This is a genomic window from Aeromicrobium sp. Leaf291 (assembly GCF_001423365.1).
Taxonomy (GTDB): domain Bacteria; phylum Actinomycetota; class Actinomycetes; order Propionibacteriales; family Nocardioidaceae; genus Aeromicrobium.
Map to the genome: position 1 here is coordinate 1,684,227 of NZ_LMNM01000001.1, position 224,415 is coordinate 1,908,641.

Genomic DNA, 224,415 nt, shown 5'->3' on the forward strand with positions numbered 1-224,415 from the left:
TGTCGACGGTCGGCAGCCTCGACCTGCTCGACCTCGTGGCCGACCTCGGCGAGGTCGACGGCGCCGGTGCGGTCGGCGTGCAGGCGCACGGCGAGAAGTACGACTACCTGAAGCCGCCCTCCGACACCGACGCCTTCGTCTCCGTCCGGGCGGAGCGGCCCGGCATCGACGAGCTGGACGCGCTCGTGCAGGACGTGGCCCGGGTGCTGTCCCGCTGGAAGGGCCCGGAGACGTCTCTCAGCATGTCGATCGGCGTCGAGGACCCGGAGGGGCGTCAGGCCTCGGTGGTCCTGCGCATCGACCGGCGCTCGGGCACGTGGGTCGCCAGCTCGTCGGAGCGCGGGACCGAGGACAGGATCGCGAGCGGCATCCGCGCGTGGACGTCTGCGTCGTGAGCGCACCGCGATGACCAGGGTCGTCGTGGAGGTCACCTCCGTGGTGCCCGCGCCGCAGGAGGTGGTGTGGGCTCGTGTGGCCTCGGTCGAGGGCATCGACCACGAGCTGCGCCCGTGGCTCTCGATGACGCTGCCTCGCGGCGCGAGAGGGCTCGACGTTCACTCGCTCCCGGTCGGGGTTGCCCTCGGGAAGGCGTGGATCCGTCTGTTCGGGGTGCTTCCCGTCGAGCAAGACGACCTCACGGTGGTCGAGCTCGACCACGGCCGTCGGTTCCACGAGGTCTCGCGGATGCTCAGCGCGCGGCGGTGGGAGCACGAGCGCACGCTCACGCCCGGCCCGGACGGAGGCACGCACGTGCACGACCGACTCACGGTCGAGCCGCGGCTCGCGCTCGCGGCTCCCGTGGTCCGTCGGCTCGTCGGCGCGCTGTTCGGCCACCGGCACCGGCGTCTCGCGCGGTGGTGCGCCACGCGGTCGACCGGTCCCTAGGGCTGCTTCGTGACCGCCGCGTGGATCTGGGCGACCTGCTCGGCGATGAGCGGCACCTGGTGCAGCAGCTCCAGCTCGGACTGCAGCTCCGCGAGGAGGTTCTTGACCTCACCGAGGGCCTGCCGGGTCTCGGCCAGCGTGACGTCGACCGTGCCGAGGGTCGTGTCGACGCTGCCGAGCGTGCCGTCGACACGACCGAGCACCCCGTCCACGTTCTTCAGCGCAGTGTCGGCGCGGTTGAGCACGGCGGCGGGATTCGCGGGGAGGAGGGCCATGCACGACCAACGAGCCGAAGGGCTTCTCGTCACCCCGGGCGCCGACACGGTCCCCACCGCGGGGACCGCGACGCCGAACGAGCCCCTCTCGTCATAGGCTCGCCCCCATGGATCGCCCTGCGGATCGCCTCGTGCTCCCGAGAGCCACGCGGTGGATCGTCCGGATCCTCCGTCCGTTCCTCATGGTGGCGACGAAGCGGGACTGGCGCGGCGTCGAGAAGCTGCCGACGGACGGTGGCTACGTGCTCGCCCCGAACCACCTCTCGCACCTCGACCCGATCCTCATCAGCCACTTCATGGTCGACCACCAGGTCGCGCCTCGGTTCCTGGCGAAGGACACGCTGTTCTCGGTGAAGGGGCTGGGCGCGATCCTGCACGGCGCGGAGCAGATCCCGGTCCACCGCAGCACCGAGGGTGCGGCCGAGTCGCTGCGCTCGGCCGTGGCCGCCGTCGAGTCGGGCAAGGTCGTCACCATCTACCCCGAGGGCACGATCACCCGCGACCCCGAGCTCTGGCCCATGAGCGGACGGACCGGGGCCGTGCGCGTGGCCCTGGCCACCGGTCGACCGCTCGTGCCCATGGCGCAGTGGGGGGCCCAGAAGATCCTGTGGCCCTACACCAAGGTCCCGAAGTTCCTGCCGCGCAAGACCATCCACGTCGTGATCGGCGACCCGGTCGACCTGTCCGACCTCAGGGACCGGCCGCTCACCGAGGAGGTCCTGCGCACCGCCACGGGTCGACTCATGGACGCGCTCACGGCGATGGTCGGCGAGATCCGCGGTGAGCTGCCGACGGGGCCCCGCATCGACGTGCACACGCTGGCCCGGCCGCGCAGCGACTTCCGGGCGCCCCTCGAGGGCGGCCCCGCCCCCGCACCGAACGACCCCGCACCGCATGACGTTGCACCCGCCGATCCCGGCGGTGCCGACACCCCGAAGGAGCCGTGATGGTCAGGACTGCCGTGATGGGAGCAGGATCGTGGGGCACCGCGTTCGCCCTGGTGCTGGCCGACGCCGGCAACGAGGTGCGGCTGTGGGGACGCCGAGCCGAGCTCTGCGACGCGATCAACGCCACCCACGAGAACGCCGACTACCTGCCGGGGATCGAGCTGCCCGAGGCCATCCGGGCCACGAACGACCCCCGGGAGGCGCTCGACGGCGCGGAGGTGGTCGTGCTGGCCGTCCCGTCGCAGCAGCTGCGCGCCAACCTCGGGGACTGGGGCGCCGCGATCGGTGACGACGCCGTCCTGGTGAGCCTCATGAAGGGTGTCGAGCTCGGGACCCACCTGCGGATGAGCGAGGTCATCGCCGAGCTCACCGGTGCGGGCCCCGAGCGCATCGCCGTGGTCACCGGGCCCAACCTCGCCAAGGAGATCGCCCGCCGCGAGCCGGCGGCCAGCGTGGTGGCCTGCGCCGACCAGGCCGTGGCCGAGCGCCTCCAGCAGCTCTGCCACACCGCCGCCTTCCGTCCGTACACCAACACCGACGTCATCGGCTGCGAGCTGGGCGGCACCACGAAGAACATCATCGGCCTGGCGGTCGGGGTGTGCGTGGGACTCGGGTTCGGCGACAACACCAAGGCGTCGGTGATCACGCGCGGGCTGGCCGAGACCGCCCGCCTGGGCATCGCGATCGGCGCCGACCCGCTCACCTTCTCCGGGCTCGCCGGCATGGGCGACCTGGTCGCGACCTGCTCGTCCCCGTTGTCCCGCAACCGCAGCTTCGGCGAGAAGCTGGGCCAGGGGCTCAGCGTCGAGGAGGTCACCGCGCAGACCCGTCAGGTCGCCGAGGGCGTCAAGTCCTGCCAGTCGGTCGCCGAGCTCGCCGCCGCGCACGACGTCGACATGCCGATCGTCGCCCATGTCGCCGCGCTCATCGCCGGCGAGATGGACCCGGAGAACCTGGTCAAGGCCCTCATCTCGCGCGAGGCCAAGCCCGAGGTGCGCTGACGCGGACGTCGCCCCGAGGCGTCAGATCGACGCGAGGGAGCGTTCCACGTCGTACCAGATGTCCTCGACGTCCTCGATGCCCACGGACAGCCGCACGAGGTTCTCCGGCACGCCGGACGGCTCCTGCTCGTGGCGCCGTCGCCGCTCCCACGTGGACTCCACGCCGCCGAGGCTCGTGGCGTAGGTGATGACGTCGGACAGCTCGGTGACCTTCTGCGCCGTCTCGGGACCACCCAGGACCTCGAAGGAGACGATCGTGCCCCAGCCGGGGTAGCGGACGCCGGTGACGACCCGCGACGTCTGCAGCCGGGTGGCGATCTCGCGGGCGTTGGCCTCGGCGCGGTCCAGGCGCACGTGCAGGGTGCGGATGCCGCGGGTGGCGAGCCAGCACTCGAGTGCGCCGGGGATGGCACCGAGGTTCGCGCGCCGTGCCTCGATGGCCCGGTGCGCGCGGTCGTTCCCGGTGACGACCGCGCCCAGGATCACGTCGCTGTGGCCCGAGATCAGCTTCGAGGCCGAGTGCACCACGAAGTCGGCCCCGAGCTCGAGCGGCTTCTGGCGGAGCGGCGTCGCGAAGGTGTTGTCGACGGCCACGGCCGTGCCGGACCGCGCGGCCTCGCTCGCGATGCGCTCGATGTCGGCCACCTCCAGCAGCGGGTTGGTGGGCGACTCCAGCCACACGAGGGCGGCGTCGTCGGCGGCGTCGATCACGGCCTGGGTGTCGGTGACGTCGACGAGGCGCAGGTCGATGAGTCCGCGCCGGGCACGCTCGCGCAGCTGCACGAGGGTGCCGGAGTAGGCCGCCGCGGGCGCGACGACGGCCGCCCGCGCGGGCACGAGGTCGAACACCGCGGTCGTGGCGGCCTGGCCGGAGGCGAACGCCAGGGCGCGTCCGCCCTCGAGGGCACCCAGCACCTCCTCGAACGCGGTCCAGGCCGGGTTGCCGTGCCGCCCGTACTCGGAGTCCCCGCCGGGCACGAGCGCGCTCGCGAGCGTGATCGGTGCGTTGAGTGGTGCCCCCGGGGTGCGAGCGGGTCGACCGGCTCCGACGGCGATCGTCGAGGAGGAGAGGTCGGGTCCGTGCATGGCCACCATTGTGCCCCGCCGGTCCGCATCGGCCCAGGGCCCGGGGACCCCCTTCCGTCGGTGACGTGGCGCACGCTCGGGACAGGGGTGGCCGGGCTAGGCTGTCGTGCGATGAACTCCAGCGCACCGGCAGTGACTCCGACGGGGGACTCGACCGCTCGACCCAGGGTCGCCGTCGTGTTCGGCGGTCGGTCCAGCGAGCACGGGGTCTCGTGCCTCACCGCCCGCAACGTGGTGTCCGTGATCGACCGGGGTCGGTACGACGTGACCACCGTGGGGATCACCCCCGACGGACGATGGGTGCGCGACGACCTCGGGGGCGTCGTCCCCGACGGTGGTCTGCCGCACGTCGATCCCGACGGGGCGCCGTTCGCGTGGGAGGAGCTGCGTGACGTCGACGTGGTGCTGCCGCTGCTGCACGGCCCGTGGGGCGAGGACGGCACGATCCAGGGTCTGCTGGAGATGGCGGGAGTCCGGTACGTCGGCGCCGGGGTGCTCGCGAGCTCCGTCGGCATGGACAAGCCGTTCACCAAGACCGTGTTCTCGGCCGCCGGGCTGCCGCAGATCGCCTACGTGACGATCACCCCGCGCCAGTGGGACCTCGAGCGCGAGAAGGTGCTGGACCGGGTGCGGGCGCTGCGGCTCCCCGTCTTCGTGAAGCCCGCACGCGCCGGCTCCAGCTCGGGGGTGACGAAGGTCGACGACCCCTCGCAGCTCGTGGCCGCGGTGGAGGCGGCCCGTGAGCACGATCCGAAGGTGATCGTGGAGGCGGCCGCGATCGACAAGCGCGAGCTCGAGGTCGGCGTGGTCCAGCGTCTCGACGGCACGGCCGAGGCGAGCGTGGTGGGCGAGGTCCGCAACGACGACGCGACCCACGACTTCTACGACTTCGAGGCCAAGTACCTCGACGGCTCGAGCGCCAACCTCGTGCCCGCCGACATCTCCGACGTGCTGTCCGAGCGGATCCGCGCCTACGCGATCCAGGCCTTCGAGGCGCTGGGCTGCGAGGGGCTCGCCCGCGTCGACTTCTTCCTCACCGGCACGGCCCCGGACGGTCTCGTGGTCAACGAGATCAACACCATGCCGGGCTTCACCTCCACGTCGATGTTCCCCGTGCTGTGGGAGGCCAGCGGTGTCTCGTACGCCGACCTGGTCGACCGCCTGCTGCAGCTGGCCCTGCAGCGCGAGCCCGGTCTGCGTTAGGCCGGTCTCGGCCGCGTCGGCTCGGTCGCCGGTGGTCCTGGTGCTGCGCACCCGCGACCGCCGCTGTCGCTGCGTGGCCTGCGGTCCTCACGGACTCGCTGGTGCGCTGCTCCGGCCCGCTCTGGGAGTGGTCTCCCGAAGGGGCCTCGACCGACGGGCTGAGTGGGTGCCGGCCTGGGGTCTCGGGGCTCGGTCCGGGCCTGGGGTGGGCGGGTCGGCGGGTCGGCGGGTCGGCGGGTCGGCGCCACGATTCTTCCTTTGAGTTGAGGGCGGGCCACGATCCTTCCTTCGCGCGCACCAGCGGTGGATTCTCCACCGCTTTGGCGCTGATGCGGTGGAATCCCCACCGCGCGATGCCGGCGGTCGTCAGGGCTTCTCCCTTCGCGTGGAACGGTCCGCGAGAAGGGAGAAGCCTTGCCCGACCCGGGCACGCAGAAGGCGAATCGTGGCGCCGCTCCGGGCGCGGCCCACAGCCCGAGACTCCGGACCGAGCCCGACGCCGCCCGGCCGGTCGAGGCCCCTTTCGGAGACCACTCCCAGCGCGAGCCGGAGCGGCGTAGCAGCGGGTCCGGTCGAACCGCACGCAGCGCAGCAGAAGGTCGAGTCGAACCGCGGCCGACGCTGCGAGCTGGGGACGAGCCGCCGCCAGTGCAGAGGCGGTCCGTCTCGGATCAGTCGACGCTCAGCCGCGGCAGGGCTGCTCGACCGGCAGGTGCTTGTCGATGCTCTCGGCGAGGTCGACCAGCACGTCGGCCGCGGGGTCGTGCACGGCCGGGACGTCGACCTCGACGTTCGCGCGTCGGCCGACGGTCGTGAAGCGGAAGCCGTTGGCCGTCTGCTCGTCGAACCAGTCGACCCCGTCGACGAGCTTGCACTCGGAGGTGGGCTCGAACGCCTCGGGCGTGGGGACGCCGCAGCGCAGCACCACGGGCGGGTCGCCCCACGCCGCGGCGGGGACGTCCTGCTCGAGGGTGCGTCGGTCGAGGCCGTCCACCGACGAGGGCAAGTCGGCGATCAGTGCCCCGCAGTCGACGTCGGTTCCCGGTGCGGTGGGGTAGGCGTCGACGAGCACGCCGCTGCCGCAGGCCGCGAGCGGGACGAGGCTCGCGGCGACGACGAGGCCGAGACGACGCCCGGCGTGGCGGGGCACCGTCAGATCTTGACGACGGGGCAGGTCAGCGTGCGGGTGATGCCGGGGACCTTCTGGATGCTCTGGACGACGAGCGTGCCGAGCTGGTCCATCGAGGGACCTTCTGCGCGGACGATCACGTCGTACGGGCCGGTGACGTCCTCGGACACCGTGACACCCTGGATCGCGGCGATCTCCTGCGCGACCTGGGAGGCCTTGCCGACCTCGGTCTGGACGAGGATGTAGGCCTGGACCGTCATGCTGACCTCCGTGCTCGGGAACCTCGACACCATACTCGACCTCGCAGGTGGGTCGCCGCCCGGCTGGTCCACAATGGGCGGGTGCCAGCACAGGAGCAGGGAGCGGCCGACGCCTCGAGTCCGTCGTCGGTGTCCGACGTGGGCGAGTTCGGCCTCATCGACCAGGTGCAGGCGGCCGCGGGATCGCACCCGCGGGTGCTGATCGGACCCGGTGACGACGCTGCGCACGTGCGGACCCACGACGGGACGTTCGTGGTCTCCACGGACCTCCTCGTGGAGGGTCGGCACTTCCGGCGCGACTGGTCCTCGGCGCTCGAGATCGGCCGCAAGGCCGCCGCGGCGAACCTGTCGGACGTCAACGCCATGGGGGGTGTGGCCACGGCGCTCACGGTCGGGCTCGGCGTCCCCGCGGACACTCCGTCGGCCTGGGTCGTGGAGCTGGCGAAGGGGTTCGAGCAGGAGGCCGCTCTCGTCGGTGCACACGTGGTGGGCGGTGACATGACGGCCAGCGACGTCGTGGTGGTCGCGGTCACCGTCATGGGCGACGCGCCGCGACCGGTGCGCCGGTCGGGTGCCCTGCCCGGCGACGTCGTGGCGGTGGCAGGACGGCTGGGCTGGTCCGCTGCCGGGTACGCCGCGATGAGCCGCGGGTTCCGCTCGCCGAAGGCTGCGGTGGAGGCGCACCGCTGCCCCCGGCCTCCGTACGCGGCGGGTCCGGCGGCCGCCGATGCCGGCGCGACGGCCATGATCGACGTGAGCGACGGTCTCCTCGCCGACCTCGGCCACGTCGCCGTGGCCAGCGGGGTGCTCATCGACCTGCGGTCGTCGACGCTCGCGATCGACGAGCCCGTGCGCACCGTGGCGGAGGCGCTCGGCACCGATCCGCTCGCGATGGTCCTGACCGGGGGCGAGGACTTCGCCCTCGCTGCCACGTTCAGCTCGGCGACCGAGCTGCCGGCCGGGTGGTCCGTCATCGGCTCGGTGCGCGACGTCGCGGGGGAGGAGTCGCCCGCGGTGCACGTCGACGACGCCCCCTGGGACGGCGACACCGGCTGGCAGCACTGGCGCTGACTCGCGCCGTACGACCATCCGCTGACCGAGTAGCCGCCCCGGCGACGAAGGAGCACGGGGTGGTGTGTCGAGATCGAGGCCTTGGCGCCGCCGAGCGGGAGCGTCAGTCCTGGATGCGCGCGAACGGCTGGGCGGCCTCGAGCTCGTAGGACAGCTCGAGCAGCGTGCGCTCGTCGCCGTGCAGCGCCTGGAGCTGGACGCCGATCGGCAGGCCCTCGGCGGTGCGGCCGAGCGGCAGCGAGACGGCGGGGGAGCCCGTGGCGTTGTTGAGTGGGGTGAACGCGGCGTACCGGACCAGGCGGTCGAACATCTCCGGGAACGCGCCGTTGGGTGACAGGTGCCCCAGGCGCGGCGTGGTGTGCGCCAGCGTGGGGGAGAGCGCGGCGTCGAGACGGTTCTCGGCGAAGTGCTCGCGCAGCTCGTGCTCGCTGCGCTTGAGCGTACGGATCGCCCCCGGCGTGCGCCAGAACGAGCGGGCGAAGCGGCGCGCCAGGTGCTGCGTGAGGGGGTCGGTGGCCGACTTGTCGAACTGCGGGTGCATGACCCGCTTGCCGAAGTGGTGGGTCGAGAAGGCCAGCATCGCCCAGTAGTGCTTGAACGCCTCGGCGAAGGCGTCGGCCGCGGGCAGCGGCACCTCCACGACCTCGTGCCCGAGCGACGTGAGTCGATCCGCCGTGGCGAGCACCGTCGCGCGGGTCTCGTCGTCGGTCGGCGTGTCGGTGAGCGAGTCGAGCACCAGGCCGATGCGCAGACGACGGTCGCCCGGTCCCTCGACGAGGCCGACGAGGGGGAGCCCCGGGGCCGTGCGGTGCGCCTCGGCCGCGGCCAGGAAGTGGGCGGTGTCGCGCACGGTGCGCGTGACCACGCCGTTGCAGACGACGTCGACGGGCATCTGCTCGGCGTGGGCGTCAGGCGCCAGCCGTCCCCGGGTCGGCTTGAGCCCGACCAGGCCGCACGCGGCGGCGGGGATGCGGATGGAGCCGCCACCGTCGTTGGCGTGGGCGATCGGGACGACGCCGGACGCGACGAGCGCTGCTGCGCCGCCGGAGGAGGCGCCGCTGGAGAAGTCGGTGTCCCACGGGTTGTGGGTGGCTTCCCACTGGTCGAACTCGGTGCTGGCGCTCCAGCCGAACTCCGGGAGGGAGGACTTGCCGAGCGGGACGAGGCCGGCGGCGCGCAGCTGCGTGGTGAACGGCGCGTCGGCCGCGGCCGGTGTCGGCGGGATGGCGCGCGAGCCCTGCCGCGTGGGCAGGCCTGCGACGTCGGTGTTGTCCTTGACGAACGTCGGGACGCCGGCGAGTCGACCTGTCAGGGGGCCGGACGCCAGGGCGAGCGCACGCTCGAAGTCGTCGACGACGATCGCGTTGAGGTGCGGCTCGACCGCGGCTGCACGGGCGACGGCAGCCTGAGCAGCCTCGACCGCGCTGATGCTTCCATCGGCGATCGAGGCCGCCACGCCGACGGCGTCGAGCTCACCGAGAGCATCGTCGCCGAAGGCATGGACGTGCTTCAGCGGCTGACCTTGCCGGCCTTGAGGCACGACGTGCAGACGTTCAGGCGCTTGGGCGTGCCGTCGACGACGGCGCGCACGCGCTGGATGTTGGGGTCGAAACGACGCTTCGTGCGTCGGTGCGAGTGGGACACGTTGTGGCCGAAGCCAGGTCCCTTGGTGCACACGTCACAAACCGCTGCCACAGTGACCACTCCTGCTAACTCGATACGGGGATTCGTCGGACGACGAAAGATGAGGGGCGCCCGCACGGCGGGCAACCGCTCAAGGATAGCCGATGCCCACCGGGCGGGGCCAATCGCCCGTCGCGGGTGCCACCGGTACGTCCTGGGGCCACGCTAACCTCACCCCATGGTGCTGCGCCTGCGTCCCGACGCCTTCCGTGCGTGGACCCAGCTGTGCGTGCAGGCGCTGTCGGCCACCCGGGCCGAGATCGACGCGCTCAACGTGTTCCCGGTCCCCGACAGCGACACCGGGACCAACGCCTACCTGACCTTCGTGGCCGGGGCCGACGCGGTGGCGGCACTGCCCGACGACGTCGCCCTCGCCGACCTCGTCCGCGCCCACACCGACGGCCTGCTCACGGGAGCCAAGGGCAACAGCGGCGTCATCCTCTCCCAGCTCGTGCGCGCCACCTTCCACGACCTGTCCCTCGACGCCCCCGTCGAGCCCGCCGACGTCGCGCGGTCCTTCCGGGCCGCGTCCGATGCCGCGCACGCCGCCGTGGGTCGGCCGGTCGAGGGCACCATCTTGTCGGTGGCCCGGGCGGCGGCCGAGGGGGCCGAGCACGCGGTGGAGTCCGGCGCGGAGGCCCGCGACGTGTTCGCCCTGGCTGCCGCGTCGGCGCGGGTCGCGCTGGCCAGGACGCCCGAGCAGATGCCGAGGCTCGCCCAGGCCGGCGTGGTCGACGCGGGCGGTCGCGCCCTCGTGGTGGTGCTCGACGCCACCGAGCGCGCCCTCACCGGCCGCGCCCCCGAGCCGGCGGCCCACCACGTGCCGCGCCCCGTGGCGCCCGCCGGCGACGACTTCGTCGAAGGGGGTCCGGGCTACGAGGTCATGTACCTGCTCGACGCCGACGACAGCGAGATCCCCGCACTGCGCACCGCGCTCGACGGCCTGGGCGACTCGCTCGTCGTCGTGGGCGGCGAACGGCTGTGGAACGTCCACGTGCACGTCGACGACGTGGGCGCCGCGATCGAGGCCGGCATGCAGGCCGGCCGGCCGTACCGCATCGCCGTCACCCACTTCGCCGACCAGATCGCCCGTCAGCGGGGCGAGGCCGCGGTCGGTCGTGCCGTCGTGGTGGCCGCCACCGGCGCCGGGCTGGCCGACCTGTGCCGCGAGGCCGGGGCCCACGTCCTCGAGTTCACCCGTGACCGGCCGGTCGACGTCGCCACGATGCTCGGGACGCTGCGCTCCCTCGACGTCGCGGAGATCGTGGTGCTGCCCAACAACCAGCGCTACGTCGGCCTGTTCGACGCGGCGGCCAAGCAGGTGCGCGCCGACGGCGTGCGCGTCGCGGTCATCCCCACCCACGCCCAGGTGCAGGGTCTGGCGGCACTGGCGGTCCACGACCCCGGCCTGGACTTCGACGAGGACGTCGTCGCCATGTCGAGCGCGGCCGCCCACACCCAGCACGGCGCCGTCACGGTGGCCACCGAGCCGGGCATCACGATGGCCGGCCCGTGCGACGTCGGCGACGTGCTCGGCGTCGTCTCCGGCGACTTCGCGGTGGTCGGTCACGACGTCGCCGAGGTCGCGGGTGCGGTCCTCGACCGGCTCGTGTCCCCGGCGGCCGAGCTGGTCACCCTGGTCGTCGGCGACGGAGCCGACGACGACGTCGCGCAGGAGCTGTCCCGCCGCCTCCGGGCCGAGCGGGTCGACGTCGACGTGGTCGTCTACCAGGGCGGCCAGGAGAACTACCCGCTGTTCGTCGCGGTGGAGTAGGAGTGGGGCAGTGAGCACGACCCCCGCAGGCACGCCGACCAACCCGCCGCACCGTCGGCTGCGCTCGGTCGTGGGTGACGCGACGGCCAAGAAGCTGGCCACGCTCGGCCTCGAGACCATCGACGACCTGCTGCGCCACTACCCGCGGCGCTACGTGTCGCTGGGCGAGATGACCGACCTCGCGGCGCTCCAGGTCGGCCAGTACGCCACGGTCATGGCCCGCGTGGTCGAGGCGGTGAACCGGCGCTTCGGGCCGGGCGGGCGCAAGACCCGCACGGAGGTGACCATCACCGACGGGAACGCGCGGATCACCCTCACCTTCTTCTCCCAGCCGTGGCGGCAGGCGCAGCTGGCGCCCGGCACCGTCGGGCTGTTCGCCGGCGAGGTCGGGGCCTTCAACGGCCGTCTCCAGCTCACCCACCCGTTGTACGAGCCGCTCGAGGGCCCCGACGCCATGGAGGGGCGGATCGCGCGCGGCATCATCCCGATCTACCGGGCGAGCGCGAAGATCCCCTCGCTCGCCATCGAGCGCTCCGTCGAGACGGTGCTGGCGATCGCCGACGTCGAGGACCCGGTCCCGGCCGGCGTCCGGGCGTCCCGGGGCCTGCCGGCCGCCGCCGAGGCGTTCGAGATGATCCACCGGCCCCGCTCCACCGAGCAGTGGCAGCTCGCGCGCGACCGCTTCCGCTTCGAGGAGGCGTTCGTGCTGCAGACGGTGTTCGCCCAGCGTCGGCACGCCGCCCTGGGCCAGTCCGCAGCACCGCGACCCCGTCGCGTCGGCGGTCTGCGCGACGCCTTCGAGGAGCAGCTGCCGTTCACGCTCACCGACGGCCAGCGTTCCGTGGTGGCCGAGATCGAGGCCGATCTGGCCCGCGAGCACCCGATGCACCGGCTGCTCCAGGGCGAGGTCGGCTCGGGCAAGACGATCGTCGCGCTCCTGGCCATGCTCCAGGTCGTCGACGACGGTGCGCAGGCCGTGCTCCTGGCGCCCACCGAGGTGCTGGCCGCGCAGCACCACCGCGGCATCACGGCCATGCTCGGGGCGCTCGCGCAGGGCGGGATGCTCGGGGGAGCGGCCGAGGGCACGCGGGTGCGGCTGCTCACCGGGTCCATGGGGGCCAAGGCGCGCAAGGAGGCCCTGCTCGACGCCGCGTCCGGTGCCGCCGGGATCGTCATCGGCACCCACGCGGTGCTGCAGGACACCGTGCAGCTGGCCGAGCTCGGGCTCCTGGTGATCGACGAGCAGCACCGGTTCGGCGTCGAGCAGCGCGCCGTGCTGGTCGACCGCACGGAGGTCAAGCCACACGTCCTCGTCATGACGGCCACGCCCATCCCGCGCACGATCGCGATGACGGTGTTCGGCGACCTCGAGACCTCGACGTTGAGCGAGCTGCCCGGCGGACGTCGGCCCGTCCAGACCACCGTGGTCCCGGCGGCGGAGCGGCCCGACTGGCTCGCCCGGGCCTGGGACCGGGTGCGCGAGGAGGTCGCCGAGGGCCGCCAGGCCTACGTGGTCGTGTCGCGGATCGGTCAGGACGCCGAAGGGGCAGCGGTCGAGGCCGCCGACCCCGACGCCCCACCGACCCGGTCCCTGCTCGACCTGCACGACGAGCTGGCCGCCGGGCCGCTCGAGGGCCTGCGCCTGGGCATGCTGCACGGACGCCAGCCGGCCGACGAGAAGGACGCCACGATGACCGGCTTCGCGCGGGGCGAGATCGACGTGCTCGTGGCCACGACGGTGATCGAGGTGGGGGTCGACGTGCCCAACGCCACGGTGATGGTGGTCGTCGACGCCGAGCGGTTCGGGGTGTCGCAGCTGCACCAGCTGCGCGGACGGGTCGGGCGTGGTGGCCACCCCGGCCTGTGCCTGCTGGTCACCTCGGCGGAGGAGGAGTCGCCGTCGCGCGAGCGTCTCGACGCGGTCGCGTCCACGTCCGACGGCTTCGCCCTGTCGCGGCTCGACGCCGAGCAGCGGCGCGAGGGCGACGTGCTGGGCGCCGCCCAGTCGGGCATCCGCAGCAGCCTGCGCCTGCTGTCGGTGGTCAAGGACGAGAAGGTCATCGCCGACGCGCGTGAGGTCGCGACCGCCTTCGTCGAGTCCGATCCCGCGCTCGACTCGGCACCGGACCTGCGGCTCGCCGTCGACCGGCTCGAGGAGTCCCGGCAGGCCGACTACCTGGAGCGCACGTGACGCGGGTGATCGCCGGTCGGTGGGGCGGTCGCCGGCTCCGCACGCCCCCCGGCGACGGCACCCGTCCCACGTCCGACCGTGTGCGCGAGTCGCTCTTCGCGTCGTTGGTCTCGCTGTTCGGGGGCCTGGACGGGCTCCGGGTGCTCGACGTCTACGCCGGGTCCGGTGCGCTCGCCCTCGAGGCGCTGTCGCGTGGTGCCGCCTCGGCCGACCTGGTCGAGTCCGACCGTCGGGCAGCGCAGGTGGCACAGCAGAACGTCCGCGACCTCGGCGCCGAGGCCGTCGTGCACCGCACGAGCGCGGCGAGCTTCGTCGGGTCGGCGACGGGTCCCTACGACCTGGTCCTCCTGGACCCGCCCTACGCCGTCGGCACCGACGACGTCGCGGCCGTCGTCACCGGGCTCCACGCGGTGCTGGCCGACGACGCCGTGGTGGTGGTGGAGCGCTCGACCCGCACGCCGTTCGCGTGGCCGCCGGGCTTCGAGGGCTTCCGGGAGCGGGCCCACGGCGAGACGACCGTGTGGTTCGGAGCCCGCAGCGACGAGCCCTGATAGCGTCGGCGCTGTGACCCGTGTCGTCTGCCCCGGCTCCTTCGACCCGGTGACCAACGGTCACCTCGACATCGTGCGCCGGGCTTCCCGGCTGTTCGACGAGGTGGTCGTGGCCGTGCTGGTCAACGAGAACAAGAAGAGCCTGTTCTCGCTCGAGGAGCGCATGGACCTGCTCGCCCGAGCCACCTCCGACCTGCCGAACGTGTCGGTGGACTCCTTCCAGGGCCTGCTGGTCGACTTCTGCACCGAGCACGACGTGTCGGCCATCGTGAAGGGCCTGCGGGCGGTCTCGGACTTCGACTACGAGCTGCAGATGGCCCAGATGAACGGCAGCCTCACCGACGTCGACACCGTGTTCATCCCCACCAGTCCCGAGTACTCCTTCCTGGCCTCGAGCCTGGTCAAGGAGGTCGCGAAGGGCGGGGGAGACGTGAGCGGGCTGGTGCCCGACTTCGTGCTCGCGCGCCTGGACGAGGTCTTCGGCCGCTCCTGAGCTCCGGCGGACGGCTCAGTCGTCCGGCAGCGTCGGCATGGCGGGCCGCTCGCCCCGCCCGAGCTGGGCACCTCGACGCACCGCGCGTGCTCCGAAGCGATCACGCACGGCGTCGACCGCCGAGTCGAGCCCGGGGTCGTCGGCGGCCGTGAGCGGGAGCAGCAGCTGCTCGCCGTGGTCGTCGAGGCCGGCGGCCTGGAAGCCGACGAGGGTGATGCCCCGCCGAGCGATCTCGCCGTGACGCGACCGCAGCAGGTGCATCACCGCCTCGAGCAGCACCTGGGTGTGGGCGCTCGGCCGGGGCAGCGTGTGCGAGGTGGTGGAGCTGGTGAAGTCGTCGAACCGCACCCGCAGCACCACGGTCGACGCCGTCCGCCCCGCCGAGCGCAGACGCCGAGCCACGCGGTCGACGAGGCCGAGGAGCACCACCTCGACCTCCTGAGGGGCCCGTTCACCCCGGCCGAGGGCGTGCTGGGCCCCCATGGAGCGCCGCGACGGACGGGCCCGCACGCGCCGCGGGTCGTGGCCCGAGGCGAGGGCGTGCAGGTGTCCGGCCGCACCGGCACCGACCAGCGAGGCGAGCTCGCCGCGCTCCAGGGCGGCGACGTCGGCGATGGTGCGGATGCGGGCGGCGTGCAGCTTCTCGGTGGTGCGCGGCCCGACGCCCCACAGGGCCTGGACCGGCAGGGACAGCAGGAAGCGCCGTTCGTCGTCGAGCGGGATCACGAGCAGGCCGTCGGGCTTGGCCATGGCGCTGCCGACCTTGGCGAGGTACTTGGTGCGCGCGACGCCCACCGAGATGGGCAGCCCGACCCGCTCGCGCACGTCGGCGCGCAGCTGCGTGGCGATCTGCGACGGTGCGCCCCGGATGCGGCGGAGGCCGCCGACCTCGAGGAACGCCTCGTCGATCGAGACGCCCTCGACCAGCGGGGTGGTGTCGTCGAAGACGGCGAACACCTCGCGGCTGGCCTGCGTGTAGGCCGCCGGACGGGGCGGCACCACCACCAGGTCGGGGCACAGCCGGAGGGCCCGCCGCAGCCCCATCGCCCCCTTCACGCCTCGGGCGCGTGCCTCGTAGGAGGCGGCCATGACCACGCCCCCGCCGACGGCCACCGGACGACCGCGCAGCGCGGGGTCGTCGCGGATCTCGACGGAGGCGAAGAAGGAGTCGAGGTCGGCGTGCAGCACCGTTCCCTCGCGCTCCGCCGACGTCTCCACGGCTCGAGGGTCCCACCATCCACCGACATGCGGGGGCCCGTCGCTCCGGGGGGAGCCCCGGAGGGCCCGGGCGGGTCGGAGGGTGCAGGTACGCGATTGGTGTCGCGGCGCGGGCACCGGTTATGATGGACGGCGGCCTGCTTGCAGGCTGTGATCTGCTGTGCACATCGACGGACGGACGTGAACGTGCAACCGGGCCCCTTGGTCTTCGACACCCAGGTGTTGGGACGCCGACCAGGGACCGAGCGTACGTTCACCAGGACCATCGAGGCGCCCGCGGATCTGGGCCACGACGTCTACGGCGTGCCCGAGGGATCGTCCATCGATCTCGAGCTCCGGCTCGAGGCCGTCATGGACGGGGTGCTGGCCACCGGCACCGCCTCGGCGCGAGCAGTGGGCGAGTGCGTCCGCTGCCTGGACCGGCTCGACGACACCGTCGTGGTGGACCTGCAGGAGCTGTACCTGTACGACCCGATCGGCGCCGGCGACGGTGCTGAGGAGGACGGGGAGGAAGACGAGCTTCCGGCCCTCGAGGACGACCTGCTCGACCTCGAACCCGTCCTGCGGGACGCGGTGGTGCTCGCACTGCCGCTCAACCCCGTGTGTGATCCGGAATGTCCGGGACTGTGCCCCGAGTGCGGGGCGCGCCTCGCGGACGATCCAGACCACACACACGGCGATCCGATCGACCCCCGCTGGGCGTCGTTGGGCCGCTTGACCCAGAACCTCCCGGGCGATGTCCCGGGGCCGAACAAGGAGTAGATCGTGGCAGTTCCGAAGCGGAAGATGTCGCGCAGCAACACGCGCCACCGCCGTTCGCAGTGGAAGACCACGGCGACCACCCTCGTCGACTGCGCCAACCCCGCCTGCGACTCGAAGGTCGTCCCGCACCGTGCGTGCGGTGAGTGCGGCCAGTACGGCGCGCGCGGTGAGCGTCGACAGGTCCTCTGATCCTCAGGGCCACGAAGCCCTGAGGGAGGTGCTCGGCGTCCCCGACCTGGACGCCGATCTCCTCGAGCACGCCCTGACGCACCGCTCGTACGCGTACGAGAACGGTGGACTGCCCAACAACGAGCGCCTGGAGTTCCTGGGCGACTCGGTGCTGGGTCTCGTCGTCACGGACGCGCTCTTCACCAACCACCCCGACCTCGCCGAGGGGCGGCTCGCCAAGCTGCGGGCCGCCGTCGTGAGTGCCAAGGCGCTCGCCGAGGTCGCGCACACCCTCGACCTCGGCTCCCACATCCGTCTGGGCCGCGGCGAGGAGGCCACGGGCGGACGCAACAAGTCGTCGATCCTCTCCGACACCGTCGAGGCCGTCATCGGGGCGATCTACGTGCAGTTCGGCATCGAGCGTGCCTCGGAGGTCGTGCACACGGTCTTCGACCCGTTCATCGCCCGTGCCGCCGACCTGGGCGCGGGTCTGGACTGGAAGACCTCGCTGCAGGAGATCGCCGCCAACCACGACCTCGGCGTGCCGCGCTACGCGATCGAGAGCGAGGGCCCCGACCACGACAAGACGTTCGCGGCGGCCGTGCTCGTCGGGGACCGGCGGTACGAGGGCGGCACCGGTCGTTCCAAGAAGGAGGCCGAGCAGCAGGTCGCCGAGATCGCGTGGCGGGCCATCACGGCCGAGGTGAGCCCGGCCGACGCCGTCGAGGTCTGAGCGGTTCGTGCCTGAGCTGCCCGAGGTCGAGGTCGTCCGGCGGGGCCTGGACACCCATGTCGTCGGCCGCACGGTCACGGCCGTCACGGTGCACGACGTGCGCTCGCTGAAGCGCCACCTGCCCGGCGCCGCCGACTTCGTCCCGCGGCTCGTCGGCCGGCGCGTCGCGTCGGCGCGGCGTCGGGGCAAGTACCTGTGGCTGGTGCTCGACGGCGACGAGGCGCTGCTGTGCCACCTCGGCATGAGCGGGCAGATGCTCATCAGCGACGCCGACGCCCCCGCGCCCAGGCACCTGCGCATCGTGCTGGACCTGGACGACGGTCGGCAGCTGAGGTTCGTCGACCAGCGGATCTTCGGCGGCATGATGCTCGCCGACGTGGACGACGAGCAGGTCCCGACGACCATCGGCCACATCGCCCGCGACCCGCTCGACCCCTCGTTCGACCCCGACCTGTTCGCCGCGCGCCTGCGCCGACGCCGCACGGGCGTCAAGAGGGCGCTGCTGGACCAGACGCTCGTGTCGGGGGTCGGCAACATCTACGCCGACGAGTCGTTGTGGCGCGTGCCGCTGCACTACGCACGCGCCACCGAGAACCTGAGGGTGCGCGAGGTCGAGTCGCTGCTGGGCCACGTCGTCGACGTGATGGGTGAGGCGCTCGAGCAGGGCGGCACCTCCTTCGACGCGCTGTACGTGAACGTGAACGGCCAGAGCGGCTACTTCGACCGCTCCCTCGCCGCCTACGGCCAGGAGGGCGAGCCCTGCCCGCGCTGCGGCACCCCCATCCGCCGCGACGCGTTCATGAACCGCAGCTCCTTCACCTGCCCCCGCTGCCAGCCCCGCCCCCGCAACGGCCGCTTCTGACCCGGTCCCCTCCGGCGCGGGACCAGCGATTCCCATCAGCTGATGGGAATCACGAGCTCACCTCGGTCTTCTGCAACTCACCCTGGCGTGCCCGCCGAGGTGAGTGGGGGAGAACCAGGGTCAGTGCGGGCCTCAGCGTCCGTCGCGGGGGCCGAAGGTGGTGAGGGCCTCGACGTCGCCGGCTGGGCGGAGCAGCGTCTCCTCGGCCCAGGCCGCCACCCCCGACCAGCTCGATCCCGCGACGACGTCGCGCACCAGCTGGTCGTGGTCGAGGGCGGTCCGCCCGAACGTGACCTGCCCGCCCGACAGCACTGCCCAGCTCGCGCCGTCGTGCCCGTACGGGAGCCCGACGCTGCCGGGGTTCACGACCAGGCGACGGTCGACGAGCCGCAGGTACGGCATGTGGGTGTGGCCGCAGACGACCGTGCGGACGTCGTCGGGCAGGTCGACGAGCACCTCGGCCCACCGCTCGAGCCGGCTGTCGACGAGCACGACCTCCTGGTCGTCGCGGGGTGTGGCGTGGCAGAAGCGGACGGGACCGAACCCCTCGATCTCCAGCGTCACCTGCTCCGGCATCGCGTCGAGCAGCTCCTGGTGCGCCGCGGTCATCTGGCCGGCTCCCCACACGGAGAGGGGGTCGTCCGCGAGGCCGACGTCGATGCCGCGCGACATCTGCAGCAGCTCGCGGTCGGCATTGCCGCGCACCAGCAGGACCGCCGCACCGAGGCCCCGGAGCCGGTCGAGCACCTCGGCCGGCTGCGGCCCCCACGTGTGGTCGCCGGTGACGACGACGAGGTCGGCGTCGGCCACGCCCGGCTCGGCGAGCACGGCCTCCAGCGCGGGCAGCACGCCGTGGACGTCGGAGAGCACCGCGACCGTGGAGAGCACAACGACAGCCTGGCACGCCGTGCGCTGCCGCCGTGGCTGCACCACGCGGTAGCGTTCCCGCCGTGGAGAGTCCGTACGGCATCGAGTCGCGGGCGCGGGTCGTCGCGGAGCCGACGAAGCGGGCCGGACGCACCCCGTTCGAGCGCGACCGCGGACGCGTGGTGCACTCCGCGGCGCTGCGCAGGCTCTCGGCCAAGACCCAGGTGATGGGCGCCGGGTTCGACGACTTCGTCCGCAACCGGCTCACCCACACCCTCGAGGTCGCGCAGGTGGCGCGCGAGCTGGGCGCCACGCTCGGCTGCGACCCCGACGTCGTCGACTGCGCGGCCCTCTCGCACGACCTCGGGCACCCGCCGTTCGGTCACAACGGCGAGGTGGCCCTGGACCTGGCCGCTCGCGACGTCGGCGGGTTCGAGGGCAACGCCCAGACGCTGCGCATCCTCAGCCGGCTGGAGGCCAAGACGGTCGACGCCGACGGCCGGAGCGTGGGGCTGAACCTCACGCGCGCGACCCTGGCTGCCTGCGTGAAGTACCCGTGGGCGCGCGGCGACGCGCCGGACGGCGGCCCGAAGTTCGGCGTCTACGCCGACGACCGGCCGATCTTCGACTGGCTGCGGCTCGGTGCTCCGGAGGGTCGCCGTCCGGTCGAGGCGCAGGTGATGGACCTGGCCGACGACATCGCCTACTCCGTGCACGACGTGGAGGACGCCGTGGTGGGCGGGTGGTTCAGCCTGCTGCCCGGGCGTCTCGACCTGGCGAACGTCTACCACGTGGCGCGCGACTGGTACGACCCCGACGCCGACGACGACCGTCTCGGTGCGGCGCTCGAGAGGCTGCGCGCGATGCCGGAGTGGCCGCGCGAGGACTTCGACGGGAGTCGTGAGGCGCACGCGGTGCTGAAGAGCCTGACCAGCGGTCTGATCGGCCGGTTCGCGGTGTCCGCGGAGAGAGCGACGGTCGAGCGTTGGGGGCCGGGCCCGCTCACCCGCTACGGCGCCGACCTGGAGGTGCCGGCCGACACCCGCGACGAGATCGTCGTGCTCAAGTCCATCGCGGCGCACTACGTGATGCGGTCGGACGACCGCGCTCGGCAGCTCACCGCCCAGCGCGAGGCGCTCGGCTCGCTCGTCGCGCTGCTGGTGGCCACGGGCGACGAGCACCTGGAGCCGGAGTTCCGCGCCGACCTCCTGCGTGCCGACGACGACGCGGCGCGCACCAGGGTCGTGATCGACCAGGTGGCCGGCCTGACCGACGTGTCGGCCCGGCTGTGGGCCGACCGGCTCCTCGGTTGACGGCCACGGCCTAGGATCGTCTCGTGGCGGGACTGATCAACGACGAGGACATCCAGCTCGTCCGTGAACGCGCCCGCATCGACGAGGTCGTCGAGCAGTACGTCACGCTGCGCCGGTCGGGCGGGACCATGAAGGGCCTGTGCCCGTTCCACGACGAGAAGACCCCGTCGTTCCACGCCAACCCCGCGCGCGGCACCTTCCACTGCTTCGGCTGCGGCGAGGGCGGCGACGCGATCGCCTTCATCCAGAAGATCGAGGGCCTGAGCTTCGTCGAGTCGATGGAGCGGTTGGCGGCCAAGTACGGCATCCAGCTGCGCTACGAGGAGGGCGAGTCGCGCGGGCCTCGTCGCGACCCCCAGCAGCGTCAGCGGCTCCTCGAGGCCCACCGCCTGGCCGGCGAGTTCTACGCGCAGACCCTCGCCTCGGCCCCCGAGGCGTCGCCGGGGCGCCAGTTCGTGACCGACCGAGGCTTCGACCAGCGCGCGGCCGAGACGTTCGCGATGGGCTGGGCCCCGAGGTCGGGCACCGCCCTCATCGCCCACCTCAAGGGCAAGGGCTTCACCGACGACGAGCTGGTGACCGGTGGGCTGGCCCGGCGCTCCAGCCGCGGGCTGTTCGACGCCTTCCAGGGCCGGCTGCTGTGGCCCATCCGCGAGATGACGAGCGAGATCATCGGGTTCGGTGCCCGGCGGATGTTCGAGGACGACTTCATGCAGGGCAAGTACGTGAACACGTCCGAGTCGCCGATCTACAAGAAGAGCCAGGTGCTCTACGGGGTCGACCTCGCACGGCGCCAGATCTCCTCGGAGAGCCGGGCCGTGGTGGTCGAGGGCTACACCGACGTGATGGCCTGCCACGAGGCCGGTGTGCGCACCGCCGTGGCCACCTGTGGCACGGCGTTCGGCGAGGGTCACGCCAAGGTGCTGCGGCGCATCCTGCTCGACGACGGTGCGATGCACGGGGAGGTCGTGTTCACCTTCGACGGCGACGAGGCCGGCCAGCGTGCCGCGATGAAGGCCTTCGAGGGCGACCAGCAGTTCGCCGCGCAGACCTACGTCGCGGTGGAGCCGCGGGGGATGGACCCGTGCGACCTGCGTCTGGCCGACGGCGACGCCGGCGTGCGGGCACTCGTCGACGCGCGCATCCCGCTGTACCGGTTCGTGCTCGACAACGTGCTCACCCGGTACGACCTCGACCGCGCCGACCAGCGCGTCGACGCCGTGCGCGAGGCCGTCGGCCTGGCCACGTCCATCCGCGACAAGAGCAAGGTCGAGGAGTTCCTGCGCGAGGTGGCCACGCGCGTCGGGGTCGACGTCGACCAGGTGCGCACGGAGCACCGTCGGTACAAGCCGGCGGTCAAGCCGGAGCGTCGGGTGCCGACGCAGCAGGCCGAGACGCCCGCGCCGGCCCCGCCGCCGCAGCCCTTCGTCAGCTTCGGGGCGCGCCAGTTCGCCGACGAGCGCGAGGCGCTGAAGGCCCTCGCGCAGCACCCTCACCTGGCTCGCGTCCCGGCCGAGAGTCTCGACGACGACGACTTCACGCACCCGGTGGCACAGGAGATCTGGCGCACCATGCAGAAGGTCGGCCTGCCGGAGCAGACCGACCCCACGTTCGTGCCGCGGGTCTCCGACGCGCTGGTCTCCGACGACCTGCGCCGGGTGCTGAGCCTGGCCGCCATGGAGCCGTTGAGCTCCACCGAGGGTTCCACGGCGCGCGTGGTGACCGCGGTCATGGCCCGGCTCCGTCTGCTCACGGTGGGGCGTCTGGTGGAGGACCTGCGGTCCAAGCTGCAGCGCACCGACCCGGCGGAGCAGCCGGACGAGTACCGCGAGGTGTTCAGCCAGCTGCTCGCTCGCCAGGGCGAGTTCCGCGAGCTGCGCGACAAGACCTTCGGCGGCGAGTAGCTCCAGCGGCTCGTCCCCAGCCGCGGGTCGGGTCGGGAGTGGTCCCGCGCCGCCGTCCACAGTCGCTCTGAGCACCCTGGATCCCTTCGTCTCCGCGCAGCACGGTGGAGCCATGGACCTGGTGCGTCGTCTCCTGCAGGAAGCGCCGCTGGCGCCGGGGGAGGAGCGACGGCTCGCGCTGGCGTCCCGCTCCGGCGACCTCCAGGCGCGCGAAGCGCTGGCGCGTGGCTCGTTGCGCCTGGCGGCGATGCGGGTGCGGGCCCTCGGATTCGGACCGGGCGAGATCGACGACGCCTTCCAGGTCGGCGCGATGGCCCTCCTGGCCGCCGTGGCCCGCTTCGACCCCGACCGCGGGGCCCGCCTTGCGACGTACGCCTGGCCATGGATCACCCGTGCGCTGCAGGAGCACCGCCGGGCCCGCCTCGAGGTGCCGCACGAGGTGGTGCCGGAGCCCGCGTCGGCCGCGTGTGGACCGGAGAGCCCGGCGGTCCTCGACGACCTCGCAGCCCTGACGACGCAGGAGCGCGACGTGCTCCTCCTGCGGTACGCGAGGGCTCCCGACGGGACCTGTCCGACGCCCTGGGCCGACGTGGCGCAGCACCTCGGCATGAGCGTCTCGACGGCACGACGCACGGGGGACCGGGCTGTGTCACGACTGCGCCAGGAGGTTGGTAGAGTATGCGATCGTGCTCCCCAAGTGGGAGCCATTCCCCCGTAGCTCAATTGGCAGAGCATTCGACTGTTAATCGAAGGGTTATTGGTTCGAGTCCAATCGGGGGAGCACGATGAGCCCGGCGTCCCCCAGGACGGCGGGCTCTCTGCTTGTCAGGGCAGCGTGGTCGCGGTCTAGCGCCCCAGCAGGGCGTCGAGACCCACCGCGAAGGCGGCGGCCAGCCGCACGTCCACACGGGGGTCGGGGACCGAGACCTCGTAACGGTCACGCACCGACGCCGCGCGCTCGACCGACATCAGCGGTGATCCGGTGGCGTCGTCGACGACGTCGAAGTGGAAGCGCAGGAACGGCACGTCGGTGAAGCGCCGCAGCACGGCCACGAGCTGGCTGCGCTCCTGCCCGGTGCCCGTGAACCCGTCGCCCTCGAGGACGAACGTGGTGCGCAGGAGGCTCTGGCCGAAGAGCTTGCGGAACGAGCCGAGCGAGGCGCCCTCGGCGTCGACCACGTCGTAGCCGCCACCGAGGTCCATCACGTTGCGCGCGGTGAAGGAGAAGGCGGGCCGGGTGCGGGACTCGTCGGCGAAGAACGTCACCTTCTCCTTGAGGGCCATGCGCTTCTGCTCGGCGAAGCCGACGGGCGTGCCGTCGGAGGCGACCACCTCGTAGCGGTTGGTGGTCATCGCGAAGCGCTGCGCGACGGTGAACGAGGGCACGTGCTGCACGGAGGTCACGCTCGGAGCCTACGACGGCCCGTGGCGACGACGCGGGTCATTCGCCCCAGGTCATCGAGACGACCTCGAAGGCGGCGCCGTGGGTCACGCCCAGGCGTGAACCGGTGGGGCGCGACATGCCCTCGAGGAACTCGGCGGCGTCGAAGTGCTCCCAGCCCAGCCCGTCGATGTAGGCACGGTGCGCCTCGAGCGAGGCGACGCCACGGTCGAACGTGGCGGTCGTGTCGACGCCGTGCCCGGCGACGGGGGAGCCCGCCACCCAGACCTGACGGACGTCGCCCCACGGCTCGAGCCCGTCGGTCAGCTGCTCGCGGTGGATCCACCGGTTCCCCGCGTCCTGCACGGCGTGGATGGTGGCCCGCCCGACGGCGATGTGGTCGGCCTGGTTGGGCGAGCTGCCGCCCCAGGTGTCGTGGTGGTTGCCGGTGACGACCACGTCGGGACGGTGTCGGCGCACCTGCTCGGCGATGGCGGCGCGCAGGGCGATCGTCGGCTCGACGACGCCGTCGGGGAAGCCGAGGAACTCCACGACGTCGACGCCGACCACGCGCGCGGACTCGATCTGCTCGGCCTCCCGCACCGTGCGGCACTCGTCCGGCGGGAGCGCGTCGATGCCGGCCTCGCCGCTGGTGACCATGCAGTAGACGACGGTCTTGCCCTGGTCCGTCCACCGGGCGACGGCGGCCGCGGCACCGAACTCGACGTCGTCGGGGTGGGCGACCACCACGAGAGCGCGCTCCCAGTCCTCGTCGAGCGGCGTGAGCGGTGCGGGAGCGTCGTCGACCATGGCCTCAGGCTACGTCCGAGGCCTACGCTCGGGCCATGGCTGAGCAGGAGTGGCCCACGAAGGGCCCCGCGTCGTACTTCCCGTCGATCGAGAGGACCTACGGGAAGTCGATCGACCACTGGATGGGTGTCATCAGCGCGCTGGGCGACGCGAAGCACATGGAGAAGGTGGCGGTGCTGAAGTCCGAGCACGGCCTCGGGCACGGCCACGCGAACGCGCTCGTGGCGTGGCACAAGGAGCACCCCGCCTGACGGACCCGCGGTGTGGGACGTCGCCTACGTGGCCCCGAACCGTCCGAGCACCTCGTCGAACGCGATGCTCTCGTCCTCGCCGAACTCCTGGCCGATGAGCTTGCGGGCCGTGTGCAGCAGGTGCTCACGCATGGAACGCGCGGCGCCGTCGGCGTCGTGGGCCCGCACCAGCCCGAGGATCTCGACGTGCGGCTGGAGGATCTCCTCGATCGACTCCGTCCGGTTGGCGGTCGAGACGCCCGTCCCCAGGACCACGTTGCGCAGGCCGTCGACGAACTCGGCGAGTCGGTCGTTGCCGCTGATGGTGAGCAGAGTGCGATGGAACTGACGGTCCGCCCTCAGGAACGTCTCGGCGTCGTCGGCGTCGCGCGCCTCGCGCATGCGGCCGATGTCGGCCTCGAGCGCCGCGATGTCGGCGTCCGTGGCCGCGAGCGCCGCGGCCCGTGTCGCGGGGACCTCGAGCAGCAGGCGCAACGAGAAGATCTGGCGCAGGTCCTCGGCCGAGGTGTGCAGCACGACGAAGCCCCGGTTGCGCTGCACCCGCACCAGGCCGTCGGCGGCGAGCCGGATCAATGCCTCGCGCACGGGGGTGCGTGAGACCCCGAGGCTGTCGGCGACGGTGTGGACGGCGTGCAGGGTGTCGGGCTCCAGGTCGCCGTTGAGGATCGCGGTGCGCAGGGCCGACGTGGCGCGGTCCGCCATCGATCCCTCGTGGGCCAGCGGCTTCATCCTGCTCCGTTCAGTCGGGCCGTCCGCTGAGGTCGCGGTCGGCCGGGCCTTCGTCCGTGCGCCGATCGTAACGGTCGTGTTTCATTTCGCGATTCTCGTTGACGAGAGCGGCATGTGGCATGTTGTATGTTACACACCAAACAGTGTGCGCTACGTCACGCGCTATCCCGCTAGGAGCACCATGAACCGACTCACGACACGCCTCCCGCGCCCCCGTCGCGGGAAGAAGGTGGCGCTGGCCGCGACCGTCCTCGGGCTGCTCGTCGCCCTGACCGCGTGCGGCGGACTGTCCGCCGACGACGGCGACGACGCAGCAGGGACGGGGGCGTACACCAAGCTCAACACCGGCGGCAAGGAGTCGGCGGCCGACAAGGAGGCGCTCGACGCGCTGCCGGAGTCGGTCCGCGACACGTACGCGGGCTTCTGGCACGCGACCCGCGTCGGCCCCAACCCGTACGCCGACTGGGAGCCGGGCGAGGCGCCCTACAAGTTCTGCTACTCCAGCGCCTACCAGGGCAACTCCTGGCGTCAGGAGGGCCTGACGGTCGCGAAGAACATCGTCGCCCAGCTGGAGAAGAAGGGTGTGGCCAAGGGTGGTCTCACGGTGAGCGACGCCAACAACAACGCGAGCCTCCAGGCCACGCAGATCACCTCGATGGTCCAGAAGGGCTGCGACGTCATCCTGGTCATGCAGCCGCCGACCGTGGGTGTCTGCAAGGCGTTCGACACCGCCCAGAAGGCCGGAACGCTCGTCGTCGTCATGCAGACCGGCACCGACTGCACGAACGTCATCCAGTCCGACTTCGGCGCCTACGACGCCGGCAAGAAGTCGGCCGAGTGGCTGATCGACAAGGTCGGTGACACCAAGGACACGGTCGTCATGTGCGACGGCATCCCCGGCGTCGCCGCGGCCGAGGCTCGCCAGGCCGGAGCGGCCGACGCGTTCGAGAAGGCCGGCCTGAAGGTCGACCACATCACAGGGGAGTGGACCACCTCGACGATCAAGTCGCAGATGCTCAGCTACCTCAGCACGCACCAGGGCAGCATCGCGGGCGTCTGGGACGGCGGCGTGTGCGCGGTCCCGGTCACCCAGGCGTTCCAGCAGGCCGATCGTGACCTGCCGCCGGTCACCGGCTTCGAAGGTGCCTGCTCCTGGCTCGCCAGCTGGAAGCAGACCGGCGCCGACTCCTTCGGCTTCGCCGGTGGTGCCGGCCAGGGCGTGAACGAGGCCTTCCGCGTCTCGTTGCGCATGCTCGCCGGCCAGAAGCCGAAGCACAACACGCTGCTCTACCCGCTCGCGCAGATCGACGGCTCCAACGTCGACCAGTACTACAAGAGCGGCATGAAGCTCAGCAGCGCGTGCAACGCCCAGCCGGTCGACGGCGAGTCGGTGCCCGCGTCGTACTACGACGACCTGTTCACCGGCTCCGGAGAGCCGGAGACGTTCGACGCCGGGCTCGCCGAGCTCCCGGTCAAGTAGGTCCGATGTCCATCACGACCTCACCCGAGGTGACGTCCGCCCCGGCGTCGACGGCTGGCAGCCGTCGACGCCGGGGGGCGACGGGCCCCTGGCTCGTCGCGCTCGCCCCGGTGGCGATGTTCCTGGTCCTGGCGGTCGCCACGCCCGAGGTGCTCTCGCGCTCGGGGATCATGTCGCTGCTCGTGCTGTCGGCCGTGCTCGGGATCGCGGCCGTCGGCCAGACCTGGGCCGTCATGATCGGCGGCATCGACCTGTCCATCCCCGCGACGATCGGCATGGCGAACGTGCTGCTGCCGACGCTGTACGCGAAGGGCTGGGGCTTCGGCCAGATCGTGCTGCTCGTGCTCGTCCTGTCGATCGCCATCGGTCTGGCCAACGGCGTGCTGTCGAGCCTGTTCGGGCTGCACCCACTCGTCGTGAGCCTCGGCGTGGCCTCCATCGTGACCGGCGGCGTGCTCATCTCGGTCGACGGCAACACCGGTGGTGACGTCCCCGGCTTCATCACCTCCTCCGTCTCCCCGAACGGCTCGTTCCTGGGCCTCGGCATCCCCGCGGCCGTCGTCGTGTGGGTGCTCGTCGCCGCCCTCGTGATCGTCGTCGAGCGCCGCACGGTGATCGGGCGGCAGATCTACGCGCTCGGCTCGAACGTCACGGCCGCGCGCCTGGCGCTCGTCCGTCCGATGCTGGTGCGGGTCGTCGTCTACACGGTCGGTGCGGTGTGCGCGAGCACGGCCGGCCTGCTGCTCGGCGGGTTCAGCGGTGGCGCCTCGGTCGACATCGGCGCGCCCTACCTGTTCTCCACCATCACGGCCGTCGTGGTCGGCGGCACCTCGCTGCTCGGCGGCGCCGGCGGCTACGCCCGCACGATCGCGGGTGTCCTCGTGACCACCGGGTTCACCACGCTGCTCATCGGCTTCTCCGTGGGGCCGAACATGCAGCAGGTGATGCTCGGCATCGCGATCCTCGTCCTGATCACCGTCTACGGCCGCGACCGCCACGTCGCGCAGCGTCTGTGAGGACCGACCCATGACTGCACACCCCCTGGTCGAGCTGGCCGGGATCACCCACCGCTACGGCGCGACCGTCGCGCTCGACGGCTGCCACCTGCAGGTCCGGCCGGGCGAGATCCACGGGCTCGTCGGCGAGAACGGCTCCGGCAAGAGCACGGTCGTCAAGCTGTTGAGCGGCATCATGCGCCCGACCGAGGGCCAGGTCCTCGTCGACGGCGAGGCGGTCGGGCTGCGCTCGCCCGCGCAGGCGCAGCGCAACGGCGTCGTCACGGTGTTCCAGGAGACGCTCATCTCCGACGAGTGCTCGGGCCTGGAGAACGTGTTCGCCGGCACCGACGGCCTGTTCCGCCGCGGGCGCTCGCGCTCGGACGAGCTGGCCGCCGCGACCGAGGTCGTGGAGCGGCTGGGAGCATCACCGGCGATCCTCGAGGCGTCGCCCTACAAGCTGTCGCTCGCCGAGCGCCAGGTGCTGACCCTGGTGCGTGCGCTCGTGCGACCGTGGCGCCTGCTCATCCTCGACGAGGCGACCTCGGCGCTCGACCTGGCCACCCGCGACCGCTTGTTCGCGCTGCTGATGGACGAGCGCGAGAACGGCCGCAGCGTGCTGTTCGTGTCGCACCGGATGGACGAGCTCGAGATCCTCATCGACCGGGCGACGGTCCAGCGGTCGGGCCGGACGATCGGGACCGTCGAGCGGGCCGAGGCGACGCCGTCGCGTCTGCTCAGCATGATGGACGGTCGCAGCGAGGCCGAGCACCGCTCGCACACGACGACCGCCCGGGAGCGGGTCGACCGCGGCGTGGCCGCCCGGCTGCGTGCCGTCACGCTCGACACGGGCGCCCGCCCGGTCGACCTGGAGGTGCGCCGCGGGGAGATCCTCGGCGTCGGAGGGCTCGACGGGCACGGCGGCGTCCCGCTGCTGGAGACCCTCGCGGGCGTCCGGTCCGCCGTCGGTGGCGAGGTCGAGGTGGACGGTCCCGACGGACCGGTCACCCCTCAGGGGTATCGCGCCGCCGTGGCGGCAGGTGTGGCCTACGTGCCCGGCAAGCGCCAGGAGGAGGGGCTGTTCCGCACGCTCGACGTCCGCGACAACCTGGCCATGGCGACCTACGGCCGTCGGTCCCGGTTCGGCTTCCTGCGGGGAGCGGCCGTCACCGAGCTCGTCGCCTCCTCCATGCGCCGCCTCGGAGTCCACCCGGACGACCCGAGCTACCCGATCACGGGACTCAGTGGCGGCAATGCCCAGAAGGTGCTCGTCGGACGGTGGATCGCCTCCGAGCCCGACCTGCTCGTCCTGAACGACCCGCTCCGCGGCGTCGACATCGGCACGAAGCGCGACTTCTACGCGCTGCTGCGCGAGCTCACCGACGACGGCATGACGGTCGTCATGCTGTCGACCGAGATCGAGGAGCTGCTCACGGCCTGCGACCGCGTCGCCGTGTGCCACGACCAGTCGGTCGAGGCCGTGCTCGAGGCCGACGAGCTCACGTACGACGCGGTCCTCTCCGCGATGTTCGGCCAGGAGGCCGGCCTCGCCCTTCCCGGAAGGCAGGACGCATGACCACGGTCGACCTCGGACCGGTGCGCACCGCGCGCCAGGTCCCGTACTTCCTCCCGGCGCTGATCGCCGTCGTCGTGATGGCGGTGGTGACGGTCACCAGGAGCAGCGAGTTCATCGACGGCGGCTGGAAGCTCGTCCTCGTGTACGCCTCGCCCCTCGTGCTGCTGGCCATGGCCCAGACACCGGTGGTGCTGAGCGGCGGCGGTGGCCTCGACCTGTCGGTCGGGCCGGGCGCCGGTCTGGTCAGCGTCGTCCTGGCGGCCGGACTCATCGCGAACGACATCTCGGTCGCCTGGATCGTCATCCTCGCGGCGCTGGTGGTGGGGGCGGCCATCGGGGCGCTCAACGGCACCCTCGTCGCCATCGTGCGCATCCCGCCGATCATCGCGACGCTGGCCACCTACCTGGTGTTCGCCGGCATCGCCACGCAGGTGCTGTCGTCGCCCACCGGCTACCTGCCGGCCTGGATGTCCTGGTTCACCGACGTCGACGGCGTGGTGCCGAACATCCTCTGGGTCATCCTCGGCGTCGGTGGTGCCTGGTGGCTGCTGAGCCGCACGGCCTACTGGCGCAACCTGCGGATGGTCGGGTCCAACGACCGCGCGGCCTACACGGCCGGCGTCCCCGTCACCGCGGTGCGCTTCACCGCCTACGTCCTGACCGGAGCGATGGTCGGCATCTCCGGGCTCGTCCTCACCGCCGTGCTCGGCGGGGCCGACGCGAAGGTGGGGCCGACCTACACCCTGCTCGCCATCGCGGCGGTCGCCCTCGGCGGCATCAGCCTCGCCGGCGGCCGCGGCGGCCTCCTCGGCGCTGCCTGCGGGGCCGCGCTCCTGTTCCTGATCCAGAACTACCTGACCCTCACCGAGGCGTCGTCGTTCGTGCTGCAGGCGGCCTACGGGGTCGTCCTCGTGGTGGCCATCGTCATCAACGGCGCGTGGGACCGAAAGAGGAAGAGCTCATGACCACCACTGCACACACCGTCCGCGTCGCGGCGGGACAGTTCGGCTCCGTCCCGGGCGAGGCCGACAAGAACTCGCGCCGGACGGCCGAGATCATGGCCGAGGCCCGGGAGCAGGGCGTCGAGCTGCTGGTGCTGCCCGAGTGCGGGCTGACCGGGTACGTCTTCGACACCCCGGAGTCCGCCCGAGCCGCGGCGGTCCGGATCGACGGCCCCGAGGTGGCTCGGGTCGCGGAGGCGGCCACGTCGCTCGACCTGCACGTCGTGATCGGCTTCCTGGAGCTCCTGGACGACGTGCTGCACAACACCGCGATGCTGCTCGCACCGGACGGCACGTCGGGCGTCTACCGGAAGACGCACCTGCCCCACCTCGGCGCAGACCGCTTCGTCACGCCGGGCGACAACGAGCCGGTCCTCGTCGAGACGCGGCTGGGTGTCGTGGGACTGAGCATCTGCTACGACCTGCGCTTCCCGGAGTGGGCGCGCTGCCTCGCCCTCGGGGGTGCGGACATCATCGCCAACCCGACGAACTGGCCGGCACCCGCCGAGCGGGTCGCGGAGCTGTTCACGCGGGTCCGGGCGGCCGAGAACCACGTGTTCGTCATCGCCGCCAACCGCGGCGACCAGGAGCAGGGTGCCCAGTTCATCGGCCGCAGCCAGGTGATCGACCCGACCGGTACCGTCTTGGCCTCGGTCGAGCGCGAGGACGGACTCATCGTGGCCGACATCCAGCCGAGCCTGGCCAGGACCAAGGACGTGCGCCTGCCCGAGGTGAACTTCGCGATCTCCCTGTTCGGCGACCGCCGCCCCCAGCTCTACGGAGCCCTCAGCACGACCCCCGAGAACAGCCGGGACGCCGGCGCAGACGAGAGGAACTGACCATGTGTGGAGTCAACTTCGTGGACGAGGGAACGGCGCAGAAGATCGCCGCGGCGTCGGCGACCTTCCGCCAGATCACCGAGAGCCCGTTCGGTCCGGACGACGAGATCGGCATGCTCAACCTGATCACCCCCGACATGGCACGGTCGGTCGTCTCACGCGCGGACGCCGGGCACACGCTCGACCTGAGCGTCGACTACTTCCTCGGCATGCCGTCGTTCACCGCGGCCGGCCAGCCGCCGTACCAGATCTGGATGACGAACACCCCGCGCGGCACCGCCAACGACGATGCGACCGGCTTCGGCGAGCAGAACCAGCTCGTCGGGTACTCCGGTGACGCCGTCTCGATGTACACGCACTGCGGGACGCACATCGACACGCTCAACCACTTCGGCTACGGCCGCAAGATCTGGAACAACTTCGACGCCGACGAGTGGCTCGGCGCCCGGCACTGGATGTGCGCCGGCGCCGACAAGCAGCCGCCGATCATCACGCGCGGGGTGCTGCTCGACGTCGCGGCGCTGCACGGCGTCGACGTCCTGCCGCAGAGCTACGGCATCGGGTCGAAGGACCTCCAGGACGCCGCCCGTCGTCAGGGTGTCGAGGTCCGGCCCGGGGACGCGGTGCTCATCCGCTCCGGCCAGATGACGCTGTGGGACGACCCGCAGGCGTACATCACGAACGAGTCCGGGGTCGACCGAGACGGCGCGGAGTGGCTCGCGAGGTCGGGCGCCGCGCTCGTCGCGTCGGACAACCTGTCGTTCGAGCAGATCCCCTCCGCCGAGGAGGGCAACTGGCTGCCCGTCCACACCTACCTCTTCGCCGAGGCGGGGGTCCCGATCATGGAGGTCGTGGACATGGAGGGCCTCTCGCAGGAGCAGATGTACGAGTTCTGCTTCATCGGGGCCGGCATCAAGCTGCGTGGCGCGACGGCGGCTCCCATGCGTCCGCTCGCCATGCCCCTGCGCGACTGATGTCGGGCCTTCCGTCCGGTGCCCCCTCGGTGATCATCACCGGGGCCGGCATCGGGATCGGTGCCGCCTGCGCCGCCGCGTTCGCTCGTGCCGGGTACCGCACCGTGCTCACCGACGTGCTGGACGCGGGGGTGTCGGTCGCTGCCTCGTTGCGCGAGGAGGGCCACGACGCGGTCTTCCACCCGCTCGACGTCACGAGCACGGACCAGGTGCGGGCGGTCGTCGAGGAGTCGCAGGGCGACGGCTTCGACGCCGTCGTCGCCAATGCAGGGATCGCGCGACGACGAGCGTTCGTGGACCTCGAGGACGCCGAGTGGGAGAACGTGCTGGACGTCGACCTGCAGGGTGAGATGCGAGTCTTCCGTGCTGCCGCGCCCGCCATGGTCCGACGCGGTGGAGGGTCGCTGGTCGCGCTCTCCTCGGTCAGCGGCTCGACCTACGGGTGGGGCGAGCACGCGCACTACTCCGCAGCCAAGGCCGGAGTCCTCGGGCTCGCGCGCGCCCTGGCGGTCGAGCTCGGTCCGCACGGGGTGCGCGCCAACGCGGTGGCACCGGGCTTCATCCGCACGGCCCAGTCCCTCGACGACGAGCACTCGATGGGGGCCGCTGCACTCGACGCATCCGCCTCGGCCGTGCCGCTCGGACGGGTCGGGGATCCTGCCGAGGTCGCGGACGTGGTGCTCTTCCTCGCCTCCGAGGCGTCCCGCTACGTCACGGGCCAGGTGCTCGTCGTCGACGGCGGCCTGACCGTCCGGCAGGGGTAGGGATGCCACGTCACGAGGTCGTGGTGGTCGGGGCGGGCATCGTGGGCCTCGCGACCGCGCACCGTCTGGCCGGGCGCGGTCACCGCGTGACCGTCGTCGACAAGGAGCCGACGCTCGCCGCCCATCAGACCGGGCGCAACTCCGGCGTCGTGCACTCCGGGCTCTACTACCGCCCGGGGTCGTTGAAGGCGCGGCTCGGCACGGCGGGCGCCGCGTCCATGGTCGAGTTCGCGTCGCGGCACGGCATCACGGTCGACCGGTGCGGCAAGCTCGTCGTCGCCACGGACGGAGCACAGCTGACGGCCCTGGACGAGCTGGTGAGCCGCGGCGTCGCCAACGGCGTCCCGTGCCGTCGGGTCGACGCCGACGAGGCGCACGAGCTGGAGCCGTACGTCAGCGCGCTGGCGGCGGTGCGGGTCGAGAGCACCGCGGTCGTCGACTACGTGGGCGTCTGCGTGGTGCTGGCCGACCTGGTCGGACGGGCCGGCGGCGACGTCCTGCTCGGCCGGGAGGTGCTGTCGGTCGAGGACGACGGTCGCGGCCTGCGCATCGGGACGAGCGGGGGCGAGCTGCGGGCGGACCGTCTCGTGAACTGCGCCGGACTGCACAGCGACCGCGTCGCACGCCTCGCGGGTGTGGACCCGCAGGTGCGCATCGTCCCGTTCCGCGGTGAGTACTTCGAGCTCGCACCACACGCTCGACACCTCGTCAACGGGCTCGTGTACCCGGTCCCGGACCCGGACCTGCCGTTCCTCGGCGTCCACCTCACCCGGATGTTCGACGGCTCGGTGCACGCCGGGCCCAACGCCGTGCTGGCCGGGGCCCGCGAGGGCTACGACTGGCGCACCGTGCGCGTGCGCGACCTCGCCGACGCTGCGCGCTGGCCCGGCACGTGGCGGCTGGCCCGACGGTGGTGGCGCACCGGTGTGGACGAGGTCCTGAGGTCGCTGTCCCAGCGGCGCTTCCTCGAGAGCCTGCGCGAGCTCGTGCCGTCGCTGCAGTCCGGGGACCTCGTGCCCAGCGAGGCGGGTGTCCGCGCCCAGGCCGTGGACCGTTCCGGCGCGATGGTCGACGACTTCCTGCTGCGTCGAGCACCCCGGCAGCTGCACGTGCTCAACGCGCCGTCGCCGGCCGCGACGGCGGCCCTGGAGATCGGCGACCACGTCGCCCGCGAGCTCGAGGCCGTGCGATGAGGCTCGACGCCATGCCCTGGAGCCAGTCCGCCGGCGACCATCCAGACCCTGCAGTGAGGACCACGATGCACGACGACACCCCGACCGGGCTCCGCTCGAACCTGACCAGCTACGGCGACCCGGAGTTCGCCCTGTTCCTGCGCAAGGCCTTCATCAAGGGCGCGGGGTACGGCGACGACGCGCTCGACCGACCGGTCATCGGCATCGTCGACACCGAGAGCGGCTTCAACCCGTGCCACGGCAACGTCCCCCAGCTGATCACCGCCATCGAGCGAGGCGTCATGCTGGCCGGTGGCCTGCCGATCAGCTTCCCGACGATCTCGGTGCACGAGAGCTTCGCCCACCCCACGAGCATGCTCCTGCGCAACCTCATGTCGATGGACACCGAGGAGATGCTCAAGGCGCTGCCCGTGGATGCCGTGGTCCTGATCGGCGGGTGCGACAAGACGGTGCCGGCCCAGCTCATGGGCGCGGCCTCGGCCGGCAAGCCCGCGATCCAGCTGGTGACGGGCTCGATGCTCACCGGCAGCCACCGCGGACGGACGGTCGGGGCGTGCACCGACTGCCGCTTCTTCTGGGGGCGCTACCGCGCGGACGAGATCGACGCCGACGAGATCGCCGAGGTCAACGGCCGGCTCGTCGGCAGCGTCGGCACGTGCTCGGTGGCCGGCACCGCCAGCACCATGGCCGCCGTCAGCGAGGCCATGGGGATCGCGCTGCCGGGATCGGCCTCCCCGCCGGCCGTGACGGCCGACCGGATGCGGATCGCCGAGGCCACGGGGACCCGTGCGGTCGGCCTCGCCCGGGAGCGCCTGACGATCGACCAGATCCTCACGCCGGCCGCGTTCGACAACGCCTTCCGGGTGCTGCTCGCCCTCGGCGGCTCGACGAACGCGCTCGTCCACCTCGCCGCGGTCGCCGGCCGCCGTGGCTACGCGCTCGACCTGGAGGCGTTCGACCGGATGGGCCGCGAGACGCCCGTGCTGGTCGACCTCAAGCCGTCGGGGTCGCACTACATGGAGGACCTGCACCGTGCCGGTGGTGTGCAGCGACTCATGCTCGAGATCCGCGACCAGCTCGACCTGGAAGCCCTGACGGTGACGGGTCGCACGCTCGGCGAGGAGCTCGCCGACGCCCCGGCTCCGTTCCCGCAGGAGGTGGTCCGTCCTCTGGCGGACCCCGTGCACCGGGGCGGCAGCATCGCCGTGCTGCGCGGCAACCTGGCGCCCGCAGGAGCCATCATCAAGCAGTCCGCGGCGTCCCCGGCCCTGCTCGAGCACCGGGGGAGGGCGGTCGTGTTCGAGGACGCGGCCGACCTGGCCGAGCGCATCGACCGCGACGACCTCGACGTCGAGGCGGACGACGTGCTGGTCCTGCGCAACATCGGTCCCGTCGGGTACCCCGGCATGCCCGAGGCCGGCTACATCCCGATCCCGCGCAAGCTCGCCCGGGCCGGTGTGAAGGACGTGGTGCGCATCAGCGACGGCCGCATGTCCGGCACGGCCGCCGGCACGATCGTCCTGCACGCCTCGCCCGAGGCGGCGGTCGGGGGACCGCTGGCCCTCGTGCGCACCGGAGACACGATCGCCCTGTCGGTCAGCGGTCGCTCCCTCGAGCTGGAGGTGGGGGAGGAGGAGCTGGTCGCCCGTGCCGCCGAGGTGGCCGACCGCGTGCGTGACGTTCCGCAGCGGGGCTACGCGAAGCTCTACGTCGACGAGGTCACCCAGGCCGAGGAGGGCTGCGACTTCCGCTTCCTGCAGGGCACCGAGGTCGTGGGCAGCGTCCCGCGTCGTCGCTGAGGTCCACCCGCGACCAAGACGGCCTCGCCGGGTGTTGGTGCACCACGGCGAGGCCTTGACCCGAAGTCCTCTAGATAGGGAGGAGCAACGGGCCCACGACGACTTTACCGCGACGCGTCGGCGTCTTCCGGCGCGGGAGTCGCGCCCGGTCCGGGCGGGAGGGCGCTCACCCTGGCGACGAGGCGTTCGAGGGGTCCGCGGCCGACGAGCGCCACCCAGCCGGTCGCGATCACGACCATCGCGAGCGACGTCCAGCCCCACAAGGTGTTGGTGGGGTCGTCGTAGCCGCCGAACGGGCCGCCGGCGAGGCCCACCGCCAGGAGCAGGTGCCCCGTGTACGCGGTCAGCGGCATCGAGCCCAGCGCTGCGAGCGGGAGCAGCAGCAGCCGCAGCGGTCGCGCGAGGAGCAGGCTGAGCCCGGTGACGGCCACGGCGAAGCCGCCGGACCCGACGATCTCGGGCGCCCCGCCCGTGTGAGGCTTGTACTGCATCGCCGTGCTCCACACGCGCTCGATCTCGTCGGACTCCCGCAGACGGGTGAGGTAGCCGGGCTCGTTCGTCGCGTTGCCGTCCTCGTCGGTGTAGTCCGGTCCGAAGAGGTAGGCGACGGGCTCGTCCCGGTCCGACCCGATGAGGTGGCCGGCCCCGTACCCGAACGCGGCGAGCACGATCCCGCCGAGCAGCAGCGCGGCGCCGGTGCGGACGTCGGTGAGCTGCAGCCGTCCGATCGCCATCCCGGCGAGGAGCATGGCAAGCCAGGCCGTGACGGGGTACAGCCCGAAGAGCGTCAGGTTGAGCCCTGGACCGTAGGCGTCGAGGCTCAGGGCGTGCAGCAGGGCCACCACGAAGGGGCCGAGGACGGCCAGTGACGCCGACACGACCCAGAGTCGACGTGTGGTCCAGTGCAGCACGAGGGTGGAGAGGACGAACAGGATCCCGTACAGCGGGAGGATGACGGCCACGCCGGTGTTCAGCAGCTCGATCACCAAGCCGATCGCCAGCACCGCGAGGCCGCGGCGCACGAGGGTCACCTGCAGACGGTGGTCGTCCCGACGCACCCTGCCGCGGCTGATGAGCGTGATGGAGACGCCGGCGAGCATCGCGAACAGCAGCGACGAGCGACCGTCGACGAGGCCGTCCCAGGTCGACGGGTCCGACCAGGTGACGTCGTCGGGGGTGTCCCCGAGGTGGGCTCCGACCATGCCGAGCACGGCGAGTCCTCGCGCCACGTCGATCCCGAGGAGTCGCGGCGGGCGCCCGAACGCCCACAGGCGCCGCGCTGCCCCGACGCGTCCGACGGACGTCGCACTCTCGCCGACGACGCTCATCGCCACCTCACCATCGTGTCCCTGGCAGTCCTGGGCCGAGCATGCCGCATGGGTCCGCGAAGGCGGCGCAGGCGCGACGGCATGAGTGGTGGGGCGGGTGGGGCTCGAACCCACGACCCAAGGATTATGAGTCCTCTGCTCTGACCGGCTGAGCTACCGCCCCGGGACGCACAGCCTAGCGAGACGGCACACTGGGGCCATGACCGACGCCGTGATCGCCGACCTCGACGGAACGCTGGTCGACGTGTCCTCGATCCGCCACCTGGTGGAGGGGGAGGAGCGCGACTTCCACGCCTTCCACGCGGCGTCCAAGGACTGCCCGCCGAGGCCCGAGGTGGTCGACGCCGTGCGTGCCGCGCACGCGGCGGGTCGTGCCGTCCTGGTGGTCACGTCGCGCGAGTTCATCTGGCGCGACCTCACCCTCGACTGGCTGGCTCAGCACGACGTCCCGTACGACCAGCTCGTCATGCGCATCGTCGGTGACTACCGGCCCGACCACGTGGTGAAGGCCGAGATGCTCGACACCCTCGAGGCCGACGGCTTCGCGGTGCTCGAGGCGTGGGAGGACAGCGACGACATCGTCGAGCTGTGGCGCTCGCGCGGCGTCGCGGTCCACGTCGTGGACTGAGCCGGCCTACAGGCCGAACGTCGGTCGCTCGGCGACGGGCACGAGGTCGAGGTGCTCGGGGTGGTCGCGGATCACCTTGGGCACGAACGGGCAGTAGGGGAGCACCTGGCCGCCCCGCTCGGAGATCTGCTCCAGTGCCCCCACGATCAGCTGGGAGCCGATGCCGCGACCTTCGAACGCCGGCAGCACGCGTGTGTGGGGAAGGGCGTAGACGTCGCCGTCGACGCGGTAGTCGACCCAGCCCGCGAGATCACCGTCGACGGTGATCTCGAAGCGTGACGACGACGGGTTGTCCAGCACCTCGGTGGTCATGGAGCCATCGTCACACGACTCGCCTCTCTCGGCGCGCGACGCTCCAGACCGGCGGAAACCCGTACCAGTGGTGCGCGAGGGGCTCATGGGGCTAGCATGGTCACGACGCGGAACGATGACGCGTGGCTCCGTGAGGTCGCTGGGGAAGGCGGATCTCGAGCTAGGAGGCACGATGAGCATCCCCACCCGTGGAGTTCTGTATGTCCACTCCGCGCCCTCGGCCCTGTGCCCACACGTCGAGTGGGCCGCTGCCGGCGTGCTCGGCGGCTCCGTCGACCTCGACTGGCAGCCGCAGCCCGCAGAGGCGGGGACCTACCGCGCCGAGTTGTCCTGGCAGGCCCCGGCCGGCTCGGCTGCCTCCATCGCCTCGGCGATGCGCGGCTGGGACCGCCTGCGCTTCGAGGTCACCGAGGAGCCGACCGCCTCGAGCGAGGGCGCGCGCTTCTCGTGCACGCCGGGCCTCGGCATCTTCCACGCGATGACCGGCCTGCACGGCGACGTGCTCATCCCCGAGGACCGCATCAAGGCGTTCCGGGTCAAGGCCGCGCTGGGCGAGATCACGATGGACGAGGCCCTCGACGGCCTGCTGGGCGTCAAGTGGGACGCCGAGCTCGAGCCGTTCCGCCACGCGGGCGAGGGTGCTCCCGTGCGCTGGCTCCACCAGGTGGTCTGAGCCGCTCGCGACGCCAGGTCAGCCGATCGTCACCTTGGCGGACGGCGACTCGGTGTCGCTGCCCTCGTGCACGACGCGGAACTCGCGCTCGCCGGTGCGCGACGTGTAGATCTTCGTCTCGAAGCGGCCTCCGTCGCGGGTCTGCACCGAGACCGGGAAGTCGTCCCAGCTGCCGCCGGGATCGCGCACCTGCACCTGGAGCACCTCGCCGTCGTCGAGCGAGGGGAAGCGGCCGGAGATGGCGAAGCGCTGACCGGGCGCCACGCGATCGCTCTCGACGGAGAACGTCGGCTTCTCCTCCTGGTCCTCGGTGGTGGCCGTCGGAGTGGGGGTGGGTGTGGGCGTGGCCGACGGGGTCGCGCTGGGCGTGGGCGAGGTGATGGGGGGCAGGTCCACGCCACCGAGGCCGGTGGCTCGCACCACGGTGGCTCCGGCGAAGCCGAGCGCGCCGCCGATGGCCAGACCTGCGACCACGAACCAGAGTGCGAGGCGCCAGAAGGCGTCGGTGCGTCCGCGGCCGCCTCCGTCGTCCGTGCGCGACTTCTCCCGCGCGGGTGGGCGTCCCTCGGAGGCGAGGGAGACGGGCGCCGTGGGTGTGCGGCGCCCCCGTGCCGTGCCGGGTCGGTGGTCGACCACGGCCGCGACGGCGTCGGCCACGGTCACGAGCCCGTCGACCGTCTCGTCGGCGAGATGGAGCCCGAAGCGACGTCCGAGCTCGTCGGCGACCTCGACGGCGGCGAGCGAGTCGACCCCGAGGTCGTCGAGCCGAGCGTCGTCGGTGACCTGCTCGGGAGTGCAGTCGACGACGCTGACGAGGATGTCGGTCAGCTGTGCGCGGACCTCGGCGGGGGTGGGCACGCCCCGAGTCTAACGAGGCGCACGTCATGGTCCGATGCGGCGCGGCCGAACCCGCGCACCTCCTACGATGGCCGGATGGACCGGGGAGACGAGCTGCAGTTCGTGGTCGTGCACGGCTACCGGCGCGCCTACCGGCGTCGCGGCTCCGGACCCGCCCTCCTGCTGCTCCACGGCCTGGGGTGCGAGTCGTCCACGTGGGAGCCGGTGATCGACGCCCTCGCCGAGCACTACACGGTCATCGCCCCCGACCTGCTCGGGCACGGCGAGTCCGACAAGCCCGACGCCGACTACTCGCTCGGCGGGTACGCGAACGGGATGCGCGACCTGCTCACCATCCTCGGGATCGAGAAGGTCACCGTCGTCGGCCACAGCTTCGGTGGTGGTGTGGCCATGCAGTTCGCCTACCAGTACCCGGACCGCACGGAGCGGATCGCGCTCGTCTCCTCCGGCGGACTGGGTCGGGAGGTCTCCCCGCTCATCCGCTTCCTGACCCTGCCGGGCAGCGGCACCGCGCTTTCGGTGGCCACGTTCCGACCGTGGCGCCGTGCCGTCGCAGCGGGCATGCGGGGGCTGTCGCGCACCGGTCTGGCGCCTCTGCGCGACCTCGGCGAGGTCGCCGCGATCTACGAGTCGTTCGCCGATCCTCGCGCCCGCCAGGCGGTGCAGCGCGTCACCAGCCACGTGCTCGACTGGCGCGGCCAGTACGTCACGATGACCGACCGCACCTACCTCGCGCGGATCGTCCCGGTGCTCGTCGTCTGGGGCGCCGACGACCACGTCATCCCGGCCGCGCACGCCGACATCGCCCGCCAGCAGGCGTGGTCGGACGTGCACGTGCTCCCGCACTCCGGACACTTCCCGCACCGCGACCACCCGGGGGAGTTCGCCCGCCTGCTGCACGAGTTCGTCCGCGACACCGAGCCGGCCGCCTACCGGCGCGGCACGTGGCGCTCGATGCTGCGCCAGGGTCAGCCGGCGGTGGAGCCCGAGGCGTCCGACGGTCCGGGTGCGGTCACCGTGGCCGGCTGATCGGCCACCTCGGCCAGACGTCGCCTTCGCCGTCGTCCGCGGTTGCCCGACGCCCAGGCGCCGAGGGACACCGACGCCCAGCCGATGGCGATGCCGGCGACGTCGTCGGCGAGGTAGTGCCAACCGAAGTAGATGGTCGCCAGCACGGTGACCACGAAGAACGCCCACGTGATCACGCGGATGGCGAGCTTCTGCCCCGTCCGCTGCATGAACAGCGCGGCCGTGAAGGTGACCGACACGTGCAGCGACGCGAACCCCGCGACGCCGTGGATCTTCTCGCTGGCCCAGGGGTCGGTGAGGACGTCGACCCGGTTGCGGAACAGAGATCGTTGCAGTTCGGTCACGTCGGTGGCGGCGAGGTCCCAGTACATCGACGGCTGCGCGAACGCCGGGCCGAGCGTCGGCAGCGCGTAGTAGCTGATCACGCCGAGGATCCAGTTGAGGCACAGCGCCGTCGCGTACCAGGCACCGATCGAGAAGTCGCGGTTCAGCACGAGGAACGCACCGAGGGTGATCGGGATCAGCGGCAGGTAGGCGATGTAGGCGAACGACAGCACGTGGGCCATCACGTCGGTGCCCAGGAGGTCGTGCAGGACCGTCGCCGGGTTGTGTCCGAACATCAGCCAGTGGTCGAGCTCGAGCAGCTGGCGGTCGAACAGCACGCCCTCGCGGTACGTGGGCAGGTAGCTCTTGAGGTTGCGGTAGCTGACGTAGCTCGCGTAGAAGGAGATCAGGCCGGTCGCGATGTAGCCGACCCGCTTGAGCGTCCACTCCTCACGGACGACCTCGCGCGCCCCCTGCGGGATCTGCTTCCAGCCCCGACGTCGCACGGCGGCCGGCACGATGCCGGCCGCGAAGAACAGCAGGGCCAGGGCGGGCAGGCGCACGTAGGCGGGGCCGAGGAAGCCCTCGGGGTCCTTCATCGGAAGGCCGAGGTACCACGACGAGAACACCGCGGCGCCCGTCACGGCCACGGACAGAGCGACCGCGAACGTGTAGGGCCACTTGAGCATGCCGAACATCCTAGGGTGCCCCAACTTGGATTTACCTGAGACGTCGGTCGCTCCGACCGACGCCCCCGGGCCGCCCCTCAGGCGTCGCCGCCTTCCTGGACCACACCCTGCGTGGCCGTCGGGTCGTCGATCTTCAGCCGCGTGAACGCGTCGCGCACCACGGACTGCTCGACGAGCTCCTGCTGGGCCAGGCTCTGCAGCACCGACACCACGATCGACTCGGCGTCGATCTGGAACACGCGACGGGCCGCGGCACGCGTGTCGGCGAAGCCGAAGCCGTCGGCGCCCAGGGACTGCCACGGGCCGGGGACCCAGCGCGCGATCTGGTCGGGCACGGCGCGCATGTAGTCGCTCACCGCGAGCGTGACCGAGGCGTGGTCCATCAGCTGCGTGGTGATCCACGGGACCTTCTGGTACTCGCCCGGATTGTTGAGGTTCCACTTCTCGGCCTGCACGGCGTCGCGGGCGAGCTCGTTCCACGACGTGACCGACCACACGTCGGCGGCGACGTCGTAGTCCTCGGCCAGCATCTCCTGGGCGCGCAGCGCCCAGGGCAGGGCCACGCCGGAGGCCATGATGCGGGCCCGGTGCGAGCCCTTGGTGGCGGGGCGGTATCGGTAGGCGCCCTTCAGTAGGGCGTCGACGTCGAGGTCGTCGGGCTCGACCGGCTGCACGATCGGCTCGTTGTAGACGGTCAGGTAGTAGATGACGTCCTCGCCCTGGGGGTGGTCGTCCGTGGAGCCGTACATGCGCTCCATGCCGTCGCGCACGATGTGGGCGATCTCGTACCCGAACGCCGGGTCGTAGTGCACCACGGCGGGGTTGGTCTGGGCGATCAGCGGCGAGTGGCCGTCGGCGTGCTGCAGGCCCTCGCCCGTCAGCGTCGTGCGGCCGGCGGTGGCGCCCACGAGGAAGCCGCGCGCGAGCTGGTCGGCCATGGCCCAGATGGAGTCGGCGGTCCGCTGGAACCCGAACATCGAGTAGAACATGTAGACCGGGATCATCGGCTCGCCGTGCGTGGAGTAGGCGCTGCCGGCGGCGATCGCCGAGGCCATGGCGCCGGCCTCGCTGATGCCCTCGTGCAGCAGCTGGCCCTGGGCCGACTCCTTGTAGGCGAGCAGCAGCTTGCGGTCGACGGCCTCGTACGTCTGGCCGGCCGGGTTGTAGATCTTCGCCGACGGGAACATCGAGTCCATGCCGAACGTGCGGTACTCGTCAGGCGCGATCGGCACGACGCGGCGCCCGATCTCCGGATCCTTCATGAGGTCGCGCAGGAGCCGCACGAACGCCATCGTGGTGGCGATCTGCTGCTTGCCCGACCCCTTCGACAGGGCCGAGTAGGAGTCCGGCTCGGGCAGCTTGACCGAGACGGGGTCGACGATGCGCTGGGGGAGACCGCCGCCGAGCGCGTCGCGGCGGGCGCGCATGTACTGCATCTCCTCGCTGTCGTGCCCGGGGTGGTAGAACGGCGCGAGGTCGTCGCCGTCGATCTGCTCGTCGGAGACGGGGATGTTCAACCGGTCGCGGAAGCCCTTGAGGTCGTCCTTGGTGAGCTTCTTCATCTGGTGGGTGGCGTTGCGTCCCTGGAAGGACTCGAGCAGCCAGCCCTTGATGGTGTGGGCCAGGATGACGGTCGGCTGGCCCGTGTGCTTCTGCGCCGCATCGAACGCGGCGTAGACCTTGCGGTAGTCGTGGCCGCCGCGGGGCAGGCGCTCGATGTCCTCGTCGCTGAGGTGCTCGACCATGGCCCGTAGACGCGGGTCGGGGCCGAAGAAGTTCTCGCGGTTGTAGGCGCCGGACTCCACCGAGAGGGTCTGGAACTCACCGTCGGGGGTGCGGTTCATCTGGTTGACCAGCACGCCGTCGACGTCGCGGGCGAGCAGGTCGTCCCACTCGCGGCCCCAGACGACCTTGATGACGTTCCACCCGGCGCCGCGGAAGTACGACTCCAGCTCCTGGATGATCTTGCCGTTGCCGCGCACCGGGCCGTCGAGCTGCTGCAGGTTGCAGTTGATGACGAAGGTCAGGTTGTCGAGCTCCTCGCGTGCCGCGAGGCCGATCGCCCCGAGCGACTCGGGCTCGCCCATCTCGCCGTCACCGAGGAACGTCCACACGTGCTGCTGGCTGGTGTCCTTGATGCCCCGGTCGTGCAGGTAGCGGTTGAACCGCGCCTGGTAGATCGAGTTGATGCCACCGAGGCCCATCGAGACCGTGGGGAACTCCCAGTAGTCGGGCATGAGCCGGGGGTGGGGGTACGACGACAGACCCTTGCCGGCTCCGTGGGAGTGCTCCTGGCGGAAGCGGTCGAGCTGCTCCTCGGTGAAGCGACCCTCGAGGTAGGACCGGGCGTAGATGCCCGGCGCGGCGTGACCCTGGAAGTAGATGTGGTCACCACCGCCGGGGTGGTTCTTGCCGCGGAAGAAGTGGTTGAAGCCGACCTCGTAGAGGCTGGCCGCCGACTGGTAGCTGGCGATGTGGCCGCCGACGCCGAGACCGGGCCGGTTGGCACGCGAGACCATGACGGCGGCGTTCCAGCGGATGTAGGAACGGATGCGACGCTCGATCGCCTCGTTGCCGGGGAACCACGGCTCGTGCTCGGGCGGGATGCTGTTGATGAAGTCGGTGCTGCGCAGCGCGGGGACGCCCACGTTCTGCTCACGCGCGCGCTCGAGGAGCTTGAGCATCACGTAGCGCGCACGGGACCGGCCACGCTCGTCGACCATCTGGTCGAGCGAGTCGAGCCACTCGGCCGTCTCGTCGGGGTCGATGTCGGGAAGCTGGGTCGGCAGCCCCTCGTGGATGACGGCGGGACGTTCGGTGGGGGACTGGCCGGTGGGCATGTGCAACTCCTGGGACGTCTTGTGGACCTCTCCATCTTTCCACGCCGAGTTCGCTAGGGTGACACTGGCGGAGGTTGTGAACATCTACCGATCAGTAGGTTTTTGGCCTACTTTTCAGTAGGTCCCGCACCGTCCGACACACCGATCGACACCCCGACCCACCCTGGCCCGCACCCCGTGCCAGAGTTGGTCCACACCACGCACGACGCAACCCCGAGGAGATCCCGTTGGACGCCGCGAGGCTGGGCTTCAGCCCCGACACCGTCATCCAGGAGCTGGGCTGGGACGAGGACGTCGACACCGAGCTCCGAACGGCCATCGAGGGCATCGTCGGCCACGCGCTCGTCGACGGTGAGTCCGACGAGGTCGTCGACGGCGTCATCCTGTGGTGGCGCGACGACGACGGAGACCTCGTCGACGCGCTCTTCGACGCCCTGGCCGACCTCGCCGAGGGCGGGTCCATCTGGGTGCTCACGCCCAAGGTCGGTCGCCCGGGCTACGTCACGGGCGCCGACATCGCCGAGGCCGCTCCGGTGGCCGGGCTGTCCACGACGACCACGTCGTCGGCGTCGGCCGAGTGGTCCGCCACCAAGCTGTCGACGCACAAGCGCTGAGCCGATCCGACCGTCGCCGGCCGCGGTCGTCCGCGCCCGGGTGACCACCTCGGTGCTCGTCGGCTGCAGCACCGTCCGGCGTCTAGGCTCGGGCCATGACGATCGAGATCGGCCAGCAGGCACCTGACTTCACGCTCAAGAACCAGCACGGCGAGGACATCTCGCTCTCCGGCCTCCAGGGTCGGAAGGTGGCGCTGGTGTTCTTCCCGTTCGCCTTCAGCGGCATCTGCACCGGTGAGCTGTGCGAGATCCGCGACAACATCGAGGCCTTCTCCGGCGGCGACGTCGAGGTGCTCGCCATCTCCTGCGACCACTTCTTCTCCAACCGCGCCTTCGCCGACGCCGAGGGCTACACGTTCTCGGTGCTCAGCGACTTCTGGCCCCACGGCGAGGTCAGCCGGGCCTACGGGATCTTCAACGAGGGTGCCGGTGCGCCCGAGCGCGGCACCTACCTCGTCGACGCTGAGGGCGTCGTCCGCTGGAAGGTCGAGCACCCGATCGGCGAGGCCCGCGACTTCGAGGCCTACCGCGCGGCCCTCGCGGAGCTCTGACGTGCTCGCGGCGTTCAGCATCAGCCCCGGCGCGGGCGACGAGTCGGGGTCCGTGGCCGCCGGCGTGGCCGAGGCGGTGCGCGTCGTGCGGGCGTCGGGCCTGCCGTGCGAGACCAACGCGATGTTCACGACCGTCGAGGGCGAGTGGGACGAGGTGATGGCCGTCGTGAAGGCGGCGGTCGAGGCCGTCGCGCGGACCTCGTCGCGGGTCTCGCTCGTGCTCAAGGCCGACATCCGGCCGGGGTACACGGGGCAGCTCACGGCCAAGGTCGAGCGGCTCGAGGAGCACCTGCGCGACTGACCGGCGAAGTTTGCTGAGAGTTGAGCCAAAAGCCTGCGGCGGCAACCACCGATGCGGTTGTATGTGAGTGCTGCGGCCGCCCGGGACCCGAGACCCCGGCGGCCGCGGCTCTTTCATGTCGGAGCCGTCCCGCGAGGACGCCGCGCGGGGCTGTCGGTGCGGTAGGGTTCCAGGCGCCCGGTGCCCTTCGCGGTGCCGTCCGGGGCGAATAGCTCAGTTGGTCAGAGCACTCGGTTTACACCCGAGCGGCCGGGGGTTCGAGTCCCTCTTCGCCCACCCGAACCGGCGCCTCTCGAGGGCCCTCGACGTCACGAGCCCTCGCAGGCGGCGCGGGTGATGCGATCGACCTGCGCGAGCCCGTCGGCCGTCCCCTGGCCGTCGTCGGCGACCTGTGCGACGACCGAGACGCCGTAGTCGCCGTGAAGGACGGTGTAGGCGTCCTGTACGTCGCCGTCGACGAGCGCGACCACGCCGACCTCGGTGCTGCGGGCGAGGCGGACCAGGAAGTCGTCGGTGCGGAGTCCGCCGACACGCTCGACGACGTCCTTCGCCTGCGCGGAGGAACGGTCCTGGTCGCACACGAGGTCGAGACCGATCACCGAGGTCGGTCCGGAGGAGCACCCGACGGCCAGCAGCAGGACCGCGGTCGCGAGGCCACGACGCATGCCGTTCACTGTCGTCCTCCCACGCGGGCTCGGCAACCCCGCCAGGTGTGCGACGGTGGGCGGGTGCGATCCCGACTCGCCGCCGTGGCGGCTCCCTGCACGCTGCTGGCCCTGCTCCTCGCCGGGTGTGCGAACCCGAACCTGTCCGACGACGTGGACGCGCTCGTCGCCGAGCTGCGCGACCTGCCCGGCGTCACGTCGGCGGACGCCGACTACTCCGAGCCGGTCACGCTCGACTCCGGCAAGGTCGCGTTGAAGGTCGAGGCGGAGCCCGACGTCACCTCGAAGCAGCTCCAGGAGGTGGGGCGCGTCGTCTACGAGGCGTTCAGCACCACCCACGAGGGCGAGGAGGGTGACGTCGACGTCACCTTCGGCCCGTCGACGGTGCACCTGCGCTCCTTCGAGCCGGAGGCGACGACCGACGCGGTCGTGCAGGAGTGGGCGCTCGCGCACGACGTCGCGCAGGACGGTGCTGCGGCCGTCGACATCATGACCCAGGACGTGCCCGGCCCGGACCACGTCGAGACCGACGTCGTGCTGACGCTGGGCAAGGACACCGGAGCCGACGACGTGTCCGTGGCGCTCGACCGGCTCGAGCAGGAGCACGGTGCCGACGACGCGCGCCGCGGCTGGGGCGTCGCGGCTGCCGACGGCTCCTCGGTGAGCGCCGACCGCGGCTTCCCCGGCGACGGGACCATGGACGCGTGGGCGGCGCTGCGGTCCGCCGCCGAGCCCGCCGAGGCGGTGGGACGCGTGGGCGTGGGGATGCGTGAGTTCGCCGAGAAGGACGCCGACCCGGACCGGTACCTCGTGGTGCAGGTGTCGAGCGACGGCACGGCGCCCGACCTCGACGACCCGGCCATGCGCGGGCCGCTGCTCGAGGCGGTGCGCGCGCAGGTGGACCTGCTCGTCGACGGGACCTCCACGTGGAACCTTCGCCTCGAGGTCGGCGGCACGGTGGCCGCCGAGCTCGACCCGATGCTCTGCGAACCCGGCTCGGCGCCCACGGCTCCACTGGACGAGGAGCTGCGCGACGACCGGACCTGTCCCGGTCCCTGACCTGCTGTGGACGGGCCGACGCCCGTGTCGGCACCCGCTGACACGATGGGTCCATGACGGCCACCACCACGAGCGAGCACGCCCTCGAAGCCCTGCGACGCCTCACCGGCCGCGACGACGCGCAGTTCCACGAGGGGCAGCTCGAGGCGGTCTCGGCCCTCGTCGACGACCACCGCCGTGCTCTCGTGGTGCAGCGCACCGGATGGGGCAAGTCCGCGGTCTACTTCGTGGCCACGTCGCTGCTGAGGGCGCGCGGCACGGGCCCCACGCTCCTCGTCTCGCCGCTCATCGCCCTCATGCGGGACCAGGTCGCGGCGGCGGAGCGGGCCGGGGTGCGAGCGGTGTCCATCAGCTCGGCCAACGCGCACGAGTGGGACGACGTCCGGGCGCGGCTCGACGCCGACGACGTGGACGTGCTGCTCGTCTCTCCGGAGCGCCTCACCAACCCCCGCTTCCGCGACGAGCAGCTGCCCGAGCTGCGCCGACGCATCGGCCTGCTGGTGGTCGACGAGGCGCACTGCATCTCCGACTGGGGCCACGACTTCCGACCCGACTACCGCCGGCTCGCCGACCTCATCGAGTCGATGCCCGACGGGGTCCCGGTGCTGGCGACCACCGCCACCGCGAACGAGCGGGTCGTCACCGACGTCGAGGAGCAGCTCGGCGGGGGTGCCGGGCCGGGGGCGGCGGACGGCGCCGGTCACCAGGGGGAGGTCCTGACGCTGCGCGGGTCCCTGGCCCGCACGAGCCTGCGGCTGGGCTGCCTCACGCTGCCGACGTCGCGCGAGCGGCTGGGCTGGCTGGTCTCGCACCTGGCCGACCTGCCGGGCAGCGGCATCGTCTACACCCTCACGGTCTCGGCGGCCGAGGACCTCGCGCGACTGCTCGCGGAGGCCGGTCACACGGTGGCCGCGTACACCGGCCGCACCGATCCCGACGAGCGGATCCGCCTGGAGCAGGCGCTCAAGGACGACCAGCTCAAGGCACTCGTGGCCACGAGCGCACTCGGCATGGGGTTCGACAAGCCCAACCTCGGCTTCGTCGTGCACCTGGGTGCGCCGTCCTCACCCGTGGCGTACTACCAGCAGGTGGGGCGTGCGGGCCGTGCCACCGAGTCCGCCGACGTGCTCCTCCTGCCCGGCACGGAGGACGCCGACATCTGGCGCTACTTCGCCACGGCCTCCATGCCCACGCAGGCCAAGGTCGACGCCGTGCTCGGGGCCCTGGGCACCACGCCGCTGTCGGTCGCGTCGCTCGAGGCTCAGGTCGACATCCGGCGCACGCCGCTCGAGCTGCTCCTCAAGGTGCTCGACGTCGACGGAGCGGTCCGGCGTGTGCAGGGCGGCTGGGTCAGCACGGGGGAGCCGTGGGTCTACGACGCTGAACGGTACGAGCGCATCGCCCAGGCGCGTGAGGCCGAGCAGGAGGCGATGCTGGAGTACCAGGCGGGTCGCACGTGCCGCATGGAGCTGCTCCAGCGTCAGCTCGACGACCCCACGGCCGCCCCCTGCGGCCGGTGCGACGTGTGCGCCGGACCCTGGTACCCCACCGGCACGGACGGTGCCGCGGTGGAGCGGGCCACGCAGTCGCTCGACCGGGTGGGCGTGGCGGTCGACCCGCGCGCCCAGTGGCCGTCGGGCGTCGGGCGGCTGGGGGTCGACGTGTCCGGTCGCATCCCGCCGACCGAACGGCCCGAGACGGGCCGCGTGGTCGCGAGGCTGACCGACCTCGGCTGGGGTGGCACGCTGCGCGAGCTCTTCGCCACGGGCGCGCCCGACGTGCCGGTGCCCGAGCCGCTGCTGGGGGCGTGCGCGCGGGCGCTGCGCGACTGGCCGTGGGACCAGCGTCCCGTGGCGGTGGTCGCGCTGCCGTCGGTGGCTCGGCCCACCCTCGTGGCCTCGGTGGCCGAGGGCCTGGCCCGACTCGGACGCCTTCCGCTGCTGCCCGCGCTCGAGGTCGCGCCCGGCGCGCCGGCCACCACCCAGGGCGGCAACAGCGCCTTCCGGCTGGCCGGGGTGTGGGGCCGGTTCGTCGTGCCCGACGCCCTCCGTGAGGCCCTGGCCGCGACGGACGGTCCGGTGCTCATGGTCGACGACCTCGTCGACAGCCGATGGACCGTCGCTGTCGCGTCCCGCGAGCTGCGGCGGGCCGGAGCCGACGCCGTCCTGCCGTTCGCCCTGGGCTCGGTGGGGTAGTGCGCTCCCGCCACGTCCTAGGGTGGCGACATGCCCACGCTGCGTGACGTCGTCCGTGTGCTCGACGAGCTCTACGACCCCCGCTGGGCCGACGACTGGGACGCGGTCGGCACGGTCGTCGGGGATCCCGACGCCGAGGTGGGCTCGATCCTGGTCGCCGTCGACCCGGTGCAGGCCGTCGCCGACGAGGCCGTCGCCCGGGGTGCGGACCTGCTCCTGACCCACCACCCGCTGTACCTCAAGGGCGTCACGTCGGTGGCGGCGACCACGCCCAAGGGTCGCGTCGTGCACACGCTCGCCACCCACGGCGTGGCGCTGCACACCTGTCACACCAACGCCGACTCCCCACCCCTCGGTGTCTCGGAGTCGATGGCGCTTGCGCTGGGGCTGCACGACGTGCGCCCGCTGGACGTCGACACCGATCACGGGCTCGACGCCTGGGTGGTGCACGTCCCGCGCGGCGACGCCGACGCCGTGGCGGCTGCCATGCACGCGGCCGGAGCGGGGCACGTGGGCGACTACGACTCGGCGGTCTTCCGGTCCGAGGGCACCGGGTCCTTCCGGCCCCTCGACGGTGCGCAGCCCGCGATCGGCGAGGTCGGCGCGCTCGAGCACGTCGACGAGACACGCCTCGAGCTCGTCGCACCTGCGACCCTGCGCGAAGCCGTGCGGACGGCACTGCTGCAGGCGCACCCGTACGAGGAGGTCTCCTACCTCGTGCTGCCCACGGCCGCCGCTCCGTCCAGCCGGGGGAGCGGTCGCATCGGCAGGCTCGAGACGCCCATGACCCTGGCCGCGTTCGCCGAGCACGTGGCTGCTGCGCTGCCGGCGCACCACGGCGCCACCCGCGTGGCCGGGGACCTCACGAGCGAGGTCACCACCGTGGCCCTCTGCGGTGGCTCGGGAGACTTCCTGCTGGGCACCGCTGACGCTGCGGGAGCCGACGTGTACGTCACCTCGGACCTGCGGCACCACCCGGTCAGCGAGCACCTCGAGCGTCCCGGCGCCTGCGGCGTGGTCGACGTGCCGCACTGGGCGGCCGAGTGGACCTGGCTGCCGGTGGTCGCCTCCGTGCTGCGCGAGCGGCTGGGCGATACGGTGGACGTCCATGTGTCCACGTTGGTGACCGACCCCTGGTCCCACGCGTTGGCTCCCGCACCCAGGAGGACCCCCTGAAAGCCGAACCGTCCGCCCAGCAGGCCCTGTTGGACCTCCAGGACACCGACTCCGCCCTCGCCCGGCTCCAGCACCGCCGCGGTTCCCTGCCCGAGCTCGCCCGCATCGAGGAGCTGACCGCCGAGGTCGCGCAGCTGCGCGGCCGCCAGGTCGAGGTCGAGACGACGGTCAGCGACCTCACGCGCGCCCAGAAGAAGGCCGACGCCGAGGTCGAGCAGGTCAAGACGCGCCGCACGCGCGACGAGGAGCGGCTCTCCTCCGGTGCGATCTCCAACCCGAAGGACCTCGAGAACCTCCAGCACGAGCTCGGCGCACTCGAGCGTCGCATCTCGACGCTCGAGGACGAGGAGCTCGAGATCATGGAGCAGCTCGAGATCGCCCAGGCCGAGCTCCGGGCGGTCACCGCCGACCACGACGCGCTGGTGGCCGAGCTCACGCACGTCACCGCGGCCCGCGACGCCGCGGTCGAGGCCATCGACGCCGAGGTCGTCGCGGTGAACGAGGAGCGCGAGAGCGTGGCTCCCGGCGTTCCGGCCGACCTGCTCGCCCTGTACGACAAGGTCCGTCACCAGTACGGCGGGCTCGGTGCCGCTGCGCTGCGTGCGCGCCGGTGCGAGGGGTGCCGCCTGGAGCTCAACGGCGCCGACCTGCGCGAGATCGCCGCCCAGCCCGAGGACGACGTCGTGCGCTGCCCCGAGTGCAGTCGCATCCTGGTGCGGACGGCCGAGTCCGGGCTGTGACCGCCGCCGTCGGGCGGGTCGTCGTCGAGGCCGACGGAGGGTCGCGGGGCAATCCGGGGCCCGCCTCCTACGGTGCGCTGGTGCGCGACGAGTCCACCGGCGACATCCTCGCCACGCGCGGTGAGACCATCGGCAGGGCCACCAACAACGTGGCCGAGTACCGCGGACTCATCGCCGGGCTCGAGCTCGCCGCCGAGCACGCTCCCGATGCCGACGTCGTCGTCCGCATGGACTCCAAGCTGGTCGTGGAGCAGATGGCAGGACGCTGGAAGATCAAGCACGCGTCGATGAAGCCGTTGGCCGAGCAGGCCCGGGGGCTCGCCGACCGGGTCGTCGAGTGGACGTGGATCCCGCGCGACCAGAACGCCGCCGCCGACGCCCTCGCCAACGAGGCGCTGGACGCCCAGGCCCGCACCGGCGAGCCCGCCGTCGTGGGCACGGCCGTCCAGCAGGAGACGACCCCGGTGCCGCCGGCCGACGACGTCACCGCACCGCTCGAGGCGCCGCCGAGTGGTACCGGCAAGGACACCAACCCGCTGCTCGGCTGGAGGGGCGACGTACACGGCCGCCCCACGACGCTCGTGCTGCTCAGGCACGGCGTCACGGCCAACACCGTGCGCAAGCTGTTCTGCGGCAAGGGTGGTTCCGACCCTGGCCTGGTTGCCGAGGGCGAGGCGCAGGCCGCGCGGGCGGCGGCCTGGATCGCTCGCCACCACGACGTCGACGCCATCATCTCCTCGCCGCTGCGCCGCACCCGCGAGACCGCCGGCTTCGTGGCCCGAGAGACCGGCGTGACGGTCGGCGTCGACGACGGTGTCGAGGAGGCCGCCTTCGGTGACTGGGACGGCCACAGCTTCGCCGAGATCATGGAGGACTGGCCCGACGAGCTGTCGACCTGGTTGTCCTCGACCGCGGTGGCCCCACCGGGCGGGGAGTCCTTCGACGAGGTGCAGGAGCGGGTGCGGCAGGCGCGCGACCGGATCGTCGAGGCACACCCGGGTGAGACCGTCGTCGTCGTCAGCCACGTGACGCCCATCAAGCTCATGACGAGGCTCGCCCTGGACGGGCCGATGTCGATCATCCACCGCATGGAGCTGGCCCCGGCCAGCATCACGACCATCGCGTGGTGGCCTGACGGCACGCCGTCGCTGCGCGGGTTCTCGATCGTCCCCGAGTAGACGGCCGCGCTCGGACGGCACGGCGTGGATGCGCCGATCGTCAGTGAGCGCCGGTGGTGACGACGTCGAGACGGGTCCCGTCCTGCTCGACCGTCCAGCCGAGGTCGCGCCAGGCTGTGGCCAGCTCGTCCACCGATGCCGGCAAGGCGCCCTCGGTGAGCAGCGCGCGCACCAGCCGCCCCTTCGTGGCCTTGTTGAAGTGGCTCACGACGCTGCGGCGGCCGTCCTGCTCGTGCAGCACCCGAACGGTGGCGGTGCGGGGGGCGAGACCCGCGGACGGCTTGCCCAGGTTCACGTAGGCGCCCGAGCGCAGGTCGACGAGCAGCCCGTCGGCCACCTCGTCGTCGAGGACCTGCGGCAGCACCGGCCGCCAGCGACCGGCGACGGGGCCCAGGCGCGGCAGCGTGACCGTGCCGGAGAGGCGGTAGGCAGGGATCGGGTCGCCGACCCGCACCAGGCCGAACAGGGCGCTCGCGACGGCCACGGTCCGCTCGGCCCGGGCGGTGGCAGCGTCGTCGAGGGTGGCGAGGTCGAGCTCGCCGAACAGCACGCCGGTGTACACCTCGCCCGCCGGTGCGCACGGCACCTCGAAGAGACGGGCGTCGGTCTCCACGGCATCGGCCTGCGTGGGGCCGAGCCCCAGCACCTCGGCGGCCCGTCGGGTGCCCGCGAGACGGACCAGGGCCCGCGACACCTGGTCGCGCACCTGCGTGAGACGCGGGAACGACAACGCGGCCAGGTCCAGCACGGGTCCGTCGGACGGTGCGGTCTTGCCCTCGGAGGGCGGGAGCACGATCAGCACCGGGCGAGCCTAGCGAGGCAGCGGACGGCGATCAGCGCACACCCTCGAAGATGAGCAGCGCGCCGAAGATCGCGAACGCCACGGCGGCGCCGTAGCGGATCGCCCGCTCCGGCAGGTGCTTGCCGAGCACCGCGCCGACGCCGATCGCGAGCGCGTCGGCCGCCACCATGCCCACGGTGCTGCCGATCCAGACGCCGAACCAGTCCTCGCGCACGGCGAGGGTGATCGTGGCGAGCATCGTCTTGTCACCCAGCTCGGCCAGGAAGAAGGCCAGACCCACCGCCAGCAGGGCCGAGCCCGTGGCCTTGCGCGCCTTGTCGGCCTCGCCCTCGGTGAGCTCGTCGCCCCGCAGCGTCCAGAGCGCGAAGCCGAGGAACGCCACACCGGCGGCGATCGCGATCCCGGACTGGTACTTCTCGAAGCTCGTGCCGATCCAGTAGCCGATGCCCACGGACGCGAGGTGGACGACCGCCGTCGCCGCCGTGATGCCGATGATGACGTCACGCGCCCGGTACCGGGTGGCGAACGTCATCGCCATCAGCTGGCTCTTGTCGCCGAGCTCGGCGACGAAGATGACAGCGGTGCTGAGCCACAGGGCCTCGAACATGAAGGAGCTCCTCGTCCCCCAGGACGAGGAGCCATGATCGACGAGCCTCGACCCAGGATCGTCAACGATCTATGGGTCGAAAGTCTCGTCCGCCGAGACCGTCGCCGGTCTGGCCCGCTGCACCGGAGGACAGACCCGAGGGCCCGGCTTCAGTATGTCGACGCAGCGATTGGGGACTACTCCCTTTCGCAGCCCTCAGCCTAGGGCATCGAGGACACGGAGCGCATCGTGACGTCGGTCCCACGGAACCACGAGGTGGTCGTGGTGGAACCCGGCGACCACGTTGCACGCGATCTCGTCGCCGGCCAGCGCTGCGGAGATCGTGGCCGTCAGGCCGACACCGTCGAGCGCGGAGACCACCGTCAGGGTGATCCAGGCGCCGACGAACTCGTACACCAGACCGTCCTCGTCGGCCTCCGTCTGCTCGACCACGACGGTGAGCCCCTCGGCCTCGCGCACCGCCGCGAGGGCGGTGGACGTGTCGAAGCCCTGCGAGACGATCGCGTACACGACGGGCTCGGGATGGAGCCGAGGGCGCAGGTCACCGACCCCACCCCCGGTCCTCGCCACGGCATCGGACGGCATCTCCTCGACCTCCACGACGCCAGCGTAGGGACCGAAGGTTGCAAGGACGTGACGAGCGCGCCCTAGACTGGCCCACGAACGAGGCGGCCGGGCGGCCGCGGCGGGCTCAGGCCCGTCGAGGAAAGTCCGGACTCCACCGAGCACGGTGGTGGCCAACAGCCACCCACGGTGACGTGCGGGACAGTGCCACAGAGAACAGACCGCCAACGGCCCCGGAACCCTCTTGGGTGACGGGGTGCGGGCAAGGGTGAAACGGTGAGGTAAGAGCTCACCAGCGACGTCGGTGACGGCGTCGGCTAGGTAAACCCCACCGGGAGCAAGACCAAGAGGGCGCTCCGGCGCCTGCGCTGACGGGCTGCTCGTCCGATGTCAGCGGGTAGGTCGCTCGAGGCGCGCAGCGATGCGTGACCCAGATGGATGGTCGCTCCCCGGTCCTCGGACCGGGGACAGAATCCGGCTTACAGGCCGCCTCGTTCACTCTTCCTGTTCGCCGCCCACGGCCCGGCACCCCCACCGGGGGTGCCGTCCTGCGTGGGTGGGGACGCTTGCTCAGGTGTCCGGCGACTTCAGCACGCCTCGACCGTGTGCCACGCGGGCAGGCTCCACGGCTCTCGAACGTGTGCGTCCGGAGGACAGGTCAGGGGAGGGTGAGGATCTCCGCACCCTCGGGCGTCACCAGCAGGGTGTGCTCGAACTGGGCGGTGCGGGAGTGGTCCTGGGTGGTGGCGGTCCAGCCGTCGTCCCACAGGTCCCACTCGATCGAGCCGAGCGTCAGCATCGGCTCGATGGTGAAGGTCATGCCGACCTCGATGATCGTGTCGGCCGACGGCTCGTCGTAGTGCGGCACGATCAGCCCGTCGTGGAACGCCGGGCCCACGCCGTGGCCGGTGAAGTCACGGACGACGCCGTAGCCGAAGCGCGCGGCGTAGGCCTCGATGACCCGACCGATCACGTTGATCTGACGACCCGGCTTGACCGCGCGGATCGCGCGGTGGGTGGCCTCGCGGGTGCGCTCCACGAGCAGGCGCGACTCCTCGTCGACGTCGCCGACGAGGTAGGTCTTGTTCGTGTCGCCGTGGACGCCGTCCACGTAGGCGGTGATGTCGATGTTGACGATGTCGCCGTCCTCGAGGGGACGGTCGTCGGGGATGCCGTGGCAGATCACCTCGTTCACGCTGCTGCACAGCGACTTCGGGTAGCCGCGGTAGCCCAGCGTCGACGGGTAGGCGTCGTGGGCGACGAGGAAGTCGTGGCCCACCCGGTCGAGCTCGTCGGTGGTCACGCCCGGTGCGATCGCCGCCTCCACCGCGTCGAGCGCCTGCGCTGCGATCCTGCCGGCGACCCGCATGCGCGCGATCGTGTCGGCATCGCGCACCGAAGACCCGCGGTAGGGCAGGGGAGCGGGCTGGCCGACGTACTCGGGCCGGTCGATGCGCGACGGGACGTGGCGGACGGGGGAGACGCGGCCGGCGACGAGGGGAGACACGTCCCGATGCTACGAGGCCGCTCCGCCTCCGACGATCGCGAGGGGCATCGGCACCGAGGGTGGGGCAGGATGGGTCCATGAGCGCCGAGGCCCCCGCATTCTTCTTCTGTCTCAAGCACCACACCGTCGAGGGTGAGGACGGCTGCAAGGCCGCCGACCGCCTGGGCCCCTACCCGACCGAGGCCGACGCTGCGCGTGCCCTCGACAAGGTCCAGGAGCGCAACGAGTCGTGGGACAACGACCCCGACTGGAACGACGACAAGCCCTCCGCCGACGCGTGAGCCGCACGAACCTGCAGCTCGACCGCTCGGGTCCGTGGATCGGCGTCACCGGGCTGGTGGTGATGCTGTGGCTGGTGATCTCCACCGTGCTCTACGCGCCGTGGTGGGGCGTGCTGCTGCACCTCGTCGTGCTGGCGTGCTTCGTGCCGGTGCTGCGTCGCACCATCGCGACCCAGCCGGCCCGCGCCACCTGGGTGCCGCTCTACGCCCTGGCGGCCTGGTTCGCCGTCAACGCCGTCGGCGTCTCGCTGTTCGACTGGCGCACCTGAGCCGGGCCACGTCGGCCGGGCTCGCGGTCAGGAGTCGAAGGTGTGCTCCGGCCCGGGGAACGTGCCGCCCGCGACGTCGGCTGCGAACTCCTGGGCGGCGCCCAGGATCACCGAGTGCAGGTCGGCGTAGCGCTTCACGAAGCGCGGCGCCTTGCCCGTGCGCAGGCCCAGCATGTCCTGCCAGACGAGCACCTGGGCATCGCAGTCGGCTCCGGCCCCGATGCCGATCGTGGGGATGTGCAGCGTGCGGGTGATCTCGGCCGCGATGGGGGCGGGCACCATCTCCATGACGACGGACGAGGCACCGGCCTCCTGCACGGCGAGGGCGTCCTCCATCAGCTTCGCCGAGGCGTCGCCACGGCCCTGCACCCGGTAGCCACCGAGCGCGTGCTCGGACTGAGGGGTGAAGCCGATGTGCGCCATGACGGGGATCGCGCCCTTCGTGAGCAGCTCGATCTGCGGAGCCATCTCGGCCCCGCCCTCGAGCTTCACCACGTGGGCCTGGCCCTCCTTCATGAACCGCACCGCCGTGTCGTACGCCTGCTCAGGCGAGCGCTGGTAGGACCCGAACGGCAGGTCGGCGACCACGAGGGCACGCCGGGCGGTGCGGGTGACGGCCTTCACGAGCGGGAGCAGCTCGTCGACCGTGACCGGCAGGGAGGACTCGTACCCGAACACGTTGTTGGCCGCGGAGTCGCCGATGAACAGCACCGGGATGCCGGCCTCGTCGAACGTGGCGGCGGTGTACTGGTCGTAGGTCGTGAGCATGACCCACTTGTGGCCCTGCTCCTTCCACTGCTGCAGGTGGTGCGTCCGCACGCGGCGGATCGCGGGGTCGGTCGTCGGGCCGGCTGCCACGGGTGCGGCGGGGCTCGAGCCGGGGGAGTCGGGCGCGGAGGTGCTCGCGCTGCCGTAGGGGGCAGTCTCCTCGGCCGACGTCGGGGCAGGGGTGTGCTCGGTCATGGTGGGTCCCTCTCTTCTCGCAGCCCCTCGGTGGGGGTCCACGGACAGGTCCCATCCTGCCGCATCGACGCCGGATGTCGCGTCGATGTGCGGGAGGTCACGAGTCGAGCGACTCGCGCCACGCGTTGGTCATGGGCACGCGGCGGTCGCGGCCGAAGTTGCGGCGGCTGACCTTGGGTCCGGGCGGGTACTGGCGACGCTTGTACTCGGCCTTGTCCACGAGGGTGACCACCCGCTCCACGAGCGCGGCGTCGAAGCCCTCGGCGATCACGGCCGCCGAGCCGAGGTCGCGCTCCACGTAGGCGTCGAGCACGGCGTCGAGCAGCTCGTAGGGCGGCAGCGAGTCCGAGTCCAGCTGACCGGGACGCAGCTCGGCCGACGGCGGCTTGCTGATGGTGCTCTCGGGGATCGGAGGCTGCTCACCACGCTCCTCGGCCCACGCGTTGCGCCACCGGGCGACCTCCCACACCAAGGTCTTGGGGAGGTCCTTGATGGGGGCGTACGCGCCCACCGCGTCGCCGTAGATCGTGGAGTAGCCGGTGGCCAGCTCGGACTTGTTGCCGCACGCGAGGACGAGGTGCCCGTGCTGGTTCGACAGGCCCATCCAGACGACGGCGCGGATCCTCGCCTGCAGGTTCTCCTCGGCGATGCCGTCGAGCCGGGTCGTCGTCCGGCCCAACGTCGACTGGAACGCGTCGAAGATGGGCCCGATCGGCACGGTGTCGAGCTGCAGGCCGGTGCGGCGGGCGAGCTCGGCGGCGTCGGTGCGGCTGTGCTCGGAGGACCAGTCACTCGGGTTCGAGACGCCGAAGACGTTCTCGGCGCCCACGGCGTCGACCGCGATCGCACCGACGAGGGTGGAGTCGATGCCGCCGGACAGGCCGAGCAGCACGGACGAGGCGCCGTTCTTGCGCACGTAGTCGCGCAGGCCCAGCACGATCGCCCAGTACCGCTCGCCGAGGTCGTCCCACCTCTCGGCGACCACCGGCACCGCCGGCTCGTAGGCCGGCAGGGGATCGGAGGAGATCACGGTGCGCTCGACCCGCAGGCCGTGGAAGCGCGTGCCGGGGTCCGGCATGGGCGCGGTGGCGGCGGGCAGGTCGAGGTCGACGACGAGCAGCTCCGGCTCGAACTGGGCGGCGCGTGCCACCAGCTCGCCCGCGGCGTCGACGACGAGCGAGTCGCCGTCGAAGACCAGCTCGTCCTGCCCGCCGACGAGGTTCACGTACGCGAGCGCGCAGCTGCCCTCGCGGGCCCGACGGGCGCACAGGTCGAGCCGCACGTCGTCCTTCGCCGCCTCGTACGGAGAGCCGTTGAGCACCACGAGGAGTCCCGCCTCGGCGGCGTCGGCGGCCGCGGAGGGTCCGTCCTGCCAGATGTCCTCGCAGATCGCGATCGCGACGTCGACCCCGTGCACCTGCACGACCTGGGTCTCGTCACCGGGCACGAAGTGACGGAACTCGTCGAAGACGCCGTAGTTGGGGAGGTGGTGCTTGTCGTAGCGCGTCACGACCCGACCACCGGTCAGCACCGACGCGGAGTTCGTGGGCGCGTTCTTGGGCACCCCCAGCCGGTCGGTGTCGACGTGGTCCTTCGCGGTGTCGAGGTGCCCGACGACGACGACGAGGTCGCCGAGGCCCTCCTCGACGAGGCGCGCGGCGAGGGCGGGCACGCGGTCGCGCGTGCCCTCGATGAACGACAGCCGGTAGGCCATGTCCTCGACCGGGTAGCCGTTGAGGACCATCTCGGGCATCACGAGCAGGTGGGCCCCGGCCCTGGACGCGTCGTGCGCGGCCGCGACGACGAGCTCGACGTTGCCGTCGAGGTCCCCGACGCGGGGGTTGACCTGGGCGAGGGCGAGACGCAGCTGGGGCACACGGCCAGCCTAGGGCTCGACCGACCATGATGGAGCCATGGCCAGGACCTGTCCGTGCGGCACCGGCGACGCCTACGCGACGTGCTGCGGGCCGTTCCTCGCCGGTGGTGCGGCACTGACGGCCGAGCGGCTGATGCGGTCGCGCTACACCGCCTACGTGCTCGGCGACGGCGGCTACCTGCTGCGCACGTGGCACCCCACGACCCGGCCGGCGCGCATCGACCACGACCCGGCCCTCGTGTGGACCGGGCTGGAGGTGCTTCGCACCGAGGCTGGTGGGCCCGACGACTCCTTCGGTGTCGTCGAGTTCCGCGCGGCGTGGGGCGGGACCGATCGTGAGGCCGGGCTCGGCGTGCTCCACGAGGTCAGCCGCTTCGTGCGCGGCGACGAGGGGTGGCAGTACGTCCGCGGACGGATGGTCGAGGGCACGTCGTCACCCGCCCCGTGAGGCGCGTCGGCCACGTAACATCGCCGTAACACGACCCGTGCGAGACTCAGCCCCATGGGTAAGCAGGAAGACTTCGTCCTCCGGGCGCTCGAGGAGCGCGACGTCCGCTTCGTGCGGCTCTGGTTCACCGACGTCCTCGGGTCGCTCAAGTCCGTCGCGATCGCTCCCGCCGAGCTCGAGGGTGCGTTCGCCGAGGGCATCGGCTTCGACGGGTCGGCCATCCAGGGCTTCGCCCGGGTGCACGAGGCCGACATGCTCCTCAAGCCCGATCCGTCGACGTTCCAGATCCTGCCGTGGCGGGGCGAGGCCCCCGCGACCGCGCGCATGTTCTGCGACATCGCGATGCCCGACGGCAGCGCTTCGTTCGCCGACCCGCGGCACGTGCTCAAGCGCACCTTGCACAAGGCGTCCGAGGCGGGCTTCACCTTCTACACGCACCCCGAGATCGAGTTCTACGTCTTCCGAGGCAAGCCCGACGTCGGCGGCAGGCCCGTGCCGGTCGACGACTCCGGGTACTTCGACCACACCGCCCAGGGCGGGGGACAGGACTTCCGTCGCGAGGTCATCACGATGCTCGAGAACATGGGCATCAGCGTCGAGTTCAGCCACCACGAGGGCGGACCAGGCCAGCAGGAGATCGACCTGCGCTACGCCGACGCCCTCTCCACGGCCGACAACGTCATGACCTTCCGCACCGTCGTGCGCGAGGTGGCCCTCAGCCAGGGCAAGTGGGCCTCCTTCATGCCCAAGCCCTTCACGGACCACCCGGGCTCGGCGATGCACACGCACCTCTCGCTGTTCGAGGGTGACGAGAACGCCTTCTACGAGGCCGGGGCCGAGTACCAGCTCAGTGCCACGGGCCGCTCCTTCATCGCCGGGGTCCTGGAGCACACCCCCGAGATCACCGCCGTCACGAACCAGTGGGTCAACTCCTACAAGCGTCTGGCCAGCGGCTACGAGGCGCCCAACTACCTGAGCTGGGGCCACAACAACCGCTCCGCCCTCGTGCGGGTGCCGATGTACAAGCCGCACAAGAGCGGGTCCGCCCGTGTCGAGCACCGCGGCATCGACGCCGGCTGCAACCCCTACCTGACCTACGCCCTGGTGCTCGCCGCCGGGCTCAAGGGCATCGAGAACGGCTCGAGCCTGCCGCCCGAGACCGAGGACAACGTGTGGTCGCTGACCGACCGTGAGCGCAAGGCGATGGGCCTCACGCCCATGCCGCGCAACCTGGACGAGGCGATCCGCGAGATGGAGAACAGCGAGCTCGCGGCCGAGACCCTGGGCGAGCACGTCTTCGACTTCTTCCTGCGCAACAAGCGCCAGGAGTGGGAGGCCTACCGGTCCCAGGTCACCCAGTTCGAGATCGACCGGCTGCTGCCCGTGCTCTGAGGTCGGCGCGTCGGGCCGGCTGGAGACGCGACCGCTTGCGGGGGCTTCGGCTCGCTGCTGCGCCGCGTGCGGGGGCTTCGGCTCGCTGCTGCGCTGCTTCGGCTCGCGCCGGGGTCGGCTTCCAAGAGGCCTCGACCGGGCGGCTGGCGCAGGACGCGGTCCGGGTCCTTGGCTGTGGCGGGTGCTGGGGGTTGGGGGTTGGACGCACGATTCTCCTTCTGCGCGTCGGGGGTGGTCAGGGCTTCTCCCTTCTCGTGGACCGTTCCACGCGAAGGGACAACCACTGACGACCGCAGGCGCCGAGCGGTGTGGATTCCACCGCCTGGGCGCTCGTGCGGTGGAGGATCCACCGCGGGCACGCGCGAAAGGAGAATCCTGCGCCGATCACGCGCAAAGGAAGAATCGTGGGTCCACCCCCGGCACCAAATGAGTCCCGCGCCCCCGGACCGGCGCCCGCCCACGTCCCCGGTCGAGGCCTTGCGGAGGCCGCCTCCAGCGAAGGCCGAGGCAGCGCACCGGTGAGTCGTGACGACCGCAGGCAGCGCAGCAACAGGGCCACGTCGACCGCAAGCGGCAGCAGGTCCACGACCACCGCTAGGCAGCGCAGCCGCGGGTCGCACCACGTGCCGTAGCCTGCAGCCGTGTCCACCGAGTCCCCGGAGCTGGCCCTCGCCCGACGCGGCTTCCTCGACGGCGCTGCGGCGGCTGCGCACCTGGCCCGCCTCGAGGGCATCGACGACGCCCTGGTCGAGCAGGTGGCGGCCGTGGCCAGTCCCGACACGGCGCTCTCCTCCCTCGTCGCGATCGCCGAGGCGTGGGGCACCGACCGTCTGCTGACGACCCTGCGGGCCGACGACGAGCTGCGCCAGCGCCTGCTCATCGTGCTGGGCACGAGCGAGGCGCTCGGCGACTTCCTGGCCCGCCACCCCGAGCACGTCGAGGACCTGGGCGCCGACCGCCTGTCGCCCGTGCCCCTCGACCTCGCGACGATGCGTGAGCAGCTGGGCGAGGTGGCCGACGCCGACGAGCTGCGAGTCGCGTACCGACGCAAGCTGCTGCACGTCGCCGCCCGCGACCTGACCGCGCTCACCGGCTTCGAGGAGTCCGCCGGGGAGCTGGCGGACCTCGCGGTGGCCACGCTGGGTGCGGCGCTGGACCTGGCGCGCCGGCAGGAGCCCGACTCCGACAGCGTGCGGCTCGCCGTGATCGCCATGGGCAAGACCGGCGGTCGCGAGCTCAACTACGTGAGCGACGTCGACGTGATCTTCGTGCACGAGCCCGCGGAGGGTGCGGACGAGCAGACCGCCTCACGCGTGGCCGCACGGCTCGCGTCGACGATGATGCGCCTCTGCTCGGACCACACGCGCGAGGGCACCCTCTGGGAGGTCGACGCCAACCTCCGGCCCGAGGGCAACCAGGGCCCGCTGAGCAGGACCTTGCGCAGCCACGTGGCCTACTACGACCGCTGGGCCTCCACGTGGGAGTTCCAGGCCCTGCTCAAGGCGCGGTTCGCGGCCGGCGACGCCGAGGTCGGACAGGCCTACCTGGACGCGCTGTCGCCGAAAGTGTGGGAGGCGAGCACGCGCGAGAACTTCGTGCGCGAGGTCCGTGCCATGCGCACCCGCGTGATCGAGAACATCCCGTCCCAGCAGCGCGAGCGCCAGCTCAAGCTGGGCGCGGGCGGCCTGCGCGACGTCGAGTTCGCGGTCCAGCTGCTCCAGCTCGTGCACGGGCGGGGCGACGAGTCGCTGCGCAGCCCCACCACGCTGGAGGCGCTGCGCGAGCTGACCGAGGGCGGCTACGTGGGCCGGCGCGACGGTGCCGCCATGGAGGACGCCTACGAGTTCCTGCGCACCCTGGAGCACCGCATCCAGCTCTACCGGCTGCGCCGCAACCACGTCGTGCCCGACGACCTCGAGGACCTGCGCCGCCTCGGCCGGTCCATGGGCTACCGCCAGAACCCGGCCGAGGGCCTGGAGAAGGACTGGAACGCCCACAAGCGCCTCGTGCGGCGCCTGCACGAGAAGCTCTTCTACCAACCGCTGCTGGAGGCGGTCACGTCGTTGCCGGACGAAGGGCTGCGGCTCACGCCGGAGGCCGCCCAGGCACGGCTCATGGCTCTGGGCTTCGTGGACCCCAAGGGCGCGCTCGGCCACATCCAGGCGCTCACGTCGGGGGTCTCGCGGCGGGCCGCCATCCAGCGGTCGCTGCTTCCGGCGATGCTGCAGTGGTTCGCCGAGTCGCCGTCCCCCGACGCCGGCCTGCTCACGTTCCGGCGGATCAGCGAGTCGCTCGGCGAGTCCCACTGGTACCTGCGCAAGCTGCGCGACGAGGGTGAGGGCGCCGAGCAGCTCGCCGCGGTCGTCGGCTCCAGCCGCTACGTGTCCGACCTCATCCAGCGAGCTCCGGACTCGGTCGCCCTGCTCGGCGACGACGACGAGCTCGTGCCGCGCGACGGCGAGCGTCTGCGCGGCGAGATGCAGCTGGCCGCCCGTCGGCACACGACGCCGGAGCAGGCCATCAAGGCCGTGCGGCGGGTCCGTCGTCGCGAGCTCTCCCGCGTCGGGATCGCCGACGTGCTCGGCCGGCTCGACGTCGACGAGGTCGGCGTGGCGCTCTCCGACATCGCCGAGGCCACCCTCGCGGCCGCGCTCGCGGCCTGCATCGACGCCGTGACCCGGCAGCGCGAGGAGGCCGGCAAGGACCCGTTCCCCACGCGCATGGCCATCGTGCTGATGGGCCGGCTCGGGGGGCGGGAGTCCGGCTACGGCTCGGACGCCGACGTCATGTTCGTGCACGAGCCCCGACCCGGTGCCGACGACGGCGAGGCGGCGGCTGCGGCGACTGCGGTCGCGACCACGCTGCGCAAGGTCCTCTCGACCCCGGGGGACGACCCGCCGCTGGAGGTCGACGCCGACCTCAGGCCCGACGGTCGCAACGGACCGCTGGTGCGCTCGTTCGCCGCGTACGTCTCCTACTACGAGAAGTACTCGGCCGTGTGGGAGGCGCAGGCGTTGTTGCGTGCGCGGGCGAGCGTCGGCGACCCGGAGCTCTGCGAGCGGTTCACCGAGCTCGTCAACCCGCTGCGGTGGCCGGAGCAGGGCATGTCCGAGGCCGAGGTCCGCGAGATCCGCCGGATCAAGGCGCGGGTCGAGTCGGAGCGGCTGCCCCGGGGCGCGAACCCCAAGACCCACCTGAAGCTCGGACGCGGCGGCATCGCCGACGTCGAGTGGACGGTGCAGCTGTTGCAGCTGCAGCACGCCCACGCCGTCCCGGGCCTGCGCACGACGTCGACGCTCGGCGCCCTGTCGGCGGCCGCCGAGGCGGACCTGGTGACGGCCGAGGACGCCGAGGTGCTGCGCCGCGCCTGGCAGCTGGTGAGCCGGCTGCGCAACGCCGTCGTCCTCATGCGTGCCAAGCCCGCCGAGTCCATGGTGGAGCAGTCCGACGAAAGGGCAGGCGTGGCGCACCTGCTGGGATACGGTCAGCAGCACAGCGAACGCATGATCGACGACTACCTGCGCGCCACCCGGCACGCACGGCAGGTCGTCGAACGGATCTTCTGGGAGTGACCACGGTGCTGGGGACGGACGGGGGGCCGGGAACCGACGCGGTCACGACCCATGGTCGGGCGACGTCGCGCCGAGGTGCGGTCCGCTCCGTGGTGGCCGCGCTGCTGCTCGCCCTCGTGGCCACGGTCCTCGGCGCCACGTCGGGGCCTGCGCTGGCCGACGAGGTCCCAGAGCCGCCGGCGGCGACCGCGGTGGTGCCGGTCGAGCCGCCCGTGGTGACGGGCACGTCGCGCTACGGCTCGACCCTCACCGCCTCACCGGGCACGTGGAGCCCCACCGACGCCTCCGTCGCGTACCAGTGGCTGCGCGACGGTGCCCCGATCGGCGGGGCGACCGCCGCCACCTACCGCCTGGGTGCTGCCGACCACGCCCGCGCGGTCTCGGTGCGGGTCACCGCCTCGAGCCCGGAGCTCGACGACGCCGTCACGACCACGGCACCGACCACGGTCGGTCCGGCCCTGCTGGTCTCGCGCGCCCGGCCTGTCGTCTCGGGCACCCGCCGCTACGGCAAGACCCTGACCGCCTCGGCGGGACGGTGGAGCACCGGGGGAGTCACGCTGCGCTACCGCTGGTACCGCGACCGCAAGCCGGTCGCCGGTGCCACCCGGCGCACGTACACGATCAAGCCCGGCGACGTCGGCCACCGGCTGGCGGTGCGGGTGACCGCCTCCAAGCGCTACCACCAGACGCGCTGGGCGGCCTCGCTCTCGACGGGCCTGGTCAAGCACCGGCGCGACGTGCGACGCACGATCACCTACTCGGTGAGGCGCAACGGCTCGAAGGCGAGCCTGTCCACGTTCCGCACCCAGGCCGCTCAGACGTTGGCCGACGCACGCGGCTGGCGCGGTGGAGGCATCCGGTTCAAGGAGGTCTCGAAGGGCGGGTCGTTCACCCTTGTCCTCGCGAAGGCCTCCCGCGTGCCGTCGTACTCCTCGGGCTGCAGCTCCACGTACAGCTGCCGGGTCGGGCGCAACGTCATCATCAACGAGACGCGCTGGAACAAGGGCACGTCGGTGTGGTCGAAGGCCCGGCGCTCGATCCGCGACTACCGGCACATGGTGGTGAACCACGAGGTCGGACACTTCCTCGGCAAGGGTCACGCGCGCTGCCCGGGCAAGGGCAAGGCGGCCCCGGTCATGCAGCAGCAGTCGAAGGGCCTGCAGGGATGCAAGGCCAACCCCTGGCCGAAGACGGGCGAGCTCTGACCCGGCTCAGCCTGCCGCGCGCAGCAGGTGCTCGCGCTCGGTCTGGTTGAGCCCGCCCCACACGCCGAACGGCTCGCGCACCGAGAGCGCGTGGTCGAGGCACTGCTGGACCACGGGACACGTCGCGCACAGCGCCTTCGCCGCGGCCTCGCGCCGACGTCGGCGCGGCCCGCGCTCCGTCTCCGGCGGGAAGAACGTCTCCGTGTCCACGCCACGGCACGCTCCCGCGTGCTGCCACTCGTACGATTCCTGGATCGGATCCGGAAGTCGGCTGGTGCTCGCCACGATGCCCTCCTGACGCTACGCGGGATGTTTCCCTCATCAGGAGTTCGCCGCCGCCGACCCGGAGGATGGGTGGGTCGAGTGTGACGAAGAAGGTCAGGCGGTGCGCTCCATGCGCAGCTGGAAGACGTCGAGGTACCCGGCGGCGAAGCCCGCCTCGCAGTACGCGAGGTAGAAGTCCCACAGACGCCGGAAGGTCTCGTCGAAGCCGAACGTCGCGATGTCGGCCCAGTTGCGGTCGAAGTCGTCGCGCCAGCGGCGCAGCGTGCGGGCGTAGTCCTGGCCGAGGGATCGGCGCTCGGTGACCTCGAGCCCGCGGGTGTGGTTCGCGAGCGAGAGGTCGATCGCCTCGGGGGAGGGGATGAGACCGCCGGGGAAGATGTACTTCTGGATCCACCCGTAGGAGTTGCGCGTCGTCAGGTAGCGGTGGTGCGCCATCGTGATGGCCTGGATCGAGACCTTGCCGCCGGGGGCGAGCACCTCGTCGATCTTGGCGAAGTACGTGGGCCAGTACTCCTCGCCCACGGCCTCGATCATCTCGCAGCTGACCACGGCGTCGAACTCGCCCGTGACGTCGCGGTAGTCCTGCAGGCGCAGGTCGATGCGGTCGGACACCCCTGCCGCCTCGAAGTGCTCGCGGGCCAGGGCGGCCTGCTCGCTGGAGATCGTGATCGTCGTGACCTGTGCGCCGCGCTGCGCAGCGCGGATGGCCAGCGAGCCCCAGCCGCTGCCGATCTCGAGCACCCGCGTGCCCTCGCCGACGCCGGCCTGGTCGAGGATGCCGTCGAGCTTGCGCTGCTGAGCGCGCTCGAGCGACTCGTCGGGGCTCTCGAACCACGCGGCCGAGTACGTCATCGACGGGTCGAGGAAGCGCTGGAACAGGTCGTTGGAGAGGTCGTAGTGGCGCTCGATGTTGGAGCGAGAGCCTTCCTTGGTGTTCCGCTCGTGCTGGGGCAGCTGGCGATCGACGAGCGCGCGCAGCTTCTGCAGTGCCGGCGGCACGATCGTGGTGAGGCGCTCGGCGAACGGCGTGAGCAGGTCGGCCAGGTCGGTGTCGGGGCCCTCGGTCCAGTCGCCGGCCATGTAGGCCTCGCCGAAGCCGATCTTGGTGTCGTGGCCGAGCCGGCTGAAGAAGGCCGCGGGTCGGCGGATCTGCATCTCGGGTGCGGCTGCGCCGCCGGCGCCCCAGGCGGTGCCGTCGGGGAACGTCAGACGGACGGGGAGCGTGTTGATGGCGGGCCGCACCACAGCCTTGGCCACACGTGCCTTGAAGGGGGTGCGCGGTGTCTGCGCGACGCCGGGCCAGCGGGTGGCAAGGGTGTCGGTCATCGGGTCGTGCCTTTCTGGGGTTCGTGAGCCGGTCGCGGGACGACCGGGAGTCGGCGCAGCCAGAGCCACACACCATGGATTCGGATCAGCAGGCTCACCCGATGGGTCATGAACGGCATGGAGACGAGCAGGCGCGCGAGCCGGCCCGCGGTGACGGGTCGGGGCTCGCCGCGGAACGTGGCGCTGAAGACGGCCTCGCCGGGCGTCGTGGCGGGTGAGCCGTCGTCGGACGGCGACTGGCGCAGGATGACGGTGCTGGCCACGGCCTCGGCCTGCAGGCGGAACTGCAGGTCGTAGCGGCCGGCGACCGTGAAGAAGGGGGAGACGTAGAACGCCTTGTCGGTGCTCGTGCGGCCTTGCGGGTCGGGCCTCAGGAAGTAGGCGTGCCGCTCGCCGTAGGTGTTGTGCACCTCGGCCACGATGGCCTCCGTGCGGTCGCCGTCGAGCACCCAGAAGACCGTCAGCGGGTCGAAGACGTGCCCGAGCGTGCGTGCGTTGGCCAGCATGAGGATGCGTCGGCCGGTCGCGTCGAGGCCCTGCTCGCGGCAGAACGTCTCGACGTTCTCGCGCAGCGTGCGGTCGGGGTCGCCGATGTGGTCGGCCGCCCGGAAGGTGGAGAAGGGTCGCAGCCAGCGAGGCAGACGCGGCAGGTCGTCGACGTCGACCAGCCACTGGTACATGCGGTACCTGAACCGGTGTCGGACGGGCACGCGCCGGGTGTGCGAGACCGCGCCCACGACGAGTGCGGGGACGGCGGGCAGGCCCGCCGAGCCGGCACCGGTGCTCGAGGAGGTGTCTTCGAGGGGGGTGGTCACCAGCTCGCCCCGAGCGATCGCGCCGCCTCGACGCCGGAGCGGCAGCCGTCCTCGTGGAAGCCCCAGCCGTGGTACGCGCCGGCGAAGGCCGTGCGCCCGCCGGACAGCGACGGGAGGTCCTGCTGCGCCGCGACCGACGTCGGCGTGTACACGGGGTGGGTGTACTGCATGGTGGCCAGCACCGACGTGGGGTCGATGCGGCTCGTGGAGTTGAGGCTCACGAGGTACGGCTTGCTGCTCTCGATGCCCTGCAGCCGGTTCATCCAGTACGTGACCGCCGTGCTGTCGCCGCGTCCGCTGCACGTGTCCATCCGGTAGTTCCACGCGGCGCGGGCGTCGGCGGCGCGCGGGAGGACGCTCGGGTCCTGGTGCAGGACGGTCTCGTTGTTGGAGTACGTGAACGCCCCGAGCACGCGACGCTCCTCGTCGGTGGGGTCGGTCAGCAGGGCCAGTGCGTCGTCGGCGTGCGTGGCGATGACGACGGAGTCGACCTGGTGCTCGGTGCCGGACGCGTCGAGCACGACGACGCCGTCGGGCTTGCGCGAGATCGCACGCACGGGGGTGGAGGCGCGGACGTCGCCGATGGCGGCCGTCACGCGCTGCACGTAGGAGCCCGACCCGCCCTGGACCGTGAACCACTGCGGCGAGCCGGAGATGGACAGGAAGCCGTGGTGGCGCAGGAAGGCGAAGAGGTAGCGCGCCGGGTACTGCAGCGCCGTCTCCTGGCCGGACGACCAGACGCACGACACGACCGGGATGGCGTAGTGGGCCACGAAGTGCTGCGAGAACCCGTGCGCGGTCAGGAAGTCGCCGTACGTCTGGGGCTCTGATGCGTCGGGCTCGGAGTCCAGCAGGGCCAGTGCCGCGCGCTGGAACCGCTTCACGCCGGCCAGCATCGCGAGGTAGGTGGGGTCGAACGCGCGCCGACGCTGGGCGAACAGCCCGGGCAGCTTGCGGCCACCCGCGTACTCCAGGCCACAGCCCTCGCACCGGATGCTCATGGACATCTCGGTGGGGTGCACGTCGACGTCGAGCTCGGCGAACAGGCGACGCAGCAACGGGTAGGTGCGGTCGTTGTGCACGATGAAGCCGCTGTCGACGTGGTGCGTGGTGCCGTCGGCCTCGAGCGCGTGGGTGTGCGCGTGGCCACCGAAGCGGTCGTCGGCCTCGAAGAGCGTCACGTCGTGGGTGCTGCGCAGCACGTAGGCGGCGGTGAGGCCGGAGACGCCGGAACCGACGACGGCGACGCGGGGGCGACGCTCGGAGGTGGGGGAGCCGGACGTCGGGGAGCTGGTCATGAAAGGGATTCGCCCTCAGTGGTCCTGCGGATGGGTGGGTGTGACGCGTCCGCCGTCGTCGGGGTCCTCCCCGGCGCGGCGGCTGGCCTCGGTGATCTCGAACAGCTCGGTGCCGAACGCCCCGACCTCTGTCGTGACGCGACGCGCGGTGTCGAACAGGATGGCGCTGATGCGCCCGCCCGTGGTGATCGCCGCCTCCACGCCCTGCTGCACGGCGTCCTTCGCGATCTCGCGCCGGCTCATCGCCATGGCCGTCTCCTCGAGGGTGGGTCGTCCGGTCGAGTCCATTGTGGCGTACCGCCGGGATGCCGCACGACGACGCCCCGGGCGGTGCCGGGGCGTCGTCTCGTGGCGGACCTGGGGCTCGCTCAGGCCGCCGCGTGCTCGGACTCGCGCTGCTGCGCGGCCTCGCGCTTGGCGCGACGCAGGGCCTTGGACTCCGGGCTCTTGCCCTGCTTGTAGGGGTCGTCGGGCTTGCGCGAGAAGCCGGCGAGCTGGCGAGCGACACTCGCGAGCTGCTTGCTGAACCGGCCGCTGTTGTACTGCAGGCCGTGCTTCTCGCAGATCGCGCGGATCTCGCGGGCGACCTCGGGGTAGCGGCGCGCCGGGATGTCGGGGAACAGGTGGTGCTCGATCTGGTGGCTCAGGTTGCCGCTCATCACGTGGAAGGCGCGGCTGCCGCTGATGTTGGCCGAGCCCAGCAGCTGGCGCAGGTACCACTGGCCGCGGGTCTCGTTCTGCGCGTCCTCCTCGGCGAAGGTCTGCACCTCGGCGGGGAAGTGGCCGCAGAAGATGATGAGGAAGGTCCAGATGTTGCGGATCAGGTTGGCCGCGAAGTTCGCGCCCAGGACGGCGAGCGGGGCCCACCAGCCGACGAACGGCACGAGCGCGATGGCCAGGACCGGGTAGGTCACGTAGTCCTTGAGCACCTGGCGGCGAGCCTTGCGCGCGGCGCGGCTCTTGCGGTCGCGGAACTCCTTCTTCGTCATCTTGCCGCCGAGGTACTCGTCGAGCTCGAGGCCGTGGTACATCACGCCCCACTCGAAGAAGAGCATCAGCGCGAAGGCGAGCGGCAGGTTGAAGCGGTGGTTCGGGTACCAGGGCTGGTCGTCGTCGATCCGCAGCAGGCCGTAGCCGATGTCGCGGTCCATGCCGTGGATGTTCGTGTACGTGTGGTGGATGTAGTTGTGGCCGTGCTTCCAGTCCTCGGCCGGTGCCACGTTGTCCCACTCGTAGCGCTTGCCGTCGACCAGCGGGTCGTTCATCCAGTCGTACTGGCCGTGCATGACGTTGTGGCCGATCTCCATGTTCTCGAGGATCTTGGAGAGGCCGAGGAACACGATGCCGGCCACGAAGGTGGGCCAGAAGAACGGCGTGAAGATGCCGATGCGGCCGAGGACCTCGAACGTCTGCTGGATGCGGATGACCCGGCGGATGTAGTCGGCGTCGGCCTGGCCGAGCGAGTCGAGGGTGCGCTGGCGGATGGCGTCCAGCTCCTCGCCGAACCCCTCCAGCTCCTCGTAGCTCATGTACTCCAGGCCGATGGTGGACCGCTTGGAGGCGTCGGCGCCGACGAGCGGCTCCGGTGCGGCGTTGTGCTCCGAGGCGCTGAACGGTGCGATCGGGGTGCGCTTGCGAGACATGGGGACTCCCTTTCCTTAGAGTGCGACGCTGACGTCGCCGACAGGGACGTTGACGCAGACCTTGATGGTCTCGTCGGTGTTGGCGCTGACCTCGCCGCTGACGACGTGGCGGACGGCGCCGCTGAGCTTCTTGACCGCGCAGGTGTTGCAGACGCCCATGCGGCAGCCGAAGGCGGGCGTGAGACCGGCGGCCTCGGCCTGCTCGAGGATGGTGCTGCCGCTGTTGTCGGTGCTGGTGCCGGCGTCGTCGAAGCTGAGGGTGCCCGTGGCGTCGGCCGCGTCGAGGTCGACGGACGGGACCTTGAAGTACTCGGTGCGCAGCAGGTCGCGTGCGCCGAGCTCGTCGTAGGTGTCGCGGACGGTGGCGATCAGGCCGGCCGGCCCGCAGCAGAAGGTGGTGGCGACCGTCGGGTCGACGTCGAGCCGACGCAGGTGGTCGAGTGCGAAGCGGCCCTCGAGCTCGGCCCCGACCTCGGGCTCGCGCGTGTAGACGCGGACCACGGTGGCTCCGGGGAGCTCGGCGGCCAGGCGGTCGAGCTCGGGGGTGAACATCTCGTCGCCCCGCGAGCGTGCGTAGTGCAGGAAGGTGACCCGGCCGCGGTGCCCGCGGTCGCGCAGCGTGCGCGCCATCGACATGACCGGGGTGATGCCGGACCCGCCGCTCAGCAGCAGGAGGTCCTCGGGCACCTCGGCGGGGAGCACGAACTCGCCCTCGGCCTGCGACAGGTAGACGACGGTGCGGGGCTGGAGCTCGCGGTGCAGGAACTGGGAGACGTAGCCGTCGGGGTGGGCCTTCACGGAGACGCTGAAGGTGCCGTCGGACGCGGTCTGGGAGCTGGAGACGGAGAACACGCGGACCCTGCGGGTGCCGTCGACCTCGATGCCGAACTGCACGTGCTGGCCGGGGACGAAGCCCTTCCAGGCGCCGTTGGGACGCAGCACCACGGTGCTGGCGTCGCCGGTCTCGCGTCGCACCTCGACCACCCGGGCGCGCACGGCCTCGACGGTCCACAGCGGATGGACCTGGTCGAGGTAGTGGTCGAGGGACTTGGGCGACGTCAAGGAGGCCACGGCGCGGGAGGCGAGGGCGGAACGGACGAGTCCCATGCGGTTCCTCTCCAGTCGAAGTCGTTCGGTGTACAAGCGTACACTCAAAGTGTGGGGGTGTGAACCACTGCAGGGCAAGAGGGCGTGTCGGTGACCTGGCACACGGCGACACACGCGTTCACCGAGGGGACGACGGCGGCACGGCCTAGACTCCAGGCGTGGCGGAAGCAGGACGAGCCGCGTCGCCCCGTGCGGAGACGACGCGCCAGGCGCAGAAGGAGCGCACGCGCGACGCGATCCTTGCCGCCGCCCTCGAGCTGAGCCGCGACCAGGGCTTCGCCCAGATCAGCCTGCGCCAGGTCGCCCGCCAGGCCGGCGTGGTCCCGACGGCCTTCTACCGGCACTTCGCGTCGATGGACGAGCTCGGGCTCGCGCTCGTGGAGCAGTCGTTCGGGACCCTGCGGGCGATGATCCGCGACGCGCAGCGCGACCCCGAGACCTTCGCCGACATCATCGACGCGTCGGCCGAGATCCTGGTGCGGGTGGTCAAGCAGAACAAGGCCCACTTCGGCTTCGTCGCCCGGGAGCGTGCGAGCGGCTCCGACGCCGTGCGGCAGGCCATCCAGCGTGAGCTCGAGCTGTTCATCTCCGAGCTCGCCGTGGTGCTGGCGCGGCTCCCGCACATCGAGACGTGGTCGGCCGAGGACGTCAAGCTCGCCTCGGGGCTCTTCGTCCGCAACATGGTCTACCGCGCCGAGCAGGTGGTGCAGACCCCCGACGGTCGCACCGACCTGGAGGAGGAGATCAAGCGCAAGGCCCGCCGCGAGATGCGCCTCATCGTGCTGGGCTTCCGCGACTGGCGGAGCTGACCGACCGCCCTCTCGAAGGGAGCGTGGGCTCAGGGTCCGGTGGTACCGTGAAGGGACTACCACCATCAGTCAGGCGGTGCTGCGCATGGATGATCTCGGCACGCTCCTCGACGACGTGACGCGCGAGCACGCCGTGGGCGTGACGGCCGACGGTGAGCGCCTCGTCGCGCTGCGGGTCGCCGACGAGTGGTCGGTCGGGCTGCGCCTGCACCGCGAGGGCAGTCATCGGCAGTGGTCGGTGCGCGAGCTCGTGGTGCGGCGGGGGACCGGCGACCGGTCGTTCGCCGGCAACGACGTGCGAGAGCTTCCGCTCGGCGCCCTCGTGGCCGAGGCGCGACGCCTGGCCACCCGCAGCGCCGGCCAGGACGCCGAGCCGCTCACCACCGTGCAGGCGTTGCTGCAGGAGCGATCGGGACGGCTCGGGCGCGACGACCTCGCGCTCGCAGCCGTCGCGTTGGAGTACGCGCGGATCGTCGAGCGCGGGGAGCGTGCGCCGTCGAAGCGGATGGCCGAGGCGCTGGGCGGCAGCGCCGGCACCTGGACGAACCGCGTCGCCGAGGCGCGGCGCCGGGGGTTCCTCACCGACGTCCCGCGCGGCGCCGCCGGCGGCGCCCTGACCGACCAGGCCCGCGAGGTGCTGGGTCTGGTCCGGGCCTGAGGCAGGCCCTCGGGCGGCCCTCAGGCCAGGACGTTGGCGGCGTGCTGGTCCTGGGCGGCGGTGGCCAGCTTGTCGAGCGCGAGGCGGAACACGTCGTCGCCGAGCTGGTCCTCCAGCAGGTGGATGATGCCCGGGTCGGACTCGAACTCCGCGGACCACTCGACGTAGCACGTGGTGCCGGCGCCCTCCTGAACCTCGATCGTCGCGCGGTGCTCGGAGATCGGGAACGGCGGCTCCGGCATCGAGTACGACAGCGTGCGGGTCTCGTCGTCCTGGCTCAGCACCGTGACGACCAGGTCGGCGTCCGCCTCCGGGCCTCCGGAGTAGATGCTGAGGCGGGGGTGCCAACGGGCGAAGTCCTGGGCGAGCTCCCACACGAGGTCGGTGGGGGCGGCGACGAAGGTCCTGCGGGAGATGCGGCTCATGCGAACTTTCCGGGCTGGGCGACGTGTGCTCGCCCCATCCAACAGGCCGGGTCCGCACCTGTCTCGCCCGGGGGGTGAGGCATTGCTCACGTCGGCAGGTCGTCAGCTCCGGGCGGCGGGTCCCGTGCCGTCGGGCCGCGCGCCGGCGGGCTCCGCCACCGCGGGCACCGCGGTGGCCGGCCGGGCGGCGAGGTGGGCCGCGGTGAGGTGCACCAGCTCCTCGACGAACACGTCGCGAGCGATGTCGGGTCGCTGGAGCACGTAGTCGACGCTGAGGTGCTCGACCATGCGCACCAGCAGCCACGCCGAGGCTGACGTGGGCAGCGGCGTGGGCGTGCGGGAGACCGTCAGGTACGCCCCGACGAGGTCGGCGACGCGACGCTCGACATGCCCGACGTGGCCGGCGACGCGGGAGAGGGGCAGCTCCTGGGTGACCAGGCGCAGGTACTCGCGGTGTTCTTCCAGCACGTCGAGCAGTCCCTCGTACGCCGCTCGGACGAGCTGGTCGGGCGGCAGGTCTAGCCGGTCGGCGAGCACGGCGGTGAGCTCCTCGCCGATCTCGGCGGAGTACCGGTCGATGACCGCCACCAGGATCGCCTGCTTGTCGGGGAAGTACTGGTAGAGAGAGCCTGGGCTGACCTCGGCACGCGAGGCGATGCGATTGGTGGTCGCGCGCTCGTACCCCTCCTCGACGAGGACCAGCCTGGCAGCCTCGAGGATCCGCTCGACCATCCGGCGCGACCGGTCCTGGCGGGGCGCCTTGCGCAGCGTCTCGGGTGGTCGGCTCATACGCGAATTGTATGCGAGCAATTGCTCGTGTCACGCTCCAGTGCATGACCTCAGCTCCGACCGGCACCGTTCCTGCCCGTCCCGCGCCCGCCGACAGCGCACCCGTGCCCACCCGGCACCGGGCCGCCCAGGCGCGAGGTGCTCGCATGGGTCGCCCCCTGCGGGTGTTCGGTCGGGTGCGTCAGGTCGACGAGTCGCTCCTGCGGTCCATCGGGGAGGGCTACCTGCGCATCGACGACCCCGGAGCGCGGCTGGCCGCGGCGTTCCGTGCGAAGGGCGCGGACCGCGTGACCCACGACCAGCTGCGTCGCGCGCTCGAGGGGGACCTGGAGGGGGCGCCCCCCGCGCTGCGCAACCTCCTCGACCTCGTCTCCACGACGCCGGACTGGGTCGACTGGGACTTGTTGGAGGAGGGTGCGCGGGTCTACCGGACGTTCGGCCGCAACGCGGGCGACGTGCTGCTGCAGCTGTCGCTGATCGGTGGCTACCGCTTCGGCGGACCCACCGACCTGCTCGTCGCGACCGGTGGCCTGACGGGCGAGACGACGGTGCGGCGGCTGGCCGAGACCCAGCACTGGACGATCGCCGTCTCCCAGCCCGGCGCCATGCGCCCCGGAGCGCTCGGCTGGCGACTCACCGTGCACGTCCGGCTCATGCACGCGATCGTGAACCAGCGCTTCTCCGAGGGGGACCGCTGGGACACCGGGCACTGGGGCGCCCCGATCAACCAGACCGACCAGGCCGCGACGCTCGGGCTGTTCTCGGGAGCGCTGCTGCTGGGCGTGCGCGCGCTCGGCGTGCCGGTCTCCAAGGACGAGTCTCGAGCGGTGATGCACCTGTGGCGCTACATCGGCTGGCTGCTGGGCGTGGACGAGGCGTGGCTGTTCGACACCGAGCGCGAGCAGCACCACTTCAACTACCACGTGCTGCTGAGCCAGGACGACATCACCGACGCCGGGCGCAGGCTGACGCAGAGCATCGTCGATGCGCAGCCGCACCTGCACTACCGCCGGTTCGCCCGGTTCCACCGCTGGTACGCACCCCGACGGCTGCTCAGCATGCTCCGCCCGTTCCTCGGCACCGCGAGCATGCGCGAGCTCGGGCTGCCGCTGCGCCTGCCGTGGGCCACGGTCAACGCCCTGGTCGGCAACGCCGTGCGGTACCGCGTGCTGGGCAGGACTGAACGGGGTCGCCGCCACATCGACACGTGGTCCGCGCGCTACCGCGACGAGCAGCTCCACCGGTACTTCGGTGACACCGCGCCCGACGTCGGTGCGCTCTGAGGTCGGTGCGCTCCGAGGTCGGATTGCGGATCGTCCGCCGGTGCGTAGCGTCGAGGGCATGACTGATCTGACCCCCGAGAAGCTCGAAGCTGTCCAGAACGTCGTCGACCGCGTGGGCGCCTACCAGGACGGTGCCCCCGAGGGCACCGTCGAGACGGAGCTGCGCAAGGGCCTGGGCGAGGCCGAGGTGACGCTGGAGGACCAGCACGTGACCGCACTCGCCGAGGCCATCGAGGCCGCCGACGGCGACGTCGACGCCGCCTCCGTGCTCGGCTGACCGAGGTCGGCACCTGAGTCCCGTCCACCCCGCCGTCCACCGGGCGCCGCTGCGCTCGCGCGACGACACCGTCGACCACGCCGCAGCCGTCGAGCACGCGCTGCGGCGTGGTGTCGTCGGCCTGGGCGGTCGACTCGACGTCGCTCCCGCGGACCTCGACGAGGCGATCGGGCGGGTCGAGCAGCAGCACGGTGAGCGTGTCGCCGCCCGTCTGGAGCGCTTCGCCGCCCTGCCCGTCGGCGACTTCGTCTGGACACGCGACGACGACGCGGATCTGTGGCTGGGCCGGATCGAGGGGGAGTGGCGCTTCGACGAAGCGCCTGCAGCGGCAGCGGCGGACCTCCAGCACGTCCGCTCCTGCCGGTGGTCGGACGCGCCCGTGCCGTGGTCGGACGTCCCCGCCGCGGTGCCCGCCACCTTCGCTCGCGGCGGCCGCAACTTCCAGCGAATCCACGACGCCGAGGCCGAGGCAGCGACGTCCCGGTGGTGGGCCGAGCACGGCTCGCGGTGACGTCGCGCGACGCGAGCCGATCAGCTCACTCGTGCAACCACGGGTCGATCATCGTCATCCCGGCCACGGACGCCTGGTCGAAGGTGGGCAGCAGGGCGGCGGCGGCCTGCAGGCCGATGGTGCGCTCCACCAGCAGGTCGGGGCGCAGTCGTCCGCTCGCCACCAGCTCCATCATCGGCGGATAGTCGACGGCGGCCATGCCGTGGCTGCCGAGGACGTCGAGCTCCCAGGCGATGGCCCGCTCCAGCGGGACGCGCGGATGTCCCGCGACGCCGGGCAGCAGACCGACCTGGACCATCCGGCCCCGACGCCGCAGGCTCAGCAGCGACGTCGCGCTCGTCTGCTCGCTCCCCACCGCGTCCATGGCGACGTGGGACCCGCCGCCGGTCAGGTCGGCGACCGTGGCGGGCACGTCGTCGTCGGCCGTCACGGTGTGCTCGGCGCCCAGACGGGCGGCGACGGCCAGGGCCTCGGGGTTGCGGTCGACGGCCACGACGCGCGCACCCAGGGCGTGCGCGACCATGACGGCGCTCAGGCCGACGCCGCCGGCACCGACCACCGTGACCCACTCGCCCTCACGCAGGCGCGCCCGGGCGACGAGAGCCCGGTAGGCGGTCGCGAACCGGCAGCCCAGGGCGGCGGCGGTCGCGAACTCGACGTCGTCGGGCACGGCGACGAGGTTCGTGTCGGCCGCGTGCAGGGCGACGTGCTGGGCGAACGACCCCCAGTGCGTGAAGCCGGGCTGCTGCTGGGCGGGGCACACCTGGGCATCGCCGGCTCGGCACCAGTCGCAGTGTCCGCACCCGCACACGAAGGGCGTGGTGACCCGGTCGCCGACCGCCCAGCCGACCACGCCCGTCCCGACCTCGCTCACGACACCGGCGAGCTCGTGCCCCGGGACGTGGGGGAACGCGAGGTCCTCGTGCCCGGCCCAGGCGTGCCAGTCGCTGCGGCACAGCCCGGTGGCACGAACCTCGACGACGACCCCGCCGTCGGGCGCCACCGGACGTGCGACGTCCCGCACGTCCGGAGACGCACGGACAGTGTCGAGGACCATGGCGCGCACCGTCCCATCCTCCCATCTCCGGAAGATCGCTCCGGATGCGCGCCCGGCCGCCCGGTCCTACGTTGACGGGAACGACCGGTCCAGCGCGGACCGGGCGGGAAGGAGCACCATCATGTGGGACACCATCTTGTGGATCGCCGCCGTGGTCATCGGCATCATCGGCGTGCTGCGCATCGTGCGCGGCGACATCCTCTGGGGCGCGGTGCTGATCGTCGTGGCGCTGCTCGTCGGACCCGGCGGCGTGAGCCTGCTGACCTGACGCGGACCGTGCCGTGGACCGGGGCGCTTCCACGGGAGCGTTTCGGGGGGCCCGGCACCGGGTAGGTCATGGGCAGTCTGCGAAAGGACACCCATGAGCACCATCACCGAGACCATCGACGTCGACGTGGACGTCACCACCGCCTACGACCAGTGGACGCAGTTCGAGGACTTCCCGCAGTTCATGGAGGGCGTCGAGCGCATCGACCAGCGGGACGACACGCACCTGCACTGGGTGATCAAGGTCGGACCGGTCACGCGTGAGTTCGACGCGACCGTCACCGAGCAGCACCCCGACGAGCGGGTCGCCTGGCGCTCCGACGACGGACCTGAGCACGCGGGCGTCGTGACGTTCCACCGCCTCGGCGACACCAGCACCCGTGTGACGGTGCAGATGGACGTCGATCCCGAGGGCTTCGTGGAGAAGGTGGCTGACAAGACCGGCATCCTCGAGCGCCGCACGCAGGGCGACCTGCGGAACTTCAAGAAGTTCATCGAGTCCCGGGGCGGCCAGGAGACCGGCGCCTGGCGGGGCGACGTCGAGCACCCCTGAGCGAGCACGTCCGGTCCTGACCTCCGGTCACGACCAGCAGGCGAGCCGCCCGTCCGATCACTCGGACGGGCGGTTCCTCTGCGCGACAGCGGCCAGGTCCCGCGCGAAGCCACGGGCCGCCTCGGTCTTGGCCTCGAGCTCCTCGAGGCGTTCGACCACCGTCGCCCGGACCTCGTCGAGCCGGTCGAGGGCATGTTGCGTCTGCTCGGTCGTGGCGGCCGGGTCCTGGAGCAGGTCGAGGATGCCGAGCACCTCGCCGATCTCCTCGACCGAGAAGCCCAGCGGCTTCATCTTCTTGATGAGCTCGAGCCGCGCCACGGCGGCCTCGGAGTACAGCCGGAAGCCTCCGGTGCTGCGCGCGTCGGGGATGACGAGCCCGGCCTCCTCGTAGAAGCGGATGGTGCGCAGGCTCAGTCCGACGCGCTCGGCGATCTCGCCGATCTGCATCTGCACGGCGCTCATCCCCCCGTGGCCCCGCCGTCGGTCATTCCTCGACGACGATGGCGTGGATGATCGGCTCGCGTCGGTAGGTGCGACGCATCCACGAGGCGGCGGTGCGCTCGATGGACTCCTCGGCGTCGGCCGGCGTCTTCCCGTCCGCCTTCTTCAGGGCCGAGGCCAGCTGCTGGGTGAGCGGCTCGAAGTCGCGCAGGTCCTCCATGAGGCCGTGCATCACGTACTCCGGCGGCTCGGCGAACGTGCCGCGCTCGACGTCGACGATCGCGATGATCGTGAGCATGCCCTCGTTGGCGAGGGTGCGCCGCTCCTCGAGCGTGTGCTCGGTCGTGCGGCCGACCACCATGTTCTCGACGTAGACGTGCTCGTTCGGCAGGTGTCCGCTGACCCGGGCGTGGCCGTCGACGAGGTCGACGACGTCGCCGTCGGTGCACAGCAGCACCGAGGAGTGGGGGATGCCGGTGCGCTCGGCGATGGCGCCGTTGGCGTGCAGGTGGCGCCACTCGCCGTGGACCGGCAGCACGTGCTTGGGTCGCACGATGTTGTAGCAGTACGCGAGCTCGCCGGCGCTGGCGTGGCCCGACACGTGGACCTTCGCGTTGCCGGAGTGCACCACGTTGGCGCCGCGGAACGCGAGGCCGTTGATGAGCCGGAAGACGGCGTTCTCGTTGCCGGGGATGAGCGAGCTGGCCAGGAGCACGGTGTCGCCCTCGCCGACGTCGATCTGGTGGGTGCCGTCGGCCATGCGGGCCAGTGCGGCCATGGGCTCGCCCTGGGAGCCGGTGCACACGAGCACGACCTGGTTCGGGGCGAGGTTGTTCGCGGCCTTGAGGTCCACCAGCAGTCCCTTGGGCACCTTGAGGTAGCCGAGCTCCTGGGCGAGGGCCATGTTGCGCACCATCGACCGGCCGACGAACACGACCTTGCGCCGGCTGGCGTGCGCGGCGTCGAGCACCTGCTGGATGCGGTGCACGTGGCTGGCGAAGCTGGAGACGATGATGCGGCGCGGGGCCGTGCGGAACACGGTCTCGATGGCCGGCTGCAGCTCGCGCTCGGAGGTGGTGAAGCCCGGCACCTCGGCGTTGGTCGAGTCGGTGAGGAACAGGTCGACGCCCTCCTCGCCGAGCCGCGCGAACGCGCGCAGGTCGGTGATGCGGTCGTCGAGCGGGAACTGGTCCATCTTGAAGTCGCCGGTGTGCAGCACGAGGCCGGCGGACGTGCGGATGGCCACGGCGAGGCCGTCGGGGATGGAGTGGTTGACGGCGATGAACTCCAGCTCGAACGGACCGAGCTTCATCACGTCGCCGGCGGCCACGGTCTTCAGGGGCGGGTCGACCGTGTGCTCGCGGAACTTGGCGCTCACGAACGCGAGGGTGAGCTTGCTGCCGATCACCGGGATGTCGCCCCGCTCGCGCAGCAGGTAGGGCGTGGCACCGATGTGGTCCTCGTGGCCGTGGGTGAGCACGAGGCCCACCACGTCGTCGAGCCGGTCACGGATGGCCGAGAAGTCGGGGAGGATCACGTCGATGCCCGGCTGGTGCTCCTCGGGGAACAGCAGGCCGCAGTCGACGAGCAGGATCTTGCCGTCGTTCTCGAAGGCGGTCATGTTGCGGCCGACCTCGCCGAGGCCGCCGAGCGGCATGACCCGCAGGCCGCCCTTCGGCAGGCGGGAGGGTGCCTGGCGCCTCGGCTTCGTGGCGGAGCGGTTGTTCTTGTTGGTGTTCCCGTTGCGGTTGCGGTTGTTGCTGCGGTTGCCGTTGTTGTTGGCCATGGGGTTCCTCAGGAGGTGGGAGTGCGGTCATCGACGTCGGCTGAGAGCGACTCGAAGGTGATGTCTGGGTGGTTGCGGGCGACGAACTGCAGCCGCCAGCGGTCGGAGAAGACCGCCAGGGCAGCGCCGTCGCTGCGTTCGAACGTCTCCACACCGTTGGTGCCGGCGAGGGTCTCGCGGTCGGCCGGCTCGATGCGCCGGGCGACGGTGTAGGGGAGGGGCTCGAGCCTGGTCTCGGCGTTGAACTCGCGGGCCAGGCGGTCGGTCACGACCTCGAACTGCATGGGGCCGACGGCCGCCAGGACCGGGGCCTGGTCGCCGCGGAAGTCGGAGCGGAGGACCTGCACGACGCCCTCACGGTCGAGCTGCTCGATGCCGCGGCGGAACTGCTTGAAGCGCGAGGTGTCGCGCGCCGTGATGGTCGCGAAGTGCTCGGGGGCGAACTTGGGGATCGGCGGGTACACGACGGTCGGGCCGAGGTGCAGGGTGTCGCCGATGGCGAGCTGGGACGCGTTGACCAGCCCGATCACGTCGCCGGGGTAGGCGAGGTCGGTCGTCTCGCGGTCGCGTCCGAACAGGTTCTGCGCGTACTTGGTGGCGAACGGCCGCCCGCTCTGGGCGTGGGTGACGACCTCGCCGCGCTCGAACACGCCCGAGCAGATCCGTGCGAAGGCCACGTGGTCGCGGTGGGCGGTGTTCATGCCCGCCTGGATCTTGAACACGAAGGCGCTGAAGGGGGAGTCGACCGGTCGCGGGTCGCCCTTCGCGTCCAGGCGCGCACGAGGCGCGGGCGCCAGCTCGAGCATGACCTCGAGCAGCTGGGTGATGCCGAAGTTGAGGGCCGCCGCCGCGAACAGCACGGGCGTGGTGCGACCGGCCAGGAAGGACTCGGGGTCGTGGTCGGCGCCGTCCGCGCTCAGGAGCTCGACGCCGCCGACGGCCTCCTGCCACGGGTCGCCGAAGACCTCGTCGGCGCGCTCGGGTGCGTGGACCGTCTCGCCCGCGCGGGTGGCCCCGCCGGAGGTGCGCTCGTACTCGACGGCGTGACCGTGCCGACGGTCGAGCACGCCGCGGAAGTCCCCGGCGATGCCGATCGGCCAGGTGATCGGCGTGGGTCGGATGTCGATCCGCTGCTGGATCTGGTCGAGCAGCTCGAGGGGGTCGAGTCCCGGTCGGTCCCACTTGTTGATGACGGTGATGACGGGGATGCCGCTGCGATGGCAGACGTCGAACAGCTTGAGCGTCTGGGGCTCCAGACCCTTGGCGCCGTCCAGCAGCATCACCGCGAAGTCGACGGCGGAGAGCACGCGGTAGGTGTCCTCGGAGAAGTCGGCGTGACCCGGGGTGTCGACCAGGTTGATGACGTGGCCCTCGTGCTCGAACTGCAGCGCCGTCGAGGAGATCGAGATGCCGCGGGCCTTCTCCATCTCCATCCAGTCCGAGACGGTGGCCCTGCGCCCGGCCTTGCCGTGCGTGGCGCCGGCCTCCGAGATCACCCGGGCATGCAGGGCCAGGGCCTCGGTGAGCGTCGACTTGCCGGCGTCGGGGTGCGAGATCACCGCGAAGGTCCGGCGGCGAGCCGCCTCGGCGAGCAGGGAGGTGGGGGAGGACATCGACCCGACTCTAACGGCGCGGCAGTGTGCACGGACCGGCAGCGCCGTCCTGCGGGTCGCGCGACGACACACGGACGGGGTCCCGACCACCTCTCCTGTGGCAGAAGGACCCGCCCCACGGGCCTCGCGATTCCCATCACCTGATGGGAATCGCGAGCTCACCTGGGTTTCCTGCCACTCACCGTGGCGTGCGCGCCATGGTGAGTGGGGGAGAACCGAGGTGGGTGCGGGGCACTCGGCTCTGGCGGGCCCTCAGGTGCGGGCGGGAATCTCGAGCGTGGGCGCGAGGCCCGGTCGCCGACGCACGATCGCCTCGCCTGGCGTCCGCTACGGTGCAGGCCGGGACGCGTCCGAAGGAGGGGTTCGATGGTGAGGTTCGAGGAGCTCGACTGGGCCGAGACCCCGTGGGGCCTCATCGTGCTGCGGCGGCGGTTCGACCTCGCCACCCAGCGCGACGTGCACGAGGTCAAGCTGGGCGACGACTACCTCATGTCGAGCCAGTTCACCGTCAGCGAGCGGGCGCTCGCGACCCTGGGCCTCGACGCCGCCGACGGTGACGAGCTGCGCGTCCTGGTCGGTGGGCTGGGACTCGGCTACACCGCCTTCGAGGCGCTGCGCGACGACCGCGTCACCGAGCTGGTCGTCGTGGACGCGCTGGCTCCCGTCATCTCCTGGCACCGCGACGAGCTGTTCGACGACACCCGCGGTCTCGCCACGGACCCCCGCACCAGCCTCGTGCAGGACGACTTCTTCGACCTCGTGCGTGCTGAACGGCTCGAGCGGCCGGTCGACGTGCTGCTCGTCGACATCGACCACGCACCCGACCGCGTGCTGCGCACCGACCACGGTGACTTCTACACCGTCGAGGGCCAGCAGGCGGCCGCGCGCATGCTCACGCCGGGCGGGATCTTCGGGCTGTGGTCCGACGAGCCGCCGGACACCGAGTTCGTCGCCGTGATGCGCGCGGCGTTCGCCGAGGCCGAGGCGCACGTCGTCACGTTCGACAACCCGCTGACCGGGGGGACGTCCACCGCGACGATCTACGTGGCCCGGCGCGACGCCGCCTGAGCGTCGCGGCTGGTCAGTGGGGCTGGTCAGTCGGGGGTCGCCTCGTGGTGACGCCGGCCGCGCGTGCGCCGGTCCTCCTTCATCTCGGCCTCGAAGAGGTGCGGCTTGCCCTCCGCGAGGTCGTCTCGGGCGGCACGCTCGAGGTCGCGGAAGGTGGCGTAGTAGCCCTCGTCGTACTCCTCCACGAGCTGGAAGGTCCACCGGCCCTCGATGACGTTGCGGCCGATGAGCTCGGTCTCGACCCGGTCGGCCAGCTCGGCGTGACCGGCCTCGCGCAGCATGTCGGCCGCCTCGCCGGCCTGAAGGTCCGCATGTCCGGACAGGCGGTGGAACGCGTACAGCGAGCCACGGGCCTCCTCGACGGCCTCGAGCGCCTCGCTCAGCTTCCCTAGCGCCTCGACCGTGGCGTCGGTGACGCCGTCGGGTCGACGGTGGCGGTCGGCGGGACGGTCCTGCTGCTCAGCGGTCATGTCTCCACCGTCGCACCATCGGACGATCGCGGCATCCGCTGCGAGGTCGCGCAGACCTGCGGACCTTGGCGGGGTCGGCGAGACTCGAGGCATGAGGCTTCTCGGACTGGGACTGGCGGCCGTGCTCGTGGCGGGCTGCTCCAGCGACACCGACCGCAGCGACGACGCGGAGGCCACGCCCGGCTCGACGTCGGCGTCGAGCGCGAGCGGCAACCCGCCGTTCGAGGTGGAGGAGATCGACGCCTTCGACGCCCCGTGGGCCATGACGTTCCTGCCCGGCAGTGGTGACCTGCTCGTGACCGAGCGCACCGGCACCCTGCACCTGCGCGACGCCGAGACCGGCGACCGCGTCGAGGTCGACGGCGTGCCCGACGTCGCGGTGGCGGGCCAAGGCGGTCTGGGCGACGTGGTCGCCGGGCCGACCTTCGAGGACGACCAGCAGGTGTTTCTCAGCTGGGTGGAGCCCGGCTCCGGAGGCAGTGGCGCCGTCGTCGGCCGCGCGACGCTCGAGACGTCCGGCGACGAGGCGTCGCTGGCCGACCTCGAGGTCATCTGGCGCCAGACGCCCAAGGTCTCGGGCAACGGGCACTTCTCGCACCGCATCGCCGTGGACCCCGACGGCGAGCACCTGTTCGTGTCGTCGGGTGACCGGCAGAAGAAGACGCCGGCGCAGGACACGTCGAACACGCTGGGCACGATCGTGCGGCTCACGCTCGACGGCGAGCCGGCCGAGGGCAACCCGCTGGCCGACGAGGGCGGCGCCTCGGCCGAGATCTGGAGCTACGGGCACCGCAACCCGCTGGGCCTGGAGTTCGCCCCGGACGGCACCCTCTGGTCCAGCGAGATGGGTCCCGAGGGCGGCGACGAGCTGAACGTGATCGAGAAGGGCGCCAACTACGGCTGGCCCGAGGCGTCGAACGGCAGCGACTACGGCGGTGGCGAGATCCCCGACCACGCCGACGGCGACGGCTTCGAGGCGCCGAAGACCGGCTGGACGCCGTCGATCTCCCCGGGCAGCCTGATGATCTACACCGGCGACCTGTTCCCGGAGTGGACGGGCGACGCGTTCCTCGGCGCGCTGTCCGGCGAGGCGCTCGTGCGGGTCGACGTCGACGGCACCACCGCGGGCGACGACGAGACGCTCTGGGACGGCGAGCGCGTCCGCGCCGTCGAGCAGGCCCCCGACGGCTCCATCTGGATCCTGGAGGACGAGGGCTCCGGCCGCCTGCTCCGCCTCGCCCCCGCCTGACGGCGGTGGGTGATTCCCAGGTCGACCTGGGAATCACCCAGCGTTCTGAGGCGGCTGGCCCTTCGCTCGCCGCTGCGCTGCTCGGTCCGGCTCTGAGGTGCTGCTGTGACGCTCCGGCCGTCCTTTCACGTGCTGCTGCGTCGCTGTGAGTCCGAGTGGGTGTGGTCTCCGAAAGGCCTCGACCGGAGCAAGGATTCTCCTTCTGCGTGGAACGGTCCATGAGAAGGGAGAATCTCTGCCCACCCACCCACCGCACGACGCGGCCCGGCCGACGCAGGATTCTGCCTTCGCGTGCAGAGACCCGAACGATGCTGCGTTCACGACGGGATCCCGTAGCGAACGCAGCATCCTTCGACCCATCACCCACGAACGCAGAACCTTGCGACCCCCGAGCCGCGCTCCGAGTGCTCGCCCGAGCCCGGACCCGTCCGCCGGTCGAGGCCCTTTCGGAGACCGCTCCCACTCGTAGCCACGGTGACGCAGCCGCAGGCCAAGACCCAGCCGAGGGAGCTCCGCAGCAAGCGGTGGTCCAGCCGAGCGACGCAGCAGCAGTCGAGACCCCGGCCACGACGACGCCCCAGCCGGCGAGAGCCCTTCGACGCTCAGCGCACGGGGTGACCGGCCTCGGCCAGCAGCTCGACCGACCGGTCCCAGAGAGCGCGGGCCGCGTCGGGGTCGAGGGCGTAGGCCCGGACGCCGTGCACGCCGTCGACGATCTGGTCGACGACCTCGGCCTCGTGGCAGTCCTCGAAGTAGCGTCCACCCGAGCCGAGCACCTCGGGGTGGACGGCGAGCAGCACCGACGTCGCCGCGCCCTGCTCGGGGGTCTTCACGACGCCCGAACCGGCCGTCTGCCGCTTGAGGTCCTCCAGGTGCGAGGGGTCCCAGTGCTTCTGCAGGCCCGTCCAGATGCCGCCGGGCATGAGGGCGTCCGCGGTGATCCCCTCGTCGGCCCACCGACGGGTCAGCTCGACGGCGAAGAGCACGTTGGCCGTCTTCGACTGCCCGTAGGCGAGTCCTGGGTCGTAGGCGCGCCGCTCGAACATCAGGTCGTCGAGCACGACGGGGGAGGACCCGTGGCCGCTGGAGGAGACGACGACCACCCGGGCCGCGTCGGCGTCGGCGAGCGCGTCGTGCAGACCGAGCGTCAGGGCGAGGTGGCCGAGGTGGTTGGTCGCGAGCTGGAGCTCCCAGCCGTGCTTCGTCGTGCGGTGCGGCGTGTCCATGACGCCGGCGTTGTTCACGAGCACGTCGAGCGGGCCCTCCCAGGCCGCGACGAACGCGTCGACGGAGTCGAGGTCGGTGAGGTCGAGGTGTGCGCCCCGGACCTGGGTGTTGCCCGTGGTGCCGACGACGTCCGCGGCGGCGCGCTCGGCGGCCGCCAGGTCGCGGGTCGCGATCGTCACGGACGCACCGGCCGACGCGAGCGCACGCGCCGTCTCGATGCCGATGCCCGACGCTCCTCCGGTCACGACGACGGTGCGCCCGGTGAGGTCGATCCCGTCGACGACCTCGAGGGCCGTGCTGTGGGCGCCGAGGTCGGCCAGTGGTGTGCTCATCGGTGGACTCCCTTGCGCCAGGCGCTGTACGAGGTGAGACGTTGCGAGGTCGGTCGCTCCAGCCACTGCCACGGGTGGACCACGGCGAGGTCGAGGTGCGCCGCCCGGTTCGTGAACCACGGCACCGGCGCGAAGGTGGCGGCAAGCGGTCGGCCGGCCAGCTCCTCGCCGACGTCGCCGAGCCGCACCTCGACGTCACGACGGGACGCGAGGTCGGCCAGGCACTCGGCGAGGAACACGAGCCGCTTGCCGGACAGGCGCAGCTCGCGCAGCTTCGGCTCGTCGAAGACGTAGACCACCGGGAGGTCGGGTTGGGCCACGAGGGCGGGGTCGGCGTCGCCGAGCGACTCGGGCGTGAGCCAGACGGCCTCGGGCGTTCCCTCGACCACCGGTGAGTCCGGACCCGGGCCAGGTGCGCCGGCGGCGTGCCCGACGCGGACCGGGGCGTGCTCGACATCGGGCCCGGGCGTGGCGTCCGGCCACCCCTGGATCGGACAGGCGTCGCGGAGGGCGCACCCCCGGCACAGCTCGGGGGCTCTCTTCTCGACCTGCCAGCGGCTGAAGCCGTAGGGCTTTCCAGTGCCCGCGCCGACGGTCCACTGCCAGCCGAGCCGGTTGGCGGCGCGCGAACCGTCGAGCAGGTGCCGGTAGAAGTGGTCCTCGCCCGCACGCCAGTCGCGTCCGTGCCTGACGGTCCAGTGGGAGGCGAACCACATGCGCGTCTGGTTCACGAGCCAGCCGTCGGTCTCCAGCGACGTCTGCACCCAGTCGATGCAGGCCATCTGCTCGTCCCAGTCGGGGTCGACGTCGGGGTGCGGCGGCTCCCGGCGCAGGGGCTCGCGCATGGCGGGTCCGAGCCGGGCGTAGACATGGCGGGCGTACTCCTGCCAGAGCAGCTCGTCGCGGTAGCGGCGGCGGTCCGCCGCGGGAGCGTCGGCCACGGCGTCCCACATCGTCGGCAGGTCCAGCAGGCCGTGGGTGATGTACGGCGAGAGCCGGCTGGCGCCCCGCCGAGACTCCGGCAGCACGGTCGAGCGCGAACGCGCGTAGCCCGCGACGTCGAGGGTCGCGAGGGCGGTGTCGGCCGCGGTCTGCCCGCCGCGGTGCCCGCCGGGGCGGACGGCGTCGGGTCCCTCGAGCGTCAGGCTGCCGAGGTGCTCGGCCACCCACGCCACGACCGCGTCGGTGTCGTCGACCGGCGGCAACGGGGGGAGCGAGGGCACGCGACCAGCGTGCCACCGGCCGAGCCGCCCGACGACTCGAAACGAGGCGAACCGGGACGCTCTTCCCAGAGGCGCACCCCGGCGGGCTGTCCTAACCTGGCCTGATGGCCGAACGCTTGAACGACCGCTACGAGCTGGGCGAGGTGCTGGGCTCCGGCGGCATGGGTCAGGTCTACCGCGCCCGCGACCTGCGCCTCGGTCGCGACGTGGCCGTCAAGGTCCTGCGTGGCGACCGCGTCGGCGACGACGCCGCTCGGGCGAGGTTCATGGCGGAGGCCCGGACGTCGGGCCTGCTGAACCACCCCGGCATCGCGACGGTCCACGACGTCGGCGAGGACGACGCGAGCCCCGACGGCGACCCCTTCATCGTCATGCAGCTCGTCGAGGGCGTCCCGCTGTCGGACGTGCTGCGACGGCGCGGTGCGCTGGGCGTCGAGCCCGTCGAGCGGCTCCTCGGTGGTGTCGGCGACGCGCTCGCCGCGGCGCACGAGGCCGGCGTGGTGCACCGCGACGTCAAGCCCGCCAACATCGTGCTGTCCACCGACTCGCGGCCGGTGCTCGTGGACTTCGGCATCGCCCTGGGGGTGGCGCCGGAGCCGCTCACCGAGACCGGTGCCGTGCTCGGGACGGTCGAGTACATCAGCCCGGAGCAGGCACGCGGACAGACCGCCACGGGCGCGTCCGACGTCTACTCGCTCGGTCTGGTCGCCTACCAGTGCCTCACCGGCACGTCGCCGTTCCGCCGCGAGACGTCCGTGGCCGCAGCGCTGGCCCAGGTGAGCGAGGAGCTCCCGGCGCTGCCCGCGTCGGTGCCGGACGAGCTGGCGCGCCTGGTCGTGGCGATGACGGCCAAGGATCCTGCGCTGCGCCCGACCGCTGCACAGGTTCGCGACACCGTGGAGCGCAGCACCGGCGGAGCGACGTCGGTGATCCCCGCGCTGACCGACGCGCCGACCGGCCCGATGACGGTCGCGCACACCGGTCCGGCGACCGTCGTCTCGCCCGCACCGCTGGCGGCTGCCGGGGCGGCGTCGGCGACCACGCAGGTGCCGGCGCAGGACGACGAGCGACGGCGTGGTGCCACCCGGACACGGATGTTCGCCGGTGTGGCCGCCCTGGCCGTCGTCGCGCTGCTGATCGGCATGAGCGGCGGGCTGTTCGGCGGCGTGTTCGGTGGGGACGACCCCACCGTGCCCGACGTCGTCGGCCGGTCGGTCGACGACGCCACCGACGAGGTCGAGGACGCTGGCGGGCGAGTGCGCATCACGGAGGTCGACGCCCCGGACGTCGAGAAGGGCGTCGTGGCCGCGCAGAGTCCTCGCGCCGGTGGGCCGCTCGCCGACGGTGACGTGGTCACCCTCGAGGTGGCCTCCGGCTTCGTCTCGGTGCCCGACGACCTGGTGGGCACGTCGGTCGACGACGCCACCGACGCGCTCGAGAAGCTCGGCTTCGACGTGAAGACCTCCCCGGTCGCGTCGGCTGAGCCGGCGGGCACGGTGCTGGCGCTCGACCGCACGGGTCGCCAGGAGGTGGGCGCGACCGTCACGTTGTCGGTCTCGTCGGGCTCCGGGTCGGGCACGTCCGGCGGGGAGGACCCGGCCGAGCCCAGGGACAAGAAGCCCGAGGAGCCGAAGGGCGAGGAGAAGAAGGAGCCCAAGGAGGAGAAGCCGGCGAAGCCGAAGGACGAGGAGCCGTCCGAGACCGTCGAGCCGATCGAGGAGACCGCCGAGCAGGCGGACACGACGGCCGGTGGGAAGGGCAAGGGCCAGGGCAGGCCCTGACCGTTCGGGACGCCGCGGTCAGTCGGTGCTCAGGGACGACAGGCGCAGCACGGGCCAGCCGATCTCGGTGCGCCAGGCAGTCGGTTCGGACGTGTCCCGCGGGCCGACCAGGTACGTCTCGTGCACGACGTCGCCGATGGTGAGGACGTGCTCGCCGACCCAGGAGCCCAGTCGGGCGTAGGACTCGTCGATGGTCCCGTGGTCACCCTCGTGCACGACCACGGCCAGCTCGACGGCCGGGAGGTCGAGAACCTCCACGCCCGCCACGGGGTTGACCCGGGCGTCGTGGTCGACCGTGTACTCGAGACTGACCGAACCCGTGCCGTCGGCGAAGAGTGCGTTGGCGTACCGGCCCGACAGCGGGCCGCGACGTGACGCAGGCTCCACGGCGGCGTCGAGGACCGCGACGGCAGCGTCGTACCAGTCGAGGACGTCGTCGTGGTCAACGGTCGCGCGTACCGCGGCGACCGACCGCGACGGCAGGGTGCGCAGCTCGACCACGGGATCGGGGTCGGGCTGCAGCAGCCGATGCAGGGCGGTGACGGCCGACCGGGTCCGCGCGAGCTCGGCTTCGAGCCGCTGGAGGTGCTCGGCGATGATCGACGACCGCTGCGCCGGGTCGTCGGTGGCCATGACCGTCTTCACCTGGGGGAGCGGAAGGTCGAGCTCGCGCAGACGGTGGATGACGCGCGCCGTGGCGATCTGCTCGTGGGTGTAGCGGCGGTACCCGCTGGAGGCGTCCACCTCGGCCGGCTCGAGCACGCCGGCCTGGTGGTAGTGGCGCAGCGTACGGATCGACAGGTGAGTCAGGGCGGCGAAGTCGCCGATCGTCATGGCGCTGCTCATGCTCACACTCTGCACCCTCTCCCTGCTGGAGGGTCCAGTGCTTGACCCTCCAGCAGGGAGAGGGTCCACGGTCGTGCCATGAGCACCTACGAGAACCAGACCGTCACCCTGTCCCTCGACGCACTGCCGAGTGCTGTGCGCACCTTCGTCACGGCCCACCAGGCCCACGACCGCGAGACCGAGCTGTCGTGCTTCGCCGAGGACGCGACCGTGACCGACGAGGGCCACACCCACACCGGGCTCGCCCAGCTGCGCGCGTGGCTCGGCAAGGCGGAGAGCGAGTACACCTACACGACCGAGGTCACGGGCGCCGCGAGCGCGGGCACCGATCGCTACGACGTCGTGCACCACCTCGAGGGCGACTTCCCAGGAGGCGTCGTGGACCTGCACTTCCGCTTCGTCCTCGACGCCGCCGGTCGGATCGCCTCGCTCGTGATCGAGCCTTGAGCTACCCCAGGAGGGGGTAGTCGGGCTCGTCGCTGGGCAGACGTCCGGTGGCGCGGAGCACCTCGTCCGCGCCGTCGGCCGGCAGAGGGCGTCCACGCAGCTTCGCGAGCACCCCCACGGTGTGCTCCAGTGCGTCGGCCGGGGGAGTGCCGTGCGCGTCGAGCAGGTGCACGGTGGCCTCGACGACGAGCGTCGAGCACAGGTTCTCGACCGTCAGGGAATGTCCTTGCGTGCTGACCAGAGCCGACGTCGGGCTCGACGCCGCGTGCACGACGGCTGCCGACGTGCCGCGCCACTCCTCGACCAGCTGCTCCTGGTCGTAGGCCGCGGCACACGCGCCCACGAACCGGGCGTGGGAGGCCCCACCGTCTCCCTCGTCCGGGTGGAACGACCGCCAGTAGGTGACCGCGTCGACGTCCGGGTCGACGTGCGCGGGCGTGGCGAGCGCGACCAGCGCGCGGCGGGCGTCGAGGAGCTGGTGGAGCAGCAGCTCCTTCACGGTCCATGCGCTTGCCCGCGACGGCCGACCGAGCTGCTCCGGCTCCAGGCCGTCGAGGTGGTCGGTCCAGGCGGCGTACACGGACGCGAGCGCGGGTGCCATGCGTCCATCGTGCACCGGCCGAGGACGGTTGACATCCGGGCACACGCGGAGGTGGATGGACCCATGACGCAGCTGCCTCGCCTCGACCACGTCAACGTGACCGTCGCCGACCTCGACGCGACGATCGCCTTCTTCACCGGTCTCGGCCTGGAGCTGGACGCCCGGATGACGATCGAGGGGGAGTTCCTCGACACCGTCGTAGGGATGGAGGACGCGAGCACCGAGACCGTCTGGCTGCGACCGCCGGGCGGCGGGGGAGCGCTGGAGGTCTCGCGCTACGACCGACCCGGCACGGTGGCCGCCGACGCCGCAGAGCCGAACGTCGTGGGTCTGCGGGCGGTGTGCCTGGAGATCAACGACCTCCGCGCGACCATCGAGCGGCTCGTGTCCGAGGGTCATGAGCTCGTGGGCGAGGTCGGCGAGCACGAGGGCACGTGGCTCATGGCCTACGTCCGCGGGCCCGAGGGGATCATCGTGTCCCTTACCGAGCGCATCGGCTGACACGTCAGCGGCAGGCCGGCTTCTTCGCCGAGGCGAACGCGTCGTCGAGGCGATCGGCGAGGTCGGGGTGGTCGTCCCGGAACGGGTCCAGGTAGCGGTCGTCCGCGAGGCCGCTCCGGGCGAGGGCGACGTTGAGGGAGCGCCCCTCGCCGTCAAGGACCTCGGCGACGACCCGTCCGTAGTCGTCCTCGTCGTAGGCGTCGGCCGTGAAGCCGCCGGCCAGGAAGTCCCGGGTGAAGGCCTCGGCCTCGTCGAAGCACCGCTCGTCGGGCTCGGGGGTGTTGACCATGCCGAGCCGGTACTCGCGTCCGTCGGAGGCCTCGAAGGAGTCGCCGTCCTTGAGATCGGTCACCGCGAGGCGCCCGGTCGTGCTCGTGCTGGTGGTCGGGGGCTTCGCGGTGCCGCCGTCGTCGGACGTCATGCCCAGCTCCGAGACGGCCAGCCAGACCAGGGCGAGGATGCCGACGACCCAGACCAGCCGACGGGCGCGGGAGGGGGCGGAGCTCACCGGCCCAGCATGGCAGCGGTCGGGTGGTCGACGGGTGCAACGACACGGAGCAGCCCCGAGCGCGTGGCTCGGGACCGCTCCGTCAGGTGGTGCTGTCCGTCAGGCAGGTGCTACCGGACGGCGTCGAGCGCGTCGACCATGCCGTTGCCGGCGTAGCTGTTGTTCGCCGCCGACCCCTTGCACGGGGCGCCGCCGGCACCGATCGCCTGCTCGGGCGCGCAGGGCCGCTGGTCGGCCTGCTTGGCCAGCTGCTTCGTCATCTTCGCCGGACCCCACGTGGGGTGCTGCGACTTCATCAGAGCCGCCACGCCCGCCACGTGCGGCGACGCCATGGACGTGCCGCTCTTGAGGCCGTAGCCGTTGTCCTTCACGATCGTCGACAGGATCGACGAGCCGGGAGCCGCGACGTCGATGATGTTCAGACCGCGGTTGGAGAAGTACGACAGCTGCGTCTCGTTCGTCGCACCGATCCGCGCGTACGACGACACCGTGACGACGTCGGGCAGCTCAGTCGGGATGTCGAGGCACCCGTTGTTGATGGTGCGCTCGATCGGCGTGCTGTCGTTCGGGCTGGTGTCGTTGGTCGTGTTGTTCGTCAGGTCGGTGCCGGAGTTTCCGGCGGCCGCGACGTGCAGCGCGCCCTGCTTGGTCGACCACTTCACGGCACGGCCCACGGCGTCGAGCACGGCGCCCTGGTCGGCCTGGTCCTTGCACCAGTACTCGAACGGGTCGATGTAGTAGCTGTTGTTGGTGACGTCCATGCCCTTGAGACCGGCCCACATGAAGCCGCAGATGGCGTACTCGGGGTAGATGAACCCGTCGTCGTTGACGACCTTGACCGAGGCCATGCGCACGTTCGGCGCGACGCCGGTGATGCCGACGCCGTTGCGGTCGGCGCCGATGGTGCCGGCCACGTGGGTGCCGTGGTCGCTGGTGGTCGGCTGCCAGCCGGTGGCCGAGCGGTCGACCGTGCCGGCGTCGGTGCAGTTGACCGAGTTCTTGACGTCGATGTTCGCGGCCAGGTCGGGGTGGTCGGCGTCGATGCCGCTGTCGAGCACGCCGACCAGCACCTTCTTCGACCCGTCGGTGATCTCGTGGGCGTGGTCGGCCTTGATGTGCGCCATGTCCCACTGCTCGCCCTCGCGCGGGTCGGGCTTCACGTACTCGTCGGCGGTGTTGGCGAACTCCTCCTTGACCACGCCCTGGCTCTTGCGCAGCGTGGTGGCCTCGGTGCGCTCGCTGACCGGGACGGTGCGGGTGGCGCCGACCGACGCGACGCTCTTGCGACCGAGGCGGTAGACGTCGGCGCGGAAGTCGGCGTGGGTGGAGTGCGCGACGATCACGCCGATCTGCGGCCACTGCTGGATGACCGTGCCGCCGGCCTTCTTCACGATGGCGCGCGCGTCGGCGGTGCCGGTGGCGTTGGCCTTCTTGGCGTTGACCACGTAGCTGCTGACCTGGCCCTCGGGCGTGGCGATCGGCACGGGCGTGGACTTCGCTGTGGTGGCGGCGCCGGCGCTGGTGAGCGTGGTGGCGACGACCCCGAGGGCCAGAGTGACGGCCCCGATGGTGAGCCCGCGTCGGGCTCGAGACATACCTGTGTTCACGTGTTGTCCCCCCTAGGAACTGCCGGCGGCCGCGAGAACGCGACGCAGAGACCGGCCTGTTCACCTCACCACACGGCACGGACAGCGTCCAGGTCCCGGCGGTTGCGATGTGGTTTCGGCACGCACCGGTCTCGCGGTGCCGAGCGTCGACGTGGGTCGGGCTCAGCGGCGGCGCAGGCGCAGGTACGTGACTGCGTCGAGCCGTCCCTCGTCGACGAGCTCGAGGTCGAGGTTCGCATCGTCGGGGAAGGCCCGGAGGCCGCTCCCCACGACCTTCGGCACGACGTAGAGGCGGAACTCGTCCACGAGGCCGGCGCGGATGGCCGGTGCTGCGGTGGTGGGGCCGAAGATCTCGACGTCGCCGGGTGCGTCGCGCACGATCTGCTCCAGCTCGTCGAGCTCGAGGTGCGGCACGAGGCGGGCACCCTTCGAGAGGTCGTCCTGCGACAACGTGGACGACGCGACGATCTTCTCGGTCCGCGCCCACAGGCGAGCCCACTCGTGCTCGGCAGGGCCCCAGGCGCCGGGCTCCGGCTCGGCGTCCCAGTACGCCATGAGCAGGTGGGTCTTGCGTCCGTGCACCTCGGTGGAGACCTGGGACAACCGTTCGATGTGCGCGGCGAACACGGCGTCGCCCGGTCCGGCCCACTGGAAGTCGCCGTCGGCGTCGGCCACGTATCCGTCGACGGACATGGTGGCGGTGAACGTCAGGGTGCCCATGCAGCAGCGTACGTCGGCCCACGGTCGGCGGGCACGGGTCCGAGACTTCGCGTCAGGGAGCGGATGACGGCTCGGGCTCGGCCGCAGGGGTTGAGGCGGAGGTCGTGGGCGTCGGCTCGGGGTCGAGGTTGGTCCCGCACTCGGGGTAGGTGCCGGGCGGCTCGGCGCACGGCCAGAAGATGAGGGTGACGGTCACGCGCACCGTCTCGCCGGGTTCGACGGTGACCACCTTCGCCTGCGACCGGTCGCCCTCGACCGGGTTGGTCTGGCCGTACCAGGCCGACTCCCAGTCGTCGTCGTCCGACCCGGCGCTGACGACGTAGCGGCCTGGGGCGACGCCCTTCAGGGTCCACGACGGACGGTCATTGCCCATGCCGCTGTCGTAGCGCTGGCCGGTGTCGACGTTCGTGGCAGCCACGCCGCTCTCGATCGGACGCTCCCCGGTGGACGTGGCGACGGTGACCACGATCGTGCCGGTCGATGCGCCGCCGGTGCTGGTCTGGTCCGCGCCGGAAGGGTCGTCGGAGGCCTTGACGTCGTCGGTCGGGCTCGCCGAAGCCGTGGGTGTGGTCGACGTGGTCGGGGTCGCCGTCGTGTCCTTCTCGTCCGACCCGCCTGAGGTGAGCGCGAAGGCCGTCCCGGTGCCGAGCGCCAGCACGAGGACCGCACCGACCACGGCGCCCAACCGGGCGCGGCTGCTCATCTGGTTCCACCACGTCATCGTTCGTCCCCCCTCGCGCGGACGGTGTCGTCCACGGCACCGAGTCCACCACCACGTGGGAAGAATGTCCAGGAACATCGTGCGTGCTGTCGAGACCTGGGTCGTCGACCACCGTGTCGGAGCCACCTGGCACCGTTCACGACATGAGCGATCCCGAGCAGGCCGGCACCTACGCCGCCGAAGACCTCGTGGCTGAGTGGCTCGACGCCGTCTCGTCCGACGACGGCACCGTGCAGGTCCGGCTGAACCGCGGTGGCGGGGCCCGGTGGGTCACGTTCACGCCCGAGCCCGAACCGCGATTCACGCGCCCGTCGGAGGTGCAGCGGTTCGTCGACGCCGCCGGCGAGCGGCTCCGCGCGCAGACCAAGCAGTTCGGCTCGGCGTACCGCGGGCGGGAGGGCAAGGAGGTGCGCGTCATCGCGCACTCGGGCAAGGGACGCGCGTCGTACCGCGACGGCACCATCTGGCTGCCGCAGCGCGAACGCGGGGGAGCGTGGGCTCTGCGTGCTTTGGTCGTGGCGCACGAGCTGGCGCACCACCTCAACACCGGCCTCGACGGCGCGATCATCGACGAGCACGGCGCCGGGTTCCGAGCCACGTTCGTGCAGCTGCTCGAGGACCTCGGGTGGAGCGAGGTCGCGGCGATGCTGCGCGCCGCGTACACCGAGGTCGGCGTGGACCGCCCCGAGGGCGTCGACGACGGCATGGTCGCGAAGGTCGGCAAGCTGCTGCGCCACGCCGAGGGCGCTTCCACCGAGGCCGAGCGCGACGCCTTCCTGGCGAAGGCCCAGGAGCTGGCCACCACGCACTCGATCGAGCTGACGCTCGCGCGCGCCGGGGCCCGCGAGGGTGAGGCGGCGGCGCAGCCGACCTTCGAGACGGTGCGCCTCGGGCACAGTGGACAGCGCTCGAACGTCCGGTACGTGAGCCTGATGATCGCGGTGTCCCGCGCCAACGACCTGCGTTGCACGATCCGCGGCGACAACACCGGCGTCACTCTGTTCGGCTTCGCCACCGACATCGAGGTGGCCAAGACGCTCTACGCCTCGCTCGTCATCCAGATGGTCACCGACGGCGACGCCTACCTCCGCTCCGGCGCCCACAAGCCGGTGCACGGCAGCACCGCACGGGCGGCGTTCTACGCGGGGTGGACGGAGCGCATCGGCGAGCGCCTGCACGAGGCGCAGTCCCGTGCACAGCTCGAGGCCGGCGCCGCCACGGAACGCGTCGACGACGCCACGGGTGAGGTCTCGCTCGCCAAGGTCCCGGCGCTCATCGCGAAGGATGTCGAGGTCGAGGACTACTACGGCTACATGCTCCGCCAGCACGGCGTCCGCGGCACCTGGCGCGGCGGCTCGCAGGTCCGTGACGTCGGCTCCGTCGTCCGCGGCATGAAGGCCGCCGACCGCGCCCGCCTGGGGCGAGCGGGGGAGATCTCCGCCTGACCGCTCGCCGGTCTCGGCCCGACTCGAACGGATCGACGACGCGACCGTGCGGACGAGCTAGGCAGCGAGCCTCAGGAGGTCGCGCCACGCCGTCACGTCGGGTCGCCGGCGCAGCATCTGCCGCCGCTCGCGCTCCGTGGCCCCTCCCCAGACGCCCCACTCGATGCGGTTGTCGAGCGCCTCGGCCAGGCACGCCGCCTTCACGTCACACCCGTTGCAGATGCGCTTGGCAATGTTCTGCTCCGCGCCCTTGACGAACAGATCGTCCGTCGCCGTACAGGCGGCTCGCGTCGCCCAGTTCTCGTCCCACATCTTCGTACCCCCCGATCGGCCTTCTGACGGGGATGAGACGGGCGGCTTGCCGGGACGTGACGCGATGGCGGACTCATTGTTCTGTCGCGATGAGCTGTCGAGCCGGGGCCGTCTTGCGGCGGGGTGCCAGCGGTCCGCACACGCAACGACCCCTGCCCGCGCAACGCGTCTCCGCGCCGCAGGACAGGGGTCGTTGTCGACCGTCGAGAGGTGGCTCAGTCGTGCTCAGCCACCCCGTCGATCAGATGTCGTAGTACAGCTCGAACTCGTGCGGGTGCGGACGCAGCTGGACCGGGAGGATCTCCTCGGTGCGCTTGTAGTCGATCCACGTCTCGATGAGGTCGGGCGTGAACACGTCGCCCTGGGTCAGGAACTCGTGGTCCTGCTCCAGGTTGTCGAGCACCGCGTTGAGCGACGTCGGGACCATGTCGATCTCGTTGTACTCCTCCGGCGGCAGCTCGTAGATGTTCTTGTCGATCGGGGCCGGCGGCTCGATCTTGTTCTTGATGCCGTCGATGCCGGCCATCATCAGGGCCGAGAACGCCAGGTACGGGTTGCTCGACGGGTCGGGGCAGCGGAACTCGATGCGCTTGGCCTTCGGGTTCGAGCCGGTGATCGGGATGCGGACGCAGGCCGAACGGTTGCGGGCCGAGTAGACCAGCGCGATCGGGGCCTCGAAGCCCGGGACCAGACGGTGGTAGCTGTTCACCGAGGGGTTGGTGAACGCCAGCAGCGACGGGGCGTGCTTCAGGATGCCGCCGATGTAGTGGCGCGCCAGGTCGGACAGTCCGCCGTAGCCGGCCTCGTCGTAGAACAGCGGCGAGCCGTCCTTCCAGATCGACTGGTGCACGTGCATGCCCGAGCCGTTGTCGCCGAAGATCGGCTTCGGCATGAAGGTCACCGTCTTGTCCGCGGCCCAGGCCGTGTTGCGGACGATGTACTTGAACTTCATGACGTCGTCGGCTGCCTTGAGCAGCGTGTCGAACTTGTAGTTGATCTCGCCCTGGCCGGCGGTCCCGACCTCGTGGTGGCCACGCTCGAGGACGAGGCCCGCGTCGGCGAGGTTGGACATCATGTCGTTGCGCAGGTCGGCCGTCTGGTCGGTCGGCGCGACGGGGAAGTAGCCGCCCTTGTAGCGGACCTTGTAGCCACGGTTGTCCGTCAGGTCCCCACCGGTCGACCAGGCCGACTCCAGCGACGTGATCTCGTAGAACGACTTGTTGGCGCTCGTGCCGAAGTTGACGCGGTCGAAGATGTAGAACTCGGCCTCGGGGGCGAAGAAGGCGGTGTCGCCGATGCCCGTGGTGGCCAGGTACGCCTCGGCCTTGCGGGCGATGTTGCGGGGGTCGCGCGAGTACGCCTCGCCCGTGATCGGGTCGTGGACGAAGAACTCCATCGCGAGCGTCTTGCGTGCCTTGAACGGGTCGAGGTAGGCCGTGCCGAAGTCGGGGAACAGCACCATGTCGGACTGGTCGATGCTCTGGAAGCCGCGGATCGACGAGCCGTCGAAGGCCACACCGTTCTCGGCGGCGTCGGCGTCGAACGTCCACGCCGGCAGCGTCACCTGCTGCTGGATGCCGGGCAGGTCGGTGAAGCGGACGTCGAGGTACTCGACGCCTTCGTCCTTGACGTACTTGAAGAACTCGTCGGCATTGCCGAACATGGGGCCTCCTCGGCCACGCGTGGGTGGCCAGATCGTCGATGTGGCGGGAGCGGCGCCTCGGCGTCCGCGTCACCGACGCTAGGCAGCGGCAGTTTCCCGGTCGTCACTCCATTGTTTCCGGCATGTTACAAGTCCCTGTGACACGTGAACCAGCGGTGACGGCCTCAGTGGCTCGGGCCGGGCCGATAGGCTCAGCGACGTGTACGACGTCTCGTTCGGCCGCCGCCTGGTCTCGCTCCTCATCGACTGGGCCGTCGCGACGCTGAGCGTCGTGGCCGTCACCCGCACGCCGCTGGCGGGGGAGGGGGCGGTCAGCTCGTTCTACACGCTCGGCGTGTTCTTCCTCGAGGTCACGCTGCTCACCGGCACGCTCGGCTTCTCGATCGGCAAGCGGATCATGAGCATCGGCGTCGTCGGCCCCGACGGCCGCCCCATCGGGGTGCCGAGGGCCGCGCTGCGCACCGCGCTGCTGTGCCTCGTGGTCCCGGCGCTCATCCAGAACGAGGACCAGCGCGGGCTGCACGAGATCGTGTCGGGCTCGCGGGTCGCACGTCGCACCCCGCCGTCCGCGTCGCGCACCTGAGCGTGCGCGCCTGACCTACTGGTCGAGGTCGGCGCGGTTGCGCTCCACGGAGACCGCGCGGTCGCCCTCGAAGCAGAAGCGCGCCACGCCGCGGTAGGACTCGCGGTACGACGTCTTGGCGTAGAGGCACTGCGCACCGGACGGGACGGGTGCGCCGCCCTCGTCGAGGAAGGTCTGCGCCAGCTCGTCGTCGTCGGTCGCGCCCCGGTCCTTCGCCGTCTCGGGCGTCAGCTGGTCGCCACGCGCCTCGAGGGAGCGGTACGTCTGCGCCGACATCTCACCGGGGGTCGCACTGCCCCCGCACCCGGCCAGCACGGCCGCAGCCGCGAGAGCGGTGGCCAGGCCCCGCAAGCGCGTCGAGCGGTGCATCAACCGCGCATCGCCCGGCGCGCACCCTTCATGCTCGTGGGCACGGGCCCACGCGGCATGGGTGCGGTCGGACGCATGGCGTCGAGCGCCTTGAGCTTGTTGATGATCGCCGTCTGCTCGGCCGGCTTGACCGACTTCGGCATCTTGCGCAGGTGCTTGACCAGCTTGGGCAGCGGCACCTCGCCGTCGCCACGGCCCACGACGACCTCGATCACCGGGACGTCGTCGCCGACGATGCGCACGTGCTTCTTGCGCTCGGCCGCGAGCAGGCTGCGCACGCGCGAGCCGTTGCCCTCGCCCACGAGGACGATGCCCGGGCGACCGATCACGCGGTGCATGACGTCCTGGTTCTTGGTGAACCCGGCAGCAGGCTTGACGTTCCAGCCGCGCTTCATCATCTGCAGCGCACCGGCGGCGGCACCGGGCTGGCCCTCCACCTGGGCGTAGGCGGCCTTCTCGGCGCGGCGGCCGAAGACCGCCAGCAGCGCGAGGATGCCGATGAGGATCGAGAAGACGACCGTGATGATCGTCCCGAACAGGCCCGTGCCCAGCACGAGCACACCGAGGATCGCGGTCACACCGGCGCCGATCAGGAACGTCAGCAGCAGGATCAACCCGATGTTGCGGTCGTTCTGCTTGGTGATCGTGTACGCCTGGCGCAGCTGGGCCAGGCGTCCCTTCGGTGGCGCGGCGGGGTTGGACATGACCCCATCCTACGATGCGGCTACGCGACGCCGTCCGTGTGGCGGAGCACGACCTCGCCCGTGGTCTGACGCTTCTCGACGGCCTGCTGGTACAGGCGGCCGGCGCGGTACGACGAGCGCACGAGCGGGCCGGACATGACGCCGGCGAAGCCGATCTCGTCGGCCTCGTCCTTGAGCTCCACGAACTCCTCGGGCTTGACCCAGCGCTCCACGGGGTGGTGGCGCGGGCTGGGCCGCAGGTACTGCGTGATGGTGATCAGGTCGCAGCCGGCATCGTGCAGGTCGCGCAGCGCCTGCGAGACCTCCTCGCGGGTCTCGCCCATGCCGAGGATCAGGTTGCTCTTGGTGACCAGCCCGTAGTCGCGCGCCTGCGTGATGACGCCGAGCGACCGCTCGTACGTGAACGCCGGACGGATCCGCTTGAAGATGCGCGGCACGGTCTCGACGTTGTGCGCGAGCACCTCGGGACGGGAGTCGAAGACCTGCTCGAGCAGGTCGGGCTTGCCGTTGAAGTCGGGGATGAGGTTCTCGACACCGGTGCCCGGGTTCAGCTCGTGGATCTTGCGCACCGTCTCGGCGTACAGCCACGCGCCGCCGTCGGGAAGGTCGTCGCGCGCCACACCGGTGATGGTCGAGTAGCGGAGCTGCATCTTCTGCACGCTCTCGGCCACGCGACGCGGCTCGTCGAGGTCCAGGGCGGACGGCTTGCCGGTGTCGATCTGGCAGAAGTCGCACCGCCGCGTGCACTGCTCGCCGCCGATGAGGAAGGTGGCCTCGCGGTCCTCCCAGCACTCGAAGATGTTGGGGCAGCCGGCCTCTTGGCAGACCGTGTGGAGCCCCTCGCCCTTCACGAGCTTCATCAGCTCGTTGTACTCCGGCCCCATCTTGGCGCGGGTCTTGATCCACTCGGGCTTCTTCTCGATGGGGGTCTGCGCGTTGCGGACCTCGAGCCTGAGCATCTTGCGGCCTTCGGGTGCGATCGTCACGCCCTCCACAGTACGCCGCCGACCCAGCCCCATCTCGTCCGCGGGGCTACGCACGCGTAGCACTGGGTAGGGTCGCGGCGTGGGGAGACTCGACCGCTCGTGGACGCGTCCGCGACCGACCCGTGCCCAGGTGCGCACCGACGTCCTGGTCGGTCTCGTCGCCGCCATCGTCAGCGTCGCGTCGGTCGAGGTCTTCGCCAGCGCGTCCGGTGCCTCCACGGGCTGGAAGGGCATCGAGGCCTACGTGTGGTTCGGGATCTGCGGCCTCGCCCTGTGCGGTCGCCGACGCTTCCCCATCACGGTGCTGCTCGTCGTGTCGGCCGTCTTCATCGTCATCGGCGAGCGGCTGCTGGAGCTCGGGGTCGTGTTCACCGTCCAGATGACGCTCTTCGCCGCCCTCTACGCCGCGTGGGCGTGGTCGCGGCGGCCGAGAGCCTTGTGGGCGGTGACCGGGCTGGTCCTGGTCGGCATGTTCGGCTGGTTGGTGTGGTCGCTGAACAACGGGACCATGGGGCCTCTCGGCGAGCAGACCGGGTTGCTCCCCCCGAAGGTGGCGCTCGTCGTCTACAGCCTGGCCATCAACGTCGCATACTTCTTCGGTGCCATCGCGTGGGGGCAGTCGGCCTACCTCAGCGCACGCCGCAGCGCCCTCGTCGAGGACCAGCGCGAGCGCGAGCGCGCCGTGCAGGGTCTCGAGCAGCAGCAGGCGGTCCAGGCCGAACGCGTCCGCATCGCCCGCGACCTGCACGACGTCGTGGCGCACCACGTCAGTGGCATCGGGGTCCAGGCGGCCGGAGCCGGGCGGCTCCTCGAGGCCCGCCCGGAGCGGGCCCGCGAGGCGCTCACCTCCATCGAGACGTCGTCGCGGCAGGCGGTGTCCCAGATGCACCAGATCGTCGGGCTGCTGCGGTCCGCCGAGGAGGCCGGTCCCGCCGACCGCGGCCCGCAGCCGGGGATCGCCGACATCGAGGCGCTCGCCGTCACGACCGAACGCCCCGCCGTCGTGGTCGACGTCGTGGGCGCGCCGTTCCCCGTCCCCGACACCGTGGGGCTGTCGCTCTACCGCGTGGCCCAGGAGGCGCTCAGCAACGTGCGGCGCCACTCGGGGGCGCCGTCGGCAAGGATCACGCTGCGGTACCTCACAGACTCGGGCGAGCGTCCGGCCGTCGAGGTCGAGGTGCTCGACGACGGTCCCACCCGCACCGCCCCCGACGAGGCCTCGGGCGGCTTCGGTCTCGACGGCATCCGCGAGCGCGCCGCCATGCACGGCGGCATCGCCGACATCGGCCCACGACCCACGGGCGGGTACCGCGTCCGGGTCCGCATCCCCGTCGACCAGGAGGACGCATGAGCGACCAGACCACCCGGGTGCTGCTGGTGGACGACCAGGAGCTCATCCGCGCCGGGTTCTCGATGATCCTCGAGGTCGAGACCGACATCGAGGTCGTCGGCGAGGCGCGCGACGGCGACGAGGCGCTGCGCCAGGTCGCGGCGCTGAAGCCCGACGTCGTGCTCATGGACGTGCAGATGCCCGGCACCGACGGCATCACCGCCACCGCCCGCATCGCGCAGGACCACCCCGACACGCGCGTGCTCATCCTCACCACCTTCGACGACGACGAGTACCTGTTCGCCGCCCTGCAGGCCGGTGCCAGTGGGTTCCTGCTGAAGAACTGCCCGCCCGAGGACCTGGTGAGCGCCATCGGGCTCGCCGCCCAGGGTCACGCGCTCCTCGCCCCCGAGGTGACCCAGCGCGTCATCGCCCGCTCCACCGGCCGGTCGCGGGGCGACGCGAGCGTGCTCGACGACCTCACCGAGCGCGAGCGCGACGTCCTGAAGGCTCTTGGACGCGGGCTTAGCAACGCCGAGATCGCGGCCGAGATGTTCGTCAGCGGCGCCACCGTGAAGTCGCACGTCTCGCGCATCCTCACCAAGCTCGGCGCCCGCGACCGCGTGCAGGCGGTCATCGTCGCGTTCGAGTCGGGGTTGATGGACGACTGAGTCGGGCCTGCTTCCCGGGAAGAGCCGTCCGGTGAGGCGACCGCCTGACGACGCCTCCACGTAGCCGCGTGGGGGAGGGACATGTGGCCGCGCGGCCGATGCGCCACCGCCCTTCGGATCCCTAGCGTGGACGCATGATCACCGTCGAGAAGCTCACCAGACGCTATGGGGACACCACCGTCGTCGACGACGTGTCCTTCCAGGTCCGACCGGGGCGCACCACGGGATTCGTGGGGGCCAACGGCGCGGGCAAGACCACGACCATGCGCATGATCATGGGCGTGCTCGCACCCAGCGCGGGGGAGGTGCTCTGGAACGGCGAGCCCGTGACGGCGGAGGTGCGCCGCTCCTTCGGCTACATGCCCGAGGAGCGTGGCCTCTACCCACGCATGAAGCTGCGCGACCAGCTCGTGTACTTCGCCCGGCTGCACGGCATGACCCCCGACGAGGGGCGTAGCCGCACCGACGAGCTGCTCGGCCACTTCGGCCTCGAGAGCCGCGCCGACGACCTGCTCGACGAGCTGTCGCTCGGCAACCAGCAGCGCATCCAGATCGCTGCCTCCCTCGTCCACCGGCCCGCAGCCCTCGTGCTCGACGAGCCGTTCAGCGGTCTCGACCCGCTGGCCGTCGACTCCATGGTCGACCTGCTCCAGCGTGAGGCGGGCGACCTGCCCCTGCTGTTCTCCAGCCACCAGCTCGACCTCGTCGAGCGCCTCTGTGACGACCTCGTCATCCTGTCCGGCGGTCGCCTCGTCGCCGCCGGCCCCGTCGAGGAGCTCCGTGGGCGCGGCGCCGACCGCTATCGCGTGGTCCTCGACGGCGAGGACGCCGCCTGGCTCCGCGACCTGCGTGGCGTCGTCGTCCGCGACGTCGACGGCCCGACCGCCCTGCTCGACCTCGACGGCCTCACCGCGCCCGAGCTCGTCCGCCACGTGGGGGAGCGCAGCGCCGTGATCGAGATCGCCCGCGACCACCAGCCCCTCTCCGAGATCTTCAAGGAGTCCGTCCGATGAGCACCTCCAGCCCGCGCGGCACGCGCAACCTCTGGCGCGTCGTCGCCCAGCGAGAGATCACCACCCGCGTGTGGGAGAAGTCGTTCCTGATCACCACGGTCCTGTCCTTCGTCATCATCCTGGGCGGCATCATCGGTGCCGACTTCTTCCAGGGACGCGACCAGGACCGCACCGTCGCCGTCGTGGACCCGGCCGCCGCCGAGGTGGTCGACGCCGCGTCGGCGGTCGCGACCAACCTCGACGACCGCGTGACGATCAAGGCCGACCGGGTCGACGACGCCAGGGCGGCCGAGCGTCTGGTCGAGGACGGGGACGCCGACGCGGCGCTCCTGGCCACCAACGACGGCTACGAGGTCGTGGGCGACCGCGACGTCGACTCCACCGTCTCCCAGGCCCTCGAGATCGCCGTGTCCTCGCAGGCGCTGGAGAGCAACGCCGCCGCGCAGGAGGTCGACCTGAGCGCCCTGCAGTCCGGGACGACCACGCAGGAGCGTCTGCTCGACCCCGCGTCGAAGGACGCGGGCCTGCGGCAGGCGGCCGCCTTCGGCTTCATCCTGCTGTTCTTCCTGACGGCGATCGGCTTCGGCATGGCCATCGCAGGCAGCGTGACGCAGGAGAAGGAGAGCCGCGTCGTGGAGATCCTCGCCGCCGCCGTCCCGATCCGGCAGCTGCTGTGGGGCAAGATCGCCGGCAGCACCGTGCTGGCGATCGGGCAGATCGTCCTGTTCGTCGCCGCCGCGGCGATCGGGCTCGCGGTCACGGGCCAGCTGTCCGGGCTCGAGGTCGTGGCCCCGGCGATGATCAGCTACATCGGCTTCTTCGTGATCGGCTTCGCCGCGCTGGCGAGCCTCTGGGCCGTCGCCGGCTCCCTGGCGTCGCGCCAGCAGGACCTGCAGTCGACCACCATGCCCGCGCAGATGCTGCTGATGGTGCCGTACTTCGTGTACTTCTTCGCCGGGGACGCGGTCAAGGAGGTCCTGTCGATGGTCCCGATCATCTCCACGATGCTCATGCCGGCGCGGATGGCCGAAGGAGCGGTCCCGGCCTGGCAGATCGCGCTCGCGCTCGGCGGCACGATCGTGGTCGCCGCGGTCATGGTCCGGGTCGGGGCCGCCGTCTACGAGCGGACCCTGCTGCGCACCGGGGACAAGATCTCCTACCGCGAGGCGCTGGCCAGCTCCGACGCCTGAGTCGTCAGCGGCTAGCCGGGCAGGCCGAGCACGGGCACCTCCGGGGGGTGCCCGTGCTCGGCCGTCTGCAGGTCCGGCGACGGCGTGTAGGGCTCCCACGCGAGCAGGTCCACCAGGTGCGGGCGGACGGCCGCCGCGGCCTCGGGGACGGTCACGTCGCGCCCGAGCTCCTTCGACAGCGTGGTGACCCCGGCGTCGGCGATGCCGCAGGGGACGAACCGGTCGTACCAGTCGAGGTCGACGTCGGCGTTGAGCGAGAAGCCGTGCATCGTGACGCCGCGGGTCACGCGGATGCCGATCGCCGCGACCTTGCGCTCCGGGCCACGGGCGTCGGCCGCGAGCCACACGCCCGAGCGGCCCTGGACCCGACCGGCCGCGACGCCGAGGTCGGCGACCGCGCGGATGAGGGCCTCCTCCACGCGCCGGACGTAGTCGACGACGAGCACGTGCGACGGGAGCTTCGTGATCGGGTACCCGACCAGCTGGCCCGGGCCGTGGAAGGTGATCTTGCCGCCGCGGTCGACGTCGACGACGGGGGTGCCGTCGAACGGACGCTCGTGCGGCTCGGTGCGCTTGCCGGCCGTGTAGACGGGCGGGTGCTCGAGGAAGAGGGCGGTGTCGTCGATCTCGCCGGCCACGCGCTGGGCGTGCAGCTCGCGCTGCAGCTCCCATGCCGCCTCGTAGTCCAGAGCGCGCTCGCCGTACCAGTCGTCGATGATCTCCATGGTCACGCCTCCTACGGTAGCCCGCCTGTGGACACGCGTTCGACCCTCGTGACCGCGCCGGACACGCTGCGGGGATGACTGCGTGGTTCGCTGCCCTCGTCACCTGGTGGGGCACCCTGCTCGGGCCGGGCGACACCGCCGAGGAGTGCCTGCTGCTCGGTCGTCTCGACGCCGAGCGTGCGCAGGCGTTCGTGCACGCCGACGTCGACCGGCTCGCTGCGGTCTACGCGTCCGACGGCCTGCGCGAGCGCGACGTCGAGGTGCTGGAGGACTACGCCGAGCGCTCGCTGCGGCTCGAGGGCATGGCGCAGCTGCGGTCGTCGTGCCGGGTGGTCGAGCGCGACGACGACCGCGTCGTCCTCGACGTGGTCGACCGCCTCGGGCCCACGAGGGCCGTGAACGCGGGCGGGGCCGTGCCGCTGCCGACGGACGAGCCCACCCGACGTCGGGTCACCCTCGAGGAGACCGCGAGCGGCTGGCGGGTCGTGGCCTCACGCTGACGCGTCCTCGCCCACCGCGCCGTCGACGAGCTCGCGCACCACGTCGAGATGACCCGCGTGCCGGGCGTACTCCTGCAGCACGTGGAAGCCGATGGCGTGCAACGTGGGCGGGTCCGCGTCGAAGCGACCACCGAGAGCTGCTCGTGCGTCGAGCGGGTGCTCGCGCAGCACGGACTCGGTGCGCACCGCGCCCGCCTCGAGCCGTGCGAGCAGCGACTCCGGCGAGTCCGTGGTCGACCAGCGTCCGTCCGGTCCCTGGTCGCCCCAGGGGTCTGGCAGCGGCTCGCCGAGGAAGCCCCACACGAACCACCGTCGCTCCATGTGCACGAGGTGCGACAGGAGCTCGAGCGGCGTCCAGCCCGACGGCAGCACGGTCGTGCGGAGCGCGTCCGGCTCGAGACCGTCGAGCTTGCGCCGGACGTCGGCCCGGAAGAAGGCGAGGTACCGGACCAGCGACCCAGCGGTGTCGGGGTGCGTCCCGGTGGGCTTAGGAAGCACGGTCGTCGGCGAGTGCCGACGCGAGTGCACTGCGCAGGTCGGGGTCCTCGAAGACGAACCCGGCCGCCTGCAGGGCGGCGGGCACCATGCGCAGCGAGCCCAGCAGGTCGTCGGACAGCGCTCCGAGCGCCATCTTCAGTGCGGGCGCCGGGGCGACGAGGAACGTCGGCCGGCCCAGGGCGTCGCCGAGGGCGTCGGTGAACTCCGCGTTGGTGGGGGCGTCGGGCAGGGAGAGGTTGACGGGGCCGGAGAGGTCGTCGCGCTCGAGCAGGAACGCCACGGCCCGGACCCAGTCGCGCCGCGACATGACCGACATGCGCTGCGTGCCCTTGCCCAGCCGCGGACCCAGCCCCGCCTTGAACGGCAGCAGCATGGGGCCGAGCAGGCCGCCCTCGTCGTCGAGGGGCAGGCCGGTGCGCAGCAGGCAGACCCGCTGCCCGGCCTGGACGGCAGGCTCGGCGGCGGCCTCCCACGCGACGCACAGGTCGGCGAGGAAGCCGTCGCCGTGGGCAGCGCCCTCGGTGAGCGGCTCCTGACCACGGTCGGCGCCGTAGATCCCCATGGCCGAGCCCGACAGCAGCACGGTGGGGGAGTCGGAGGCGGCCACGGCCTTGGCCAGCGTGGTGGTGGCGTCGACGCGCGACGACCACAGCTCCTTCTTGTAGGAGCTGGTGCGCGGCCACCGGGCGATGGACGCCCCGGACAGGTTGACGACCGCGTCGGCCCGGTCGATCAGCACCTGGTCGACCCGACCCTGGCTCGGGTCCCACAGGGAGGCGTCCGGGCCGGGGCTTCCCGACCGGACGAGGCGGGTCACCTGGTGACCCTCGTCCCGCAGGTGCGAGACGAGGGCCGAGCCCAGGAAGCCCGAGGCACCGCCGATGACGACGTGCATGTCAGCCGATCACAGCTCGCCCTCGAACGAGCCGCTCTGCAGCCGCTCCTTGACCGCGGTCAGGAACCGGCCGGCGTCGGCACCGTCGATGAGGCGGTGGTCGTAGGTGAGTGCGAGGTAGGCCATGCTGCGCACCGCGATGCTGTCGCTGCCCTGCGCGTCGGTGATGACGACCGGACGCTTGACCACGGCACCGACACCCAGGATCGCGACCTGCGGCTGGTTGATGATCGGCGTGTCGAACAGGGCGCCGTTGCTGCCCAGGTTCGTGATCGAGAACGTGCCACCGGAGAGCTCGTCGGGCGAGATCTTGTTGGTGCGCGTGCGCTCCGCGACGTCGGCGATCTTGCGGGCGAGGCCTGCGATCGAGAGGTCGCCGGCGTCCTTGATCGTCGGCACGAGCAGACCGCGCTCGGTGTCGACCGCGATGCCCAGGTGCTCACCGGACGGGTAGGTCACGGTGCCCTCCTCGAGGTCGAGGGCGGCGTTGAGCGTCGGGTGGGCCTTGAGCGCCTCGACGACGGCCTTCGCGAAGAACGGCAGGAACGTCAGCTTGACGCCCTCGCGCTCGAGGAACGCGTTCTTGTGCTTGGCGCGCAGTCGCGCGATCTCGGTGACGTCGACCTCGTGCACCTGCGTGAGCTGGGCCGAGATCTGCAGCGACTCGGTGAGCCGCGAGGCGATGACCTTGCGCAGACGGCTGACCTTCTCGGTCTTGCCGCGCAGGGGCGACGGCTCGGTCGAGGCGGCGGCCGCCGCGGGTGCCGAAGCGGCCGCAGGCGCCTGCTCCGCGGGCTTGCTCTGCTCCTCGGCCTTCTTGGCCGCGTCGAGCACGTCCTGCTTGCGGATGCGACCGCCCACGCCACTGCCGGTGACGGCGGCGAGGTCGACGCCGTGCTCCTTGGCCAGCTTGCGCACGATCGGCGTCACGTAGGTGTCGCCGCCGCTCTGGGTCGAGGCACCGGAGCTCTGCTGCGGGGCGTCCTTCGTCGGCTCGGGGCGGGCCTCGTTCTCGGGGTGGGCCTGCTTCTCCGGCTCTGCGGTCGGGGCGGGTGCGCTGGAGCCCGAGTCGGACTTCGCGACCTCGTCGGCCTTCTCCGGCTGGCTCTTCTCGGCCTCGGCGGCCTCCTCGAGCTCCTCGGCCTTCTGCGGGTCCTCTGCGGGGTCGGTCTCGCCGGAGTCGGCCGGAGCCTCGTCCTTCGACGAGCCGGAGTCGCCACCGGACGAACCGGCCGCGGAGGCGTCGCCGACGATGGCGAGCACGGCACCCACCTCGACGGTCTCGTCCTCGTCGACCTTGATCTCGAGGATCGTGCCGGCGACCGGGGAGGGGATCTCGGTGTCGACCTTGTCGGTGGAGATCTCGAGCAGGGGCTCGTCGACCTCGACGGTGTCGCCGACGGCCTTCAGCCACGTGGTGACGGTGCCCTCGGTGACGCTCTCGCCGAGCTCGGGCAGCTTGACCTCGGTGCCCTCGCCGGTCTGGTTCGTCTCCAGGTGGGGCTCCTCGCCGTCCTGGTTGGTGGGCGTGCCGTCGGACTCGCGGGCCGGCTCCTCGCCGGGCTGCTCGGCCCGTGCCTGGTCGTCGGACGAGCCCTCGTCGTCGGAGGAACCCTCCTCGACGTCGGCGTCCTCGGTGTCCTCCGGCTCGGCGGGCGCCTCGTCGGAACCACCGTCGTCCGACGGGCTCTCGTCGGCGTCACCGATCACGGCGAGGTCGGCGCCGACCTCGACGGTCTCGTCCTCCTCGACCTTGATCTCGAGGATGGTGCCGGCGACGGGGGAGGGGATCTCCGTGTCGACCTTGTCGGTGGAGATCTCCAGCAGGGGCTCGTCGACCTCGACGGTGTCGCCGACGGCCTTGAGCCACGTGGTGACGGTGCCCTCGGTGACGCTCTCGCCGAGCTCGGGAAGGGTGACGGTCGTTGCCATGGTGTCGTCCTCGTTCGGGTCAGGCGTGCGAGTGGAGGGGCTTGCCGGCCAGGGCGAGTGCAGCCTCGCCGAGAGCCTCGTTCTGCGTGGGGTGCGCGTGGATCAGCTGCGCGACGTCCTCGGGGTAGGCCTCCCAGTTGACGATCAGCGAGGCCTCACCGACCTGCTCGCCGTAGCGGGCGCCGATCATGTGGACGCCGACGATCGGGCCGTCCTTCTCGCGCACCAGCTTGATGACGCCGGCGGTGCCGAGGATCTGGCTCTTGCCGTTGCCGCCGAGGTTGTACTCGACGGTCTCGACGTTGTCGTCGCCGTACTTCTCCTTGGCCTGCGGCTCGGTGATGCCCACCGAGGCGAGCTCGGGGTCGCAGTAGGTGACGCGCGGGATGCCCGGGTCGAGCACGGGCTGGGGGTTGAGGCCGGCGATCTCCTCGGCCACGAAGATGCCGTGGGCGAAGCCGCGGTGGGCCAGCTGGAGACCGGGCACGAGGTCACCCACGGCGTAGACGCCGTCGACGTTGGTGTGCAGGCGCTCGTCGGTGGGCACCCAGCCGCGGTCGACGGTGACGCCGACCTCCTCGAAGCCGTTGCCGTTGCCGTTCGGGCCTCGGCCGACCGCCACGAGGACGAGGTCGGTCTCGATGGTCTTGCCGTCCTCGAGGGTCACGATCACGCCGGAGTCGGTCTGCTCGACACCGGAGAACTTGGTGCCGGTCTTGAAGGCGATCTTGCGCTTGCGGAACGCGCGCTCGAGGTTCTTCGAGAGCGTCGGGTCCTCGAGGGGCACGAGCGTGGGAAGGGCCTCGATGATCGTGACGTCGGCCCCGAAGGACTTCCAGACGGAGGCGAACTCGACGCCGATGACGCTGCCGCCGATGATCACGACACGCTCGGGGACCTCGCTCATCGTGAGGGCCTCCTCGCTCGTGACGACGCGACCGCCGATCTCGAGACCGGGCAGGCTGCGGGCGTAGGAGCCGGTCGCCAGCACGACGTTCTTGCCGGTGTACCGCTGGCCGTCGACCTCGACGGTGTCCTTGGCGACGAGCACGCCCTCACCCTCGACGACCGTGATGCCGCCGGACTTGATGAGGCCCTGCAGACCCTTGTAGAGACGGTCGATGACGCCGTCCTTGTAGGCGTTGACGGCGGCCATGTCGATGCCCTCGAACGTGGCCTTGACGCCGTAGTTCTCGCTGTGGCGGGTCTCGTCGGCGACCTCGGCCGAGTGCAGGAGCGCCTTGGTGGGGATGCAGCCGTTGTGCAGGCAGGTTCCCCCGACCTTGCCCTTCTCGACCAGCGCGACGCTGAGGCCGAGCTGCACCGCGCGGAGGGCGCAGGCGTAGCCGCCGCTGCCGCCGCCCAGGATGACGATGTCGAAGGTGTTCTGGTCGCCCGGGCTGTCCGCCACAGTGTCCTCCCGCGTGGATGAGTCGTTCTCCGTCATCTTGTCACCCTCGCGTGCGACCGCACCACGGGGGGAGCGACCGGCGAGTAGGTTGCGGCGTGACCCGTGGGGCGCCGCCCGGCGACCTGCCGCGCGGGTCGCTGCGCGATTCTCCCGGTCGTCCACCAGTCGTCGGGCAGAATGTCGCCATGGCTCTGTTCGGCCGCCGACGCGGCAGCTCCGATCGTCGCGCGACGCGTGACGACATGGCCACGCTGCGCGCCTGGGCGGGGGAGCGTGACGGCGTCGAGGCGTACGTCGAGCCGCGCACGTCGTTCAACGAGCCGACGGTCGTCCTCGTGGCGTCGGACGGTGAGTCCATCCGCCGTCGGGTCGAGTCGCCCAAGGCGGCCGCCGACCTCGCCCGCAAGCTGGCGATCCCCGTCTACGACGCCAACCGGGTGGGGTACCCGCAGCGCATGCGCGACTACGCCGTGCGCAAGCAGGCCCGCGACACCGGTCGGGCGCGCTCGTCCGCGCCGGGCCCGCGTCGCTCCACGCCCGGTGGCTCCACGGCGCCGGCGCCGTCGGGCCCGCGTCCGCTCTCGCCGCGCGAGCGCGACGCGATCGCCACCCTCCAGGTGTCGGCCGACGTCACGGGCGACGCCACCGTCCGCCCCGACGACGAGGTGCTCCGTCGCTGGTGGAAGCAGGCGCGTGCCCGCTCCCACCCCGACCGCCGCGGTGGCGACCGCAGCGAGTGGGACGAGGTCGAGCAGGCCGCCCGCACCCTCGGCCTCGCCGGCGACTGACCCGCACGCCTCAGTCGGCGTGCTCGGGGGGCCAGACGACCGTGAACCGCTCGAAGACGACCTCGACGTGGTCGACATCGGCGTCGTCGGCCAGCCCGAGTCCGCGCGCCACGTAGCGGCGGTGCTCCCGCAGCCAGGAGTCACGGGTGCGGTCGTCCTCGCCCTCGTCCCATGCGAAGACGTCGTCGACGGAGTCGAGCCGTCCCGAGCGCACGTCGGTGGTGCGCAGCACGACGCGTGACCGCCCGGAGCCGTCCTCCACCACCCAGTGGCCGCCCAGCACGACGGGCTCGTCGGGGTCGGGCAGTCCGCAGGTGGCCCGCTTCGGGCCGTGGAGCACGTAGTCGAGGAGCCGGTCCGCCATCGCGGCCGAGCTGCCGAACGGTCCGACGGCGGGCACCTCGTCGCGGTGCTGCGGGTGCGCGGCGACGTAGGCGGCCCAGAGCGGATCGTCGCTCACGACCAGCCCGCCTCGTCGAGCCCGCCCGGGACCTCGACGTCGGGCGACGCGTCGTACGGGGTCCGGGTGAACGCGAACGTGGCGAGGTCCAGCTGGACGGGTCGGCCGTCGGCGTCGCGGCGCACCGTGAGCCGCTCGTTCTCGTAGTAGCCCTCGAGACCGACCCACGCACCGTCGGCGGCGGAGGCGAAGCGCGCACCGCGGCCCTGCCCGGGCTCGCCGAGGACGAGCCGGTCCCCGTCGAGCCGGACGGTGTAGCGGGACGTCCCCCAGAACCAGTCACCCACGAGGTCGAGCCTCTCCCGCTGGGCAGTCGCACGGCGCCACGGCGCCGAGGCGACCGGCTCGCGATCGCGCACGAGGTCCAGCAGGTCGGTCCCGACCGGGCCCAGCCCCGAGGTGGTGTTGGCCAGCACCACGACGCCGTCGCCTGACTCGACGTCGACGCGCAGCGAGGCCAGGAAGCCCGGCATGGATCCGCCGTGGCCGACGTACCGGCGGCCCGCGACGTTCCAGACCTGCCACCCGAGCGCGTGGGCGCCTGTCCACGGCTGTCCGGTGACGTCGCTCACCGCGACGGGCCGGAGCATCTCGCGCAGCGTGGCGTCATCGAGCAGCCCGGCGGTGTGGCCGGCGGCGAAGGCGGCCCACCGGGCCAGGTCCTCGGCGCTGGACCAGAGCTGGCCGGCCGGGGCCAGGGCAGCGGCGTCGTGCTCGGGCTCGACGTGCGCCAGGTCGGCGAACGGGTGGACCGCGAGTCCGGGAGCGGCGTCGTCGGTCGGCCGGTGGCTGGTGGCCACCATGCCGAGGGGATCGAGCAGGTCCTCGTGCACGGTGTCGTGCCAGGGCCGACCCCGCAGCCGTGAGACGAGCTCGCCGAGCACGCCGAAGCCGGTGTTGGAGTAGTGGAAGCGGGTGCCGGGCGTGAACAGCAGGCGCGGTCCCGACGCCAGCAGCTCGTCCCAGGCCTGGCCGGGCGTCCGCTCCCACCACGGTCCGTTGGTCTCGGCCTGCAGGCCCGACGTGTGGCTCAGGAGCTGGGCGACCGTGACCGGTAGGTCGGTGCCGCTCGCCGCCCGGGGCCCGGCACCCCCGCCGAGCTCCGGCAGGTGGTTGCCGATCCGGTCGTTCAGGTCGAGCAGGCCGGCGTCGCGCAGCTGCAGCACCTGGGTGCCGACGAACGTCTTGGTGATGGACCCGATCCGGTACTGGGTCTGCGGCGTGGCGAGCGGGGAGTCCGCCGTGCCGTCGAGGTGGCCGGCCGCACCGCTCCACACCACCGCACCTCCGCGCACGACGGCCGCCGTGACCGAGGGGACGCGGCGGCGGACCTGCTCCTCGGCGAGGCGGGCGTCGAGCGCACGACGGGTGCCCTCCAGCAGTGGTCCGTCGTCGGTGGCGGGTCGGTCCTCAGGCACCGGCGGCGACCAGGTCGCTCGCCAGACGCACGAGCGTGCGGACCGACACCCCGGTCCCGCCCGACGGCGTGTAGCCGTGCTCGGCGCCGTCGTTGAACGACGGACCGGCGATGTCCAGGTGCGCCCACGGGGTCTCGCCGACGAACTCGCGCAGGAAGGCGGCCGCGAACAGGGTCCCGCCGTACGGCTTCGGGTTGTGCTGGCGGATGTCGGCGATCTTGGAGGACGTGACGGCGGACTTCATCTCCTCGACGATCGGCAGCGGCCACATCGACTCCCCGGTGGCCTTCGCGGCGTCGAGGACCGACTCGCTCAGCGCGTCGTCGTTGCCGAGCACGCCGCTGGTGCGCTCACCGAGCGCCACGACGCACGCACCGGTCAGCGTCGCGACGTCGATGATGCGGTCGGCGCCGGCCTCCACCGCCAGGGAGAGACCGTCGGCGAGCACGAGGCGACCCTCGGCGTCGGTGTTGTGCACCTCGACGGTGGAGCCGGAGCGCATCGTGAGCACGTCGCCGGGGCGGGTGGCCGAGCCGCTGGGCATGTTCTCGGCGAGGCAGGCGAACGCCGTGACCTTGATCGGCAGCCCGAGCTCGGCGATGGCCAGGGTCGCGGCCACGACCGCAGCCGCGCCCGCCATGTCGATCTTCATGGTCTGCATGCCGGCGCCGCTCTTGATCGAGAGGCCGCCCGAGTCGAAGGTGATGCCCTTGCCCACGAGGGCGAGGTGGGTGACGGGCTTGCGGGGCTCGTAGCTGAGGCGCACCAGCCGGGGCGGCGCGTCGGACCCGGCGCCCACGCCGAGGATGCCGCCGCAGTGCTCCTTCTCGAGGCGCTTCTCGTCCCACACCGAGACCTTGACGGGGGTGCCACCGGCGCGCTCGACGATCTGGTCGGCGAAGGCCGGCGGGCGCAGGTCGCCGGGCGGGGTGTTCACCCAGTCACGCGCCAGGGCCGTGGCGCGGGCCACCACTGCGGCGCGCTCGACGGCGTCGACGACCGTCGACTGGCGGGCGAAGGCGGACAGCACGGTGAGGGTCCGCACGCGATCGTCGTCGGACGTCGGCTTGGTCTTGTAGGCCTCGTAGCGGTAGGAGCCGAGCAGGGCGCCCTCCGCCACGGCCGTGACCTCGTCGCCCTCGGCCGGGTGCAGGGCCAGCGCCACGGACGTGGCCTTGGTGCGGGCCGCCGCACGCACGCCGCTCGCGGCCGCACGGCGCAGCTCCTCCGCATCGGGCTCGGCGCTCAGGCCCACGGCCACCACCGTCGAGACCTTGGCGGCCTCGCCGGCAGGGACGGTGACGACCTGGCCCTTCTCGCCGGTGAAGCCCAGCAGGGCCAGCGTCGAGGCGTGGTCGCCGGCGTCGTCGTCGTTGCGCACGCCCAGCACGAGGACGTCGGCCTTGACCGACGACGGCTTGGCTGTGCTGACCGAGACGTCAGGCAGAAGGGACTCGTTCACGCGCGACGGCGTCGAAGGGGCCATGGATCCCATGTAATCACGCAGGCCGCTAGGTTGAGTCGCATGGACCTGCTCCGCTCGCCGCTGCACGACCACCACGTGGCCCTGGGGGCCAAGATGGCCGAGTTCGGCGGGTGGACGATGCCGCTGGAGTATCCCTCGGAGTCCGGCGGCGGGGTGCTCGCCGAGCACGCGGCCGTGCGGGAGGCTGCGGGCCTGTTCGACGTGAGCCACCTGGGCAAGGCGAGCGTGCGGGGGGCGGGCGCCCTCGACCACGTGAACGCCGTCCTCACCAACGACCTGCGGCGCATCGGCCCCGGACAGGCGCAGTACACGCTCTGCTGCGACGAGACCGGTGGCACGGTCGACGACCTCATCGCCTACGTCCGCAGCGAGTTCGACGTCTTCCTCGTGCCGAACGCCGCGAACACCGCCGCCGTGGTCGCGCAGCTGCAGGCGTCGGCCCCGGAGGGGGTCGAGGTCGTCGACCGGCACCGCGAGCTCGCCGTGCTGGCGGTGCAGGGTCCGTCGAGCGAGGCCGTCCTCGAGGCGGTCGGCGTGCCCGTCGACCACGCGTACATGTCGTTCGTCGAGGCGCCCGTGGGTGGGGCCGAGGCCATCGTGTGCCGCACCGGCTACACCGGCGAGAAGGGCTACGAGCTCGTGGTCCGGGCCGACGACGCCCCCGCGGTGTGGGAGGCGCTCCTGGCGGCCGGCGCGCCGCACGGTCTGCGGCCCTGCGGCCTCGGTGCCCGCGACACGCTCCGAACCGAGATGGGGTATCCGCTGCACGGCCACGAGCTGTCCCTCGAGATCTCGCCGGTCATGGCGCGCGCGGGCTGGGCGGTCGGCTGGGACAAGCCCACGTTCGCCGGCAAGGACGCCCTGACCCGCCAGCGCGAGGAGAAGACCGTTCCCCTGGTGCGCGGCCTCGTCGCCGCAGGACGCGGCATCCCGCGTCCCGGCATGGTCGTGCGGTCCGTCGGCCCCGACGGCGAGCCCGGCGACGTGGTCGGCGAGGTCACGTCGGGCACCTTCTCGCCGACGCTGCGCCAGGGTGTCGGCCTGGCCCTCCTGGACCGGTCCGTCGGCGACGGTGTCGACGTGGTCGTGGAGGTCCGCCGGCGTGCGGAGCGCTTCACGGTGACCAAGCCGCCGTTCGTGACGACCTCGACCTGACGACTTCCGACGCGACACGGGCCGTGGCCTGCGCGACGATGACCGGACCGACTGCTGGACCGAACGAGGAGGACGGCGATGAGCTGGAGCTGGGTGCTGGAGACCGCCGACGGGCAGGACAAGGGCCGGTCGGAGGAGTTCGACAGCCGCGGTGACGCGGAGTCGTGGGTGGGGGAGACGTTCTCCGAGCTGATCGACCAGGGCGTCGACCAGGTCCGTCTGCTCGACGGCGACACCGAGGTCTACGGACCGATGTCGCTGCACAGCGCATAGCCGTCCGCCGCCCGCCGCTCGAGGTGCGCGACGCGTGACCCGGCCGCTTCACGGGTGCGCGGACGCGCCGCCGGCCCGGTCGTAGCGCTCCGCGAGGAGGGCGAAGGCCGAGACCAGCTCCGGCGGACCGACGACGTCCATCGCGGACTCGAACCTCCCGAACCAGGCGGCCAGCGCGCCCCAGGACCAGGAGCCGGTCTCGATGCTGCAGCGGTGGTCGTCGAGTGCGACGAGCACCCCGTCGTCCACGAAGGGGCGTACCTCGTGCACCGGCCGGTGCAGCACGACCGTGCCGCGGCAGGGCCACTCGTCCAGGTCCGACCCCTTGAACCGTGCCGACACGAACGCCTGCACGTCGCCGCCCGGCACGGACCGTGGCCGGAACCGCGGCCCGGTCGGCGTGCGCGGGCCGACGCGGTCGGCGCTGAAGATCCGCCAGTCCTCGCGGTCGAGGTCCCACCCGACGAGGTACCACCGTCCGGAGGAGCTGACCAGGTGGTGCGGCTCGACACGTCGCGCTGCAGGGACGTCGTCACCCGCGTCCGGTGCTCCTCTCGCGACGTAGTCGAAGCGGAGGACCTCGCGATCCCGTATCGCGTTGGCGAGGGTGACGAGGACGTCGACCGCCACGCTCGGGCGTGCCGTGCCCCCGGGTCGGATCGTGGTCACCTGCAGCGCGTCCAGGCGGTGCCGCAGCCGCGCGGGCATCACCTGACGGATCGTGACGAGGGCGCGGACCGCGGCCTCCTCGATGCCGACGCCGGAGGCCGGTGCGGTCTGCAGCGCGACGGCCACCGCGACGGTCTGGTCGTCGTCGAAGAGCAACGGGGGCAGCTCGGAACCGGCAGCGAGCCGGTAGCCGCCGTCCGGACCCGTGGCGGCCTGGATGGTGTAGCCCATCTCACGGAGTCTCTCGACGTCGCGGCGCACCGTGCGGTCGCTGACCTCCAGTCGCGAGGCGAGGAGGGGACCCGGCCAGTCCCGCCGTGCCTGGAGCAGCGACAGCAGACGCAGGAGCCTGGCGGTGGTGGTCACAGGGTCGAGATTACGTGGAGTTCAGGACAGAAGCTGGCCTGAACGGGTGTCACGGTGGGTCCACCGGCCGACGCGGCCGGCCACCACCGAAGGAGAAGACATGACCATCCAGACCGTCACCCACCTGAACTTCCGCGGCGACGCCCGCGCGGCGCTCGAGCTCTACCAGTCCGTGTTCGGCGGCCACCTCGCCATCACCACCTACGCCGACGCCGGCATGCCGGCCGACGCGCCCGGGGCGGGTGCGGTCCTCTTCGGCCTGGTGTCCGCCGACAACGGGTTCCGCGTGATGGGCTACGACGTCCCCGGCCGGACCGAGGGCATGCTCGTCGGCGGAGGCACCACCCGCCGGGAGAACCACACGACGCTCACCGAGCAGGCGGTGTTCGTCTCGGTCGCGTCGGACACCCTCGAGGAGCTCCAGGGCTACTGGGACGACCTCGCGGTGCAGGGCGTCGTCGTCGAGGCGCTCGCGGCCTCGGCCTGGAGCGCAGGGTTCGGCATGCTCACCGACCGGTTCGGCGTCACGTGGAGCTTCAGCGTCGTGCCGTCCTGACCGCGTCGCGGCGGCGCTGCGACCTGGTGGTCTAGTAGCGGTCCCGCAACGGGGCGCCGCGATCGATGGAGACGGCCGGCAGCCGGAAGCGACGCAGCTGGGTGCTGCGCAGCACCGAGTAGCCGACGGCACCCTTCGTGGGGGTGTCCGGGAACCGCTCACGCAGACCGCGCTTGAGGCCGCGGACCATGACCACCTCGTCGAGGATCGTGAGCAGCAGCATGACCGCCCAGGCGTAGAAGACGACGAGCTGGGCCCAGGGCTGGTTGATGAAGCTCAGCACCAGCACGAGCAGCAGGATCGGGAGCAGGTACTCGGCGACGTTGCGACGGCGGTCGACGAAGTCCCGGGCGAAGGCGCGGACCGGTCCGCGGTCACGGGGCGGCAGGTCGGAGCCCTTGCCGGCGCGGAGCGCCTCCTGCTGCCGCTGGCGCAGCTGCGCGCGGGCGTCGCGCTCTCGACGCATCTGCTCCTTGCGCGTCAGGGGCGTCTTCATGGCCTTCTTGCGGGCGGCCTCGGCCTCCTTGCGACTGGGAGTCGCGCGGCCCTTGGCGTTGTTGCTCTGGCGGTCGTCCGGGGCGGCGTTGTCCTGCGTCACGGCGTCACCCTACACAGGACGACCTCGCCCGCCTCACCCCTGCAGGCGGTCGTCCACGTCGCGTGCGATGGTCGCCTGCTCCTGCGTCGGGACCGACGTGTCACCCGTCGCGACGAGGACCACGACGACCTCGGCGCGCCGGAACACGACCACGCGGAACCGGTTGCCGGCGCCGTCGTCGTAGTCCCAGCCCACCTGCTGGTCGCCGAGCCCGTCGAGCTCGTCCTCGGGGACGGGCTCGGTCGTGAACCCCTCCTCCTCGCACGTGGTCCGGACCGCCACGAGAGCGTCGAGGGTGTCGGTGGCGGCCTGCTCGTCCGCGACCATCCCGTACTCGAGCACGGAGCGCGGCAGCCCCTCCTGCTCGTAGTAGGAGACGCGACCCTCCTTGACGTCTGCGGGCTCCGCGGGGACGCCGCAGTAGCGGGGCTTGCCGGGGTTGCCCGAGATGCGCTCGCTGGCCGGCACGCGGACCCAGCCCTTCGGCAGCCCGTCCTCCGGCAGGATCGTGAGGTCGGCGCGCTGGTCGGCGGACGTGCGCTCGGGCGCGGCGGGCGCGTCGCCGCCCGTGCAGCCGCTCACCGTCACCAGGAGGGTGACGGCGAGCAGCGACGCGACGCGGGGGAACGGGTCACGGACCATTGCGGATCGCCTCCTCGAGGATGGCGGCCATCTCCTCGTGTCCTCGGTCGTTGGGGTGGTAGCTGCCGTTCTTGTCGGGCTTGCCGTCGGCGATGCGGACCTCGATGTTGTTCATGCAGGCGTTGGAGGTGCCGATCTCGCACCCGTTGAAGGCGTCGTACATGTCGACGTACTGGAAGGCACCGGGGTTCTCCTCGTTGAGCTCGTTCACGAGGTCCTCGATCTGGCCGTCCATGTCCTCGACCAGGTCGTTGATGGCCAGGATGTCATCGGTGTCGATCTGCGTGCCGTCGCTCCACGCGCTGCCCGGGTCCTCGGGGAAGAAGCGCGGGTAGCCGAGCACCAGGATCCTCGCGTTCGGGGCCTGCTCGCGGATCTGCGGCAGCAGCTCGCGCATGTTCTCGATGGCCTGGGCGATGTTCTCGTCGGCCTCGTCGCGCTCGGACTGGTTGTCGAAGCAGCTGTGGAACGGGTTCATCCCGTCCTTGATGCACTGCTCGAGCGTGTTCGCGAACTTCGCGTCGTTGCCACCGATGGTGAAGGTGACCAGGCTGGTGTCCTCGTCGAGGTTGTCCAGCTGCGCCGGTTCGTCGTCGTTGTCGCTGTTGGGCTCGGTGAAGTCCTCGGTGACGGCACCGGAGCAGGCCGCGAAGGTGTAGCCGCCGGCGAAGTCGAACGTGTCGTTGATCTGCTGGGAGTACGCGCCCTCGGACCGGTGGCACATGTTGTTGTACGGCGCCTCGGTCTGGGTGACCGGGACCTCGACGCAGCCGTACTGGTGGCAGTAGAGCTGCGGCTGGGGATTGCCGTCCTCGTCGAGGTTCTCGTAGTAGTCCTCGGCCTCGGAGGCGTAGTTCTCGTCGGTGTCGGGGTCGTACTCCGAGCCGCCCTCCCCGGAGGAGAAGGAGTCGCCGAGGGCGACGTACTCGCCGGCCTCGGCCTGCTCCTGCGGTGTGAGCGAGGGGTCGAGATAGGTCGGCACCGTCGAGTCGCCGGGCAGGGGCGCGGTGGGCTCCGGCACCTCGCCGCAGTCGCTGCCGCCGGTGATCTCGCAGATCTTGGTGCTGACGGTGGCCCTGATGGGCTCGCTGTTCGCCGTGATGGTCCAGACGATCCCGCCGACCAGGATCGCGGCGAGGACGATGACGCCCACGAGCTCGAGCGAGCCTTGGCCCCGCTCGAAGCGTCGTGGTCGCACTGTCTGCATGGCTCCATGGAAGCGAGACGGGTACCCGGGCGCCCAGGGCCCTGGGACCCAGATGCTCCGCTGCGGCGTCCGTCGGTCGTGCAGCCCCGGTCGTGCACGGTGCCCGTACTCTGGCGCCATGGGGATCGGACGCAGGATTCGCGACATCTGGCGGTCGCGGTCGCACCAGGAGCTCGACGGCGACGCGTTGCGCAGCTCGCTCGACGACACCTACCGCGGTCAGCTGGCCCACCTGCAGCGCGTGCGTCGCGGCGTCGCGGACGTCACCACGAGCCGCAAGCGCGTCGAGGTGCGGCTCCGCCAGCTCGAGCAGCAGTCCAGCACCTTCGAGGGCCAGGCGCGCGAGGCCGTCGCCCGGGGTGACGACGACGCGGCCCGCGCGGCACTCGGGCGCAAGGTCGGGCTCGAGGAGGCCCTGGCGGACCTGCGCGAGCGGCACGCCGCCCTCCAGAAGGAGGAGGCCACGATCACCGACGCGGCGACCCGCCTGGAGCAGAACATCGAGGACTTCCGGCTCCGCAAGGACACGCTCACGGCCCGCCAGTCCGCGGCCGAGGCCCGTTCGCAGCTGACCAGCGCCGACTCCGGCATCACCTCCTCGCTCAGCACCGTCAACCAGCAGATGGAGGCGGCCGAGCGGCACACCCGAGAGCTCGAGGCCAAGGCCGACGCCGTGGACGAGCTCGTCGCCGACGGGGTCGTCGCGCGGCCGGGCGAGGACACCGCCGACCTCGAGGCGCGCCGCTTCGACCGCGAGCTCGGGATCGACCCGTCCTCCACGGACACCGAGTCAGGGGAGGATGGCCGTGGCCCGCACCAGATTCAGGCCTGACGCGGGGCTCTCCCGACGGATGTTCGGGGTGAGCCTCGGGCTCGGCGCCCTCTACGTCGCCTTCGGCGCGATCCTGATCGCAAACACGAACCTCGTGTTCGGGCTCGTCATCGTCCTCGGTATGTCGTGGGGCCAGTGGTACTTCTCCGACAAGCTCGCCCTGCGGTCCATGGGCGCGAAGGTCGTGACCCCGGAGCAGGCCCCCGAGCTGCACGCCATGATCGACCGGCTGTGCGTCATGGCCGACATGCCCAAGCCGACGGTGGCCGTCGCGGTCACGGACATGCCGAACGCCTTCGCGACCGGCCGCACGCCCAGCCACTCCGCGGTGTGCGTCACGACCGGCATCATGCAGCGCCTCGACGCCGACGAGCTCGAGGGCGTGCTCGCGCACGAGCTGGCCCACGTGGCCAACCGCGACGTCTCGGTCATGACGGTCGCCTCGTCGCTCGGGCTGCTGGCCGGATTCATCACCCGCTGGGGCCTGTACTTCGGCCGGGGCGGCAGCAACCGCAACGGCAACAACCTGCCCTTCATCGCCGTGTTCCTCGTGAGCATGGTGGTGTACTTCATCAGCTTCCTGCTGACCCGGGCGCTGTCGCGGTACCGCGAGCTCAGCGCGGACCGCAGCGGCGCGTACCTCACGGGGCGTCCCTCGAAGCTGGCGTCGGCCCTCACCAAGATCTCGGGCGACATGAGCCGCATCCCCAACAAGGACCTGCGCGACTCCCAGGCCCTGAGCGCGTTCTTCTTCGCGCCGGCCATCAGCCGCGCGTCGGCCGGTGCCCTCATGGCCACCCACCCGCCGCTGGAGCAGCGCCTGGCGCAGCTGGCCAAGGTCGGCGCCGAGCTCTCGGATCCGATCTGATGGGCCCGATCTGATGGGCTGGCTCGACGGGATCCTCGGGCGCTCCAAGCCGCCGGAGGCCGACCTCGACGTGCTGTTCGGCGTGCCCCAGGCGGGGTTGTCGCTGCAGGCTGCCGGCTTCACGGCCACGGGCGCCGGAGCCGTGTGCTTCCGCGACGTCGATGGCGTGAGCGACGACCAGGTCGTGGCCGAGGTGCAGCAGGTCATCGGGACCGACGCCTCGGCGGCGGTCGAGCTGAGCGACGACGGGCGAGGCTTCCGCTGGATGCAGGTGACCCGGTCGCCGGGCGACCTCACCGGCCTGGTCACCGATCTTCACGCGGCGAACTCCTCGCTCGCCGACGCCGGCTACGGACCCCAGCTCCTGTGCTCCACGGTCCTGTTCACGGCACCTTCCGGCGGAGCGCTGGCGCTGGTCTACCTGTTCAAGCAGGGCACCTTCTACCCGTTCGCGCCGGTCGCCGGCCAGCGTCGGGACAACCCGGTCGAGATCCAGGTCCGCGCGCTCGTCGAGGGTGACGTCCCGGTCGAGCCGAAGCTCGAGCGGTGGCTCGCGCTGTGGGGTGCGCCGGGCCTGTCCGTCTAGGGCACTCGGGCGCGCACTGCGGCTGGGGCGTCCGGGTCGGCCGGTCTTGGGTAGGTTGGGACCGTGAGCCTCGACACCCTCTCGACCGCAGAGATCAGCGCCCTCCACGACGAGCAGACGGCCGCCTACGAACGCCTCAAGGCAGCCGGTCTCGCCCTCGACATCACGCGCGGCAAGCCGTCCGCGGCCCAGCTCGACCTGTCGAACGCCCTGCTCGACCTCCCGGGCCAGGACTACAAGGACGGCGCGGGCACCGACACCCGCAACTACGGCGGCATCGTGGGCAACGCCGACCTGCGCGGGATCTTCGCCGAGCTGCTGCACGTGCCGGTCGACCAGGTGGTCGCGGGCGACAACGCGAGCCTGGCGATCATGCACGACCTGGTGGTGCTCGCCATGCTCAAGGGCACGGTCGGCTCGACGCGTCCGTGGTCGCAGGAGGACGAGGTCGTCTTCCTCTGCCCCGCGCCCGGCTACGACCGGCACTTCGCGATCTGCGAGCAGTACGGCATCACCATGCGCACGATCGAGATGCACGACGACGGCCCCGACATGGCCGCCGTGCGCGAGGCCGTCACCGACCCGGCCGTCAAGGGGATCTGGATCGTCCCCACGTACGCCAACCCCACGGGTGCGGTCGTCAGCGAGGCGAAGGCCGCCGAGCTGGCCGCCCTCGAGACCGCCGCACCCGACTTCCGCATCTTCTGGGACAACGCGTACGCCGTGCACCACCTGACCGAGGAGCGCACCAAGACCGCCGACATCGTCGGCCTGTGCGCCGCCTCCGGGCACCCGGACCGTCCCTTCGTGCTCGCGTCGACCTCCAAGATCACCTTCGCCGGGTCCGGGGTCAGCTTCTTCGCCTCGTCGCCGGAGAACGTCGCCTGGTACACGGGACTCATCGGCAAGCGGACGATCGGTCCCGACAAGGTCAACCAGCTGCGCCACCTGCGGCACCTCGTCGACGTCGACGGCGTGCACGCGCTCATGGACCGGCACCGCGAGATCCTCGCCCCGAAGTTCGCGGTGGTGCTCGAGGTCCTGTCCGAGCGACTCGGCGGACACGACGTGGCCACGTGGACCGAGCCCAAGGGCGGCTACTTCGTGAGCCTCGACGTCCCGGACGGCTGCGCGACGAGGGTCGTGCAGCTGGCCAAGGAGGCCGGCATCGCCCTCACCCCGGCCGGTGCCTCGTTCCCGTACGGCAAGGACCCGCGCGACCGCAACATCCGCATCGCGCCGTCGTTCCCGCCCATCGAGGAGCTGCGGACGGCCATGGAGGGACTCGCCACGTGCGTGCTCCTCGCGGCCACCGAGCAACGACTGGCCTGACGACCGTGCGGGTGCTCGTGGCGCCGGACAAGTTCGCCGGGACGCTGGGCGCCCCCGAGGCGGCCAGGGCGATCGCGCGCGGCTGGGCCCGTGCGGCGCCCCACGACGAGATCGTGCGGCTGCCCATGGCCGACGGTGGCCCCGGCTTCGTCGACGCGCTCCACGACGCCCTCGGCGGTCACCTCCACGTCGTGACGGTGACCGGGTCGACCGGGGTCGACGTCCCGATGACGGTCCTCGTCGTCGACGACGTCGCGTACCTGGAGTCGGCACAGGCCTGCGGGCTCCAGCTCGGACCGCCGTCGGCGAGGTCGGCGAGCACGTGGGGCGTGGGTCAGGCGATCGCGGCCGCCGTGGAGCTCGGCGTCGAGTCGGTGGTCGTGGGTCTGGGCGGCAGCGCCACCAACGACGGGGGCGCCGGACTGCTGGGCGCGCTCGGAGCGGTGGCCGACCGCCCGCTCGACGCCGGGCCCGACGGGCTCAGCGGCATCACACGGGTCGACCTCGAGCCGGCTCGCGCGGCAGTCGGCCAGGTGCGCCTCGTGGCGGCGAGCGACGTCGACGTGCCCCTGGTCGGGATGTTCGGTGCGACCAAGACCTTCGGGCCGCAGAAGGGCCTCTCCGACGCCGACGTGGTCGAGGTCGACGGACTGCTCGACCGGTTCGTCGAGGCGGCCTGCGGCTCGACCCCGGCGGAACGGCGGGTCGCGGACTCGCCGGGTGCCGGCGCTGCGGGCGGCCTCGGGCTCGCGCTCCTCCTCCTGGGCGCGGAGCGCCGGCCCGGTGTCGCGGTCGTGGCCGACGCCGTGGGTCTGGACGCCGCGTGCGCCGCGGCCGACCTGGTGGTCTCGGGGGAGGGTGCCTACGACCACACGTCGCGCAGCGGCAAGGTCGTGCACGGCGTGGCGCAGGTGGCAGCACGCCATGCCCGTCCGTGCGTGGCGATCGCCGGCCAGGTCACGGTGGGCGCGCGCGAGATGCGCGCCATGGGCGTGGAGTCGGCGTACGCGGTGCTCGACGTCGTGGGGGAGGAGCGTGCCTTCGCCGATCCGGCCGGCTCGCTGAGCGAGGTGGCCGAGCGGGTCGCCCGCACCTGGTCCAGGTGAGCCCGCGGCGGAGCACGTGGTGATCGCGCCCAGGTCGAGCACGTACGATGGAACAGAACCGGCCTCCTCCTGGTTTGCACCAGGGAGACCACCCGAGACCGACGGAGATGACATGAGCGTCGACAGCAGCACGACCCCCGACACGGCCACCACCGCCACCGACGGCGTCACCGCGCCCGCCGAGGGCGTGACGTTGTCCGCCAACGCCGCCGACAAGGTCCGGAGCCTGCTCGCGCAGGAGGGTCGCGACGACCTCGCCCTGCGGATCGCCGTGCAGCCCGGTGGCTGCTCCGGCCTGCGCTACCAGCTCTTCTTCGACGAGCGCACGCTCGACGGCGACGAGGTCCGCGACTTCGACGGCGTCAACGTCGTCGTCGACCGCATGAGCCTGCCCTACCTGGGCGGAGCCACCATCGACTTCGTCGACACGATCGAGAAGCAGGGCTTCACCATCGACAACCCGATGGCCACCGGTTCGTGCGCCTGCGGCGACTCGTTCCACTGACCTTTCGAGGGGTCGCCCACGAGCGGCGACGCCCGAGGTCACGCACGACCTCCTCACACGACGGCCTCCTGCGCACGCAGGGGGCCGTCGTCTAGTCTCGTCGGGTGCATCTCGCGATCGCCGGTTCCGTGGCCACCGACCACCTGCAGGTCTTCACGGGAAGGTTCTCGGACTCCCTGGTCCCCGACCAGCTGGACAAGCTGTCCGTCTCCTTCCTCGTCGAGGACCTCGACATCCGCCGAGGAGGGTGTGCGGCGAACATCTCCTTCGCCCTGGCCGCACTCGGCCACCGACCGACGCTCGTGGCCTCGGTCGGCACCGACTTCGTGGAGCAGGGCTACCGCACCTGGCTCGAGGACGCGGGCGTCGACTGCTCCCTCGTCCACGTCTCGCCCACGGCCCACACGGCCCTGTGCACCATCACGACGGACGACGCCCACGCGCAGATCGTCACGTTCTACCCCGGTGCCATGGCCGAGGCGCGGCGCATCGACGTGGGGGAGATCCACCGCGAGCGGCCGATCGACCTGCTGCTCATCGGACCGGACGACCCGGCCGGCATGCAGCGCCACACCGAGACGGCCCGGTCGCTCGGCATCCCGTTCGCCGCGGACCCCTCGCAGCAGCTCGCCTGGGCCGGCGGCGACCTGATCCGTGACCTCGTCGACGGTGCCGCCTACCTGTTCAGCAACGACTACGAGGACGCCCTCATCCAGAGCAAGACCGGCTGGTCGGCCGACGACGTGCAGGCGCGCGTCGGCACCCGCGTCGTCACGCGCGGCAAGGACGGCGTGACGGTGTACCCGTCCGAGGGCCCGGCCGTCGAGGTCGCGGCCATCCCGGGCGTGACGTCGGTCGACCCGACCGGTGTGGGCGACAGCTTCCGCGCCGGGTTCCTCGCCGGTGTGGCCGCGGGTCTGACCCTCGAGCGGTGCGCCCAGATCGGCTGCACCATCGCTGCGAGCGTCGTCGAGACGACCGGCACGCAGGAGTACCGCCTGACCCGCGAGGCGTTCCTCGGACGACTCGAGGGAGCCTACGGCGAGGCCGCCCGGGTCGAGGTCGGCGCCGCCCTGAGCCTGGTGTGAGCTCACCCCGTGAGGGCACCCTAGGAAGGGTGCCCTTACCTCCTCGTCACGGACGACGTCGGGGTACTGTTCTTGTGTCATCGCATGACTGGTGTGGACTAGAAAGGCGCCTCGTGGGTCGGATGAAGTTGGCGGCTGCTGTCGTCCTCGCGGTTCTCCTCAGTGCTTGCTCGCCCGTCGCGGACAACGACATCGAGCGGCTCGCGCTGCCGGTCGCCGCGAGCGATCGGTCGCAGCCCGTGTGGGACCTGTGGCTCGGCGCCTGGATCGCCGTCCTCGTCGTGTTCGTGCTCGTCTTCGGCCTGATCGTCTACGCGTCGGTCCGGTACCGGCGTCGTAGCGACGACGAGATCCCGACGCAGGTGCGCTACAACCTCCCGCTGGAGGCGCTGTACACGATCGCACCGGTCGTGGTCGTCGCGGTCTTCTTCTTCCACACCGTCACGAGCCAGAACGAGGTGCTCGAGGAGGTCGAGAACCCCGATCACACGATCCAGGTCGTCGGCTCCAAGTGGCAGTGGGCCTTCAACTACCTCGACGAGCAGGCCACGCAGGGCGAGGACGTGTACGACTTCGGCACGCCCGCCCAGCCGGCCGAGCTGTGGCTCCCGCTGGGTGAGTCGGTGCGGTTCAACCTGACGAGCCCCGACGTGATCCACTCGTTCTGGATCCCGGAGTTCTACTTCAAGATGGACGTCGTGCCGGGCCGTGAGAACAGCTTCGACATGACGCCGACCCGCGAGGGCACGTTCACGGGCCGCTGCGCAGAGCTCTGCGGCCTGTACCACTCGCGCATGATCTTCAAGGTGAACGTCGTGTCGCCCGAGGAGTACGAGGCGCACCTGCAGGACCTGGTCGAGATCGGCCAGGTGGGTGCACCCGCCGGACAGAAGGAGGCCGACACGGTCGCCGGTCTGCGCGGCGAGGAGAGCGGCGACGAGAGCGTCCAGGAAGGTGCGGGTAACTGATGGCTACGACTGCGGCATTCGACGACGGTCGGGAGACCACCGTCGTCCGTGAGACGACTCTCGGCCAGAAGGTCGTGGGCGTGCTGACGACGACCGATCACAAGGTGATCGGCAACATGTACCTCGTCACGTCGTTCATCTTCTTCCTGATCGGCGGCGTCCTGGCGCTGGCGATCCGCGCGAACCTCGCGCAGCCGGGATCGAACCTGCTGAGCGACGAGGCCTACAACCAGGCCTTCACCATGCACGGCACGATCATGCTGCTGATGTTCGCGACGCCGCTGTTCTTCGGCTTCGGCAACGCGATCATGCCGCTGCAGATCGGTGCGCCCGACGTCGCCTTCCCGCGCCTGAACATGTTCAGCTACTGGCTGTACCTGTTCGGCTCCACCATCGTGGTCGGCGGACTGTTCGTCCCCGGCGGCGCCGCCAGCTTCGGCTGGTTCGCGTACGCCCCGCTGTCGGACGGCGTGAACTCGCCCGGCATGGGCGGCGACCTCTGGGTCATGGGCCTGTGGATGTCGGGCCTGGGCACGATCCTGGGTGCGGTCAACTTCATCACCACGATCTTCTGCATGCGCGTGCCCGGCATGACGATGTTCCGGATGCCGATCTTCGTCTGGAACACGCTCGTCACCAGCCTGCTGGTGCTCATCGCGTTCCCGATCTTCGCCGCCGCGCTGCTCACCCTCGCGGCCGACCGCATGCTCGGGGCCCACGTGTTCGACGCGGCCAACGGGGGGCCGATCCTCTGGCAGCACCTGTTCTGGTTCTTCGGGCACCCAGAGGTCTACATCATCGCCCTGCCGTTCTTCGGCATCATCTCCGAGATCCTGCCGGTCTTCAGCCGCAAGCCGATCTTCGGCTACGTCGGCCTGGTGGCCGCCACGCTGCTCATCGCGGCGCTCTCGGTCGCCGTCTGGGCGCACCACATGTTCGTCACCGGGGCGGTCGATCTCGCCTTCTTCAGCTTCATGACGTTCTTGATCGCAGTGCCGACAGGCGTGAAGTTCTTCAACTGGATCGGCACGTTGTGGGGCGGAAGTCTGTCCTTCGACACCCCGATGATCTTCTCGATCGGCTTCCTCACGACCTTCCTCTTCGGTGGTCTGACCGGCGTCATCCTGGCCTCGCCCACGCTCGACTTCCCGCTGTCGGACTCCTACTTCGTGGTGGCGCACTTCCACTACGTGGTCTTCGGCACCGTGGTGTTCGCGATGTTCGCGGGCTTCTACTTCTGGTGGCCCAAGCTCACGGGTCGGATGCTCGACGAGAAGCTGGGCAAGATCCACTTCTGGCTGCTGTTCATCGGCTTCCACCTGACGTTCCTCGTCCAGCACTGGCTGGGCGTGGAGGGCATGCCGCGTCGCTACGCCGACTACGGCCCGAACGACGGCTTCACGACGCTCAACGAGATCTCCTCGATCGGCGCGTTCCTGCTCGGCGCCTCCACGCTGCCGTTCTTCTGGAACGTCTGGAAGTCGCGCAAGAACCCGCTCGTCAAGCTCGACGACCCGTGGGGCTGGGGACGGTCGCTGGAGTGGGCCACGAGCTCGCCCCCGCCGCGCCACAACTTCCACTCGCTGCCGCGCGTGCGCAGCGAGAGCCCCGCGTTCGACCTGCACCACCCGGAGATCGCGGAGCTGGAGCTGCTGCACAACCCCGACGAGGGCGGTGTGTTCGCTGACGCTCCCAACACCAACGGCAAAGAGTCGGCCATAAGAGATGCCAAGCAGCAGAAGGACGGTCACTGAGCCATGAAGGGCATGAAGGCCGAGTACTGGACGATCATCTCCTGCGGGATCTTCTTCGTCTTCATCGCGCCGGTGTACTGGGTGCTCACCGAGGACCCCACAGGCACCACGGCGCTCGTCATGACGTTCCTGCTGTGCGCCCTGCTGGGCTTCTACCTGTACGTGGTGGCCAAGCAGATCCCGAGCCGTCCGGAGGACCTGGACGACGCCGAGATCGCCGACGGCGCCGGCGAGCTGGGCTTCTTCCCGCCCTACAGCTGGTGGCCGCTCTACTGCGCCCTGGCGCTCGGCACGATCGTGCTCGGCGTGGTCATCGGCTGGTGGCTGTTCATCATCGGCGCGACGATCGGTGCTGTGACCCTCTGCGGCTGGATCTTCGAGTACTACCGCGGCGTCCACGCCCACTGATCAGCCTGGATGTTGGTCCCCGCCGCGTAGGATGACGCGGTGAGGTCAACGTTCTTGGGGCACCGCGTCGTGCTCGTCGTCGTGGCGATCGCGTCGCTCCTGGCAGCCTGCACCTCGGGCGGATCGCTCCGTGAGGCCGTGGCCCCCAAGGAGCCGGCCGTCGTCACGGCCAACGTCAAGGACAAGGCGGCCGACGTGCCCGTCGACACCCTCGTGGAGGTCGACGTCGAGCACGGGACGATCGTCGAGGCCTCCCTGTCCACCGAGGACGGCGCCGACGCCATCGAGGGCGAGGGTGGCGAGTCCGGCTGGACGGCGGCCTCGCGGCTCGAGCCCGGCACGGCCTACACGCTCACCGCGCAGGTCCGTGGCGACGACGGCAAGGACGTCGACCTCGTGCGCACGTTCACGACCCAGACATTGACCCTGGACGACCAGACCTATCCGTCGGTGGCTCCGCTCAAGGGCGAGACGGTCGGCGTGGGCATGCCGGTCATCGTCACCTTCGACATCCCCGTGAAGAACCGGGAGCTGTTCGAGGAGAACATGCACGTCCGGTCCACCCCCGAGGTCGAGGGGTCGTGGCACTGGATCAGCGACTCCGTCGTGCACTACCGCCCCGAGCGCTACTGGCCCGCCGGGACGAAGGTGACGGTGGACCTCGACCTCAACAGTCTTCCCGCCGGGGGAGGGGTGTACGGCCAGCAGGACCAGGACATCCCCTTCACGATCGGCAAGAAGGTCGTGACCACGGTCGACGTCGCCAAGCACACGCTGACGATGAGCGTCGACGACGAGAAGCTGCGCACGATCCCGGTGTCCACCGGCAAGCCCGGGAACGAGACCCGGCGCGGCACCAAGGTGATCATGGAGAAGTTCTCCTCGGTCGACATGGACGCCGCCACCACCGGCGTGGACTCCTCCGATCCCGACTACTACGACATCAGCGACGTCCGCTGGGCCATGCGGGTCACGAACTCCGGGGAGTTCCTGCACGCCGCCCCCTGGTCGGTCGGCTCGCAGGGTCGCGAGAACGTGAGCCACGGCTGCGTGGGCATGAGCACGGCCGATGCCAAGTGGGTCTACGACCGCTCCCGCCGCGGCGACGTCGTGCGCTTCGTGAACAGCCCCCGGTCCCTCGAGGACAACAACGGCTGGACCGACTGGAACGTCGACTGGAGCGAGTGGACGAAGGGGTCGGCGCTGAGCTCTTCGGCGTCCTGAGGGACGTTCTGAGCCGCTGAGGGCGCTCTGGGGGGTCCTGGTTGCCGCACTCGGCTCTGGCGCTTTGCGCATGCTGCTGCGCCACTGCAGTGGGCTTTCGGGTGGTGCTGCGTCGCTGGCGGTGGGGCTTCACCTGCTGCTGCGTCGCTGGGGCTGCGAGTCGGGGTGGTCTCCGAGAGGGTCTCGACCTGAGCGGTGGGTCTCGAGTCGGCTGGGTCTGCTGGGCGCGGCGGGGTTCTCGCTCGATGCTGCGTCGCTGTGGCTTCGAGACGGGGCGGCCTCCGAAAGGTCCTCGACCGGAGCGGGGGGTCTCGGTCCGGGTGGGTCTGCGGGGCGCGGCCACGATTCTCCATCGGTGCGTGATCCACGCACGATTCTTCCTTCGCGTGGACCGTGCCACGCGAAGGAAGAATCGTGGCGACGAAAAGGTGCCCGTACGGGCAGGGATTCTCCCTTCTCGTGGACCGTCCGACGCAAAGGAAGAATCCCTGCCCACCCGCCGCACGAGGGGCCCCCGGCGGACGCAAGATTCTGCCTTCGTGAGCGGAGCTCCGAAGGATGCTGCGTTGGTGACGGGATCCCGTCGCGAACGCAGCATCCTTCGACCCTTCACACACCAACGCAGCATCTTGCGTCCCCCCGAACCACGCCCCGAGAACCCGACCGACCCCGGACCCCGCCGCCGGTCGAGGCCCATTCGGAGAGCAGGTCGACTCGCAGCCACAGCGACGCAGCCGCGAGTGAAGAGCCGGCCGCGGCGACGCAGCAGCAAGGAGCGACCCGCTCACGACGACGCAGCCTCAGGGCGAAGCTGCGTCGAGTCGGCCGCACCCGGCGATTCGCCCAGGTTCACCGGTCGTCGCTGTCACGCAGACGTCACCCCGCCGGACGCAGGATTCTGCCTTGGCGTGCAGAAGCCCGAACGATGCTGCGTTCACGACGGGATACCGCCACGAACGCAGAATCCTTCGACCTCCCACGCACGAACGCAGGATCCTGCGTCGCCCGGGAACGCAGAATCCTGCGTCCCCCGGGAACGACGAAGGCCCCCGCCGGAGCGGGGGCCTTCGTGCAGTGATGGTGCTCAGTGCGACTTCGGGATGCCGGTCTCCGACACGCCCTGGAAGTCCTCACCGAGGTGCACGGGGTGCCCCTCGATCTCACCGAGGTGCTCCTCGGCGTGCTCGACCTCGGCCACGGTCGGCTTGTCGATCGCGCCGTGGTAGTAGAACGAGCGAGCCTTGTGGCGCAGCTTGGCCTTGCGACCGGCCGGAGCAGCCACACCGTTCTCGTCCGTCTCGGCCGGGGCCTCGAGAGCCGGGACCCGGTCGTGGGCCGTGAGGCGGTACTGCTCGAGGACCGGGAGCGGAGCGTGACGCTCGGCGTAGCTGCCGTCGGGCGAGCGCTCGATGACACCCGTCTCGTAGCCGTGCAGGATCTTGTTCTGGTCGGCCCGCTGCAGCCCGATGCAGATGCGACGGGTGATGAAGAACGCCGCGACCGGGAAGAGGAACAGGCCGAACCGGAAGATCCAGGTCAGGGCCATGATGTCGAGACCGAACTGGGTGGCGATGATGTCGTTGCCGCCCGCCGCCCAGCCGACGCCGTAGAACGTCATGCCGGCCACGCCGAACGCGGTGCGCGTCGGGGCGTTGCGCGGACGCTCGAGCAGGTGGTGCTCACGCTCGTCGCCGGTGATCCAGCGCTCGATGAACGGCCACAGGAAGAGCGTCGTGAACAGGACGCCCAGGCCACCCACGCCGGGGATGAAGACGTTCCAGCTCCAGGTGTAGCCGAGGAACGTGGTCTCGAGCGCCGGCATGAGGCGCACGAGGCCCTCGGAGAAGCCCATGTACCAGTCCGGCTGGGAGCCCGCCGTGACTTCCGACGGGTTGTACGGGCCGTACGCCCACACCGGGTTGATCTGGATGATGGCACCCATGAGGGCGGTGAAGCCGAAGACGACGAAGAAGAAGCCGCCGGCCTTGGCCGCGTACACGGGGAGCATCGGGTAGCCCACGACGTTGTCGTTGGTGCGTCCGGCGCCGGGCCACTGCGTGTGCTTGTGGTAGATCAGCAGCAGCATGTGCGCGGCGATGAGGCCGAGCAGCAGCGCCGGGATCAGCAGGATGTGCGCCATGTACAGACGGGGGATGATCTCCTCGCCCGGGAACTCGCCGCCGAAGATGAAGAACTCCACGTAGGAGCCCACGATCGGGACCGAGCGGATCATGCCGTCGACGAACCGCAGGCCCGTGCCCGACAGCAGGTCGTCGGGCAGGGAGTAGCCGGCGAAGCCCTCGACCATGCCGAGCGTCAGCAGGCCGACGCCGATGACCCAGTTGATCTCACGCGGCTTGCGGTACGCGCCCGTGAAGAACACGCGGAGCATGTGGGCGATCATCGCGCCGACGAACAGCGCCGCCGCCCAGTGGTGGATCTGCCGCATGAGCAGACCGCCACGGATGTCGAAGGAGATGTGCAGCGTCGAGGCGTAGGCCTGCGACATCTCCAGGCCCCGGAAGGGGGCGTAGGAGCCGTCGTAGACGACCTCGGCCATGCTCGGCTGGAACCAGAACGTCAGGAAGACGCCGGTCAGCAGCAGGACGACGAAGCTCCAGAGCGCGATCTCTCCGAGCATGAAGGACCAGTGCTCGGGGAAGACCTTGCGCAGGTTCTTCTTCGCCACACCGGCGAGCCCCAGACGGTCGTCGAGCCAGCCCACCGGACCGGCGGCCTTCTTGCCGAAGGCCGTGTCCTCGACCGGGGTGTAGGTGTCGTTGCTCATGACTCACCATCCAGTCTCTTCTGGTCGCGCGCAAGCTCGGGGTAGCTCGGCGCCACGATGTCGGGGAAGTCGCTCATGGCGATGATGTAGCCCTCGGAGTCGACACCCAGCGGCAGCTGGGGGAGAGGGCGGTGCGCCGGGCCGAAGATGACCTTGCCGTTGTCGGCCAGGTCGAACGTCGACTGGTGGCACGGGCAGAGCAGGTGGTGCGTCTGCTGCTCCCACAGGGAGATCGGGCATCCGACGTGCGTGCAGATCTTGGAGTAGCAGAGGATCCCGTCGATGCCCCAGTTCTCCTTGCCCTGCTCGGGCGTGATGTCCTCCGGGCGCATGCGCACGACGATGATCGCGGCCTTGGACTTCGCGGCCAGGAGCTCGTGGCCGTGGTACTCGGCCTCCTCCTCGCCCTCGGCGGGGAAGAACACGGCCGGCTCGGCGTTGATGAGCTGACCGACCTCGATCTCCTCCGGACGCATCGGCAGGCCGGACACGTCGTTGACGACCCGCATGCCCTTCTTCCACACCGTCTCGTCCTGGCCGTGGGGGAGCGGACCGAGGTCACGCAGGAGCACCACGGACGGCAGCGCCAGCGCGCCGACGGAGAGGAACAGGCTGTTGCGGATGAGCGGGCGTCGGCCGAAGGTCGACTCCTCGATGCCGGCATTGATGTCGGCCATGACCGCCGCGCGGTCCTCGTCGGAGGACTTGGCGGGGTGGCGCATCTCGACCATCTCGTGGTCGCCCATGAGCTTCTTGGCCCACTGGATGATGCCGACGCCGATGAGCAGCATGCCGCCGCCGAGGGTGGCGCCCAGCGCGAAGTTCGAGGCGGACCAGTTGAGGAACGTCTGGTCCTCGTCGATCAGGAAGTAGGAGAAGCAGAACACCACGAAGAGCAGGGCCGCGGCGAAGAACATGCCCGAGACCTGACGCTCGGCGCGGCGCTCCTGCGCCGGGTCGACGTCGGTCGGACGCCACTGGTGCGGCTGCAGGCCCGGGTCCTGGATGGGCTCCGTGGTGGCGGGGGTGCTGCTGCCGTGCTGCTCGAGGTCGTCGCTCATGCTGCCTTCTTCTTGGTCTTCACGCGCGCGCCGTGGGCGCCGATCCAGATGGCGAATCCGACGAGGCCGCCGATGCCGACGACCCAGACGAAGACGCCGTCGACCACGGGACCGAGGCCGCCGCCACCGACGCCGCCGTAGTTCGGCTGCTCCTGGACGTTCTTGATGTAGGCGATGATGTTGCGCTTGTCCTCAGGCGTGACGATGTCGTCGTTGAAGACAGGCATCTGCTGCGGGCCGGTCTGCATGGCCTCGTAGAGGTGCTTGGCGCTCACACCCTTCAGGGTAGGCGCGTATCGGCCGTTCGGCAGGGCACCGCCGGCGCCGACGGAGTTGTGGCAGGCGGTGCAGTTGGTGCGGAAGAACTCGCCGCCCTCCTTGAGGCCCTCCTCGTCGACGTTCTCGTAGTCGAGGACGTCCTCGGCGGGGATGGCCGGGCCGGGGGCCAGCGAGGCGATGTAGGCCGCCAGCTGCTTGGTCTCCTCGGCGTCGTACTCCGGTGCCTTGCGCGGCGCCTGGGGGCCCGACTGCGCCATCGGCATGCGACCGGTGCCGACCTGGAAGTCGACCGCGGCGGCGCCCACGCCGATCAGCGACGGACCGTAGTTCCCGCCGTCCTTCGTCGTGATGCCCTCGGCGTTCTGGCCGTGGCAGCTCGCGCAGCCGATGAGGAAGAGCTCGCGCCCGACCTCGACGTCGCGCGCGGTGTACTCCTCGGCCTGTGCGGCCTTGGGTGCGGCGGCGGCCCAGAGGGCTCCTACCGTCACGAGTCCCAGCAGCAGGACAGCGAGTCCGGCGAGGGGATGACGGCGGCGGGTCGACAGAGTGCGCACCGAGAACCTCATTCCTGTCAGGGGTGTCCAGCGTACCTAGCGATGTCGCAGGTCCGCAGGGTTAGGTTGGGCTAACGCCGTGCCGGTGAGCGAGGCGTCAGCGGATCAGGTAGATCGTCGCGAAGAGAGCGACCCAGACGATGTCGACGAAGTGCCAGTAGTAGGACACGACGATCGCCGAGATGGCCTGCTCGTGGGTGAAGCGGCGCGCGACGAAGGTGCGGCCGATCACGAGCAGGAAGGCCAGCAGACCGCCCACGACGTGGATGCCGTGGAAGCCGGTGGCGAGGTAGAAGAGCGAGCCGTAGGCCGAGGACGGGATCGTCACGCCCTCGTGCACGAGCTCGGCGTACTCGGTGGCCTGGCCGCCGATGAAGATCGCGCCCATGACGTACGTGAGGACGAACCACTCACGCATGCCCCACTTGCCCATCTGCAGCAGCGTGCCGGTGCGTCCGGCGCGACCGCGCTCGGCGGCGAAGACGCCGAACTGGCAGGTCAGGGACGACAGCACCAGGATCGCGGTGTTGATCGTCGCGAACGGCACGTTCAGCAGCTGCGTCTCCTGGGCCCACAGCTCCGGGGTCACGTTCTTGACCGTGAAGTAGGCGGCGAACAGTCCGGCGAAGAACATCAGCTCGCTGGAGAGCCAGACGATCGTGCCGACGGTCACCATCGAGGGACGTCCCTCGGTGCCGTGGAGTCGGGACGCGGGGATCACGGAAGTAGTGGCCACGCGCTCATTATGTACGATTCGAACGTGACCGAGAGCAGCGGGTTCCACGTCCTCGTCTACAGCGACGACCGAGACGTCAGGAATGCCGTCATCACAGCGCTCGGCACGCGTCCGCACCCGGACCTTCCGCCCTTCGAGTACGTGGAGTGCGCCACCGAGCCGGTCGTGTGGCAGCACCTCGACGACACCCGCCGCCGACCCGACCTCGTGATCCTCGACGGCGAGGCCAACCCGGCCGGTGGGCTGGGCGTGGCGCGCCAGATGAAGGACGAGATCTTCCAGGCGCCGCCGGTGCTCGTGCTCACGGGTCGGCCGCAGGACGCCTGGCTCGCGACGTGGTCGCGGGCCGAGGCCGCCGTCTCGCACCCGATCGACCCGCTGCGGCTGGCCGAGGCGGTCATCGGGCTCGCGCGGTCCGTGCTCACGGCGTGAGCGCCCACACCTGGCCCGACGTGCTCGACGCGCTCGTGCTCGGGCACGACCTCGACGCCCGGTCGACGGCGTGGGCCATGGCCTCGATCCTGGACGGGGAGAGCACGCCCGCGCAGATCGCGGCCTTCGCGGTCGCGCTGCGCGCCAAGGGGATCTCCCAGCCCGAGCTGCAGGGCCTGGTCGACGCCCTCCTGTCGAAGGCCGTCCTCGTCGACGTGCCCGGCCGGGTCGTCGACATCGTCGGCACCGGCGGAGACCGGGCCAAGACGGTGAACATCTCCTCGATGTCGGCGGTCACGGCAGCCGGTGCGGGCGTGCCCGTGGTCAAGCACGGCAACCGGGCGGCCTCCAGCGACAGCGGCACGGCCGACGTCTTCGAGGTGCTGCAGATCCGTCTCGACGTTCCGGCCGAGGCGGTGCCGACGGTGCTGGAGCGCGCCGGCATCACCTTCTGCTTCGCCCCCCTGTTCCACCCCGGGCTGCGCTTCACGGGGCCGCCGCGACGCGAGATCGGCATCGCGACCCCGTTCAACGTGCTCGGCCCGCTCGTGAACCCGGCCCGCCCGGCGGCGTCGGCCGTGGGGTGCTCGGACCTGCGGACCGCTCCGCTCATGGCGCAGGTTTTCGCCGACCGCGGTGACGACGCGTTCGTCTTCCGGGGCGACGACGGTCTGGACGAGATCACCACCACCTCCACGACGCGGGTCTGGACCGTCGCGGACGGACAGGTCGTCGAGGAGCTGCTGGACCCGCGAGACCTCGGCGTCGCCCTCTCCTCGCCCGAGGCATTGCGTGGAGGAGACCCGACCTACAACGCCGACGTGTTCCGGCGCGTGCTCGACGGTGAGACCTCACCCGTGCGCGACGCCGTGCTGCTCAACGCCGGAGCGGCCCTGGCGGCCCACGCCGGGGGGAGCGGGCCGCTGCTCGAGCGGCTGGGGGCCGGGATGGAGCAGGCGCGCACGTCGATCGACAGCGGCGCAGCGCGCGAGGTGCTGGCGCGCTGGTCGACCGTGACGCAGGAGCTCGCGCCCCCTCGCTGACGGTGCGTCGTGCGCGTTCGGACGTCAGAGGCCGATGCTGAACGCGTCCTCGAGGTCGTGGCGGCTGAACGTCTGGAACGCGATCTGGGTCTGCGTCGACAGCACGCCCTCGACCTTGTTGAGCCGGTCGGCCACGACGGCGGCGACGTCGTCGATGCGCTGCACCCGCACCATGGCCACGAGGTCGTGGTCGCCGGTGACGGAGTAGACCTCGCTGACGCCGTCGAGGTCGGCGATCTGGGCGGCGGTCTCGGGAAGCCGCGAGACCTCGGCCTGGATGAAGACGATGGCGGTGATCACGCCGTCAGCCTAGACCGGTTCGCCCGGTGGACGTCGGACTCGACCGGCAGGTCGGCGACGTGCCGCGCGGCGCCGGCGACAGGCACGTGCCAGCTGCCTCGCACCATGCGCACGCCGGGCGTCTCGAGCCACCGCAGGAGGGTCTCGGTCTCCTCGACCGAGGCGACCGGGGCGGGGTGGGCGGCGTGCGCAGGAGCGGCTACCTCCTCGGCGGTGGCCAGGAGTGCCTCGACCCACGCGGACGGGTGGACCGTGCGGGGCAGGAGCCCGGCGGCGGCGAGGCGACCGTGCCGAACCACGTGGACCTCCCAGCCCCGCTCGCCGGGCGCCGCCGCCACGAGCTCGTCGACCTCGGTGAGCTGGCGCAGCCGCTGGGTGCGGTCGACCGCCCGCAGGGACGCGGTGAGCCGGTCGCGCACGGCGGCGGCGTCCTCGTAGCGCTGCTGGTCGCCCAGCTCGGTCATCCGCAGGCGCAGCCGGTCGACGACCTCGAGCGGGTCGCCGGTGAGCGCCTCGCGCAGGCGTGCGACCTCGGCGTCGTAGATGGCGGGGTCGAGGTCGCCGGTGCAGGGCGCGAGACAGCGGCCGAGGTCGGCGAGGGCGCACGTGCTGCCGCGCGGGCGTCGGCCCATGCGGGTGGTGCACTGACGCACGAGGAAGGTCTCGTGCAGCGCGGCGAGGGCGAGCTCGCTCTGGCGTCGGTTGCCGAACGGCCCGACGTAGTCGGCATCGTCGTCGAGGACGCGGCGCACCACCGACAGGCGGGGCCAGGGCTCGCGGGTGAGCTTGATCCACGTGAGGCGCTCGGGGAACCGCGAGCGGCGGTTGTACGGGGGACGGTGCGCCGCGATGAGGCGGAGCTCGCGCACGTGCGCCTCGAGCGCCGTGGCGCAGACGACGGAGTCGACCCGCTCGGCGAGGCGGACCATCTCGCCCATGCGGGTGCGGGTCTCCGACGCCGTGAAGTAGCTCGCGACCCGCTTGCGCAGGTCGCGTGACGTGCCGACGTAGAGCACGTGGTCGCGGACGTCGCGGAACAGGTAGACGCCGGGCTCGTGCGGCAGGTGCTGCGCCAGGTGGCGCTTGCGACGTTGCTCGGGGGAGACCCGCGACGTGAACGTGACGGCGTCCTCGAGGCTGTTCACGCCGAGGGAGCCGAGCCGCTCGAACAGGCCGTGCAGCACGTCGACGGTGGCGCGCGCGTCGTGCAGGGCCCGGTGGTCGGGCGTGGTGGTGGCGCCGAAGTGGGCGGCGAGGGTGGAGAGCTTGACGTTGCGCACCTCGTCGCGCAGCAGCGCCCGCCGGGCCAGCACGGCCGTGTCGAGCACCTCGAAGCGCGGCCAGGGGATCCCGAGCTCCTGCGCGGCGTGCTTGAGGAAGCCGACGTCGAAGGGGGCGTTGTGCGCCACGAGCACGCTGCCGGCGGCCAGCTCGAGGAAGCTGGGGAGAACCTCGGCGATGCGGGGCGCCTCGACGACCATCGCGTCGGTGATCCCGGTGAGCACCGTGATGAACGCCGGGATGCTCTCCTCGGGGTTCACCAGCGTCTGGAGCTCGCCCAGCACCTCGCCACCGCGCACCTTGACCGCACCGATCTCGGTGATGCGCGATCCTGTCTTCGGCGAGCCGCCCGTGGTCTCGAGGTCGACGACGCAGAACGTGACGTCGCTCAGTGCTCGACCGAGGTCGTCGAAGCTGGCCTGGTGGGGGAAGGGGCTCGTCACGGCGCCGACGCTAGGCGCGGCGTACGACAGAGTGGGCGATTCCGTTGGTGTCGTCGGTGGGGTGGGTCTTCCCTGCGGCTGCGTCGCTGTGGCTGCGCGTTCTCCTGCGGCTGCGTCGCTGTGGCTGCGCGTCGGGGCGGCCTCCGAAAGGCCTCGACCGGAGCGGTGGGTCTCGACCCGGGTGGGTCTGCGGGGTGCGGCTGGGTTCGCGCTCGCCGCCGCGCCGTAGCCCCCGCCGGAGGCAGGGTTCTGCCTTCGCGTGCTCAAGCCCGAACGATGCTGCGTTGGTGACGGGATCCGAACACGAACGCAGCATCCTTCGCCCCCTCACGCACGAACGCAGAATCCTGCGTCCGCCCCAGCCGCGCTTCGAGAGCCCAACCGAGCCCGGACCCCGCCGCCGGTCGAGGCCCTTTCGGAGCGCAGGTCCACTCGCAGCCACAGCGACGCAGCCGCAGGAGGAGACCCACCCGCGAGAACGCAGCCGCAAGGCACGACCCACCCCGAAGCCCCGCAACCGTCGGGGGACCATTCACGGCAACCCCGACGCATGACGACTGAACGGTTTCTGTCGGGACGCCTGCCTAGCGTCGGCGACATGAACCCCGAATCCGTCGTGATCGACTGCGACAGCTGCCTCGTCCGCAGTCCCAGCGCGTGCGGCGACTGCGTGGTCAGCGTGCTGCTCGGCGGTCCGCCCCAGGGTGTCGAGGTCGACGCCGAGGAGATGGCCGCACTCACCGCCCTCGCCGACGAGGGTCTCGTGCCACCGCTGAGGCTCGTCACCCCCGTCTCCGGACCTGACGTCCAGGCCGGGTGACGCACCTCACCCCGCACAGGGCCCACGCGGTCCGTCGAGGGGTCGGGTCGTCGCCCGCTTCCTCGCGCCCTCGGTTAGACTCGGCAACCGTGCGTCCGGAGCATGCTGCTCACCCAGAGCGACATCGGAGGCACCGCCGAACCGCCGCGGACGTGGGGAAGACGTCCAGGGCGGACCGGGGAACCACGTTCCTGGGGTGAATCGCACGGGCGCTCGCGCCCGTGGGTAGGGCAGACCTTGGCCCGAACCCGTCAGCTCACCCGGTAGGCGTCGAGGACACTGGAGGGTGCACGTGCACCGACGAGGCCTGGCCCGTACACGCAGCACACGATCGACCCTGGCCACCGCAGCGGTGGCGGCCCTGACCATCGGCGTCACCGTCGGAGTGGTCGGCCCCGCGCAGGCGGACCCGGTGACCACCGAGGACGTCGAGGCCGCGTTCCACGACGTCGAGGTGGTGGCCGAGCAGGTCAACCAGCTCGACGAGGACGTCAAGGACACGCGCGCCGAGATCGCCGACCTCGACGACGACATCGCCGACCAGCTGGCCGTCTACCGCAAGCAGCGCGACGCGCTGGGCGCCTCGGTCGTGCAGCAGCAGCTCGACTCGCCGCTCGGCCCCACGGTGAGCCTGTTCGGCAGCCAGGACCCCGAGGAGTTCCTCGAGGGCCTCGGTGCGGTCCAGGCGCTCAACAGCACGCGCGCCGACGCCGTCGAGTCCTTCGCCGCCACGGCGAAGGAGCTCAAGAACCGACGCGCCAGCCTGAAGGACCGCAAGACCGAGCTCGAGCGCGATCGCAAGAAGGCTGACGCGAAGCGCGCCCAGATCAAGGCCAAGTACGAGGACGCCAAGGCCGAGCTGGCCCGTCTGACGGCCGCCGAGCAGGCCGCCTTCAACACCAGCGACGTCGAGATCGGCTTCGAGGTCGACGCGAGCGGCCGCGCCAAGGCCGCGATCGACTTCGCGACCGCCCAGCTGGGCAAGCCCTACATCTACGGCGGCACCGGGCCGAAGGGCTACGACTGCTCCGGCCTGGTCATGAAGGCCTTCGCCGCGGCCGGCGTCTCGCTGCCCCGCGTCGTGGGTCCGCAGTACGCCGCGTCGCGCAAGATCTCCATGAACGAGCTCCAGCCCGGCGACATCGTCTTCTACGGCGACATGTCGCACGACGGCATCTACATCGGCAACGGCAAGGTCATCCACGCGCCCCGGCCGGGCAAGAGCATCGAGGTCACGAGCGTGTCCTACGGGTTCACCAAGGCCGGACGCGTCGTCTGAGCCGACCCGTGCCGCGTGTCGGATGACGGCGAGATCATGACGGGCGCGCCGTGAGGAGGCCTTCGGCCAACATCACGGCCGCGCTCGTCCTCCTCGGGGTCGCGCTCGCGGTGCTGCTCTGGCAGCGGCCCTGGTCAGGCGGGTCGGAGGACGTGGACGTCGTCGCGATCCCCGACGACGCACGTGTCGTGCTGGCGGACCAGCTGACCGCGCTCTCACGGGCCACGACGGAGCAGGAGTTCGTCGCCGCAGCCGGCGAGGGGTCCCGGGCGCGCACGTTCGCCGAGCAGGCCTGGCAGGCGCGCGAGGCGCTCTCGGTGACGGACGTGTCGCTGCGCTACGTCTCGGGCGGTGACGTGGCGGACCGCGCCGACGGCTCCACCCTCGCGACGGTCGAGGTCTCGTGGCGAGCCGGTGACGCGTCGCCCGTGGCCGGCACGAGCGTCCGGTCCACGCAGGTGGGGCTGCGCCTCGACCCCCGGGACGACGGCACCTTCGCCGTGCGCGGGGCCGCGGCCGTGGGGGACCGCCTCCCGCTCTGGCTGGCGGGCGACGTGCGTGTCCAGTCGGCAGGCGACGCGGTCCGCGTGGTGAGCATCGACGGTGGCGTGCCCGACCTCGACGCCCTGGCCGCGGCCAGGGCTGCGGACCGCAGCGTGCGGGCGACGGTGCCGGAGGCCGACGGTCGGCTCACGGTGATCGCCCCCAGCAGCAGGGCCACGACCGCGGCGCTGGTGGGCCAGTCCCAGGAGGACGTGGCCGCGATCGCCGGTGTCACGACCACCGTCGACGGCTCCACCGGGACCGCGCGGGTCGTGGTGCTCAACCCCGACCTCTTCGCCGGCATGGACGCCCGCGCCCGGCAGGTCGTCATCACGCACGAGGCCGCGCACCTGCTCACCGGAGCGGTCGGGACCTCGATGGTGACGTGGGTGGCCGAGGGCTTCGCCGACTACGTGGCGCTGCGCGACGACGACGCGCCGCTCGCGGTGAGCGCCGGGCAGATCCTCGCCCAGGTCCGTGCCGACGGCCCGCCCGACGCCCTTCCCGACGCCCAGGCCTTCGCCTCCGCCGGCGGGCACGGGCTCGGCGCGGTCTACGAGTCCGCATGGCTCGTCTTCGAGATGCTCGCCGACGAGACGTCGAACGACCGGATCGTGGCCTTCTACGAGGACGTGCGTGACGGTGGCGACGTCGCGGACGCCGCCCGGGAGCGCCTCGGGCTGAGCGTCGAGCAGATCACCGCCCGGTGGCGCGCCTACCTGGAGAAGAGCGCCTCGACCGTGTCGTGAAGGTCGCGCAGCACCGCGGTCCGCTTGACCTTGAACGACGGCGTCAGGTAGCCGTTCTCCTCGGTCCAGTCGTCGTCGAGGATGACGAACTTGCGGATCGACTCCGCCTGCGAGACCAGGGCGTTGGCGTCGTCGACGGCCTGCTGGACCTGCGTCTCCAGCTCGGGGGAGTCCAGGGGTCCGGTCCAGGCCTCCCGGTCGATCGTCACGAGCGCGGCGATGAACGGCTTGCCGTCGCCGACCACGAGGCACTGGCTCACCAGCGGGTGGGCGCGGACCCGGTCCTCGAGCACCGCGGGGGCGACGTTCTTGCCGCCGGCGGTCACGATGATCTCCTTCTTGCGACCGGTGATGCGGACGAAGCCGTCGTCGTCGACGTCGCCGAGGTCGCCGGTGGCGAACCAGCCGTCGGGGTCGAGCGCCCCGGCCGTGGCCTCGTCGTTGTTCCAGTACCCGGTGAACACCTGGGGGCCGCGGAACAGCAGCTCGCCGTCGTCGCCGACCCGTACCTCGGTCTCGGGGAACGGACGCCCGACCGTCCCGATGCGCTGGTCGGACGGCGTGTTCACGCACAGAGCCGCCGTGGTCTCGGTGAGGCCGTAGCCCTCGAGCACCGTGACGCCGATGCCCCGGTAGAAGTGCGCCAGCCGGTCGCCGAGCGGCGCGCCGCCGGAGATCGCCCACTCGGCGTGGCCACCCAGCGCCTGACGCAGCTTGGCGAACACCAGCCGGTCGAAGAGGGCGTGCTTGGCGCGCAGGGCCGCCCCCACCCGCTTGGGCTTCCCGCGCCTCGTCGTCGCGTCCTGGGCCTTGCTGTAGGCGATCGCCGTCGCCACGGCCCGGTCGAAGATCGGACCCTTGCCGTCGGCGTAGGCCTTGGTGCTTGCGGAGTTGAAGACCTTCTCGAAGACGCGGGGGACCGCCAGGACGAACGTGGGCTGGTACTCGCCGAGGTCGGCCACCAGGTCCTTCACGTCGGCCGTGTGGCCCAGCCGGGTGCCGGAGCGGATGGCGCCGACCTGGATGATCCGCGCGAACACGTGCGCCAGCGGCAGGAAGAGCAGTGTCGAGGCGTTCTCGCGGCCGAACAGATCGGGCAGCTGCTCGAGCGCCCCGGAGAGCTCGGCCCGGAAGTTGCCGTGCGTGAGCCGGCAGCCCTTGGGACGGCCCGTGGTGCCTGACGTGTAGATGAGGGTGGCGAGCGAGTCCGACGTGAGGGTCGCCCTGGCCTGCTCGAGCTGTGCGTCGCTGACGCCCGCGGCGGAGCGGACCTCGTCGAGGCCGCCCTCGTCGATGGTCCACACGTGCTTCAGGTCCGGGGCGTCGCGACGGGCCTCGTCGACCCGTCCGAGGTGCTGTGCGCTCTCCACGACGGCTGCGACGGCGCCGGAGTCGGAGAGGATCCACGCCACCTGGTCGGTCGAGGACGTCTCGTAGATCGGCACGGTGACCGCTCCGGCCCACCAGACGGCGTAGTCCACGAGCGTCCACTCGTACCGCGTGCGCGACAGGAGGGCGACCCGGTCGCCCGGCCGGACGCCTGCCGCGAGGAGTCCCTTGGCGACGGTGACGACGTCGGCGTGGAACGCGCCGATCGTCACGTCGGACCAGCCGTCCGGCCCACGTCGGGCGAGGGCCACGGCCTCCGGATCGGCCGCGAGGCGGTCGAGCACGTCGTCGGTCAGGTTGCCCCGGTCGGGGCGTCCGTCCGACGCGGCAGGGTCAGGTCGGTCACCGTCCGCAGCGTTCACGTACGGCAGGCTACTCGGCGTCGAACGGGCACGGGAGCCGCGGGGCGGACGTGGAGCGGCGTCCCACTACGATGAGGATCCCGAGGAAGCGAGGAGGGCCCATGGCGCGCACCACGAGCGACATCGTCATCGATGCCGCACCGTCGGACGTCATGGCCGTGATCGCCGACTTCGACGCCTATCCGTCGTGGGCCACCGGCGTCCGCAGCGCCGAGGTGGTCGAGCCGGGAGCTGCCAGCGACTCCGTCGGCGATCGGGCCGACCGGGTCCGTTTCACCCTCGACGCCGCACCCATCCGCGACACCTACGAGCTGCTCTACACCTGGGACGGCGACCGGTCGGTGTCGTGGAGCCTGGCGGAGAAGGCCACGGTGCTGACCGCGCTCGACGGCACGTACGCGCTGGCCGAGGTGGCCGGCGGGACGCGGGTGACCTACCAGCTCGCCGTCGACGTCGCCGTGCCGCTGCTCGGCACGCTCAAGCGCAAGGCCGAGAAGGTCATCATCGACGCGGCCCTGAGCGGCTTGAAGCAACGGGTCGAGACTCTTGGCTGACGACGAGGTGGGGTCGCTGGGACAGGAGACCCTCAAGCTGTTGCGAGCGCTCGCCGTCGACGCCGACACCACGGCGCCCCGGCGGAACGACGCCGACGCCGGGTCGCCCGACGCCGACGCGCACGTGTGCACCACGTCGTGGTGCCCGGTGTGCCAGGTGGTGGGCTTCGTGAAGACCAACCCCGACGTGGTCGAGGAGGTCGCCGTGGCGGCGCTGCACTTCGCGCGCACCGTGCGCGACGCGTTCGAGACCGCGTTGCGCCAGGGCGACGGCACCCACGACACGAGCGACCGACGTACCGACGACGGAGAGGCGAGCCGATGAGCTCGACGCACGACCACGACACGCGCCTCGGCGTGGGGGTCGACATCGGCGGCACCAAGATCGCCGCCGGCCTCGTGGGGCCCGACGGCACCATCCTGGCCAGCGTCTCGGAGCCCACGCCCGACGCCGACGCCATCGCCGGGCTCGTGGCCGACCTGGTGGGCCGGCTCCGTGCGCAGGCCCAGCACCCGGTCGCCGGGATCGGTGTGGGTGCGGCGGGGTTCGTCGCGGCCGACCGGTCCACGGTCACCTTCGCCCCCAACATCGACTGGCGCGACGAGCCGCTGGGTGCGCGGATCGCCCGGCTGGTCGAGCTGCCCGTCGTCGTCGAGAACGACGCCAACGCCGCGGCCTGGGGCGAGTACCGGTTCGGGGCCGGTGCCGACTCCGACGACCTGCTGCTCGTGACCATCGGTACCGGGGTCGGTGGTGGCGTGATCCAGGACGGCGACCTCATGCGCGGCGGGTTCGGCGCGGCGGCCGAGATCGGGCACCTGCGGCTCGTCCGCGACGGGCGCCTGTGCGGGTGCGGTCAGCACGGGTGCTTCGAGAAGTACGCGAGCGGCAGCGCCCTCGTGGCCGAGGCACGTGAACGGGCTGCGAGCGACGACCCGGCAGCGGCGGCCCTCGTGGCCCGCGCCGGTGGCGTCGCGAAGATCAAGGGTCCGCTGGTCACCGACCTCGCCCAGGAGGGCGACCCGTTCGCGGTGGACCTGCTGCGCGACCTCGGGGCCTGGATCGGCGAGGGCTGCGCCTCGCTCGCCGCCGTGCTCGACCCGAGCGTCATCGTGATCGGGGGCGGGGTCGGGGCAGCCGCCGACCTCCTGCTCGACCCCGTGCGGGAGGCCTTCGAGGAGCACCTGCCCGCGCGCTTCCACCGTCGTGTGGCCGAGGTGCGCCTCGCGACCCTCGGCAACGACGCCGGCATCGTCGGCGCCGCCGACCTCGGCCGCTCCGCCCGCAGGGCGACGGCGCAGAGGGTCGGCTCCGCACCCGGCTCAGGAACAGGGGACTGACATGGCGGACAGGTTGGCCGTCGGCATCGACATCGGCGGCACCAAGATCGCGGCCGGCGTGGTCGACGAGGACGGACGGGTCGTCGCCCGCACCCGCCGCGAGACGCCCACGACCGAGCCGGAGGCCGTGCTCGACGCGATCACCGAGATCACGGCGGAGTTCCGCGCCGAGCTCCCGGTCAAGGCCGTGGGCATCGGCGCCGCAGGCTTCGTCGACGCGTCGCAGTCGACCGTCCTCTTCGCGCCGCACCTGGCGTGGCGGCACGAGCCGCTGCGCGACCGGGTCGCCCGCCGGACGATGCTGCCCGTGATGGTCGACAACGACGCCAACACCAGCGGTTGGGCCGAGTGGCGGTTCGGGGCCGCGCAGAACGAGCCCGACCTGGTCCTCATCACGCTCGGCACCGGCATCGGCGGCGCGCTCGTCATCGACGGACTGCCGTACCGCGGCCACTTCGGCATCGCGGGGGAGTTCGGGCACATGCAGGTCGTGCCCGGCGGCAACCGGTGCGAGTGCGGGAACCTCGGTTGCTGGGAGCAGTACGCCAGCGGGCGCGTGCTCGGACGTCGGGCGGCGGCGGCGGTGGCCGAGGGCTCGCCCATCGGCCGCCGGCTGGCCGAGGCCGCCGGTGGGGCCGATCGCGTCGAGGGGGCGCACGTCACTCCGCTCGCGCAGGACGGCGACGAGGAGGCGATCTCCTGGATCGCCGACGTCGGCGACTGGCTCGGCGTCGGCATGGCCAACCTCGCCGCGGCGCTCGACCCCGGTCTGTTCGTCGTCGGCGGAGGGGTGAGCGACGCCGGCGAGATGCTGCTGGGCCCGGCACGCGAGGCCTACTCGCGCACGCTGACGGGTCGCGGCTACCGGTCCGAGGCCCGGATCGTCCGCGCGCACCTCGGCCCCGAGGCCGGGCTGATCGGCGCGGCCGACATGGCCCGACTCACAGCGCGGCGCCGTCGTCCGGCCAATCCCGCTGCGAGGGTCCGTGTTCGGGCAGCTGCGCGATCAAGTAGATCGCCGAGGCGACGAAGGTGAGGGCCGCGCCGAGCAGGACGGGGCTGGACAACCACTGACCCGCCAGCGAGGCGAACATGAGCAGCAGCGGCGATCCCACCAGGCCGCCCCAGGCGACGGCTCGCCCACGGTGCATGGGCCGACCCGGACCCGGGTCGACCCGACGGTAGAACTGCTCGTCCACCGGGTCGGGCTCGTCGTCGAGCTCGAACGGCTCGGGCTCGGCAGGCTCCTCGACCGGTGCCGGGTCGGGCTCGTCGGCCTCCGCGGGGAAGGGCAGGTCGAGGTCGAGGCGGCTGACGATGTCGTCGAACGCGTCGCGCCCGCCCTCGTCGGGACCGTCGCCCGGTGCGTTCCCGTCCGGTCCTGTGTCGCCCGGCCCTCGCCCGCCCGAGCCGGGGCCGCCCACGTCAGCCACCGGCGCGTCCCGGCCCTGCGTGCTCGGCGATGAATGAGGCGGAGCGCTCGAAGATCTGCGGTGCGTCGTTGTCGAGGGTGGCCACGTGGTAGCTGTTCTCGAGCGTGACGAACTCCCCGAGCCCGGGGCGCAGCCCTTCGCGCACCAGCGACAGGGTGCTGTCGTCGACGACGTGGTCGTCGGTGGAGCGGAAGAAGAGCACCGGGGCCTTGATCCGTCCGAGGTCGGCCCGCACGTCGCCCCAGAGCTGCATCATCGAGTGCAGGGCCCTCAGCGGCGTGCGGTCGTACGCGTTCTCCTCGATCCCCGGCTTCTTGATGTCGCCACCGATCGCCTCGAGCGAGGGGACGACCCACTTGAGGAGGCGGACGGCCTTCAGTCGCGGGTCGCGCGAGGCGATGGCGGGATTGACCACGACCACCGCGTCGACGTCGTGCGGACGCTGCTCGGCCAGCCGCAGGGCGAGGCAGCCGCCCATGGAGAGCCCACCCACGACGACCCGCTCGCAGGTGTCGCGCAGGATGTCCAGCTCGGTCTCGAGCGCGCCGTACCAGTCCGACCAGGTGGTGCGGTTCATCTGCTGCCACGTCGTGCCGTGGCCGGGCAGACGGGGCACCCGCACCGTGTAGCCCCGGTCGGCGAGGTCGCGACCCCAGGGGACCATCGAGTACGGCGAGCCGGTGAAGCCGTGGCTCAGCAGGACCCCGACGGGTCCGCCGTCGCTCGTGAAGGGCTCGGCTCCCGGCACGACGGAGGGCTGCGACGCGCTGGATCCGGAGGAGGTGGGGCTCATGGATGCATCCTCCCTCACGGTGTCGCCACCGTGCACCCCCCTGAGCGCGGTAGTGTCCGGGTGACGCTGAGGAGGCGACGTTGTTCTACTGGTTCCTGAAGTTCCTGGCGCTGGGTCCGCTGTTGAAGCTGATCTTCCGGCCCTGGGCCGAGGGCACCGAGAACGTGCCCAAGGACGGGGCGGTCATCCTGGCCAGCAACCACCTGTCCTACAGCGACTGGCTCTTCATGCCGCTGGTCATCCCGCGTCGCGTGACCTTCGTGGCCAAGGCCGAGTACTTCGAGTCGCCCGGCATCAAGGGCTGGTTCCAGAAGAAGTTCTTCTCCGGTGCAGGCCAGGTCCCGATCGACCGGTCGAGCGGCTCCGCCGCCGCCGGCGCCATCGCGACCCAGCTGCGGCTGCTCTCCGAGGGCGAGGTGTGCGGGATCTACCCCGAGGGCACCCGCTCCCACGACGGCAAGCTGTACCGCGGTCGCACGGGCGTCGCGCGGATCGCACTGGAGGCGGGCGTACCGGTCATCCCGCTCGCCGTCATCAACACCGACGTCGTCGCGCCCCCCGGCAAGGTCTTCGGCAAGATGGCTCGCCCGGGCGTCCGCTTCGGCGAGCCGCTCGACTTCAGCCGCTACGAGGGCCTCGAGGGCGATCGCTTCATCCTGCGCGCCGTCACCGACGAGATCATGTACGAGATCATGCGCCTCTCCGGCCAGGAGTACGTCGACCTCTACGCCCAGGACGCCAAGAAGCGCGACAAGGAGTCGGAGCGCGCGGCCGCCAAGGCGGTCGAGCGCGCCGAGTCCGACGAGGTGTGGGACCAGATCAAGCCCGAGTGAGGCCCACCCGGCACGAGGCGGGCACGACGTCGGTACCGACGAAGGAGCGAGCCATGCGGATCGGAGTACTGACCGGGGGCGGTGACTGCCCCGGACTCAACGCGGTGATCCGGGCGGTGGTCCGCAAGGGGGTCCAGACGTTCGATGACGAGTTCATCGGCTTCCGTGACGGCTGGCGCGGCCCGCTCGAGGACGACGCCCGCGAGCTGGGCGTCGCCGACGTCCGGGGCATCCTGCCGCGTGGCGGCACCATCCTGGGCTCGTCGCGGACCAACCCGTTCGCCGTCGAGGGCGGCGTGGAGCGGATCCGCGCGACGCTCGAGTCCCGCGGCTGCGACGCACTGATCGCCATCGGTGGCGAGGACACCCTCGGGGTCGCCACCCGCCTCGCCGAGCTCGGCGTGGCCGTCGTCGGCGTGCCGAAGACCATCGACAACGACCTGTCGGGGACCGACTTCACGTTCGGCTTCGACACCGCCGTCAACATCGCCACCGAGGCGATCGACCGGCTGCACACGACGGCCGAGTCGCACCACCGGGTGCTGGTGGTGGAGGTCATGGGGCGCCACGCCGGCTGGATCGCCCTGCACTCCGGGCTCGCCGGGGGCGCGAACATCATCCTGATCCCGGAACGGCCGTTCGACATCGACAAGGTCTGCGCGCAGGTGGAGAGCCGGTTCGCCACAAGATTCTCGCCCATCGTGGTCGTGTCCGAGGGAGCAGTGCCGATCGCCTCGCCCGACGGCACGGGCATGACGCTGCAGTCCGGCGAGAAGGATGCCTTCGGCCACGTGCGGCTCGGTGGCGTGGGGGAGCGGCTGGCGCAGGAGATCGAGGAGCGCACCGGCAAGGAGGCGCGGGCCGTGGTGCTGGGCCACGTGCAGCGCGGCGGCACCCCGACCGCGTTCGACCGGTGGCTCGCCACACGCCTGGGGCTGCACGCCATCCAGGCCGTGCACGACGGCGACTTCGGCATGATGATGGCGTTGCGTGGCACCGACATCGTCCGGGTCCCGCTCAGCGAGGGGACCGGTGAGCTCAAGCTCGTCCGGCCCGAGCTCTACGAGGAGGCCGAGGTGCTGTTCGGATGAGTGAAGGACGCGACGTCGAGGACGTCTGGAGCTACCCGCGACCGCCTGCAGTCGAGCCCAGCGACGAGCTGGTCGTCGTCGAGCTCGGTGGTGTCGAGATCCTGCGGACCACGCACAGCTACCGCGTGCTCGAGACCAGTCACCCGCCGACCTACTACCTGCCCGTCGACGCCGTGGCCGAGGGCGTGCTCCGGCCGATCGCCGGCACCACGGTCTGCGAGTTCAAGGGTGAGGCGAGCTACTGGGACCTCGTCGTCGGCGACCGCGTCGTCCCCGCCGGAGCCTGGACCTACCCCCGGCCCCGGCCCGGCTACGAGATGCTCCTCGACCACCTGGCCCTCTACCCCGGCCGCATGGACCGCTGCACCGTCGACGGCGAGGTCGTCCAGGCCCAGGACGGCGACTTCTACGGCGGCTGGATCACCTCGCGCGTGAGCGGACCGTTCAAGGGGGCTCCGGGAACGCTGGGATGGTAGGCGGCTCGCGGCTCGTTCCTCGCCGCTTCGGCGGCTCCTTCGTCGCCGCCCTGGGCTCCGCCCAGCCGCCTGTCTCGCTTCGCTCGACCTGTGGTGGCTGGGGTCGCCGACCTGGGCTTCGGCCGGCAGCGGTCGCCCCGGCGGCGTCCACGTGTGCGTGGGTGGTCGTGGGCGCGGACGGGGTCCCCGTATCCTTGACCGGTGAGCATTCCGAGCCTTGACGACCTCCATGCGATGGGTGCTGCCCAGCAGCCCACGTATGCCGATCCTGCTGCGCGCGAGCGTGCGCTCGGGCAGCTGCGCCGGATGCCACCGCTCGTGTTTGCCGGCGAGTGCGACGACCTCCGCGACCGGATGGCCGCCGTGGCGCGCGGCGAGGCCTTCCTGCTGCAGGGCGGCGACTGCGCCGAGACGTTCGAGGGCGTCACCGCCGAGAACGTCCGCAACAAGCTGCGGGTGCTGCTGTCGATGGCCGTCGTGCTGACCTATGCGGCGAGCGTGCCGGTCGTCAAGCTCGGTCGCCTCGGTGGCCAGTACGCCAAGCCGCGGTCCCGCGACACCGAGACCCGTGACGGCATCACGCTGCCGGCGTACCGCGGTGACGCCGTCAACGGCTTCGACTTCACCCCCGAGTCGCGCGTGCACGACCCGCAGCGACTCGTCGACGTCTACAACGCCTCCAGCGCCACCCTGAACCTCGCCCGTGCCTTCACCACCGGTGGCTACGCGGACCTTCGCCAGATGCACGAGTGGAACAAGGACTTCGTCAAGAACAGCCCGGTCGGCGTCAGCTACGAGAAGGTCGGCGGCGAGATCGACCGGGCCCTCGCCTTCATGGACGCCATCGGCGTGGAGCCCGACGCCTTCCGCTCGGTCGACTTCTACTCCTCGCACGAGGCCCTGATCCTCGAGTACGAGCACGCCCTCACCCGCATCGACTCACGCACGGAGCAGCCGTACGACGTGTCCGGTCACTTCGTGTGGATCGGCGAGCGCACCCGTCAGCTCGACGGCGCGCACGTGGAGCTGCTGAGCCACATCGCCAACCCCATCGGCGTCAAGCTCGGCCCCACCACCTCGGCCGACGACGCGATCGCGCTCTACGAGAAGCTCAACCCCGAGCGCACGCCCGGCAAGGTCACGTTCATTACGCGCTTCGGCGCCGGCAAGATCCGCGACCTCCTGCCCGCCCTCGTCGAGAAGGTCACCGCTGCCGGGCTCGACGTCGCGTGGGTGTGCGACCCGATGCACGGCAACACGTTCGAGGCGTCCACCGGCTACAAGACGCGGGAGTTCGACGACGTCATCGACGAGACCCGCGGCTTCTTCGAGGTGCACCGCTCGCTCGGCACGTGGCCGGGTGGCCTGCACGTCGAGCTCACCGGCGACGACGTCACCGAGTGCGTCGGTGGCGGGCGTCGGCTGTCGGCCGAGGACCTCGCGACGCGCTACGAGACGCTGTGCGACCCGCGGCTCAACCGGGAGCAGTCGCTCGAGCTCGCGTTCCTCGTCGCCGACATGCTGCGCGAGCGCTGACCGACCCCTCGGCGGTCAGCGACCGTCGAGCGGCACCCGCAGCGTCATGAGCGTGGTGGCGAGCGCGTCGTACTGCCCGCACAGCATGAGCAGCTCGATCGCGGTCGCCTCGTCGAGGTGCTCGCGCACGCGGGCCCACGTGGCGTCGTCGAGGTCGCGGTCGTGCACCAGTGACGCCGTCGCGTCCAGCAGCACGCGCTGACGATCGGTCCAGCCGTCCCACGTGGCGTCACCGACGTGCTCGACCTGCTCGGGCGTCAGTCCCACCTTGCGGCCGATCCGTCGGTGGTGGTCGAGCTCGTAGTCGCACCCGCGCAGGGTCGCGACGTGCAGGATGACCAGCTCGGTCTCGGTGCGCGGGAGTCGTCCGAACGGCATGAGGGCCGCGCTGAACATCAGCCAGGCGCGGAACAGTCGCCGCTGGCGCCCGAGCGTGGTGAACACGTTCGGGCGGTGGCCACCGATGACGCGGCCCGCGATGCTGCTGATGCCGTGGTTGACGAGGCCGAGGTCGCGTCGGTCACCCGGACCGATGCGCGGCGCGGTGTCGATGGGCTCGGGGGAGGCAGGCGGCGTCGGGGAGGCGGTCACGAGGCCAGCCTAGAGGTGCAACTGGGACGAGTGCACCAGAAACGTGCTGTGGGGTGCGTCGCCCTCGAGCCCGCGGGTGTGGATGCAGGCGCCCGACCGCGAGGTCAGACGTAGATCGTGACGGTCGAGCCGACCTTGGCCTCGCCCGAGCCGGGCTCCTGGAACACGACGCGGTCGGCCCCGGGGATGCGGTTCTTCACGTCGACCTTGAAGCCGGCCTTCTCGAGAGCGGCCACGGCCTCGGTGCGGGGGCGGCCCATGACGTCGGGGACGTCGACGTTCTCGGGCCCGCGGGAGACGACGATCGTGATCGTGTCGCCCTTGAAGCGGGTGCCGTCGGACGGGGACTGGCTGATGACCACGCCCTTGTCGACGTCGTCGGAGAAGCGCTGGGTCACGTTCACGTCGAAGGAGGCGTCCTCCAGCGCCTTCACCGCGTCGGCCTGCGACTTCCCGGTCTGGTCGACCACGTCGATCGGCTGGCGACCGCGACTCACGACGAGGTCGATCACGGTGCCGCGCTTGACCTGCTGACCGACCTTCTGGTCCACGGCGCGGACGATGCGACCCTCGGGGATCTTCTCGCTGTAGGCCTCGGTCACGTCGCCGACCTGCAGCGTCAGCTCCTCGAACGCGACGCGCGCCTGGTCCACGGTCTGTCCCTGGACGTTGGGGATCGCGTAGCGCTCCTTGCCCTTGGAGACCACGGCGTGGATCGTGTCGCCCGGCAGCAGGCGGTCGCCGGCCGCGGGGTCGGTGGAGAGCACCGTGCCGAGCGGGGCGGTCTCGGAGAAGGCTCGACGGGTGACGTCGAGCGTGAAGCCTGCGGCCTCGGCCTCCTCGGCGGCCTGGGCCTCCGCCTGGCCCACCAGCTGGGGCGTGTCGGCGTAGCGGCCCACGCCCAGCCAGTAGCCGAACGCGGCGAGCAGCAGTGCGGAGACGACCGCTGCGACCAGGAGCACGCGTCCGCGCCTGCTCGAACGGTCCTGGTCGCGGGACTGCTGGTAGTCCTCGGCGGTCATGGCGGGGTGGAGGCCCGGTGCCGCGGCGGCCGTCGCCGTCCGGCTGTCGGTCCACGTCTCGCTGCTCCACCGCATGGTGGGCTCGGCGCGCGCGACGACCTCGCCGGTCTCGCGGTCGACGAGCACGGTCTCGCCGCCGTCGTCGAGGTCACTCGCCTCGGCCGGCGTCATCGGGCCCGTGAGCTCGCCGTCCGGTGCCTCGTGCTCGAGGTCGACGGGACGGGTCGGCTCCTCGTCGGCGGCCATCGGACGGGGCCGCAGGTCGGCGGTCAGGTCGGGGTCGTCGTCGAGCCCCTCGGCCAGGGCGCGTTCGACGAGACGCACCTGCCGCAGCAGCACGCCGGCGTCCTGCGACCGCTGGGAGCGGTCGCGGACGGTCGCGCGGGCGACCAGGGCGTCGACGTAGGGCGGGAGGTCGGGACGCACCGCCGACGGGGCGGCGATGTCCTCGTGCACGTGCTTGTAGGCCACCTGGATGGGGGAGTCGCCCGTGTGCGGCTTGGTGCCCGTGAGCATCTCGTAGAGCAGCGCGCCGCACGCGTACACGTCGGACCGTGCGTCGGCGCCCTCGTTGACCACGATCTCGGGCGCCAGGTAGGAGACGGTGCCGATGAGCGTCCCGCCGGTGGCGGTGGTCGCGGCGCTCACGGCCCGCGCCAGGCCGAAGTCGGCGACCTTGACCTCGCCGTCAGGCGTGATGAGGACGTTCTCGGGCTTGACGTCGCGGTGCACCAGGTGGGCCCGGTGGGCCGCCGAGAGCGCGGTGAGCACGTCGGCCAGCAGGTGCAGGGCTCGCAGGGGAGGCATCGGCGTCTCCGCGCGCATGACGTCTCGCAGGGTGCTGCCGGGGACGTACTCCATGACGAGGTAGGTGACGTCGCCGTCGCGCCCCTGGTCGAAGACCGCCACCACGCCACGGTGGTTCAGCTTGGCCGCGGCGCGGGCCTCGCGCTCGAAGCGCTGGGAGAACTCGTCGTCGTCGCCGAGGCCGGCGTGCATGACCTTGATCGCGACGGGGCGGTCGAGCCGCTCGTCGTGGCCGTGGAACACGCTGGCCATGCCGCCACGGGCGATCCGTTCGCCCACGCGGTAGCGACCGTCGAGGACGCGTCCGACGAGGGCGTCGTCGCGGATGACCGTCACGCCGGACCTCCTCACGTCCGCTCCCAGGGCCGGCTGACCCTGCGACGAGTGTAGAGAACGCCCGCGCGCCGGGCGTGCTCCGCCGCCCGTGTCCTGCCCCGCTGTTCGGCCCGGACCCCCTTGCGGGTCAGGAGGTGCGGCGGGTCGCGCTCAGGGCCAGAGGGCCGAGGACGGACCGGGCGTGGTCGCCGAGCGCGGTGATCGCGGCGTCGGCCTCGTCCTCGAGGCGCGCGATGTCACGCTCGACCGCCGCGAGGGCGCCCGTGCGCACCATCAGGTCCGTGAGCGGCTCCACCCCTTCGCGGGTGCCGAGGAGGCGGGAGAGGAGGGCGCGGTCGTCGTCGCTGCCGAGCTCGGTGGCCCGGGCGACGAGGACGGTGCGCTTGCCCTCTCGGAGGTCGTCCCCGGCGGGCTTGCCGGTGACCGCGGGGTCGCCGAAGACCCCGAGCACGTCGTCGCGCAGCTGGAAGGCCTGGCCGAGAGGTAGGGCGACGGCGCTCAGCCCGTCGATGAGGTCGGCGTCGGCGCCGGCGAGGGCCGCCCCGATGTGCAGGGGCCGCTCCACCGTGTAGGAGGCCGCCTTGAACCGCACGATGATCATGGCCTCCTCGACCGTCACGGTCGGACGGGTCTGGGCGAGGACGTCGAGGTACTGGCCCGCCACGACCTCGGACCGGCACAGGTCGAGGAAGTGCAACGCCTCCGGGACGCGCGGCAGGCCGGACGAGCGCAGCTGCTCGTCGGCCCACGACAGCATCAGGTCGCCCAGGAGCACCGCCGTCGACAGGCCGAAGCGCTCGGCGTCCCCCACGGCGTCCTGGCCCCCGGCCCGGTGCTGCGCCTCGAAGGCACGGTGGACGCTGGGGTTCCCTCGGCGGGTGTCCGAGCCGTCCATGAGGTCGTCGTGCACCAGCGCGCTGCCCTGCAGCCACTCCAGCGAGGCGGAGGCCGTGACCACCGCGGGGTCGTCGGGGTCACCACCTGCCACCAGCCAGCCCGCCCGGCAGAACGCCGCCCGCAACCGCTTGCCCCCGGCCACGAACGAGGTCGCCGCGTCGAGGAAGGGGGCCAGGTCGGGGCCCACCGAGACGAGGGCCGCGCGCCGATCGTCGCCGAAGCGAGAGAGCTCACGTGCGACGTCGTCCCGAAATCGGTCAAGGTCGGCTGCTCCCACCGTTCGGACGATACCGTTGGCCCGTGACTGACGGTCCTGCGCCCACGTCCTCGCGATCGCTTCTCGAGGACCTCCGCCACCCACGCCCGTGCGTGTCGTTCGAGTTCTTCCCGCCGAAGGACGATGCGGGCGAGGAGGTGCTGTGGCGCACCATCGCCGACCTCGAGCCGCTCCAGCCCACGTTCGTCTCGGTGACCTACGGGGCCGGTGGCACGAGCCAGGAGCGCACGGTGCGGGTGACGTCGCGCATCGCCGAGCAGTCCCGCATCCGCGCGATCGGGCACCTCACCCTCGTGGGGCAGAGCCGCGCGGAGATCGAGCAGGTGCTCAAGCAGTACGCGAGCGCCGGCATCCACCACGTCCTCGCGCTGCGCGGCGATCCGAAGGGTGGCCCGCGGGAGCCCTGGGAGCCGCACCCCGGGGGCATGGACCACGCCATCGAGCTGGTGGAGCTGGCACGCGACCTGGGTGACTTCTCGATCGGCGTCGCGGCCTTCCCCGAGGGCCACCCCGATGCCGGGGGCCGCGACCCGGACGCCGACGTCCTGGTCGCCAAGCACCGGGCGGGCGCGGAGTTCGCGATCACGCAGTTCTTCTTCCGCGTGCAGGACTACGTCGACCTCGTCGAGCGCACGCGGGCGCGAGGTAGCGACCTGCCGATCGTGCCGGGCATCATGCCGATCCTGAACTTCGGCCAGGTCGCGCGCATGGCCGAGCTCTCGGGGGCGGAGATCCCGCGCGAGGTGCTCGACGTCATCGAGCCGGTCGCCGACGACAAGGACGCGGTGCGCACGCGCGGCATCGAGCTCGCGACGCAGCTGTGCCGCGACCTGCTGGCCGCCGGTGCCCCCGGGCTGCACTTCATCACGCTCAACCGGTCCAAGGCGACGCGCGAGATCTTCGAGACCCTGCGGGGCGAGGGTCTGGTCTGAGGTCTGCTCAGGTGGCGGGACGACGGGGCACGGGACCGAGACGTTCGGCCAGGGCCTCGGTGGCCAGGCCGATCTCCTCGAGGGAGCCGCCCGGGTAGGCGTGGGCCCCGGCCATGAGCAGACCCGGTGGCAGGCGCGGCCCCGGTCGCTCGAGCATCGTGCGCCAGCCCCTCCACTGCCAGCCCCAGTGGCCGAGACGCACCAGGTCGGCCGGTCGCAGGTCGTGGCGCTCGACGACGTGCTCGCGCAGGTCGACGCCCACGCGGACGAGTGCGACGAGGGGGTCCTCGGCGTTGTGGTGCGTGATCGTCCAGCAGCCGGGCGAGGACTCCCACAGCTGCATGGGCGGGTCCGAGTGGATCGCCACGTCCCGGGGGAGGTCGGGGGCGTCCGCCGCCAGGCGGACCAGCGTGCGGTGCGCCGGGATCCGCGGGTGGAGCGTCGGCTCCGGCAGGCCGTCGGGCCACCACGGCGCGCACCAGGCGACGACGTCGGCCTCGACCGGACCGCCGTCGGTGGTCACGCCGGTCACGGACCCCCGGTCGCGGGTGATCCCCGAGGCCGCGGTGTGCAGGCGGACCTCGACCCGACGCTCCTGCAGGCGGGTCGTCAGGGCGTCGGCCAGCGCGGGCATCCCACCGTCGACGGCCCACCGCCCGAAGCCCCTCTCCACGTGGTGGACGACGGCTGCGGCGGCGGGCACCAGGCGGGGGTCGTCGCCGGCCAGGACCACGGGGTCCAGCACGATGCGCCGCAGCTGCCGGTCGTCGAGGACCCGCTGGGTCTCGCGACGCAGCGTGCGCCGCGCCTCGAGGATCCGGCGGGTGGAGCGGTCGAGCGCGTCCTCGTCCGGGACCTGGTTGAGCAGACGTCGGCGCACCGTGTCCCAACGGTCCGACATCGTGTCGAGCCAGGGGCTCCACGGGTCGACCCCGAAGGCCTCGACGAAGGCGTCGACCTGGCCCGACCGTCGGCCCATGGGCAGGTCCATCACCGTTCGGTCGGCGAACACGTGGCGTCGCCCGGGGACGGTCTCGATGGTCAGTGCGGCGTCCAGGGGGCGGCCGGACTTGCGGAACAGGTCCCGCAGCACCCCCGGGAGGGTGAACGTGTCGGGGTCGAGCTGCCACACGCCGTCACCGACCCGGTGACCGCGCAGACGACCGCCGAGCCGGTCGGAGGCCTCGAGCAGCACCACCTCGTGCCGCAGCTTCGCGAGACGCGCCGCGAGCGAGGTGCCGGCGAAGCCCCCGCCGACCACCACGATCCTCGCCATGCCCGCACCCTAGGTCATGCGCGAGGAGCCTCGGTGCGGACCGAGGCGCTGTGACACAGTGGCGCCATGCGTCCGGTGCGTCAGGAGATCATGTGGCAGGCGGTCCTCGACGCGATCGCGGCCGTGCCGGGGGAGGGCCCCTTCGACGTGCTCGACGTCGGAGGAGGAACCGGCGGTGACGCCGTCCGCCTGGCGGCGCTGGGCCACCGGGTGACCGTCGTGGACCCCAGCCCCGACGCCCTGGCGTCCCTCGGTCGTCGGGCCGCCGAGGCCGGCGTCGAGGACTACGTGGTCGGCGTCCTGGCCGACACCTCCGACCTGGGCGAGCACGTCGCCGCCGCCTCCACCGACCTCGCGGTCCTGCACGGCGTGCTCGAGTACGTCGACGATCCCGCGGAGGCCCTGGCCGCGGTGGCCGGCGTCCTGCGCCCGTCGGGCGTGGTGAGCGTGGTCGTGGCCGGACGGCCGGCAGCGGTGCTCGCCCGCGCGATCACCGGTGACTTCGACGGTGCCGCCACGATCCACGGCTCGACGGCGCCGACCTGGGACCTGCGCGCCCAGGGGCCTCGGCGGTACGTCGAGAGCGAGCTCGCGGCCGAGCTGGAGGGAGCCGGGTTCGCCCTCTCCTCCGTGTCGGGACTGCGGACCTTCGCCGACCTCGTGCCCAGTGCGGTGGTCGACACCGAGCCCGGCGCGCGGGAGCGGCTGTACGCTCTCGAGCGACTCGTCCGGTCGTCCAGCGAGTTCTCAGGGATCTCGGGTGGTCTGCACACCATCGCCCGCCTAGACTTGACGTAGTTCCACCTGACCAGGAGGCCCCCGTGCCACTCTCCGACGAAGAAGCCCGCCTGCTCCAGCAGCTCGAGCAGTCCCTTGCGGCCGAGGATCCCGACTTCGCCTCGACGCTGCGCGGGTCCAAGCAGGCGGCGCGCAACCGCAAGATCGCCGTCCTGGCGGGTCTCGGCTTCCTGGTGGGCCTGGGCGTCATGTTCGCCGGTGCGGTCACCGCCACCACCTGGCTCGGTGTCGCCGGGTTCCTCGTGATGCTGGTCGGCGCCTACTTCTTCGTCACGGCCTGGCGCCACGGTCTGGCCGCGTCGCCCGACGCCGCGCCCTCGCGCCCGTCCTCGCCCAAGCCCTCCGGGTCGTTCGTCGACCGCATGGAGGAGCGCTGGCAGCGTCGCCAGGAGGGCGACGACCTCTGACCCACCCGAGCCCGCGACGCTGAGTCGCCGGCCCTCGCACCACCACCCGACGCCGGGTCCCGCACACGCGGGGCCCGGCGTCGTCGTGCGTGCGGGGTCTCGTGCGTCCTCGAGCGGGCGTCGGGGCCCATGCGCCCTCCGTGGGGGCGATGTCGCTCCACCACGCTCCACCACGCGCCCCGGGTCGGCGCGCTTCCCGGTGCAGGGCTGCAATCCCAGCGCCGGACCGTCCTGGCGTCGGGGGAGAGGGCGGGCGGAAAGGTGCCGCGAAACCAGGCGAATCGGCTTGACGGTGGTGGAGTGTGGGGTACTGTGGTGCGAAATGGAGCATTCGTGGCGCGGTGGTCGCACCACGGGGCACGTCGCAGAGGGCGAGGTGGAAGGAGGTGGGCATCGATGCGAACAACTTCTTCGGCACCTACACGCCGCGTCTGGACGACAAGTCCCGCCTGTTCCTGCCCGCCAAGTTCCGCCCCCGGCTCGAGGGCGGCATCGTGCTGACCCGCGGCCAGGAGAACTGCATCTACGGCTGGACGACCGACTCGTTCAGCGCGTTCACCGACCGCATCCGCGAGACGCCGTTCACGAACCGCGAGGCCCGCAACTTCGTGCGCATGCTCTACTCCGGGGCCTCCTCGGAGGTGCCGGACAAGCAGGGACGCATCTCCATCCCGCCGGTGCTCCGCAGCTGGGCCGGGCTCGAGCGCGACGTCGCGGTGGTCGGGGCCATGGACCGCCTCGAGATCTGGGACGCCCGTCGGTGGGACGAGTACTCCTCGTCGCAGGAGGAGCAGTTCTCCGACATGTCGGACGAGGTGATGCCCGGCATCTTCTGACCACGCCCGCAGGGTCCGACCTCCGGCTGTTCGGTCCTGGCATCACTTCCCCGGTGCCAGAGCCGTACGGACGGGGATCAGGCCACACGGTCTCCACCACCCCGCTCCACGTCCAGCACGACCACCCCGCCACACCCCGACCCTCGAGCGCCCGAGGAGGTGCCATGAACCAACGACGCCGTGTCCGCCACGAGGTCGCCGACGCCGCTGTGCTCATGGCCTTCTCCGCCGGCGTGTCCGTGGCGATCGCCGTGGTGCTGGGCGTCGTGGTCGCGCTGACGGCAGGCGCCTCGTGACGACCGAGGAGCCCGGCGGGCCCGACGCCCGCCACGTCCCCGTCCTGCTCGACCGCGTGCTCGACCTGCTGGCCCCGGCCATCGAGTCGGACGCCACGACGGGCTCGGGCGGACGGACCCCGGTCGTCGTCGACGCGACGCTGGGCCTCGGCGGGCACACCGAGGCGATGCTGCGCCGCTTCGAGCACCTGCGGATCGTCGGGGTCGACCGCGACACCGAGGCGCTCAGCCGCGCTCGCGCCCGTCTCGCGGAGTTCGAGGACCGGGTCACCTACGCGCACGCGGTGTACGACGAGCTGCCCGAGGTGCTCGCCGACGCCGGCCTGCGCCACGTCGACGGCGTGCTCTTCGACCTCGGAGTCTCGTCGATGCAGCTCGACCTCGCCGATCGCGGCTTCGCCTACGCGCAGGACGCGCCTCTCGACATGCGGATGACGCCGGGCGTGGGCATGACGGCCGCCGACATCCTGAACACCTATCCCGCGGACCGGCTCGCCCGGGTGCTGAGGGTCCACGGCGAGGAGAAGTTCGCCAAGCGCATCGCCGAGGCCGTCGTCGCCGCCCGGGACACCGAGCCGTTCACGCGCAGCGCTCGCCTGGTCGACCTCGTCCGCGACAGCATCCCCGCCGCGGCGCGACGCACCGGCGGCCACCCCGCCAAGCGCACCTTCCAGGCGCTGCGCATCGAGGTCAACGACGAGCTCGCGGTCTACGCCCGGGCCCTGCCGGCCGCCCTCGACGCGCTCACCGTCGGTGGCCGGGTCGTCGTGCTGGCCTACCACTCGCTCGAGGACCGCATCACCAAGCGGGCCCTGGCCGAGGTCACCACCCTCAAGGTCCCGCACGGCCTGCCCGTCGTCCCCGCCGAGCTGGAGCCGCGGTTCCGTCAGCTCACACGGGGTGCCGAGCAGGCGAGCGACGCGGAGTCCGCGGAGAACCCGCGTGCCCGCTCGGTGCGGCTGCGGGCCGTGGAACGGACCGCGGCATGAGAGGACACGACGTGGCGAAGGGGGAGGGAACGGCATGAGCACGATGCACGCGGCACGTCCGCGCCAGAGGACCACCCGGCAGGCTCAACCCACGAGCCTGCCGTTGCGTCTCGTCGCGCCCGTGCGCAGCCGCGCGAGCCGGGCCCCCTTCGTGGTCGTCGTCCTGACGGTGCTGGGTGCGGGACTCGTGGGTCTGATCCTGCTGAGCACGGTCCTGCAGGCCCAGGCCTTCGAGATCGCCCGACTGTCGACCCGCGCCGACGCCCTGGGCGTCCAGCAGCAGGAGCTGCGCCGCGAGGTCGACCGCCTCCAGGCGCCGGCCGCGCTCGCCGAGCGAGCCATCCGCCTCGGGATGGTGCCCAACGCCAACCCGGCCTTCCTGCGGCCCAGCGACGGCGAGGTCATCGGTGACCCGGAGCCGGCGGAACCGCGCAGCAACGTGACGAGGGTGGACCGATGAAGCGCCAACGACTGACCCGCTCCCGGCTGCGCATCAGCCTCGTCCTGGTGGTGACGCTGTTCTGCCTCTTCGGCGTCCGGCTGTTCTGGATCCAGGGGCTCGACGCCCAGGCCTACGCGGCCATGGCGCGCCAGGCCGGGACGCACACGACGACCATCCCGGCCCCGCGCGGCGACATCCTCGACCGCAACGGCGAGGTGATCGCCACGAGCGTGGACGGTCTGACCCTCACCGCCGACCCGACGATGACGGCGGACAAGGCACCCAAGATCGCCCGCATCCTCGTGACCTCGCTCGGCGAGGACCGGATCGACTACTTCGAGACCATCGAGAAGCTGCGCACCCCGAAGACCCAGTACGTGGTCCTCGAGAAGAACCTGCCCGCGGCCAAGGCCGACAAGGCGTTGAAGGCCGTCCGCAAGGCCGGACTGACCGGCGTGTTCGGCGAGAGCGTGACGCTGCGCAGCTACCCGGGAGGGAAGCTGGCCGCGAACCTCGTCGGCTACATGAGCCAGACCAAGGAGTCCGACAAGCCGGTCGGCGTCCAGGGCATCGAGCGGCAGTACGACGACCTGCTCACCGGCAAGGACGGCTCGGCCACCTACGAGGTGTCACCGAGCGGTCAGCGCATCCCCATGGCCGACAGCACCGTCGTCGAGATGGAGCCCGGCCAGGACGTCAAGACCACGATCGACCGGGACCTTCAGTGGTACGCCGACCAGCGGCTGGCCGACGCCGTGCGCTCGTCGAGCTCGGACTGGGGACTCGCCATCACCATGGACGTGCGGACCGGACAGGTCGTCCAGCTCTCCCAGGCGCCGACCTTCGACCCCGAGACGCCCTCGACCCGCAACGACGGGAACACCGTCTCGCGCTTCGTCCAGACCGTGTACGAGCCGGGCTCGGTGCTGAAGACCGTCACCATGGCGGCGCTGGCCGACCAGGGCAAGATCACGCCCGAGACCCAGATCAAGGTCCCCGGCAGCATGACGATCGACAAGTACCCGATCGGCGACTACTGGAAGCACGGCACGATCAACCTGACCGCGGCCGGCGTCATCGCGAAGTCGTCCAACCTCGGCACGATCGTCGCGGCCCAGCAGATGAACAACCAGACCATGCACGACTACTTCCGGAAGTTCGGCTTCGGCGTCGGCTCCGGCGTGGAGCTGCCGGGCGAGTCCAAGGGCATCCTCAAGCCGGCCGCCGAGTGGACCAAGGCCAACCACGCCACGATCTCGTTCGGCCAGGGCATCTCGGTCACCGCGCTGCAGGTGGTGCGAGCCGTCGGCGCCATCGCCAACGGAGGCGTCATGGTCGACCCGTCGGTCGTCAGCGGGTACGTGGACCAGGAGGGCACCACCACCAAGTCGCGGGAGACGCCCACCCGACGGGTGGTCTCCAAGAAGGCTGCCGCCCAGGTCACCCGCATGATGGAGGCCGTCACGGCCGACGACGGCACCGCCCCCGCCGCGCAGATCCCCGGCTACCGCGTCGCGGGCAAGACGGGCACCGCCTGGCGCGTCAACCCCGTCACGGGACGCTACGTGCGCGGGCAGAACACCGTCTCCTTCATCGGCTTCGCCCCGGCCGACGAGCCCCGGTTCGTCACCTACGTCGTCCTCGACAAGCCCTTCAGCAACGCCGGCGGTGGCTCCACCGCCGCCCCGGTCTTCCACGACATCATGTCGATGGCCCTCGAGCGCTTCGGCGTCACGCCGACCGGGTCGAAGTCCCCGAAGGTCGAGCAGGAATGGTAGGCGGGGCGCACTCGTCGTTCCTCCTCGTGCTCGGTTGCGGCTCCCTCGCTGGCGCTCGGTCACCGCTGCCCGCCTCGGCTTCGCTCGCTGGCGCTCGCTTGCCGTTGGTGGTGGGTTCCTGGCTCGCGGGTGCTCGCTTGCTGGTGGCGGCGGCTACCGCACGGTGGGGGTGGAACGGGTTCCGGGGCGGGGTGAGGAGATGGCGGGGACTCGCTACGTTGGAATCGTGACGGACTCCGACGGCTCCACGGCGATCATGCGGACCCGGCCCAGGGAGGTTCGGGCGCTCACCCTCGCGGACGTGGCCGACCACCTCAGCGTGCCGGGGCCCGGGACGCCCGCGGACGCCACGGCGGTCACGGGCATCACGCTCAGCACGCGCACGGTGCGGCCCGGCGACCTCTACGCGGCCCTGCCCGGCGGCCGCGCGCACGGGGCCGACTTCGTCGACTCCGCCGAGACGGCAGGTGCGGTCGCCGTCCTGACCGACGCCGAGGGCGCGTCCCGCCTCTCCACGCTGCCCACGATCGTCGTGGACGGACCCCGGTCGCGACTCGCCGAGCTCAGCGCCTGGTTCCACGACCACCCGACCACGGCGTTCACGACCCTCGGCATCACCGGCACGCAGGGCAAGACCACCAGCACCTACCTGGCCGAGTCGGCCGTCGGCGCCGCCCGCAGCGCGGTCGTCGGCACCATCGGGACCCGGGTGCGGGGGATCGCGGCCGACTCGGCGCTGACGACCCCCGAGGCGCCGGACCTCCAGGCGCTCTTCGCGGTGATGCGCGAGGAGCAGGTCGAGCTCTGCGCGATGGAGGTCTCCAGCCACGCCCTCGTGCAGGGTCGCGTCGACGGCTTCGCCTTCGACGTCGCCACGTTCCTCAACCTCGGACGTGACCACCTCGACTTCCACCGCGACCTCGACGAGTACTTCGCGGCCAAGGCGAGCCTGTTCACCCCCGAGCACGCCCGGCGCGCCGTCGTGAACGTCGACGACGAGCACGGCCGACGCCTCGTCGAGCTGACCTCCCTGCCGGTCACGACCTTCTCGACGGAGGGACGGGTCGCCGACTGGCGCGCGGCCAACGTGCGCCCGCACCGCCTCGGGACGGACCTGGAGGTCCTCGGCCCCGACGGCCTGGAGCTGGAGCTGCACGTCCCCCTGCCCGGCGTGTTCAACGTCGCGAACGCCCTCGCGGTCATCTCGTCGCTCGCGACGGTGGGCCACGACCCGGCCGCGCTCGTCGCCGGCATCGAGACCAGCCGGGGCGTCCCCGGCCGCATGGAGCGGGTCGAGGCCGGCCAGAGCTTCACGGCCGTCGTCGACTACGCGCACAAACCCGACGCCGTCGAGGCGGTCCTGACGGCCCTTCGGCCGGTCACCGCAGGCCGGCTCGTCGTCGTGATCGGCGCCGGCGGCGACCGCGACCACGGCAAGCGGCCGCTCATGGGCGAGGTCGCGGCCCGCTACGCCGACCTCGTGGTGGTCACCGACGACAACCCCCGCACCGAGGACCCTGCCGCGATCCGCCGTGCCGTGCTCTCCGGAGCCTCCGGTGGCGCTGCCGAGGTCGTCGAGGTTCCGGGACGTCGCGACGCGATCGCCCACGCCGTGTCCGTCGCCGAGCTCGGCGACACCGTCGTGGTGGCGGGCAAGGGACACGAGCAGGGCCAGGAGGTCGGCGACGTGGTCCACCCGTTCGACGACCGGGACGTGCTGCGTGCCCTCATCGAGGAGCACGCATGATCCCGATGAGCCTCTCCGCGGTGGCCCAGGTGGTCGACGGCGTGGTGCACGGCGACGGCGACGTGGTGGTCACCGGTCCGGCCACCCTCGACTCGCGTGCGGTCGAGGGCGGCGGCCTCTTCGTCGCCCTGGCCGGCGAGCACGTCGACGGCCACGACTTCGTCCAGTCCGCGCTCGACGGGGGAGCGGTCGCGGTCCTCGGGTCCCGGCCGGTCGAGGCACCGACCGTCGTGGTCGACGACGTCACGGTCGCGCTCGGACGTCTGGCGCGCCACGTGGCCGACGAGATCGACGCCGAGGTCGTCGCGATCACCGGGTCGCAGGGCAAGACCAGCGTGAAGGACCTCGTCGCCCACCTGCTGGGTCGCGCGGGCCCGACCGTGGCGACGGCCGGCAACTACAACAACGAGCTCGGCGTCCCGATCACGGTCCTGCGGGCCGACCACGACACCCGCTACCTGGTGGTCGAGATGGGCGCCCGTGGGGTCGGGCACGTCGCCCGGCTGTGCGGCATCGCGCCGCCGGACGTGGCGGTCGTGCTGAACGTGGGCAGTGCGCACGTGGGCGAGTTCGGGTCGGTCGACAACATCGCCGTGGCCAAGGGCGAGATCGTGGAGGGTCTGCAGCCCGATGGCGTCGCGGTGCTCAACGCCGACGACGCGCGGGTCGCCGCCATGGCGGCGCGCGTGCCGGCCGGTGCCGCCGTGGTGCGGTTCGGCCGGACCGCCGACGGCCCCGACGACGTGCGCCTGGACGACGTCCACGTCGACGGGCGCGGCGAGCCGGACGTGACGCTCTCACGGGCAGGCCGACGCTGGACGACCCACGTGCCGCTGCCCGGTGCCCACCAGGGCCTCAACCTCGCGGCCGCCGTTGCGGTCGCCGCTGCCCTCGACCAGCGGGTCGACGAGCAGGTGCTCTCGGACTACCGCTCCGCCAGCGCCCAGCGGCTCCAGCGGCTCGAGCGGTCCGACGGCGTCGTCGTGCTCGACGACTCCTACAACGCCAACCCCGAGTCGGTGGTCGCCGCGATCGAGACGCTGCGGACGATCGACGCCACGCGCAGGGTCGCGGTCCTGGGGGAGATGCTCGAGCTCGGCGCCGAGGCCCACCTCCGGCACGTCGAGGTCGGCCGTGCGGCGGCCGACGCCGGCCTCGACCTCGTGCTGGCCGTCGGCCAGGGGGCCCGCGGGGTCGCCGAGGGCGCCGGTGCGCAGGCCCGCGAGGTGCCCGACGTCGACGTGGCGCTCACCACACTCCGCGCGTGGCTCGAGCCGGGAGACGTCGTGCTCGTGAAAGCATCGAGGGGAGCGCGCCTCGAGCGCGTCACGGCAGGACTCCTCGACGCCTGACCGGCATACTCGTGCACGACCCTGAGCCCGCCCACGTCCCCCCACCCCCCGAACCGCCGAGAGGATCCCGCCCCCATGCTCGCCGTCCTGATCGCCGCAGCCCTCGCCCTCGTCGGCACCCTCCTGGGCACCCGTGTGGCCATCCGGGTGCTCGTCAAGAAGGGCTACGGCCAGCTGATCCGCGACGACGGACCGACGTCGCACCACGTCAAGCGCGGCACGCCCACGATGGGCGGCACGGTGATCATCCTCGCGTCGCTCGTCGCCTACGCCGTCGCGAAGCTCGTGACCGGCTACGCGCCGAGCGCGTCGGCGATCCTGCTGCTGTTCCTCTTCGCCGGACTCGGCCTCATCGGCTTCCTCGACGACTACATCAAGATCTCCAAGCAGCGCAGCCTCGGGCTGCGCAGCAAGGCCAAGATGATCGGCCAGGTGCTCGTGGGCCTGGTCTTCGCGATCCTCGCCATCGGCTGGGAGGACGAGAACGGCCGCACCCCCATCTCGCACGCCATCTCGTTCACGAGGGACATCCCGGGGACCCAGCTGCCCACCGTGCTGCTCGTCGTGTGGGTGCTGCTCATGATCGCCGGGGCGAGCAACGGCGTGAACCTGACCGACGGCCTCGACGGTCTCGCGACCGGTGCCTCCGTCATGGTCTTCGGCGCCTTCATCATCATCAACGTCTGGCAGTACAACCAGAGCTGCGCGACGGAGGACGTCCTCGGCTGCTACGAGGTGCGGGACCCCCTCGACCTCGCCGTCGTGGCGGCCGCCATCACGGGCGCCTGCTTCGGCTTCCTGTGGTGGAACGCCTCCCCGGCCAAGATCTTCATGGGCGACACCGGCTCGCTGTCGCTCGGCGGCGCGATGGCCGGCTTCGCCCTCATGACCCGCACCGAGCTGCTGCTCGTGATCATCGGCGGCCTGTTCGTCGCCATCACCGCGTCGGTCATCCTCCAGGTGGCCTACTTCAAGGCCACCGGCGGCAAGCGGATCTTCCGCATGGCACCGCTGCAGCACCACTTCGAGCTGCTCGGCTGGGCCGAGATCACCATCGTGGTCCGCTTCTGGATCATCAGCGGCCTCTGCGTCGCGGCCGGGCTCGGCGTCTTCTACTGGGAATGGCTCGCCCGCCTGTGAGCGCGGCACCCACCACGGACGTGGTCGCATGAGTGCCGCGGAGCGTTCCGACGTCGGGTCCCTCGGCCGCGACGACGACTGGTCCGCCGTGCGCGCCGTGGTCACCGGCTTCGGCGTGAGCGGGTTCGCCGCCGCCGACACCCTGCAGCACCTCGGTGCCCACGTGGTCGTGCTCGACGAGAGCGCGCCCGCCGCCGGCTCGGCCCACGAGGAGCGGGCCACGCTGCTGGACACGCTGGGGGTCGACCTGCGACTGCGTGCTGGCAGCACGGCCGAGCTGCCCGACGACGTCGACCTGGTCGTCACCTCGCCCGGCTGGCGTCCGGAGGCGCCGGTCCTGCGGGCGGCCGCCGACCGTGGCCTCCCGGTGTGGGGCGAGGTCGAGCTGGCCTGGCGGCTGCGGGCCGCCGACGCGCCGCCCTGGCTGTGCGTCACCGGGACCAACGGCAAGACCACCACCGTCCAGATGCTCGACTCGATCCTGCGTGCGGCGGGCCTGCGCAGCGCCGCGGTGGGCAACGTCGGCCGCCCGGTGCTCGAGGCGGTCATGGACCCCGAGCCGCTGGACGTGCTGGCGGTCGAGCTGTCGAGCTTCCAGCTGCACTGGAGCGACTCGATCGCGGCCGAGGCCGCCGCGGTGCTCAACGTCGCCGACGACCACCTCGACTGGCACGGCTCGCTGGACGAGTACGCCCGCGCCAAGGGCCGCGTCTACGAGAACGTCGAGAAGGCGTGCGTGTACGCGGTCGAGGACCCCACCACCGAGCAGCTGGTCCGCGACGCCGACGTGCAGGACGGCGCCCGCGCCATCGGGTTCACGCTCGGGGTCCCCGCTCCCGGCATGCTCGGCGTGGTCGACGGCCTGCTCGCGGACCGTGCCTTCGCGCCCGACCGTCAGACCAGCGCCGCCGAGCTGGGCTCGGTGAGCGACCTGCCCGACGACGCACCCCACACCGTGGCCAACGCCCTCGCGGCAGCCGCCCTGGCCCGCGCCCACGGCGTCGAGGCCCGCGCCGTGCGCGACGGGCTGCGTGACTTCCGGCCCGGGCCGCACCGCTCCGAGCTGGTGGCCGAGATCGGCGGCGTCCGCTACGTCGACGACTCCAAGGCGACCAACCCGCACGCCGCGCTCGCGTCGCTGCGGGGGGTCCCGTCGGCCGTCTGGATCGCCGGGGGACTGGCGAAGGGTGCGCGCTTCGACGACCTCGTCGAGGCCGTCGCCGATCGGCTGCGCGGCGTGGTGCTCATCGGTGCCGACCGTGCGGTCGTCGCCGAGGCGCTGGCCCGACACGCGCCGGATGTGCCCGTGACGGAGGTCCTGGCCGGGGAGGATGAGTTCATGGACGACGTCGTCGCGGCTGCTGCAGCCATGGCCCGCCCCGGTGACTCGGTGCTGCTGGCCCCCGGATGCGCGTCCATGGACCAGTTCCGTGACTACGCCGCCCGAGGCGACGCGTTCGCCGCGTCGGTGCGACGGCTCCCCGGAGCGTGAGCGACTCATGAGCAGAGGCGTGAGCACTCATGAGCAGAGGCGTGAGCGACTCATGACCAGCGACGTGAGCGGCCGATGAGCACGACCGATCGCCGCCCGGCCCCCGGTGCAGGCGCCGGAGGTCCGATGAGCGGTGCCCAGCGCCTGCTCGACCGGCCCCTCGCGTCGTACCAGCTGGTGCTCGGGACCACGGCCCTGCTGCTCGGGCTCGGCCTGATCATGGTGCTCAGCGCGAGCTCCGTGCTGTCGCTGCAGGTGTACGGGAACTCCTTCGCGATCGTGCAGCGCCAGCTCGTGCTGGCCGTCGTGGGCCTGGTCGGCGCCTACCTCGTGACCCGGCTGCCGCTCGCGACCCTGCGCAAGCTCATCCTGCCCGGGCTCGTCGTGTCCATCGGCCTGACGCTCGCCACGTTCATCCCGGGCGTGGGCGTGGAGGTGAACGGCAACACCAACTGGATCCCGGTCGCGGCGGGCTTCCGGCTGCAGCCGTCGGAGTTCCTCAAGCTCGCGCTCGTGCTCTGGATCGCCGACCACTACGCGCGCCGGCAGAAGCACCTGGACACGCCGCGCCTCATCCTGCTGCCCATGCTCATCGTCGCCGGAGCGTGTGCCGCGCTCGTCGTGGCGCAGAACGACCTCGGCACGGCGCTCGTCCTCTTCGCCGTCATCGTCGGCATGCTCTGGGTCGCCGGACTGCCAGGACGCTACCTCGGCGCGATCGTGGCGTTCGTCGGCGTCCTGTGCGTGTTCTTCGTCGCCACCGCGCCGCACCGCGTGGCGCGCATGCTGAGCTTCCTCAACCCGCTCGCCGACCCGGACAAGGACGGCTACCAGGCCGTCCACGCGATGATGGGGTTCGCTCGGGGCGGCTTCGGCGGCGTCGGTCTCGGCGGCAGCCGGCAGAAGTGGGGCTCCCTTCCCGAGGCGCACACCGACTTCATCCTGGCCGTCGTCGGCGAGGAGCTCGGCCTCCTGGGCAGCCTCGTCGTCCTCGTCCTGTTCGTGCTGCTCGCCGTCGCGGGCGTGCGGATCGCCACGCGCAGCCGCGATCCCTTCGCTCGCTACGCCGCGGCCGGCATCACCGTCTGGATCACCGCCCAGGCCATGATCAACATCGCCATGGTGCTGGGTCTGCTCCCGGTCATCGGCATCCCGCTGCCGCTGCTCTCCTACGGCGGCTCGAGCGTGCTGGTCACCCTCGTGGGCTGCGGCGTCCTGCTGAGCTGCGCCACGACGGAGCCGGGGGCCAAGCGCGCCCTCGCCGCCAGCAAGGCCCGTCGCGCCCGACGCAACGCAGCCAGGAGGCGATGAGCGGTGCGCGCCCTGCTCGCCGGCGGTGGCACCGCCGGCCACACCTCGCCCCTGCTCGCCACGGCGGCCGTCCTGCGCGACGAGGGCGTGGACGTCACCTGCCTCGGCACCCCTCGTGGTCTGGAGACCACGCTCATCCCGGAGGCCGGGTTCCCGCTCGAGCTGGTGCCTCCGGTGCCGCTGCCCCGACGTCCCGGGATCGCCATGCTCCGGGTGCCCGGCCGTCTCCGCGCCGCCGTCGCCCAGACGCAGGACGTCTTCGAGCGCGTCAAGCCGCACGTGGTCGTGGGGTTCGGCGGCTACGTGTCGGTGCCGGCCTACCTCGTGGCCCGACGGATGCGCATCCCCCTGGTGGTGCACGAGGGCAACGCCAAGCCCGGCATCGCCAACCGGCTCGGAGCGCGCTTCACGACGCACGTGGCCACCAGCTTCCCCGACACGCCGCTGCGGCACGGGCGCTACGTCGGCCTGCCGATCCGGCGCCAGATCTCCGGGCTCGACCGCGCGGCCTCGCGTGCGGAGGGCCGCGCGCACTTCGGGCTCGACCCGGACCGTCCGACCCTCCTCGTCACGGGCGGCTCGCAGGGTGCCCGACGCATCAACCACGCGGTCAGCGGAGCTGCGCGGGACCTCGCCGAGGCCGGCATCCAGGTGCTGCACGCCGCGGGTCGTCCCGACGAGGTGGTGCTCGACCGTCCGGCAGGCGCCCCGCCCTACGTGGTTGAGCAGTACATCGACCGGATCGACCTCGCCTACGCCGCGGCCGACCTCGTGGTGTGCCGCGCGGGCGCCAACACGGTCACCGAGGTCGCGGCCGTGGGCCTTCCCGCGGCGTTCGTCCCGCTGCCGATCGGCAACGGTGAGCAGGCGCTCAACGCCCACCCCGTGGTCCAGGCCGGGGGCGGGCTGCTGATCGACGACGAGGCCATGACGCCGTCGTGGGTCGACCACGTGGTCGTCCCGCTCGTGCAGGACACGGAGCGCCTGGCCGCGATGTCGGCGGCCGCGCGCGACCTCGTGCCGCGCGACGCCGACGTCCGCCTCGCCCGCATGGTGGTCGCCGCGGCCGGACGGCAGCTGGGCCGATGAAGGTCCCCTTTCCCGACGCCGTGCCCGGACCCGACGGGCTGGGTCGCGTGCACCTGGTCGGCATCGGCGGCGCCGGGCTCTCGGCGATCGCCCGTCTCATGGCGCAGCAGGGGGTGTCGGTCAGCGGCAGCGACGCCGCCGACACCGACGTCGTCCGGGCCCTGCGGTCGGAGGGCATCACCGTGCACGTCGGTCACGCGGCCGAGCACGTGGCGGGCGTCGACACCGTGATCGTCTCGACCGCGGTCCGCGAGGACAACCCCGAGGTCGTCGCCGCCCGCGCGGCCGGCGCGCGCCTCTGGCCCCGGTCGGCCGGGCTGCGCTCGGTGATGTCCGGCCGTCGGACCGTCGCCGTGGCGGGCACCCACGGCAAGACCACCACCACCGCGATGCTGACGTGCGCCCTGGTGGGCGCGGGCGCGGAGCCGTCCTTCGCGATCGGCGCCGAGGTCGCGAGCCTCGGCACGAACGCCCGGCTCGGCGCGGGACACCTCCTCGTCGCCGAGGCCGACGAGAGCGACGGCGCCTTCCTGCACTACGAGCCCGCCGTGGCCGTCGTGACCAACGTCGACGCCGACCACCTGGACACGTGGGGCACCGAGGAGGCCTACGCCGCCGCCTTCGACGAGTTCGTCGGCACCGTCGCGGAGCTGCTCGTCGTGGGCGCCGACGACCCCGGCGCCGCCGCCCTCGTCGCGGTCGGGCGGGCTCGCGGCCTCGACGTGGTGACCACCGGAATCGACCCGTCGGCGCAGGTCCCCGACCACCCCGACGACGAGCTGAGGGCCCGCGACGTCCGTGTCGTCGAGGGCGCCACCACCTTCCTCGTCGACGGCATGGGCCTGTCCGGCCTGCCGGTGCAGCTGGCCGTGCCCGGTGCGCACTACGCCCAGGACGCCCTGCTGGCCCTGGCTGTCGGCCTGCGCCTCGGACACCCGGCCGACGCCCTCGTGGCCGGCCTGGCCACGTACGGGGGAGCCCGACGCCGCATGGAGCGCCTCGGCGCCGTCGACGGCGTCACGGTCTACGACTCGTACGCGCACCATCCCACCGAGATCCGCGCCGACCTGGCGGCCGCACGGTCGCTCGCCGGGGACGGTCGCCTCGTCGTCGTCTACCAGCCGCACCTGGTGAGCCGCACCCGTCGCTACGGCGCCGAGATGGGGCAGGCCCTGTCGTCCGCCGATCGCGTGGTGGTGGCCGACCTGTACCTCGCGCGGGAGGATCCCGATCCCGCCGTCACGGCCGCGCTCGTGGTCGACGCCGTCCACGGACCGCCGGCGTCGGCCGGTGGACCGGTGGAGTCGGTGCACGCGGCGCTCCTGCCCGAGCTGGGCGACGGCGACCTCGTGCTCACCCTCGGGGCCGGCGACGTCACCACGGTCGGACCGCGCATCCTCGAGGGTCTGCGGACCCGCGAGGCGTCGGGAGCATGAGCGAGGAACGGTTCGCCCTCCGGCGCCGACAGGACCGCCGTCGGCGCCTGCTGCGCTGGCTGGGGGGAGTGCTGGGCGTCGCCGCCGTCGTCGGGCTCGTGTGGGTGATCTGGTTCTCGGACCTGCTCGGTGTCCGCACCGTGCAGGTCGAGGGGCTCAGCACGTTGAAGCCGGAACAGGTGCGCACCGCGGCCGACCTGACCCCCGGTACCCCGCTCGCGCGGGTCGACACGTCCGCCGCTGCGGCCCGCGTGGCCAGGCTCGAACGCGTCGAGCACGTCGAGGTCGAGCGCAGCTGGCCGCGCACCGTCACGGTGGTCGTCACCGAGCGGACAGCGGTGGCCTGGACGAGGGTCGACGGCCGGATCCGGGCCCTCGACCGGTTCGGCGTGGACTTCCGGACCCTGTCGAAGGAGCCGAAGGGACTGGTGGAGGTCGCCACGACCGCCACGGAACCACGGCAGCGCCAGCTGGCGCTCGTGGCCGCGGCGTCGGTGGTCTCCCGACTCAGGGCCGACGCGCCCTCCCTCATGGAGCTCGTGCAGTCGGTCGACGCGCCGAGCCGTGACGCCGTCACCCTGGACCTGACGAAGGGCCGCACGGTCACGTGGGGGAGCGCGGCCAAGCCGGAGCAGAAGGTCCGGGTCCTCGAGGCCCTGCTGCGGATCGACGCGACCGGGTACGACGTGAGCGCGCCCGAGCAGCCGACCACGCGCCAGTAAGTCCGGCCGTCGGCCTCGGGAGGGGACACGGACGGCAACGAACCGGCGACACGCGGCGTGTCTGCGAGGTGGCCGTCGCGGTCGCGCGTAGCGTGAGCGTCAGACAGCAGGTTGACATAACTATAACCCTGTCGTTCACGTTAAGACTTACAACCTCACCGGCTCCACAGCTCGGCTCACCTCTCCTGAAAGGCATCGCACATGGCGGTCCAGAACTACCTCGCCGTGATCAAGGTCGTCGGCATCGGCGGCGGCGGCGTGAACGCCGTGAACAGGATGATCGAGGTCGGCCTCAAGGGCGTCGAGTTCATCGCGATCAACACCGACGCGCAGGCGCTGCTCATGAGCGACGCCGACGTCAAGCTCGACGTCGGCCGTGACTCGACCCGCGGACTCGGCGCCGGCGCCAACCCTGACATCGGCAAGCGCGCCGCCGAGGACCACGCGGAGGAGATCGAGGCGGCCATCAAGGGCGCCGACATGGTCTTCGTCACCGCGGGCGAGGGCGGCGGAACCGGCACCGGTGGTGCGCCGGTCGTCGCCCGCATCGCGCGCTCCCTCGGTGCCCTGACGATCGGCGTCGTCACGCGCCCGTTCACCTTCGAGGGCCGCAACCGCTCCGGGCAGGCCGACGCCGGCATCCAGGCGCTGCGCGAGGAGGTCGACACCCTCATCGTCATCCCGAACGACCGGCTGCTGTCGATCAGCGACCCCAACGTGAGCCTGCTGGACTCGTTCCGCCAGGCCGACCAGGTGCTGCACCAGGGCGTCTCGGGCATCACCGACCTGATCACCACGCCGGGCCTGATCAACCTCGACTTCGCCGACGTCAAGTCCGTCATGTCCGACGCGGGCTCGGCCCTCATGGGCATCGGCTCGGCGCGCGGTGAGCAGCGCGCGGCGGTCGCCGCCGAGATGGCCGTCTCCAGCCCGCTGCTCGAGGCGTCGATCGAGGGGGCCCGTGGGGTCCTGCTCTCGATCGCCGGCGGCTCCGACCTCGGCCTGTTCGAGATCAACGAGGCGGCCGGCCTGGTCGCCGACGCCGTGGACCCCGAGGCCAACATCATCTTCGGTGCCGTCATCGACGACGCCCTGGGCGACGAGGTCCGGGTGACCGTGATCGCGGCCGGGTTCGACGGCGGCGAGCCGAAGTCGCGCGACTCCTCCCAGCCGGCGCTGCTCAAGGAGCAGGGTGCCCAGGAGCAGGCCGCCACGCCTCCTCCCACGGCCGAGACCTACACCGGCGGCAAGTACTCCGCGTCCACGCAGGCCGACCCGGTGCCGTCGGGCGACCCCCGCTCCGTGCCGGCCCGCGAGCCGCGCGAGGTGCCCTACGGTGACGACCTCGACATCCCGGACTTCCTGCGCTGAGCAGGTCGGACGCGGGCGGTAGCGTCGACGACGTGTTCTTCCACCGCGACGACCTGGGGTGGGCCGAGATCGGCTTCACCGATGCCTCGACCGACCTGGGGCGCACGGACGACCCCGAGCACGTCGCCACGCGTCGTCGTGTGGCCGAGGGGCTCCGGGGTGAGGAGTCGACCGAGCGGCTCGAGGTGGCGTCGATGCACCAGGTGCACGGGGCCGACGTCGTGTCGGTGCGGCGGGAGTCGCTGAGGGCGTCGTTGCCGGCCCCCACGGCCGACGCGCTCGTCACGCGCGACGTCGACGTTGCGCTCGTCGTGCGCGTGGCCGACTGCACGCCGATCGTCCTGGCGAGCGACGTGAGCCCGATGGCTGCCGTCGTGCACGCGGGTCGGGAGGGTCTCGTGCGCGGCGTCGTGCCTGCGGCGGTCCAGGCGATGGTCCTCGACGAATCTCCGTCGCAGCTCCACGCCTGGGTCGGCCCGCGGGCCTGCGGACGCTGCTACGAGCTGCCGGAGGACATGGCCGACGCCGTCGAGTCCGCCGTGCCCGGCACCCGGTCCACCACGTCGTGGGGGACACCCGCGGTCGACGTCGGAGCCGGCGTGGTCTCCCAGCTGCGGGCGCTCGGCGTGACCGTGCACGACATCGGCCGCGACGCGTGCACGATCGAGGACGACCGCTTCTGGTCCCACCGCCGCCAGGGTGACCGGGCAGGCCGCATGGGCGCCGTCGTCGTCCTGCGCCACTGATCGAGGAAGAGGGAGTGCCATGAGCCGTCACGACGAGCTGGCCGCCAACCTGGCCGAGGTGCGCGAGCGGGTCCACGCCGCGTGCGCCGCTGCCGGCCGTGCGCCGGAGGAGGTGACCACGATCGTGGTCACCAAGACCTACCCGGCCTCCGACGTCGCGCTGCTGGCCGAGCTCGGTGTCACCGACGTGGGGGAGAACCGACACCCCGAGGCCGGCGACAAGCGAGCCGAGCTCGACGACCTCCTCGCCGACGGCGTCACCGCGCCACGCCTGCACTTCGTCGGGGGCCTGCAGACCAACAAGGCCGGGGCGGTCGCGCGCTACGCGGACGTGGTGCAGAGCGTCGACCGGGCCAAGCTGGCCCGATCCCTGTCCCGTGGGGCCGAGGCGGCCGAGCGTGACCTCGAGGTGCTGCTCCAGGTCGACTTCGACCTCGCCGACCCCGGCCGCTCCGGCACGGCGCCCGCCGACGTGGCGGCCCTGGCCGGCCTGGTGGCGGAGCTGCCCCGGTTGAGCCTGCGTGGGCTGATGACCGTCGCGCCCCTCGGCGTGCCGCCGCGGCCGGTGTTCGAGCAGCTGCGTGAGCTCGGTGACACGGTGCGCGCGACCCACCCGGGCGCGGACGTCGTGTCGGCCGGCATGAGCGGCGACTTCGAGGACGCCGTCGCCGCGGGCGCGACACACCTGCGAATCGGGCGCGCGGTCCTGGGGGAGAGGGCAACTCTCCGGTAATCTCACCAGTGTCGTTCACGACACTTCGACCACCCCGCTCACCTGCAAACCACGGAGACATCATGGCTGGCGCAATGCGAAAAGTCGGCGAGTACCTCGGCCTGGTCGAGCAGGCCGAGTACGACGAGTTCGACGACGAGCCCACCGGACCGATCGCCGTCCGTCGCGACGACGAGCGCAGCGCCGCCGTCGTGCGCACCCCCGAGCGTCGAGCCCAGGTCGCGTCGATCGACGAGCACCGCCGCGCGCCCCGCGCCGTCGAGCCGGCGCCGTCGATGCTCGCGCGCATCGAGACGGTCACGCCGCGCACGTACAACGACGCCCGCACCGTGGGCGACCACTACCGGTCCGGCGTGCCGGTCATCATGAACCTCTCCGAGATCGACGACGACGACGCCAAGCGCCTGGTCGACTTCGCCGCCGGCCTCGTCTTTGCCGTGCATGGCACGATCAACCGTGTCACCGCCAAGGTCTTCCTGCTGTCGCCCGAGAACATCGAGGTGACCGACGAGGACAAGCAGCGCATCGCTGCGGGCGGGTTCTACAACCACGGCTAGGGAGACATGGCACTGAACTCCATCGGGCAGGTCATCTCGTTCGTCCTGCTCGTCTGCATCCTCGTGCTGCTCGCGCGGTTCATCCTGGACTGGGTCCAGCTGTTGGCCCGGTCCTGGCGCCCCAGCGGCGTCGTGGCCGTCCTCTGCGAGGGCATCTACACCGTCACCGACCCGCCGCTGCGCGTGGTGCGTGGCGTGATTCCGCCCATCCGTCTGGGTGGCGCGGCGCTGGACCTCTCGCCGATGATCCTGCTGGTCGTGATCTACATCCTGCAGGCGATCGTCAACCGCACCATGGTGCAGTGACGCGCCGGTGGATCCCGTTCGACTGGGACGGGTGTGGCAGCAGTGAACGGTGACCGAGTACGGTGGGTCAGAACCACAGATCTTGCGACGAAACCACGACACGAGGTGAACTCATGCCCCTGACGCCAGAGGACGTGCGCAACAAGCGCTTCACTCCGGTACGTCTCCGCGAGGGTTACGACATGGGCGAGGTGGACCAGTTCCTCGACGAGGTCGAAGCCGAGCTGGAGCGACTCACCGTCGAGAACGAGGAGCTGCGCGCCAAGGTCGCCGCTGCCTCGACCGGCGAGCCCACCGGCCTGATCCCGGCGATCAAGCCCGAGCCGACGCCGCAGCCCGTGGCCGCCGAGCCCGAGCCCGAGCCGACTCCCGAGCCCGAGCCGGAGCCGGTCGTCGAGAAGAAGCCCGAGCCCGAGCCGGAGCCCACTCCCGCGCCCGTCGTGGCCGCTGCGCCCGCGCGCAACAGCATGGGTGATGCATCCTCGGCTGCGGCCCGACTGCTGGAGATCGCGTCCAACAACGCGGACCAGCTGATGGACCAGGCCAAGGAGGAGGCCGACCGCATCGTCGGTGAGGCCCGCACCAAGGCCGAGCGCCTGACGAACGAGTCGCGCGGCAAGGCCGACCGGCTCGAGACCGACGCCCGCATCCGCGCGCAGAAGCTCGACGACGAGACCAACGAGCGTCGCCAGCAGGCCGTCGCGGCCATCGAGCGGGAGCGCTACGAGCTCCAGCGCGAGGTCGAGCACCTGCGGGCTTACGAGCGTGAGTACCGGGCCCGGCTCAAGAACTACTTCCAGAGCCAGCTCGACCAGCTCGCGGCCAACGAGAACACCCCGGCCCCGGCGCAGAACCAGAACGACGGCTCGCCCCGTCGTCTGCGCTCGCTGCTCGGCGACGAGGACAGCAACGCCTCGCTCTGAGTACCAGCCACCACGCAGGGCCCGCCACCGTCACGGTGGCGGGCCCTCGTGCGTTCGGGTAGGTGTCGTCGGGCTGCGCGTCGCTTCCTGCTTGGGCCCGGCGGCCACGTCGCCCCGGGTGGGTCCTCCCGTGCTGCTGCGTTGCTGTGGTGGGTCTTCCCGTGCTGCTGCGTTGCTGTGACCCCGAAGCGGGTCGTTCTCCGAAAGGGCCTCGACCGCAGCGGTGGGTCCGGGCTCGGCTGGGTCTGCGGGGCGCGGCCACGAATCTCCATCTGTGCGCGATCCGCGCACGGTTCGTCCTTTGTGTGGATCGTGCCTCGCGAAGGAAGAATCGTGGCGACGAGGAGGGCTCGTACGGGCAGTGATGCTCCCTTTCCGCGGAACGGTCCACGAGAAGGGAGAATCCCTGCCCGCCCGCCGCGCGAGTCGCCCCGGCGGACGCAAGATTCTGCCTTCGTGTGCTGAAGTCCGAACGATGCTGCGTTGGTGACGGGATCCCGTAGCGAACGCAGCATCCTTCGCCCCCTCACACACGAACGCAGAATCTTGCGTCACCCCCAGCCACGCTCCGAAAGCTCACCCGAGCCCGGACCCCACCGCCGGTCGAGGCCTTTCGGAGAGCAGGTCTACTCGCAGCCACAGCGACGCAGCAGCATGGAACGACCCCCACCCGCAGCGACGCAGCAGCATGGAACGACCCCCACCCGCAGCGACGCAGCAGCATGGAACGACCCCCACCCCCAGCGACGCAGCAGCAGGGAACGACCGGCCCGGAGCAGCGCAGCAGCACGGGAACCTCACTCCAGCACGGATAGCAAGCCGTGCAGACGTGGGAAAGCCGTGCGGTGCGGGAGATTCCCAGGTCGACCTGGGAATCTCCCGCACCCTCGCGGGGAGGGTCAGGCCTTCGTGACCGCGACGCGGGCGGTCGCGCCGGTGACGTCGATCGGCGTGCCGTCGGGCAGGTCGCCCAGCGAGACCGAGGTCGCCAGGGTCTCGCCCGCGACGAGCGCCTCGTGGGTGCGGACCGCGGCCAGCACGGCGTCGTCGCCGTCCAGGTGGAGCGTGATGCGGTCGGAGACCGACAGGCCGGCGTCGCGCCGGGCCTGCTGCACGCCGCGCACGACGTCGCGCGCCAGGCCCTCGGCCTCCAGCTCCGGCGTCACCGTGGTGTCCAGCGCCACGAAGCCGCCGCCCGGAAGCACCGCGATCTCCGTGCCACCGGACGACCCGGCCACCTGCTCGAGCGTGTACTCGCCCTCCTGCAGCTCGATGCCGCCGGACGTGACGGTGCCGTCGTCGGCGACCGACCAGTCGTCGGTCTTCGACCCGCGGATCGCGTGCTGGACGTCCTTGCCCAGCCGGGGTCCGGCCGCGCGGGCGTGCACGGTCAGCCGCGACGTGAGTCCGTGGGCGGCCGCCTCGTCGGAGTCGGCCGCGATCAGCCGCACGTGCTTCACGTTGAGCTCGCGGGCCACCACGTCCTCGAAGCCCTCGAGGGCGCCGGGATCGGGCACGGCCACCTCGAGCGACGCGAGCGGGAGCCGCACACGCAGCGCCGAGGCCTTGCGCAGCGCCGAACCGGTCGAGCAGACGGCGCGGACCTGGTCCATCGCGTCGACGAGGGCGTCGTCGCGCACGTAGGCGTCGGCGTCGGGCCAGTCGGTGAGGTGCACCGACCGTCCACCGGTGAGGCCGCGCCAGATCTCCTCCGTCGTCAGGGGGAGCAGGGGGGCGACCACCCGGCAGACGGTCTCCAGGACCGTGTGCAGCGTGTCGAACGGCGCCCGCTGCTCGGCCGTGAGCTTCGCACCGGCGTCGGCCAGCCAGAAGCGCTCCCGCGAGCGTCGGATGTACCAGTTCGTGAGCACGTCGAGGAACTCGCGGGTCGACTCGCAGGCCTCCGCGATCGCGTAGTCGTCGAGCTGGGTCGTCATGTCGCGCACCCACCGGCCCAGCTTGGCCAGCACGTAGCGGTCGAGCGGGTCGCTCGGCGCCGACGTGAGCGGCTGGCCCTCGTAGCCGGCGGCGTTGGCGTAGAGGCCGAGGAACGCCCAGCTGTTCCAGAGCGGGATCATCACCTGGCGGACGCAGTCGCGGATGCCCTGCTCGGTGACCACGAGGTTGCCACCCCGCAGGATCGGCGACGCCATGAGGAACCAGCGCATCGCGTCGGCGCCGTCGCGGTCGAAGACCTCCGAGACGTCGGGGTAGTTGCGCAGGGACTTGCTCATCTTGTTGCCGTCGGACCCGAGCACGATGCCGTGGCTGACGCACGCCTCGAACGCCGGGCGGTCGAACAGCGCCGTGGCCAGAACGTGCAGCGTGTAGAACCAGCCGCGCGTCTGGCCGATGTACTCGACGATGAAGTCGGCGGGGAAGTGGTCCTCGAACCAGTCCCCGTTCTCGAACGGGTAGTGCACCTGGGCGAACGACATGGAGCCCGAGTCGAACCAGACGTCGAGCACGTCGGGCACGCGGCGCATCATCGACCGGCCGGTCGGGTCGTCGGGGTTCGGGCGCACCAGGTCGTCGACGTACGGCCGGTGGAGGTCGGGGACGCCGTCCTTCATCGGGAGCGTGCCGAAGTCCCGCTCCAGCTCCTCGAACGAGCCGTAGACGTCGAGCCGCGGGTAGGCGGGGTCGTCGCTCTTCCACACGGGCACGGGGGAGCCCCAGAAGCGGTTGCGCGTGATCGACCAGTCGCGCGCGTTCTCGAGCCACTTGCCGAACTGGCCGTCGCGGATGTGGTCGGGGACCCAACGGATCTGCTGGTTCAGCTCGACCATGCGGTCCTTAAACGCCGTGACCTGCACGAACCACGACTCCACGCCCTTGTAGATGAGGGGCTCGCGGCAGCGCCAGCAGTGCGGGTAGGAGTGGTCGTACGTCTCGCGACGCAGCAGGATCGTGCCCGGGGAGACCGAGCCGGTGCCGTTCTTCAGGTCCTCGATGACGTGCGGGTTCGCGTCGAAGACCTGCATGCCCTCGTAGTCGGTGACCGGCACGGTGAACCGGCCGTCCTTGCCCACGGGCATGACGGCCACGATGCCCTCGCGGTCGGTGACCTCCTTGTCGACCTCGCCGAACGCGCCGGCGCTGTGCACGAGGCCGGTGCCGTCGGTGGTGGTCACGGCGTCGTCGGCGGCCACGACGCGGAACGCGTTCTCGTGACCGACGAAGTAGCTGAACGGCGGGGTGTACGACAGCCCGAGGAGGTCGGCGCCGGCGCCGCGCCAGACCACGGTGGGCTCGTCACCGAGCTCGCGGGCGTAGGCGCCCAGGCGTGCCTCGGCGAGCACCAGTCGAGTGCCCTCGTGCTCGACCGCGACGTAGTCGATGCCGGTGCCGACCATGACGGCCAGGTTGCTCGGCAGGGTCCAGGGCGTCGTGGTCCAGATCATCAGCCGCGCGCCGGCCAGGGGGCCGTCGCCGGTGATCTCGAAGCCGACGGTGACCGCCGGGTCCTGGCGGTTCTGGTAGACGTCGTCGTCCATGCGCAGCTCGTGGTTGGACAGGGGCGTCTCGTCGTTCCAGCAGTAGGGCAGCACGCGGAAGTCCTCGTACACGAGGCCCTTGTCGTGCAGCTGCTTGAACGCCCAGATGACCGACTCCATGTACTCCGGGTTGAGCGTGCGGTAGTCGTTCTCGAAGTCCACCCACCGGGCCTGGCGGGTCACGTACTCCTCCCACTCGCCGGTGTACTTCAGCACCGAGGCGCGGCAGGCCTCGTTGAACCGGTCGATGCCCATCTCGACGATCTCGTCGGTCGTCTTGATGCCGTTGAGGCGCATGGCCTCGAGCTCGGCGGGCAGGCCGTGCGTGTCCCAGCCGAACCGGCGCTCGACCTTGCGGCCCCGCATGGTCTGGTAGCGCGGGACCACGTCCTTGACGTAGCCGGTCAGCAGGTGGCCGTAGTGCGGGAGCCCGTTGGCGAACGGGGGACCGTCGTAGAAGACGAACTCGTTCGAGCCGTCGGCGCCGCCGTCGCGGGCCTCGACGCTCGCCCGGAAGGTGCCGTCGCTCTTCCAGTACGCGAGGACGCGCTCCTCGATCTCGGGGAAGCGAGGGGTGGAGGGGACGGCGGTCGCGGGCTGGTCGGTGCCCGTCTGAGCCTTCGGGTAGGTCATGGCGGCTGCTCCTCGGTGGTCTGCTCTGCTCGAGGACGACCCTGGAAGGACCGCGGTACCACCTCGGTTGCCACCCCCGGACCTGCCGGCTGCGACCACTCGTCGAACGGCTGTGACGGGCCACCCGTCCGGTTCTACTGAGGGCCCGCGAGGGACCCCGTTCTTCCGGAAGCTCGCCGCTGATGACGGCTCGAACGCTGTGCCTGACAGGGTACCCCGCAGGCGGGGGAGCCGGGGCACAGGGCGAAGTTGTGCGGTGGACCTGCCGGGTCTACTGTCTGGCCATGCCCAAGACCACCCTGGCCGTGCGGGCGGACGAAGATCCGTGGACCGCCGACGAGACCGCGGCCATCCGCGTCGAGCTGGAGGACGACCTCCTCCGCCTGCGCAAGGAGCTCGACCTCTCCGCCAAGGAGCTGCAGGACCTGTTGCGGGACGGCGTCGACGGTGCCGGCAACGACCAGGCCGACGTCGGCTCCAACAGCCTCGAGCGTGACGCCGAGATGTCCCTGGCCGCCAACCAGCGCGAGCTGCTGCTGCAGACCGAGAAGGCCCTCGACCGGCTCGGCAAGGGCACCTACGGCGTGTGCGAGGTGTGCGGCGAGGCGATCGGCAAGATGCGTCTGCAGGCCTTCCCCCGCGCCACGCTGTGCAAGGAGTGCAAGCAGCGCGAGGAGCGTCGCTGAGCCGAGCCCGGCTCGTGTGGTGGCACGTGGGACGATGACCCACGACATGCCTGAATCCTCCGACGCGGTCCCCGAGTCCTCCGACGCGACGCCCAAGCCCTCCAGCGCCGTGCCCGCGACCCGCCGCCGGGTCCTCCCGCTGTTCCTCGCCGCCGTGGCGGTCGCCTGGGTCGTCGACCAGGTCACCAAGGTCCTGGCCGTCGAGCGGCTGGCCGACCGAGACGAGCCGATCCGGCTCCTGCCCGACGTCCTCGAGCTGACCTTCCTGCGCAACCCCGGTGCCGCCTTCGGCATGGGCGCGTCCATGACGGTCGTCCTCAGCATCGTGTCGGTCGTGGTGTGCGTCGTGGTGGTGCGCATGGCCGCCCGCCTCCGCGACCGGGTCTGGACCGTGGGCCTCGTGCTGCTGCTGGCCGGTGCGCTCGGCAACCTCACCGACCGCATCCTCCGCGAGCCCGGCCCCTTCCGTGGCCACGTGGTCGACTTCATCGACTACGGCGGGTTCTTCGTGGGCAACGTGGCCGACATCTACCTCACCGTCGCCGCGGTCCTCGTCGTCGTGCGCACCTGGCAGGGCGTCGGCCTCGACGGCGCACGCACCGACCCGAAGGAGCGCGCGTGAGCGACACCGACCACGGCCAGCACCCCAGCCAGCACCGCGTGATCTCCGTGCCCGAGGGCCTCGCAGGTGAGCGCGTCGACACGGCGCTCGCGCGTCTGCTGGGTCTCTCGCGCACCCGGGCGAGCGAGCTCGTGGCCGACGGGCTCGTGCTCCTCGACGGCCAGGTGCCCCAGAAGTCCGAGCGCGTCGAGCCCGGCGCCATGCTCGAGGCCACCATCCCGGCTCCGCGCACCGCCACCGTCGTGGCCGAGGTCGTGGAGGGCATGAGCATCGTCTTCCAGGACGACGACATCGTCGTCGTCGACAAGCCGGTCGGCGTGGCTGCACACCCCAGCGTCGGCTGGGAGGGCCCGACCGTGGTCGGGCACCTCGCGGGTGCGGGCGTGCGGATCTCGACGTCGGGCGCACCGGAGCGGCAGGGCATCGTGCAGCGGCTCGACGTCGGCACGAGCGGGCTCATGACGATCGCCAAGTCCGAGCGGGCCTACACGGTGCTCAAGCAGGCGTTCCGCGACCGGACCGTCGAGAAGACCTACCACGCGCTCGTGCAGGGCCACCCCGACCCGCACACCGGCACCATCGACGCCCCCATCGCGCGTCACCCCCGGCACGACTTCAAGTTCACGGTGCGCGCGGACGGCCGTCCGAGCATCACCCACTACGACACGCTCGAGGCGCACCGCTTCGCCTCGCTCCTGACGATCAAGCTCGAGACCGGTCGCACCCACCAGATCCGCGTGCACATGAGCGCGCTGCACCACCCGTGCGTCGGTGACCTGCAGTACGGCGCCGATCCGACGCTCGCCGCCCGGGTCGGCCTGGACCGCCAGTGGCTGCACGCCAAGCACCTCGGATTCGTCCACCCCACGACGGGGGAGCGCGTCGACTTCGAGAGCCCCTACCCCGCGGACCTCGCGCAGGCCCTCGACGTCGTCCGCAGTGCTGACTGACGAGCGCCGCCGATGAGGTACTGGCTCGCGGGAGCCCTCGAGGCGAGGCCGCTGGCCGACGAACCCGACCTGGCCGGCCCGTCGGTGGTGGCCGCCCTGGCCGCGGCCGGTCTCGACCGCGAGGTCGGCGTGGTGGCGATCGATCCCGCGCTGTCGGACACCGCCGCCAACCAGGAGGCGTACGGCGTGCCGCCGGAGGCGCTCGCGAACTGCGTGGTGGTGGGCGGACGTCGTGACGGGCAGGAGCGGGTCGCCGCGTGCGTCGTCCTGGCGTCCACCCGCGCCGACGTGAACGGCGTGGTCAAGCGCGTGCTCGACGTGCGCAAGGCGTCGTTCCTGCCCCACGAGGACGCGGTCGAGCGCACCGGGATGGAGCACGGAGGCATCACCCCTTTCGGCCTGCCGGACGGCTGGCGGGTGCTCGTCGACGCCGCCGTCGTCGCGCAGCCGGTGCTCGTCATGGGTTCGGGTGTCCGGGCGTCCAAGCTGCTCCTGGACGGCTCGGTCCTGGCCCGTGTGCCGGGGGTCGAGGTCGTCGACGGCCTCGGTCGCCGCGCCTGAGCCACGTCGTGGCCGGGGAGCCCGACCGGTCTGGGAAGATGAGCGCATGTCCAGCCAGCGCGTGCGCCAGTCCGAGAAGCTGAGGGATGTCCTCTACGACATCCGCGGACCCGTCAGTGCCCGTGCCGCCGCCCTCGAGGCCGAGGGCCACCGCATCCTCAAGCTGAACATCGGCAACCCCCAGCCCTTCGGCTTCGACGCACCCGCCGAGATCCTCCAGGACGTCATCGCCGCCCTGCCCGGCTCGGCCGGCTACTCCGACTCCCGCGGCATCCAGTCCGCTCGTCGGGCGGTCGTGCACCACTACCAGCTCGTCGACGACTTCCCGGCGATCGACATCGACGACGTGTGGATCGGCAACGGGGTCTCCGAGCTCATCCAGATGGCGTTGCAGGCGCTGCTGGACAACGGCGACGAGGTCCTCATCCCGATCCCCGACTACCCGTTGTGGACCGCGGTCACGAACCTGGCCGGAGGGACGCCGGTCCACTACCGCTGCGACGAGCAGAACGAGTGGAACCCCGACCTCGAGGACCTCGAGTCCAAGATCACCGACCGCACGAAGGTGATCGTCGTCATCAACCCCAACAACCCGACGGGTGCGGTCTACTCGCGGGAGACGCTCGCGGGCATCGCCGACCTCGCCCGCCGGCACGGCCTGGTCCTCATGGCCGACGAGATCTACGACAAGATCCTCTACGACGACGCCCAGCACCACTCCCTGGCCGGGATCGCCCCCGACGTGCTCACCCTCACCTTCAACGGCCTGTCGAAGGCGTACCGGGTGTGCGGCTACCGGGCGGCGTGGCTCGTGGTCACCGGGCCGCTGGAGGGCGCTCGCGACTACCTCGAGGGCATCACCCTCCTGGCGTCGATGCGGCTGTGCCCGAACGTGCCTGCGCAGAACGCGATCCAGGTGGCGCTCGGCGGCTACCAGAGCATCAAGGACCTGGTGCTCCCCGGTGGGCGCCTGGTCGAGCAGCGCGACACGGCCGTCGCGGAGCTGGAGAAGATCCCCGGCGTCTCCGTCGTGCGGCCCAAGGGTGCGCTCTACGTGTTCCCGAGGCTCGACCCCGAGGTGCACCCCATCAAGGACGACCAGCAGCTCGTCCTCGACCTGCTGCTGGCCGAGAAGATCCTGCTCACGCAGGGCACCGGGTTCAACTGGCCCGAGCCCGACCACCTGCGCATCGTCACGCTGCCCTGGGCCGCGGACCTCAGCGACGCGATCCAGCGACTCGGGAACTTCCTCAGCAGCTATCGACAGGACTGACGGGGTGGACCCCGGGACACGCACGATGGCGACGTGGGCGGTGGCCGGCGCGCTGGTCGTCGTGGTGGTGAGCGGTGCGGTCGTCGGCACCCGCGACGTCGGCCGGGCGCTCACGCCCCAGGTCGAGCAGGCCGTGCGGTCGACGGCTCCCGACCAGGTCGGCGTCGAGGTCACGGGTCGCGAGGTCCGCATCGACCCGTGGTCGGCGTCGGACGCGGTGGTGCAGCGGACCGTCGACGCCGTCGAGGACGTGCCAGGGGTGCGCTCGGTGGAGGTGCGTCCGATCGACGTGGGCACGTCGCCGCGGCCGACGTCGACCGCGGAGGACATCGACCTCGCCCTCGAGGTGTCGCCCACCGGGGTGGCGTTCTCCAGCGCGGTCCCCAGCAAGGCCCTGGCCGACGAGATCGGTCGGCGGGTGGCCAGGGTGCGCGGAGTGCCGGTGGCGGTCGACCTGGCCGTGGACACCACGCTCGCGAGGCCGCGCTGGTGGCCGGCGCTCGGTGCGGTGCTCGACGACACCGCCCAGGTCGACGACCTGCGACTGACGATCCGCGACGGCGTGCTCGAGGTCGAGGGGACGACGGCGGCCCCGACGACGCGGGCCCGGGTCGCGGCCGCCCTGGAGGAGCAGCAGGCGGTCGACGACGTGCGGGTCTCGCTCACGGCCGGGGCCACGCGTCTCGGTCGGCGGCAGGCCCAGGTCCTCGAGGGCACACGGATCACCTTCGGGATCGGGAGCGACGTGCTCGGCCCACGAGGTCGCGCCGACCTGGACCGCGTCGCCGCGGTGATGGCCCGCACGGACGTCTCGCTCGACGTGCTCGGTCACGCCGGGCCCGCCGACCCCGAGCGGGGTGACTCGCTCGCCGCCGACCGGGCGGCCGTGGTGCGTGCCTACCTCGTGGCGCGTGGCGTCCCGGCCGGTCGCCTCGTCTCCACCGCGATCGGCTCGGGCGACGATCGAGGCATCGACCCCTGGTCGGCGCTGTACCGTCGGGTCGACTTCCGAGTGGAGGAACGCTGATGTCCGTGTACACCGCAGGCGAGATCGTCGTGTGGCTGGTGCTCGCCGCCGCTCTCGGCGTCGCGCTGGGCTGGCTGCTCGGCTCGCGCCGGCGCGCCGCTCCCGGCACCGGGACGGGGTCGACCACGTCGGCCGACCGCTGGACCGTCCCCGGTCCCGAGACGCGGTACGGCTCGTCGGACCCGGTCCGGCCGCGGCCGGCCGCCCAGGCCGCCCAGCCGGCTCAGGAGCCGGAACGTCCCGCCCCGGGCTCGGTGGGCCCCTTCCGCGGCTCGGCCCTGCCCGGACCCGGGGGTGGGTCGCCCGGCCCCGGCTACGAGGTGAAGGCGAACGTCGACTCCCTGACCTACTACCTCCCCGGGTCGCCGGCGCACGCCCGCGTGACCGCGGACGTATGGTTCAAGGACGCCGAGGCGGCGCGCACGGCGGGCTTCCGCCCACCGCCCTCGCAGGGCTGACCGGTCCGTGGGGCCAGGTGCTCCGCGATCCGCGACCTTCGGCTGATGCGTTCTGTCCGTGGCTCACGGCATGATCGTCCCAGCGGTCTTCCAGTTCGGAGGACCACCAGGAAGGTGTGCTCATGGCCGACATGATCCGGGCGACCGGTCTCGTCAAGCGCTACAAGGGGGTCGAGGCGCTCTCGGGGCTCGACCTCGCGGTGCCGGAGGGCACCGTCCTCGGCCTCCTCGGGCCGAACGGTGCCGGCAAGACCACGGCGGTCCGCATCCTCGCCACCCTGCTGAAGGCCGACGGCGGCACGGCCGAGGTCGCGGGCATCGACGTCGCGAAGGACCCCGACGGGGTCAAGGCCCGCATCGGGCTCTCGGGGCAGTACGCCGCGGTCGACGAGTACCTCACCGGCTTCGAGAACCTCGACATGATCGGCCGGCTCTACGGACTCGGGCGCTCCGCGTCGCGGACCCGGGCACGTGAGCTGCTCGAGCGCTTCGACCTCGCGGAGGCGGGGGACCGGCCCTCCAAGACCTACTCCGGCGGCATGCGACGTCGGCTCGACCTCGCGGGCGCCCTCGTCGCCGCGCCGCCGGTGCTCATCCTCGACGAGCCCACCACCGGGCTCGACGTGCGGGCCCGCCAGCAGATGTGGGGCGTCATCCAGGAGCTGGTCGACTCCGGCGCCACCCTGCTGCTGACCACGCAGTACCTGGAGGAGGCCGACCTGCTGGCCGACGACATCGTGGTGATCGACTCCGGTCGCGCCATCGCGAGGGGCACCGCCGACGAGCTCAAGTCCCGTACCGGCGGCGAGCGTGTCGAGATCGTGGTCGCCGACCCCGCCCACCGTGACACCGCCGCCAGGATCCTGGCCGGCGTCGCCATCGGCGACGTCCAGGTCGACGCCAACGGCCGCGGGGTGGCCGCACCCGTCACCGACGGCGCCCGGCAGCTGGCGGTGGTCCTGCAGGGCCTGCAGGACGAGCACGTCGCCGTGGTCGACATCGGGCTGCGGCGGCCGACGCTCGACGACGTGTTCCTCAGCCTGACCGGGCACGCCGCCGAGCGCGAGTCCGCCACCGAGACCGACGAGCAGGAAGAGGCATCCGCATGAGCGCCGCCCGGGTCGCGAGCGACGGCTGGGTCGTCGCCAAGCGCAACGTCATCAAGATCAAGCGAGTCCCCGAGATCCTGGTCTTCGTCCTGATCTCGCCCATCATGTTCGTGCTGCTGTTCGCCTTCGTCTTCGGCAACGCCATCGACGCGGGGGAGGGCCTCAACTACCGCGAGTTCCTCATCGGCGGCATCTTCGCCCAGACCGTGGTGTTCGGTGCCACCTTCACCGGGGCCGGCCTGGCCGAGGACATGCAGAAGGGCATCATCGACCGCTTCCGCTCGCTGCCCATGTCCAGCTCGGCGGTGCTGGTGGGGCGGACGACGTCGGACATCATCTACAACGTCCTCTCGCTGATCATCATGGCGCTCACCGGGCTGCTGGTGGGCTGGCGGGCGCGCGAGGGTGTCCTCGACATGCTCGCGGGCTTCCTCCTGCTGCTGCTGTTCGCCTACGCCGTCAGCTGGATCATGGGCTACATCGGCCTGCTGGTGCCCAGCGTCGAGGTCATCAACAACGCCTCGTTCATCGTCATCATGCCGCTGACGTTCGTCTCCAACGCGTTCGTGCCCACGGAGAGCTTCAACTCCTTCCTGCGGCCGTTCGTGGAGTGGAACCCGGTCTCGGCCGTCACCCAGGCGTGCCGCGAGCTGTTCGGCAACACCAGCGCCTCGGTGCCCGTGCCCGACGCCTGGTCGATGCAGCACCCGGTGCTGTACACGCTCATCTGGGTGGTGCTGATCCTCGCCGTCTTCGTCCCCCTCTCGATCCGCCAGTACAACATCGCCGGCTCCCGCTGACGGCCACTGCTCGCACGGGCAGCCCGCCCCGAGGTGGGCGTCCGGCCGACGTCGCGCGGATCCTGCCGATGTGGCCCGGGCCGGGTTCGTCGGCGGTTACCATCGGTCGGCACGTCACCACCACGTCGGGGAGAAGCATGAACGCGTTGGATCGTCGGACCCTCCTGCTCGGATCGGCGGGGCTCCTGGTCGCGTCGTGCTCCTCCGGGGGCTCCTCGCCCGGCACGGAGGCGACGAAGGGCCCGAAGATCCACCGCCCGAACGCCGGGAACGCGGTCACCCAGGACGACGTCGCCGCGCTGCGCGACCAGCTGAACACCGCCTTCGGCACGGGCGACGTCGAGAAGCTCCTGCAGGTGATCAAGGGGGACGACTACTCCCTCGACGACGTGCGTGCGCGCTGGAGCCGGCGCTTCGAGAACTTCGGCCGGCTCGGCTTCATCGACGGCGAGTGGTACGTGGGCGTGCCGGGCGGGCGCACCCGCAACGGTGCCGGCGGCATCGTCGAGTACGACGGCGACCTCGTCTTCGCCCACCAGGTCCGCGGCGCCGACGGCCAGCAGGTGGTCGAGACCTACCGGGCCAGCTTCCGCAAGGCGGACGAGAAGTCCCCGCTGGAGCTGCTGAGGATCGGCGAGCCGGAGGAGAGCTACGACCCGTCCTTCTGGGACGTCGCCGACATCGACGCGATCGAGACCAAGCACACCTACCTCGCCTTCCGCTCGAAGGACGCGGCCACCGCCAAGCGCATCTCCGGCACGATCGAGGCCGGCGCCAAGCGCGCCTTCGACCTGATGCCACGGCCGAAGGGCGTCGACAAGATCTTCTACGCGCTCACCTGGCCGAAGATCGACGGGAAGCTGTGGGGCGGCGTGGCCGTGGGCGACGCGGACGCCCACGCCTACTACCACCCGTTCCTGGACCCCGAGGAGCTCGCCAAGGGCCAGAAGAAGACGACCTCGGCGAAGGGACTGCCCAAGGGCACCGGCCGGGTCGGCATGCACCAGTCGTCGCTGACCCGCTCCGACTTCGAGGGCGTGGCCTGCCACGAGGCGGTGCACGTGCTGGCGAACCAGTGGATCACGCCCGGCGCCAAGGCCACCTGGGCCGCCGAGGGGCTGGCCACGTGGGCCGACAACGGGACTTCGGGGCTGCTGGGCCGGGACGGCGGCCGGATCCGCGGACACTTCGGCCGGTTCGTCGACATCGCCGCCAAGGGCGCCGAGGGGTTCTACGACAAGAACCAGGAGGTCCGGTACAACAACTACGTCTCCGCCGCGGCCGTCTTCGCCTACCTCGAGTCCGAGCGTGGCCGCTCGTCGGTGTTCGACCAGGCCGAGTACTACTACGGCAACCCCGGCCAGGAGGGCTTCGAGGGCAAGCTCGACGGGCGCACCCGCGACCTGTTCGACGACACGAGGAAGTGGCTGAACGCATGACGAGGCTCGGGGGATACCGCTGGACCGTCCGACGGACGTGGGTGGGCCTGGCGTGCAGCGCGCTGCTGCTGGCCGGGTGCACCGGCGGTGAGGACGAGGAGAAGAAGGCCTCGCTCCCGCTGCCCGACAAGCCGCCCGCCGCGGCCGGGCCGGCCACGGGTCCCGCCCTCGAGGCGAAGGCGCTGTTCGCCGCGGCCGACGACCTCGAGGAGCAGGTCGGATCGCTCGACACCGCGCTCGTCGAGCGTCGCTCCGGTGCGTTCATCAGCGGGTCCACCGCGGTCGGCTACTCCGTCGACGACATCTCCGGCTACGACCTGGAGTCCGGCGACCAGCTCTGGACCGCGAAGCTCGACCTCAAGGGCGGCTCGGTCTGCTTCGTGTCCCAGCCGGACCGGGCCGTGAAGCGGTTCACGGTGGTCTACGGCGACGGCACGTACTGCGCGTCCGTCGCGACCGTCCGCGTGGCCGACGGCAAGGTCCTCTCGAACATGGCCGAGCAGGACCTGGGGGCGACCTTCGAGGGCGAACCGGCGGGTGGAGCGTTCGAGAACCTCCTCACCGTCGACGGCAAGGACTACCTCATCGACATGCGCGGGGTCGTGTGGCGCGCGACCGCGAAGGAGCCCGAGCCCATCGCCCGGCTGAAGGACGACTCCTACTTCGACCTCTTCCCGTCCGCCGACGGGACGCTGCTCGTCGGGTCGCGCCTGAGTGACCCCGAGTGCAACGTCGACGCCTACGAGCTGCCCTCGTTCGAGCCGGTCTGGACCACCCCGGGCGCCACCGCCTTCCCGGACCAGGGGGCCGACTGCGTGGTCTCGCTCTCGCCGGGGGACCCGACCTGGGCCATGCAGCAGATCGGCTCGACGTACCACATGACCAAGCTCGACCCTGCGAGCGGCAAGCCCCTCGGCAGCGCCGAGGCGCCCACCTCGCCGCCGGAGAAGCCGCTGGAGGAGGGCACGTTCGACCTCGCGAGCGCCGCCAACCAGTTCGACCGCTCCCTCGCCGTCGGGAAGAAGGGCGAGATGATCTTCGCCCAGGCCCGTGGGCTGTCGCGCTACTCCCTGGAGACGAAGAAGCAGACGTGGGAGCTCGACCTGACGCAGCTGGAGCAGGCGTCCGACGAGCGGTTCCCGCTGCGGACCGTGCTGCCCCAGGGCCTCACCGCCGACGGGTACCTCGTGGCCACCGTCAGCAACGACACGACCACCGAGGTCATCGCCGTCGACGCCGCCAAGGGGACCCTCGTCGGCCGGTGGCCCCTGCCGGAGGAGTACGCGAACGGCTTCCAGGTGGAGCCCGGAGCGACCCTCTACGAGGACGGGCTCGTGCTCACCCGCAACTTCGAGTCCTGGCAGCGGACCTTCGACGGCGTCGGCGAGCTCGAGGCACCGGAGGGCGACCTCTTCGACATCGGGGTCTTCACGTTCCCCGAGCCCGGCGAGGAGGTCGCACCGCAGGACCGTCCCGTGCCCACCGCCGGCCCGATCGACGTCGACGCCGAGCCGCTGGCCTCCATCGAGGCCGACGACCCCGACGCCACGTCGTCCGTCGGCGCCGTCTACACCGGCTCCGCGGTCGTCACCTACGTGGGCAACCGCCTGCAGGCCTACGACACGAAGGGCAAGAAGACCTGGAAAGGCACCCTCGGCGACGACCCCGAGGCCCGGGTGTGCGCGGCGTCCGACCCCGACCGCAAGGCCACCTCGATCCTGCTCTCGTACCGCGAGGGCGACCGCTGCACGGGACTGATGAGGGTCGGCTCGGGCAAGGGCAAGCAGGTCGAGGTCGACGTGCCGGCGGCCAAGAAGTCCGTCGGGCGGATCGTCACTCACGACGGCACCGACTTCGTGATCGCCGAGGACGACACGATCAACCGCGTCGACGGCGACCGGCTCGTGGAGGTCGCCGACCTCGGGCTCACGCCGTACTACTGGCAGCGCACCCCGGAGGACCCGTCGCTCGTCGTCGTCTCCGCGAAGGACGCCAAGGGTGGTGACTGGACCGTGCAGGCCTTCCGGGCCCCGACGTTCGAGAAGGTCTGGTCCGCCAAGGCGTCCGCCCTGTTCGGCAAGAAGCCCGACGCCGACAACACCGTCTCCCCGTTCAGCGGGAACGGACTCTGGGTCGGCGTGACGTTCGGCACCTACACGGGCCCGGAGTCGAAGCTGTCGGACTCCCTCGTGAAGCTCGACCCGGCCACGGGCAAGGTCGTCGCCAAGACCGGCACGAAGGAGCGGGCGTACGGCGAGCCCGACCTCACGAAGCTCGACCTGACGAGCGCCGTCGTGGGTGGCTACGCCTCGGTCGGCTTCGAGGACGGGTCGGTGGTGATGACGCAGAACGGCGGCATCGTCCGGTACTCCCTCGAGGACGACGAGATGCTCTGGACCGTCGACACCTCCTCGATCGAGACCTCGATGGAGAAGGCACGCCGCGGCACCTACCTGACGGAGGACTTGCAGCTCACCGACGGTGGGCGCTCGGTGCTCGTCACGTTGTCGAACGAGGTGAGCACCGAGCTCATGACGATCGACGCGAAGAGCGGGAAGATCACCGGTCGGTGGAAGCTCGGGGCCGACGCCCGCAACGGGCTGCAGGTCTCGCCCGACGTGACCCCGTGGAAGGGCGGCGTGGCCCTCACCCGCAACGACTACTCGTGGTCGTCGACGTACGGACCGGACGCCCCGAACGACCCGCCGAAGGGACCGGTGCTCGACGTGGGCCTGTTCGCCCTCGACAAGCCCGCCGCCCCCAAGGACTGATCGTGCCCGGGCCGCCTCGGCGGCCCGGGCGGCCCGCGTGCCTCGGCCGATGCGTCGGGAGGGTCACGTAGGCTGAGGTCCTTCCCCTCCTCCGCCCCTCGGGGCCGTCCGTCCGCCATGTCTGGAGGCGCATCACCCGATGCCGAGCGACTCGTCCTTCGTGCACCTGCACAACCACACGGAGTACTCGATGCTCGACGGTCACGCGTTGCTCGACGGCATGTTCGAGCGCACCGCGTCGCTCGGGATGCCGGCCATCGCGATGACCGACCACGGCAACGTGCACGGCGCCTACGACTTCTGGTCCAAGGCCCGGTCGCACGGCGTCAAGCCGATCATCGGGCTCGAGGCCTACCTGACGCCGGGCACCCACCGCAGCGAGCGGCGCAAGGTCAAGTGGGGCCGTGGTGTCAGCGGTGACGAGGAGGAGGGCGGCAAGGACGTCGCCGGTGGTGGCGCCTACACGCACATGACCATGCTCGCCTCCACCACGGAGGGCATGCACAACCTGTTCCGGCTGTCGTCGCTGTCCAGCCTGGAGGGCTACTACTACAAGCCGCGCGCCGATCGCGACCTCCTGCAGCGCTACGGCACGGGGCTCATCGCCACCACGGGGTGTCCGTCGGGCGAGGTGCAGACGCGGCTCCGCCTCGGTCAGTACGACGAGGCGGTCCAGGCCGCCGCCGACTTCCAGGACATCTTCGGCAAGGGCAACTTCTTCCTCGAGCTGATGGACCACGGCATCCCCATCGAGAAGGAGGTCCGCGACGACCTCCTGCGGCTGGGCAAGCAGCTGGGCCTGCCGCCCGTCGCGACCAACGACTGCCACTACACGCACCCCGAGGACGCCGCCGCGCACGACGCGCTCATCTGCGTCGCGTCGGGCAAGTCCGTCGCCGATCCCAAGCGGCTCAAGTTCGACGGCGGCGGCTACTACGTGAAGTCCGCGGCCGAGATGCGCGAGCTGTGGGAGGACCGCTTCGACATGAAGGAGGCGTGCGACAACACGCTCCTCATCGCCGAGCGCTGCGACGTGGAGTTCACCGAGTCCAACGGCGGCTACATGGCCCGGGCCGACGTGCCGGCGGGCGAGACCGAGGAGAGCTGGTTCGTCCAGGAGGTCTGGCGCGGCATCGAGTCCCGCTACCCGGGCGACGCCCTCACCCAGGCCGTGCGCGACCGGGTCGAGATGGAGCTCGAGGTCATCAAGACCAAGGGGTACTGCGGCTACTACCTCGTGGTCGCCGACTTCATCAACTGGTCGAAGGACAACGGCATCCGCGTCGGTCCCGGCCGTGGCTCGGGCGCCGGCTCGATCGCCGCGTACGCGCTGCGCATCACCGACCTCTGCCCCCTCACGCACGGCCTCATCTTCGAGCGGTTCCTCAACCCCGAGCGTCCGTCGATGCCCGACTTCGACATCGACTTCGACGAGCGTCGTCGCAGCGAGGTCATCCGCTACGTCAGCGACAAGTACGGCAACGACCGCGTGGCCTACATCGCCACCTTCGGCCGGCTCAAGGCCAAGGCCGCCATCAAGGACGCCAACCGCGTGCTCGACTACCCGTTCAACATGGGCGAGCGGATCACCAAGGCGCTGCCGGCCGACATCATGGGCAAGGGCGTGCCCCTCAAGCAGCTGTTCGACCCCCAGCACAAGCGCTACAACGACGGCAAGGAGTTCCGCGACCTCCACGAGAGCGACGCCGAGGTCCGCAAGATCTACGACACGGCGCTCGGGCTCGAGGGCCAGATCCGCAACTGGGGCGTGCACGCCGCCGGCGTGATCATGAGCAGCGAGCCGCTCATCGACATCGTGCCGATCATGCGGCGCGAGCAGGACGGCGCGATCATCACGCAGTTCGACTACCCGATGTGCGAGGCGCTCGGGCTGGTCAAGATGGACTTCCTGGGGCTGCGCAACCTCACCGTCCTCGACGACGCGCTCATCAACATCAGGGCCAACCGCGGCGAGGAGGTCGTGCTCGAGGACCTGACCTTCGACGACCCGGCCACCTACGACCTGCTGTCGCGGGGCGACACGCTCGGCGTGTTCCAGCTCGACGGTGGTCCCATGCGTGCCCTGCTGCGCAGCATGCGTCCGGACAAGTTCGAGGACATCTCGGCCGTGGGCGCGCTCTACCGTCCCGGCCCGATGGGTGCGGACTCGCACAACAAGTACGCCCGGCGCAAGAACGGTCGCGAGAGCATCGAGCCCATCCACCCCGAGCTGGAGGAGCCGCTCAAGGACGTCCTGGGGGAGACCTACGGCCTCATCGTCTACCAGGAGCAGGTGATGGAGATCGCCCAGGTGCTGGCGGGCTTCAGCCTCGGCCAGGCCGACAACCTGCGGCGTGCCATGGGCAAGAAGAAGAAGGAGGAGCTCGACAAGCAGTACGCCGGGTTCCAGGCCGGCATGCTCGAGCGGGGCTACTCCCAGCCGGCCATCACGGCGCTGTGGGAGATCCTGCTGCCCTTCTCCGACTACGCCTTCAACAAGGCGCACTCGGCCGCCTACGGCGTCATCTCCTACTGGACGGCCTACCTCAAGGCCAACTACCCGGCCGAGTACATGGCGGCGCTGCTCACCAGCACCCGCGGCGACAAGGACAAGTCGGCCATCTACCTCGCCGAGTGCCGACGGCTCGGCATCCAGGTCCTGCCGCCCGACGTCAACGACTCGGTCTCCAACTTCGCCTCCGTCGGGGAGGACATCCGATTCGGGCTCGGCGCGATCCGCAACGTCGGCGAGAACGTGGTGGCCGGGATCGTGGCCGGTCGCGAGGAGAACGGCCCCTACACCGACTTCACCGACTTCCTCGACAAGGTCCCCACCCACGTGTGCAACAAGCGCGTGCTCGACTCGCTCATCAAGGCCGGCGCCTTCGACTCCCTCGGCCACCGGCGGCGGGCGTTGACGACCATCGCCGAGGACGCCGTCGACCAGTACATCGACCTCAAGCGCAACGCCGCCATCGGCCAGGACTCCCTGTTCGGGGGCATGGACGACGCGTTCACCGGCGTCACGGTCGCGGTCCCGCAGATGCCTGAGTGGGAGAAGACCCAGCTGCTCGCGTTCGAGCGCGACATGCTGGGTCTGTACGTCTCCGACCACCCGCTCGCCGGTCTGGAGCACGTGCTCAAGGCCAGCAGCGACTGCTCGATCGGCGACCTCATCGCCGACGCCGAACGACCCGACGGCACCACCGTGCGCGTGTGCGGTCTCATCACGGCCGTGCAGCGCCGGCTCAGCAAGAAGGGCGACACGTGGGCCCTCGTGACCGTCGAGGACCTCGACGGCAGCGTCGACGTGATGGTCTTCCCCGGCGCCTACAACCTCGCTGCGCCGGTGCTGGTGCCCGACACCGTCGTGGTCGTCAAGGGTCGCCTGCGCCGCAAGGACGACAGCATCGAGCTGAACGCGCTCGAGGTGACGTTGCCGGCCATGGGCTCGGGCGGACAGTCCGACGCCCCCGTGGTCGTCACCCTGCCGGTGGCGCGGTGCACGAGCGACACGATCGGCAGGTTCAAGCAGGTGCTCGGCAACCACCCGGGCATGACCGAGGTGCACCTGCGCCTCGTCGGCACCGGCACCACCAAGGTCATGCGGCTCGACGACGGGCTGCGGGTCAAGCCGTCCTCGTCGCTCATCGCCGACCTCAAGGAGCTCCTGGGGCCACATTGTCTGGGGTGAGCGGGGGCCACGGTGCCCGCGGCGCGATCGGGCGAGCCGTGCTGGCGGTCCTCGTCCTGCTCCTGGTCTCGGTCGGCGCGGGTGCGCTGTGGATCGGGCTCTCCCGTCCGCCGGAGTGGCTCGTCACCGAGCAGGGGATCGTCCTCACCGAGGAGGCCTCCGGCCTGCAGGTCGGCGTCGAGCTGCTGTTCGTGGCGATCGGGGCCGCACTGAGCCTGGTGTGGGCGGTCGTGGTGGGCTTCGTGCTGCGTCGCCTCGGCTGGGTCCTGGCACCGATCGTCGTCGCCGGCACCCTCCTGGCGTCGGTCGTCACGTGGCGCGTGGGTCTCTGGCTGGGACCGGGCGACCCGGCGGCGACGACGGACCCGCAGATCGGCGACCTCATCCCGGCTCAGCCGGCGGTCGACGCCCTCGCCTCGTTCCTCGTGTGGCCGATCGCCGGTCTGCTCGGCCTGCTGCTCATCACGTGGGCCACCGGGCGTCGTTCCCGCGTCAGCGTGCCAGCGGACCCAGCGTCGCTGCGGTGAGCCGCACCAGGTCCGTCGGTGCCAGCTCGACCTCGAGCCCCCGTCGGCCCGCGGACACGTGCACGGTGTCCCAGTCCAGCACCGACGCGTCGATCGCCGTGCGGAGCCGACGTCGTTGGCCGAGCGGGGAGATGCCGCCCAGCACGTAGCCGGTGGCCTTCTCGGCGCGCTGCGGGTCGGCCATCTGGGCGCGCTTGTGCCCGAGGGCCGCCGCAAGGGCCTTGAGGTCGAGCTGGGCGGTCACGGGCACGACGCCCACGGCCAGCTCGCCGTCGACGTCCGCCAGGAGGGTCTTGAAGATCCGCGCCGGCTCCACGCCGAGGGCCTCGGCGGCCTCGAGCCCGTACGAGGTGGCACGCGGATCGTGCTCGTAGCGGTGCACGCGGTGCTCCACGCCGGCACGTCGCACGGCGGCCAGGGCCGGCGTGGCCTCAGGCTTCGTCGGTCTCGCCACGGGGCTCCTCCTCGTGCGGTGGCCGCTCGATGGTGGACCGGACCAGCAGGCCGACGACCAGCGCCCAGAACGCGGCCCCGACGCCGAGCAGCTGCAGCCCCGAGGCGGCGACCAGGAACGTGACCGCGGCGCTCGTCCGCCCGTGCGCGTCCTGCAGGGCCGCGACGATCGACGCGGCGAAGGTGGACAGCAGTGCGAGCCCGGCCACCGTCTCGACGATGCCGGCCGGCGCCTTCTCGGTGACGGCCACGAGGGCGCCCGAGGTGAACGCCAGGACCAGCGCGGTGAGCCCCGCGACGAACGCGGCCACCCACCGGCGGGACCGGTCACCGGCCTGCTCACCGGCGGCGAGCGCGGCCGAGATGGCGGCGAGGTTGATCGCGTGACCGCCGAAGACCGCAGCGACCCCGGTTCCCGCGCCGGTCGTCACCATCGAGGCGCGCCACGGGACGGTGTAGCCGAAGCTGCGCATCACCGCGACGCCCGGGATGTTCTGCGACGCCAGGGTCACGACGGTCAGCGGGAGCGCGATGCCGACGACGGACGCGACCGTGAGCACGGGTGCCGTGGGCTCGAGCCGGGGGAGCAGCGACGCGGCCTCCAGCGTGGTCCCCCTGTCGACGAGCGAGACGGCGATGACGACGAGGGCCGTGAGCAGGGCCAGCGGGACGGCCCACCGGGTCGCCCACCGGGTGCCCAGCAGCCATACGACGATCACCGGGCCGACCGCCCAGGGCGACGCCGCGAACGCCGTGAAGGGGGCGAGGCAGAGCTGGAGCAGCACGCCGGCGAGCATCGCCTGGGCCAGCGGGACGGGGATGGCAGCCGCCAGCCGGCCGAGCCACGGCACGAGGCCGGTCAGGGCCAGGAGCACGCCGGTGAGCACGAACGCACCCACGGCGGCGGGCCATCCGCCGGCCACGGGGCCGGTGCTCACCAGCAGGGCGGCACCCGGGGTCGACCAGGCCAGCGTGACCGGCAGCCGTGTCCACAGGGCGAGGCCCGACATGAGCAGTCCGAACGCCACGGTGAGGGCGAACAGCCCGCTCGCGGCCTCGTCGGGCGAGGCGCCGACGGCGCGCAGACCCGCCAGCACGACGGCGAACGAGGACGTGAAGCCGACGATCGCGGTCACGACGCCGGCCACGACGGGCTGCTGCAGGTCGCGTGGCGTCACGGGGCCCGATCCTAGGCGCAGGGGTGGTCCCTAGAATCGGTGCGTGATCAGACGCCTCGACCTCCGCCTCGACCCGACCGCCGAGCTGCCCCGTGCGCAGCAGGACGTCGAGCACGCGCTGGAGGTGGTGGCGCCCCTGTGCGAGGACGTCCGAGCCCGCGGCGAGGAGGCCGTCCTCGAGTACGGCGAACGCTTCGACGGTGTGCGCCCGGCGTCGCTGCGGGTGGCCCCGGAGCACCTGGCCGCCGCTCTCGAGGAGCTCGACCCGGCGATCCGGGCGGGTCTGGAGGAGTCCGTCGCCCGGCTGCGCGTGACGTGCGAGGCCGAGCTGGAGCAGACCGTCGTCACGACCGTGGCCGAGGGCGCGACCGTCGAGCGGCGGATCGTGCCCATGCAGCGCGTCGGCCTCTACGTGCCCGGCGGACTCGCGCCGCTGGTCAGCACCGTCGTCATGAACACGGTGCCGGCGCAGGTCGCGGGCGTCGGGTCCATCGCGCTCACGTCGCCCCCGCAGTCGGAGTTCGGCGGCCTCCCGCACCCCACGATCCTCGCGGCGTGCGCCCTGCTCGGCATCGACGAGGTGTACGCCGCCGGGGGAGCGCAGGCGCTCGCGCTGCTCGCCTACGGCAGCGTCGCCACCGGTGGCTCCGTGCGGCCCGTTGACCTCGTGACCGGTCCGGGCAACATCTACGTGGCCGCGGCCAAGCGCTACCTCCAGGGCACCGTGGCGATCGACTCCGAGGCCGGGCCCACCGAGATCGCCGTGATCGCCGACGACACGGCCGATCCCGCGTTCGTGGCGGCCGACATGATCAGCCAGTCCGAGCACGACCCGATGGCCGCGAGCGTCCTCGTGACGCCCAGCGACGCCCTCGCCGACGCGGTCACCGCCGAGCTGGAGCGCCAGGTGCCCACCGCCACGCACGCGGAGCGCATCACCACGTCGTTGGCCGGACGACAGTCCGCCATCGTGCTCGTCGACGACCTGGACCAGGCGGTCGACGTCGCGAACGCGTACGCGGCCGAGCACCTGGAGATCCAGACCGCCGACTCGGCGGCCGTCGCCGCCCGCATCGTCAACGCCGGTGCGATCTTCGTCGGCGCCTGGACGCCGGTGTCCCTCGGCGACTACGCCGCCGGGTCGAACCACGTGCTGCCCACGGCGGGCTGCGCCTGCCACTCGTCGGGACTGTCGGTGCGCGCCTTCTGCAAGAACGTGCACGTCGTCACCTACACCGAGCAGGCCCTGCGCGAGGTCGGCCACCACGTCGAGGTGCTCGCGGCTGCCGAGGACCTGCCGTCGCACGGTGCCGCCGTCGGGATCCGTACGGGATCGTCTGCCGCCCAGGGCCCGGCACCCCTGCCGGGGCGCGCCGAGTGAGCGTCCCCGACTGGGTCCCGGTGCGCGAGGAGCTCCGGGACGAGGAGCCGTACGGCGCGCCGCAGATCGACGTGCCCGTGCGCCTCAACACCAACGAGAACCCCTACGGGCCCAGCGAGGCCGCCGCCGACGACATCGCCGCGTCGGTGCGTGCCGCCGCGCTCGGGCTCAACCGGTACCCCGATCGTGAGGCGTGGTCGCTGCGGACGGCCCTCGCCGCCTACCTCACGGCGGAGGTGCCGGCGGCGGACCTCGACGCCTCACGGGTGTGGGCGGCCAACGGCTCCAACGAGGTCATGCAGCAGATCCTCCAGGCCTTCGGCGGACCCGGCCGCACGGCGCTCTCCTTCGCCCCCACGTACTCGATGTACCCCGAGTACGCGCGCAACACCCACACGAGGTGGGTGGCCGGGCAGCGCCGCGAGGACTTCGGGATCGACGCGACGGCCGCGGTCGCGCTCATCGAGGCCGAGCGGCCCGACGTCGTGTTCCTGACCTCGCCCAACAACCCCACCGGCACCGCGCTGGACCCTGCGCACACGCGGGCCGTGCTCGAGGCCGCGCCCGGTGTCGTCGTGGTCGACGAGGCCTACGCGGAGTTCCGCCGCGAGGGCACGCCGTCGGCGCTCGAGCTGCTCGAGGAGTTCCCTCGGCTCGTCGTCACGCGCACCATGAGCAAGGCCTTCGCGCTCGCCGGCGGGCGTCTGGGCTACCTGGCCGCGCACGCCGACGTCGTCGACGCGCTGCGCATCGTGCGGCTGCCGTACCACCTGTCGTCGGTCACCCAGGCCACGGCGGAGGCGGCGCTGCGCCACACCGACGAGCTGCTGGCCCAGGTCGACGCCCTGCGCGCCACGCGCGACGCGACGGCTGCCCGGCTCCGGGAGCACGGCTTCACGGTGGCCGACTCGGACGCCAACTTCATCCTGTTCGGTCCGTTCGACGACCGGCACGCCACGTGGCAGGCGCTGGTGGACCGCGGGGTCCTGATCCGCGAGACGGGCCCCCTAGGATGGCTGCGCGTCTCCATCGGGACGCCGTCCGAGATGGACGCGTTCTTCACGGCCTTGAAGGAGGTCACCTCGTGAGCAGCAGAGCAGCACGCATCGAGCGGAAGACCTCGGAGTCGCACGTCGTCGTCGAGCTCGACCTCGACGGCACCGGCAAGCACGACATCTCGACGGGTGTCGGCTTCTACGACCACATGCTCACCGCCCTCGCCCGGCACTCGCTGGTCGACCTCACCGTCAAGACCGAGGGCGACCTGCACATCGACGCCCACCACACCGTCGAGGACACCGCGATCGCCATCGGCGACGCGCTGCGCGAGGCGCTCGGCGACAAGGCCGGCATCCGTCGGTACGGCACGGCCACGATCCCCCTCGACGAGGCGATCGCCACCTGCACGGTCGACGTGTCCGGGCGGCCCTACTTCGTGCACGCGGGCGAGCCGGAGCGCCAGATCACGGTCGTGATCGGTGGCCAGTACTCCGGGTCCCTCACGTCGCACGTGCTCGAGTCGATCGCGCACCACGCGGGGCTGACGCTTCACATGACGCTGCTCGCCGGCCGCGACCCGCACCACATCGCCGAGTGCCAGTTCAAGGCGCTGGCCCGCGCGCTCCGTGAGGCGATCGAGCCCGACCCTCGGGAGACGGGCATCCCGTCGACCAAGGGCGCGCTGTAGTGACGGAGGGCACGGCGCCGGTCGCGGGGCGACCCACGGTCGCGGTCCTCGACTACGGATCGGGCAACCTCCGGTCGGCGGTGCGCGCCGTCGAGCGCGCGGGGGCGGACGTCACGCTGACGTCGGACCCTGCGGTGGCCGAGACCGCCGACGGACTGCTCGTGCCGGGCGTCGGCGCGTTCGCGGCGTGCATGGCCGGCCTGCTGGAGGTCGACGGCGAACGGATCATCGAGCGCCGGCTCATCGCCGGTCGGCCGGTGCTGGGCATCTGCGTGGGCATGCAGATCCTGTTCGGCGAGGGCATCGAGCACGGTGTCCGGACGACCGGGTGCAGGGAGTGGCCCGGCGTCGTGGAGCGTCTCCAGGCGCCGATCGTCCCGCACATGGGCTGGGACACGGTCGAGCCGCCCGAGGGCTCCCGGATGTTCGCCGGTCTCGAGGGGGAGCGGTTCTACTTCGTGCACTCCTACGGCGTGCGGCGCTGGGAGCTCGACGTCGAGGGCACGTCGTTCCGCGCGCCGCAGGTCACCTGGACCGAGTACGGGGGAGACCGCTTCGTCTCCGCCGTCGAGAACGGTCCGCTCTGGGCCACGCAGTTCCACCCCGAGAAGTCCGGCGACGCCGGCCGCCGCCTGCTCGAGAACTGGCTCGCCACCCTCTGACCCGTCAGAGGTAGGTGTCGCACCGAATCCGGCCGTCGGAGGTAGGTGTCGCACCGAATCGGGTGCTGGTGGGGTGCTAGGCCTACCGCTGGCCCGGGCCCGACCGTGGCTCGAGCGCCACGGGGTCGGCCGGCGGCGAGGATCGGTGCTCGCGCAGGTGGAAGCCCAGGTCGACGAGCGTCTTGAGGCCGCAGAGCAGGACGACGGGTCCGATCGCCTCCGCGGGACGGCCGTCGGGACCACCCAGCAGGAAGAACGCCCCGATCACCGACAGGTGCAGCACGACCATCCGCGGGTAGGGGAGCAGCATCGTGCGCGACGGGGTGGCGCGCGCACGCTCGTCGCGGCCGAACCAGTGCAGCGCGAGCGACAGCACGTGGCTCCAGACCAGCACCAGCACCGAGAGGACCCAGAAGCCCGCGCTGCCGGTGAACCCGCCGGTCGCGAAGGCCAGCACGAAGGCGAACACGCCGTGCACGAGGGTGAAGAGGCCGTAGTGGAAGGCGAAGAAGCCCGCCATGACGCGCGGGTCCGGCTCCACGCGTCGGCCGTTCAGGGTCATGGTCAGCCTCGCTGCGTCGTCCTTCGCCCGGGCCGTGGCGATCTTGACGATCGTGACGAGCCAGACGGCCACGTTCTCGATCCAGTACAGGACGAACACGTCGCCGACGCCGAGGTCGCCGCGCAGCACGCCCCAGACGGGCACGAGGTTGGCCACCACGAGCAGCACGGACGAGACGACACGCGGCAGGCCCGGGGGCAGCTGCGACCCGGCGCGCGCGACCGATCCCAGACCCAGCAGGCGGAGCAGCAGCGGCACGGCGACACCCTACGACGCCGCGATCCCCGAGGCCGAGGACCGCCGATACGATCGGCCCCGTGAGTGACTACCTGCAGCTGCTGCCCGCCGTCGACGTCAAGGGCGGCCAGGCCGTGCAGCTCGTCCAGGGGGTCGACGGCTCGGAGAAGCGGTTCGGCGACCCCGTCGAGGCGGCGCTGCGCTGGCAGTCCGCCGGCGCGGAGTGGATCCACCTGGTCGACCTCGACGCCGCCTTCGGGCACGGCCACAACCGTGACCTGCTGGCCCGGATCGTCGGCACGCTCGACATCGACGTCGAGATGTCCGGCGGCATGCGCGACGACGAGTCGCTCGCCGCCGCCATGGCCGCCGGGTGCCGGCGCGTGAACATCGGCACGGCCGCGCTCGAGCACCCCGAGTGGTGCGCGCGAGCGATCGCCGAGTGGGGCGACCGGGTGGCCATCGGGCTCGACGTCCGCGGCACGACCCTCGCCGCGCGCGGGTGGACCCGCGACGGTGGCGACCTGTACGAGACGCTCGAGCGGCTCGACGGCGAGGGCTGCGCTCGCTACGTCGTCACCGACGTCAACAAGGACGGCATGCTGCAGGGTCCGAACCTCGACCTCCTGCGCGACGTGTGCTCGCGCACCGACCGCCCGGTGGTGGCGTCCGGCGGCGTGACCACGCTGGCCGACGTCGAGGCGCTCATGGGTCTGGTCGACATCGGGGTCGAGGGCGCGATCGCCGGCACCGCCCTGTACACCGGCCAGTTCACGCTCGAGGACGCGCTCGCCCTCACGCGCGGTCGCTGAGCAGGTCCACGACGTCCGGCGCCCAGCTCCTGGGCCGTGGCACGCTGAGCCCATGACAGGGGAGTGGGACCGGCTGAGCGCCGACCCGAGCACGCCGGCGGCCGCGACCTTGCGCGCCAGCGACGCCGACCGCGACGTCGTGCTCGGCGTGCTGCGCGACGCGTACGCCGAGGGCCGGCTCGACCGTGCGGAGTACGAACGTCGCGTCGAGGGCGCCCTCGGGGTGCTCGTGGTGGCGGACGTCGTGCCCCTGCTCTCGGACCTGGTCGCTGAGCGACGCCCCGCCGGTACGGCGCGCTCCGCCCGCACCGAGGCGGAGGAGAAGGTCCGGCGTGAGTCGCGCGACTCCCGCAACGGCTGGATCGGTGTCACCGCGCTGACCACCGGGATCTGGGCGGCCACGAGCGCGGGATCGGGCGAGCTGCTCTTCTTCTGGCCGGTCTTCCCGAGCCTCGGCATCGGGTTCGGCTGGTTCATGCACCACCTCAACCGAGAGCAGCGGGTCGAGGAGCTCGAGGAGAAGATCGCCAGGAAGCGCCGCGGGCTCGAGCGCTGACGACTCGTCCGGCGGTCTCAGAGCAGGTCGGAGACCAGGGTGACCAGCCCGTAGACGGACCCGGCGAGGAGAGCCACCAGCACCAGGACGACCACGGCGCACCCCACGGTGTCGCCGAGGGTCCACTCGTCGTCGTCGGCGTCGACGCCCATGTTCGGCGGGGGCAGCGGGTACTGCTGCATGTACTGGGCCAGGTGAGCCTGCGAGCAGAAGCGGAAGGTGTCCTTCGCGCTGTCGACGAACCAGTCGTCACCCCACTCGTCCTCGTCGATCCGACGGTGCACGTTCACGACCATGGCCTCGTCGGAGGTGATGTCGATCGTCGCCCGGCAGAAGAAGCACTGGTAGGTGGTGGCCACGGCGGGAGCCTAGACGGGGGCGCCGATAGGCTCGGCGGGTGAGTCTCGCCGTGCGTGTCATCCCCTGCCTCGACGTCGACGCGGGGCGCGTCGTGAAGGGCGTCAACTTCGTCGACCTGGTCGATGCGGGCGACCCGGTCGAGATGGCACGGGTCTACGACGCCGAGGGCGCCGACGAGCTCACCTTCCTCGACATCACGGCCTCCAGCGGGGACCGCGCGACCACGTTCGACATCGTGAGCAGCACGGCCGAGCAGGTCTTCATCCCGCTCACCGTCGGCGGGGGAGTGCGCACCGTCGACGACGTCGACCGGCTGCTGCGCGCGGGCGCCGACAAGGTCGGCATCAACACCGCGGCCATCGCGCGACCCGAGGTGATCGCCGAGATCGCCCAGCGGTTCGGCAACCAGGTGCTCGTCCTCAGCGTCGACGCGCGACGTGCCCCGACGTCGGGCGAGGGCGCCCAGCCCAGCGGGTTCGAGGTCACCACGCACGGCGGCCGGCGAAGCGCCGGGATCGACGCCGTGGAGTGGGTCCGCCGAGCCGACGAGCTGGGCGTCGGCGAGGTGCTGCTCAACTCGATGGACGCCGACGGGACGAAGCAGGGCTTCGACCTGGAAATGATTCGGGCGGTCCGCGGCGTTACACAGGTGCCACTGATCGCCAGTGGTGGCGCCGGACGGCTCGAGCACTTCGCTCCTGCGGTCGAGGCCGGTGCCGACGCCGTGCTCGCCGCGAGTGTGTTCCACTTCGGCGAGCTGACCATCGGACAGGTGAAAGAGACCTTGCGAGCAGCGGGACACCGTGTCAGGTAGCGCCCCCAGGCCGGCCCAGGCCGAGGCGGTCGAGGGCGACGCAGCCCAGACCGGGGCAGCCCGGACCGAGGCGGTACCGACAGGATCGGGCCAGCTCGGATCGGCCCAGCCCGACCGGATCATGCGCCGCGGATTCGGCCTGCTCGGACGCGGCATCGGCGAGCAGAAGGCGCTGTTCGCGATCTCGGTCGTGGGCAGCGTGCTCTTCGGCGCGATGACCGTCGCCGACGCCTGGGTGCTCGGGTGGGCGACCGACAACGTCATCCGGCCGTCTTTCGAGCAGGGCGAGGTGCTGCAGGGCGCCCTCTGGACCTCGATCGCCCTGTTCCTCGGCGTGGCCGTGCTGCGGGCGCTCGGCGTCATCGCGCGGCGGCTCATCGGCGGCATCGTCTACTACCGCCTGGTCGCCACCTACCGCCGCAAGGTCACCCGTCAGTACCTCGCCCTCCCGATGTCGTGGCACCACCGCCACCCCACCGGCCAGCTGCTCTCCAACGCCAACGCCGACGTCGAGGCCACGTGGGCGGTCTTCATGCCGCTGCCGATGGCGGTCGGCGTCATCGCCATGCTCGCAGCCGCTCTCGTGGCGATGCTCGAGGCCGACTGGGTGCTCACGCTCGTGGGCCTCGTGGTGTTCCCGGCCCTGTTCGGCATCAACGTGTTCTACCAGCGCTGGCTCTCGCCCAAGGTCGCGCACGCCCAGGCCCTGCGCGGCGACCTGAGCGCCGTGGCCCACGAGTCCTTCGACGGCGCGCTGGTGGTGAAGTCGCTCGGTCGCGAGGCCGACGAGACCGCCCGCTTCGCCCGGTCCACCGAGGAGCTGCGCGACGCCAACATCGAGGTCGGGAAGATCCGCAGCATCTTCGACCCGTTGCTGGAGGCCCTGCCGAACCTCGGCATCCTCGCCGTGATCGTCCTGGGCGTCGGCCGCGTGGCCAGCGGTGCCGCCGAGCCCGGCGACGTCGTGCAGGTGGCCTACCTGTTCACCGTGGTCGCCTTCCCGGTGCGTGCCATCGGCTGGGTGCTCGGCGAGCTGCCCCGCAGCGTCGTCGGCTGGGACCGTGTCGAGAGCGTGCTGCAGGCGTCGGGGTCCATGACCTACGGCTCCGCCACCCTGCCGGGCGCAGGTGCGGTCGACCTCGACCTGCGGGGAGTCTCCTACCAGTTCGACGACGCCGTGCAGTCGGGCGAGGGCGACGACGTCCTCGACGGCGTCGAGCTGCACGTGCCGCGGGGGTCCGTCACGGCCCTCGTCGGTGCCACCGGCAGCGGCAAGAGCACCCTCACGACCCTGCTCTCGCGCCTCGTCGACCCGCGCTCCGGCACGGTCGAGCTCGACGGTCACGACGTCGCGGGCCTCACCCACCGGGCCCTGGCCGACGCGGTCGCCGTGGTCCCGCAGACCACCTTCCTGTTCGACGACTCCGTCCGTGAGAACGTCACGCTCGGGGCCGACGTCGACGACGCCGACGTCTGGGAGGCGCTGCGGACCGTCCAGGCCGACGGCTTCGTCGCCCGCCTGCCCGCGGGGCTCGACACTCAGCTCGGTGAGCGCGGGACCACCCTGTCCGGCGGGCAGCGCCAACGCCTCGCCCTGGCGCGCGCCCTCGTGCGGCGGCCCCGGCTGCTGGTCATGGACGACGCCACGAGCGCCGTGGACCCCGAGGTCGAGCAGCGCATCCTGCGCGCCCTGGCCGATCGCACGGCCGACGGGGGCGGGCCGACGGTCCTCGTCGTGGCGTACCGCAAGGCCACCATCGCCCTGGCCGACGAGGTCGTGCTGCTCGACGGCGGACGGGTGGCCGAGCGTGGCACCCACGCCGAGCTCATGGCGGGGTCGGCGGTCTACCGCGACCTCGTCGACGCGTACGACCAGGCGAGGGAGGCACAGGCATGACCGCCACGAGCACCGAGGTGAGCCTGCCGGGCGTCACCACCGTCCGGGCGTCCGGTCGCGAGATCGTGCGCCGCGGCCTCGCGCTGTCGCCGGCCATCAAGGACGGCCTGGGACTCACGCTGCTGCTCGCCGTGCTGAGCACGGTGGGCGGCTCGGTGGTGCCCGTGGTCATCCAGCGCACGGTGGACTCGGGGCTGGGTGACGGGGGAGAGACGACCCTGTCCGCCATCGGTCCCTACCTGCTCGGCGCGCTCGTGCTCGTCCTGCTGACGGCGGTCGTCGCCTACTGGATGCGCGTGCGCCTGTTCGTGGCGAGCGAGCGCGGCCTCGCCGAGCTGCGTGTCACGGCGTTCCGCCACGTGCACGACCTCTCGATGCTCACGCAGAACGCCGAGCGCCGGGGCGTCCTCGTCTCGCGGGTGACGTCCGACATCGACCAGGTGTCCCTGTTCCTGCAGTTCACCGGCATCATGATCGTCATCAGCCTCGGCCAGATGCTCGTCGCGACGGTCATCATGGCGTTCTACTCCTGGCAGCTGACCCTCGTCGTCTGGCTGTGCTTCCTCCCGCTCGCGGCCAGCCTGAAGTACTTCGCCGCACGGCTGAGCCGCGCCTACGACACCGTGCGCCGGACCGTCGGCGAGATGCTCGCCGTCGTGGCCGAGCCGGTCGTCGGTGCCTCCGTGGTCAAGGCGCACGCCATCGAGGACCGCACGCAGGCCAGGGTCGACGCGGGCATCCAGCGCAACCTCGACGCCAACGTCCGCGCCCAGAAGCTCGTGGCGGTCACGTTCGCCTCCGCCGGCCTCGTGGGCGGGCTCGCGAACGCCGGTGCCGTGGCCGTCGGAGTGGTCCTCGGCGTGGCCGGTGGCCTGTCGATGGGGACCGTCATCGCGTTCGCGTTCCTCGTCGGTCTGCTCGTGGGGCCCGCGCAGATGGCCACGCAGGTCCTGACCGAGGCGCAGAACGCCATCGCCTCGTGGCGGCGGGTCATCGAGCTGCTCGACACCCCGGCCGACGTGGTCGACCCCGGTCCCGACGGGGTCGGTCTGCCCGACGAGGTGCTCGGCGCCCGGTTCGAGCACGTCGCGTTCGCCTACCCCGACGGCCCGGAGGTGCTCAGCGACGTCGACGTCACGATCCAGCCGCGCCAGCGCGTGGCGGTGGTGGGCGAGACGGGCTCGGGCAAGACGACCTTCGCCAAGCTGCTCACCCGCCTCATGGACCCGGTGCGCGGGACGGTGCGGCTCGGCGACACCGACATCGCGCGGGTCTCCTTCGACGAGCTGCGGCGCCACGTGCTCATGGTCCCCCAGGAGGGCTTCCTGTTCGACGCGACGTTGCGCGAGAACCTGCTGTACGGGCGCGACGACGCGACGGACGTCGAGCTCGTCGCCGCGGTCGACGACCTCGGCCTCACCGACTGGTTCGCGGGGCTGCCGCACGGGTTGGACACACGCGTGGGGCAGAGGGGCGAGTCGCTGTCGGCGGGGGAGCGCCAGCTCGTCGCGCTGGTGCGCTCGGCCCTGGCCGACCCCGACTTCCTCGTGCTCGACGAGGCCACGAGTGCGGTCGACCCGCAGACCGAGCTGCGTGCCACGCGTGCGCTGGAGACCCTGCTCGAGGGACGCACGAGCGTCACGATCGCGCACCGGCTCAGCACGGCGGAGAACGCCGACCGCGTGCTGGTGTTCGACGCGGGCCGCCTCGTCGAGGACGGGTCGCACGACGAGCTGGTCGACGCCGGGGGCGTGTACGCCCGGCTGCACGCCAGCTGGGTGGCGCAGGCCTCGCTCGGGATCGTGCCGGCGGCCGAGTGACCTCTGGGAGGATGGCACCGTGACCTCACTCGACCCAGCCGTGGCCGCCCGGCTCAAGCGCGATCCCGCGGGGCTGGTCCCCGCCGTGGTGCAGGACGCCGGCACGCGCGACGTCCTCATGGTCGGGTGGATGGACGACGAGGCGCTGCACCGCACGCTCACGACCGGCCGGGGGACCTACTGGAGCCGCAGCCGCCAGGAGTACTGGGTCAAGGGCGAGACGTCCGGCCACACCCAGGCCGTGCGCGAGGTGCGGCTCGACTGCGACGGCGACACGCTGCTGGTCGTGGTCGAGCAGGAGGGGCCGGCCTGCCACACCGGCGCGACCACCTGCTTCGACGCGGACCGGTTGCTGTGACGGCTGCGTCCGGACGGCGTCTGTACGCGCCGGTGGTGCTCGGCCTGCTGGCGGTGGGTGGAGTCACCTGGCTGGCACTCGGCCGCACCTGGGCCAGCACCCGGCTGGCCCCGACGGGCCTGCCGCCCGACACGATCGTGGTCACGGGCCGCGACGTCGCCCCGCTGGCCGCCGCCCTGGCCGTCGTCGTGGTCACGGCGGCGCTCGCCGTGCTCGCGACCCGCGGGCGCGGGCGGCTCGTCGTCGGTCTCTTCGTCGTCGTGCTCGGACTCGGCGGTGCTGCCGTGTGCCTGGTCTCGGCGGCCGACGTCGACGCGTCGTTGTCCTCGGCCGCCGAGCAGTCCCCGGCCTTCACGGGCCAGGACCTCGGAGCCGTCTCGAGGTCGTCGTGGTCCTACGTCGCGGCCGCGGGGTTCCTGCTCGCGACCGGCCTCGGTGCCGTGACCGTCCGGCACGGCAGGTCGTGGCCCGCCATGAGCGGCCGGTACGACGCGCCGTCGCGCTCACGCGTCGACGACGACCCGTGGAAGGCGCTCGACGAGGGACGCGACCCCACGCTCTGAGCCATGCGGGACGAGAGTCCTGAATTCACCTGGAGGACTCGTAACTCCCGGGTGCACCCGTCGTTGAGATCTTCGACACCGACGAGCGGTGACGACGGTTGGAGGTCCGATGCGCGTACTCGTGCACGACTTCAGCGGGCATCCCTTCCAGGCCCAGCTGAGCCGGGAGCTCGCGCGGCGTGGCCACGACGTCACCCACTCCACCTGCAACGCCTACGTCTCGGGGAAGGGTCGACTCGAGTCCGCGGAGGGTGAGTCGATCACCTTCGAGACCGTGGGCGACGGCATCGTGTTCGACAAGAGCCGCTTCGTCCAGCGTCTGCTCCTCGAGCTGAGGCTGGGGTTCGAGCTGGTCCGCCACGTCCGACGCGTCCGTCCCGACGTCGCCCTCATGTCCAACGTCCAGATCCCGACCCTGGTGGTCTTCGCGGCCGCGATGCTCGTGCTGCGCCAGCCGTGGGTGCTCTGGCACCAGGACGTGTACTCCGTGGCGGTGCGGTCCTTCGCCGGCGCGAAGCTCTCACGCTCCTTCCGTGCGGTGGCGGTGGGCTTCGAGGTCGCCGAGCGGTGGACGTCGCGCCGCGCCCGCGAGATCGTCGTCATCGCCGAGTCCTTCGTGCCCGTGCACGCGGGATGGGGCACGGCCGACAAGGTCACGGTCATCGCGAACTGGGCCCCGCTCGACGAGATCGTGCCCTGTCCGCGCAAGAACGACTGGGCGGTCGAGAACGAGCTCGACGACGTCGACACGATCCTGTACTCCGGGACCCTCGGGCTCAAGCACGACCCCGCGCTGCTGGTCCAGCTCACCGCCGCGGTGCGCGAGCGCGGCCGCGAGGTCCGGCTGGTCGTCGTGAACGAGGGGCCCGCCGTCCCGGTCCTGCAGGCCGAGGCCGCCGCGCTCGACGTCCCGCTCACGCTGCTGCCGTTCCAGCCCTACGACCGGCTCCCGGAGGTGTTGGCCAGCGGTGACGTGCTCGTGGTCCTCCTCGACCAGCAGGCGGGTGCGTTCTCCGTCCCGTCCAAGACGCTGTCCTACCTGTGCGCCGGTCGTCCCGTCGTGGGACTGATGCCCGAGGAGAACGCCGCCTCCGGGCTGGTGCGCCGGGCCGGCGGGCACGTCGGCCGGCCCGACACCGCCTCGCTCCCGGCGGCGGCCGCGTGGGTCGACCAGCTCCTGGCCGAGCCCGGACGCCGCGACGAGGTCGGTGCCGAGGCTCGCGACCTCGCCGAGCAGGAGTTCTCCCTGGCCTCGTGCGCCGACCGCTTCGAGTCCGTGCTGCTGCGGAGCGCGCGATGAGTGCCGCGACGCGGGCCGTCACCGGTCTCGACGTCGGGGTGCGTGACGTGTCGCGGCCCACCGGCGTGCCGCTGGTCGTCGTCGGACCGTTGACCCGCACGGGCCGTGAGCTGGCCGACCGGCACGGCGGGCCGGTGCTCTCCGTCTCGCGCGGCGCGACCGACGCGGCGACCCTGCGGGCCGCCGGCGCCGACGTGGTCGACGTGGCCGGCGACGAGCTCGCCACGCTGCTCCGTGACGTCGAGTCCGTGGACGTCGCGGTCTGCGCGCTCGGACCGGTGCACCCGGGTCCGGTGGACCTCGTGGGTGACACCGCGGCGACGGAGCGCGACCTCGCCTTCCTGCGCCGGGTGCTGGACGCGGCGGCCGGTCGTCCGGTCCGGCTCGTCCTCGTGTCCTCCGTCGTGGCGCTGGCACCCACGCCCGACCGGCGCTACTACGGGGGCTTCAAGTCCCTGGTGGAGCAGGCACTCGTGGCGCTCGTCGCCGAGCACCCCGCCGCGCGCCTCGACGTCCTCTACCCGGGACGTCTCGTCGCCGGCGGCGAGCGCACCCGTCCTTGGCACCGCCTCCACGCCGGTTTCTCCGGCCTCGCGGTCCGCGTCGAGCGATGCCTGCAGGACCGGGCAGCGCGAGCCGGGCGTCGCCGCGTCGTGGGCCTGGACGCCCGTCTGTGGCTGCTCGTGCGGTCCCTCTCACTCGTCGTCTCGGGCGCTCTGCCCGGGCGGATCGACCCACCCCTCGAGCTTGTCGGCACCAAGGAGACCTCCTGATGTGGAAGAAGCGTTCGCTCGACCTGCTGCTGACCGTGGCCGGAGCCGTCGTCTGGGTCCCGGTCGTCCTCACGGTGGCCCTGGCCGTCCTCGTGTCGGAGGGGCGCCCGGTGTTCTACCGGTCACGCCGCCGGGTGAGCGTCGACGAGGTCGTGCTGCTGACCAAGTTCCGCACGATGGTGCGCAACGCCGACAAGCTCGTGAACCGTGAGACCGTGCCGGTCGCGTCCGACACCCGCTTCCTCAACATCCCGGCCGACTCACCGCTCTACACCCGGATCGGTCGCTTCGTGGAGCGCTTCGCGCTCACCGAGCTGCCGCAGCTCTGGCACGTCCTGCGCGGCGACATGAGCGTGGTGGGCAACCGTCCGCTGCCGCAGAACGTCATCGACTGCCTCCGCGAGGAGTACCCGCAGGTCTCCGACCGGTTCCTGACGCGTGCCGGCCTGACCGGCCCGGCCCAGCTCGTCGGCCGCGAGGCGCTCACCGACGGCGAGCGCCTCGAGCTGGAGGCGGCCTACTGCCGCGCCTGCCTCAACGGCTACCAGGCGAAGCTCGACGTCGTGATCCTGGCCGCGACGATCTTCGGGGTCCTCGGCATCGGCAAGCAGCTCGGCCGCCGCGACGTGATGGACCTGATCGCGCGTCACTCCGGCCGCCCCCGCAGCGCCGCCGTCCTGGCGCCCGCTCCCGCGTCCTCGGTGCTCGCACGGTCGCAGCCGTCCTGAGCGACGCCCTCCGGGGCGCACCGGCCGACGCCGATGCGCCCCGGTAGGCTGTCGCCCGTCGTCCCCCTCGCAGGAGAGAGAGCTGCATGTCGCACGGATCGTCGCCCGCGTCCTGGACCGCCGTCCTGGTCTGCCTCGCAGGCTTCACCATCGGCGGGATCGCTCTGATCCCCGAGCCGCACTGGGTGCCCTTCACGATCGGTGTCGTGCTCGCGGTCGCCGCGGGTCCGATCGGCCTGATCATGTCGCGCATGGGTCTGGGCGCCGAGCGCGCACCCGGCCACGGTGACCGGCCGCACGGCGTCGACGAGCACCGCGCGACGACCGACTGACGCTCCCATGAGCCCCGACGTGCCCCAGGGGCCCCGTTACCCGAGCTACCCGGGGGAGCAGCAGCCCGGCGGTGCCGGCCCGACGCACGGCACGCCCTGGTCGCCGCCCGCGCAGCCGGACGTCCGTGCGGGCGTCCAGCCTGGCGCGCCGGCCTTCCCTGGCCAGGCGGACCGCTCGGTCCCGGAGGAGCCCGCGGGGTGGTGGATCCGCGTGCTCGCGTCGTTCGTCGACGGACTCATCGTGCTGGCGCTGTCGATCGTGCCGATCGTCGGCGGGTTCGTGCTGCTCTTCGTCGACGCCGACTACGACGAGGTCACCGACGAGTTCACGAACACCAACCCGTGGGGACTCGTGGTCGTCGGGCTCGGGTTCGTCCTGTACCTCGGGTTCGACCTGTGGAACCGAGGTCTGAGGGTCGGGTACCGCGGACAGAGCCTCGGCAAGCAGCTGGTGGGCGTGCACGTCGTCGGACGTGACGGCGCACCGGTCGGCGCCCTCGAGGGATTCTTCCGGTGGCTCGTCGCCGGTCTGCTGCAGTGGACCTTCATCGGCCTGCTCGTCGACCTGCTCTGGCCCCTGTGGGACGGGCGCAAGCAGACCGTGCACGACAAGGCGATCAACACCTACCCCGTGCGTCGCTGACGTCGGGACACGCCGCGCGGCCGGACGTTGGACGTTCTGCCCAGTCCACGCTTGGATGGACACGAGCCGGGGCGACACCCGGCCCGACCGGAAGAGGACCCATGGAGCCGTTCCCCGCAAGCCCCGAGCCCGAGTACCGTCCCAACGCCAAGGGTCCGGCCCCGGCGTCGGTGCAGAACGCCGTCAAGCTGATCTGGGTCAGCGTCGGCCTCAGCCTGATCTCGACCGTCCTGACCTTCACGATGATCGACGACCTGGTGGACCAGGCCATCGAGAGCGCCGGTTCCGGAACGACCCTGGACCGCGACGCCGCTCGCGCCGGCGTGATGATCAGTCTCGTCATCGGCGTCGTCATCGGCGTCGCCCTCGCCGCGATGTTCGCCTACTTCATCGGCAAGGGCGCCAACTGGGCGCGCATCGTCTACACCGTGCTGGGCGTCATCGGCGTGCTCTTCGGCCTGATGGGCCTGGGCAACCAGCCTGCGCTGCTGCTGGTCCTGTCGATCATCAGCACCCTGCTGACGATCGCCACCGTCTTCCTGCTGTTCCGACCGGAGTCCAACGCCTACTTCAAGAAGGTCTGATCTCCGCGGCGAGACCCGGTTCCTCGTGACGCCGGCACGCGACCTGCTCCGGTCGGGCCCCCTGTGGGGTGGCCTGGCCGGAGCAGTCGTGCTGGGGGTGGTGGCGGTGCGGGACCCGCACGTCCCGGGCGCCTTCGGCGCCTGTCCGTTCCTCGCAGCGACGGGTCTGCCCTGCGCGGGGTGCGGTGGGCTGCGTGCCACGCACGACCTGCTCCACGGCGACGTGGGTGCGGCGCTGGCCCAGAACGCGCTCGCGGTCGGGCTGGTGCTCCTCGCGGCGGTCGCCTGGACGCGGTGGGCCGTCCGAGCCGCCGGGAGGGGGCCGGCCCGCGTCTCGGGCCCCGGCGCCACCACCACGTCGACGGGTGTCTCGTCGACGTTGCTCCTCGTCGTGGGCGTGGTCGTCGTGGTCTTCACCCTCGTGCGGTGGACCCCTGCAGGGGGAGTGCTCGGACCCTGACCGACCCGCGGGGTCGGTGCGGTCTACCCTGGAGGGCAGGAGAAGTGCCGACGACGAGGAGGTGGCCATGACCGTGCTCGACGACATCCTCGAGGGCGTCGCGGCCGACCGCGCCGCACGTCAGGCCACGTGCTCGCTCGACCAGCTCAAGGAGCAGGCGCTGCGCCAGCCCCCGGCGCTCGACCCGATGCCGGCGTTCCGGGCCGACGGCGTGAGCGTCATCGCCGAGGTCAAGCGCTCCAGCCCGAGCAAGGGCGCGCTCGCCGCGATCAAGGACCCCGCCGCGCTCGCCTGCGACTACGCCGCCGGCGGAGCGGCCGCCATCAGCGTGCTCACCGAGCAGCGCCGCTTCGACGGCAGCCTCGACGACCTGCGCGCGGTGCGTGCCCAGGTCGACGTGCCGCTGCTGCGCAAGGACTTCATGACGACCTCCTACGAGCTGTGGGAGGCCCGCGCCGCCGGTGCCGACATGGCCCTGCTCATCGTCGCGGCGCTCGACCAGGAGGCCCTCGTGAGCCTCGTCGAGCGCGCCCGGTCCATCGGCCTCACGCCTCTCGTGGAGGTCCACGACGAGGAGGAGGTCGAGCGGGCGCTCGACGCCGGAGCGCAGCTCGTCGGCGTCAACGCGCGCGACCTCAAGACGCTCGAGGTCAAGCGCGACACCTTCGAACGTCTGGCCCCACGGATCCCCGACGGTGTGGTCCGGGTCGCCGAGTCCGGCGTGCGCGGTCCGCACGACGTGCTCGAGTACGCCCGCGCCGGTGCCCACGTGGTGCTGGTCGGCGAGACCCTCGTACGGGGCGACGACCCGCGGGCCACGGTCGCCGACCTCGTGGCCGCCGGCGCCCACCCCGCCCTGCAGCAGAGGTCCTGACGTGGTCACGACGCCACTGCGGCGATGGTGACGGTCGCCGCGACCCCACCGTCACCCACCGCGCAGCCACGCCAGAGAAGGACCTCATGACCTACGTACAGCCGGACGCCACCGGCCACTTCGGCCGCTTCGGCGGTCGCTTCATGCCCGAGGCGCTCGTCGCGCCCCTCGACGAGCTGGCCGAGGCCTGGGCCGACGCGCAGGCCGACCCCGCGTTCATCGGCGAGCTCGACCGGATGTTCCGCGAGTACGCGAACGTGCCCAGCCCCCTCTACGAGGCGAGCCGGTTCTCCGAGGCCGTCGGCGCACGGGTGCTGCTCAAGCGCGAGGACCTCAACCACACCGGTGCGCACAAGATCCGCAACGTCCTCGGGCAGGCTCTCCTGGCCAAGCGGATCGGCAAGCCGCGAGCCATCGCCGAGACCGGCGCCGGTCAGCACGGCGTGGCGTCGGCCACTGCGTGCGCCTACCTCGACCTCGACTGCACCGTCTACATGGGCGAGGTCGACACCGAGCGCCAGGCGCTCAACGTCGCACGGATGAAGATGCTCGGCGCCGAGGTCGTGCCGGTCACCACCGGCAGTCGCACCCTGAAGGACGCGATCAACGAGGCCCTGCGCGACTGGGTGGCCAGCGTCGACCACACGTCCTACCTGTTCGGCACCGCCGCGGGCCCGCACCCGTTCCCATCGATGGTGCGCGACCTGACCCGCGGCATCGGTGACGAGGCCCGTCGCCAGGTCCTCGAGCTGACCGGCCGGCTGCCCGACGCGGCCGTGGCCTGCGTGGGTGGCGGGTCCAACGCCATCGGCCTCTTCACGGCGTTCATCGACGACCCCGACGTCCAGCTGCTGGGCGTCGAGGCCGGTGGCGACGGCTACGAGACGGGCCGGCACGCGTCGCCCATCACCGCCGGCGACGTCGGCGTGCTGCACGGCGCCCGCTCCTACCTGCTGCAGGACGAAGACGGCCAGACCATGGAGTCGCACTCCATCTCGGCCGGGCTCGACTACCCGGGCGTGGGGCCGGAGCACTCCTACCTCGCGTCCATCGGCCGCGCCCGGTACGTGCCCGCCACCGACGCCGAGGCCATGTCCGCCTTCGACCTGCTCTGCAAGACCGAGGGCATCATCCCGGCGATCGAGACCGCCCACGCCCTCGCCGGTGCGGTGACGCTGGCGAAGGAGCTCGGACCGGACGCCACCATCCTGGTCAACCTCTCGGGCCGCGGCGACAAGGACGTGCACACCGCCGCCGAGTACTTCGGCCTCCTGGACGGCCCGGTCGTGCTCGAGGAAGGCGTGGAGGAGTGAGCGGGATCGACGCCCTGTTCGAGCGCACGCGTGCCGACGACCGCGCCGCCCTCGTGGGGTACCTTCCCGCCGGCTTCCCCGACGTGGACACGTCGGTCGCCGCGCTGACGGCGATGGTCGAGGGCGGGTGCGACCTCGTCGAGATCGGCCTGCCGTACAGCGACCCCGTCATGGACGGCCCCACCATCCAGGCCGCGGCCGAGACCGCGCTCGCGAACGGGTTCCGCACGAGCCAGGCCTTCGACGTCGTGCGACGTGTCGCCGGGACCGGCGCCCCCACGGTCGTCATGACCTACTGGAACCCGGTCGAGCGGTACGGCGTCGACCGCTTCGCCGCCGACCTCGCCGCAGCCGGGGGAGCCGGGCTGATCACGCCCGACCTCATCCCCGACGAGGCCGCCGAGTGGGAGGCGGCGTCGCGCGAGCACGGGCTGGACCGCACGTACCTCGTGGCGCCGTCCTCGACCGACGCGCGGCTCGCGATGACCGCCGACGCGGCGAGCGGCTTCATCTACGCGACCGCCGTCATGGGGGTCACGGGTCAGCGTCAGGAGACCAGCTCGCTGGCCCCCGAGCTCGTCGCGCGTCTGCGCAAGGTCACCGACAAGCCGGTGGGCGTCGGTCTGGGCGTCAGCAACGGCGCCCAGGCCCACGAGATCGCCCAGTACGCCGACGCGGTCATCGTCGGCTCGGCTTTCGTGCGGCTGCTGCTCGACGCGCCCGACGCCGAGAGCGGGGTCGCCGCCGTCGGCGAGCTGGCCCGTGAGTTGCGGGCAGGAGTCGTCCGATGACCGTGTCGTCCGTCGCGGGCCTCGCGACCTCCATCCCCAGCCCGTCGACCGGCGTGTGGGAGGTCGGACCCTTCCCGCTGCGCGCCTACGCCCTGGGCATCATCGTCGGCGCCCTGCTCGCGATCTGGATCGGCGAACGCCGCCTCCAGGCCCGCGGCGGGCGCGAGGGTGCCATCAGCGACATCGCGATCTGGGCCATCCCGTTCGGCATCGTCGGCGCGCGGATCTACCACGTCGTCACCGACCCCGAGCTGTACTTCGGCGAGGGGCGCCGAGCGATCGAGGCGCTCTACATCTGGAACGGCGGCCTCGGCATCTGGGGTGCCATCGCCGGTGGTGCGCTCGGCGTGTGGATCGCCTGTCGCCGCTACGACCTGTCGTTCCTGGCCGTGGCCGACGCGCTCGCGCCGGGGCTCCTCGTGGCCCAGGCCGTCGGTCGCATCGGCAACTACTTCAACTCCGAGCTCTTCGGCCGTCCCACCGACGTGCCGTGGGCGCTCGAGATCGCGCCGCAGAACCGCCCCGACGGGTACGAGCAGTTCGCGACGTTCCACCCCACCTTCCTGTACGAGATGATCTGGAACCTCGCCGCCGCGGCGCTCATCGTCGCGATCGACCGTCGGGTCCGCCTCACGGGCGGTCGGGCGTTCGCGCTCTACGTGATGCTCTACACCGCCGGCCGGTTCTGGATCGAGCAGCTGCGGATCGACACCGCGAACGAGTTCCTCGGCGTCCGGCTGAACGTGTTCACCTCGGTCATCGTGTTCGTGGGTGCACTGGCGTACTTCCTCCTGGCGCGTCGCCGCGGCCGCACCGCCGCAGACGCCGCCTAGCCGCTCCGGTTCGCACCGGGTGCAGGCGTAGGTTTCGTCCCATGAGCACCCCTGAACCGCTGCCGGACCCGGGCGCGGTCTCCCACGAGCACCCGGAC

At 71.7% G+C, this 224,415-nt stretch carries 229 protein-coding genes, 3 tRNA genes, 1 other RNA gene and 1 riboswitch (2 of these 234 running past the window's edge); of the genes, 152 read left to right on the top strand and 81 right to left on the bottom strand.

From position 1 onward, the window contains the following. A protein-coding gene (locus tag ASF35_RS08335) for a hypothetical protein (protein WP_156367986.1) crosses the window boundary here: on the top strand, positions 1-395 show its end. Its footprint begins 1,129 nt before the window's first position; 395 of the gene's 1,524 nt are visible here — the last part of the coding sequence; its start codon lies off the left edge, out of view; the stop codon is at positions 393-395. Positions 396-405: 10 nt separating this feature from the next. Then, complete coding sequence (locus ASF35_RS08340) at positions 406-885, top strand: hypothetical protein (RefSeq protein ID WP_055965421.1); 480 nt, start codon at positions 406-408, stop codon at positions 883-885. Here ASF35_RS08340 and ASF35_RS08345 read toward each other — a convergent pair. Beyond that, positions 882-1,160, bottom strand: coding sequence for a hypothetical protein (locus ASF35_RS08345; RefSeq protein WP_055965423.1), 279 nt, complete (start codon positions 1,158-1,160; stop codon positions 882-884). The two genes, ASF35_RS08340 and ASF35_RS08345, sit on opposite strands and share 4 nt — an antisense overlap. A gap of 107 nt (positions 1,161-1,267) precedes the next feature. Here ASF35_RS08345 and ASF35_RS08350 point away from each other — a divergent pair, with 107 nt between their 5' ends. Together ASF35_RS08350 and ASF35_RS08355 are read left to right on the top strand one after the other, a co-directional pair. Further along, positions 1,268-2,107, top strand: coding sequence for a 1-acyl-sn-glycerol-3-phosphate acyltransferase (locus ASF35_RS08350; protein ID WP_082480700.1), 840 nt, complete (start codon positions 1,268-1,270; stop codon positions 2,105-2,107). Continuing rightward, on the top strand, positions 2,107-3,108 hold the full coding sequence (locus ASF35_RS08355; protein WP_055965428.1) for an NAD(P)H-dependent glycerol-3-phosphate dehydrogenase: 1,002 nt from the start codon (positions 2,107-2,109) through the stop codon (positions 3,106-3,108). Before ASF35_RS08350 ends, ASF35_RS08355 begins: the two co-directional genes overlap by 1 nt. Positions 3,109-3,129: 21 nt before the next feature. Here the strand turns inward: ASF35_RS08355 and ASF35_RS08360 are convergent, their stop codons facing one another. Then, positions 3,130-4,194 carry a PLP-dependent aspartate aminotransferase family protein gene (locus ASF35_RS08360; RefSeq protein WP_055966410.1) on the bottom strand — a complete coding sequence of 355 codons (1,065 nt, stop codon included), beginning with the start codon at positions 4,192-4,194 and terminating at the stop codon, positions 3,130-3,132. Between the two features lie 111 nt (positions 4,195-4,305). Here ASF35_RS08360 and ASF35_RS08365 point away from each other — a divergent pair, with 111 nt between their 5' ends. After that, on the top strand, positions 4,306-5,397 hold the full coding sequence (locus tag ASF35_RS08365) for a D-alanine--D-alanine ligase family protein (RefSeq protein WP_055965431.1): 1,092 nt from the start codon (positions 4,306-4,308) through the stop codon (positions 5,395-5,397). 682 nt (positions 5,398-6,079) lie between these two features. Here the strand turns inward: ASF35_RS08365 and ASF35_RS18215 are convergent. Then, on the bottom strand, positions 6,080-6,547 hold the full coding sequence (locus ASF35_RS18215) for a DUF3515 domain-containing protein (RefSeq protein WP_055965434.1): 468 nt from the start codon (positions 6,545-6,547) through the stop codon (positions 6,080-6,082). 2 nt (positions 6,548-6,549) lie between these two features. Then, positions 6,550-6,786, bottom strand: a complete 237-nt coding sequence (locus ASF35_RS18220) for an Lrp/AsnC family transcriptional regulator (protein ID WP_055966413.1) — start codon at positions 6,784-6,786, stop codon at positions 6,550-6,552. A gap of 81 nt (positions 6,787-6,867) precedes the next feature. Here ASF35_RS18220 and ASF35_RS08380 point away from each other — a divergent pair, with 81 nt between their 5' ends. Further along, entirely contained in the window at positions 6,868-7,857 is a 990-nt protein-coding gene (locus tag ASF35_RS08380) for a thiamine-phosphate kinase (protein WP_055965437.1), read from the top strand. Positions 7,858-7,960: 103 nt separating this feature from the next. On the opposite strand, the gene ASF35_RS08385 is transcribed toward ASF35_RS08380, so the two are convergent. Together ASF35_RS08385 and rpmB are read right to left on the bottom strand one after the other, a co-directional pair. Then, positions 7,961-9,397 (bottom strand): amidase, encoded by a 1,437-nt coding sequence (locus ASF35_RS08385; protein ID WP_255354058.1) that lies wholly within the window; start codon positions 9,395-9,397, stop codon positions 7,961-7,963. Beyond that, positions 9,367-9,552 (bottom strand): 50S ribosomal protein L28, encoded by a 186-nt coding sequence (rpmB, locus tag ASF35_RS08390; RefSeq protein WP_055965440.1) that lies wholly within the window; start codon positions 9,550-9,552, stop codon positions 9,367-9,369. Before rpmB ends, ASF35_RS08385 begins: the two co-directional genes overlap by 31 nt. Positions 9,553-9,718: 166 nt before the next feature. Here rpmB and ASF35_RS08395 point away from each other — a divergent pair, with 166 nt between their 5' ends. The 4 genes from ASF35_RS08395 to coaD are packed head-to-tail and all read left to right on the top strand — an operon-like array spanning position 9,719 to position 14,549. Further along, a complete protein-coding gene (locus ASF35_RS08395; RefSeq protein ID WP_055965445.1) occupies positions 9,719-11,314 on the top strand; it encodes a DAK2 domain-containing protein in 1,596 nt (531 codons plus the stop codon). A gap of 10 nt (positions 11,315-11,324) precedes the next feature. Next, positions 11,325-13,505: an ATP-dependent DNA helicase RecG gene (locus ASF35_RS08400; RefSeq protein ID WP_055965449.1), complete on the top strand. Its 2,181-nt coding sequence runs from the start codon at positions 11,325-11,327 to the stop codon at positions 13,503-13,505. Next, positions 13,502-14,056, top strand: coding sequence for a 16S rRNA (guanine(966)-N(2))-methyltransferase RsmD (gene rsmD / locus ASF35_RS08405; RefSeq protein ID WP_055965453.1), 555 nt, complete (start codon positions 13,502-13,504; stop codon positions 14,054-14,056). The genes ASF35_RS08400 and rsmD overlap by 4 nt, the downstream gene beginning before the upstream one ends. Before the next feature lie 13 nt (positions 14,057-14,069). Further along, positions 14,070-14,549: a pantetheine-phosphate adenylyltransferase gene (gene coaD, locus ASF35_RS08410; protein ID WP_055965456.1), complete on the top strand. Its 480-nt coding sequence runs from the start codon at positions 14,070-14,072 to the stop codon at positions 14,547-14,549. A 15-nt stretch (positions 14,550-14,564) separates the two neighbouring features. Here coaD and dinB read toward each other — a convergent pair whose 3' ends face one another. Beyond that, entirely contained in the window at positions 14,565-15,767 is a 1,203-nt protein-coding gene (gene dinB / locus ASF35_RS08415; RefSeq protein WP_055965459.1) for a DNA polymerase IV, read from the bottom strand. 303 nt (positions 15,768-16,070) lie between these two features. Between dinB and ASF35_RS08420 the strand changes: the two genes are divergently transcribed. Genes ASF35_RS08420 through mutM form a run of 4 tightly spaced genes read left to right on the top strand, consistent with a single transcriptional unit; the run spans position 16,071 to position 18,292 of the window. Further along, the gene (locus ASF35_RS08420; RefSeq protein WP_311209400.1) at positions 16,071-16,529 is read left to right on the top strand and encodes a DUF177 domain-containing protein; all 459 of its coding nucleotides are present in this window, start codon (positions 16,071-16,073) and stop codon (positions 16,527-16,529) included. Positions 16,530-16,532: 3 nt separating this feature from the next. After that, positions 16,533-16,718, top strand: coding sequence for a 50S ribosomal protein L32 (rpmF, locus tag ASF35_RS08425; RefSeq protein ID WP_055965465.1), 186 nt, complete (start codon positions 16,533-16,535; stop codon positions 16,716-16,718). Next, entirely contained in the window at positions 16,696-17,430 is a 735-nt protein-coding gene (gene rnc / locus ASF35_RS08430; RefSeq protein WP_156364829.1) for a ribonuclease III, read from the top strand. The genes rpmF and rnc overlap by 23 nt, the downstream gene beginning before the upstream one ends. 7 nt (positions 17,431-17,437) lie before the next feature. Next, entirely contained in the window at positions 17,438-18,292 is an 855-nt protein-coding gene (gene mutM, locus ASF35_RS08435) for a bifunctional DNA-formamidopyrimidine glycosylase/DNA-(apurinic or apyrimidinic site) lyase (protein WP_055965468.1), read from the top strand. Positions 18,293-18,424: 132 nt separating this feature from the next. Here the strand turns inward: mutM and ASF35_RS08440 are convergent, their stop codons facing one another. Beyond that, positions 18,425-19,180: a metallophosphoesterase gene (locus ASF35_RS08440; RefSeq protein ID WP_055965471.1), complete on the bottom strand. Its 756-nt coding sequence runs from the start codon at positions 19,178-19,180 to the stop codon at positions 18,425-18,427. Positions 19,181-19,242: 62 nt separating this feature from the next. Here ASF35_RS08440 and ASF35_RS08445 point away from each other — a divergent pair, with 62 nt between their 5' ends. From ASF35_RS08445 to ASF35_RS08455, 4 genes are all read left to right on the top strand, one after another. Further along, entirely contained in the window at positions 19,243-20,472 is a 1,230-nt protein-coding gene (locus ASF35_RS08445; RefSeq protein ID WP_055965474.1) for a deoxyguanosinetriphosphate triphosphohydrolase, read from the top strand. Positions 20,473-20,495: 23 nt separating this feature from the next. Beyond that, complete coding sequence (gene dnaG, locus ASF35_RS08450) at positions 20,496-22,376, top strand: DNA primase (protein ID WP_055965478.1); 1,881 nt, start codon at positions 20,496-20,498, stop codon at positions 22,374-22,376. A 112-nt stretch (positions 22,377-22,488) separates the two neighbouring features. After that, the gene (locus ASF35_RS17705; protein ID WP_082480703.1) at positions 22,489-23,094 is read left to right on the top strand and encodes a sigma-70 family RNA polymerase sigma factor; all 606 of its coding nucleotides are present in this window, start codon (positions 22,489-22,491) and stop codon (positions 23,092-23,094) included. After that, a tRNA-Asn gene (locus tag ASF35_RS08455) sits at positions 23,085-23,157 on the top strand. Before ASF35_RS17705 ends, ASF35_RS08455 begins: the two co-directional genes overlap by 10 nt. Before the next feature lie 65 nt (positions 23,158-23,222). Here ASF35_RS08455 and ASF35_RS08460 read toward each other — a convergent pair. Next, positions 23,223-23,780: a hypothetical protein gene (locus ASF35_RS08460; RefSeq protein ID WP_082495408.1), complete on the bottom strand. Its 558-nt coding sequence runs from the start codon at positions 23,778-23,780 to the stop codon at positions 23,223-23,225. Between the two features lie 37 nt (positions 23,781-23,817). Next, a complete protein-coding gene (locus ASF35_RS08465; RefSeq protein WP_055965481.1) occupies positions 23,818-24,567 on the bottom strand; it encodes a PIG-L deacetylase family protein in 750 nt (249 codons plus the stop codon). A gap of 35 nt (positions 24,568-24,602) precedes the next feature. Here ASF35_RS08465 and ASF35_RS08470 point away from each other — a divergent pair, with 35 nt between their 5' ends. After that, positions 24,603-24,818, top strand: coding sequence for a DUF4287 domain-containing protein (locus ASF35_RS08470; RefSeq protein ID WP_055965486.1), 216 nt, complete (start codon positions 24,603-24,605; stop codon positions 24,816-24,818). Between the two features lie 24 nt (positions 24,819-24,842). On the opposite strand, the gene ASF35_RS08475 is transcribed toward ASF35_RS08470, so the two are convergent. Then, positions 24,843-25,547, bottom strand: coding sequence for a GntR family transcriptional regulator (locus ASF35_RS08475; RefSeq protein WP_055965489.1), 705 nt, complete (start codon positions 25,545-25,547; stop codon positions 24,843-24,845). Between the two features lie 181 nt (positions 25,548-25,728). Between ASF35_RS08475 and ASF35_RS08480 the strand changes: the two genes are divergently transcribed. The 9 genes from ASF35_RS08480 (at position 25,729) to ASF35_RS08520 (ending at position 36,168) form a co-directional block, all read left to right on the top strand. After that, positions 25,729-27,027 carry a substrate-binding domain-containing protein gene (locus ASF35_RS08480; RefSeq protein ID WP_055965492.1) on the top strand — a complete coding sequence of 433 codons (1,299 nt, stop codon included), beginning with the start codon at positions 25,729-25,731 and terminating at the stop codon, positions 27,025-27,027. Between the two features lie 5 nt (positions 27,028-27,032). After that, the gene (locus tag ASF35_RS08485) at positions 27,033-28,043 is read left to right on the top strand and encodes an ABC transporter permease (protein WP_055965495.1); all 1,011 of its coding nucleotides are present in this window, start codon (positions 27,033-27,035) and stop codon (positions 28,041-28,043) included. Between the two features lie 10 nt (positions 28,044-28,053). Beyond that, complete coding sequence (locus ASF35_RS08490; RefSeq protein WP_055965498.1) at positions 28,054-29,598, top strand: sugar ABC transporter ATP-binding protein; 1,545 nt, start codon at positions 28,054-28,056, stop codon at positions 29,596-29,598. Beyond that, positions 29,595-30,563, top strand: coding sequence for an ABC transporter permease (locus tag ASF35_RS08495; RefSeq protein WP_055965501.1), 969 nt, complete (start codon positions 29,595-29,597; stop codon positions 30,561-30,563). Before ASF35_RS08490 ends, ASF35_RS08495 begins: the two co-directional genes overlap by 4 nt. Beyond that, entirely contained in the window at positions 30,560-31,438 is an 879-nt protein-coding gene (locus ASF35_RS08500) for a carbon-nitrogen hydrolase family protein (RefSeq protein ID WP_055965504.1), read from the top strand. Before ASF35_RS08495 ends, ASF35_RS08500 begins: the two co-directional genes overlap by 4 nt. A 2-nt stretch (positions 31,439-31,440) precedes the next feature. After that, a complete protein-coding gene (locus tag ASF35_RS08505) occupies positions 31,441-32,412 on the top strand; it encodes a cyclase family protein (protein ID WP_055965507.1) in 972 nt (323 codons plus the stop codon). A 29-nt stretch (positions 32,413-32,441) separates the two neighbouring features. Next, positions 32,442-33,176 (top strand): SDR family NAD(P)-dependent oxidoreductase, encoded by a 735-nt coding sequence (locus ASF35_RS08510; RefSeq protein ID WP_200931734.1) that lies wholly within the window; start codon positions 32,442-32,444, stop codon positions 33,174-33,176. A 2-nt stretch (positions 33,177-33,178) separates the two neighbouring features. Continuing rightward, positions 33,179-34,369 (top strand): L-2-hydroxyglutarate oxidase, encoded by a 1,191-nt coding sequence (gene lhgO / locus ASF35_RS08515; RefSeq protein WP_055965513.1) that lies wholly within the window; start codon positions 33,179-33,181, stop codon positions 34,367-34,369. A 65-nt stretch (positions 34,370-34,434) separates the two neighbouring features. Further along, on the top strand, positions 34,435-36,168 hold the full coding sequence (locus ASF35_RS08520) for a dihydroxy-acid dehydratase (protein WP_055965515.1): 1,734 nt from the start codon (positions 34,435-34,437) through the stop codon (positions 36,166-36,168). A 104-nt stretch (positions 36,169-36,272) separates the two neighbouring features. Here the strand turns inward: ASF35_RS08520 and ASF35_RS08525 are convergent, their stop codons facing one another. Both ASF35_RS08525 and ASF35_RS08530 read right to left on the bottom strand, forming a co-directional pair. After that, entirely contained in the window at positions 36,273-37,496 is a 1,224-nt protein-coding gene (locus ASF35_RS08525) for a heparan-alpha-glucosaminide N-acetyltransferase domain-containing protein (protein WP_156367988.1), read from the bottom strand. 86 nt (positions 37,497-37,582) lie between these two features. Further along, positions 37,583-37,659: transfer RNA gene (locus ASF35_RS08530), tRNA-Ile, on the bottom strand. A gap of 36 nt (positions 37,660-37,695) precedes the next feature. Here ASF35_RS08530 and ASF35_RS08535 point away from each other — a divergent pair. After that, the gene (locus ASF35_RS08535) at positions 37,696-38,124 is read left to right on the top strand and encodes a hypothetical protein (protein ID WP_055965518.1); all 429 of its coding nucleotides are present in this window, start codon (positions 37,696-37,698) and stop codon (positions 38,122-38,124) included. 6 nt (positions 38,125-38,130) lie between these two features. Here the strand turns inward: ASF35_RS08535 and ASF35_RS08540 are convergent, their stop codons facing one another. Further along, complete coding sequence (locus ASF35_RS08540; protein WP_055965520.1) at positions 38,131-38,436, bottom strand: GNAT family N-acetyltransferase; 306 nt, start codon at positions 38,434-38,436, stop codon at positions 38,131-38,133. A gap of 178 nt (positions 38,437-38,614) precedes the next feature. On the opposite strand from ASF35_RS08540, the gene ASF35_RS08545 reads away from it, so the two are divergent. Continuing rightward, complete coding sequence (locus ASF35_RS08545) at positions 38,615-39,109, top strand: DUF3145 domain-containing protein (protein ID WP_082481999.1); 495 nt, start codon at positions 38,615-38,617, stop codon at positions 39,107-39,109. A gap of 18 nt (positions 39,110-39,127) precedes the next feature. Here ASF35_RS08545 and ASF35_RS08550 read toward each other — a convergent pair whose 3' ends face one another. After that, positions 39,128-39,967 carry an acyl carrier protein gene (locus ASF35_RS08550; RefSeq protein ID WP_055965523.1) on the bottom strand — a complete coding sequence of 280 codons (840 nt, stop codon included), beginning with the start codon at positions 39,965-39,967 and terminating at the stop codon, positions 39,128-39,130. 75 nt (positions 39,968-40,042) lie between these two features. Between ASF35_RS08550 and ASF35_RS08555 the strand changes: the two genes are divergently transcribed. Beyond that, on the top strand, positions 40,043-40,996 hold the full coding sequence (locus tag ASF35_RS08555; protein ID WP_055965526.1) for an alpha/beta fold hydrolase: 954 nt from the start codon (positions 40,043-40,045) through the stop codon (positions 40,994-40,996). Here ASF35_RS08555 and ASF35_RS08560 read toward each other — a convergent pair. Both ASF35_RS08560 and aceE read right to left on the bottom strand, forming a co-directional pair. Further along, positions 40,936-42,009, bottom strand: a complete 1,074-nt coding sequence (locus tag ASF35_RS08560) for a phosphatase PAP2 family protein (RefSeq protein WP_055966427.1) — start codon at positions 42,007-42,009, stop codon at positions 40,936-40,938. The genes ASF35_RS08555 and ASF35_RS08560 overlap by 61 nt on opposite strands. Before the next feature lie 77 nt (positions 42,010-42,086). Then, a complete protein-coding gene (aceE, locus tag ASF35_RS08565) occupies positions 42,087-44,849 on the bottom strand; it encodes a pyruvate dehydrogenase (acetyl-transferring), homodimeric type (RefSeq protein ID WP_055965528.1) in 2,763 nt (920 codons plus the stop codon). A 227-nt stretch (positions 44,850-45,076) separates the two neighbouring features. On the opposite strand from aceE, the gene ASF35_RS08570 reads away from it, so the two are divergent. The 4 genes from ASF35_RS08570 (at position 45,077) to ASF35_RS08585 (ending at position 46,591) form a co-directional block, all read left to right on the top strand. After that, positions 45,077-45,463, top strand: a complete 387-nt coding sequence (locus tag ASF35_RS08570) for a DUF3052 domain-containing protein (protein ID WP_082480706.1) — start codon at positions 45,077-45,079, stop codon at positions 45,461-45,463. 95 nt (positions 45,464-45,558) lie between these two features. After that, a complete protein-coding gene (locus tag ASF35_RS08575) occupies positions 45,559-46,014 on the top strand; it encodes a peroxiredoxin (protein ID WP_055965532.1) in 456 nt (151 codons plus the stop codon). Position 46,015: 1 nt separating this feature from the next. Continuing rightward, positions 46,016-46,315 carry a thiamine-binding protein gene (locus tag ASF35_RS08580; protein WP_055965534.1) on the top strand — a complete coding sequence of 100 codons (300 nt, stop codon included), beginning with the start codon at positions 46,016-46,018 and terminating at the stop codon, positions 46,313-46,315. Positions 46,316-46,517: 202 nt separating this feature from the next. Next, positions 46,518-46,591 (top strand) — tRNA-Val (locus ASF35_RS08585). 32 nt (positions 46,592-46,623) lie between these two features. On the opposite strand, the gene ASF35_RS08590 is transcribed toward ASF35_RS08585, so the two are convergent. After that, positions 46,624-46,980 carry a hypothetical protein gene (locus tag ASF35_RS08590; protein WP_156367989.1) on the bottom strand — a complete coding sequence of 119 codons (357 nt, stop codon included), beginning with the start codon at positions 46,978-46,980 and terminating at the stop codon, positions 46,624-46,626. A gap of 63 nt (positions 46,981-47,043) precedes the next feature. On the opposite strand from ASF35_RS08590, the gene ASF35_RS08595 reads away from it, so the two are divergent. Genes ASF35_RS08595 through ASF35_RS08615 form a run of 5 tightly spaced genes read left to right on the top strand, consistent with a single transcriptional unit; the run spans position 47,044 to position 53,328 of the window. Then, a complete protein-coding gene (locus tag ASF35_RS08595) occupies positions 47,044-48,039 on the top strand; it encodes a hypothetical protein (protein WP_055965537.1) in 996 nt (331 codons plus the stop codon). Between the two features lie 53 nt (positions 48,040-48,092). Continuing rightward, positions 48,093-50,234, top strand: a complete 2,142-nt coding sequence (locus tag ASF35_RS08600) for an ATP-dependent DNA helicase RecQ (RefSeq protein WP_055965539.1) — start codon at positions 48,093-48,095, stop codon at positions 50,232-50,234. A 30-nt stretch (positions 50,235-50,264) separates the two neighbouring features. Then, positions 50,265-51,410, top strand: a complete 1,146-nt coding sequence (locus tag ASF35_RS08605) for a Nif3-like dinuclear metal center hexameric protein (protein WP_055965542.1) — start codon at positions 50,265-50,267, stop codon at positions 51,408-51,410. Positions 51,411-51,439: 29 nt separating this feature from the next. Then, complete coding sequence (locus ASF35_RS08610; protein WP_235493011.1) at positions 51,440-52,150, top strand: zinc ribbon domain-containing protein; 711 nt, start codon at positions 51,440-51,442, stop codon at positions 52,148-52,150. After that, on the top strand, positions 52,147-53,328 hold the full coding sequence (locus ASF35_RS08615) for a bifunctional RNase H/acid phosphatase (protein WP_055965544.1): 1,182 nt from the start codon (positions 52,147-52,149) through the stop codon (positions 53,326-53,328). Before ASF35_RS08610 ends, ASF35_RS08615 begins: the two co-directional genes overlap by 4 nt. A gap of 40 nt (positions 53,329-53,368) precedes the next feature. On the opposite strand, the gene ASF35_RS08620 is transcribed toward ASF35_RS08615, so the two are convergent. The 3 genes from ASF35_RS08620 to ASF35_RS08630 all read right to left on the bottom strand — a co-directional run bounded on the left by ASF35_RS08620 (position 53,369) and on the right by ASF35_RS08630 (position 55,337). After that, positions 53,369-54,130 carry a YaaA family protein gene (locus ASF35_RS08620; RefSeq protein WP_055965546.1) on the bottom strand — a complete coding sequence of 254 codons (762 nt, stop codon included), beginning with the start codon at positions 54,128-54,130 and terminating at the stop codon, positions 53,369-53,371. A 31-nt stretch (positions 54,131-54,161) separates the two neighbouring features. Next, positions 54,162-54,737, bottom strand: coding sequence for a TMEM165/GDT1 family protein (locus tag ASF35_RS08625; protein WP_055965548.1), 576 nt, complete (start codon positions 54,735-54,737; stop codon positions 54,162-54,164). Between the two features lie 195 nt (positions 54,738-54,932). Then, a complete protein-coding gene (locus ASF35_RS08630; protein WP_235497661.1) occupies positions 54,933-55,337 on the bottom strand; it encodes an ACT domain-containing protein in 405 nt (134 codons plus the stop codon). 64 nt (positions 55,338-55,401) lie between these two features. Between ASF35_RS08630 and rnpB the strand changes: the two genes are divergently transcribed. Further along, positions 55,402-55,799, top strand: an RNA gene (rnpB, locus tag ASF35_RS09775) — RNase P RNA component class A. A gap of 160 nt (positions 55,800-55,959) precedes the next feature. Here rnpB and map read toward each other — a convergent pair. Next, complete coding sequence (gene map / locus ASF35_RS08635) at positions 55,960-56,808, bottom strand: type I methionyl aminopeptidase (protein ID WP_055965550.1); 849 nt, start codon at positions 56,806-56,808, stop codon at positions 55,960-55,962. Positions 56,809-56,885: 77 nt separating this feature from the next. Between map and ASF35_RS08640 the strand changes: the two genes are divergently transcribed. Together ASF35_RS08640 and ASF35_RS08645 are read left to right on the top strand one after the other, a co-directional pair. Then, positions 56,886-57,089 carry a hypothetical protein gene (locus ASF35_RS08640; RefSeq protein ID WP_055965552.1) on the top strand — a complete coding sequence of 68 codons (204 nt, stop codon included), beginning with the start codon at positions 56,886-56,888 and terminating at the stop codon, positions 57,087-57,089. After that, positions 57,086-57,358: a hypothetical protein gene (locus ASF35_RS08645; RefSeq protein WP_055965554.1), complete on the top strand. Its 273-nt coding sequence runs from the start codon at positions 57,086-57,088 to the stop codon at positions 57,356-57,358. Before ASF35_RS08640 ends, ASF35_RS08645 begins: the two co-directional genes overlap by 4 nt. Positions 57,359-57,385: 27 nt before the next feature. On the opposite strand, the gene panB is transcribed toward ASF35_RS08645, so the two are convergent. Both panB and ASF35_RS08655 read right to left on the bottom strand, forming a co-directional pair. Then, positions 57,386-58,321, bottom strand: a complete 936-nt coding sequence (panB, locus tag ASF35_RS08650) for a 3-methyl-2-oxobutanoate hydroxymethyltransferase (protein WP_082495409.1) — start codon at positions 58,319-58,321, stop codon at positions 57,386-57,388. Positions 58,322-58,418: 97 nt separating this feature from the next. Further along, entirely contained in the window at positions 58,419-60,197 is a 1,779-nt protein-coding gene (locus ASF35_RS08655) for an NAD+ synthase (protein ID WP_055965556.1), read from the bottom strand. Between the two features lie 37 nt (positions 60,198-60,234). On the opposite strand from ASF35_RS08655, the gene ASF35_RS08660 reads away from it, so the two are divergent. The 4 genes from ASF35_RS08660 to ASF35_RS08675 all read left to right on the top strand — a co-directional run bounded on the left by ASF35_RS08660 (position 60,235) and on the right by ASF35_RS08675 (position 66,814). After that, positions 60,235-60,645, top strand: coding sequence for a YchJ family protein (locus ASF35_RS08660; protein WP_055965558.1), 411 nt, complete (start codon positions 60,235-60,237; stop codon positions 60,643-60,645). 54 nt (positions 60,646-60,699) lie between these two features. Next, positions 60,700-62,037 (top strand): glutamine synthetase family protein, encoded by a 1,338-nt coding sequence (locus ASF35_RS08665; RefSeq protein WP_055965561.1) that lies wholly within the window; start codon positions 60,700-60,702, stop codon positions 62,035-62,037. 641 nt (positions 62,038-62,678) lie between these two features. After that, positions 62,679-65,609: a bifunctional [glutamine synthetase] adenylyltransferase/[glutamine synthetase]-adenylyl-L-tyrosine phosphorylase gene (locus tag ASF35_RS08670; RefSeq protein ID WP_055965563.1), complete on the top strand. Its 2,931-nt coding sequence runs from the start codon at positions 62,679-62,681 to the stop codon at positions 65,607-65,609. Further along, positions 65,606-66,814 (top strand): DUF3152 domain-containing protein, encoded by a 1,209-nt coding sequence (locus ASF35_RS08675; protein WP_055965565.1) that lies wholly within the window; start codon positions 65,606-65,608, stop codon positions 66,812-66,814. Before ASF35_RS08670 ends, ASF35_RS08675 begins: the two co-directional genes overlap by 4 nt. Before the next feature lie 6 nt (positions 66,815-66,820). Here ASF35_RS08675 and ASF35_RS08680 read toward each other — a convergent pair whose 3' ends face one another. The 7 genes from ASF35_RS08680 to ASF35_RS08710 all read right to left on the bottom strand — a co-directional run bounded on the left by ASF35_RS08680 (position 66,821) and on the right by ASF35_RS08710 (position 73,288). Continuing rightward, on the bottom strand, positions 66,821-67,099 hold the full coding sequence (locus ASF35_RS08680; protein ID WP_055965567.1) for a WhiB family transcriptional regulator: 279 nt from the start codon (positions 67,097-67,099) through the stop codon (positions 66,821-66,823). A gap of 93 nt (positions 67,100-67,192) precedes the next feature. Further along, positions 67,193-68,425, bottom strand: a complete 1,233-nt coding sequence (locus tag ASF35_RS08685) for a cyclopropane-fatty-acyl-phospholipid synthase family protein (protein ID WP_055965569.1) — start codon at positions 68,423-68,425, stop codon at positions 67,193-67,195. After that, positions 68,422-69,240, bottom strand: coding sequence for a DUF1365 domain-containing protein (locus tag ASF35_RS08690; protein WP_235497663.1), 819 nt, complete (start codon positions 69,238-69,240; stop codon positions 68,422-68,424). The genes ASF35_RS08685 and ASF35_RS08690 overlap by 4 nt, the downstream gene beginning before the upstream one ends. Further along, on the bottom strand, positions 69,237-70,538 hold the full coding sequence (locus ASF35_RS08695; RefSeq protein WP_055965570.1) for an NAD(P)/FAD-dependent oxidoreductase: 1,302 nt from the start codon (positions 70,536-70,538) through the stop codon (positions 69,237-69,239). Before ASF35_RS08695 ends, ASF35_RS08690 begins: the two co-directional genes overlap by 4 nt. Positions 70,539-70,553: 15 nt before the next feature. Next, complete coding sequence (locus ASF35_RS08700) at positions 70,554-70,787, bottom strand: hypothetical protein (RefSeq protein WP_056555481.1); 234 nt, start codon at positions 70,785-70,787, stop codon at positions 70,554-70,556. 119 nt (positions 70,788-70,906) lie between these two features. Further along, entirely contained in the window at positions 70,907-72,181 is a 1,275-nt protein-coding gene (locus tag ASF35_RS08705; RefSeq protein ID WP_082481978.1) for an acyl-CoA desaturase, read from the bottom strand. 15 nt (positions 72,182-72,196) lie between these two features. Further along, positions 72,197-73,288 (bottom strand): ferredoxin reductase, encoded by a 1,092-nt coding sequence (locus tag ASF35_RS08710; RefSeq protein ID WP_055965575.1) that lies wholly within the window; start codon positions 73,286-73,288, stop codon positions 72,197-72,199. A 158-nt stretch (positions 73,289-73,446) separates the two neighbouring features. Here ASF35_RS08710 and ASF35_RS08715 point away from each other — a divergent pair, with 158 nt between their 5' ends. After that, complete coding sequence (locus ASF35_RS08715; RefSeq protein ID WP_055965577.1) at positions 73,447-74,097, top strand: TetR family transcriptional regulator; 651 nt, start codon at positions 73,447-73,449, stop codon at positions 74,095-74,097. 85 nt (positions 74,098-74,182) lie between these two features. Continuing rightward, positions 74,183-74,755, top strand: coding sequence for a hypothetical protein (locus ASF35_RS08720; RefSeq protein WP_156364831.1), 573 nt, complete (start codon positions 74,183-74,185; stop codon positions 74,753-74,755). Positions 74,756-74,775: 20 nt separating this feature from the next. On the opposite strand, the gene ASF35_RS08725 is transcribed toward ASF35_RS08720, so the two are convergent. Both ASF35_RS08725 and ASF35_RS08730 read right to left on the bottom strand, forming a co-directional pair. After that, positions 74,776-75,180, bottom strand: coding sequence for an SRPBCC family protein (locus ASF35_RS08725; protein WP_055965581.1), 405 nt, complete (start codon positions 75,178-75,180; stop codon positions 74,776-74,778). A gap of 102 nt (positions 75,181-75,282) precedes the next feature. Continuing rightward, positions 75,283-75,969 (bottom strand): TetR/AcrR family transcriptional regulator, encoded by a 687-nt coding sequence (locus ASF35_RS08730; RefSeq protein ID WP_055965583.1) that lies wholly within the window; start codon positions 75,967-75,969, stop codon positions 75,283-75,285. Positions 75,970-76,013: 44 nt separating this feature from the next. Here ASF35_RS08730 and ASF35_RS08735 point away from each other — a divergent pair, with 44 nt between their 5' ends. The 3 genes from ASF35_RS08735 to ASF35_RS18510 all read left to right on the top strand — a co-directional run bounded on the left by ASF35_RS08735 (position 76,014) and on the right by ASF35_RS18510 (position 78,040). After that, positions 76,014-77,252, top strand: a complete 1,239-nt coding sequence (locus tag ASF35_RS08735) for an oxygenase MpaB family protein (RefSeq protein ID WP_055965585.1) — start codon at positions 76,014-76,016, stop codon at positions 77,250-77,252. A 58-nt stretch (positions 77,253-77,310) separates the two neighbouring features. Further along, positions 77,311-77,529: a hypothetical protein gene (locus ASF35_RS08740; protein ID WP_055965587.1), complete on the top strand. Its 219-nt coding sequence runs from the start codon at positions 77,311-77,313 to the stop codon at positions 77,527-77,529. 379 nt (positions 77,530-77,908) lie between these two features. After that, positions 77,909-78,040, top strand: a complete 132-nt coding sequence (locus ASF35_RS18510) for a hypothetical protein (RefSeq protein ID WP_255354059.1) — start codon at positions 77,909-77,911, stop codon at positions 78,038-78,040. Positions 78,041-78,065: 25 nt separating this feature from the next. On the opposite strand, the gene ASF35_RS08750 is transcribed toward ASF35_RS18510, so the two are convergent. Then, the gene (locus ASF35_RS08750; RefSeq protein WP_200931735.1) at positions 78,066-79,097 is read right to left on the bottom strand and encodes a zinc-binding dehydrogenase; all 1,032 of its coding nucleotides are present in this window, start codon (positions 79,095-79,097) and stop codon (positions 78,066-78,068) included. Between the two features lie 121 nt (positions 79,098-79,218). Between ASF35_RS08750 and ASF35_RS18330 the strand changes: the two genes are divergently transcribed. Together ASF35_RS18330 and ASF35_RS08755 are read left to right on the top strand one after the other, a co-directional pair. Then, positions 79,219-79,365, top strand: a complete 147-nt coding sequence (locus tag ASF35_RS18330) for a GPGG-motif small membrane protein (RefSeq protein ID WP_164468781.1) — start codon at positions 79,219-79,221, stop codon at positions 79,363-79,365. Positions 79,366-79,458: 93 nt separating this feature from the next. Then, complete coding sequence (locus ASF35_RS08755) at positions 79,459-79,917, top strand: SRPBCC family protein (RefSeq protein WP_055965594.1); 459 nt, start codon at positions 79,459-79,461, stop codon at positions 79,915-79,917. Between the two features lie 57 nt (positions 79,918-79,974). Here ASF35_RS08755 and ASF35_RS08760 read toward each other — a convergent pair whose 3' ends face one another. From ASF35_RS08760 to ASF35_RS08770, 3 genes are all read right to left on the bottom strand, one after another. Beyond that, positions 79,975-80,364, bottom strand: coding sequence for a MerR family transcriptional regulator (locus tag ASF35_RS08760; protein WP_235493033.1), 390 nt, complete (start codon positions 80,362-80,364; stop codon positions 79,975-79,977). Positions 80,365-80,401: 37 nt separating this feature from the next. After that, on the bottom strand, positions 80,402-82,015 hold the full coding sequence (locus ASF35_RS08765; protein WP_235499136.1) for a ribonuclease J: 1,614 nt from the start codon (positions 82,013-82,015) through the stop codon (positions 80,402-80,404). Positions 82,016-82,152: 137 nt separating this feature from the next. Then, positions 82,153-83,757 carry a peptide chain release factor 3 gene (locus tag ASF35_RS08770; RefSeq protein WP_055965599.1) on the bottom strand — a complete coding sequence of 535 codons (1,605 nt, stop codon included), beginning with the start codon at positions 83,755-83,757 and terminating at the stop codon, positions 82,153-82,155. A 366-nt stretch (positions 83,758-84,123) separates the two neighbouring features. Here ASF35_RS08770 and ASF35_RS08775 point away from each other — a divergent pair, with 366 nt between their 5' ends. Beyond that, positions 84,124-84,825 carry a spermidine synthase gene (locus ASF35_RS08775; protein WP_055965601.1) on the top strand — a complete coding sequence of 234 codons (702 nt, stop codon included), beginning with the start codon at positions 84,124-84,126 and terminating at the stop codon, positions 84,823-84,825. A 26-nt stretch (positions 84,826-84,851) separates the two neighbouring features. Here ASF35_RS08775 and ASF35_RS08780 read toward each other — a convergent pair whose 3' ends face one another. Next, on the bottom strand, positions 84,852-85,295 hold the full coding sequence (locus ASF35_RS08780) for a hypothetical protein (RefSeq protein ID WP_055965604.1): 444 nt from the start codon (positions 85,293-85,295) through the stop codon (positions 84,852-84,854). A gap of 91 nt (positions 85,296-85,386) precedes the next feature. Between ASF35_RS08780 and ASF35_RS08785 the strand changes: the two genes are divergently transcribed. Beyond that, a complete protein-coding gene (locus tag ASF35_RS08785) occupies positions 85,387-86,544 on the top strand; it encodes a PQQ-dependent sugar dehydrogenase (RefSeq protein WP_055965606.1) in 1,158 nt (385 codons plus the stop codon). Between the two features lie 602 nt (positions 86,545-87,146). Here ASF35_RS08785 and ASF35_RS08790 read toward each other — a convergent pair. Both ASF35_RS08790 and ASF35_RS08795 read right to left on the bottom strand, forming a co-directional pair. After that, positions 87,147-88,103, bottom strand: coding sequence for an SDR family NAD(P)-dependent oxidoreductase (locus ASF35_RS08790; RefSeq protein WP_055965608.1), 957 nt, complete (start codon positions 88,101-88,103; stop codon positions 87,147-87,149). Further along, positions 88,100-89,326: an FAD-binding domain-containing protein gene (locus ASF35_RS08795; protein ID WP_055965610.1), complete on the bottom strand. Its 1,227-nt coding sequence runs from the start codon at positions 89,324-89,326 to the stop codon at positions 88,100-88,102. The genes ASF35_RS08790 and ASF35_RS08795 overlap by 4 nt, the downstream gene beginning before the upstream one ends. 104 nt (positions 89,327-89,430) lie before the next feature. Between ASF35_RS08795 and ASF35_RS08800 the strand changes: the two genes are divergently transcribed. After that, positions 89,431-91,107, top strand: a complete 1,677-nt coding sequence (locus tag ASF35_RS08800; protein WP_055965612.1) for a protein kinase — start codon at positions 89,431-89,433, stop codon at positions 91,105-91,107. An 18-nt stretch (positions 91,108-91,125) separates the two neighbouring features. On the opposite strand, the gene ASF35_RS08805 is transcribed toward ASF35_RS08800, so the two are convergent. Then, positions 91,126-91,953, bottom strand: coding sequence for a MerR family transcriptional regulator (locus tag ASF35_RS08805; RefSeq protein ID WP_055965615.1), 828 nt, complete (start codon positions 91,951-91,953; stop codon positions 91,126-91,128). Positions 91,954-92,031: 78 nt separating this feature from the next. Between ASF35_RS08805 and ASF35_RS08810 the strand changes: the two genes are divergently transcribed. Beyond that, positions 92,032-92,400, top strand: a complete 369-nt coding sequence (locus tag ASF35_RS08810; RefSeq protein ID WP_055965617.1) for a nuclear transport factor 2 family protein — start codon at positions 92,032-92,034, stop codon at positions 92,398-92,400. Position 92,401: 1 nt separating this feature from the next. Here the strand turns inward: ASF35_RS08810 and ASF35_RS08815 are convergent, their stop codons facing one another. Further along, positions 92,402-93,001 carry a maleylpyruvate isomerase N-terminal domain-containing protein gene (locus ASF35_RS08815; protein ID WP_055965619.1) on the bottom strand — a complete coding sequence of 200 codons (600 nt, stop codon included), beginning with the start codon at positions 92,999-93,001 and terminating at the stop codon, positions 92,402-92,404. 63 nt (positions 93,002-93,064) lie between these two features. Between ASF35_RS08815 and ASF35_RS08820 the strand changes: the two genes are divergently transcribed. Beyond that, the gene (locus tag ASF35_RS08820) at positions 93,065-93,502 is read left to right on the top strand and encodes a VOC family protein (protein ID WP_055965621.1); all 438 of its coding nucleotides are present in this window, start codon (positions 93,065-93,067) and stop codon (positions 93,500-93,502) included. A gap of 4 nt (positions 93,503-93,506) precedes the next feature. On the opposite strand, the gene ASF35_RS08825 is transcribed toward ASF35_RS08820, so the two are convergent. The 4 genes from ASF35_RS08825 to ASF35_RS08840 form a co-directional block, all read right to left on the bottom strand. Continuing rightward, the gene (locus ASF35_RS08825; protein ID WP_055965623.1) at positions 93,507-94,010 is read right to left on the bottom strand and encodes a thermonuclease family protein; all 504 of its coding nucleotides are present in this window, start codon (positions 94,008-94,010) and stop codon (positions 93,507-93,509) included. Positions 94,011-94,120: 110 nt separating this feature from the next. Continuing rightward, on the bottom strand, positions 94,121-95,605 hold the full coding sequence (locus ASF35_RS08830) for a S8 family serine peptidase (RefSeq protein ID WP_055965625.1): 1,485 nt from the start codon (positions 95,603-95,605) through the stop codon (positions 94,121-94,123). Positions 95,606-95,779: 174 nt separating this feature from the next. Next, the gene (locus ASF35_RS08835) at positions 95,780-96,337 is read right to left on the bottom strand and encodes a dihydrofolate reductase family protein (protein ID WP_055965627.1); all 558 of its coding nucleotides are present in this window, start codon (positions 96,335-96,337) and stop codon (positions 95,780-95,782) included. Positions 96,338-96,389: 52 nt separating this feature from the next. Beyond that, complete coding sequence (locus ASF35_RS08840) at positions 96,390-97,058, bottom strand: hypothetical protein (RefSeq protein ID WP_055965628.1); 669 nt, start codon at positions 97,056-97,058, stop codon at positions 96,390-96,392. Positions 97,059-97,201: 143 nt separating this feature from the next. Between ASF35_RS08840 and ASF35_RS17710 the strand changes: the two genes are divergently transcribed. Next, positions 97,202-98,503: a DUF2786 domain-containing protein gene (locus ASF35_RS17710; RefSeq protein WP_082495412.1), complete on the top strand. Its 1,302-nt coding sequence runs from the start codon at positions 97,202-97,204 to the stop codon at positions 98,501-98,503. Positions 98,504-98,560: 57 nt separating this feature from the next. Here ASF35_RS17710 and ASF35_RS08850 read toward each other — a convergent pair whose 3' ends face one another. Both ASF35_RS08850 and glnA read right to left on the bottom strand, forming a co-directional pair. Continuing rightward, a complete protein-coding gene (locus ASF35_RS08850; protein ID WP_055965630.1) occupies positions 98,561-98,815 on the bottom strand; it encodes a WhiB family transcriptional regulator in 255 nt (84 codons plus the stop codon). A gap of 241 nt (positions 98,816-99,056) precedes the next feature. After that, positions 99,057-100,478: a type I glutamate--ammonia ligase gene (gene glnA, locus ASF35_RS08855; protein WP_055965632.1), complete on the bottom strand. Its 1,422-nt coding sequence runs from the start codon at positions 100,476-100,478 to the stop codon at positions 99,057-99,059. A gap of 199 nt (positions 100,479-100,677) precedes the next feature. On the opposite strand from glnA, the gene ASF35_RS08860 reads away from it, so the two are divergent. Next, complete coding sequence (locus ASF35_RS08860; protein WP_055965635.1) at positions 100,678-101,061, top strand: RDD family protein; 384 nt, start codon at positions 100,678-100,680, stop codon at positions 101,059-101,061. Positions 101,062-101,076: 15 nt separating this feature from the next. Here ASF35_RS08860 and ASF35_RS08865 read toward each other — a convergent pair whose 3' ends face one another. Genes ASF35_RS08865 through lipA form a run of 3 tightly spaced genes read right to left on the bottom strand, consistent with a single transcriptional unit; the run spans position 101,077 to position 103,093 of the window. After that, positions 101,077-101,430: a hypothetical protein gene (locus tag ASF35_RS08865; protein WP_055965637.1), complete on the bottom strand. Its 354-nt coding sequence runs from the start codon at positions 101,428-101,430 to the stop codon at positions 101,077-101,079. Then, a complete protein-coding gene (locus ASF35_RS08870) occupies positions 101,430-102,134 on the bottom strand; it encodes a DUF4191 domain-containing protein (RefSeq protein ID WP_055965639.1) in 705 nt (234 codons plus the stop codon). The genes ASF35_RS08865 and ASF35_RS08870 overlap by 1 nt, the downstream gene beginning before the upstream one ends. Positions 102,135-102,154: 20 nt before the next feature. Continuing rightward, a complete protein-coding gene (lipA, locus tag ASF35_RS08875) occupies positions 102,155-103,093 on the bottom strand; it encodes a lipoyl synthase (protein WP_200931749.1) in 939 nt (312 codons plus the stop codon). A gap of 106 nt (positions 103,094-103,199) precedes the next feature. On the opposite strand from lipA, the gene ASF35_RS08880 reads away from it, so the two are divergent. The 4 genes from ASF35_RS08880 (at position 103,200) to ASF35_RS08895 (ending at position 107,324) form a co-directional block, all read left to right on the top strand. Further along, positions 103,200-104,471, top strand: coding sequence for a sensor histidine kinase (locus ASF35_RS08880; RefSeq protein WP_156367990.1), 1,272 nt, complete (start codon positions 103,200-103,202; stop codon positions 104,469-104,471). Continuing rightward, positions 104,468-105,121 (top strand): response regulator transcription factor, encoded by a 654-nt coding sequence (locus ASF35_RS08885; protein ID WP_055965644.1) that lies wholly within the window; start codon positions 104,468-104,470, stop codon positions 105,119-105,121. Before ASF35_RS08880 ends, ASF35_RS08885 begins: the two co-directional genes overlap by 4 nt. A 134-nt stretch (positions 105,122-105,255) precedes the next feature. After that, a complete protein-coding gene (locus tag ASF35_RS08890) occupies positions 105,256-106,134 on the top strand; it encodes an ABC transporter ATP-binding protein (protein WP_055965646.1) in 879 nt (292 codons plus the stop codon). Continuing rightward, positions 106,131-107,324 carry an ABC transporter permease gene (locus tag ASF35_RS08895; RefSeq protein ID WP_055965648.1) on the top strand — a complete coding sequence of 398 codons (1,194 nt, stop codon included), beginning with the start codon at positions 106,131-106,133 and terminating at the stop codon, positions 107,322-107,324. The genes ASF35_RS08890 and ASF35_RS08895 overlap by 4 nt, the downstream gene beginning before the upstream one ends. Positions 107,325-107,335: 11 nt before the next feature. Here the strand turns inward: ASF35_RS08895 and lipB are convergent, their stop codons facing one another. After that, entirely contained in the window at positions 107,336-108,049 is a 714-nt protein-coding gene (gene lipB, locus ASF35_RS08900) for a lipoyl(octanoyl) transferase LipB (RefSeq protein ID WP_055965650.1), read from the bottom strand. Positions 108,050-108,123: 74 nt separating this feature from the next. On the opposite strand from lipB, the gene ASF35_RS08905 reads away from it, so the two are divergent. Next, positions 108,124-108,549 carry a hypothetical protein gene (locus ASF35_RS08905; RefSeq protein ID WP_055965652.1) on the top strand — a complete coding sequence of 142 codons (426 nt, stop codon included), beginning with the start codon at positions 108,124-108,126 and terminating at the stop codon, positions 108,547-108,549. Here the strand turns inward: ASF35_RS08905 and ASF35_RS08910 are convergent. Genes ASF35_RS08910 through lpdA form a run of 4 tightly spaced genes read right to left on the bottom strand, consistent with a single transcriptional unit; the run spans position 108,541 to position 113,321 of the window. Next, complete coding sequence (locus ASF35_RS08910) at positions 108,541-109,047, bottom strand: DinB family protein (RefSeq protein ID WP_055966453.1); 507 nt, start codon at positions 109,045-109,047, stop codon at positions 108,541-108,543. The two genes, ASF35_RS08905 and ASF35_RS08910, sit on opposite strands and share 9 nt — an antisense overlap. Further along, on the bottom strand, positions 109,037-109,942 hold the full coding sequence (locus tag ASF35_RS08915; protein WP_082495413.1) for a TIGR01777 family oxidoreductase: 906 nt from the start codon (positions 109,940-109,942) through the stop codon (positions 109,037-109,039). The genes ASF35_RS08910 and ASF35_RS08915 overlap by 11 nt, the downstream gene beginning before the upstream one ends. A 9-nt stretch (positions 109,943-109,951) precedes the next feature. Beyond that, entirely contained in the window at positions 109,952-111,874 is a 1,923-nt protein-coding gene (gene sucB, locus ASF35_RS08920) for a 2-oxoglutarate dehydrogenase, E2 component, dihydrolipoamide succinyltransferase (RefSeq protein ID WP_055965654.1), read from the bottom strand. A 19-nt stretch (positions 111,875-111,893) separates the two neighbouring features. Beyond that, positions 111,894-113,321 (bottom strand): dihydrolipoyl dehydrogenase, encoded by a 1,428-nt coding sequence (gene lpdA, locus ASF35_RS08925; RefSeq protein ID WP_156366909.1) that lies wholly within the window; start codon positions 113,319-113,321, stop codon positions 111,894-111,896. 149 nt (positions 113,322-113,470) lie between these two features. Here lpdA and ASF35_RS18335 point away from each other — a divergent pair, with 149 nt between their 5' ends. Then, positions 113,471-114,073, top strand: a complete 603-nt coding sequence (locus ASF35_RS18335; RefSeq protein ID WP_200914511.1) for a hypothetical protein — start codon at positions 113,471-113,473, stop codon at positions 114,071-114,073. A 10-nt stretch (positions 114,074-114,083) separates the two neighbouring features. On the opposite strand, the gene ASF35_RS08935 is transcribed toward ASF35_RS18335, so the two are convergent. From ASF35_RS08935 to ASF35_RS08945, 3 genes are read right to left on the bottom strand one after another with little or no spacing between them, the layout of a single operon-like run. Beyond that, entirely contained in the window at positions 114,084-114,533 is a 450-nt protein-coding gene (locus tag ASF35_RS08935) for an ASCH domain-containing protein (RefSeq protein ID WP_200914512.1), read from the bottom strand. Further along, positions 114,530-115,951, bottom strand: a complete 1,422-nt coding sequence (locus tag ASF35_RS08940; RefSeq protein WP_235499123.1) for a serine hydrolase — start codon at positions 115,949-115,951, stop codon at positions 114,530-114,532. The genes ASF35_RS08935 and ASF35_RS08940 overlap by 4 nt, the downstream gene beginning before the upstream one ends. After that, the gene (locus ASF35_RS08945; protein ID WP_235499124.1) at positions 115,944-117,413 is read right to left on the bottom strand and encodes a leucyl aminopeptidase; all 1,470 of its coding nucleotides are present in this window, start codon (positions 117,411-117,413) and stop codon (positions 115,944-115,946) included. Before ASF35_RS08945 ends, ASF35_RS08940 begins: the two co-directional genes overlap by 8 nt. Positions 117,414-117,476: 63 nt before the next feature. Between ASF35_RS08945 and gcvT the strand changes: the two genes are divergently transcribed. Then, positions 117,477-118,592 (top strand): glycine cleavage system aminomethyltransferase GcvT, encoded by a 1,116-nt coding sequence (gene gcvT / locus ASF35_RS08950; RefSeq protein ID WP_055965657.1) that lies wholly within the window; start codon positions 117,477-117,479, stop codon positions 118,590-118,592. 78 nt (positions 118,593-118,670) lie between these two features. Further along, positions 118,671-118,865 carry a hypothetical protein gene (locus ASF35_RS08955; protein ID WP_055965659.1) on the top strand — a complete coding sequence of 65 codons (195 nt, stop codon included), beginning with the start codon at positions 118,671-118,673 and terminating at the stop codon, positions 118,863-118,865. 48 nt (positions 118,866-118,913) lie between these two features. On the opposite strand, the gene ASF35_RS08960 is transcribed toward ASF35_RS08955, so the two are convergent. Continuing rightward, complete coding sequence (locus tag ASF35_RS08960) at positions 118,914-119,900, bottom strand: YafY family protein (protein ID WP_055965661.1); 987 nt, start codon at positions 119,898-119,900, stop codon at positions 118,914-118,916. Between the two features lie 100 nt (positions 119,901-120,000). On the opposite strand from ASF35_RS08960, the gene ASF35_RS08965 reads away from it, so the two are divergent. Next, positions 120,001-120,456, top strand: a complete 456-nt coding sequence (locus ASF35_RS08965) for a VOC family protein (protein WP_055965663.1) — start codon at positions 120,001-120,003, stop codon at positions 120,454-120,456. 31 nt (positions 120,457-120,487) lie between these two features. Here the strand turns inward: ASF35_RS08965 and ASF35_RS08970 are convergent, their stop codons facing one another. The 3 genes from ASF35_RS08970 to ASF35_RS08980 are packed head-to-tail and all read right to left on the bottom strand — an operon-like array spanning position 120,488 to position 122,903. Continuing rightward, positions 120,488-121,054: a DUF3043 domain-containing protein gene (locus ASF35_RS08970; RefSeq protein WP_055965665.1), complete on the bottom strand. Its 567-nt coding sequence runs from the start codon at positions 121,052-121,054 to the stop codon at positions 120,488-120,490. A 33-nt stretch (positions 121,055-121,087) separates the two neighbouring features. Next, positions 121,088-121,696, bottom strand: a complete 609-nt coding sequence (locus ASF35_RS08975) for a hypothetical protein (protein WP_055965667.1) — start codon at positions 121,694-121,696, stop codon at positions 121,088-121,090. Next, positions 121,686-122,903, bottom strand: coding sequence for an SGNH/GDSL hydrolase family protein (locus ASF35_RS08980; RefSeq protein WP_162237355.1), 1,218 nt, complete (start codon positions 122,901-122,903; stop codon positions 121,686-121,688). Before ASF35_RS08980 ends, ASF35_RS08975 begins: the two co-directional genes overlap by 11 nt. A 118-nt stretch (positions 122,904-123,021) precedes the next feature. Between ASF35_RS08980 and ASF35_RS08985 the strand changes: the two genes are divergently transcribed. From ASF35_RS08985 to ASF35_RS09035, 11 genes are all read left to right on the top strand, one after another. Continuing rightward, complete coding sequence (locus ASF35_RS08985) at positions 123,022-123,735, top strand: PspA/IM30 family protein (protein WP_055965671.1); 714 nt, start codon at positions 123,022-123,024, stop codon at positions 123,733-123,735. After that, on the top strand, positions 123,710-124,603 hold the full coding sequence (gene htpX / locus ASF35_RS08990) for a zinc metalloprotease HtpX (protein ID WP_055966468.1): 894 nt from the start codon (positions 123,710-123,712) through the stop codon (positions 124,601-124,603). The genes ASF35_RS08985 and htpX overlap by 26 nt, the downstream gene beginning before the upstream one ends. 13 nt (positions 124,604-124,616) lie before the next feature. Further along, a complete protein-coding gene (locus ASF35_RS08995; RefSeq protein ID WP_055965673.1) occupies positions 124,617-125,189 on the top strand; it encodes a hypothetical protein in 573 nt (190 codons plus the stop codon). 63 nt (positions 125,190-125,252) lie between these two features. Beyond that, a complete protein-coding gene (locus tag ASF35_RS09000) occupies positions 125,253-126,521 on the top strand; it encodes an aminotransferase class I/II-fold pyridoxal phosphate-dependent enzyme (RefSeq protein WP_055965675.1) in 1,269 nt (422 codons plus the stop codon). 5 nt (positions 126,522-126,526) lie between these two features. Further along, positions 126,527-127,627, top strand: a complete 1,101-nt coding sequence (locus ASF35_RS09005) for a glycerate kinase (protein WP_055965677.1) — start codon at positions 126,527-126,529, stop codon at positions 127,625-127,627. Positions 127,628-127,739: 112 nt separating this feature from the next. Then, positions 127,740-128,132, top strand: a complete 393-nt coding sequence (locus ASF35_RS09010; protein WP_055965679.1) for an iron-sulfur cluster assembly accessory protein — start codon at positions 127,740-127,742, stop codon at positions 128,130-128,132. A gap of 104 nt (positions 128,133-128,236) precedes the next feature. Next, positions 128,237-129,220 carry a carbohydrate kinase family protein gene (locus tag ASF35_RS09015; RefSeq protein ID WP_055965681.1) on the top strand — a complete coding sequence of 328 codons (984 nt, stop codon included), beginning with the start codon at positions 128,237-128,239 and terminating at the stop codon, positions 129,218-129,220. 122 nt (positions 129,221-129,342) lie between these two features. After that, positions 129,343-130,188, top strand: coding sequence for a cytochrome c oxidase subunit II (coxB, locus tag ASF35_RS09020; protein WP_055965683.1), 846 nt, complete (start codon positions 129,343-129,345; stop codon positions 130,186-130,188). Continuing rightward, positions 130,188-131,942 carry a cytochrome c oxidase subunit I gene (ctaD, locus tag ASF35_RS09025; RefSeq protein WP_055965685.1) on the top strand — a complete coding sequence of 585 codons (1,755 nt, stop codon included), beginning with the start codon at positions 130,188-130,190 and terminating at the stop codon, positions 131,940-131,942. Before coxB ends, ctaD begins: the two co-directional genes overlap by 1 nt. Positions 131,943-131,945: 3 nt before the next feature. Then, positions 131,946-132,350: a cytochrome c oxidase subunit 4 gene (locus ASF35_RS09030; protein WP_311209294.1), complete on the top strand. Its 405-nt coding sequence runs from the start codon at positions 131,946-131,948 to the stop codon at positions 132,348-132,350. Positions 132,351-132,389: 39 nt separating this feature from the next. Next, positions 132,390-133,574, top strand: coding sequence for an Ig-like domain-containing protein (locus tag ASF35_RS09035; protein WP_235499125.1), 1,185 nt, complete (start codon positions 132,390-132,392; stop codon positions 133,572-133,574). A 1,084-nt stretch (positions 133,575-134,658) separates the two neighbouring features. On the opposite strand, the gene ASF35_RS09040 is transcribed toward ASF35_RS09035, so the two are convergent. The 4 genes from ASF35_RS09040 to ASF35_RS09055 form a co-directional block, all read right to left on the bottom strand. Beyond that, a complete protein-coding gene (locus ASF35_RS09040) occupies positions 134,659-136,362 on the bottom strand; it encodes a cytochrome bc complex cytochrome b subunit (protein ID WP_055965689.1) in 1,704 nt (567 codons plus the stop codon). Next, positions 136,359-137,423: a ubiquinol-cytochrome c reductase iron-sulfur subunit gene (locus ASF35_RS09045; protein ID WP_055965691.1), complete on the bottom strand. Its 1,065-nt coding sequence runs from the start codon at positions 137,421-137,423 to the stop codon at positions 136,359-136,361. Before ASF35_RS09045 ends, ASF35_RS09040 begins: the two co-directional genes overlap by 4 nt. Further along, a complete protein-coding gene (locus ASF35_RS09050; RefSeq protein WP_055966474.1) occupies positions 137,420-138,256 on the bottom strand; it encodes a c-type cytochrome in 837 nt (278 codons plus the stop codon). The genes ASF35_RS09045 and ASF35_RS09050 overlap by 4 nt, the downstream gene beginning before the upstream one ends. A gap of 97 nt (positions 138,257-138,353) precedes the next feature. Then, positions 138,354-138,932, bottom strand: coding sequence for a heme-copper oxidase subunit III (locus ASF35_RS09055; RefSeq protein WP_055966478.1), 579 nt, complete (start codon positions 138,930-138,932; stop codon positions 138,354-138,356). Between the two features lie 69 nt (positions 138,933-139,001). Between ASF35_RS09055 and ASF35_RS18440 the strand changes: the two genes are divergently transcribed. Together ASF35_RS18440 and trpD are read left to right on the top strand one after the other, a co-directional pair. Beyond that, on the top strand, positions 139,002-139,424 hold the full coding sequence (locus ASF35_RS18440) for a response regulator transcription factor (protein WP_055965693.1): 423 nt from the start codon (positions 139,002-139,004) through the stop codon (positions 139,422-139,424). Further along, positions 139,421-140,467, top strand: a complete 1,047-nt coding sequence (trpD, locus tag ASF35_RS09065) for an anthranilate phosphoribosyltransferase (protein WP_055965695.1) — start codon at positions 139,421-139,423, stop codon at positions 140,465-140,467. Before ASF35_RS18440 ends, trpD begins: the two co-directional genes overlap by 4 nt. 24 nt (positions 140,468-140,491) lie before the next feature. On the opposite strand, the gene ASF35_RS09070 is transcribed toward trpD, so the two are convergent. Together ASF35_RS09070 and ASF35_RS09075 are read right to left on the bottom strand one after the other, a co-directional pair. After that, the gene (locus ASF35_RS09070; RefSeq protein ID WP_055965697.1) at positions 140,492-140,767 is read right to left on the bottom strand and encodes an Lrp/AsnC family transcriptional regulator; all 276 of its coding nucleotides are present in this window, start codon (positions 140,765-140,767) and stop codon (positions 140,492-140,494) included. Further along, positions 140,764-142,491, bottom strand: a complete 1,728-nt coding sequence (locus ASF35_RS09075) for a DEDD exonuclease domain-containing protein (RefSeq protein ID WP_235493018.1) — start codon at positions 142,489-142,491, stop codon at positions 140,764-140,766. Before ASF35_RS09075 ends, ASF35_RS09070 begins: the two co-directional genes overlap by 4 nt. Positions 142,492-143,089: 598 nt before the next feature. On the opposite strand from ASF35_RS09075, the gene ASF35_RS09080 reads away from it, so the two are divergent. The 3 genes from ASF35_RS09080 (at position 143,090) to ASF35_RS09090 (ending at position 145,882) form a co-directional block, all read left to right on the top strand. Further along, positions 143,090-143,311: a hypothetical protein gene (locus ASF35_RS09080; protein WP_055965699.1), complete on the top strand. Its 222-nt coding sequence runs from the start codon at positions 143,090-143,092 to the stop codon at positions 143,309-143,311. Between the two features lie 124 nt (positions 143,312-143,435). Then, a riboswitch (cyclic di-AMP (ydaO/yuaA leader) is annotated at positions 143,436-143,596 on the top strand. Positions 143,597-143,663: 67 nt separating this feature from the next. Then, positions 143,664-144,590: a C40 family peptidase gene (locus tag ASF35_RS09085; RefSeq protein ID WP_055965701.1), complete on the top strand. Its 927-nt coding sequence runs from the start codon at positions 143,664-143,666 to the stop codon at positions 144,588-144,590. 50 nt (positions 144,591-144,640) lie between these two features. After that, a complete protein-coding gene (locus ASF35_RS09090; RefSeq protein ID WP_055965703.1) occupies positions 144,641-145,882 on the top strand; it encodes a hypothetical protein in 1,242 nt (413 codons plus the stop codon). Here ASF35_RS09090 and ASF35_RS09095 read toward each other — a convergent pair. After that, entirely contained in the window at positions 145,849-147,633 is a 1,785-nt protein-coding gene (locus ASF35_RS09095; protein ID WP_055965705.1) for a long-chain fatty acid--CoA ligase, read from the bottom strand. The genes ASF35_RS09090 and ASF35_RS09095 overlap by 34 nt on opposite strands. Before the next feature lie 101 nt (positions 147,634-147,734). Here ASF35_RS09095 and ASF35_RS09100 point away from each other — a divergent pair, with 101 nt between their 5' ends. The 4 genes from ASF35_RS09100 to ASF35_RS09115 are packed head-to-tail and all read left to right on the top strand — an operon-like array spanning position 147,735 to position 150,564. Then, positions 147,735-148,187 (top strand): SRPBCC family protein, encoded by a 453-nt coding sequence (locus ASF35_RS09100; protein WP_055965708.1) that lies wholly within the window; start codon positions 147,735-147,737, stop codon positions 148,185-148,187. Beyond that, positions 148,180-148,512: a hypothetical protein gene (locus tag ASF35_RS09105; RefSeq protein WP_156367991.1), complete on the top strand. Its 333-nt coding sequence runs from the start codon at positions 148,180-148,182 to the stop codon at positions 148,510-148,512. The genes ASF35_RS09100 and ASF35_RS09105 overlap by 8 nt, the downstream gene beginning before the upstream one ends. Further along, positions 148,509-149,528 (top strand): ROK family glucokinase, encoded by a 1,020-nt coding sequence (locus ASF35_RS09110; RefSeq protein ID WP_055965712.1) that lies wholly within the window; start codon positions 148,509-148,511, stop codon positions 149,526-149,528. Before ASF35_RS09105 ends, ASF35_RS09110 begins: the two co-directional genes overlap by 4 nt. Position 149,529: 1 nt before the next feature. Further along, entirely contained in the window at positions 149,530-150,564 is a 1,035-nt protein-coding gene (locus tag ASF35_RS09115) for an ROK family glucokinase (RefSeq protein ID WP_055965714.1), read from the top strand. Here the strand turns inward: ASF35_RS09115 and ASF35_RS09120 are convergent. Beyond that, positions 150,470-150,961, bottom strand: a complete 492-nt coding sequence (locus ASF35_RS09120) for a hypothetical protein (protein ID WP_055965717.1) — start codon at positions 150,959-150,961, stop codon at positions 150,470-150,472. The genes ASF35_RS09115 and ASF35_RS09120 overlap by 95 nt on opposite strands. Next, a complete protein-coding gene (locus ASF35_RS09125) occupies positions 150,954-151,754 on the bottom strand; it encodes a carboxylesterase (RefSeq protein WP_055965719.1) in 801 nt (266 codons plus the stop codon). Before ASF35_RS09125 ends, ASF35_RS09120 begins: the two co-directional genes overlap by 8 nt. A gap of 80 nt (positions 151,755-151,834) precedes the next feature. On the opposite strand from ASF35_RS09125, the gene ASF35_RS09130 reads away from it, so the two are divergent. The 4 genes from ASF35_RS09130 (at position 151,835) to ASF35_RS09145 (ending at position 155,690) form a co-directional block, all read left to right on the top strand. Beyond that, positions 151,835-152,587 (top strand): 1-acyl-sn-glycerol-3-phosphate acyltransferase, encoded by a 753-nt coding sequence (locus ASF35_RS09130; protein ID WP_055965721.1) that lies wholly within the window; start codon positions 151,835-151,837, stop codon positions 152,585-152,587. 53 nt (positions 152,588-152,640) lie between these two features. Continuing rightward, positions 152,641-153,678 carry a 6-phosphofructokinase gene (locus tag ASF35_RS09135; RefSeq protein WP_055965723.1) on the top strand — a complete coding sequence of 346 codons (1,038 nt, stop codon included), beginning with the start codon at positions 152,641-152,643 and terminating at the stop codon, positions 153,676-153,678. Continuing rightward, the gene (locus ASF35_RS09140; RefSeq protein WP_055965725.1) at positions 153,675-154,154 is read left to right on the top strand and encodes a DUF427 domain-containing protein; all 480 of its coding nucleotides are present in this window, start codon (positions 153,675-153,677) and stop codon (positions 154,152-154,154) included. The genes ASF35_RS09135 and ASF35_RS09140 overlap by 4 nt, the downstream gene beginning before the upstream one ends. Before the next feature lie 201 nt (positions 154,155-154,355). Next, positions 154,356-155,690, top strand: a complete 1,335-nt coding sequence (locus tag ASF35_RS09145; RefSeq protein ID WP_369796998.1) for a class II 3-deoxy-7-phosphoheptulonate synthase — start codon at positions 154,356-154,358, stop codon at positions 155,688-155,690. A 15-nt stretch (positions 155,691-155,705) separates the two neighbouring features. Here ASF35_RS09145 and ASF35_RS09150 read toward each other — a convergent pair whose 3' ends face one another. The 3 genes from ASF35_RS09150 to ASF35_RS09160 form a co-directional block, all read right to left on the bottom strand. Further along, the gene (locus tag ASF35_RS09150) at positions 155,706-156,281 is read right to left on the bottom strand and encodes a carboxymuconolactone decarboxylase family protein (RefSeq protein ID WP_235493019.1); all 576 of its coding nucleotides are present in this window, start codon (positions 156,279-156,281) and stop codon (positions 155,706-155,708) included. A 104-nt stretch (positions 156,282-156,385) separates the two neighbouring features. After that, complete coding sequence (gene pknB, locus ASF35_RS09155; protein WP_055965729.1) at positions 156,386-158,446, bottom strand: Stk1 family PASTA domain-containing Ser/Thr kinase; 2,061 nt, start codon at positions 158,444-158,446, stop codon at positions 156,386-156,388. 127 nt (positions 158,447-158,573) lie between these two features. Continuing rightward, the gene (locus tag ASF35_RS09160; protein ID WP_055965731.1) at positions 158,574-159,620 is read right to left on the bottom strand and encodes a polyprenyl synthetase family protein; all 1,047 of its coding nucleotides are present in this window, start codon (positions 159,618-159,620) and stop codon (positions 158,574-158,576) included. Between the two features lie 23 nt (positions 159,621-159,643). Here ASF35_RS09160 and metF point away from each other — a divergent pair, with 23 nt between their 5' ends. Beyond that, a complete protein-coding gene (gene metF / locus ASF35_RS09165) occupies positions 159,644-160,552 on the top strand; it encodes a methylenetetrahydrofolate reductase [NAD(P)H] (RefSeq protein WP_055965733.1) in 909 nt (302 codons plus the stop codon). A gap of 7 nt (positions 160,553-160,559) precedes the next feature. Here metF and ASF35_RS09170 read toward each other — a convergent pair whose 3' ends face one another. Continuing rightward, positions 160,560-161,828, bottom strand: coding sequence for an NAD(P)/FAD-dependent oxidoreductase (locus ASF35_RS09170; RefSeq protein ID WP_055965735.1), 1,269 nt, complete (start codon positions 161,826-161,828; stop codon positions 160,560-160,562). A gap of 66 nt (positions 161,829-161,894) precedes the next feature. Here ASF35_RS09170 and ASF35_RS09175 point away from each other — a divergent pair, with 66 nt between their 5' ends. From ASF35_RS09175 to ASF35_RS09270, 21 genes are all read left to right on the top strand, one after another. Continuing rightward, on the top strand, positions 161,895-162,626 hold the full coding sequence (locus ASF35_RS09175) for a bifunctional 2-polyprenyl-6-hydroxyphenol methylase/3-demethylubiquinol 3-O-methyltransferase UbiG (protein WP_055965737.1): 732 nt from the start codon (positions 161,895-161,897) through the stop codon (positions 162,624-162,626). A gap of 23 nt (positions 162,627-162,649) precedes the next feature. Then, on the top strand, positions 162,650-163,033 hold the full coding sequence (locus tag ASF35_RS09180) for a DUF3040 domain-containing protein (protein ID WP_055965740.1): 384 nt from the start codon (positions 162,650-162,652) through the stop codon (positions 163,031-163,033). A gap of 386 nt (positions 163,034-163,419) precedes the next feature. Then, complete coding sequence (gene mraZ, locus ASF35_RS09185; protein WP_250246796.1) at positions 163,420-163,869, top strand: division/cell wall cluster transcriptional repressor MraZ; 450 nt, start codon at positions 163,420-163,422, stop codon at positions 163,867-163,869. A gap of 164 nt (positions 163,870-164,033) precedes the next feature. Further along, positions 164,034-164,165 carry a hypothetical protein gene (locus ASF35_RS18515; protein ID WP_255353829.1) on the top strand — a complete coding sequence of 44 codons (132 nt, stop codon included), beginning with the start codon at positions 164,034-164,036 and terminating at the stop codon, positions 164,163-164,165. Then, positions 164,162-165,154 (top strand): 16S rRNA (cytosine(1402)-N(4))-methyltransferase RsmH, encoded by a 993-nt coding sequence (rsmH, locus tag ASF35_RS09190; protein WP_055965742.1) that lies wholly within the window; start codon positions 164,162-164,164, stop codon positions 165,152-165,154. The genes ASF35_RS18515 and rsmH overlap by 4 nt, the downstream gene beginning before the upstream one ends. A gap of 34 nt (positions 165,155-165,188) precedes the next feature. Beyond that, positions 165,189-165,614, top strand: a complete 426-nt coding sequence (locus ASF35_RS09195) for a hypothetical protein (RefSeq protein WP_055965744.1) — start codon at positions 165,189-165,191, stop codon at positions 165,612-165,614. Beyond that, a complete protein-coding gene (locus ASF35_RS09200; RefSeq protein WP_055965747.1) occupies positions 165,611-167,374 on the top strand; it encodes a penicillin-binding protein 2 in 1,764 nt (587 codons plus the stop codon). The genes ASF35_RS09195 and ASF35_RS09200 overlap by 4 nt, the downstream gene beginning before the upstream one ends. Positions 167,375-167,630: 256 nt before the next feature. Then, positions 167,631-169,121, top strand: coding sequence for a UDP-N-acetylmuramoyl-L-alanyl-D-glutamate--2,6-diaminopimelate ligase (locus ASF35_RS09205; protein ID WP_055966491.1), 1,491 nt, complete (start codon positions 167,631-167,633; stop codon positions 169,119-169,121). Continuing rightward, positions 169,118-170,473 carry a UDP-N-acetylmuramoyl-tripeptide--D-alanyl-D-alanine ligase gene (gene murF / locus ASF35_RS09210; RefSeq protein ID WP_055965749.1) on the top strand — a complete coding sequence of 452 codons (1,356 nt, stop codon included), beginning with the start codon at positions 169,118-169,120 and terminating at the stop codon, positions 170,471-170,473. The genes ASF35_RS09205 and murF overlap by 4 nt, the downstream gene beginning before the upstream one ends. Positions 170,474-170,548: 75 nt before the next feature. Further along, a complete protein-coding gene (mraY, locus tag ASF35_RS09215; protein WP_055965751.1) occupies positions 170,549-171,613 on the top strand; it encodes a phospho-N-acetylmuramoyl-pentapeptide-transferase in 1,065 nt (354 codons plus the stop codon). Between the two features lie 28 nt (positions 171,614-171,641). After that, positions 171,642-173,105: a UDP-N-acetylmuramoyl-L-alanine--D-glutamate ligase gene (gene murD, locus ASF35_RS09220; RefSeq protein ID WP_055965753.1), complete on the top strand. Its 1,464-nt coding sequence runs from the start codon at positions 171,642-171,644 to the stop codon at positions 173,103-173,105. A 126-nt stretch (positions 173,106-173,231) separates the two neighbouring features. Continuing rightward, on the top strand, positions 173,232-174,416 hold the full coding sequence (ftsW, locus tag ASF35_RS09225) for a putative lipid II flippase FtsW (protein ID WP_235493021.1): 1,185 nt from the start codon (positions 173,232-173,234) through the stop codon (positions 174,414-174,416). A 3-nt stretch (positions 174,417-174,419) separates the two neighbouring features. After that, the gene (murG, locus tag ASF35_RS09230) at positions 174,420-175,505 is read left to right on the top strand and encodes an undecaprenyldiphospho-muramoylpentapeptide beta-N-acetylglucosaminyltransferase (RefSeq protein WP_055965757.1); all 1,086 of its coding nucleotides are present in this window, start codon (positions 174,420-174,422) and stop codon (positions 175,503-175,505) included. Continuing rightward, positions 175,502-176,941, top strand: coding sequence for a UDP-N-acetylmuramate--L-alanine ligase (gene murC, locus ASF35_RS09235; RefSeq protein ID WP_055965758.1), 1,440 nt, complete (start codon positions 175,502-175,504; stop codon positions 176,939-176,941). The genes murG and murC overlap by 4 nt, the downstream gene beginning before the upstream one ends. After that, positions 176,938-177,663 (top strand): cell division protein FtsQ/DivIB, encoded by a 726-nt coding sequence (locus tag ASF35_RS09240; RefSeq protein WP_056555621.1) that lies wholly within the window; start codon positions 176,938-176,940, stop codon positions 177,661-177,663. The genes murC and ASF35_RS09240 overlap by 4 nt, the downstream gene beginning before the upstream one ends. Before the next feature lie 201 nt (positions 177,664-177,864). Then, positions 177,865-179,034, top strand: a complete 1,170-nt coding sequence (ftsZ, locus tag ASF35_RS09245; protein WP_055965763.1) for a cell division protein FtsZ — start codon at positions 177,865-177,867, stop codon at positions 179,032-179,034. A gap of 32 nt (positions 179,035-179,066) precedes the next feature. Then, positions 179,067-179,780, top strand: coding sequence for a polyphenol oxidase family protein (locus ASF35_RS09250; protein ID WP_055965764.1), 714 nt, complete (start codon positions 179,067-179,069; stop codon positions 179,778-179,780). A gap of 19 nt (positions 179,781-179,799) precedes the next feature. Then, positions 179,800-180,513, top strand: coding sequence for a YggS family pyridoxal phosphate-dependent enzyme (locus tag ASF35_RS09255; protein ID WP_055965766.1), 714 nt, complete (start codon positions 179,800-179,802; stop codon positions 180,511-180,513). A gap of 62 nt (positions 180,514-180,575) precedes the next feature. After that, a complete protein-coding gene (locus ASF35_RS09260) occupies positions 180,576-181,070 on the top strand; it encodes a cell division protein SepF (RefSeq protein ID WP_055965768.1) in 495 nt (164 codons plus the stop codon). 6 nt (positions 181,071-181,076) lie between these two features. Continuing rightward, positions 181,077-181,376: a YggT family protein gene (locus ASF35_RS09265; protein WP_055965771.1), complete on the top strand. Its 300-nt coding sequence runs from the start codon at positions 181,077-181,079 to the stop codon at positions 181,374-181,376. Positions 181,377-181,489: 113 nt separating this feature from the next. Continuing rightward, positions 181,490-182,299, top strand: coding sequence for a DivIVA domain-containing protein (locus ASF35_RS09270; protein WP_055965773.1), 810 nt, complete (start codon positions 181,490-181,492; stop codon positions 182,297-182,299). An 899-nt stretch (positions 182,300-183,198) separates the two neighbouring features. Here ASF35_RS09270 and ileS read toward each other — a convergent pair. Beyond that, positions 183,199-186,429, bottom strand: a complete 3,231-nt coding sequence (gene ileS / locus ASF35_RS09275) for an isoleucine--tRNA ligase (protein ID WP_055965775.1) — start codon at positions 186,427-186,429, stop codon at positions 183,199-183,201. A gap of 284 nt (positions 186,430-186,713) precedes the next feature. Here ileS and ASF35_RS09280 point away from each other — a divergent pair, with 284 nt between their 5' ends. From ASF35_RS09280 to ASF35_RS09340, 13 genes are all read left to right on the top strand, one after another. After that, positions 186,714-187,115, top strand: coding sequence for a TraR/DksA C4-type zinc finger protein (locus tag ASF35_RS09280; RefSeq protein ID WP_055965777.1), 402 nt, complete (start codon positions 186,714-186,716; stop codon positions 187,113-187,115). Positions 187,116-187,161: 46 nt separating this feature from the next. Next, positions 187,162-187,737: a signal peptidase II gene (lspA, locus tag ASF35_RS09285; protein WP_055966494.1), complete on the top strand. Its 576-nt coding sequence runs from the start codon at positions 187,162-187,164 to the stop codon at positions 187,735-187,737. After that, on the top strand, positions 187,734-188,687 hold the full coding sequence (locus ASF35_RS09290) for an RluA family pseudouridine synthase (RefSeq protein ID WP_055965779.1): 954 nt from the start codon (positions 187,734-187,736) through the stop codon (positions 188,685-188,687). The genes lspA and ASF35_RS09290 overlap by 4 nt, the downstream gene beginning before the upstream one ends. Before the next feature lie 12 nt (positions 188,688-188,699). After that, a complete protein-coding gene (locus ASF35_RS09295) occupies positions 188,700-189,248 on the top strand; it encodes a YbaK/EbsC family protein (protein ID WP_055965781.1) in 549 nt (182 codons plus the stop codon). Positions 189,249-189,294: 46 nt separating this feature from the next. Next, positions 189,295-190,521, top strand: a complete 1,227-nt coding sequence (locus tag ASF35_RS09300) for a pyridoxal phosphate-dependent aminotransferase (protein WP_055965783.1) — start codon at positions 189,295-189,297, stop codon at positions 190,519-190,521. 25 nt (positions 190,522-190,546) lie between these two features. Next, positions 190,547-191,548, top strand: a complete 1,002-nt coding sequence (locus ASF35_RS09305) for an OmpA family protein (RefSeq protein WP_156367993.1) — start codon at positions 190,547-190,549, stop codon at positions 191,546-191,548. After that, positions 191,548-192,006: a hypothetical protein gene (locus tag ASF35_RS09310; protein ID WP_055965786.1), complete on the top strand. Its 459-nt coding sequence runs from the start codon at positions 191,548-191,550 to the stop codon at positions 192,004-192,006. Before ASF35_RS09305 ends, ASF35_RS09310 begins: the two co-directional genes overlap by 1 nt. Before the next feature lie 122 nt (positions 192,007-192,128). Continuing rightward, positions 192,129-193,115, top strand: coding sequence for an ATP-binding cassette domain-containing protein (locus tag ASF35_RS09315; protein WP_055966499.1), 987 nt, complete (start codon positions 192,129-192,131; stop codon positions 193,113-193,115). Further along, positions 193,112-193,915: an ABC transporter permease gene (locus ASF35_RS09320; RefSeq protein WP_055965787.1), complete on the top strand. Its 804-nt coding sequence runs from the start codon at positions 193,112-193,114 to the stop codon at positions 193,913-193,915. The genes ASF35_RS09315 and ASF35_RS09320 overlap by 4 nt, the downstream gene beginning before the upstream one ends. 137 nt (positions 193,916-194,052) lie before the next feature. Continuing rightward, entirely contained in the window at positions 194,053-195,354 is a 1,302-nt protein-coding gene (locus ASF35_RS09325) for a hypothetical protein (RefSeq protein ID WP_055965788.1), read from the top strand. Continuing rightward, a complete protein-coding gene (locus ASF35_RS09330) occupies positions 195,351-198,125 on the top strand; it encodes a YncE family protein (RefSeq protein WP_055965790.1) in 2,775 nt (924 codons plus the stop codon). The genes ASF35_RS09325 and ASF35_RS09330 overlap by 4 nt, the downstream gene beginning before the upstream one ends. A 139-nt stretch (positions 198,126-198,264) precedes the next feature. Then, complete coding sequence (dnaE, locus tag ASF35_RS09335) at positions 198,265-201,819, top strand: DNA polymerase III subunit alpha (protein ID WP_055965792.1); 3,555 nt, start codon at positions 198,265-198,267, stop codon at positions 201,817-201,819. Next, the gene (locus ASF35_RS09340; protein WP_055965794.1) at positions 201,816-202,346 is read left to right on the top strand and encodes a hypothetical protein; all 531 of its coding nucleotides are present in this window, start codon (positions 201,816-201,818) and stop codon (positions 202,344-202,346) included. Before dnaE ends, ASF35_RS09340 begins: the two co-directional genes overlap by 4 nt. Here the strand turns inward: ASF35_RS09340 and ybaK are convergent. Together ybaK and ASF35_RS09350 are read right to left on the bottom strand one after the other, a co-directional pair. Continuing rightward, positions 202,312-202,800 (bottom strand): Cys-tRNA(Pro) deacylase, encoded by a 489-nt coding sequence (ybaK, locus tag ASF35_RS09345; protein ID WP_055965795.1) that lies wholly within the window; start codon positions 202,798-202,800, stop codon positions 202,312-202,314. The two genes, ASF35_RS09340 and ybaK, sit on opposite strands and share 35 nt — an antisense overlap. After that, on the bottom strand, positions 202,778-203,977 hold the full coding sequence (locus tag ASF35_RS09350; RefSeq protein WP_082495416.1) for a benzoate/H(+) symporter BenE family transporter: 1,200 nt from the start codon (positions 203,975-203,977) through the stop codon (positions 202,778-202,780). The genes ybaK and ASF35_RS09350 overlap by 23 nt, the downstream gene beginning before the upstream one ends. Positions 203,978-204,020: 43 nt before the next feature. Between ASF35_RS09350 and hisD the strand changes: the two genes are divergently transcribed. The 4 genes from hisD to hisH are packed head-to-tail and all read left to right on the top strand — an operon-like array spanning position 204,021 to position 207,707. After that, on the top strand, positions 204,021-205,358 hold the full coding sequence (gene hisD / locus ASF35_RS09355) for a histidinol dehydrogenase (protein WP_055965799.1): 1,338 nt from the start codon (positions 204,021-204,023) through the stop codon (positions 205,356-205,358). Then, positions 205,355-206,446, top strand: coding sequence for a histidinol-phosphate transaminase (locus ASF35_RS09360; RefSeq protein ID WP_055965801.1), 1,092 nt, complete (start codon positions 205,355-205,357; stop codon positions 206,444-206,446). Before hisD ends, ASF35_RS09360 begins: the two co-directional genes overlap by 4 nt. After that, a complete protein-coding gene (gene hisB / locus ASF35_RS09365; protein WP_055965803.1) occupies positions 206,443-207,045 on the top strand; it encodes an imidazoleglycerol-phosphate dehydratase HisB in 603 nt (200 codons plus the stop codon). The genes ASF35_RS09360 and hisB overlap by 4 nt, the downstream gene beginning before the upstream one ends. Next, a complete protein-coding gene (hisH, locus tag ASF35_RS09370) occupies positions 207,045-207,707 on the top strand; it encodes an imidazole glycerol phosphate synthase subunit HisH (protein ID WP_055965805.1) in 663 nt (220 codons plus the stop codon). Before hisB ends, hisH begins: the two co-directional genes overlap by 1 nt. Before the next feature lie 82 nt (positions 207,708-207,789). On the opposite strand, the gene ASF35_RS09375 is transcribed toward hisH, so the two are convergent. Continuing rightward, a complete protein-coding gene (locus tag ASF35_RS09375) occupies positions 207,790-208,527 on the bottom strand; it encodes a DUF6498-containing protein (RefSeq protein WP_055965807.1) in 738 nt (245 codons plus the stop codon). 59 nt (positions 208,528-208,586) lie between these two features. On the opposite strand from ASF35_RS09375, the gene priA reads away from it, so the two are divergent. Together priA and ASF35_RS09385 are read left to right on the top strand one after the other, a co-directional pair. Next, on the top strand, positions 208,587-209,318 hold the full coding sequence (gene priA, locus ASF35_RS09380) for a bifunctional 1-(5-phosphoribosyl)-5-((5-phosphoribosylamino)methylideneamino)imidazole-4-carboxamide isomerase/phosphoribosylanthranilate isomerase PriA (RefSeq protein ID WP_055965809.1): 732 nt from the start codon (positions 208,587-208,589) through the stop codon (positions 209,316-209,318). A gap of 52 nt (positions 209,319-209,370) precedes the next feature. Beyond that, a complete protein-coding gene (locus ASF35_RS09385; protein ID WP_055965812.1) occupies positions 209,371-209,874 on the top strand; it encodes a DUF1707 domain-containing protein in 504 nt (167 codons plus the stop codon). A 17-nt stretch (positions 209,875-209,891) separates the two neighbouring features. Here the strand turns inward: ASF35_RS09385 and ASF35_RS09390 are convergent, their stop codons facing one another. Continuing rightward, complete coding sequence (locus tag ASF35_RS09390; RefSeq protein WP_055965814.1) at positions 209,892-210,233, bottom strand: hypothetical protein; 342 nt, start codon at positions 210,231-210,233, stop codon at positions 209,892-209,894. A 38-nt stretch (positions 210,234-210,271) separates the two neighbouring features. On the opposite strand from ASF35_RS09390, the gene hisF reads away from it, so the two are divergent. From hisF to ASF35_RS09475, 17 genes are all read left to right on the top strand, one after another. Next, positions 210,272-211,048, top strand: a complete 777-nt coding sequence (hisF, locus tag ASF35_RS09395; protein ID WP_055965817.1) for an imidazole glycerol phosphate synthase subunit HisF — start codon at positions 210,272-210,274, stop codon at positions 211,046-211,048. Then, positions 211,038-212,945 carry an ABC transporter ATP-binding protein gene (locus ASF35_RS09400; protein ID WP_369796999.1) on the top strand — a complete coding sequence of 636 codons (1,908 nt, stop codon included), beginning with the start codon at positions 211,038-211,040 and terminating at the stop codon, positions 212,943-212,945. The genes hisF and ASF35_RS09400 overlap by 11 nt, the downstream gene beginning before the upstream one ends. Further along, positions 212,942-214,765 carry an ABC transporter ATP-binding protein gene (locus ASF35_RS09405; RefSeq protein WP_055965821.1) on the top strand — a complete coding sequence of 608 codons (1,824 nt, stop codon included), beginning with the start codon at positions 212,942-212,944 and terminating at the stop codon, positions 214,763-214,765. The genes ASF35_RS09400 and ASF35_RS09405 overlap by 4 nt, the downstream gene beginning before the upstream one ends. Positions 214,766-214,784: 19 nt before the next feature. Next, positions 214,785-215,123 (top strand): phosphoribosyl-AMP cyclohydrolase, encoded by a 339-nt coding sequence (gene hisI / locus ASF35_RS09410; protein ID WP_055965823.1) that lies wholly within the window; start codon positions 214,785-214,787, stop codon positions 215,121-215,123. Next, the gene (locus ASF35_RS09415) at positions 215,120-215,686 is read left to right on the top strand and encodes a Trp biosynthesis-associated membrane protein (RefSeq protein ID WP_055965825.1); all 567 of its coding nucleotides are present in this window, start codon (positions 215,120-215,122) and stop codon (positions 215,684-215,686) included. The genes hisI and ASF35_RS09415 overlap by 4 nt, the downstream gene beginning before the upstream one ends. 109 nt (positions 215,687-215,795) lie before the next feature. After that, complete coding sequence (locus ASF35_RS09420; protein WP_055965828.1) at positions 215,796-216,986, top strand: glycosyltransferase family 4 protein; 1,191 nt, start codon at positions 215,796-215,798, stop codon at positions 216,984-216,986. Next, positions 216,983-217,759, top strand: a complete 777-nt coding sequence (locus ASF35_RS18225) for a hypothetical protein (RefSeq protein WP_055965830.1) — start codon at positions 216,983-216,985, stop codon at positions 217,757-217,759. Before ASF35_RS09420 ends, ASF35_RS18225 begins: the two co-directional genes overlap by 4 nt. After that, positions 217,759-218,487: a sugar transferase gene (locus ASF35_RS09430; RefSeq protein ID WP_055965832.1), complete on the top strand. Its 729-nt coding sequence runs from the start codon at positions 217,759-217,761 to the stop codon at positions 218,485-218,487. Before ASF35_RS18225 ends, ASF35_RS09430 begins: the two co-directional genes overlap by 1 nt. Positions 218,488-218,573: 86 nt before the next feature. Continuing rightward, positions 218,574-218,819: an HGxxPAAW family protein gene (locus ASF35_RS09435; RefSeq protein ID WP_055965834.1), complete on the top strand. Its 246-nt coding sequence runs from the start codon at positions 218,574-218,576 to the stop codon at positions 218,817-218,819. Positions 218,820-218,826: 7 nt separating this feature from the next. Continuing rightward, the gene (locus tag ASF35_RS09440) at positions 218,827-219,462 is read left to right on the top strand and encodes an RDD family protein (RefSeq protein WP_055965836.1); all 636 of its coding nucleotides are present in this window, start codon (positions 218,827-218,829) and stop codon (positions 219,460-219,462) included. Positions 219,463-219,563: 101 nt separating this feature from the next. Further along, complete coding sequence (locus ASF35_RS09445) at positions 219,564-220,046, top strand: hypothetical protein (protein ID WP_055965839.1); 483 nt, start codon at positions 219,564-219,566, stop codon at positions 220,044-220,046. Positions 220,047-220,071: 25 nt separating this feature from the next. Beyond that, positions 220,072-220,506, top strand: coding sequence for a DUF2752 domain-containing protein (locus ASF35_RS09450; protein ID WP_055965841.1), 435 nt, complete (start codon positions 220,072-220,074; stop codon positions 220,504-220,506). A gap of 67 nt (positions 220,507-220,573) precedes the next feature. Next, a complete protein-coding gene (gene trpC, locus ASF35_RS09455; RefSeq protein WP_055965843.1) occupies positions 220,574-221,380 on the top strand; it encodes an indole-3-glycerol phosphate synthase TrpC in 807 nt (268 codons plus the stop codon). Between the two features lie 86 nt (positions 221,381-221,466). Next, entirely contained in the window at positions 221,467-222,693 is a 1,227-nt protein-coding gene (gene trpB / locus ASF35_RS09460; RefSeq protein WP_055965846.1) for a tryptophan synthase subunit beta, read from the top strand. Beyond that, the gene (gene trpA, locus ASF35_RS09465) at positions 222,690-223,484 is read left to right on the top strand and encodes a tryptophan synthase subunit alpha (protein WP_055965848.1); all 795 of its coding nucleotides are present in this window, start codon (positions 222,690-222,692) and stop codon (positions 223,482-223,484) included. Before trpB ends, trpA begins: the two co-directional genes overlap by 4 nt. Beyond that, entirely contained in the window at positions 223,481-224,317 is an 837-nt protein-coding gene (gene lgt, locus ASF35_RS09470; RefSeq protein ID WP_055965851.1) for a prolipoprotein diacylglyceryl transferase, read from the top strand. The genes trpA and lgt overlap by 4 nt, the downstream gene beginning before the upstream one ends. A gap of 41 nt (positions 224,318-224,358) precedes the next feature. Continuing rightward, on the top strand, positions 224,359-224,415 hold the start of the coding sequence (locus ASF35_RS09475) for a VIT1/CCC1 transporter family protein (protein ID WP_055965853.1). 666 nt of this gene lie beyond the right edge of the window; only the first 57 of its 723 coding nucleotides appear in the window; the start codon lies at positions 224,359-224,361; its stop codon lies beyond the right edge, outside the window.

Excerpts from the sequence above, each read along its gene's own strand:
- lspA (WP_055966494.1), top strand. The coding sequence starts at position 187,162 with ATGCCTGAATCCTCCGACGCGGTCCCCGAGTCCTCCGACGCGACGCCC.
- ASF35_RS08725 (WP_055965581.1), bottom strand. The coding sequence starts at position 75,180 with ATGAGCCGCATCTCCCGCAGGACCTTCGTCGCCGCCCCCACCGACCTC.
- ASF35_RS08810 (WP_055965617.1), top strand. The coding sequence starts at position 92,032 with ATGAGCACCTACGAGAACCAGACCGTCACCCTGTCCCTCGACGCACTG.
- ASF35_RS08755 (WP_055965594.1), top strand. The coding sequence starts at position 79,459 with ATGAGCACCATCACCGAGACCATCGACGTCGACGTGGACGTCACCACC.
- ASF35_RS18515 (WP_255353829.1), top strand. The coding sequence starts at position 164,034 with ATGAACCAACGACGCCGTGTCCGCCACGAGGTCGCCGACGCCGCTGTG.
- ASF35_RS08590 (WP_156367989.1), bottom strand. The coding sequence starts at position 46,980 with ATGCGTCGTGGCCTCGCGACCGCGGTCCTGCTGCTGGCCGTCGGGTGC.
- lpdA (WP_156366909.1), bottom strand. The coding sequence starts at position 113,321 with ATGACGGAGAACGACTCATCCACGCGGGAGGACACTGTGGCGGACAGC.
- ASF35_RS08490 (WP_055965498.1), top strand. The coding sequence starts at position 28,054 with ATGACTGCACACCCCCTGGTCGAGCTGGCCGGGATCACCCACCGCTAC.
- ASF35_RS18220 (WP_055966413.1), bottom strand. The coding sequence starts at position 6,786 with ATGACGGTCCAGGCCTACATCCTCGTCCAGACCGAGGTCGGCAAGGCC.
- ASF35_RS08525 (WP_156367988.1), bottom strand. The coding sequence starts at position 37,496 with ATGAGCGTCGTCGGCGAGAGTGCGACGTCCGTCGGACGCGTCGGGGCA.
- ASF35_RS08500 (WP_055965504.1), top strand. The coding sequence starts at position 30,560 with ATGACCACCACTGCACACACCGTCCGCGTCGCGGCGGGACAGTTCGGC.
- ASF35_RS08345 (WP_055965423.1), bottom strand. The coding sequence starts at position 1,160 with ATGGCCCTCCTCCCCGCGAATCCCGCCGCCGTGCTCAACCGCGCCGAC.
- ASF35_RS08685 (WP_055965569.1), bottom strand. The coding sequence starts at position 68,425 with ATGACCGACACCCTTGCCACCCGCTGGCCCGGCGTCGCGCAGACACCG.
- ASF35_RS09310 (WP_055965786.1), top strand. The coding sequence starts at position 191,548 with ATGTCCGTGTACACCGCAGGCGAGATCGTCGTGTGGCTGGTGCTCGCC.
- ASF35_RS09175 (WP_055965737.1), top strand. The coding sequence starts at position 161,895 with ATGCGTCCGGTGCGTCAGGAGATCATGTGGCAGGCGGTCCTCGACGCG.
- ASF35_RS08830 (WP_055965625.1), bottom strand. The coding sequence starts at position 95,605 with ATGTCTCGAGCCCGACGCGGGCTCACCATCGGGGCCGTCACTCTGGCC.
- ileS (WP_055965775.1), bottom strand. The coding sequence starts at position 186,429 with ATGACCTACCCGAAGGCTCAGACGGGCACCGACCAGCCCGCGACCGCC.
- ASF35_RS08705 (WP_082481978.1), bottom strand. The coding sequence starts at position 72,181 with ATGTCTCGCAAGCGCACCCCGATCGCACCGTTCAGCGCCTCGGAGCAC.
- ASF35_RS09200 (WP_055965747.1), top strand. The coding sequence starts at position 165,611 with ATGAAGCGCCAACGACTGACCCGCTCCCGGCTGCGCATCAGCCTCGTC.
- ASF35_RS08870 (WP_055965639.1), bottom strand. The coding sequence starts at position 102,134 with ATGTCCAACCCCGCCGCGCCACCGAAGGGACGCCTGGCCCAGCTGCGC.
- ASF35_RS08665 (WP_055965561.1), top strand. The coding sequence starts at position 60,700 with ATGGGTAAGCAGGAAGACTTCGTCCTCCGGGCGCTCGAGGAGCGCGAC.
- ASF35_RS08605 (WP_055965542.1), top strand. The coding sequence starts at position 50,265 with ATGCCCACGCTGCGTGACGTCGTCCGTGTGCTCGACGAGCTCTACGAC.
- ASF35_RS08975 (WP_055965667.1), bottom strand. The coding sequence starts at position 121,696 with ATGGTCCGTGACCCGTTCCCCCGCGTCGCGTCGCTGCTCGCCGTCACC.
- ASF35_RS09330 (WP_055965790.1), top strand. The coding sequence starts at position 195,351 with ATGACGAGGCTCGGGGGATACCGCTGGACCGTCCGACGGACGTGGGTG.
- ASF35_RS08640 (WP_055965552.1), top strand. The coding sequence starts at position 56,886 with ATGAGCGCCGAGGCCCCCGCATTCTTCTTCTGTCTCAAGCACCACACC.
- ASF35_RS08395 (WP_055965445.1), top strand. The coding sequence starts at position 9,719 with ATGGTGCTGCGCCTGCGTCCCGACGCCTTCCGTGCGTGGACCCAGCTG.
- ASF35_RS09110 (WP_055965712.1), top strand. The coding sequence starts at position 148,509 with ATGAGCTCGACGCACGACCACGACACGCGCCTCGGCGTGGGGGTCGAC.
- ASF35_RS09195 (WP_055965744.1), top strand. The coding sequence starts at position 165,189 with ATGAGCACGATGCACGCGGCACGTCCGCGCCAGAGGACCACCCGGCAG.
- ASF35_RS08695 (WP_055965570.1), bottom strand. The coding sequence starts at position 70,538 with ATGACCAGCTCCCCGACGTCCGGCTCCCCCACCTCCGAGCGTCGCCCC.
- ASF35_RS09440 (WP_055965836.1), top strand. The coding sequence starts at position 218,827 with ATGAGCCCCGACGTGCCCCAGGGGCCCCGTTACCCGAGCTACCCGGGG.
- ASF35_RS08700 (WP_056555481.1), bottom strand. The coding sequence starts at position 70,787 with ATGGCGATGAGCCGGCGCGAGATCGCGAAGGACGCCGTGCAGCAGGGC.
- ASF35_RS08805 (WP_055965615.1), bottom strand. The coding sequence starts at position 91,953 with ATGAGCAGCGCCATGACGATCGGCGACTTCGCCGCCCTGACTCACCTG.
- ASF35_RS08980 (WP_162237355.1), bottom strand. The coding sequence starts at position 122,903 with ATGCAGACAGTGCGACCACGACGCTTCGAGCGGGGCCAAGGCTCGCTC.
- ASF35_RS08765 (WP_235499136.1), bottom strand. The coding sequence starts at position 82,015 with ATGCCGCTCGGCGGCCTCGGCGAGGTCGGCCGCAACATGACCGCCTTC.
- ASF35_RS08465 (WP_055965481.1), bottom strand. The coding sequence starts at position 24,567 with ATGGTCGACGACGCTCCCGCACCGCTCACGCCGCTCGACGAGGACTGG.
- ASF35_RS08350 (WP_082480700.1), top strand. The coding sequence starts at position 1,268 with ATGGATCGCCCTGCGGATCGCCTCGTGCTCCCGAGAGCCACGCGGTGG.
- trpB (WP_055965846.1), top strand. The coding sequence starts at position 221,467 with ATGACCTACGTACAGCCGGACGCCACCGGCCACTTCGGCCGCTTCGGC.
- ASF35_RS09045 (WP_055965691.1), bottom strand. The coding sequence starts at position 137,423 with ATGAGCGACGACCTCGAGCAGCACGGCAGCAGCACCCCCGCCACCACG.
- ASF35_RS08905 (WP_055965652.1), top strand. The coding sequence starts at position 108,124 with ATGACTGCGTGGTTCGCTGCCCTCGTCACCTGGTGGGGCACCCTGCTC.
- ASF35_RS09445 (WP_055965839.1), top strand. The coding sequence starts at position 219,564 with ATGGAGCCGTTCCCCGCAAGCCCCGAGCCCGAGTACCGTCCCAACGCC.
- ASF35_RS17710 (WP_082495412.1), top strand. The coding sequence starts at position 97,202 with ATGAGCGATCCCGAGCAGGCCGGCACCTACGCCGCCGAAGACCTCGTG.
- ASF35_RS09385 (WP_055965812.1), top strand. The coding sequence starts at position 209,371 with ATGACAGGGGAGTGGGACCGGCTGAGCGCCGACCCGAGCACGCCGGCG.
- ASF35_RS18225 (WP_055965830.1), top strand. The coding sequence starts at position 216,983 with ATGAGTGCCGCGACGCGGGCCGTCACCGGTCTCGACGTCGGGGTGCGT.
- ASF35_RS08985 (WP_055965671.1), top strand. The coding sequence starts at position 123,022 with ATGGGGATCGGACGCAGGATTCGCGACATCTGGCGGTCGCGGTCGCAC.
- ASF35_RS08555 (WP_055965526.1), top strand. The coding sequence starts at position 40,043 with ATGGACCGGGGAGACGAGCTGCAGTTCGTGGTCGTGCACGGCTACCGG.
- ASF35_RS08560 (WP_055966427.1), bottom strand. The coding sequence starts at position 42,009 with ATGCTCAAGTGGCCCTACACGTTCGCGGTCGCTCTGTCCGTGGCCGTG.
- ASF35_RS08770 (WP_055965599.1), bottom strand. The coding sequence starts at position 83,757 with ATGTCCTCCCCCACCTCCCTGCTCGCCGAGGCGGCTCGCCGCCGGACC.
- ASF35_RS09265 (WP_055965771.1), top strand. The coding sequence starts at position 181,077 with ATGGCACTGAACTCCATCGGGCAGGTCATCTCGTTCGTCCTGCTCGTC.
- trpC (WP_055965843.1), top strand. The coding sequence starts at position 220,574 with ATGACCGTGCTCGACGACATCCTCGAGGGCGTCGCGGCCGACCGCGCC.
- ftsW (WP_235493021.1), top strand. The coding sequence starts at position 173,232 with ATGAGCGGTGCCCAGCGCCTGCTCGACCGGCCCCTCGCGTCGTACCAG.
- ASF35_RS09010 (WP_055965679.1), top strand. The coding sequence starts at position 127,740 with ATGAGCGTCGACAGCAGCACGACCCCCGACACGGCCACCACCGCCACC.
- coxB (WP_055965683.1), top strand. The coding sequence starts at position 129,343 with ATGAAGTTGGCGGCTGCTGTCGTCCTCGCGGTTCTCCTCAGTGCTTGC.
- ASF35_RS08815 (WP_055965619.1), bottom strand. The coding sequence starts at position 93,001 with ATGGCACCCGCGCTCGCGTCCGTGTACGCCGCCTGGACCGACCACCTC.
- mraY (WP_055965751.1), top strand. The coding sequence starts at position 170,549 with ATGCTCGCCGTCCTGATCGCCGCAGCCCTCGCCCTCGTCGGCACCCTC.
- glnA (WP_055965632.1), bottom strand. The coding sequence starts at position 100,478 with ATGTTCGGCAATGCCGACGAGTTCTTCAAGTACGTCAAGGACGAAGGC.
- ASF35_RS08360 (WP_055966410.1), bottom strand. The coding sequence starts at position 4,194 with ATGCACGGACCCGACCTCTCCTCCTCGACGATCGCCGTCGGAGCCGGT.
- murD (WP_055965753.1), top strand. The coding sequence starts at position 171,642 with ATGAGTGCCGCGGAGCGTTCCGACGTCGGGTCCCTCGGCCGCGACGAC.
- lgt (WP_055965851.1), top strand. The coding sequence starts at position 223,481 with ATGACCGTGTCGTCCGTCGCGGGCCTCGCGACCTCCATCCCCAGCCCG.
- ASF35_RS08720 (WP_156364831.1), top strand. The coding sequence starts at position 74,183 with ATGGATGATCTCGGCACGCTCCTCGACGACGTGACGCGCGAGCACGCC.
- ASF35_RS08790 (WP_055965608.1), bottom strand. The coding sequence starts at position 88,103 with ATGAGCACACCACTGGCCGACCTCGGCGCCCACAGCACGGCCCTCGAG.
- ASF35_RS08710 (WP_055965575.1), bottom strand. The coding sequence starts at position 73,288 with ATGGGACTCGTCCGTTCCGCCCTCGCCTCCCGCGCCGTGGCCTCCTTG.
- ASF35_RS08505 (WP_055965507.1), top strand. The coding sequence starts at position 31,441 with ATGTGTGGAGTCAACTTCGTGGACGAGGGAACGGCGCAGAAGATCGCC.
- ASF35_RS09100 (WP_055965708.1), top strand. The coding sequence starts at position 147,735 with ATGGCGCGCACCACGAGCGACATCGTCATCGATGCCGCACCGTCGGAC.
- ASF35_RS08740 (WP_055965587.1), top strand. The coding sequence starts at position 77,311 with ATGACTGATCTGACCCCCGAGAAGCTCGAAGCTGTCCAGAACGTCGTC.
- ASF35_RS08865 (WP_055965637.1), bottom strand. The coding sequence starts at position 101,430 with ATGCACCGCTCGACGCGCTTGCGGGGCCTGGCCACCGCTCTCGCGGCT.
- ASF35_RS09295 (WP_055965781.1), top strand. The coding sequence starts at position 188,700 with ATGAGGTACTGGCTCGCGGGAGCCCTCGAGGCGAGGCCGCTGGCCGAC.
- ASF35_RS08625 (WP_055965548.1), bottom strand. The coding sequence starts at position 54,737 with ATGTTCGAGGCCCTGTGGCTCAGCACCGCTGTCATCTTCGTCGCCGAG.
- ASF35_RS08365 (WP_055965431.1), top strand. The coding sequence starts at position 4,306 with ATGAACTCCAGCGCACCGGCAGTGACTCCGACGGGGGACTCGACCGCT.
- ctaD (WP_055965685.1), top strand. The coding sequence starts at position 130,188 with ATGGCTACGACTGCGGCATTCGACGACGGTCGGGAGACCACCGTCGTC.
- ASF35_RS08760 (WP_235493033.1), bottom strand. The coding sequence starts at position 80,364 with ATGCAGATCGGCGAGATCGCCGAGCGCGTCGGACTGAGCCTGCGCACC.
- ASF35_RS09405 (WP_055965821.1), top strand. The coding sequence starts at position 212,942 with ATGACCGCCACGAGCACCGAGGTGAGCCTGCCGGGCGTCACCACCGTC.
- ASF35_RS09325 (WP_055965788.1), top strand. The coding sequence starts at position 194,053 with ATGAACGCGTTGGATCGTCGGACCCTCCTGCTCGGATCGGCGGGGCTC.
- ASF35_RS08520 (WP_055965515.1), top strand. The coding sequence starts at position 34,435 with ATGCACGACGACACCCCGACCGGGCTCCGCTCGAACCTGACCAGCTAC.
- ASF35_RS09040 (WP_055965689.1), bottom strand. The coding sequence starts at position 136,362 with ATGAGCAACGACACCTACACCCCGGTCGAGGACACGGCCTTCGGCAAG.
- ASF35_RS08470 (WP_055965486.1), top strand. The coding sequence starts at position 24,603 with ATGGCTGAGCAGGAGTGGCCCACGAAGGGCCCCGCGTCGTACTTCCCG.
- ASF35_RS09435 (WP_055965834.1), top strand. The coding sequence starts at position 218,574 with ATGTCGCACGGATCGTCGCCCGCGTCCTGGACCGCCGTCCTGGTCTGC.
- ASF35_RS18440 (WP_055965693.1), top strand. The coding sequence starts at position 139,002 with ATGTACGATTCGAACGTGACCGAGAGCAGCGGGTTCCACGTCCTCGTC.
- ASF35_RS08955 (WP_055965659.1), top strand. The coding sequence starts at position 118,671 with ATGAGCTGGAGCTGGGTGCTGGAGACCGCCGACGGGCAGGACAAGGGC.
- ASF35_RS08475 (WP_055965489.1), bottom strand. The coding sequence starts at position 25,547 with ATGAAGCCGCTGGCCCACGAGGGATCGATGGCGGACCGCGCCACGTCG.
- ASF35_RS09300 (WP_055965783.1), top strand. The coding sequence starts at position 189,295 with ATGTCCAGCCAGCGCGTGCGCCAGTCCGAGAAGCTGAGGGATGTCCTC.
- ASF35_RS09170 (WP_055965735.1), bottom strand. The coding sequence starts at position 161,828 with ATGGCGAGGATCGTGGTGGTCGGCGGGGGCTTCGCCGGCACCTCGCTC.
- ASF35_RS08600 (WP_055965539.1), top strand. The coding sequence starts at position 48,093 with ATGACGGCCACCACCACGAGCGAGCACGCCCTCGAAGCCCTGCGACGC.
- ASF35_RS08485 (WP_055965495.1), top strand. The coding sequence starts at position 27,033 with ATGTCCATCACGACCTCACCCGAGGTGACGTCCGCCCCGGCGTCGACG.
- ASF35_RS08750 (WP_200931735.1), bottom strand. The coding sequence starts at position 79,097 with ATGGTCCTCGACACTGTCCGTGCGTCTCCGGACGTGCGGGACGTCGCA.
- ASF35_RS08495 (WP_055965501.1), top strand. The coding sequence starts at position 29,595 with ATGACCACGGTCGACCTCGGACCGGTGCGCACCGCGCGCCAGGTCCCG.
- ASF35_RS09080 (WP_055965699.1), top strand. The coding sequence starts at position 143,090 with ATGAACCCCGAATCCGTCGTGATCGACTGCGACAGCTGCCTCGTCCGC.
- ASF35_RS08535 (WP_055965518.1), top strand. The coding sequence starts at position 37,696 with ATGACCGACGCCGTGATCGCCGACCTCGACGGAACGCTGGTCGACGTG.
- ASF35_RS09135 (WP_055965723.1), top strand. The coding sequence starts at position 152,641 with ATGCGGATCGGAGTACTGACCGGGGGCGGTGACTGCCCCGGACTCAAC.
- lipB (WP_055965650.1), bottom strand. The coding sequence starts at position 108,049 with ATGGAGATCATCGACGACTGGTACGGCGAGCGCGCTCTGGACTACGAG.
- ASF35_RS08340 (WP_055965421.1), top strand. The coding sequence starts at position 406 with ATGACCAGGGTCGTCGTGGAGGTCACCTCCGTGGTGCCCGCGCCGCAG.
- aceE (WP_055965528.1), bottom strand. The coding sequence starts at position 44,849 with ATGCCCACCGGCCAGTCCCCCACCGAACGTCCCGCCGTCATCCACGAG.
- ASF35_RS18335 (WP_200914511.1), top strand. The coding sequence starts at position 113,471 with ATGGCTCTGTTCGGCCGCCGACGCGGCAGCTCCGATCGTCGCGCGACG.
- ASF35_RS08885 (WP_055965644.1), top strand. The coding sequence starts at position 104,468 with ATGAGCGACCAGACCACCCGGGTGCTGCTGGTGGACGACCAGGAGCTC.
- ASF35_RS09255 (WP_055965766.1), top strand. The coding sequence starts at position 179,800 with ATGAGCCGTCACGACGAGCTGGCCGCCAACCTGGCCGAGGTGCGCGAG.
- ASF35_RS08995 (WP_055965673.1), top strand. The coding sequence starts at position 124,617 with ATGGGCTGGCTCGACGGGATCCTCGGGCGCTCCAAGCCGCCGGAGGCC.
- ASF35_RS08965 (WP_055965663.1), top strand. The coding sequence starts at position 120,001 with ATGACCATCCAGACCGTCACCCACCTGAACTTCCGCGGCGACGCCCGC.
- ASF35_RS08890 (WP_055965646.1), top strand. The coding sequence starts at position 105,256 with ATGATCACCGTCGAGAAGCTCACCAGACGCTATGGGGACACCACCGTC.
- gcvT (WP_055965657.1), top strand. The coding sequence starts at position 117,477 with ATGGACCTGCTCCGCTCGCCGCTGCACGACCACCACGTGGCCCTGGGG.
- ASF35_RS09420 (WP_055965828.1), top strand. The coding sequence starts at position 215,796 with ATGCGCGTACTCGTGCACGACTTCAGCGGGCATCCCTTCCAGGCCCAG.
- ASF35_RS08840 (WP_055965628.1), bottom strand. The coding sequence starts at position 97,058 with ATGACGTGGTGGAACCAGATGAGCAGCCGCGCCCGGTTGGGCGCCGTG.
- ASF35_RS09315 (WP_055966499.1), top strand. The coding sequence starts at position 192,129 with ATGGCCGACATGATCCGGGCGACCGGTCTCGTCAAGCGCTACAAGGGG.
- ASF35_RS09280 (WP_055965777.1), top strand. The coding sequence starts at position 186,714 with ATGCCCAAGACCACCCTGGCCGTGCGGGCGGACGAAGATCCGTGGACC.
- ASF35_RS09430 (WP_055965832.1), top strand. The coding sequence starts at position 217,759 with ATGTGGAAGAAGCGTTCGCTCGACCTGCTGCTGACCGTGGCCGGAGCC.
- ASF35_RS08835 (WP_055965627.1), bottom strand. The coding sequence starts at position 96,337 with ATGGGCACCCTGACGTTCACCGCCACCATGTCCGTCGACGGATACGTG.
- ASF35_RS08660 (WP_055965558.1), top strand. The coding sequence starts at position 60,235 with ATGGCCAGGACCTGTCCGTGCGGCACCGGCGACGCCTACGCGACGTGC.
- ASF35_RS09205 (WP_055966491.1), top strand. The coding sequence starts at position 167,631 with ATGCGGACCCGGCCCAGGGAGGTTCGGGCGCTCACCCTCGCGGACGTG.
- ASF35_RS08800 (WP_055965612.1), top strand. The coding sequence starts at position 89,431 with ATGGCCGAACGCTTGAACGACCGCTACGAGCTGGGCGAGGTGCTGGGC.
- ASF35_RS08775 (WP_055965601.1), top strand. The coding sequence starts at position 84,124 with ATGGTGAGGTTCGAGGAGCTCGACTGGGCCGAGACCCCGTGGGGCCTC.
- ASF35_RS09260 (WP_055965768.1), top strand. The coding sequence starts at position 180,576 with ATGGCTGGCGCAATGCGAAAAGTCGGCGAGTACCTCGGCCTGGTCGAG.
- ASF35_RS08480 (WP_055965492.1), top strand. The coding sequence starts at position 25,729 with ATGAACCGACTCACGACACGCCTCCCGCGCCCCCGTCGCGGGAAGAAG.
- lhgO (WP_055965513.1), top strand. The coding sequence starts at position 33,179 with ATGCCACGTCACGAGGTCGTGGTGGTCGGGGCGGGCATCGTGGGCCTC.
- murF (WP_055965749.1), top strand. The coding sequence starts at position 169,118 with ATGATCCCGATGAGCCTCTCCGCGGTGGCCCAGGTGGTCGACGGCGTG.
- ASF35_RS09030 (WP_311209294.1), top strand. The coding sequence starts at position 131,946 with ATGAAGGGCATGAAGGCCGAGTACTGGACGATCATCTCCTGCGGGATC.
- ASF35_RS08895 (WP_055965648.1), top strand. The coding sequence starts at position 106,131 with ATGAGCACCTCCAGCCCGCGCGGCACGCGCAACCTCTGGCGCGTCGTC.
- ASF35_RS08820 (WP_055965621.1), top strand. The coding sequence starts at position 93,065 with ATGACGCAGCTGCCTCGCCTCGACCACGTCAACGTGACCGTCGCCGAC.
- ASF35_RS09305 (WP_156367993.1), top strand. The coding sequence starts at position 190,547 with ATGGCGACGTGGGCGGTGGCCGGCGCGCTGGTCGTCGTGGTGGTGAGC.
- murC (WP_055965758.1), top strand. The coding sequence starts at position 175,502 with ATGAAGGTCCCCTTTCCCGACGCCGTGCCCGGACCCGACGGGCTGGGT.
- sucB (WP_055965654.1), bottom strand. The coding sequence starts at position 111,874 with ATGGCAACGACCGTCACCCTTCCCGAGCTCGGCGAGAGCGTCACCGAG.
- lipA (WP_200931749.1), bottom strand. The coding sequence starts at position 103,093 with ATGCTCAGGCTCGAGGTCCGCAACGCGCAGACCCCCATCGAGAAGAAG.
- ASF35_RS09125 (WP_055965719.1), bottom strand. The coding sequence starts at position 151,754 with ATGAGCCCCACCTCCTCCGGATCCAGCGCGTCGCAGCCCTCCGTCGTG.
- ASF35_RS09115 (WP_055965714.1), top strand. The coding sequence starts at position 149,530 with ATGGCGGACAGGTTGGCCGTCGGCATCGACATCGGCGGCACCAAGATC.
- ASF35_RS08785 (WP_055965606.1), top strand. The coding sequence starts at position 85,387 with ATGAGGCTTCTCGGACTGGGACTGGCGGCCGTGCTCGTGGCGGGCTGC.
- ASF35_RS09140 (WP_055965725.1), top strand. The coding sequence starts at position 153,675 with ATGAGTGAAGGACGCGACGTCGAGGACGTCTGGAGCTACCCGCGACCG.
- ASF35_RS09240 (WP_056555621.1), top strand. The coding sequence starts at position 176,938 with ATGAGCGAGGAACGGTTCGCCCTCCGGCGCCGACAGGACCGCCGTCGG.
- dnaE (WP_055965792.1), top strand. The coding sequence starts at position 198,265 with ATGCCGAGCGACTCGTCCTTCGTGCACCTGCACAACCACACGGAGTAC.
- ftsZ (WP_055965763.1), top strand. The coding sequence starts at position 177,865 with ATGGCGGTCCAGAACTACCTCGCCGTGATCAAGGTCGTCGGCATCGGC.
- ASF35_RS09320 (WP_055965787.1), top strand. The coding sequence starts at position 193,112 with ATGAGCGCCGCCCGGGTCGCGAGCGACGGCTGGGTCGTCGCCAAGCGC.
- ASF35_RS08850 (WP_055965630.1), bottom strand. The coding sequence starts at position 98,815 with ATGTGGGACGAGAACTGGGCGACGCGAGCCGCCTGTACGGCGACGGAC.
- ASF35_RS08540 (WP_055965520.1), bottom strand. The coding sequence starts at position 38,436 with ATGACCACCGAGGTGCTGGACAACCCGTCGTCGTCACGCTTCGAGATC.
- ASF35_RS08575 (WP_055965532.1), top strand. The coding sequence starts at position 45,559 with ATGACGATCGAGATCGGCCAGCAGGCACCTGACTTCACGCTCAAGAAC.
- ASF35_RS09270 (WP_055965773.1), top strand. The coding sequence starts at position 181,490 with ATGCCCCTGACGCCAGAGGACGTGCGCAACAAGCGCTTCACTCCGGTA.
- ASF35_RS18330 (WP_164468781.1), top strand. The coding sequence starts at position 79,219 with ATGTGGGACACCATCTTGTGGATCGCCGCCGTGGTCATCGGCATCATC.
- ASF35_RS08735 (WP_055965585.1), top strand. The coding sequence starts at position 76,014 with ATGACCTCAGCTCCGACCGGCACCGTTCCTGCCCGTCCCGCGCCCGCC.
- ASF35_RS08780 (WP_055965604.1), bottom strand. The coding sequence starts at position 85,295 with ATGACCGCTGAGCAGCAGGACCGTCCCGCCGACCGCCACCGTCGACCC.
- ASF35_RS09055 (WP_055966478.1), bottom strand. The coding sequence starts at position 138,932 with ATGGTGACCGTCGGCACGATCGTCTGGCTCTCCAGCGAGCTGATGTTC.
- panB (WP_082495409.1), bottom strand. The coding sequence starts at position 58,321 with ATGACCGAGCACACCCCTGCCCCGACGTCGGCCGAGGAGACTGCCCCC.
- ASF35_RS08730 (WP_055965583.1), bottom strand. The coding sequence starts at position 75,969 with ATGAGCCGACCACCCGAGACGCTGCGCAAGGCGCCCCGCCAGGACCGG.
- ASF35_RS17705 (WP_082480703.1), top strand. The coding sequence starts at position 22,489 with ATGGACCTGGTGCGTCGTCTCCTGCAGGAAGCGCCGCTGGCGCCGGGG.
- ASF35_RS08915 (WP_082495413.1), bottom strand. The coding sequence starts at position 109,942 with ATGCACGTCGTCATCGGCGGTGCCTCGGGCTTCCTGGGCTCGGCCCTC.
- ASF35_RS08355 (WP_055965428.1), top strand. The coding sequence starts at position 2,107 with ATGGTCAGGACTGCCGTGATGGGAGCAGGATCGTGGGGCACCGCGTTC.